This is a genomic window from Hymenobacter busanensis (assembly GCF_008727865.1).
Taxonomy (GTDB): domain Bacteria; phylum Bacteroidota; class Bacteroidia; order Cytophagales; family Hymenobacteraceae; genus Solirubrum; species Solirubrum busanense.
Map to the genome: position 1 here is coordinate 803276 of NZ_VTWU01000001.1, position 228412 is coordinate 1031687.

The 228412-nt window shown below is 61.3% G+C and carries 209 protein-coding genes, 1 tRNA gene and 2 pseudogenes (2 of these 212 cut by a window edge); 124 read left to right on the forward strand and 88 right to left on the reverse strand.

Translation table 11 applies throughout. The features are described 5' to 3' along the window. Positions 1-249 carry the beginning of an aldehyde dehydrogenase family protein gene (locus F0P96_RS03355; protein ID WP_151077313.1) on the reverse strand. The gene continues 768 nt to the left of window position 1, outside the view, so 249 of the gene's 1017 nt are visible here — the first part of the coding sequence; the start codon lies at positions 247-249; the stop codon falls past the left edge of the window. A gap of 175 nt (positions 250-424) precedes the next feature. On the opposite strand from F0P96_RS03355, the gene F0P96_RS03360 reads away from it, so the two are divergent. Beyond that, positions 425-775 carry a 4Fe-4S dicluster domain-containing protein gene (locus tag F0P96_RS03360; protein WP_151077314.1) on the forward strand — a complete coding sequence of 117 codons (351 nt, stop codon included), beginning with the start codon at positions 425-427 and terminating at the stop codon, positions 773-775. A 146-nt stretch (positions 776-921) separates the two neighbouring features. Here the strand turns inward: F0P96_RS03360 and F0P96_RS03365 are convergent, their stop codons facing one another. Together F0P96_RS03365 and F0P96_RS03370 are read right to left on the reverse strand one after the other, a co-directional pair. Further along, a complete protein-coding gene (locus tag F0P96_RS03365) occupies positions 922-2160 on the reverse strand; it encodes an N-acetyl sugar amidotransferase (RefSeq protein WP_151077315.1) in 1239 nt (412 codons plus the stop codon). A gap of 39 nt (positions 2161-2199) precedes the next feature. Further along, the gene (locus F0P96_RS03370) at positions 2200-3144 is read right to left on the reverse strand and encodes a carbon-nitrogen hydrolase family protein (protein WP_151077316.1); all 945 of its coding nucleotides are present in this window, start codon (positions 3142-3144) and stop codon (positions 2200-2202) included. A 243-nt stretch (positions 3145-3387) separates the two neighbouring features. On the opposite strand from F0P96_RS03370, the gene F0P96_RS03375 reads away from it, so the two are divergent. Beyond that, on the forward strand, positions 3388-6021 hold the full coding sequence (locus F0P96_RS03375; RefSeq protein WP_151077317.1) for a valine--tRNA ligase: 2634 nt from the start codon (positions 3388-3390) through the stop codon (positions 6019-6021). Positions 6022-6128: 107 nt separating this feature from the next. Here F0P96_RS03375 and F0P96_RS03380 read toward each other — a convergent pair whose 3' ends face one another. From F0P96_RS03380 to F0P96_RS03390, 3 genes are all read right to left on the reverse strand, one after another. Then, positions 6129-6347, reverse strand: a complete 219-nt coding sequence (locus F0P96_RS03380; protein ID WP_151077318.1) for a hypothetical protein — start codon at positions 6345-6347, stop codon at positions 6129-6131. Between the two features lie 66 nt (positions 6348-6413). Next, positions 6414-7799 carry a dihydrolipoamide acetyltransferase family protein gene (locus F0P96_RS03385; RefSeq protein WP_151077319.1) on the reverse strand — a complete coding sequence of 462 codons (1386 nt, stop codon included), beginning with the start codon at positions 7797-7799 and terminating at the stop codon, positions 6414-6416. A 201-nt stretch (positions 7800-8000) separates the two neighbouring features. Next, positions 8001-9257 carry a competence/damage-inducible protein A gene (locus tag F0P96_RS03390; RefSeq protein WP_151077320.1) on the reverse strand — a complete coding sequence of 419 codons (1257 nt, stop codon included), beginning with the start codon at positions 9255-9257 and terminating at the stop codon, positions 8001-8003. Positions 9258-9356: 99 nt separating this feature from the next. Here F0P96_RS03390 and F0P96_RS03395 point away from each other — a divergent pair, with 99 nt between their 5' ends. Continuing rightward, positions 9357-10193, forward strand: a complete 837-nt coding sequence (locus tag F0P96_RS03395) for a DUF4197 domain-containing protein (RefSeq protein WP_151077321.1) — start codon at positions 9357-9359, stop codon at positions 10191-10193. A 208-nt stretch (positions 10194-10401) separates the two neighbouring features. Further along, positions 10402-11160: a DUF4197 domain-containing protein gene (locus F0P96_RS03400; protein ID WP_151077322.1), complete on the forward strand. Its 759-nt coding sequence runs from the start codon at positions 10402-10404 to the stop codon at positions 11158-11160. Between the two features lie 100 nt (positions 11161-11260). Here F0P96_RS03400 and F0P96_RS03405 read toward each other — a convergent pair whose 3' ends face one another. The 6 genes from F0P96_RS03405 to F0P96_RS03430 form a co-directional block, all read right to left on the reverse strand. Then, entirely contained in the window at positions 11261-11632 is a 372-nt protein-coding gene (locus tag F0P96_RS03405) for a hypothetical protein (protein WP_151077323.1), read from the reverse strand. Positions 11633-11894: 262 nt separating this feature from the next. Beyond that, on the reverse strand, positions 11895-12524 hold the full coding sequence (locus tag F0P96_RS03410) for an ABC transporter ATP-binding protein (RefSeq protein WP_151077324.1): 630 nt from the start codon (positions 12522-12524) through the stop codon (positions 11895-11897). Then, positions 12514-13311 (reverse strand): acyl-ACP--UDP-N-acetylglucosamine O-acyltransferase, encoded by a 798-nt coding sequence (lpxA, locus tag F0P96_RS03415; RefSeq protein WP_151077325.1) that lies wholly within the window; start codon positions 13309-13311, stop codon positions 12514-12516. The genes F0P96_RS03410 and lpxA overlap by 11 nt, the downstream gene beginning before the upstream one ends. Positions 13312-13413: 102 nt before the next feature. Continuing rightward, positions 13414-14808 (reverse strand): bifunctional UDP-3-O-[3-hydroxymyristoyl] N-acetylglucosamine deacetylase/3-hydroxyacyl-ACP dehydratase, encoded by a 1395-nt coding sequence (locus tag F0P96_RS03420; protein WP_151077326.1) that lies wholly within the window; start codon positions 14806-14808, stop codon positions 13414-13416. 107 nt (positions 14809-14915) lie between these two features. Continuing rightward, entirely contained in the window at positions 14916-15965 is a 1050-nt protein-coding gene (gene lpxD, locus F0P96_RS03425; protein ID WP_151077327.1) for a UDP-3-O-(3-hydroxymyristoyl)glucosamine N-acyltransferase, read from the reverse strand. Between the two features lie 178 nt (positions 15966-16143). Continuing rightward, entirely contained in the window at positions 16144-17379 is a 1236-nt protein-coding gene (locus tag F0P96_RS03430) for an HD domain-containing protein (RefSeq protein WP_151077328.1), read from the reverse strand. Positions 17380-17694: 315 nt separating this feature from the next. Here F0P96_RS03430 and porX point away from each other — a divergent pair, with 315 nt between their 5' ends. Beyond that, positions 17695-19266 carry a T9SS response regulator signal transducer PorX gene (porX, locus tag F0P96_RS03435; RefSeq protein ID WP_151077329.1) on the forward strand — a complete coding sequence of 524 codons (1572 nt, stop codon included), beginning with the start codon at positions 17695-17697 and terminating at the stop codon, positions 19264-19266. A gap of 55 nt (positions 19267-19321) precedes the next feature. Here porX and F0P96_RS03440 read toward each other — a convergent pair whose 3' ends face one another. Next, positions 19322-19690 carry a TonB-dependent receptor plug domain-containing protein gene (locus tag F0P96_RS03440; RefSeq protein ID WP_151077330.1) on the reverse strand — a complete coding sequence of 123 codons (369 nt, stop codon included), beginning with the start codon at positions 19688-19690 and terminating at the stop codon, positions 19322-19324. Positions 19691-19829: 139 nt separating this feature from the next. On the opposite strand from F0P96_RS03440, the gene F0P96_RS03445 reads away from it, so the two are divergent. Continuing rightward, the gene (locus F0P96_RS03445) at positions 19830-20366 is read left to right on the forward strand and encodes a hypothetical protein (RefSeq protein WP_151077331.1); all 537 of its coding nucleotides are present in this window, start codon (positions 19830-19832) and stop codon (positions 20364-20366) included. Positions 20367-20423: 57 nt separating this feature from the next. On the opposite strand, the gene F0P96_RS03450 is transcribed toward F0P96_RS03445, so the two are convergent. The 4 genes from F0P96_RS03450 to F0P96_RS03465 form a co-directional block, all read right to left on the reverse strand. Then, on the reverse strand, positions 20424-22562 hold the full coding sequence (locus tag F0P96_RS03450) for a carboxy terminal-processing peptidase (RefSeq protein WP_151077332.1): 2139 nt from the start codon (positions 22560-22562) through the stop codon (positions 20424-20426). Positions 22563-22689: 127 nt separating this feature from the next. Next, complete coding sequence (locus tag F0P96_RS03455) at positions 22690-25257, reverse strand: TonB-dependent receptor (RefSeq protein ID WP_160619986.1); 2568 nt, start codon at positions 25255-25257, stop codon at positions 22690-22692. 306 nt (positions 25258-25563) lie between these two features. Continuing rightward, positions 25564-28059 carry an outer membrane beta-barrel protein gene (locus F0P96_RS03460; RefSeq protein WP_151077334.1) on the reverse strand — a complete coding sequence of 832 codons (2496 nt, stop codon included), beginning with the start codon at positions 28057-28059 and terminating at the stop codon, positions 25564-25566. Positions 28060-28222: 163 nt separating this feature from the next. Next, the gene (locus F0P96_RS03465; RefSeq protein WP_151077335.1) at positions 28223-28675 is read right to left on the reverse strand and encodes a MarR family winged helix-turn-helix transcriptional regulator; all 453 of its coding nucleotides are present in this window, start codon (positions 28673-28675) and stop codon (positions 28223-28225) included. 387 nt (positions 28676-29062) lie between these two features. On the opposite strand from F0P96_RS03465, the gene F0P96_RS03470 reads away from it, so the two are divergent. Further along, positions 29063-29389: a VF530 family protein gene (locus tag F0P96_RS03470; protein WP_151077336.1), complete on the forward strand. Its 327-nt coding sequence runs from the start codon at positions 29063-29065 to the stop codon at positions 29387-29389. A gap of 9 nt (positions 29390-29398) precedes the next feature. On the opposite strand, the gene F0P96_RS03475 is transcribed toward F0P96_RS03470, so the two are convergent. After that, positions 29399-30655 carry a pyridoxal phosphate-dependent aminotransferase gene (locus F0P96_RS03475; RefSeq protein WP_151077337.1) on the reverse strand — a complete coding sequence of 419 codons (1257 nt, stop codon included), beginning with the start codon at positions 30653-30655 and terminating at the stop codon, positions 29399-29401. A gap of 213 nt (positions 30656-30868) precedes the next feature. Here F0P96_RS03475 and tsaE point away from each other — a divergent pair, with 213 nt between their 5' ends. From tsaE to F0P96_RS03500, 5 genes are all read left to right on the forward strand, one after another. Further along, positions 30869-31309 (forward strand): tRNA (adenosine(37)-N6)-threonylcarbamoyltransferase complex ATPase subunit type 1 TsaE, encoded by a 441-nt coding sequence (gene tsaE / locus F0P96_RS03480; RefSeq protein ID WP_151077338.1) that lies wholly within the window; start codon positions 30869-30871, stop codon positions 31307-31309. 44 nt (positions 31310-31353) lie between these two features. Then, on the forward strand, positions 31354-32583 hold the full coding sequence (locus F0P96_RS03485; protein ID WP_151077339.1) for an alanine dehydrogenase: 1230 nt from the start codon (positions 31354-31356) through the stop codon (positions 32581-32583). A gap of 113 nt (positions 32584-32696) precedes the next feature. Further along, positions 32697-33548 (forward strand): GNAT family N-acetyltransferase, encoded by an 852-nt coding sequence (locus F0P96_RS03490; protein ID WP_151077340.1) that lies wholly within the window; start codon positions 32697-32699, stop codon positions 33546-33548. Positions 33549-33649: 101 nt separating this feature from the next. Beyond that, a complete protein-coding gene (locus F0P96_RS03495; protein WP_160619984.1) occupies positions 33650-34558 on the forward strand; it encodes a hypothetical protein in 909 nt (302 codons plus the stop codon). A gap of 28 nt (positions 34559-34586) precedes the next feature. Next, complete coding sequence (locus tag F0P96_RS03500) at positions 34587-35516, forward strand: hypothetical protein (RefSeq protein WP_151077342.1); 930 nt, start codon at positions 34587-34589, stop codon at positions 35514-35516. 2 nt (positions 35517-35518) lie between these two features. Here F0P96_RS03500 and F0P96_RS03505 read toward each other — a convergent pair whose 3' ends face one another. Both F0P96_RS03505 and F0P96_RS03510 read right to left on the reverse strand, forming a co-directional pair. Next, complete coding sequence (locus F0P96_RS03505; protein ID WP_151077343.1) at positions 35519-36448, reverse strand: flavin reductase family protein; 930 nt, start codon at positions 36446-36448, stop codon at positions 35519-35521. 42 nt (positions 36449-36490) lie between these two features. Continuing rightward, positions 36491-37024 carry a hypothetical protein gene (locus F0P96_RS03510; RefSeq protein WP_151077344.1) on the reverse strand — a complete coding sequence of 178 codons (534 nt, stop codon included), beginning with the start codon at positions 37022-37024 and terminating at the stop codon, positions 36491-36493. A 60-nt stretch (positions 37025-37084) separates the two neighbouring features. Between F0P96_RS03510 and F0P96_RS03515 the strand changes: the two genes are divergently transcribed. The 3 genes from F0P96_RS03515 (at position 37085) to acs (ending at position 41636) form a co-directional block, all read left to right on the forward strand. Continuing rightward, positions 37085-38008, forward strand: coding sequence for a M28 family peptidase (locus tag F0P96_RS03515; RefSeq protein WP_151077345.1), 924 nt, complete (start codon positions 37085-37087; stop codon positions 38006-38008). Positions 38009-38113: 105 nt separating this feature from the next. Then, the gene (locus tag F0P96_RS03520) at positions 38114-39595 is read left to right on the forward strand and encodes an MFS transporter (RefSeq protein WP_151077346.1); all 1482 of its coding nucleotides are present in this window, start codon (positions 38114-38116) and stop codon (positions 39593-39595) included. Between the two features lie 121 nt (positions 39596-39716). Then, positions 39717-41636 (forward strand): acetate--CoA ligase, encoded by a 1920-nt coding sequence (acs, locus tag F0P96_RS03525; protein WP_151077347.1) that lies wholly within the window; start codon positions 39717-39719, stop codon positions 41634-41636. A gap of 185 nt (positions 41637-41821) precedes the next feature. Here the strand turns inward: acs and F0P96_RS03530 are convergent, their stop codons facing one another. Both F0P96_RS03530 and F0P96_RS03535 read right to left on the reverse strand, forming a co-directional pair. Then, positions 41822-42376 carry a hypothetical protein gene (locus F0P96_RS03530; RefSeq protein WP_151077348.1) on the reverse strand — a complete coding sequence of 185 codons (555 nt, stop codon included), beginning with the start codon at positions 42374-42376 and terminating at the stop codon, positions 41822-41824. Between the two features lie 13 nt (positions 42377-42389). Continuing rightward, positions 42390-43547, reverse strand: a complete 1158-nt coding sequence (locus F0P96_RS03535; protein ID WP_151077349.1) for a zinc-dependent alcohol dehydrogenase — start codon at positions 43545-43547, stop codon at positions 42390-42392. 294 nt (positions 43548-43841) lie between these two features. Between F0P96_RS03535 and F0P96_RS03540 the strand changes: the two genes are divergently transcribed. Continuing rightward, positions 43842-44450, forward strand: a complete 609-nt coding sequence (locus F0P96_RS03540; RefSeq protein ID WP_151077350.1) for an SET domain-containing protein — start codon at positions 43842-43844, stop codon at positions 44448-44450. A 91-nt stretch (positions 44451-44541) separates the two neighbouring features. Here F0P96_RS03540 and fahA read toward each other — a convergent pair whose 3' ends face one another. Beyond that, entirely contained in the window at positions 44542-45825 is a 1284-nt protein-coding gene (fahA, locus tag F0P96_RS03545; RefSeq protein WP_151077351.1) for a fumarylacetoacetase, read from the reverse strand. A 252-nt stretch (positions 45826-46077) separates the two neighbouring features. Here fahA and F0P96_RS03550 point away from each other — a divergent pair, with 252 nt between their 5' ends. Further along, a complete protein-coding gene (locus tag F0P96_RS03550) occupies positions 46078-47022 on the forward strand; it encodes a DUF6794 domain-containing protein (protein ID WP_151077352.1) in 945 nt (314 codons plus the stop codon). Between the two features lie 166 nt (positions 47023-47188). Here F0P96_RS03550 and F0P96_RS03555 read toward each other — a convergent pair whose 3' ends face one another. Both F0P96_RS03555 and F0P96_RS03560 read right to left on the reverse strand, forming a co-directional pair. Beyond that, positions 47189-47485, reverse strand: a complete 297-nt coding sequence (locus tag F0P96_RS03555) for a NifU family protein (RefSeq protein ID WP_151077353.1) — start codon at positions 47483-47485, stop codon at positions 47189-47191. A 66-nt stretch (positions 47486-47551) separates the two neighbouring features. Then, positions 47552-48652 carry an Mrp/NBP35 family ATP-binding protein gene (locus F0P96_RS03560; protein WP_151077354.1) on the reverse strand — a complete coding sequence of 367 codons (1101 nt, stop codon included), beginning with the start codon at positions 48650-48652 and terminating at the stop codon, positions 47552-47554. A 183-nt stretch (positions 48653-48835) separates the two neighbouring features. Between F0P96_RS03560 and dnaG the strand changes: the two genes are divergently transcribed. From dnaG to F0P96_RS03595, 7 genes are all read left to right on the forward strand, one after another. After that, complete coding sequence (dnaG, locus tag F0P96_RS03565; protein ID WP_151077355.1) at positions 48836-50887, forward strand: DNA primase; 2052 nt, start codon at positions 48836-48838, stop codon at positions 50885-50887. 2 nt (positions 50888-50889) lie between these two features. Beyond that, the gene (locus F0P96_RS03570; RefSeq protein ID WP_151077356.1) at positions 50890-51375 is read left to right on the forward strand and encodes a DUF6756 family protein; all 486 of its coding nucleotides are present in this window, start codon (positions 50890-50892) and stop codon (positions 51373-51375) included. Between the two features lie 37 nt (positions 51376-51412). Then, positions 51413-52438 carry a potassium channel family protein gene (locus F0P96_RS03575; RefSeq protein ID WP_235917366.1) on the forward strand — a complete coding sequence of 342 codons (1026 nt, stop codon included), beginning with the start codon at positions 51413-51415 and terminating at the stop codon, positions 52436-52438. A gap of 114 nt (positions 52439-52552) precedes the next feature. Then, a complete protein-coding gene (locus tag F0P96_RS03580) occupies positions 52553-53764 on the forward strand; it encodes a glycosyltransferase family 4 protein (RefSeq protein WP_151077357.1) in 1212 nt (403 codons plus the stop codon). Between the two features lie 13 nt (positions 53765-53777). Further along, positions 53778-54953, forward strand: a complete 1176-nt coding sequence (locus F0P96_RS03585) for a glycosyltransferase (RefSeq protein WP_151077358.1) — start codon at positions 53778-53780, stop codon at positions 54951-54953. 152 nt (positions 54954-55105) lie between these two features. After that, positions 55106-56356 (forward strand): bifunctional 3,4-dihydroxy-2-butanone-4-phosphate synthase/GTP cyclohydrolase II, encoded by a 1251-nt coding sequence (locus F0P96_RS03590; protein ID WP_151077359.1) that lies wholly within the window; start codon positions 55106-55108, stop codon positions 56354-56356. Between the two features lie 45 nt (positions 56357-56401). Next, complete coding sequence (locus tag F0P96_RS03595; RefSeq protein ID WP_151077360.1) at positions 56402-57187, forward strand: hypothetical protein; 786 nt, start codon at positions 56402-56404, stop codon at positions 57185-57187. Between the two features lie 85 nt (positions 57188-57272). On the opposite strand, the gene F0P96_RS03600 is transcribed toward F0P96_RS03595, so the two are convergent. The 6 genes from F0P96_RS03600 to F0P96_RS03625 all read right to left on the reverse strand — a co-directional run bounded on the left by F0P96_RS03600 (position 57273) and on the right by F0P96_RS03625 (position 62775). Next, positions 57273-58043 (reverse strand): ABC transporter permease, encoded by a 771-nt coding sequence (locus F0P96_RS03600; RefSeq protein ID WP_151077361.1) that lies wholly within the window; start codon positions 58041-58043, stop codon positions 57273-57275. A gap of 54 nt (positions 58044-58097) precedes the next feature. Then, positions 58098-58652 carry a hypothetical protein gene (locus F0P96_RS03605; RefSeq protein WP_151077362.1) on the reverse strand — a complete coding sequence of 185 codons (555 nt, stop codon included), beginning with the start codon at positions 58650-58652 and terminating at the stop codon, positions 58098-58100. A 34-nt stretch (positions 58653-58686) separates the two neighbouring features. Beyond that, positions 58687-59586 (reverse strand): ABC transporter ATP-binding protein, encoded by a 900-nt coding sequence (locus tag F0P96_RS03610; RefSeq protein ID WP_235917367.1) that lies wholly within the window; start codon positions 59584-59586, stop codon positions 58687-58689. Positions 59587-59664: 78 nt separating this feature from the next. After that, positions 59665-61419, reverse strand: coding sequence for a M14 family metallopeptidase (locus tag F0P96_RS03615; RefSeq protein WP_151077363.1), 1755 nt, complete (start codon positions 61417-61419; stop codon positions 59665-59667). A 114-nt stretch (positions 61420-61533) separates the two neighbouring features. Further along, positions 61534-61968 (reverse strand): DoxX family protein, encoded by a 435-nt coding sequence (locus tag F0P96_RS03620; RefSeq protein ID WP_151077364.1) that lies wholly within the window; start codon positions 61966-61968, stop codon positions 61534-61536. A gap of 90 nt (positions 61969-62058) precedes the next feature. Next, positions 62059-62775 (reverse strand): hypothetical protein, encoded by a 717-nt coding sequence (locus F0P96_RS03625; RefSeq protein WP_151077365.1) that lies wholly within the window; start codon positions 62773-62775, stop codon positions 62059-62061. Positions 62776-62898: 123 nt separating this feature from the next. Here F0P96_RS03625 and surE point away from each other — a divergent pair, with 123 nt between their 5' ends. The 5 genes from surE to F0P96_RS03650 all read left to right on the forward strand — a co-directional run bounded on the left by surE (position 62899) and on the right by F0P96_RS03650 (position 67628). Next, positions 62899-63777 carry a 5'/3'-nucleotidase SurE gene (gene surE, locus F0P96_RS03630; RefSeq protein ID WP_420840942.1) on the forward strand — a complete coding sequence of 293 codons (879 nt, stop codon included), beginning with the start codon at positions 62899-62901 and terminating at the stop codon, positions 63775-63777. 112 nt (positions 63778-63889) lie between these two features. Then, on the forward strand, positions 63890-64909 hold the full coding sequence (locus tag F0P96_RS03635; protein WP_151077367.1) for a DUF1028 domain-containing protein: 1020 nt from the start codon (positions 63890-63892) through the stop codon (positions 64907-64909). 59 nt (positions 64910-64968) lie between these two features. Then, a complete protein-coding gene (locus F0P96_RS03640; protein WP_151077368.1) occupies positions 64969-65511 on the forward strand; it encodes a SixA phosphatase family protein in 543 nt (180 codons plus the stop codon). A 96-nt stretch (positions 65512-65607) separates the two neighbouring features. Continuing rightward, complete coding sequence (locus F0P96_RS03645) at positions 65608-66999, forward strand: M20/M25/M40 family metallo-hydrolase (RefSeq protein WP_151077369.1); 1392 nt, start codon at positions 65608-65610, stop codon at positions 66997-66999. An 83-nt stretch (positions 67000-67082) separates the two neighbouring features. Further along, positions 67083-67628: a 2'-5' RNA ligase family protein gene (locus F0P96_RS03650; RefSeq protein WP_160619982.1), complete on the forward strand. Its 546-nt coding sequence runs from the start codon at positions 67083-67085 to the stop codon at positions 67626-67628. Between the two features lie 58 nt (positions 67629-67686). Here F0P96_RS03650 and F0P96_RS03655 read toward each other — a convergent pair whose 3' ends face one another. After that, on the reverse strand, positions 67687-68517 hold the full coding sequence (locus F0P96_RS03655; RefSeq protein ID WP_151077371.1) for an OmpA/MotB family protein: 831 nt from the start codon (positions 68515-68517) through the stop codon (positions 67687-67689). A 170-nt stretch (positions 68518-68687) separates the two neighbouring features. Between F0P96_RS03655 and F0P96_RS03660 the strand changes: the two genes are divergently transcribed. The 3 genes from F0P96_RS03660 to F0P96_RS03670 all read left to right on the forward strand — a co-directional run bounded on the left by F0P96_RS03660 (position 68688) and on the right by F0P96_RS03670 (position 71948). Then, positions 68688-70466, forward strand: coding sequence for a S8 family serine peptidase (locus F0P96_RS03660; protein WP_160619980.1), 1779 nt, complete (start codon positions 68688-68690; stop codon positions 70464-70466). Beyond that, positions 70466-71185 (forward strand): hypothetical protein, encoded by a 720-nt coding sequence (locus F0P96_RS03665; RefSeq protein WP_151077373.1) that lies wholly within the window; start codon positions 70466-70468, stop codon positions 71183-71185. The genes F0P96_RS03660 and F0P96_RS03665 overlap by 1 nt, the downstream gene beginning before the upstream one ends. A 157-nt stretch (positions 71186-71342) precedes the next feature. Further along, positions 71343-71948, forward strand: coding sequence for a hypothetical protein (locus F0P96_RS03670; RefSeq protein ID WP_151077374.1), 606 nt, complete (start codon positions 71343-71345; stop codon positions 71946-71948). 108 nt (positions 71949-72056) lie between these two features. On the opposite strand, the gene F0P96_RS03675 is transcribed toward F0P96_RS03670, so the two are convergent. Continuing rightward, positions 72057-73418, reverse strand: a complete 1362-nt coding sequence (locus tag F0P96_RS03675) for a M23 family metallopeptidase (protein WP_151077375.1) — start codon at positions 73416-73418, stop codon at positions 72057-72059. A gap of 149 nt (positions 73419-73567) precedes the next feature. Here F0P96_RS03675 and F0P96_RS03680 point away from each other — a divergent pair, with 149 nt between their 5' ends. The 5 genes from F0P96_RS03680 (at position 73568) to F0P96_RS03700 (ending at position 77528) form a co-directional block, all read left to right on the forward strand. Next, a complete protein-coding gene (locus F0P96_RS03680; protein ID WP_151077376.1) occupies positions 73568-74200 on the forward strand; it encodes a helix-turn-helix domain-containing protein in 633 nt (210 codons plus the stop codon). Between the two features lie 122 nt (positions 74201-74322). Beyond that, complete coding sequence (locus F0P96_RS03685; protein ID WP_151077377.1) at positions 74323-75300, forward strand: hypothetical protein; 978 nt, start codon at positions 74323-74325, stop codon at positions 75298-75300. Between the two features lie 73 nt (positions 75301-75373). Continuing rightward, a complete protein-coding gene (locus F0P96_RS03690) occupies positions 75374-76225 on the forward strand; it encodes a hydroxymethylglutaryl-CoA lyase (protein ID WP_151077378.1) in 852 nt (283 codons plus the stop codon). Between the two features lie 27 nt (positions 76226-76252). Then, positions 76253-76771 (forward strand): hypothetical protein, encoded by a 519-nt coding sequence (locus F0P96_RS03695; protein WP_151077379.1) that lies wholly within the window; start codon positions 76253-76255, stop codon positions 76769-76771. A gap of 19 nt (positions 76772-76790) precedes the next feature. Then, complete coding sequence (locus F0P96_RS03700) at positions 76791-77528, forward strand: (Fe-S)-binding protein (protein WP_151077380.1); 738 nt, start codon at positions 76791-76793, stop codon at positions 77526-77528. Between the two features lie 136 nt (positions 77529-77664). On the opposite strand, the gene dapA is transcribed toward F0P96_RS03700, so the two are convergent. Beyond that, complete coding sequence (dapA, locus tag F0P96_RS03705) at positions 77665-78546, reverse strand: 4-hydroxy-tetrahydrodipicolinate synthase (RefSeq protein ID WP_235917368.1); 882 nt, start codon at positions 78544-78546, stop codon at positions 77665-77667. A gap of 163 nt (positions 78547-78709) precedes the next feature. On the opposite strand from dapA, the gene F0P96_RS03710 reads away from it, so the two are divergent. Beyond that, the gene (locus F0P96_RS03710; RefSeq protein WP_151077382.1) at positions 78710-79654 is read left to right on the forward strand and encodes a polysaccharide deacetylase family protein; all 945 of its coding nucleotides are present in this window, start codon (positions 78710-78712) and stop codon (positions 79652-79654) included. A gap of 89 nt (positions 79655-79743) precedes the next feature. Here F0P96_RS03710 and F0P96_RS03715 read toward each other — a convergent pair whose 3' ends face one another. The 4 genes from F0P96_RS03715 to F0P96_RS03730 form a co-directional block, all read right to left on the reverse strand. Then, positions 79744-80124, reverse strand: coding sequence for a rhodanese-like domain-containing protein (locus tag F0P96_RS03715; RefSeq protein ID WP_151077384.1), 381 nt, complete (start codon positions 80122-80124; stop codon positions 79744-79746). 74 nt (positions 80125-80198) lie between these two features. After that, positions 80199-82235, reverse strand: coding sequence for an NAD-dependent DNA ligase LigA (ligA, locus tag F0P96_RS03720; RefSeq protein ID WP_151077385.1), 2037 nt, complete (start codon positions 82233-82235; stop codon positions 80199-80201). 131 nt (positions 82236-82366) lie between these two features. Beyond that, a complete protein-coding gene (locus tag F0P96_RS03725) occupies positions 82367-82873 on the reverse strand; it encodes a DUF4920 domain-containing protein (protein WP_151077387.1) in 507 nt (168 codons plus the stop codon). 46 nt (positions 82874-82919) lie between these two features. Further along, a complete protein-coding gene (locus tag F0P96_RS03730) occupies positions 82920-83741 on the reverse strand; it encodes a TapB family protein (protein ID WP_151077389.1) in 822 nt (273 codons plus the stop codon). Positions 83742-83916: 175 nt separating this feature from the next. Between F0P96_RS03730 and F0P96_RS03735 the strand changes: the two genes are divergently transcribed. The 3 genes from F0P96_RS03735 to F0P96_RS03745 all read left to right on the forward strand — a co-directional run bounded on the left by F0P96_RS03735 (position 83917) and on the right by F0P96_RS03745 (position 85282). After that, positions 83917-84159: a hypothetical protein gene (locus tag F0P96_RS03735; RefSeq protein ID WP_151077390.1), complete on the forward strand. Its 243-nt coding sequence runs from the start codon at positions 83917-83919 to the stop codon at positions 84157-84159. Continuing rightward, positions 84152-84493, forward strand: a complete 342-nt coding sequence (locus tag F0P96_RS03740) for a hypothetical protein (RefSeq protein WP_151077392.1) — start codon at positions 84152-84154, stop codon at positions 84491-84493. The genes F0P96_RS03735 and F0P96_RS03740 overlap by 8 nt, the downstream gene beginning before the upstream one ends. Positions 84494-84637: 144 nt before the next feature. Beyond that, positions 84638-85282: a cytochrome c oxidase subunit 3 gene (locus tag F0P96_RS03745; RefSeq protein WP_151077394.1), complete on the forward strand. Its 645-nt coding sequence runs from the start codon at positions 84638-84640 to the stop codon at positions 85280-85282. Positions 85283-85379: 97 nt separating this feature from the next. Here F0P96_RS03745 and F0P96_RS03750 read toward each other — a convergent pair whose 3' ends face one another. After that, the gene (locus F0P96_RS03750) at positions 85380-87635 is read right to left on the reverse strand and encodes a T9SS type B sorting domain-containing protein (RefSeq protein ID WP_151077396.1); all 2256 of its coding nucleotides are present in this window, start codon (positions 87633-87635) and stop codon (positions 85380-85382) included. A gap of 227 nt (positions 87636-87862) precedes the next feature. Between F0P96_RS03750 and F0P96_RS03755 the strand changes: the two genes are divergently transcribed. Further along, positions 87863-89875 (forward strand): M1 family metallopeptidase, encoded by a 2013-nt coding sequence (locus F0P96_RS03755; protein ID WP_151077398.1) that lies wholly within the window; start codon positions 87863-87865, stop codon positions 89873-89875. A 52-nt stretch (positions 89876-89927) separates the two neighbouring features. Here the strand turns inward: F0P96_RS03755 and F0P96_RS03760 are convergent, their stop codons facing one another. The 4 genes from F0P96_RS03760 to F0P96_RS03775 all read right to left on the reverse strand — a co-directional run bounded on the left by F0P96_RS03760 (position 89928) and on the right by F0P96_RS03775 (position 92824). Further along, positions 89928-90533, reverse strand: coding sequence for a hypothetical protein (locus F0P96_RS03760; protein WP_151077400.1), 606 nt, complete (start codon positions 90531-90533; stop codon positions 89928-89930). A gap of 107 nt (positions 90534-90640) precedes the next feature. Continuing rightward, entirely contained in the window at positions 90641-91162 is a 522-nt protein-coding gene (locus F0P96_RS03765; RefSeq protein WP_235917369.1) for a DUF2147 domain-containing protein, read from the reverse strand. Positions 91163-91186: 24 nt separating this feature from the next. Next, a complete protein-coding gene (locus tag F0P96_RS03770; RefSeq protein ID WP_151077401.1) occupies positions 91187-91624 on the reverse strand; it encodes a DUF2147 domain-containing protein in 438 nt (145 codons plus the stop codon). Between the two features lie 645 nt (positions 91625-92269). Beyond that, positions 92270-92824, reverse strand: a complete 555-nt coding sequence (locus tag F0P96_RS03775; protein ID WP_151077403.1) for a C40 family peptidase — start codon at positions 92822-92824, stop codon at positions 92270-92272. A 180-nt stretch (positions 92825-93004) separates the two neighbouring features. Between F0P96_RS03775 and F0P96_RS03780 the strand changes: the two genes are divergently transcribed. Continuing rightward, positions 93005-94810 carry a M61 family metallopeptidase gene (locus tag F0P96_RS03780; protein ID WP_151077405.1) on the forward strand — a complete coding sequence of 602 codons (1806 nt, stop codon included), beginning with the start codon at positions 93005-93007 and terminating at the stop codon, positions 94808-94810. 149 nt (positions 94811-94959) lie between these two features. Here the strand turns inward: F0P96_RS03780 and F0P96_RS03785 are convergent, their stop codons facing one another. From F0P96_RS03785 to F0P96_RS03810, 7 genes are all read right to left on the reverse strand, one after another. After that, positions 94960-96930 carry a KUP/HAK/KT family potassium transporter gene (locus F0P96_RS03785; RefSeq protein WP_151077407.1) on the reverse strand — a complete coding sequence of 657 codons (1971 nt, stop codon included), beginning with the start codon at positions 96928-96930 and terminating at the stop codon, positions 94960-94962. Between the two features lie 127 nt (positions 96931-97057). Then, entirely contained in the window at positions 97058-97585 is a 528-nt protein-coding gene (locus F0P96_RS03790) for a hypothetical protein (RefSeq protein WP_151077409.1), read from the reverse strand. A 129-nt stretch (positions 97586-97714) separates the two neighbouring features. After that, positions 97715-98347 (reverse strand): BamJ family beta-barrel-assembly machinery protein, encoded by a 633-nt coding sequence (locus tag F0P96_RS03795; protein ID WP_151077411.1) that lies wholly within the window; start codon positions 98345-98347, stop codon positions 97715-97717. A gap of 177 nt (positions 98348-98524) precedes the next feature. Then, on the reverse strand, positions 98525-99547 hold the full coding sequence (locus F0P96_RS03800; protein ID WP_235917370.1) for an alpha/beta hydrolase: 1023 nt from the start codon (positions 99545-99547) through the stop codon (positions 98525-98527). A gap of 145 nt (positions 99548-99692) precedes the next feature. Next, positions 99693-99830, reverse strand: a complete 138-nt coding sequence (locus F0P96_RS20855; protein ID WP_160619978.1) for a hypothetical protein — start codon at positions 99828-99830, stop codon at positions 99693-99695. A 107-nt stretch (positions 99831-99937) separates the two neighbouring features. Beyond that, the gene (locus F0P96_RS03805; protein WP_151077412.1) at positions 99938-100813 is read right to left on the reverse strand and encodes an aldo/keto reductase; all 876 of its coding nucleotides are present in this window, start codon (positions 100811-100813) and stop codon (positions 99938-99940) included. 177 nt (positions 100814-100990) lie between these two features. Continuing rightward, positions 100991-102820: a peptidoglycan D,D-transpeptidase FtsI family protein gene (locus F0P96_RS03810; protein WP_151077414.1), complete on the reverse strand. Its 1830-nt coding sequence runs from the start codon at positions 102818-102820 to the stop codon at positions 100991-100993. Between the two features lie 331 nt (positions 102821-103151). Here F0P96_RS03810 and F0P96_RS03815 point away from each other — a divergent pair, with 331 nt between their 5' ends. Both F0P96_RS03815 and F0P96_RS03820 read left to right on the forward strand, forming a co-directional pair. Beyond that, on the forward strand, positions 103152-103925 hold the full coding sequence (locus F0P96_RS03815) for a universal stress protein (protein ID WP_151077416.1): 774 nt from the start codon (positions 103152-103154) through the stop codon (positions 103923-103925). Between the two features lie 63 nt (positions 103926-103988). Beyond that, complete coding sequence (locus F0P96_RS03820; protein WP_151077418.1) at positions 103989-104480, forward strand: hypothetical protein; 492 nt, start codon at positions 103989-103991, stop codon at positions 104478-104480. A gap of 160 nt (positions 104481-104640) precedes the next feature. On the opposite strand, the gene F0P96_RS03825 is transcribed toward F0P96_RS03820, so the two are convergent. The 6 genes from F0P96_RS03825 to F0P96_RS03850 all read right to left on the reverse strand — a co-directional run bounded on the left by F0P96_RS03825 (position 104641) and on the right by F0P96_RS03850 (position 111647). After that, positions 104641-105174, reverse strand: a complete 534-nt coding sequence (locus F0P96_RS03825; RefSeq protein ID WP_151077420.1) for a GNAT family N-acetyltransferase — start codon at positions 105172-105174, stop codon at positions 104641-104643. A gap of 278 nt (positions 105175-105452) precedes the next feature. Further along, positions 105453-105902 (reverse strand): DUF3828 domain-containing protein, encoded by a 450-nt coding sequence (locus tag F0P96_RS03830; RefSeq protein WP_151077421.1) that lies wholly within the window; start codon positions 105900-105902, stop codon positions 105453-105455. Positions 105903-106077: 175 nt separating this feature from the next. Next, a complete protein-coding gene (locus tag F0P96_RS03835) occupies positions 106078-109533 on the reverse strand; it encodes a methylmalonyl-CoA mutase family protein (RefSeq protein ID WP_151077423.1) in 3456 nt (1151 codons plus the stop codon). A gap of 84 nt (positions 109534-109617) precedes the next feature. Continuing rightward, entirely contained in the window at positions 109618-109992 is a 375-nt protein-coding gene (locus tag F0P96_RS03840) for an SMI1/KNR4 family protein (RefSeq protein WP_151077425.1), read from the reverse strand. Between the two features lie 11 nt (positions 109993-110003). Beyond that, complete coding sequence (locus tag F0P96_RS03845) at positions 110004-110747, reverse strand: DUF434 domain-containing protein (RefSeq protein WP_151077427.1); 744 nt, start codon at positions 110745-110747, stop codon at positions 110004-110006. 69 nt (positions 110748-110816) lie between these two features. After that, positions 110817-111647: a carboxypeptidase-like regulatory domain-containing protein gene (locus tag F0P96_RS03850; protein WP_167291151.1), complete on the reverse strand. Its 831-nt coding sequence runs from the start codon at positions 111645-111647 to the stop codon at positions 110817-110819. Between the two features lie 261 nt (positions 111648-111908). Here F0P96_RS03850 and F0P96_RS03855 point away from each other — a divergent pair, with 261 nt between their 5' ends. After that, the gene (locus F0P96_RS03855; RefSeq protein ID WP_151077431.1) at positions 111909-112442 is read left to right on the forward strand and encodes a phage tail protein; all 534 of its coding nucleotides are present in this window, start codon (positions 111909-111911) and stop codon (positions 112440-112442) included. 13 nt (positions 112443-112455) lie between these two features. Further along, positions 112456-113526: a phage tail protein gene (locus tag F0P96_RS03860; RefSeq protein ID WP_151077433.1), complete on the forward strand. Its 1071-nt coding sequence runs from the start codon at positions 112456-112458 to the stop codon at positions 113524-113526. A 76-nt stretch (positions 113527-113602) separates the two neighbouring features. On the opposite strand, the gene F0P96_RS03865 is transcribed toward F0P96_RS03860, so the two are convergent. Further along, the gene (locus tag F0P96_RS03865; protein ID WP_151077435.1) at positions 113603-113953 is read right to left on the reverse strand and encodes a hypothetical protein; all 351 of its coding nucleotides are present in this window, start codon (positions 113951-113953) and stop codon (positions 113603-113605) included. Between the two features lie 81 nt (positions 113954-114034). Next, positions 114035-114886 carry a hypothetical protein gene (locus tag F0P96_RS03870; RefSeq protein ID WP_151077437.1) on the reverse strand — a complete coding sequence of 284 codons (852 nt, stop codon included), beginning with the start codon at positions 114884-114886 and terminating at the stop codon, positions 114035-114037. Positions 114887-115004: 118 nt separating this feature from the next. Between F0P96_RS03870 and lepA the strand changes: the two genes are divergently transcribed. From lepA to F0P96_RS03910, 8 genes are all read left to right on the forward strand, one after another. Then, positions 115005-116792 carry a translation elongation factor 4 gene (lepA, locus tag F0P96_RS03875; RefSeq protein ID WP_151077439.1) on the forward strand — a complete coding sequence of 596 codons (1788 nt, stop codon included), beginning with the start codon at positions 115005-115007 and terminating at the stop codon, positions 116790-116792. 96 nt (positions 116793-116888) lie between these two features. Then, positions 116889-117083, forward strand: a complete 195-nt coding sequence (locus tag F0P96_RS03880) for a hypothetical protein (protein ID WP_151077441.1) — start codon at positions 116889-116891, stop codon at positions 117081-117083. Between the two features lie 20 nt (positions 117084-117103). Beyond that, positions 117104-117568 (forward strand): hypothetical protein, encoded by a 465-nt coding sequence (locus F0P96_RS03885; RefSeq protein WP_151077443.1) that lies wholly within the window; start codon positions 117104-117106, stop codon positions 117566-117568. 39 nt (positions 117569-117607) lie between these two features. Next, positions 117608-118522 carry a bifunctional 5,10-methylenetetrahydrofolate dehydrogenase/5,10-methenyltetrahydrofolate cyclohydrolase gene (locus F0P96_RS03890; RefSeq protein WP_151077444.1) on the forward strand — a complete coding sequence of 305 codons (915 nt, stop codon included), beginning with the start codon at positions 117608-117610 and terminating at the stop codon, positions 118520-118522. Between the two features lie 214 nt (positions 118523-118736). Next, positions 118737-119318: a 7-carboxy-7-deazaguanine synthase QueE gene (locus tag F0P96_RS03895; RefSeq protein WP_151077645.1), complete on the forward strand. Its 582-nt coding sequence runs from the start codon at positions 118737-118739 to the stop codon at positions 119316-119318. Between the two features lie 10 nt (positions 119319-119328). Beyond that, entirely contained in the window at positions 119329-121269 is a 1941-nt protein-coding gene (locus F0P96_RS03900) for an OmpA family protein (protein ID WP_151077446.1), read from the forward strand. Between the two features lie 319 nt (positions 121270-121588). Next, positions 121589-121960: a hypothetical protein gene (locus F0P96_RS03905; protein ID WP_151077448.1), complete on the forward strand. Its 372-nt coding sequence runs from the start codon at positions 121589-121591 to the stop codon at positions 121958-121960. Positions 121961-122201: 241 nt separating this feature from the next. After that, the gene (locus F0P96_RS03910; RefSeq protein ID WP_151077450.1) at positions 122202-122561 is read left to right on the forward strand and encodes a hypothetical protein; all 360 of its coding nucleotides are present in this window, start codon (positions 122202-122204) and stop codon (positions 122559-122561) included. A 77-nt stretch (positions 122562-122638) separates the two neighbouring features. Here the strand turns inward: F0P96_RS03910 and F0P96_RS03915 are convergent, their stop codons facing one another. From F0P96_RS03915 to F0P96_RS03935, 5 genes are all read right to left on the reverse strand, one after another. Continuing rightward, positions 122639-123928 carry a citrate synthase gene (locus F0P96_RS03915; RefSeq protein WP_151077451.1) on the reverse strand — a complete coding sequence of 430 codons (1290 nt, stop codon included), beginning with the start codon at positions 123926-123928 and terminating at the stop codon, positions 122639-122641. Between the two features lie 142 nt (positions 123929-124070). Next, complete coding sequence (mnmE, locus tag F0P96_RS03920; RefSeq protein WP_151077453.1) at positions 124071-125450, reverse strand: tRNA uridine-5-carboxymethylaminomethyl(34) synthesis GTPase MnmE; 1380 nt, start codon at positions 125448-125450, stop codon at positions 124071-124073. Between the two features lie 103 nt (positions 125451-125553). Further along, positions 125554-126219 carry a metal-dependent transcriptional regulator gene (locus F0P96_RS03925; protein ID WP_151077455.1) on the reverse strand — a complete coding sequence of 222 codons (666 nt, stop codon included), beginning with the start codon at positions 126217-126219 and terminating at the stop codon, positions 125554-125556. 115 nt (positions 126220-126334) lie between these two features. Further along, on the reverse strand, positions 126335-127345 hold the full coding sequence (locus F0P96_RS03930; RefSeq protein WP_151077457.1) for a 3-oxoacyl-ACP synthase III family protein: 1011 nt from the start codon (positions 127343-127345) through the stop codon (positions 126335-126337). 105 nt (positions 127346-127450) lie between these two features. Next, on the reverse strand, positions 127451-128608 hold the full coding sequence (locus F0P96_RS03935) for a glycosyltransferase (protein WP_151077459.1): 1158 nt from the start codon (positions 128606-128608) through the stop codon (positions 127451-127453). Positions 128609-128734: 126 nt separating this feature from the next. On the opposite strand from F0P96_RS03935, the gene F0P96_RS03940 reads away from it, so the two are divergent. Beyond that, complete coding sequence (locus F0P96_RS03940) at positions 128735-129562, forward strand: 2,3,4,5-tetrahydropyridine-2,6-dicarboxylate N-succinyltransferase (RefSeq protein WP_151077461.1); 828 nt, start codon at positions 128735-128737, stop codon at positions 129560-129562. Positions 129563-129573: 11 nt separating this feature from the next. Then, positions 129574-129882 (forward strand): YrhB domain-containing protein, encoded by a 309-nt coding sequence (locus F0P96_RS03945; protein WP_151077462.1) that lies wholly within the window; start codon positions 129574-129576, stop codon positions 129880-129882. Positions 129883-129952: 70 nt separating this feature from the next. On the opposite strand, the gene F0P96_RS03950 is transcribed toward F0P96_RS03945, so the two are convergent. The 3 genes from F0P96_RS03950 to F0P96_RS03960 all read right to left on the reverse strand — a co-directional run bounded on the left by F0P96_RS03950 (position 129953) and on the right by F0P96_RS03960 (position 132887). Beyond that, entirely contained in the window at positions 129953-130888 is a 936-nt protein-coding gene (locus F0P96_RS03950) for an isoaspartyl peptidase/L-asparaginase family protein (protein WP_151077464.1), read from the reverse strand. Positions 130889-131062: 174 nt separating this feature from the next. Then, positions 131063-131608 carry a peptide-methionine (S)-S-oxide reductase MsrA gene (msrA, locus tag F0P96_RS03955; RefSeq protein WP_151077466.1) on the reverse strand — a complete coding sequence of 182 codons (546 nt, stop codon included), beginning with the start codon at positions 131606-131608 and terminating at the stop codon, positions 131063-131065. 388 nt (positions 131609-131996) lie between these two features. Then, positions 131997-132887, reverse strand: coding sequence for a 3-hydroxyacyl-CoA dehydrogenase family protein (locus tag F0P96_RS03960; RefSeq protein ID WP_151077468.1), 891 nt, complete (start codon positions 132885-132887; stop codon positions 131997-131999). A 334-nt stretch (positions 132888-133221) separates the two neighbouring features. Here F0P96_RS03960 and F0P96_RS03965 point away from each other — a divergent pair, with 334 nt between their 5' ends. After that, positions 133222-133383 carry a lmo0937 family membrane protein gene (locus tag F0P96_RS03965; RefSeq protein WP_151077470.1) on the forward strand — a complete coding sequence of 54 codons (162 nt, stop codon included), beginning with the start codon at positions 133222-133224 and terminating at the stop codon, positions 133381-133383. Positions 133384-133477: 94 nt separating this feature from the next. Here the strand turns inward: F0P96_RS03965 and F0P96_RS03970 are convergent, their stop codons facing one another. Together F0P96_RS03970 and F0P96_RS03975 are read right to left on the reverse strand one after the other, a co-directional pair. Further along, entirely contained in the window at positions 133478-134401 is a 924-nt protein-coding gene (locus F0P96_RS03970; RefSeq protein WP_151077472.1) for a hypothetical protein, read from the reverse strand. 113 nt (positions 134402-134514) lie between these two features. Then, positions 134515-136140 carry an ABC-F family ATP-binding cassette domain-containing protein gene (locus F0P96_RS03975; RefSeq protein ID WP_151077474.1) on the reverse strand — a complete coding sequence of 542 codons (1626 nt, stop codon included), beginning with the start codon at positions 136138-136140 and terminating at the stop codon, positions 134515-134517. 320 nt (positions 136141-136460) lie between these two features. Between F0P96_RS03975 and F0P96_RS03980 the strand changes: the two genes are divergently transcribed. Continuing rightward, complete coding sequence (locus F0P96_RS03980) at positions 136461-136919, forward strand: DUF4199 domain-containing protein (RefSeq protein ID WP_262714335.1); 459 nt, start codon at positions 136461-136463, stop codon at positions 136917-136919. Between the two features lie 200 nt (positions 136920-137119). After that, positions 137120-137515, forward strand: a complete 396-nt coding sequence (locus tag F0P96_RS03985) for a hypothetical protein (RefSeq protein ID WP_151077478.1) — start codon at positions 137120-137122, stop codon at positions 137513-137515. A 61-nt stretch (positions 137516-137576) separates the two neighbouring features. On the opposite strand, the gene F0P96_RS03990 is transcribed toward F0P96_RS03985, so the two are convergent. Next, complete coding sequence (locus tag F0P96_RS03990) at positions 137577-137981, reverse strand: hypothetical protein (protein WP_151077480.1); 405 nt, start codon at positions 137979-137981, stop codon at positions 137577-137579. A gap of 115 nt (positions 137982-138096) precedes the next feature. Here F0P96_RS03990 and F0P96_RS03995 point away from each other — a divergent pair, with 115 nt between their 5' ends. Next, on the forward strand, positions 138097-138891 hold the full coding sequence (locus F0P96_RS03995) for a murein L,D-transpeptidase catalytic domain family protein (RefSeq protein WP_151077482.1): 795 nt from the start codon (positions 138097-138099) through the stop codon (positions 138889-138891). An 89-nt stretch (positions 138892-138980) separates the two neighbouring features. Here F0P96_RS03995 and F0P96_RS04000 read toward each other — a convergent pair whose 3' ends face one another. Then, entirely contained in the window at positions 138981-139169 is a 189-nt protein-coding gene (locus tag F0P96_RS04000; protein WP_151077484.1) for a hypothetical protein, read from the reverse strand. A 206-nt stretch (positions 139170-139375) separates the two neighbouring features. Between F0P96_RS04000 and F0P96_RS04005 the strand changes: the two genes are divergently transcribed. Further along, a complete protein-coding gene (locus F0P96_RS04005) occupies positions 139376-140185 on the forward strand; it encodes a M48 family metallopeptidase (RefSeq protein ID WP_151077485.1) in 810 nt (269 codons plus the stop codon). 97 nt (positions 140186-140282) lie between these two features. Beyond that, positions 140283-141182 carry a diacylglycerol/lipid kinase family protein gene (locus F0P96_RS04010; protein WP_167291153.1) on the forward strand — a complete coding sequence of 300 codons (900 nt, stop codon included), beginning with the start codon at positions 140283-140285 and terminating at the stop codon, positions 141180-141182. Here F0P96_RS04010 and F0P96_RS04015 read toward each other — a convergent pair. Both F0P96_RS04015 and F0P96_RS04020 read right to left on the reverse strand, forming a co-directional pair. Continuing rightward, a complete protein-coding gene (locus F0P96_RS04015) occupies positions 141148-142341 on the reverse strand; it encodes a metallophosphoesterase (protein WP_235917371.1) in 1194 nt (397 codons plus the stop codon). The genes F0P96_RS04010 and F0P96_RS04015 overlap by 35 nt on opposite strands. A 79-nt stretch (positions 142342-142420) precedes the next feature. Beyond that, positions 142421-143056 (reverse strand): LON peptidase substrate-binding domain-containing protein, encoded by a 636-nt coding sequence (locus F0P96_RS04020; RefSeq protein WP_151077489.1) that lies wholly within the window; start codon positions 143054-143056, stop codon positions 142421-142423. 119 nt (positions 143057-143175) lie between these two features. Between F0P96_RS04020 and mtgA the strand changes: the two genes are divergently transcribed. Both mtgA and F0P96_RS04030 read left to right on the forward strand, forming a co-directional pair. Next, entirely contained in the window at positions 143176-143922 is a 747-nt protein-coding gene (gene mtgA / locus F0P96_RS04025) for a monofunctional biosynthetic peptidoglycan transglycosylase (RefSeq protein WP_151077491.1), read from the forward strand. A gap of 10 nt (positions 143923-143932) precedes the next feature. Beyond that, positions 143933-144412, forward strand: a complete 480-nt coding sequence (locus tag F0P96_RS04030; protein WP_151077493.1) for a YybH family protein — start codon at positions 143933-143935, stop codon at positions 144410-144412. A 505-nt stretch (positions 144413-144917) separates the two neighbouring features. Here the strand turns inward: F0P96_RS04030 and F0P96_RS04035 are convergent. Next, on the reverse strand, positions 144918-146084 hold the full coding sequence (locus tag F0P96_RS04035; RefSeq protein WP_151077495.1) for an App1 family protein: 1167 nt from the start codon (positions 146082-146084) through the stop codon (positions 144918-144920). Between the two features lie 92 nt (positions 146085-146176). On the opposite strand from F0P96_RS04035, the gene F0P96_RS04040 reads away from it, so the two are divergent. After that, positions 146177-146728, forward strand: a complete 552-nt coding sequence (locus F0P96_RS04040) for a hypothetical protein (RefSeq protein ID WP_151077497.1) — start codon at positions 146177-146179, stop codon at positions 146726-146728. 51 nt (positions 146729-146779) lie between these two features. Here the strand turns inward: F0P96_RS04040 and F0P96_RS04045 are convergent, their stop codons facing one another. Continuing rightward, complete coding sequence (locus F0P96_RS04045; protein ID WP_151077499.1) at positions 146780-147598, reverse strand: M48 family metalloprotease; 819 nt, start codon at positions 147596-147598, stop codon at positions 146780-146782. A gap of 215 nt (positions 147599-147813) precedes the next feature. Between F0P96_RS04045 and F0P96_RS04050 the strand changes: the two genes are divergently transcribed. Continuing rightward, complete coding sequence (locus F0P96_RS04050) at positions 147814-148935, forward strand: DNA topoisomerase IB (RefSeq protein WP_151077500.1); 1122 nt, start codon at positions 147814-147816, stop codon at positions 148933-148935. Between the two features lie 90 nt (positions 148936-149025). On the opposite strand, the gene F0P96_RS04055 is transcribed toward F0P96_RS04050, so the two are convergent. After that, a complete protein-coding gene (locus F0P96_RS04055; protein WP_151077501.1) occupies positions 149026-150627 on the reverse strand; it encodes a hypothetical protein in 1602 nt (533 codons plus the stop codon). Positions 150628-150772: 145 nt separating this feature from the next. Between F0P96_RS04055 and F0P96_RS04060 the strand changes: the two genes are divergently transcribed. Further along, positions 150773-152380 carry a hypothetical protein gene (locus F0P96_RS04060; RefSeq protein WP_151077502.1) on the forward strand — a complete coding sequence of 536 codons (1608 nt, stop codon included), beginning with the start codon at positions 150773-150775 and terminating at the stop codon, positions 152378-152380. Between the two features lie 82 nt (positions 152381-152462). On the opposite strand, the gene F0P96_RS04065 is transcribed toward F0P96_RS04060, so the two are convergent. The 4 genes from F0P96_RS04065 to F0P96_RS04080 form a co-directional block, all read right to left on the reverse strand. After that, a complete protein-coding gene (locus F0P96_RS04065) occupies positions 152463-153233 on the reverse strand; it encodes an MbnP family protein (RefSeq protein WP_151077503.1) in 771 nt (256 codons plus the stop codon). Positions 153234-153314: 81 nt separating this feature from the next. Beyond that, positions 153315-154802 (reverse strand): exonuclease domain-containing protein, encoded by a 1488-nt coding sequence (locus F0P96_RS04070; RefSeq protein ID WP_151077504.1) that lies wholly within the window; start codon positions 154800-154802, stop codon positions 153315-153317. A 168-nt stretch (positions 154803-154970) separates the two neighbouring features. Further along, on the reverse strand, positions 154971-155447 hold the full coding sequence (locus F0P96_RS04075) for a ferritin-like domain-containing protein (RefSeq protein WP_151077505.1): 477 nt from the start codon (positions 155445-155447) through the stop codon (positions 154971-154973). Positions 155448-155561: 114 nt separating this feature from the next. Continuing rightward, the gene (locus F0P96_RS04080) at positions 155562-156737 is read right to left on the reverse strand and encodes an AI-2E family transporter (protein WP_151077506.1); all 1176 of its coding nucleotides are present in this window, start codon (positions 156735-156737) and stop codon (positions 155562-155564) included. A gap of 210 nt (positions 156738-156947) precedes the next feature. Between F0P96_RS04080 and F0P96_RS04085 the strand changes: the two genes are divergently transcribed. The 11 genes and pseudogenes from F0P96_RS04085 (at position 156948) to rplT (ending at position 171359) form a co-directional block, all read left to right on the forward strand. After that, the gene (locus F0P96_RS04085; protein ID WP_151077507.1) at positions 156948-158906 is read left to right on the forward strand and encodes a DNA topoisomerase IV subunit B; all 1959 of its coding nucleotides are present in this window, start codon (positions 156948-156950) and stop codon (positions 158904-158906) included. Positions 158907-159374: 468 nt separating this feature from the next. After that, on the forward strand, positions 159375-160061 hold the full coding sequence (locus F0P96_RS04090) for a TMEM175 family protein (RefSeq protein WP_151077508.1): 687 nt from the start codon (positions 159375-159377) through the stop codon (positions 160059-160061). Positions 160062-160208: 147 nt separating this feature from the next. Further along, entirely contained in the window at positions 160209-160589 is a 381-nt protein-coding gene (locus F0P96_RS04095; protein WP_151077509.1) for a hypothetical protein, read from the forward strand. A 552-nt stretch (positions 160590-161141) separates the two neighbouring features. After that, complete coding sequence (locus F0P96_RS04100; protein WP_235917382.1) at positions 161142-163913, forward strand: DNA gyrase/topoisomerase IV subunit A; 2772 nt, start codon at positions 161142-161144, stop codon at positions 163911-163913. Between the two features lie 145 nt (positions 163914-164058). Further along, positions 164059-164919, forward strand: a complete 861-nt coding sequence (locus tag F0P96_RS04105; protein ID WP_151077511.1) for a tetratricopeptide repeat protein — start codon at positions 164059-164061, stop codon at positions 164917-164919. Between the two features lie 156 nt (positions 164920-165075). Then, positions 165076-166461 (forward strand): L,D-transpeptidase family protein, encoded by a 1386-nt coding sequence (locus F0P96_RS04110; RefSeq protein ID WP_235917372.1) that lies wholly within the window; start codon positions 165076-165078, stop codon positions 166459-166461. 50 nt (positions 166462-166511) lie between these two features. Next, the gene (locus tag F0P96_RS04115; protein ID WP_151077513.1) at positions 166512-167687 is read left to right on the forward strand and encodes a tetratricopeptide repeat protein; all 1176 of its coding nucleotides are present in this window, start codon (positions 166512-166514) and stop codon (positions 167685-167687) included. A gap of 96 nt (positions 167688-167783) precedes the next feature. Next, a complete protein-coding gene (thrS, locus tag F0P96_RS04120) occupies positions 167784-169742 on the forward strand; it encodes a threonine--tRNA ligase (protein WP_151077514.1) in 1959 nt (652 codons plus the stop codon). Positions 169743-169919: 177 nt separating this feature from the next. After that, a pseudogene (gene infC, locus F0P96_RS04125) lies at positions 169920-170462 on the forward strand (translation initiation factor IF-3); the annotation flags it as partial. Positions 170463-170660: 198 nt separating this feature from the next. Next, a complete protein-coding gene (gene rpmI / locus F0P96_RS04130; protein WP_151077516.1) occupies positions 170661-170855 on the forward strand; it encodes a 50S ribosomal protein L35 in 195 nt (64 codons plus the stop codon). Between the two features lie 156 nt (positions 170856-171011). Then, positions 171012-171359, forward strand: a complete 348-nt coding sequence (gene rplT, locus F0P96_RS04135; RefSeq protein WP_151077517.1) for a 50S ribosomal protein L20 — start codon at positions 171012-171014, stop codon at positions 171357-171359. A gap of 81 nt (positions 171360-171440) precedes the next feature. On the opposite strand, the gene F0P96_RS04140 is transcribed toward rplT, so the two are convergent. Together F0P96_RS04140 and F0P96_RS04145 are read right to left on the reverse strand one after the other, a co-directional pair. After that, entirely contained in the window at positions 171441-171887 is a 447-nt protein-coding gene (locus F0P96_RS04140) for a hypothetical protein (RefSeq protein ID WP_151077518.1), read from the reverse strand. Positions 171888-172073: 186 nt separating this feature from the next. Continuing rightward, positions 172074-172147, reverse strand: a tRNA-Met gene (locus F0P96_RS04145). 137 nt (positions 172148-172284) lie between these two features. On the opposite strand from F0P96_RS04145, the gene F0P96_RS04150 reads away from it, so the two are divergent. From F0P96_RS04150 to F0P96_RS04190, 9 genes are all read left to right on the forward strand, one after another. Then, the gene (locus F0P96_RS04150) at positions 172285-172698 is read left to right on the forward strand and encodes an START-like domain-containing protein (RefSeq protein WP_151077519.1); all 414 of its coding nucleotides are present in this window, start codon (positions 172285-172287) and stop codon (positions 172696-172698) included. Between the two features lie 145 nt (positions 172699-172843). Then, positions 172844-174283 (forward strand): LptF/LptG family permease, encoded by a 1440-nt coding sequence (locus tag F0P96_RS04155; RefSeq protein ID WP_151077520.1) that lies wholly within the window; start codon positions 172844-172846, stop codon positions 174281-174283. A 175-nt stretch (positions 174284-174458) separates the two neighbouring features. Beyond that, positions 174459-174734 (forward strand): 30S ribosomal protein S15, encoded by a 276-nt coding sequence (gene rpsO / locus F0P96_RS04160; RefSeq protein WP_151077521.1) that lies wholly within the window; start codon positions 174459-174461, stop codon positions 174732-174734. A gap of 186 nt (positions 174735-174920) precedes the next feature. Then, complete coding sequence (gene pnp / locus F0P96_RS04165) at positions 174921-177209, forward strand: polyribonucleotide nucleotidyltransferase (protein ID WP_151077522.1); 2289 nt, start codon at positions 174921-174923, stop codon at positions 177207-177209. A gap of 118 nt (positions 177210-177327) precedes the next feature. Next, on the forward strand, positions 177328-178191 hold the full coding sequence (locus F0P96_RS04170; protein WP_059071387.1) for a sigma-70 family RNA polymerase sigma factor: 864 nt from the start codon (positions 177328-177330) through the stop codon (positions 178189-178191). Positions 178192-178366: 175 nt separating this feature from the next. Then, the gene (gene trxB / locus F0P96_RS04175) at positions 178367-179311 is read left to right on the forward strand and encodes a thioredoxin-disulfide reductase (RefSeq protein ID WP_151077523.1); all 945 of its coding nucleotides are present in this window, start codon (positions 178367-178369) and stop codon (positions 179309-179311) included. A gap of 188 nt (positions 179312-179499) precedes the next feature. Next, positions 179500-180612 (forward strand): M23 family metallopeptidase, encoded by a 1113-nt coding sequence (locus F0P96_RS21350; protein ID WP_276529388.1) that lies wholly within the window; start codon positions 179500-179502, stop codon positions 180610-180612. A 96-nt stretch (positions 180613-180708) separates the two neighbouring features. After that, positions 180709-181431: a bacillithiol biosynthesis deacetylase BshB1 gene (bshB1, locus tag F0P96_RS04185; RefSeq protein ID WP_338074383.1), complete on the forward strand. Its 723-nt coding sequence runs from the start codon at positions 180709-180711 to the stop codon at positions 181429-181431. A 42-nt stretch (positions 181432-181473) separates the two neighbouring features. Beyond that, positions 181474-181926, forward strand: coding sequence for a hypothetical protein (locus F0P96_RS04190; RefSeq protein ID WP_151077524.1), 453 nt, complete (start codon positions 181474-181476; stop codon positions 181924-181926). A 72-nt stretch (positions 181927-181998) separates the two neighbouring features. Here F0P96_RS04190 and accC read toward each other — a convergent pair whose 3' ends face one another. Further along, a complete protein-coding gene (accC, locus tag F0P96_RS04195; RefSeq protein ID WP_151077525.1) occupies positions 181999-183513 on the reverse strand; it encodes an acetyl-CoA carboxylase biotin carboxylase subunit in 1515 nt (504 codons plus the stop codon). Between the two features lie 236 nt (positions 183514-183749). Here accC and F0P96_RS04200 point away from each other — a divergent pair, with 236 nt between their 5' ends. Together F0P96_RS04200 and F0P96_RS21380 are read left to right on the forward strand one after the other, a co-directional pair. Continuing rightward, positions 183750-184988, forward strand: a complete 1239-nt coding sequence (locus tag F0P96_RS04200) for an aminotransferase class I/II-fold pyridoxal phosphate-dependent enzyme (protein WP_151077526.1) — start codon at positions 183750-183752, stop codon at positions 184986-184988. Between the two features lie 248 nt (positions 184989-185236). Next, a pseudogene (locus F0P96_RS21380) lies at positions 185237-185410 on the forward strand (histone H1); the annotation flags it as partial. 207 nt (positions 185411-185617) lie between these two features. Here the strand turns inward: F0P96_RS21380 and tyrS are convergent. Continuing rightward, positions 185618-186958, reverse strand: coding sequence for a tyrosine--tRNA ligase (gene tyrS, locus F0P96_RS04210; protein ID WP_151077528.1), 1341 nt, complete (start codon positions 186956-186958; stop codon positions 185618-185620). A gap of 169 nt (positions 186959-187127) precedes the next feature. On the opposite strand from tyrS, the gene holA reads away from it, so the two are divergent. The 13 genes from holA (at position 187128) to F0P96_RS04275 (ending at position 202047) form a co-directional block, all read left to right on the forward strand. Beyond that, complete coding sequence (holA, locus tag F0P96_RS04215; protein WP_151077529.1) at positions 187128-188183, forward strand: DNA polymerase III subunit delta; 1056 nt, start codon at positions 187128-187130, stop codon at positions 188181-188183. A gap of 100 nt (positions 188184-188283) precedes the next feature. Continuing rightward, positions 188284-188748: a type II RES/Xre toxin-antitoxin system antitoxin gene (gene parS / locus F0P96_RS04220; RefSeq protein ID WP_151077530.1), complete on the forward strand. Its 465-nt coding sequence runs from the start codon at positions 188284-188286 to the stop codon at positions 188746-188748. 9 nt (positions 188749-188757) lie between these two features. Next, entirely contained in the window at positions 188758-189225 is a 468-nt protein-coding gene (locus F0P96_RS04225) for an RES family NAD+ phosphorylase (RefSeq protein ID WP_151077531.1), read from the forward strand. Between the two features lie 68 nt (positions 189226-189293). Continuing rightward, the gene (locus F0P96_RS04230; RefSeq protein WP_151077532.1) at positions 189294-190049 is read left to right on the forward strand and encodes a hypothetical protein; all 756 of its coding nucleotides are present in this window, start codon (positions 189294-189296) and stop codon (positions 190047-190049) included. 381 nt (positions 190050-190430) lie between these two features. After that, entirely contained in the window at positions 190431-193640 is a 3210-nt protein-coding gene (locus F0P96_RS04235) for a tetratricopeptide repeat protein (RefSeq protein WP_151077533.1), read from the forward strand. 113 nt (positions 193641-193753) lie between these two features. After that, a complete protein-coding gene (locus F0P96_RS04240) occupies positions 193754-195469 on the forward strand; it encodes a porin family protein (protein ID WP_151077534.1) in 1716 nt (571 codons plus the stop codon). Positions 195470-195589: 120 nt separating this feature from the next. Continuing rightward, on the forward strand, positions 195590-196753 hold the full coding sequence (locus tag F0P96_RS04245) for an HU domain-containing protein (RefSeq protein ID WP_151077535.1): 1164 nt from the start codon (positions 195590-195592) through the stop codon (positions 196751-196753). Position 196754: 1 nt separating this feature from the next. Next, a complete protein-coding gene (locus F0P96_RS04250; RefSeq protein ID WP_151077536.1) occupies positions 196755-197465 on the forward strand; it encodes a MotA/TolQ/ExbB proton channel family protein in 711 nt (236 codons plus the stop codon). A gap of 82 nt (positions 197466-197547) precedes the next feature. Continuing rightward, positions 197548-197955, forward strand: coding sequence for an ExbD/TolR family protein (locus tag F0P96_RS04255; protein ID WP_151077537.1), 408 nt, complete (start codon positions 197548-197550; stop codon positions 197953-197955). Between the two features lie 152 nt (positions 197956-198107). Continuing rightward, complete coding sequence (locus F0P96_RS04260; protein ID WP_151077538.1) at positions 198108-199010, forward strand: hypothetical protein; 903 nt, start codon at positions 198108-198110, stop codon at positions 199008-199010. An 85-nt stretch (positions 199011-199095) separates the two neighbouring features. Next, complete coding sequence (locus F0P96_RS04265; protein ID WP_151077539.1) at positions 199096-200421, forward strand: bifunctional folylpolyglutamate synthase/dihydrofolate synthase; 1326 nt, start codon at positions 199096-199098, stop codon at positions 200419-200421. Positions 200422-200521: 100 nt separating this feature from the next. Beyond that, positions 200522-201181 carry a tRNA (guanosine(46)-N7)-methyltransferase TrmB gene (gene trmB, locus F0P96_RS04270; protein ID WP_151077540.1) on the forward strand — a complete coding sequence of 220 codons (660 nt, stop codon included), beginning with the start codon at positions 200522-200524 and terminating at the stop codon, positions 201179-201181. 23 nt (positions 201182-201204) lie between these two features. Continuing rightward, positions 201205-202047, forward strand: coding sequence for a maleylpyruvate isomerase N-terminal domain-containing protein (locus tag F0P96_RS04275; protein WP_151077541.1), 843 nt, complete (start codon positions 201205-201207; stop codon positions 202045-202047). A 10-nt stretch (positions 202048-202057) separates the two neighbouring features. On the opposite strand, the gene F0P96_RS04280 is transcribed toward F0P96_RS04275, so the two are convergent. Then, entirely contained in the window at positions 202058-202684 is a 627-nt protein-coding gene (locus F0P96_RS04280) for a beta/alpha barrel domain-containing protein (protein ID WP_151077542.1), read from the reverse strand. Positions 202685-202854: 170 nt separating this feature from the next. Here F0P96_RS04280 and mnmA point away from each other — a divergent pair, with 170 nt between their 5' ends. From mnmA to F0P96_RS04310, 6 genes are all read left to right on the forward strand, one after another. Then, positions 202855-204033, forward strand: coding sequence for a tRNA 2-thiouridine(34) synthase MnmA (mnmA, locus tag F0P96_RS04285; RefSeq protein ID WP_151077543.1), 1179 nt, complete (start codon positions 202855-202857; stop codon positions 204031-204033). An 8-nt stretch (positions 204034-204041) separates the two neighbouring features. Beyond that, positions 204042-204779, forward strand: a complete 738-nt coding sequence (locus tag F0P96_RS04290) for a hypothetical protein (protein WP_151077544.1) — start codon at positions 204042-204044, stop codon at positions 204777-204779. 204 nt (positions 204780-204983) lie between these two features. Further along, entirely contained in the window at positions 204984-206660 is a 1677-nt protein-coding gene (locus F0P96_RS04295; protein WP_160619968.1) for a S8 family serine peptidase, read from the forward strand. Positions 206661-206764: 104 nt separating this feature from the next. Then, entirely contained in the window at positions 206765-207085 is a 321-nt protein-coding gene (locus F0P96_RS04300; RefSeq protein ID WP_151077546.1) for a hypothetical protein, read from the forward strand. A 112-nt stretch (positions 207086-207197) separates the two neighbouring features. Then, positions 207198-207887, forward strand: a complete 690-nt coding sequence (gene rpe, locus F0P96_RS04305; protein WP_235917373.1) for a ribulose-phosphate 3-epimerase — start codon at positions 207198-207200, stop codon at positions 207885-207887. 5 nt (positions 207888-207892) lie between these two features. Then, positions 207893-210412 (forward strand): TonB-dependent receptor, encoded by a 2520-nt coding sequence (locus tag F0P96_RS04310; protein WP_151077547.1) that lies wholly within the window; start codon positions 207893-207895, stop codon positions 210410-210412. Between the two features lie 87 nt (positions 210413-210499). Here F0P96_RS04310 and F0P96_RS04315 read toward each other — a convergent pair whose 3' ends face one another. Then, on the reverse strand, positions 210500-211360 hold the full coding sequence (locus F0P96_RS04315; protein WP_151077548.1) for a DUF2911 domain-containing protein: 861 nt from the start codon (positions 211358-211360) through the stop codon (positions 210500-210502). Positions 211361-211814: 454 nt separating this feature from the next. Between F0P96_RS04315 and hisG the strand changes: the two genes are divergently transcribed. The 8 genes from hisG to hisIE all read left to right on the forward strand — a co-directional run bounded on the left by hisG (position 211815) and on the right by hisIE (position 219303). Continuing rightward, positions 211815-212666: an ATP phosphoribosyltransferase gene (gene hisG, locus F0P96_RS04320; RefSeq protein ID WP_151077549.1), complete on the forward strand. Its 852-nt coding sequence runs from the start codon at positions 211815-211817 to the stop codon at positions 212664-212666. Positions 212667-212776: 110 nt separating this feature from the next. Next, positions 212777-214066, forward strand: coding sequence for a histidinol dehydrogenase (hisD, locus tag F0P96_RS04325; protein ID WP_151077550.1), 1290 nt, complete (start codon positions 212777-212779; stop codon positions 214064-214066). 11 nt (positions 214067-214077) lie between these two features. Further along, on the forward strand, positions 214078-215127 hold the full coding sequence (hisC, locus tag F0P96_RS04330; RefSeq protein ID WP_235917374.1) for a histidinol-phosphate transaminase: 1050 nt from the start codon (positions 214078-214080) through the stop codon (positions 215125-215127). A 21-nt stretch (positions 215128-215148) separates the two neighbouring features. Then, complete coding sequence (gene hisB / locus F0P96_RS04335; RefSeq protein ID WP_151077552.1) at positions 215149-216252, forward strand: bifunctional histidinol-phosphatase/imidazoleglycerol-phosphate dehydratase HisB; 1104 nt, start codon at positions 215149-215151, stop codon at positions 216250-216252. A 92-nt stretch (positions 216253-216344) separates the two neighbouring features. After that, the gene (gene hisH, locus F0P96_RS04340; protein ID WP_338074384.1) at positions 216345-216944 is read left to right on the forward strand and encodes an imidazole glycerol phosphate synthase subunit HisH; all 600 of its coding nucleotides are present in this window, start codon (positions 216345-216347) and stop codon (positions 216942-216944) included. 71 nt (positions 216945-217015) lie between these two features. Further along, positions 217016-217735 (forward strand): 1-(5-phosphoribosyl)-5-[(5-phosphoribosylamino)methylideneamino]imidazole-4-carboxamide isomerase, encoded by a 720-nt coding sequence (gene hisA, locus F0P96_RS04345; RefSeq protein WP_151077554.1) that lies wholly within the window; start codon positions 217016-217018, stop codon positions 217733-217735. Positions 217736-217787: 52 nt separating this feature from the next. Beyond that, positions 217788-218579, forward strand: coding sequence for an imidazole glycerol phosphate synthase subunit HisF (hisF, locus tag F0P96_RS04350; protein WP_151077555.1), 792 nt, complete (start codon positions 217788-217790; stop codon positions 218577-218579). Positions 218580-218646: 67 nt separating this feature from the next. Then, a complete protein-coding gene (hisIE, locus tag F0P96_RS04355; protein ID WP_151077556.1) occupies positions 218647-219303 on the forward strand; it encodes a bifunctional phosphoribosyl-AMP cyclohydrolase/phosphoribosyl-ATP diphosphatase HisIE in 657 nt (218 codons plus the stop codon). 9 nt (positions 219304-219312) lie between these two features. Here hisIE and F0P96_RS04360 read toward each other — a convergent pair whose 3' ends face one another. Continuing rightward, positions 219313-219954: a hypothetical protein gene (locus tag F0P96_RS04360; protein WP_151077557.1), complete on the reverse strand. Its 642-nt coding sequence runs from the start codon at positions 219952-219954 to the stop codon at positions 219313-219315. Positions 219955-220144: 190 nt separating this feature from the next. Here F0P96_RS04360 and F0P96_RS04365 point away from each other — a divergent pair, with 190 nt between their 5' ends. Beyond that, entirely contained in the window at positions 220145-220906 is a 762-nt protein-coding gene (locus tag F0P96_RS04365; RefSeq protein ID WP_151077558.1) for a glycosyltransferase, read from the forward strand. A gap of 5 nt (positions 220907-220911) precedes the next feature. Continuing rightward, positions 220912-221625, forward strand: coding sequence for a lipid-A-disaccharide synthase N-terminal domain-containing protein (locus F0P96_RS04370; protein WP_151077559.1), 714 nt, complete (start codon positions 220912-220914; stop codon positions 221623-221625). Between the two features lie 27 nt (positions 221626-221652). Here F0P96_RS04370 and F0P96_RS04375 read toward each other — a convergent pair whose 3' ends face one another. After that, on the reverse strand, positions 221653-222630 hold the full coding sequence (locus tag F0P96_RS04375) for a GDP-mannose 4,6-dehydratase (protein ID WP_151077560.1): 978 nt from the start codon (positions 222628-222630) through the stop codon (positions 221653-221655). 162 nt (positions 222631-222792) lie between these two features. On the opposite strand from F0P96_RS04375, the gene F0P96_RS04380 reads away from it, so the two are divergent. Further along, a complete protein-coding gene (locus tag F0P96_RS04380) occupies positions 222793-224475 on the forward strand; it encodes an ArnT family glycosyltransferase (protein WP_151077561.1) in 1683 nt (560 codons plus the stop codon). A 50-nt stretch (positions 224476-224525) separates the two neighbouring features. Here the strand turns inward: F0P96_RS04380 and F0P96_RS04385 are convergent, their stop codons facing one another. After that, positions 224526-225449, reverse strand: coding sequence for a hypothetical protein (locus F0P96_RS04385; RefSeq protein ID WP_151077562.1), 924 nt, complete (start codon positions 225447-225449; stop codon positions 224526-224528). 666 nt (positions 225450-226115) lie between these two features. Between F0P96_RS04385 and F0P96_RS04390 the strand changes: the two genes are divergently transcribed. From F0P96_RS04390 to F0P96_RS20860, 4 genes are all read left to right on the forward strand, one after another. Next, on the forward strand, positions 226116-226967 hold the full coding sequence (locus tag F0P96_RS04390; protein ID WP_151077563.1) for a hypothetical protein: 852 nt from the start codon (positions 226116-226118) through the stop codon (positions 226965-226967). A 28-nt stretch (positions 226968-226995) separates the two neighbouring features. Then, complete coding sequence (locus F0P96_RS04395) at positions 226996-227427, forward strand: hypothetical protein (protein ID WP_151077564.1); 432 nt, start codon at positions 226996-226998, stop codon at positions 227425-227427. 117 nt (positions 227428-227544) lie between these two features. Next, positions 227545-227838 carry a hypothetical protein gene (locus tag F0P96_RS04400; RefSeq protein WP_151077565.1) on the forward strand — a complete coding sequence of 98 codons (294 nt, stop codon included), beginning with the start codon at positions 227545-227547 and terminating at the stop codon, positions 227836-227838. A gap of 422 nt (positions 227839-228260) precedes the next feature. Next, positions 228261-228412: the beginning of an immunoglobulin domain-containing protein gene (locus F0P96_RS20860; RefSeq protein ID WP_167291155.1), read on the forward strand. The gene runs 325 nt beyond the window's last position; only the first 152 of its 477 coding nucleotides appear in the window; it begins with the start codon at positions 228261-228263; its stop codon lies beyond the right edge, outside the window.

A 228412-nucleotide genomic window follows, 5' to 3' on the forward strand; every position in this document is an offset into this window, starting at 1 on the left:
GGCCATGACGACGCCCACGCGGCGCGGCGCCGCGGCGGGCTCGGCAGGGTAGTGGGCGGCCCAGCGGGTGAGCGTGTCTTCTTCGAGCAGATGCGCTACGCCGGCCACAGCGCTACGCACGTTGGGCAGGTCGAACCAGGCGTTGTGGTTGCGGGCGCGGGCCGCCAGAGCGTGCAGTTCGTCGTCGGAAAGGGTGCGCAGGCGCTGGCCCAGGCGCACAAAGGCGGCGAGGCGTTCGGGATGGGTCATGGGGAAAATAAGCCGTAAGCGGGGCCGAAAGTTCGTAAGAAACCGGCGGCGGTGCTACTTTTGCCCGATTGCGCGCCAACTTGCCGGGCGCTAGCGCTGTTGATGGTACAAATCCTGCGCCCGCCCGGCTGCGTATCAGCAGCATCTCCCTCCACTTACCAACGACCCCACGGCTATGGCCATCATGATAACCGACGAGTGCATCAACTGCGGTGCCTGCGAACCGGAATGCCCCAACAACGCCATTTACGAAGGCGGCGCCAACTGGCGCTGGGCCGACGGCACGACGCTCAAAGGCACGATTGAGGTCGATGGCGGCAAGCAGGTGGACGCTACCAGCCCACAAGTGCCGGTGTCGGACGAGTATTACTACATCGTGTCGGACAAGTGCACCGAGTGCGTGGGTTTCCACGAAGAGCCCCAGTGCGCCGCCGTGTGCCCCGTCGACTGCTGCGTAGACGACCCCGACTACCGCGAAACCCAGGAGCGCCTGCTCCAGAAGAAAGACTGGCTGCACATCGCCTAGGACCACGGATTCTTGCGGATTCCGCGGACGATGATTCAAGCAAAAAGCCACTCCGCAGGGAGTGGCTTTTTGCTTTCGGGAAAGAAGACTTCCTGAGCTGCGGATCGGACACTGAACCGTCCACAAAATCCGCGAGAATCCGTGGTTCAGGTGCCGCAGTTGAAGTATTTGTCGTAGGCCGATTCGGGCAGCAGGCGCATTTTGCTGGCAATTTTGATGGGCCAGCGCAGCAGCCGAATCAGCGTGTAGTTATTGGGGTAGTCGCGGAAGGTTTTCACCGGCGCAGCCACAATCTGCTCGAACTCCTCGCGCGTGAGGCCCAGGCGCTTGATGCACAGGTTGATGACTTTCTCGTCTTCGATGGCGTTAACGTGGCGGCACTTTTCCAGCGCTTCGTCGCGCGTCATCTGGCCCGAGCGCACCAAGGCCGAGTAGTTGAACAGGCGCCGGTCGATGTTGAACTTGGTGCGGTTCAGGTAGTAGATAACGCTCTGGTAGAGGTCGTCGAAGTAGTGCGCGCCGGGGTTCACCCAATCCAGCTCGCGCTCCAGCAACTCGTCCACCGTCACGCGCACGTAGGGCAGGTGGTAGAGCAGCGTAACGGTGCGAATGCCGCGCACGATGGTGTAGTAGAACATTTCCTTCAGGTCGAGGTGGAAGCCCGGGTCGGTGGGGCTCCACCGGCGCAGCGGCACTGTGCCAAACTGCCGGTGCACGGCCTTCAGGTACTTGCCGTCGAGGAAATTCCAGGAAAGCGGCGCAATGCCCTCGGTGCGGAACGACTGCCCGATAACGATGCGCTGCACGCCTTCCTTGGCCGCCACCCCGTACAGGGCCGTGGCAATGCCCACGTCCGTGCCTTCTTCGATGTCGGGCGTCGACGCTTTCAGGAAGGCAATCTTGAGGTCTTTCGATTCGCGCCAGTCGGAAGTGATGGTGCGCAGCTCCACGCCCAGCTTGCGGCAGGTTTTCACCATGTTTTCGCCGGCCACAGGGTTGCCGAAACCGTCGTTGAAATGCACGGCCAGGGGGCGCAAACCCAGCTTCACCACGCAGTACCAGAGCGTGTAGCTGCTGTCGCGGCCGCCGCTCACGCCCAGCACGCAGTCGTATTTTTTGCCGCGGCCGAGGCGTTTCATGTCGGCCACGGCGCTCTGCACGTATTTCTCACCGGCTTCGCCCAGCGGGTTGTCGCGGTCGAGCTTGTCGTGCAGGGCGCAGAAGTTGCATTCGCCCCGCGCATCGAAGTGGATGCCCGGCACGGTGGTATCCATGATGCAGCGCGTGCACTGTTGTCCAGCAGGCTGCTGGGGAGCAACCAAAACGGTCGGCGTAGGAGTGGGCGCGGTCAAGGAGGTAGGTGTTTGAACTAAAGTTTGGGGCATAGGCGGCTGCGCGGAACTGGGCAAGCGGGGCGGATAAGGTTAAGCGGGCAGGTGGTCGAACTGGTAGCCCTTGCGCACGAGCATTTCCCCGATTTGGGTGCCTTGCTCGGGGCGGCGCGGGCGGGGCAAATCGGCCACAATCAATTCGCCGGCAAATTCATTGAAGGTGCCCTGGGCTTTGATGCCGTCGGCGGCCACGGCCAGGGAGCAGCCCACGCTTTTTTTGCCCTCGTAGGGCCCGCCCACAATGTAGCCGACGGAAGTGGTGCTGACGACGACGACGTTGTAGAGCTTGGCCAGAATGCTGAACGGCTTCACCCACTTTTCGCGGTAGGGGTCGTCTTCTTCGGTGAGCGAGTAATCAACCGTCCACGAGGCCGGCGCCAGAATAAACTCGGCGCCCATGCGGGCCAGCGTATGGCCAATGCTCAGGCCGTCGATGTAGTTGTCGGCGCACACGTTCACGCCGATTTTGCCAAGCGGGGTGTCTACCACGTTCAGCGTCTGGCCCACGCTGTAGAACGGCTGCTCCACGGTGAGCAGGTTGATCTTGTGGTATTTGACCAGAATTTCGCCCTGCGGGTTGATGAGCAGCGCGGCGTTGTAGATGCGGCCGTCGGCGGCTTTTTCGGTGAGGCCGGCGCATACGTAGATGTTGTTGCGGCGGGCTTCCTGGCAGAGGCGGTCGGAGTAAAGGCCGGGAATGGGCTGGGCTTCGGTGAGGGCGCTGGGGTGCGTCCAGGCAAAGTCGAGGGTTTCGGGCAGCAACACCAGGTCGCACTGCTGCTCGGCGGCTTCGGCAATCATGCGGGCCGCGCGGTCGAGGTTGCGCGCCGGCTCGCCACCTTCCACCAGCAGCTGGCCCATGCCCACCCGCAGCGTGCCGTGGGTGAGCGGGGCGGGCGAATCGGACTGGGGAGAGGCAGACGGGTGCGGTGGCGCAACCGCGGCATCGGTCTTTTTCCGACGGGTAAACAGATTCATGGGGAAACTACGGCGTCTGCAGACGGAAGCGGAAAAGGGGCAACGCGAATTTTAAAATTAATCAGGAACCTGATTAAACCCTTGCGCCTTGCCTTTGTCGGGTCTCAAAATTAACGGTATTCTACGCCAAAAGCGGAATTTTCTATTCCAACAACGCCTCATCCGATGGGAATGAGCGAAACTTCCGCTGCCGCCCCGAAATGCCTACTTTTGCGGCTTCCCAATCAGAATTAGCGCCGCCCTATGGAGCCTATTGCCAAAACCTACCAGCCCGCCGAGGTCGAAGAAAAGTGGTACCAACGCTGGCAGGAGCAAGGCTTTTTTCAGTCGAAGCCCAACCCGCGCAAGCCCGCCTACTCGGTGGTGATTCCGCCGCCCAACGTGACGGGCGTGCTGCACATGGGCCACATGCTCAACAACACCATTCAGGACGTGCTGGTGCGCCGGGCCCGTATGCTGGGCAAGGAAGCCTGCTGGGTGCCCGGCACCGACCACGCTTCCATTGCCACCGAGGCCAAGGTGGTGCAGATGCTCAAGGAGCGCGGCATTGCCAAAACCGACCTCACCCGCGAGGAATTCCTGAAGTACGCCTGGGAGTGGAAGGAGAAGTACGGCGGCATCATCCTGGAGCAGCTCAAGAAGCTTGGCGCCTCGTGTGACTGGTCGCGCACGCGCTTCACCATGGAGCCCGACCTGACCGAAGCCGTGCTGCGCGTGTTCGTCGACCTCTACCAGAAGGGGCTGATTTACCGCGGCGTGCGCATGGTCAACTGGGACCCGCAGGGCCTCACCGCCATCAGCGACGAGGAAGTGGTGTCGAAGGAAAGCCAGCTGAAGATGTTCTACCTGCGCTACCCCGTGGTGGGTGCGGAGGGCGAATTCCTGACCGTGGCTACCTCCCGCCCCGAAACCATCATGGCCGACGTGGCCGTGTGCGTGAACCCCCACGACGAGCGGTACCAGCACCTGATCGGCCAGCAAGTGCAGATTCCGCTGCTCGGCCGCGCCATCCCGGTTATTGCCGACGAATACGTGACCATGGACTTCGGCACCGGCGCTCTGAAGGTGACGCCCGCGCACGATTTGAACGACTACGAGCTGGGCCAGAAGCACAACCTGCCCGTCATCGATATTCTGAACGACAACGGCACGCTCAACGAAAAAGCGGTGCTCTACGTGGGGCAGGACCGCTTTGCCGTGCGCAAGCAGATTGCCAAGGACCTCGACGCCGCCGGCCTGCTGGTGAAAGTCGACGAGTACCAGAGCATCCTGCAGACCTCCGAGCGCACCGGCGCCGTGATTGAGCCGCGCCTGAGCATGCAGTGGTTTCTGAAGATGGCCGAAATGGCCGGCCCCGCCCTGCAAGTGGTGGAGGACGACCGCGTGAAGCTCTACCCCGCCAAGTTCAAGAACACCTACCGCGTGTGGATGGAAAACATCCGCGACTGGTGCATCTCGCGCCAGCTCTGGTGGGGCCAGCGCATACCCGCGTTCTACCTGCCCGACGGCTCCTTCGTGGTGGCCCTCACGGCCGAAGAGGCGCTTGAACAAGCACGTGAGCAGAGCGGCAACAGTGCGCTGCAAATAAGCGACTTGCGCCAGGACGAAGACGTGCTCGATACCTGGTTCTCGTCGTGGCTGTGGCCCATCTCGGTGTTCGACGGTTTCAAGGACCCCGACAACGCCGATATTAACTATTACTACCCAACCGACGACTTGGTAACCGCCCCCGAAATCCTGTTCTTCTGGGTGGCGCGCATGATCATGGCCGGGTTGGAATACCGCCACGACGTACCCTTCCGCAACGTGTACCTCACGGGCATCGTGCGCGACGACCAGGGCCGCAAAATGAGCAAGCAGCTCGGCAACTCGCCCGACCCCTTAGACCTCATTGCCCAGTACGGGGCCGACGGCGTGCGCACCGGCATGCTGTTCTCGTCGCCGGCCGGCAACGATTTGCTCTTCGACATCAAGCTCGTGGAGCAGGGCCGCAACTTCACCAACAAGATCTGGAACGCCTTCCGCCTCACGCAGGGCTGGGAAGTAAATGCCGAGCTGCTCTTCCCCAACGAGAAGGCCACCGAGTGGTTCCAAGCCAAGCTGCAGGACGCGCTTGCGCAGCTGGAAGACCACTTCGACAAGTTCCGCATGTCGGATTCCTTGATGACGGTCTACAAGCTGGTGTGGGACGACTTCTGCTCGGTGTACCTGGAAATGGTGAAGCCCGCCTACCAGCAGCCCATCGACCCGGAAACGCTGCGCCGCACCACCGGGTTCTTCGAGCAGCTGCTTAAGCTCCTGCACCCGTTCATGCCCTTCATCACCGAGGAAATCTGGCATTTGCTGGCCGAGCGCGGCCCCAAGGACTACGTGTGCGTGGCACCCTGGCCCAAGCAGCAGGCCGTAGCCGGCAGCGCCGATATTCTCTCGAACATGGACCGCGCGCTGGACATTGTGGCCGGCGTGCGCAACATCCGCAACCAGAAAGGCCTCGGCCCCAACAAGCCGCTGACGCTGGCCGCCAAAACCGACGACACGGCCCTGTTGCGCGAGTACGACGCCATCATCCGCAAGCTCTCGGCCCTCACCGAAATCAACGCTGTGGACGCGGCGCCGGCTGCTTCCGTGGGCTTCGTGTCGGGTGGCGTGGAGTTCTTTGTGCCGCTGGAAGGCCAGATCGACCTCGGCGCCGAAAAGGAACGCCTCGGCAAAGAGCTGGAATACACCCAGGGCTTCCGCGCCTCGGTGCTGCAGAAGCTCGGCAACGAGAAGTTTGTGCAAAACGCCAAGCCCGAGCTGGTGGAGAAGGAACGGCAGAAGCTGGCCGACGCCGAAGCCAAAATTGCGGCCTTGGAGCAGAGCCTCGCGGCGCTGTAGTATTCGTCCCGTTGCAAGCAAAAGCGGCTGCCTCCTATTAGGGAAGCAGCCGCTTTTGCTTGCAACGGACTCACCTGCTTGCTTCCGCAACAAGTTCTATGACGGAGCTACTCTTGCTCGCCGGGCAAGGGTTGCCCGGCTTTGGCGGCCTTCTCCCGGCTCTGTTGCGTCAGTTGATTCTGGAGCTGAAAAGTCACTTGCTCGCAGTCGGTGATGTGCCGCTGAGCCAGGGCTAGCTCCTGTTGCGAGGTCGAGAGTTGCAGGTACAGGTAGATGATGGTGCCCAGCGACAATACCAGTGCCAGCAGGGTAAGAATGTTTTTCATAACGTGAAGTAAGTCAAAAAGAAAAGCCCGTCGAAGTGACGGGCTTGTTCAAGTAAAGGCAGTGGCTTAGATAGCCGTGTTCGGATCGAATTGCTCCAGGTAGTCGGCCACTTTGCGCACGAACTGGCCACCCAACGAGCCGTCGACCACGCGGTGGTCGTAGCTGTGCGAGAGGAACATGAAGTGACGAATGCCGATAAGGTCGCCCTGCGGGGTTTCGATGACGGCTGGCTTCTTCTTGATGGCGCCCACGGCCATGATGGCCACCTGCGGCTGCATGATGATGGGCGTGCCCATCACGTTGCCGAACGAACCCACGTTCGAAAGTGTGTAGGTACCGCCTTCGAGGTCTTCGGGCTTTAGCTTGTTGGCGCGGGCGCGGGTGGCCAGGTCATTCACGCGCTTCGAGAGGCCGTTCAGGTTCAGCTGGTCGGCGTTGTGAATGACGGGCACGATGAGGTTGCCCGAGGGCAGGGCCACGGCCACCCCAATGTTGATGTCGCGCTTCTTGATGATGTAGTCCCCGTCAACCGATACGTTGATGTTCGGGAAGTCCTGAATGGCGCGGGCCACGGCCTGAATGAAGATGGGCGTAAAGGTCAGGTTTTCGCCTTCGCGCTTCTTGTAGGCGTCCTTGTGCTTGTTGCGCCAGTTCACGATTTCCGTTACGTCGGCTTCCACGAAGGACGTCACGTGCGGCGAAATGCGTTTCGAGTCGACCATGCGCTGGGCAATCATCTTGCGCATGCGGTCCATTTCTATCAACTCCTGGTTGCCGGAAACCGACGGCGTCGGCTTGCTGGCAGCTGGCTGGTTGTTAACCGCGGCTGGCTGCGCCTGCGGAGCTGCGGCGGGTGCCGGAGAAACCGGGGCCGCGGCCGCAGCAGGGGCAGCTTGCGCAGAAGCCGCCGGTTGCTGGCCGCGGTTGGCCACAAAGTCGAGGATGTCTTTCTTGGTTACGCGGCCTTGCTGGCCGGTGCCGGGCAGGCGCTCCAAGTCCGCCATCGAAATGCCTTCTTCGCGGGCAATGTTGAGCACCAGCGGCGAATAGAAGCGGCCGGGCTGGGCCTCGCCTAGCTGCGCGCTACCGGCCGAAGCAGCAGGCACAAACGGCACGTTGTCGGCGGTTTCTTCGGCTTCGTTGGCAGCGGGCGTGGCCGCCGGCGCTGTTTCAGCAGCAGAAGCTTGCCCGTTGGAGGAAGCCGCCGCGGCGTCGGTTTCGATAACGGCAATGGGAGCACCGACAGCTACTACCTGGCCTTCCTGCACCAAAATCTGCTGCAGCACGCCGGCGTGAATGGCGGGTACCTCCGTGTCCACTTTGTCGGTGGCCACCTCCAGCACCGATTCGTCCTGGTCGATGGTGTCGCCCACCTGCTTGAGCCATTTCAGAACGGTGCCTTCCATGATACTTTCGCCCATCTTGGGCATCACCATTTCGACTCGTGCCATGCGTGTTTTCTTGGGTATTGGGAATTGGGGAAACGAAGGGAGCGGGTGGCCGATGCCCGGCGGCAAGGGCTGAAATCGGGGCCAAAGGTAGCTGATTTGCCCATTGCCGCCAGCATCGGCCGAACACTTGTTAGCCAGACCTTACTTCGCCGGGCCGACGTCAGCAATGCGCCGGCTCAGGCGGGAGGCCAAACCCGCTGCTTAGCCCAGCGCCGGCAAGTTCTGGCGCACCAGGTTCAGGGCCTGCGTGGTCACGTATTCGATGTTGAGCTGGCGGCCGCGGTCGAAGCTGATTATGCGGGCTACGGTCTGGTGGGCATCGGCGTAGGCAATCCAGAACGTGCCGACGGGTTTTGCCTCAGACCCGCCGCCGGGGCCGGCAATGCCGCTGGTGGCCACCGCCACATCCACGCCGAGCTGCGTCCGCAGGCCCTCGGCCATCTGGCGCACGGTCTCCTCGCTCACGGCCCCGTGCTGAGTGAGCGTGTCGGGCTGCACGCCCAGTTGGCGCACTTTTACGTCGTTGTGGTAGGCCACCACGCTGCCCAGGAAATAGGCCGAGCTGCCGGCTACTTCGGTGATTTTGTGCGCAATGTAGCCGCCGGTGCAGCTTTCGGCCGTGCCAATAGTGAGGTTGCGTTCCTGCAGGAGCCGGCCAATGGCGGCGGCCAGGCTTACTTCGCCCTCGGCGTAGAGGTAGGGACCGATAATGGCGCGCAGCGGTGGCAGTTGGGCGGCGAGGCGCTGGCGCAGGTTGGGCTGGCCGTCGTCGGTGGCGGTGAGGCGCAGGCGCACGCCGCCGAGGTAAGGCAGGTAGGCCAGTTTCATGTTTGGGGGTAGCTGATCCTCCCAGTCGGCAATTTGCGCGGCCAAGAACGATTCGCCCTGGCCCACCGTCTGCAGCACGGCGTGCTCGATGGGGGGCACGTGGAAATGCTGCTGCAGCCGGGGCAGCACCGAGTCGGTCATGATGCGCTTCATCTCGAAGGGTACGCCGGGCATGGACACGAACACCGTACCCTGGTCCTCGAACCACATGCCGGGCGCGGTGCCCACGGGGTTGCGCAGGGCGGTGCAGGTTTTGGGCAGGAAGGCCTGCTGACGGTTCACCTCCAGCATGGGGCGGTTGAAGCGAGCAAAAATCTGCTCCACGTCGCGCAGGCTGGGCTCGTGCAGGGCCAGCTCGGTGCCGAAATAGCGGGCCAGTACGTGCTTGGTGAGGTCGTCTTTGGTGGGGCCGAGGCCGCCGGTGATGAGCACGACTTGCGCGCGGGTGCGGGCCAGATCGAGGGCCGCCACGATTTCGTCGGCGCGGTCGGAGACGCTGGAAATCTGGCGCACGCGCAGGCCAATGCGGCCCAACTCCTGGCCCATCCAGGCCGAGTTGGTGTCGACGACCTGCCCGTAGAGTAGTTCGTCGCCAATGGTCATGATTTCAACGTCGGGAGGAGGGAGCATGGCGCGTGGAGTTGGGAAAAGCGAATATTGGGCGCAATTTGGGCCCACGTTTGCAAAGACAAGCGCTGCCGGCATTCGGTTTTCCTTCTTTCCTCCTCTATGAACTCCTTTCGCGTAACACTTCTGGCGCTGGCCCTCGGGCTGACCACTGCTTCGGCTGCCTCGGCCCAAACCAAAACCACGGCCAAGAAAACCACCACGACCACCAAGAAAACGACGACCACGGCCAAGAAGCCGGCGGCGAAAACCACCGCCAAAACCACGACCACCAAAACCACCGTCAAGCCCGCTACCCCGGTTACGCCACCCGCGCCCGTGGTGCAGCCCCTCACCGCCGACGAGGCCACGGCTGCCGTGCGCGAGGCTCTGAACCTGAGCGTGACCCGGGCCGTGGAAGCCGGCGGCCAGCCCGATGCCTTCAACACCAACCCCGACATCCGCCTCGGCTTTCCGCCCGAAGCCGAGCTGGTATCGACGACTCTACGCGGCCTGAAAATGGGTGCCGTGGTCGATAAGTTTGAGGTGCAGATGAACCGCGCCGCCGAGGCCGTGGCGCCGCAGGCCGCCACCATTTTGGCCGGGGCCGTGCAGCGCCTCACCATTGCCGATGCGCTGGCTTTGGTGAATACCCGCGAAAGCCGCGTGGCCGCGCAGCTACTCAAACAACAAGCGCAGGCCCAGGTGCAACAGGAGCTGCGCCCTCTGATGGATGCGGCCTTGGAGCAAACCGGCGCCAAGCAAGCCTACGGCGAGCTGATGCTGCGCTACAAGAAAATTCCGCTCGTGACGCCCATTACCACCAATCTGACCGACTACGCCACCCAGAAAACCGCTGAGGGCCTCTTCACGCTCATTGCCGACGAAGAAAGCCGCATTCGCCTGAATTCCTCGGCCCGAACCACGGCCACGCTCAAGCGGGCGTTCGGCAGCAATTAAGCCGGGTGCTTCGCTAGCTTTCCTGCTGGAACTACTGCAAAGGGCAACGCCGGTCAAGCGGCGTTGCCCTTTCGTTTACCTTCTCGAACTGTCTTTCAGGGCTGATTATAGCTCGCAAAACACCCCGGCCGGAACGCAGCGCGGTTTGGTCCGGTTTCTGCAAACGCTGATCTGAACCGCCCACCACCGGGCACCCTTGCCTTGCTCCATGAGAACCACCCGCACCGCCCTTCTGCTTTCCGGCCTTTTCGCACTGCTGACCTTCTCCACAGCGCAAGCCCAGATTATTCGCTTGCCTAAAATCGGGGGCATTAAACTGCCGACGCCGCCTACCACCAAAACCAGCACCGGCAGCGTAACCCAGGACGAAGCCGCGCGCGGCCTGAAAGAAGCCCTGACGCAGGGCATTACCAAAGGTGCCGACCAGGCCTCGAAACAGGACGGATTCTACCTCAACAAGCTCATCCGCATTCCTTTCCCGCCCGACGCCCAACGCGTGGCCACCACGCTGCGCAGCATCGGCCTGGGCTCGGAGGTTGATAAGTTTGAGCTGGCGCTGAACCGCGGGGCCGAGCAGGCCGCCATCAAAGCCAAGCCCATCTTTCTGTCGGCCATCAAGAGCCTCACGTTTTCCGACGTGTGGAACATCCTGACGGGGCAGAAAGACGCCGCTACGCAGTTTCTGAAGCGTACCACATCCACGCAACTCGTGTCGGCGTTTTCGCCCATCATGCAGCAAGCCCTCGACCAAACCAGTGCCACCAAGTACTACACGGGCTTGGTGACGCGCTACAACATGATTCCGCTGGTGAAGCCTGTTAACCCGAACCTGAACGAGTACGCCACCGGCAAGGCCGTCGATGGGCTGTTTACGCTCATTGCGCAGGAGGAAGCCAACATCCGCGAAAACCCGGTGGCCCGTACCACTGAGCTGCTCCGCCGCGTGTTCGGCAGCAAGAAAAGTTAGCGTATGGTGCTTGGTTTGAACATTAAAAAAGGCCCGCTGGACGATTCCAGCGGGCCTTTTTTGTCATGAATTACTTACAGACGATGCACTAGGTAAAAGGCTAGTAGTCGTCGTCATCGTCGCGGCCACCGCGGCGGCTGCGGCGCTGCGACTCGTAGCTGTCGTCATCGTCAAGGCCAAGGTCGTCGTCATCGTCGTCGAGGCCGCCGGCGTAGCGGTTGCTGCCTTCGGGGTCTTCTTGGGCTTCGGCCGCGGCAAATTCGTCTTCGGTCAGGTTGGCCAGGTCCAGGGCTTCGTCGTGCGACGAGCCGGTGTCCCGCCACATCAGGTAGTCGGCGTACTTGGCGCCAAGGGAGTCTTCGGAAGAGGCGCCTTTGCGGCCGCCGCGGGCGGCACCACGGCTAGGCGTCACCTCGTCCAGTTCGTCGTCGTCGTCCAGCAGATCGTCGTCGAGGTCGTCGTAGCTTCTCATGGGAGCGGTGAATTGATGGGTTAAGCGGAGGCAAAAATAACGGACAGGCGCCGAATCAAGGCCGAAAACGTAGGCGCCCGCAGCGGGGTTACAGAAAATACTGTGCGGCGCTGCGCCGCAAAAAACGGGCTAATTTCGGCGCTTAGCCTTCAGAATCAGCTGTTCCGGCTTCGCGTTCTGCCGGCGCAGAAATCCAGCTGCAACCGTGCCAACCAGATTTGGCAGCACGCATCGAGTGGCCGAAACGCTCGGAAAAGTGTGCTTAGCTCCGCCGCACGGCAAAGTCCGTAACCAACAGTCGGGCCCCGCAAAACGCGTATTCCTCCTCCACGTTGGAGCTGACGAGTACCGTGCGGCCTGCCGTGGTAGCCGCCACATGCTCGTGGTACCACGCCACACCGGCACGGTCGAGGTTGGTGGTGGGCTCGTCGAGCAAGAGCAGGGGCGCGTCGGTATACAGCGCCAGTCCCAGTTTCACGCGCTGCTTCATACCCGAGGAAAAGTCGCGGATGAGCTTGTGGCGGGCGTTTCCCAACTGCAACAGCTCGATGAGCTGGGCCGGCGACAAACCGGCCCGCAGCGGCCGGAAACGGGTGTGAAACTGCAGCTGCTCCTGCAGCGTCAGCTCCTCAATCAGCTCCAGGTAGGGCGCGCACAGCGCCAGCTGCATGGCTACCTCTTCGGGCCGAACAGCACGGCTGTTCACCGTGTAGCGCAGTTCGCCGGCCGAGGGCAGGGTATAGGCGGCCAGCACCTGCAGCAGTGTGCTTTTGCCGGCACCGTTCGGGCCCAGCAGGGCCGTAGCCGAACCGGGCTCGAAAGCGTAAGTCAGGTCCCGGAAAATCCAGTCGCGGCCGAAGCGTTTGCCCAGGCCGTGGGCCTCAATCCGCACCGTTGCCGTTGCGCGAGTAGCCCTTGATGACGCCGCGGCCGGAGTTGCGCACGAAGTTCACCACTTCGTCGCGCTCGGGCGAAGGCGGCAGCTCCAGTTCAATCTGGTCGAGGGCGGCGTTGTTGTTCAGCCCGTTCAGGAAGAGCAGGCGGTAGCACTGCTGCACCTGCATAATCTTGTCGTCGGAGAAGCCGCGGCGGCGCAGACCGATGGAATTGATACCGGCGTAGGCCAGCGGCTCGCGCCCGGCCTTCACAAACGGCGGCACATCTTTGCGCACCAACGAGCCGCCCGAAATCATGGCGTGCTGCCCGATGCGCACGAACTGGTGCACAGCCGAGGCCCCGCCCAGAATGGCCCAGTCGCCGATTTCTACGTGCCCGGCCAGCTGCACGGTGTTGGCCAGAATGCAGTTGTCGCCGATGTGGCAGTCGTGGGCCACGTGCACGTAGGCCATCAGCAGGCAGTTTTTGCCGATGGTGGTCTTGAGCCGGTCGACCGTGCCGCGGTTGATGGTCACGCACTCCCGAATGACGGTGTTGTCGCCGATGTGCACCGTGGTTTTCTCCCCCGCGAACTTGAGGTCCTGCGGCACGGCGGCAATAACGGCGCCGGGGAAAATCTTGACGTTTTTACCGATGCGGGCACCCGACATGATGGTCACGTTGGGACCAATCCACGTGCCTTCGCCGATTTCGACGTCCTGCGCGATGGTGGTGAAGGGCTCGACCACGACGTTCTGCGCAATCTTGGCTTCGGGGTGGATATAGGCGAGGGGCTGGGTCATTCAGGCAATGAACAATTATCAATGATCAAGGAGCAATGACCGGGCCGGATGCGGCGGAAACAGGTGCATTGTTCATTGACCATTGCTCATTGATAATTGAGGTTAGACGTCTTTGCGTACGATGCTGGCCGACATTTCCGCCTCCATCACCACTTTGCCGTTCACGAAGGCCTGGCCTTTCATCTTGGCAATGCCGCGCTTAACGGGCGAGAGGAGCGTGCACTTGAAAATGAGGGTGTCGCCGGGAATAACCTTGCGGCGGAACCGGCAGTTTTCGATGCCCAGGAAATACGTCCAGTAATTCTCGGGGTCGGGCACCGTGTTGAGCACCAGAATGCCACCCGTTTGGGCCATGGCCTCGATTTGCAGCACGCCGGGCATCACCGGGTTGCCGGGGAAGTGGCCGTTGAAAAACTCCTCGTTCATCGTCACGTTCTTCACGCCCGTTACCGTGGTCTGGTCGAGGTGAATGATTTTGTCGATGAGCAGGAAGGGGTAGCGGTGCGGCAGAATCTGGGCAATCTGGTTGACGTCCATCACCGGCGGCTGCGCGGGGTCGTAGCGCGGCACGGGCGAGGAGTCCATCTCCAGCATCTTCTTCTTGATCTTCTTGGCGAAGGCGACGTTGGCGGCGTGGCCCGGCCGAGCGGCCAGAATCTGGCCCTTCAGCGGGCGGCCCACCAAGGCCAAGTCGCCCACCAAATCGAGCAGCTTGTGGCGCGCGGGCTCGTTTTTGTGGCGCAGGTCCACGTTGTTCAGAATGCCTTCTTTCTTAACGGCCACTTTGGGCTTGCCCAGCATGGTGGCCAGCTCGCCCAGCTCTTCCTCGCTCACCGCGCGGTCGACCACCACAATGGCGTTCGACAGGTCACCGCCGCGGATGAGGTTCGACTTGTAGAGCATTTCCAGCTCGTGCAAAAAGCAGAAGGTGCGCGAAGCGGCAATTTCGTCGGTGAACTGCGTGATGTTGTTCAGCGAGGCGTGCTGCGAGCCAAGCACCGGCGAATTGTAATCCACCATCACCGTCACGCGGTAGTCGTTGAGCGGCAGGGCGGCTATTTCCACGCCGCGGGCGTGGTCGACGAAATGCACCGAATCGGGAATTTCGAAGTAGTTGCGCAGCGCGTTCTGCTCTTCGAGGCCCACTTGCTGCAGCGCCTCAATGAACGGCAGCGACGAGCCGTCCATAATGGGCGGCTCGGGACCGTCGAGCTGAATGAGTACGTTGTCGATTTGCAAGCCGACCAGGGCTGCCAGCGTGTGCTCCACGGTGTTCACGCGGGCGCCGTTCTGCTCGATGGTGGTGCCGCGGGAGAGGTCTACCACGTTGTCCACGTCGGCATCCACGATGGGCTGGCCCTCGAGGTCGATGCGCTGGAATTTGTAGCCGTGGTTTACGGGAGCGGGGCAGAAGGTCATGGTGGCCTGCACGCCCGTGTGCAACCCCACGCCGCTCACGGTCACCGGGGCAATAATCGTATGCTGTTTGTCGAACATGATGTCGGTTACCGGTTGCCGGTCGTCAGTTGCCAGACTGAGATGAACCAGACGTGTGAACGGACTGGCAACTGGCAACGCGCAACGGGCAACTTAGGAGCGCAAAGCTATGACTTTTCCGGCTCGTCTGCCTTGTTCCGGGCGCGTTCCAGCTCGGTGAGCCGGCGCTCCAGCTCGGGCAGGTGGCGGAATACGGCGTTGGCGCGCAGCGAGTCGCGCAGGTTGAAGGCCGGGGAGCCTTGCAGCAATACGCCTTCTTCCTTGATGGATTTGCCCACGCCCGACTGTGCCGTGACGGTGGTGCGGTTGGCCAGCGTGAGGTGCCCGGCCAGGCCGGTCTGGCCCGCCAGCACGCAAAAGTCCCCGATTTTGGTGGAGCCCGAAATGCCCGATTGGGCCGCTACCACCGTGTGCCGACCGATTTCCACGTTGTGGGCAATCTGCACGAGGTTGTCAATTTTGGCACCCTCACGAATCACCGTCGAGCCCATGGTGGCGCAGTCGATGGTGGCGTTGGCGCCGATGCTCACGTTGTCTTCGAGCACCACGTTGCCGATTTGCGGAATCGTGCGGTAGGAGCCGTCGGGCTGCGGCGCGAAGCCAAAGCCGTCGGAGCCGATGACGGCGCCGGCGTGCACCACGCAGCGCGCCCCGATAACGGTGTCGGCGTAGATTCTGGCGCCAGCGTAGATGATGGTGCCGTCGCCGATGCGGCACCGGTCGCCGATGGTGGCGTGCGGGAAGATGAGCACGCCGCGGCCGATCTGGCAGTTTTCGCCGATGTAGGAAAACGCGCCGCGGTAACCGTCGTCGCCTATTTCAGAACCCGAACCCAGGAAGCTAGGCTGCTCGACGCCACGTTTACCGGTGCGGGCAAACTGCTGGTAGAACTCCAGAAGCGCGGTAAAACCGGTGTAGGGGTCATCGACGCGGATGAGAGCGGCTTGCACGGGCTGCTTGAGCACCAGCGCCTTGCTCACGATGACGGCCGACGCCTCGGTGGTGTAGAGGTGGGGCTCGTACTTGGGGTTCGACAAAAACGCCACGGCGCCCGCGCGGGCTTCTTCGATTTTTGCCAACCGGTCGACGCGCAGCGAGGCGTCGCCTTCTACCGAGCCGTTCAATACGCCCGCAATCTGGCCTACTGTGAATTCCATAGGCGGCAAAAGTAATCAGTAGCCGGTTGTCAGTTGCCTGCTGCCTGTGTAAGAGCTGTCATCCTGAGCAGCGCGAAGGACCTGCTCACCGCTGAACGAGTCATTGCAACGACATTCGTTCTGGCGGGAGAAGGTCTTTCGCGCTGCTCAGGATGACCGATAAAACAAGTGCTACAGCCTACGAGGTAATTTCCTTGGGGTAGCAGACGTAGTATTTCTCCACGCGCTTGCTCAGGGCGCGGATGTTGGGCAGGTCCGACGCCTCGGCGGCGTCGATGACGTGGCCACGCTTGGTAAGCACGTTGATGGTGTCGCCGCCGGTGTCGTAGGCGTTGTTGCTGATGCGGCCGGCAATCATGAGCAGGGCCGCTTCATCCAGCGGCAGGTTGAAGTGCTCGGCAATCAGCTCGGTGACGCCCAGCTTGAAGTCGTCGTCGAAGGGCTCGGGAGCGAGGGTGATTTTGAACAGGTGGCGCTCCAGCAGGCTGTGGGCCAGGAATGATAAGACGAAATCGGGGTGGGCGGCCCAGAGCTTCACGGCGGCCCAGATGTCGACGTCGTCGAGGCGCACAAAGCGCTGCATGATGGCCGGGTCCTGCTCGAAATCGAGCATGGTGCTGGGGTGCAGCAGGAAGTAGCCCAACTCGGGCGAAGCCGGCACGGGCACGCCGGCGCGCGTCAGGTCGCGGGCGCGCTCCATGATGCGGATGATCATCTGCTCGGCCGACGTGACGGCCTTGTGCATGTACACCTGCCAGTACATCACGCGGCGGCTCACCAGGAAATTCTCGACCGAGTAGATGGCCTTTTCTTCGAGCACCAGCCGCTCGTCGTCGGGGCTGATAGTGAGCATTTTGATGAGGCGGTCGGCGCCGGGTTGGCCTTCCTTCACGCCGCTGTAAAACGAGTCGCGGTTGAGATAGTCGAGCCGGTCCATGTCGAGCTGGCTCGACACGAGCTGGTGGAAAAACGGCCGCGGGTAAGTGCCCTGGAAGATGTCGATGGCCAGCTGCAAGTGGCCACCAAACTCCGCGTTCAGCAGCCGCATCAGGTGCAACGACACGTCTTCGTGGTGCACGTTTTCGAAAATGGCGTGCTCCAGCGCGTGGGAAAGGGGGCCGTGGCCGATGTCGTGCAGCAGAATGGCAATCTGGGCCGCCTCGCCTTCCTGGGCCGAAATGCGCACGCCTTTGTCTTTGAGCGTGCGCAGCGCCAGCGACATGAGGTGCATGGCGCCCAGCGCGTGGTGAAAGCGCGTGTGCAGGGCGCCGGGGTACACAAAATCCGTGAGGCCGAGCTGCTTGATGCGCCGCAGCCGCTGGAAGTAGCGGTGCTCGATGAGGTCAAAAATCAGTTCGGTGGGTACCGAGACGAAGCCGTAAACCGGGTCGTTCAGGATTTTTTTCTTGTTCAAGGGGCGGCTGGGAAGAATTGGCGGCCGAAAAGTAGCTCGATTCGGTGGTACGGAAAGGAATGGGGGCGTGGCTGAATGAAAAGGAGCGGAGTTCTGGCCCTGCCCGCCGCGCATAGCGCAAGGGCTATGCAACCCTAAGCCCGCTTTTGGGGTTAGCTTTTCTCACAGTTGCCGCAACCCGCGCCGCCCGGCGTGTATCACAATACCGACGCTATGCGTTAGGTTGCGCACCGCAAGCCGCCTCGGCGCTTTGCACTCCTTGCCGCACGTGGAGCCCCGCCGGGGCTGCTCATCTCTCAACCCGAAACAAACTGCATGCAACGTTACAGCATCCTCTGGGCCGACGACGAAATTGACCTTCTCAAGCCGCACATCCTGTTTTTGCAGGAGCGCGGCTACGACGTGACCGGCGTCAACTCCGGGGCCGATGCCGTGGAGGAAATCCAGGGGCAGAACTACGACCTCGTGTTTCTCGACGAGAACATGCCCGGCCTCACAGGCCTCGAAACGCTCAGCGAAATCAAGGCCGCGCGCCCCACGGTGCCGGTTATCATGATTACCAAGAGCGAGGAAGAGCACATCATGGAAGAGGCCATCGGCTCCAAAATTGCCGATTACCTCATCAAGCCGGTGAATCCGAACCAGATTCTGCTGTCGGTAAAGAAGGTGCTCGACTACAACCGCCTGGTGTCGGAAAAAACCAACTCGGGCTACCAGCGCGACTTCCGCCAGCTGGGTATGCAGCTTTCCGACCGTCTGAGCCCGAGCGAGTGGGCCGACGTGTACAAGAAATTGGTGTACTGGGAGCTGGAAATCAACGAGACGGAGGGCAAGAGCATGGCCGAGGTCTTCAACATGCAGAAAGACGAGGCCAACACCTACTTCGGGCGCTTCATTCAGGAAAACTACGAGGACTGGGTGAACGGCGACGACAAGGACGCCCCGCTCATGTCGCACGAGCTGTTTAAGGAGCGTGTGTTTCCGCTGATGAAAGCCACCGGCGACACGCCCGTGTACTTCCTGCTCATCGATAACCTGCGCTACGACCAGTGGAAGATTCTCGAGCCCATCATCGCCGAGCTCTTCACGGTCGACTCGGAGGAAATGTACTATTCCATTCTGCCCACCACCACGGCCTACGCCCGCAACGCCATCTTCTCGGGCATGATGCCGGGCGACATCCAGAAGAAATACCCCAACCTGTGGGTGTGGGACGACGACGACGAGGGCAAAAACCTGCACGAGGCCGAGTTCATGGAAATCATGTTCCAGAAGGCCTCGCAGAAGCAGAAGTTCAGCTACAACAAGGTGACCAACCTGCAGGCTGGCAAGGATTTGCTGGGCAAAATGAGCAACCTGCATTCCAACTACAAGCTCAACGCCATCGTCTACAACTTCGTGGACATGCTCTCGCACGCCCGCACCGACATGGCCATGATCCGCGAGTTGGCCGCCGACGAATCGGCCTACCGCAGCATCACCCGCTCGTGGTTCCTGCACTCGCCCTTGTATGAGATGCTGCAGGTTATTGCCGAGAAAAAAGGCAAGCTCATCATCACCACCGACCACGGCACGATTCGGGTGAAACGCCCCTACAAGATTGTGGGCGACCGGAACACGAACACCAACCTGCGCTACAAGCACGGCAAAAACCTGGGCTTCGACGACTCCAAGGACGTGTACACCGTGCGCAAGCCGGAGCGCGTGTTCTTGCCCCGCGAAAACGTGTCGACGGCCTACGTCTTCACCGTCGGCGACTATTTCTTCGCCTACCCCAACAACTACAATTACTACGTGAACTACTACAAGGACACGTTCCAGCACGGTGGCATTTCCCTGGAGGAATGCATCATTCCGTACATCACGCTCAGCCCGAAAGGAGCGTAGTGAGCGACACAGAAACCAGACGGCCCGGTTGCGAAAGCAGCCGGGCCGTCTGGTTTTACGGGACTTTCTTTTCCTCCAGGTAGCGGGGCAACTGCTTCTTTCGGGTGGTAGTAATCAGGAATGCGCCATACGCTGCGCGGCTGCCGTAAATGGACATGGCCTGGGCACTCTTTAGAACCTCGATGTGGCTTATCTCATTAGGGTTGATGCTCTTGAGGTCCTGAGCCGAAATAGGACGACCGTTTAAAACACAAAAAGGCTCGTTGCCAGGCTGCAGGGTGGGGGCGCACCGAATACGGATGGATGTTGACCGGGCGGGATTGACTTGTTGGGTTGCTTGGTTGGGCTGTTGTGCCAAGGTGCTATGGCAGCGCAGTAGCAGCGCCAAAATCAACCCTGGGAAAGTGTAATGGAGAAGAAGCATGCGGGCGACGAGGTAAGTTGAGGAATGACGTACCTGGTAGATGCAGCTACCCGGCGTATTCCACACGCGTTGTGTCAATGCCCTGCATTTTCAACGGCGGGTTTATTCAGAAGCCTGCTGTTTTTCCGTTCTTGAGGCAATGAAACGTTGCTTTTTTGCTACGCTGCTATTGATGTGGAGCTGCCAGCAGGCCGAGCCCAGCAAAGAAGTGTTACCGGAGAAGCCCAAGAAGCTTCAGAAAGTAGCCGTAGAAATGCCGGACACGACACGCTTTGCTATCATGCCGCCACAGGCAGCCTCCGCTCATCGACTGCCTCAGTCTTTTAAGCCCGCAATGCTTTCGGCCGTCGAGTTAGCTGCAATCGACCATATGCTGCAAGCCTGCGTTGCTGACTTCAATACCATGCAGCGCCAAGAGCTGAGCAAGCGGGAACTAGCGCCTTATATCGATAAAAAGCAGTTTTTTATCGACTTGCCGAGATACAAGCGGCAGTACGTAGCAGTACTTAACAGCCGCGGTGAAAAGGAGGTGTGGGTGAATTGCTTTTGTAGCGACGAAACAAACTGGCGCACCCAAATAGTGGATGTGGACGATGGGGGCAATTGCTTCTTCAATGTAACCATTAACCTCAGCAAGGGTATCTGGCACGATATGGCTGCCAATGGCACCGCATGAAAAAAGGTCCGGCATGTATTACCGGACCTTTTGATTTCCTTTTTCGAACAGCTGTACCTACCCGCCCAGCGCATCCTCCAGCACCGCCACGGCCTCGTGCAAGGTCAAATCTTTCTTTAGCGGTTTCACGAAGCGCGCCGTGCGGCCGGTTTGCAGCGAATCGGTACTGGCTTTCTGCACGTCGGCTGACACGGCCACGACGTCGAGTGCCGGCGCGGCTTTTTGGGCGGCGTCGAACTTGTTAGCGTCGGTTTGGCGCCGCTGCTGCTCGGTGCGGTAAGCGGTCAGGTTCAGCGGCACCTGGGTATTGGCCTTGCGCTGCTGCACGGTTTGCAGGGCTTCGTTGAGCAGGCGGAAGCCGGGGCTGGCGGCCACGCGCTGCTGGCTGGCGGTGCGCAATTTGGCCAGCTTGGGGGCGTTGGCCCAGGGCTGGTAGGTGGCCGGCGCAATTTCGTCCCAGCCCAGGGCGTAGTCCATTTGCTGCTCGGTCTGGCCGAAGCTGTAGGCATCGGGCAGAGCAATGTCGGGCACAATGCCCTTGAACTGCGTCGAGCCGCCATTCACGCGGTAGTACTTCTGAATGGTGACCTTGAGCGAGCCAAACGGCCGCAGGCTTTCCCATTCCTGGGGCATCATGGCGTCGAGGTCGAGCACGCGCTGCACCGTACCCTTGCCAAAGGTGTTGCCGCCCACGATGATGGCGCGCTTGTGGTCTTGCAGGGCGGCGGCCAGCACTTCGGAGGCCGAGGCGCTGTAGCGGTTCACCAGCAGTACCAGCGGGCCGCCGTATTGCACGGTGGGGTCGGCGTCGCGCAGTACCTGGGCGGGGCCGCGGCTGCCTTTCACCTGTACCATGGGGCCTTGTGGCAGAAACAAGCCGGCCATGTCCACGGCGTCTTGCAACGAGCCGCCGCCGTTGGAGCGCAGGTCGATCACCACGCCCTCCACGTTTTCCTTCTTGAGTTTTTCCAGCTCCTGCTTCACGTCGTCGGCCGAGTTGCGGCCGCCGGTGCGGTTGAAATCGGCGTAGAACGCGGGCAGGTAGATGTAGCCCAGCTTGTGGCCGTGCTCGTTCACCACCGCCGACTGCGCGTAGGTATCTTCCAGCACCACCACGTCGCGGATGATGGAAACGACCTTCACGCTCGCGTCGGGCTTGCGCACGGTCAGGCGCACTTCGGTGCCCTTCTTGCCGCGCACCATGGCCACCACTTTGTCGAAGCGCATGCCTTCCACGGGCACGGGGTCGGCGTCGCCTTGGGCTACTTTCAGAATCACGTCGCCCACTTTCGGCTCGCCCAGCCGGAACGAGGCGCTGCCGGGCACAATGTAGGTGACGGTAATCTTGCCTTCCTGCTCGCCCAACTGGGCGCCGGTGCCTTCGAGGCGGCCGGTGAGGGCAATGTCGAAGTTGTCTTTGGCCTGCGGGGCAAAGTATTCGGTGTGCGGGTCGTAGGCCTGCACCACGGCGTTGGCGTACTGGTTCAGGCGGTCCTGCGCGTCGAGTTGCAGCAGGTCGTGGAAGTACTCGTCGTAGCGCTTCAGCACGCGCTTGCGGGCATCGGCCTCCAGTGCGGCGGGCGTGGGCTGCGCAAAAGTGGCTGGCGAGGGTTTCACCGAGGTAGCCGCGAGGGTTTTCTCCGGCCGCTTGGCCTGCTCGTCCATCAGGTCGGAGAGCTGCGTGAGGGTCTGGTACTTGAGCAGCTTGCGCCACCGGTCCCGCAGGGCGGCCGCGTCGGCGGGGTAATCCAGGCGGTCGGGCTCGGTTTCCAACGACTCCGTCACGGTGAAATCGAACGGCTTGGCCAGCACCTCGCGGTAGATGCTTTGCACCTCACCTAGGCGTTGGGTCAGCAGCTGGGTGCTTAGGTCGAGAAAAGCGTGGGTGCCGTGCTGGGTTTCGTCGTCCAGCTCGGTCTGGTAGCGGGCCAGGCGGGCCACATCGGCTTGCAGCAAAAAGCGTTTCTGGCCGTCGATGCGCTTCAGGTACAGGTCGTAAATGCGTTTGGAGAGCTTGTCGTCGACTTTCACCGGCTCGTAGTGCGCAAACCGCAGCCCTTCCAGCAGGGCTTGCAGCAGAATGGCATCTTTGGGCGGCGGGGTGCCCAACTGGTCCCGGAAAGTGTAGGACGCCAGCGCCAGGCCGGCCACCGAAAGCGCGGCGTACCGCTTGAAGGTCGTAGGGAAAAACGCCATGTAGAATCAGGCTAGGTAAGTTCAGAAGGGGGAGCAGGGCAAGTTTCGGCCCGGTGGAGCAATATACCGCCGCCCAGCCGCCGCCTCGCATTCTACAGACCCCGCTCCGGCCGCCGGGTTGCGCGGCTTAGCCGTTGTTGCCGCTGCCTTGTTTTTGGTCGTCGTTCTGGATGCTCTTCTTCGGCCGAGCGGGGCCGTTATCGAGCTTGCCAAACCGGTAGCTGAAACTCACCCGCAGCTGCCGGTTGTAGAAGTAGGAGTTGTTCACGTAGTCAAAGCTCGGCGCCGACAGCTCGTTGCGGAACGCCAGCTGGCCGTTAAAGGGGTTGATAACCAGCACCGTCACGTTGGCTTTCTTCTCCCAAAACTCTTTTTTGGCCCCCAGGCTGTAGATGCGGTAGCCCGAGGTGCGGCCCTGCAAGGCCACCTGCCGCGAGTTGAAAAAGCCGAAGAACTGCGCGCTCCAGCCTTTTTCAAATTGCCACGACGAGTTCAAGTTCATGTTGAACATGCCCCCGCCGTTCGACAGATTTAGCGCCGGGCTGCTCACCTGCCGGTAGTAGAAGTTGGCGTTGCCGCTCAGGCTCCACTTCGGCGTGAGCTTGGTCGAGCCGAACGCCGACAAGCCGTAGTTGCTGTTGCGGGCCAGGTTGCGGTAGGTCGTGTACAGAATGCGCGTGGTGTCGATGGTGGGCAGCAGCTCGTTGCCGGACACCAGCCGCGCCACGCTCTCGATGGCGTTGTTGGTCTGGCGCCAGTAGCCCGAAAACGTGACCGAGCTTTTCTTCACGAACGTGGTATACGTCAGCTCGTAGGCGTCCGTCAGCTCGGCGTTCAGGTTCGGGTTGCCCGACGACACGTTGCGGCGGTCGGCGGTGTTCACGTACGGGTTCAGAAACCAGATGCCCGGCCGCTGAATGCGCCGCGAGTAGCTCAGCTTCACGGTGTGGTCGGGCGTCACGGACCAGGCCGCCTGCAGGTTGGGCGCCAGGTTGGTGTAGCTGGTGCGCAGGTCGGTGCCGCTGCTCCTAAACTCGCCGCCGATGCGGGTGTGCTCCAGCCGGGCGCCGCCCTTAAACGTCCACTGCTTGCCCAGTGCAAACCCGTAGGATGCGTAGCCCGCGTACACGTTTTGCTCGTAGCGAAACTCGTTGGAGCGCGCCGGCACCGGCAGGTAGCCGCGCCCGTCCAGGCTATCGGCCTCAATGCGGTAGTCGCTGTCGACGTGGCGCAGAATGGTTTTCAGGCCGGTTTCCAGCGTTTGGGTGCTGTCGACGGGGTGCACGTAATCGGCCTGCAGCGTGATTTCGCGGTTGCGGTTGTCGTTGTGGCTTTTCTCGCGGTAGTCATTCACCTCGCCGCGCTGCTGGTCGAGCTGGTAGCGCTGCCGGCCCACGTTCACGCTGTACAAACCCAGCACGCTCAGCTCCTGCCGGGGCTTGGCCAGTGTTTTGGTGTAGCCGAAGTTCACGTCCACGTTGCCGTTGCCGTCGTGGGTATCGATGTCGCGGTTGTAGGCGTCCAGAAACAACCGCCGCTGCGTGCCCTCTTCGGTGCGAAACAGCTGGTAGCTGGTGTACTGCGACCGGTCGTTCAGAAATCCGCGGTAGTTGCCCTGCACGCCCAGGGTCAGCAGGTCCTTCGGCGTCAGGTCGTAATCGAGGCCGAGCTGGCCCCACATGCCCCAGCCCGAATTGCGAAACCTACCATTCTGGGCTAGTTGGCTCTGGGTAGTGTCGGTCAGGAAATCGGTGCGCCGGGCCTCGCTGCGCGCCAGGTTGAAGAACGGATTCACGCCCACCCCACTGTTGAGTCCGAGCTTCCCGCGCCGCCGGTTGAAATTGCCGTTGACGAAGGCGTTGCGGTTGCTGATGCCGGCATTCGTATTGCCGTTCATGCCCTCCACGGTGTTCTTCTTCAGAATAATGTTCACCACACCCGCCGTGCCCTCTGCGTCGTACTTCGCCGACGGCGCCGTAATGACTTCCACCGATTTGATCTGGTCGGCCGGAATCTGCTTCAGGGCCTCGGCCAGGTTGGTAGCCAGCAGGGTAGAGGGTTTGCCGTTCACCAGCACCCGAATGTTGGAGGAGCCGCGCAGCTGCAGGTTGCCTTCCAGGTCCACCGTCAGCAACGGCGCCTTTTGCAGCACGTCGGCGGCCGTGCCGCCGCTGTTGGTCAGGTCTTTTTCGGCGTTGTATACGAGGCGGTCCACCTTGCTTTCTACCAAGTCCCGCTCGCCTACCACTTTCACCTCGCCCAGCTGCTGCACGGTGGCTGCTAGTAGCACCGGCGGCAGCTGCCGCACGGGCTCGGCAGCCGTTACGGCCACGGCTACCCGCTGCGGCTGGTAACCCACAAAACTGACCACCAGGATGTAGTCGCCCACAGGTACGCCCGCCAGCACAAATTCACCCTGCGCGTCGCAGGTGCCAGCCAGCACGGCCTTCTCGCTGCCCGCGGCCAGCAGGGCCACCGTGGCAAACTCCACCGGCTGCCTGGTAGCCGCATCCTGCACCCGGCCCATGAGGCGGCCGGCTGCTTTGGCCGAGGTCGTGCCGGCGGGCGTCGGCGTCTGGGCCATCAGCGGCGCGCTGGCTCCCAGTAGCAGGCTCAGGGCCACGCCGGCGGCGCAAGCGGCGGTAGGGCAGGGCAGCCACGCAATCGGCTGGGCAAGGGTAAAGTCTGCTTTCATGGCAAGGTCGGTACGAATTTTTTCGTATACTCTGAGCGACGATTCACGCATGGTCACTGACCGAATGGCAAAAGGTTACAGGAAGCGTGGGTAAATGCGGGCGGCGCGGGTCACTGGCGCACATGCTCGAAGCGGAATCAAGGCCAAAGACCAGCGAAAATCAGCCGCGCTGCACTAAGACAACGAAAAATTTCGTATTACTGGAATATGGCCTGATTGTCAATGGAATAAATAATTGCAGTGCGCTATCGAGGCCGCCCTACGAACCAACAGTCCGTACGGCGGCCTCAATGATAAGGACTGGGCTTAGTTGCCGCCGGCGCGTCGTTTCTCGTCCTCGGCACCACCGCCACGGCGTTTGGTCGGCGCCACTTTGTCGTTGCCGAAGCGGTAGCTCAGGGCCAGCGTCACCACCCGCGACTCGTAGCGCTGGTAGAAGCGCTCCACGTAGTTGTTGAAGGTCACCGTCGACCGGTTTTTGTTGGTGAAGAATACGTCCGTTGCATTCAGTTTCAGGGTGGCCTTGTTATGCCACAGACCTTTCTGCACCCCTACTGATACCTGCCCCTGCGGCCGGCTCACGAAGTACGCGTAGCGGTTCTTCGAGTCGTAGCTCGCGTTCAGGTCCGCCTTCCAGTCGTGGCCCAGCACGAAGGTGCTGTTGCTGCTTAGGTTGAAGGCCGGCCGACCGGCATTGAGCGACGTGCCGGCCAAATCACCCACAAACCGGGTGTAGTAGAACACGGCATTGTTGTACACGTTCCACCACTTGGCCAGCTCCACCGGCGCCGTAAGCGTCAGGGCGTAGTTGTATTGGCTGTCCAGGTTTTGGGAAGTCGAAACCACCACGCGGCCGCCCTCCGGCGCGGGCTGCACCGTGCCCACAATGGGGTTGGCCGTTACGGCGTAGCTCACCCCGATGCTGTATTTCTGCGCCAGCGTATGCGTCAGCTCGACGTTGTAGCTGGTCTGCGGGCGCAGCTCCGGGCGGCCTTCGCCATACGTCGTCACGTCAATGTAGCTTCGGAACGGGTTCAACTGCCCGTAGGAAGGCCGGTCGATGCGCCGGCTCAGCGACAACGAGGTTTCCTGCTGCTCCGAGAAGGTGTGCTTGACGGCCGCGCTCGGAAACAGCTGGAAATAGTGGCGGTCGAAGTTGGGGTCTTTGCCCGGCTGCACCACGTCCTGCTTGCCCACGGCATTGGTTTGCTCGCCGCGCAAGCCGGCCTGCAGCGTCCATTTGGGCAGGGTCTGGTTGAAGTTGACGTAACCGGCCACAATGTTTTCGTCGTAGCGGAAGCGGTTGGAGCGCAACGGGTCGGGCTTCAGCACGTCCACATTGCCGGGCGTAACCGGAATGCGGAAGTCCAAATCATTGTCGGCCGCCACCCAGCTAATCTTGCCGCCGGCCTCCAGACGGGCCGTCTTGCTGAGCGGCCGCGTGTAATCGGTTTTGAAAGACTGAATGGTCAGCAGGTTGTGCTGATCGACGGTAAGGCGGTCCGCCGATGCGGTGGGGAACGTGAAGCGCGTATCTAGCAGCTGCCCGCGGCGCGAGTCGTAGCGGGCATAGTCAGCGTCGGCCGACAGCTCGTGCAGGCCCAGTGAATCCTTAAATGTGTGGCGGAAGTTGGCATTGGCCGAGACGTTCGGCAGGTTGCCGTCGCGAATGTTGTCGGATTGGTATCGGCTTGTGGTGGCACCCTCCGCGGTATATAGCTCCGAGTCGTTGCTGCCCTTGCTGTCGGTTTGGAGCGCCAGCCCGTTGGCCACTACGCCCACCGTGGTGCGCTCCGTCAGGTTGTAGTCGAGGCCCAGTTTCCAGTTGTGCGAACGGCCGTGCCCAACGCCGTTGTTGTCCTGGAAGGAACGGCCGACGAGGGTTTTTACGCCGTCGGGGTATTCGTAGAATTCACGGTTGATGGTCAGCGCGTTCCAGTTGCGCCGCTCGGCGAAATTATACGTCCCAAACAGATTCAGCTTCTGGCGGCGGTGGTTGAGCGAGAGGCCCGCGGTGAACTTGCCGTAGCGCCCGTAGCCGTAGCTGGTATTCACCGAGCCGTTGGTGCCCAGCTTCTGGTCTTTCTTGAGGTTGATGGCGATAATGCCCGCACCGCCCTGCGCGTCGTACTTGGCGGGCGGGTTGGTGATGAGCTCGATGCTCTTGAGCTGGTCGGCGGGCAGGGCGCGCAGGTAGTCGGCCAGCTCGGTGCCGCTCATGGGCTGGCGCTTGCCGTCGATGAGCACCAGCAGGCCCTGCCGCCCGCGCAGGGCCAGGTTGTCGTTGCCGTCCACCGTCACGCCCGGCGAGCGGCGCAACACATCCAGCGAGGTGTTGCCCGCCGCCAGGGTCGAGCCTTCCACGTTCACCACCGTGCGGTCGGCCAGGCGCTCAAATTGCGGCTTCTGGCCCACCACCTGCACTTCCTTTAGCTGCGTGGCCGCACTGGCCGCCAGCCGTAGCACCGGCACTTGTACCTCGCCGCCTGCCACATCGAATCCGGCCGACCAAGCCCGCGCAAACCCCACCTGCGCCGCCGACACCAAATAGCGCCCGGCCGGGGCCTGCTCAAACCGAAACACGCCTTTTTCGTCGCTGAACTCCGTCTTCACCACCGTCGAGTCGGCGGCGCGGTGGAGCGTCACGGTGGCAAAGTCCACGGCTGCGCCCGCCGCGGCCACGCTGCCGCTGACGGTGCCCCGCGTTTGGGCTTCGCTGCTGAAGCTGGTAGTGGCCAGCAGGGCTGGGGTCAGGAACAAGGCCGCCGAAAGCGGCCGGAAAGGGGTAAACAGCGTTTTCATAGTCAGAAAGGGAGCGAGAGGGAGTGCAGAAGCGGTGGGAGGAGGAAAAATCATACGAATGATTTCGTAGTAAACGTACGAACAGTTTCGTATTTTCAAAAGCTTAGTTGAATTTTGAATTCAGTAGGGCGCCAAGACTCTACACAGGTGGTCGATTCAGCGTTTAGGGCTGCGCAAGAAGGTTGGCGGCAGGTTGGGCACAGTTCAGCGAAATACGGTCGAGAAGCTCCCGCAGCAGGGCTTGGTCGGTATCACTCAGGCCGCTGAGCGCCTGGTGGCGGTTGCTGAGCACGATGGGTTGCACGGCTTCCAGAATCTGGTGGCCGGCTTCGCTCACCCGCAGCTTGGTGCGGCGCCCGTCGTGGGGCAGCGGCACGGCGGAGAGCAGCCCCCGTTGGGTAAGCAGCGCCAGGATGCGGGCCACCGAGGCTTGGTCCTTGAACACGCGCTCGGCAATTTCGAGCTGGGTGAGGTCGTCGTGCTCCAGAATTACGCGCAGCACCAGCCACTGGTCGATGGTGATGGGAATGCCGGCCCGGTCGATGTTGGCCTGGGCAAAGCGCCGGTAGCTACGAATGGCCTTGTCGAGCGAGTAAAACAGGATGGAGGAAAGCATGGTGTCGGGATGTTGGGTCAAAGACTATGATATATCATACAAGTTGCGTGGCCAGGCGAAAAATCTGCTTGCTGGAAGCGCAGGGGCGGGAAATCAGGCGGGTGGGGTTGGCGTCAGTGTCCGGTTTTGTGCCAGGCGAAGCCTCCCTGTTAGATGAATGGCCAAGGACGATGCCAATCTTGTAAAATATTAATCATTAGTTGATTATGGATTATCAGGTAAAATAAGCAGCCGTTTGTGTCGTCCGAAAACGGACACAGTGTTCGGAAATGGAAAGCATAGCAAGAAGTGCCAATTACCCCGCCGAATGCATTGCCGAAGTGCTACTCGCACATCGACGTGTCGACGGCAATGCATTACTTTTGGGCTTTACCAGCACCCCGCACTATGCCATCAGCAGCCGACGAAGTACGCGACGAATCGGGTCACCTCATCCGGGAACTGCACGGCGTTAAACTCGCGCAGATTCTGGATTACCTGGTGCAGCACTACGGCTGGGCCGAACTCGACCGGCTGATTCGCATCAACTGCTTCGCCAACAACCCTACCATCAAATCGAGCCTGAACTTTCTGCGCCGGATGCCGTGGGCCCGGGAGAAAGTGGAGCAGCTCTACGTGCAAACGCGCATCGACGAGGTGCTGCGGCAGCGACGCGCCAATGCAAAGGCCGCCGACGCCAATAGCGCCGACGGCCCGGAAAACGCTCAGCAGTAGGGCGGCCGCTTACCGAAGCGCGTCGAGGGCGGCTTTCAGGCGGGGCAAGGCGGCTTCGATGGAGGCCAGCGAAGCGCCACCAACCGACATGCGGAACCACGGCGCGGTATCGGAAGTACCAAAGGCGCTGAACGGCACCAGGGCCAACCGGGCGTCGCTGATGAGGTAGGAGGTGAGGTCTTTGGTGGTGGCCAGCACCTGGCCGGCCGGGGTGGTTTTACCCAACACATCGAGCTTGGCGGTGAGGTAGATGGCGCCCATCGGCACAATGGCGTCGACGGGGTAGCCCTGCTGCTGGAGGTCCTTCAGCCCGGTGTAGAGGGCCACGAGGCTCTGTTGAATGCGCTGACGAAACTGGTCCATAAACGCATCCACGGTCTGCTGCTGCGGCAGGTAGTTGCCCACGGCCACCTGCTCGGCTTTGGGCGCCCAGGCACCTACGTGGCCCAAAATGGCCTTCATCTTGTCGATAACCGGGGCCGGGCCGAAGGCATAGCCCACGCGGATGCCGGTGGCGGCGAGGCTTTTGGAAATGCCGTCGATGTAGATGACGTAGTCGCGCAGGGCGGGGCGCAGGTTCACCGGGTCGTGGTGCTCGGTGTCGCCGAAGGTCAGGAGCCAGTAAATCTGGTCGTAGAGAATGTAGAGCGGCTTGTCGTCGGGGCCGCGGCGCTGGTTTTCGGCCAGCACCAGGTCGCAGATTTCCTCCAGGTCGTGCTTGCTGAACACGGTGCCGGTGGGGTTCAGCGGGGAGCAGAGGGCCAGCAGCGTGGCGCCGGCCAGGTGCGGGGCCACGTCGGCGGCGGTGGGCATGAAGTTGTTTTCGGGGCGCGTTTCCACCATCACGGGGGCGGCGCCGGAGAGGTGGCAGTAGTGATTGTTGTTCCACGACGGCACCGGAAACACCACCCGGTCGCCGGGGTCGACGAGGGCTAGGTAGGTGGCGTAGATGAGCGGGCGCGAGCCGCCGGCCACCAGCAAGTCGTTGGGCGAATACTGCAGGCCCAGGCGCTGCTCCAGAAACCGCGCGGCACTTTGGCGCAGCTCCAGCATGCCGTTGGCGGGCGGGTAGTTGGTGTTGCCGGCTTGGTAGGCTTGGGTTATTTCGGCTTCCAGCTCGGCGGGAATCGGGAAAATGCCGGGGTCGAAGTCGCCGATGGTGAGGTTGCAGATTTGCTCCCCCTTGCGGATCATGTCGTTGACTTCGTTGCCGATTTTGATGATTTCGGAGCCGATGAGGCCGGCCGCCATGGTTGAGACTTGCATGGAATAAGGGCTGGTACGCGTGCAAAAGCGGCAGCCCCGGCCGGGCCACGGCGCCGCAAGTTAGAAGGGTAGGCGGAGCGGATACGAAAAAAAGTGGCGCCCGATGGGATGCGGCCCGAATTGAAAGTTCGCAACGATGCGCTTTCGGGCACCCAGGCAAGGGTACTTTCGGCTGCAGCCGCTAAACTTGCGGACCCAACCACTGCCGTTGCTATGCTGCCTGTCGATATAGAGGTGCCTACGCTTACCGCTTTGCCCGCCGCCGCCGCGCAACTGGGCGCCGTTATCGAAGCCGCCAACTGCCCCGTGGTGTTGCTGGAAGGAGAGATGGGCGCGGGCAAAACGACCCTCATCCGGGCGCTGTGCGCCGTGCTGGGCGTGCGCGACGAAGTGAGCAGCCCCACGTTTTCGCTCGTCAACGAGTACCGCAACGCGCAGAACCGGCCGGTGTATCACTTCGATTTTTACCGCATCGACTCGGTGGATGAGGCGCTGCGGATTGGCGCGGCGGAGTACTTCGATTCTGGCTATCTTTGCCTGATAGAGTGGCCCAGCCGCGTGGCGCCGCTGCTGCCGCCGGATCGACTGCTCGTGACCGTGGAGGTGACGGGGCCGGAGTCGCGCCGGATGCTGGTGGAGCGCGTTACCGAGTAGCAACGGCCGTTTTTGCCACCTTCTTTTTTAGCCCGCCCGCCCGAATGCCCGATCAGCTACCCCCTGGTTTTTCCTCGCTCACGGCGCCGGCCCGCGCCTATGTGCCGCAGGAATCGATGCTGGCCGTGGAAACGCGCCGCCGCAAGCTGTTCATTGGGCTGCCCCGCGAAACTTCGTTGCAGGAAAACCGCCTCGGCCTGACGCCCGAAGCCGTGAAGCACCTCGTGAACGAGGGCCACGAAGTGGTGATGGAAAGCGGGGCCGGGGAGCCCAGCAAGTACTCCGACCACGATTATTCCGAGGCCGGGGCCAGCATCGTGTACACGGCCAAGGAAGTGTACGAGGCCGATTTGCTGCTGAAGATTGCGCCGCCCACGCTGGAGGAAATGGAGTACCTGCGCGCCGGGCAAACGCTGCTCTCGGCGCTGCAGTTTGGCTCGCTCACGGTGGAATACCTGCTGGCGCTGCAGCGCAAGAAAATTAACGCCATCAGCTTCGAGCTGATCAAGGATCCTTCGGGTGCCAAGCCGGTGGTGCGGGCCATGAGCGAAATTGCCGGCTCGACGGTGATGCTGGTGGCAGCCGAGTACCTGGCGCGCTCCAACGAAGGCAAGGGCATTATTCTAGGCGGTATCACGGGTGTGCCACCGTCGCAGGTGGTTATTCTGGGGGCCGGCACGGTGGCCGAATACGCTGCCCGCGCCGCCATCGGGCTGGGTGCCGACGTGAAGGTGTTCGACAACCACCTCTACAAGTTGCGCCGCCTCAAGCAAAACCTTGGTTCGCAGCTCTACACCAGCACCCTCGATACCTACACGCTCAACCAGCAGATTCGCCGTGCCGATGTGGTTATTGGCTGCCTGAACGCCGAGGACGGTCGCATTCCGTTTATGGTGCCCGAGGAAGCGGTGGCCAGCATGGCGCCGGGCTCGGTCATAATCGACGTGAGCATCGACCAGGGCGGCTGCTTCGAAACCAGCGAAATTACCACGCACTCGAAGCCGGTGTTCCGCAAGTACGACGTGATTCACTACTGCGTGCCCAACATTGCCTCGCGGGTGCCGCGCACGGCCACCACGGCGCTCAGCAACATCTTTACGCCCATTTTGCAGCAAATCAGCCAGCACGGCGGCATCAACGAAGCCCTGTTTGCCGACGAGCATTTCCGTTCGGGCGTGTACCTCTACAAAGGCTCCCTCACCAACGCGACCATTGCCCGGCGCTTCAACCTCCGCTACAAGGAACTGGGGCTGATGATTGCCGTGCGCAACTAGTTTGCGCATTTTCCGGATTTTTCGACCACATTGAAAAGCCTGGCCCGTGTGGCCGGGCTTTTTTACGCCACCGCCGTCGCGCCCCTTCGTCAGTTGCGCCCAACTGGATTTCTATGCCTTTCTCCGCCGAAACCCTGACCTCCCGCACGGTGCTCGAATGCTCAGCCGCCGAGCAGGCCGAGGCCATGAACCGCTCCTTTGAGCAGTACCTGGTGCCCATGCAATTCGACGTGACCTCGTTTCAGCGGCGCTTCCGCGGCGAAAACCTCGACGCTGCCGCCAGCCGGCTTTGGTACTGCGGCGAGGAGTTGGTGGGGGTGGTATACATTGCCCGGCGCGGCTGGACGAGCCGCGTGGCGGCCATGGGCTTGGTTTTGGAAGCGCGCGGACGCGGTTTGGGTCGGCCGATGCTGCAAACTGCCATCGACGAAGCAGCGGCCCGCGGCGACCGGCTGTTGATGCTGGAGGTGTTTACCGACAACGTGCCGGCCATCCGGCTCTACGAGCGGCTGGGCTTCCGCACCACCCGCCGTTTGGTGGGATTCCAACGCAACGCCTCGCCGCAACCCGGGCCGCTGGTAGAAACCCTGACGCACTGCGACCCACTGGAAGTAGCCCGCCAAGTAGCGCGGGAGGGCGACGCGGCGCTGCCGTGGATGCTGGCCGCCGAAACGCTGGCGGCTACGGTGCCGCCGTTTGTGGAAGCGTGGCAGCTAGCTGAAAACGCCTATGCCCTGGTGCGCCCTGAGCCCGACCGGGTGATGGTGCTGGGCCTGGTGGTGCCGCGGGCGGTGCGCCGGCAGGGGTGGGGGCGGCGCCTGGTGCGCGCTTTGGAAAGCCAGTATGCCGGTCGGCGGCTCACGGCACATTCGCTGCTGCCGAAAAGTGCTGTGTCGGAGTTGCTGCAGCATTGCGGGTGGGAGCCGCAGGCGCTGGAGCTGTATGAAATGGAGCGGCCGCTGTAACCCGTTAAACACTGGGCTGACCGCTCGCTTAAAACCAACACTTTGCATTTCTTCTGATGGGAAATATGCTGGCAATACACGGTAGCGTTTGTTTTTGGCTGATGGGGGCAGTGGCTTGCCAAACCGGCGAGTCGGAGGCAGACCGGCAGCAACTGCAGGCCCTGGATGCCACGCTGCAAACGCTGAACCGGCAACAAAATCGGGAAGCCGACAGGCTGATGGGCAGAATGCAGGAGGCGGTTGCGTTGACCCGGTTTTACCCGGCCGATGTAACCGTGCTGGAGAAAGCCGAAACCGTACGTAGCCGCGCCAATACCGTGCGCGGCCGCATAAAAGCGCTACGGAATAAGCTACTGCAAGCAGCAAACCAGGCCGGAGGCGCGGGGCTTGGCGGTACCCAACCCGTAGCTGCCACATTGCTAGGTCCCGACGAAGCCGCCAACCTGCTGCAACAAAGCCTGCGGCAGTATGCCCGCCACATTCGGCAGGTTGTGCCCGACATGAGCGACCTGCTGGCCGCCGATGCCAAAGACGACCCCAGCATTCGGGCAGCGGTGGGGGATGCCTTCGACGGGCAGAGTTTTGGGGAGTTTTACTTTGGGAGTGCGTCTGTGGCAGCGGCACTGACCACGCTTTCGCAAAAAGAAGGAGAAGTGCTACGCATGGAGTTGCTGGCCCTTGAAGAGCTGAGCAAGAAAATTCAGCATGCGGATGCGTTTTTCAAGATCGGTGCCTACGCCATACCCAACAGCAACACCGTGCGGGAAGGGCAGCATTACGAGGCAGATCTGTTTCTGACGACTTCCCGGCAGGAGGTTTTTCGCGTGGCCATGCAGGCCAATGGCCGGTCCGTGAAAATCGGGCCGTACGGTGCCGGGCAAATAGCATTTCCGGTGCCGGCAACTGCGCCCAGCGGCCCGGCATTTTGGGAAGCGAGCATCAGTGGCAGCTACCGCGGACGGGACACGACCTTCCGGTTCCGCGTGCCTTACACCATCCAGCGCCAGTAGTCCGCATCAGCTCATTTGCTCCAAACCCATGCGTTTTCCTTTCCCCTTTGTTCGTCGTGTTGCGCAACTAAGCTTCGGAGCGGTTGCCCTCTTGGGCACGGCCTGCCAGAGCCGCCACGCCCGCGAAGCAGCCGAACTCAAACTGCTGCAGATCGACGGACTCTTGCTGAACAGCAACAACGCGCTGATTCACAGCAACGAGGTGCTGCTGCGAGGCCTGCAGGCCAAAGCCGAGAAGAACCGCAATACGCCTGCCGACTTGGCTTTACTGAAGCAAGGCAAGGCCGTGCACGATACTTCGCACGCTTTGGTGGAACGTCTGCGCGAGGTGCGGGAAATGCTCTTGCGCCAGACGGACAACCAAGCTGGTATCAAGCACCTGGGGGGCGAGAAAGAAGTGGCCGCCCTGATGCAGAGCGAAGCGCCGCGCCTGCAGAAAGTGTTGGCCCGACATGCCGGTTTCCTGCAAAGGGCAGCCTCCGCGAAGAACACCACCTCCGTTGCCCCGACTACCAAGACAACGAAGGGCGCAATCGACTTTACCGATGTTTCTTTGGCCGCAGCCCTGACGGCACTTTCGCAGCAGGAAGCGGAGGCCCTGCTGCTCGAAACCCGAACGCTGACGGAATTGCAAACCAGAATAGGAGCTGCCGAGCTAACAACCACGCTGCGCCCCCTGGTAACGGCCGAAGCCAACACCGTAGCACCGGGCGAGACGTACCGGGCGCAACTGGTACTGGCGCACGCCCTGAATAGCCCCGGCGCCCTCACCATGACGGCCAATGGCCAGCCGCTGACGGTGGGTGCCGATGGTATTGCGCACGTCAGGTTCGTTGTGCCGTCGTTGGGCGGCGCGGCCCGCAAGCAGGCTTCTTGGCTAGGTGTTATTCGAGGCCGTTGGAACGGTTTGGATACCACATTCCAGATACGGGTGCCTTACACCATCGTTCGGAAATAGGGCTACTGGGCCAGCAAGAGCACTTTCCAGGCGTCGAGCAGCCGGCCTTCCTCCAGTACTTTTTTCCCCAGCAGCACCAGCTGCCGGCGCAGCTCGGGGGCATCGTTGCGGTACTTGTTGAGCGTGTAGGCTACCAGCGCCTCCTGCCGGAATGCCTGCACGTCGTCGGCTGATGGCAGGGCTTGCGGCTCGATGTTGGCGAGGCGGCCGAGGTTGTTGCCGGTCAGCACGTCGCTCCGGCGGATGTGCTCGGGCAGCTGGTCGATGCCGATGCCCTTGTTGCGGTTGGGCTTGGGCACTTCAAACAGGCTTTCGGGCACCACGCGCGCGTACCAGTCGCCGCCGAGGCGGGCTACCGCGTCGAACTTGTGCGGGTCGACGCCGTGGCCGTTGTCGAGCAGGATATCCTCGCGGAAATGCGCCTGCACGACCCGGCAAATAACCAGGTTGCCGCCGCCGTTGGAGTCGCCGATGGCAATGACCTGCTCCACTACGCACTCAAACGACACCGGGCACTCGGCCACGCGCGGCGGGCGCACCTTGTCGGAGGCCAGTTCGGTAAGGCCGGCTTTGCGGAATTCGTTGACGTCCCGCTCGTACTCAGTGCTGGCCAGCGACATTTGCTCAACCAGGGCGTAGTCGCAGATGTTCACGACACACTCGGGCACTTCGTCGCGCACGTTGTAGAGGGTGTGCTTCTGGGTGTTGTCGCGCACGCGGTTGGCGGGCGAGAAGATGAGCGTAGCAGGGTTGGAACTGAACACGTTGAAAAACGAGAACGGACTCAGGTTCACGTTGCCCGCGCGGTCGATGGTGCTGACGAAGGCAATGGGGCGCGGGGCCACGGCGCCGAGCATGAACTGGTGCCACTCGGGACCGGGCAACGTGCCGGGCGTGATGGTGCGAAACGAAGCAGGGGAGACGGTGGGCATAGCAGGCGGGATTGGCGGCCGAAGTTCTGGCTTTGGCGGCAATTAATCCTCGTAGCTCCACTGGTTGCTGCGGCTGCTGTAGCTGGCCTCGACCATAGCGCCCGCGTAGTACTGGAGCCAAAAGGCTTGGGGCGCCCGCGCTGTGTCGGTGGAGTACTGAAACGCGGGCGGATTGATCAGCCCTTGGGAAGTGACGGGCAGCCGCGGTAGGAAGCGGGGCACCAGTTGTGGCAAGGAGTCAGGATAGTGGCCCTGCTGCCTTTTGTAGTTTTCCAACCCCTGGATGATGGCATGGGCATGCTGCTGGGTGCGAGTGTCCTGCCAATCCCAGACTAGCATCATCAGCGGAATGCTAAGGAGGCTTGCAGCTACTGTGGGGACCAGCAGGCGGCGCACCTTCGTTTGGGGTTTGCGTAAGGAAAGCTCTAAACCAATGTATACGACAGGCATTGCCGCCGTAGCAAGCAGTTGCAACATCAGCAGCAGCGGTTCACTCCCTGCGGTTTGTACTACCAGCAACCCAGCCAGCAGCAGGACGAAAAAGCGCACTGATGAACGTCGAACGGATAATTTCACGGTTCAAAGTAATACCAGTTTGCGGCACACGTCAGTTGGCGTAGAATTACTGATAGCCTTATGCTCCTTCGCTTTGCCCTGGTCAGCGCGGCTCTGTTGCTGCGGTGTGCCACCGCCACCGCAGTTTCTTCGGCCGATACCCTGCGCCTGCGGCAGCATCTCGTTTACCTCACCACCACGCCGCAGCCGCGCAACCACCAGCACGTGGCCGTGCTCGACACCGTGGCTGCTTACCTAGGCCGGCAACTACGCCAGGCAGGCGCCCGCGTCACGGAGCAGCCCTACGAAGTCAACGGGAAAATCTACCGCAACGTCATCGGCTCGTTCGGTCCCGAAACCGGCCCGCGACTCATCGTCGGGGCGCACTACGACGTGTGCGACAACCAGCCCGGCGCCGACGACAACGGCACCGGCACGGCCGCGCTGCTGGAGCTGGCGCGGCTATTGGGCCAGCAGACACAGTTGCCGCAGCGCATCGATTTGGTGGCCTACACCCTGGAGGAGCCGCCGTATTTCCGCACCCCCCACATGGGCAGCTACGTGCACGCCAAGTCGCTGCACGACCAGAACGTGGCCGTAACCGGCATGGTGGTGCTCGAAATGCTGGGCTACTACGACGACCGGCGCGGCTCGCAGAAATATCCCTTCGCCCCGCTGAAGCTGGTGTACGGCGGCCGCGGCAACTACGTGACGGCCGTGCGCAAGCTGGCCGGCGGCCGGTTCGCCCGCCGCTTCAGCCGCCACTACGACCAAGCCGCTGCCTTGCCCGTCAAGCGGTTCATCGGCCCCGCTTGGCTGCCCGGCATCGACTTTTCCGACCACCTCAGCTACTGGCACTTCGGCTACTCGGCCCTGATGCTGACCGACACGGCCTTTTACCGCAACCGCAACTACCACCACGCCACCGACACGCTGGAAAAGCTGGACCTGCGCCGCCTCGCGCTGGCCGTGGATGCCGTGCTGGCCGCCCTGCTGGCTGTGTAGCCGATCGGGTAGGAGCCGACGCCGCGGGAGCAGGCAGGTACAGGCGGGTTTGGGACCTACGAAGCGCTTACATTGGCTACCGAGCCACCAACCAAACGCCTCCCAATGCCTGCATCATTACCCCAGCGCGCCCCCCAAACGGCGTCTTCCGAAGCCGCCGCCCTGGCCACCGCCCACGACAACAACGCCGTGGCGCCCGGCAAAATCTGGCAGGTCATCACGGCCTCATCGGTGGGCACCGTCATCGAGTGGTACGACTTCTACATTTTCGGCTCGCTCACGCCCATCATTTCCACGCTGTTTTTTCCCGAAGGCAACCCCGTGGCGGCGCTGCTGAGCACCCTGGCGCTGTTTGCCACCGGCTTCGTGGTGCGGCCGTTCGGCGCCATCGTGTTCGGTCGCCTCGGTGATTTGGTGGGCCGGAAATACACCTTTCTGCTCACGCTGCTGCTGATGGGCGGCTCCACGTTTTGCATTGGGGTCGTGCCGACGTACGCGCAAATCGGGCTGTCCGCGCCCCTGATTCTGCTGGTGCTGCGCCTCGTGCAGGGCCTGGCCCTGGGCGGCGAATACGGCGGGGCCGCTACCTACGTGGCCGAGCACGCGCCGGATAACCGCCGCGGCTACTACACCAGCTTCATCCAGACGACGGCCACCGTGGGCTTGTTCGTGAGCATCGCCGTGATTGTGGGTACCCGCATGGCCGTCGGCGACGCCGCGTTCAAGGACTGGGGCTGGCGCATTCCGTTTCTGGTGTCGTTTTTCCTCATTATTGCCTCCTACTACATTCGCCGCCGGCTGCACGAGTCGCCGCTGTTTGCGCAGATGAAAGCCCAGGGCAAAACCAGCACTTCGCCCGTGCGCGACTCGTTTGTGAAGCCCGAAAACCGCCGCCTGGTGCTGCTGGCCTTGTTTGGAGCCACCATGGGCCAGGGCGTGGTGTGGTACACGGGGCAGTTCTATGCCTACTTCTTCCTGCAAACGGTGCTGAAAATCGACCTGGTGCCGGCCAGCACCATTTTGTGCCTGGCGTTGCTGCTGGGCACGCCGTTTTTCGTCTACTTCGGCGGCCTCTCCGACCGCATCGGCCGCAAGCGCATCATCATGACGGGGCTGCTGTGCGCCGTGCTGTTCACTTTTCCGCTATTCTACGGCCTGCACGCCTTCGCCGGACCCATTACGGAAGTGACGCCCGCCAGCGTAGATGCTGCCGGCAAAGCCGTGCCCGCCGTGCTCAAAGCCCTGTCGCCGAACATTCCCATGCTCACCGTGCTGGTGTTTTGCCTGGTGCTGTTCGTGACGATGGTATACGGGCCGATTGCGGCCTACCTCGTGGAGCTGTTTCCCACTAAGGTGCGCTACACGTCGCTGTCGTTGCCCTACCACGTGGGCAACGGCATTTTCGGCGGCCTCGTCCCGCTGATTGCCACCGCGCTGGTGGCCTGGGCCGCCGCGCAGCCCAGCGGCTTTTTGCGGGAGTACAGCATCTATTTCGGCCTCTTGTACCCCGTGGTGGTGGCGCTGATATGCCTGCTGATTGGTTCGGCCAAGATGAAGGACATCCGCAACGTGCGGATTATGGATTGAGTTGTACAGCGCCGCGCTACGGCCTATTCTGCGACTCCAGCGCCCCCTTTTGCGACGATACGGCAGCTTTGCCCAGCGACTTTTTCGTAAACTGCCGCCCTCAATCCGACCTCCGCGCACCATGCCCGCCACCCACCCTCGCATCCGAACCACCGAAGAATACCACGAGGCCTACCGCCGCAGCGTAGAAACGCCCGACGCGTTCTGGGCCGAAGTGGCGGAGCCCTTCACCTGGCGCCGCAAGTGGGACTCTGTGCGCGGCGGCGAGTTTTCGCCCGCCGGCACCAGCACTTGGTTCGACGGCGCCAAGCTCAACATCACCGAAAACTGCCTCGACCGGCACTTGGCTGCGCGCGGCAACAAACTGGCCCTCATCTGGGAGCCCAACGACCCCAAGCAGCGCCACTTGCGCCTGACCTACCGCGAACTGTACCAGGAGGTCTGCCGCTTTGCCAACGTGCTGCACAACCTGGGCGTGGAAAAGGGCGACCGGGTGTGCCTCTATATGCCCATGATTCCGCCGCTGGCCATTGCCGTGCTGGCCTGCGCCCGCATCGGCGCCATTCACTCGGTGGTTTTCGCCGGTTTCAGCAGCACCGCCATTGCCGACCGCGTCAACGACGCCCAAGCTGCCTTCGTCATCACGGCGGACGGGCTGAACCGCGGCCCCAAGCAGATTCCGGTCAAGCGTGTGGTCGACGAGGCATTGGAAAGCTGCCCCTCGGTGCGCAAAGTGCTGGTGGTGGAACACCTGGGCTGGCCCGTGCACATGCAGGAAGGCCGCGACGTATGGTACCACGACGAAGCCAAGGACGTGAGTCGCAGCTTCAAGGCCGAAGAAATGGCGGCCGAGGATCCGCTGTTCATCCTCTACACCTCGGGCAGCACCGGCAAGCCCAAAGGCGTGGTGCACACCACCGCCGGCTACATGGTATGGGCCGACTACACCTTCCGCAACGTGTTTCAGGTGGAGGAAAACGACGTGTACTGGTGCACCGCCGACGTGGGCTGGGTAACGGGCCATAGCTACCTGCTGTACGGACCGCTGCTGGCCGGCGCTACCACGCTCATGTTTGAGGGTGTGCCCACGTACCCCGATGCCGGCCGCTTCTGGGAGGTCATCGACAAGCACTCGGTGAGCATTTTCTACACCGCGCCCACTGCCATCCGCTCACTCATGGCCGCGCCGCTCGATAATGTGCTCAGCTATTCGCTCGATTCGCTGCGGGTGCTGGGGTCGGTTGGGGAGCCCATCAACGAAGAAGCCTGGCACTGGTACCACCAGCACGTGGGCAAAGGCCGCTGCCCGATTGTAGATACCTGGTGGCAAACCGAAACCGCCGGCATCATGATTTCGGCCATGGCGGGCATCACGCCCAGCAAACCCACCCACGCGGGTTTGCCGATGCCGGGCGTCGAGCCGGTACTGCTCACGCAGGAAGGCCAGGAAATCGAAGGCAACGACCAGGAAGGCTACCTCGCCATCCGGGCTTCGTGGCCCGGCGTCATTCGCACCACCTGGGGCGACCATGAGCGCGCCGCGCAAACCTATTTCCGCCCGTACCCCGGCTACTACTTCACCGGCGACGGTGCCCGCCGCGACGAAAACGGCCTCTACCGCATCATCGGCCGCGTCGACGACGTCATCAACGTATCGGGACACCGCTTCGGTACGGCCGAAATCGAAAACGCCATCAACCAAGATCCGCACGTGGTGGAGTCGGCCGTGGTGGGCTACCCGCACGACGTAAAGGGCCAGGGAATTTACGCCTACGTGATTTTGCAGGACGGCGTGCCCGACAAGGAGACCGAACGGCAACGCATCGAAGCCAGCGTAATTGAAACCGTGGTTGCTGAAATCGGCAAAATTGCCCGGCCCGACAAAATTCAGATTGTGTCGGGCCTACCGAAAACGCGCTCGGGCAAAATCATGCGCCGCATTCTGCGCAAAGTAGCCGAGGGCGAAACGAGCAATATAGGCGACACCACCACGCTGCTAGACCCGGCTGTGGTGGATGAAATTGTCAATGGAAGGAAGTAGTAAATTTATTTACCACAGGTAGATCCACATGATAACCATGTTTACTAAATGTTTAAATAGCGTGTAATCGTCACGTAGTGATACAGAATCAGCAAGTGTAGACCGATTGGTTGAACCTGCATCAAAAAGCCCGACCGGTAATTTACCGGTCGGGCTTTTTGATAAAGCTTGTGTTCAGGCCTTTCTTAGGCTTGGTCGTCGTAGTAAGCGCTGCGGTAGCCTTTGCGCTTTTTCGACTTCTTGCCGTTGGAACTGAGCAACACCAAGGCCCCGGTGGCCACGGCTGCCACCGTGGTCAGCTTCAGGATGAGGCTGGTGCGGTTGTGCTTCCACTCCACGGGGTAGCCTTTTTCGGCGTAGATGTTAGGTAGTTTGCCGTGCACCAAATCGTCGAGCACGCCTTCCACCACGTCCACGCGGTCGGCCAAAAGCAGGGGCAGCCAGTGGGCGTATTCGTTTTCGCTGAAATGGAAGGCCGCCCGCCGAATCAGGCCGCTCAGACCCTTGGGCGGCTCCGGCGTGCCGAACACGGCCGATACGTTGGGCCGCTCTACCGAGCGCAGCACCTCGGTGTCCACCGGCTGCAGCGACTCGGGCCGGTGCTTGTAGTCGGGGTCCTGGGTGATGTTCATGCGGGGCTGCCGCATGGGGTAGGTGGGGTCGTTTTTGGGGTCGGCATCAATGCCCCAGCCCTTGATCTGCTTGGGGTCGATGGGCGTGTTGATCTTATTGCTTTCCATAGTCGGGGCGGCGTTATTGGTGGTTGGCAGTAGGAGGAATCATCACGGTTTTGATGCAGTTGTCCAGCTTAGCGGAGAACATGCGGTAACCGTCGGCCACTTCCTCCAGCGGAATGCGGTGCGTAATCAGGGCTTTGGGGTTGAGCACGCCGTTTTGGATGTGCTCAATCAGGCGCGGCAGCAAGCGTTTCACCGAAGCTTGGTTGGCCCGAATGGTGAGGCCTTTGTTGAGCACGTTGCCGATGGGCACGAGGTTGTCGGTGGGGCCGTACACGCCCACTACCGACACCACGCCGCCTTTCTTCACCGAGTTGATGGCCCAGTGCAGCGCCGTGGCCGAGCCGGCCTGCAGCAGCAGTTTGCGGCCCGTAATGGTTTGCATGGTGTTGCCGGCGGCTTCGGCACCTACGGCATCGATAACCACGTCGGCACCGAGCCAGTCGGTGGCCTTTTTGAAGAACAGCACCGGGTCGCCAATTTCCTTGAAGTTGTAGGCCTCGCAATAGGAATAGTTGCGGGCAAACTCCAGGCGGTAGTCTTCCTGGTCGACAATCATGACGCGGCCGGCGCCGAACAGCCAGGCGCAACGCGCCGCCATGATGCCGATAGGGCCGGCGCCGAACACCAGGACGGTGTCGCCGGGCTGAATGCCGGCCATTTCGGCGGCCTGATAGCCGGTGGGCACCACGTCGGTCAGCAGCACGGCATCGTCGAGGTCCATGCCGGCGGGTATGATGGTCGGACCCACGTTGGCGTAGGGTACGCGGGCGTATTCGGCCTGCCCGCCGTTGAAGCCGCCGGCGGTGTGCGAGTAGCCGAAAATAGCCCCTACAGCGGTGGCCTCGGTGTTCGACTCGTGGCAGTTACCAAACATGCCCTGGCGGCAGAAGTGACACTCGCCGCAGGCAATGTTGAAGGGCACAATCACCCGGTCGCCCACTTTCACTTTGGTCACTTCCGAGCCGATTTCCACGACCTCGCCGATGAATTCGTGGCCGAAAGTGGAGCCCACGCGGGTGTCGGGCACGTTGCCGTTGTAGAGGTGCAGGTCGGAGCCGCAAATGCAGGTGCGCAGCACTTTCACGATGGCATCCTGCGGATGCTTGATTTCCGGCATGGGTTTCTGCACGGCACGGACCCTTTTGGGGCCCCGGTATTCCATGGCTAGCATAGGTGTTTGGTTTTAGGAGAAGGAATGCTGGACACCACAGCCGCCAGTGCGCGAACAACGCAAGCTTGCAACCGGTGGCAGCGGTATGCAAGTAGTACTGCTGGCGTAAGTCAAGGTTACAACTGTCGAGTATGCCAAAGGCAAACGCGAGGTCATCCTGCCGCTTGTGGGCATCCTCTCGGCGCGTGCGCGCTGGCCCTAAAGGCCCGTGAGGCGCTCCATGTCGGTCATTTTGCCCGCGGCCGCGTATCAAGCAAAGTTGCGCGCTCTTCATCCGCCTTTTCCACCCGGCCCATGATTCACCCGCACACGGAACTTCGCTTCATTTCCTCCGAAATCGGCTACGGCGTCGTTGCCACACAGTTCATTCCGAAAGGCACCATTTGCTGGGCCTTCGATGCGTTCGACCAAGTATTCAGCCCGGCGCAGGTCGGGGCACTGGACCAACTGCACAAGGACATTCTCAACAAGTACAGCTACCGCGACGCGGCGGGCAACCTGGTGCTGTGCTGGGACAACGCCCGCTTCGTCAACCATTCCTTCAACTCCAGCCTGGTGTCGACGGCCTACAACTTCGAGCTGGCCGTGCGCGATATTCAGCCCGGGGAGGAACTCACCGACGATTACGGGTACCTGAACGTGTGGGAGCCGTTCGACGCGCTGACCGAGCCCGGCAGCCCCCGCACCCGTGTACTTCCCAATGACCTGCTGCACTTTCACGCTGCCTGGGACGCCCAACTCATCGAGGCTTTTCGCCACTTCCACCACGTAGCGCAGCCCCTGGTGGGCTTAATTGAGCCGGCGTATGCCGCCAAAGTGCAAGCCGTGGCCGCGGGTCAGGCGCCCATGGACTCCATCGTAAACTGTTACTACCACGGCCAGGATGTGCCCGCGCTGCGCTAGCACGCCACCAACGACCTCCCCAAACGTTGTACAACCAAAAAGAGCCGACCCTTGGGCCGGCTCTTGTAGGCAAATAACCAGAGTGCTGACTTTATAGCTCCGAGGCCGGCAGCACTGTGCCGCGCACCTCGCCAAAGCCAATGCGCAGGCCGTTTCGCTCGCAGTAGCCGCGCATGATTACCGCGTCGCCGTCTTGGATAAACTTGCGCTGCGAGCCGTCGGGCAGCGTTAGGGGCTTGGTGCCGCGCCAAGTCAGCTCCAGCATTGAACCGAAGGAATCGGGGCTTTGGCCGCTGATGGTGCCCGAGGCGTACAGGTCGCCCACTTCCAGGTTGCAGCCGTTGGAGGCGTGGTGGGTGAGCTGCTGGGCCATGCTCCAGTACATGTACTTGAAGTTGGAGCGGCAGATAGTGGTTTCGGGGCCGCCGGCCGGGGCCAGGCACACTTCCAGGTTGATGTCGAGGTTGTGCTGGCCGGTTTGGTGCAGGTAGGGCAGGGGCGCGGGGTCTTGTGCGGGGCCGGCTACGCGGAAGGGTTCCAGCGCGTCGAGCGTAACGACCCAGGGCGAGATGCTGCTGCCGAAGTTTTTGCCCAGAAACGGCCCCAGCGGCACGTATTCCCAGCTTTGCAGGTCGCGGGCGCTCCAGTCGTTGAACAGGGCCAGCCCGAAAATGTGGTCTTCGGCTTGCCCGATGGGCACGGTGTCGCCGAGCTTGGTGCCCTGGCCCACCACGAAGGCCACTTCCAGCTCAAAATCGAGCTGCTGCGAGGGGCCGAAAGTGGGCACAGCGGCATCGGGGGCCTTGCGCTGGCCGTTGGGCCGCCGGATATCGGTGCCGCTGACCACGATGCTGCTGATGCGGCCGTGGTAGCCGATGGGAATCCACTTCCAGTTGGGCAGCAGGGCGTTGGCCGGGTCGCGGAACATGATGCCCACGTTGGTGGCGTGCTCGATGCTGGAGTAGAAATCGGTGTAGTTCTGGGGCTTCACCGGGCGCAGCATCTGCACGTCGCGCTGCCGGATGAGGCAGGTGCGCATGGCTTCCTCGTGGTCCCGCAATTCCGGGTTGTCGTGGCGCAGCAGCTCACTCACGCGCTGGCGCACGGCCCGCCACACCGGCCGCCCCAGCCGAATGAAGCTGTTGAGCGAGCGGCGTCGGAATACCTTCGGCTCGGTGGGCAGATCGAGCCCTCGGAAAAAGCCGAACTGGCTTACGGCGTACAAATCGAGCACGTACTCGCCAATGGCCACGCCCACGCGGGTGCCGCGCTCCTCGGTGGTAAACACGCCGAAGGGTAGGTTCTGGATGGGAAAGTCGCTGTGAGGCGGAATGTCAATCCAGGAACGGAGTGCGGGGTTGTTGGGGTTAGCCATGACGAGCAGAGTGGAATGCGGAGACGGGCAAAGATAGGCGGCCGGCGCCTGCGGCGGCGCGCAAACGGTCAGGAGCAAGTCCCCGAGGCGGTACGGGCAGCCGGCACTGCCCGCGGGAAGTCCCCGAAGGCTCCCGGCTCCCCGGCAGACTTCGGGGACTTCCCCCGAGGCATCCCGGCGCCCCGTACCCTCTCGGGGACTTCCCCCGGGCCCTGCCGGGGTGCCGGGAGTCTTGGGGGACTTCGGCTCAATTTGACCGGCTCTGACTGGCGGGGCGTCTTTCTTCCTCGGGCAAAACCTGTCCCAGCCGCTATCTTGGCGGGCTTGCCTGTTGCTGGTTACTGCTGCGGCTATGGGGAAGCGTGGGGTCGCAAGCTGGTGTTGGTATTATACGTGCCATTCAATATTTTCGGAGTACTGGCCATACGGATGTTTACTGCCATATTTAAATCGAATATGAAAGCTTTAATTACCACGATACTAGTAATTTACCACCTAGTCACTTTTGGACAAACTAAGGAGAAACCAAATGTGTATGAACTTCCAATACCAAAGGCTCTTAATGAGTGTTACTCTCTGCTTGATAGAACGATGCCCGATGATGAAATTCTATTAATTAAGACCTTGCCTGAAGACAGTATTTATTGCAATCAGTCTTTCAGAAATGGAATTGATTTTTTTCATGCATGGAAATTGTATGATGGCTCAAGGCTGACACAGTACTTTAATAAAATAGGATTGCATGAGTCTTATTCAATTTATAATACAATACTCGTTTCTTATCATCGTTATCTGAATAAAAAGGATGTCAGACTTGAAGAACAGATTAAGCAGTACCACGCAATCCAAAGAAAAGAAGAGCAGGAGTTTTTGGCTAAGGTTAAAAAAGATACACTGAATGGTATTTACGTGCCTAAGGATTTAAAGGACTGTTTTATTCAATTGGATAAAATGCTTTCTGAAAATAGTAAGGTAGAAATAAAAAGTCTGGAGAGTAAAGAAGAAACTATTAAATACCATCACGACTTAGGTATGACTCTTAGAAATGCTTGGGGCCTTTGGGGTGGTTCAAGGCTTTCGAAATATTTCCTCGATAAAAAAGTTAATCATCCAGATACTATGTCTGCATTGATACTGGCGTTTTACTACGATTGGCTTCATAATAATAATGAAGGTTGGCGAAAGTGGGTACAATGATAAAAAGACCAGTATTGCATGAGTTTAAGTAGCTCTGGCAATAGTTGAATCAAAAATGTTAATTGGAATCATTGAATAAATCCATGTCGTATTCCAATAAAAACCACCGCGCCCCGCCTCCGCCGAAACGGCAGAAGCGGGGCGCGGCTCTACTGCAAAAACGTACTTAGCGGCCTTCCTGACCAGCGGGCTGCAGCGTAGTAGCCACGTTCACGGCTTCCACGGCCCGAATTTCGGGTACGGCCCGTTTCACCGATTCTTCCACGCCGGCTTTCAGCGTCATCGGCGACATGGGGCAGGTGCCGCAGGCGCCCAGCAACTCCAAGCGCAGCACCATATCATCCGAAATATCAAGCACGCGCACGTTGCCGCCGTCGGCTTCCAGGTAGGGCCGGATGCCGTCGAGGGCCTGCTCGATGCGCGGCAACAGCGGATGATCAAGAAGAGAAGCGGAAACGGACATGCTGCTAAAACAAGGAAATCAACCGTGAAGTTCGGGCTTTTTGCCGAAGCGGGGAAGCTCGACGGGCTACGACTTCATTTCGACCACGTTGGTGCGCGGGGCCACGGCATTGCGGATGGACACCTGCCGGGCTACTTCCTCGGCCAGCAGCGTAAACAGCTCGGCCGTGGGCGTGCCGGGGTGCATGATGGCGGGAATACCCTCGTCGCCGTTTTCGCGGATGCTCTGCACCAGCGGAATCTGGCCCAGCAGCGGTACCTGGTGCTTCTCGGCCAGCGCGCGGCCTCCGCCTTCACCGAAGATGTAGTACTTGTTCTCGGGCAGCTCGGCGGGCGTGAACCACGCCATGTTTTCGACCACGCCCAGCACCGGCACGTTGATCTGCGGCTGGCGGAACATCTGCAAACCCTTCTGGGCATCGGCCAGGGCCACTTTCTGCGGCGTGGTTACGATGACGGCGCCCGTGACAGGCACGGTCTGCACCAAGGTCAGGTGAATGTCGGAGGTGCCGGGGGGCAAGTCGAGCAACAGGTAATCCAGCTCGCCCCAGTCGACTTCGGTAATGAACTGCTTGAGCGCCGACGAGGCCATGGGGCCGCGCCACACAATTGCCGATTCGGCCGGGGCCAGGAACCCAATGCTCATGATTTTGATGCCGTACTGCTCGATGGGCTCGATCAGGTTGCGGCCATCGGGCCCTTGGTACACGTGGGGGCGCGAGTCTTCCACGTTGAACATGGTGGGCATCGAAGGGCCGCTGATATCGGCATCGACGAGGCCGACTTTGGCGCCGGTGCGGGCCAGGGCCACGGCCAGGTTGGCCGTAACGGTGCTTTTGCCCACGCCGCCCTTGCCCGAGGCAATGGCAATGATGTTCTTCACGCCGGGCAGGATGTCGCGGTTCTGGCGCATGCTGGTCACGCGCGAGGTCATGTTCACCGTCACCTGCGCGTCTTTGTTCACCATCGTGGTGATGGCGCGCACGCAGGCGTTGCGGATGAGGTCTTTCAGCGGGCAGGCGGGCGTGGTCAGAATCACGGTGAACGTCACGTTCAGGCCATCAATCTGCACGTCCTCAATCATGTTGAGCGTGACGAGGTCTTTGCCCAAATCGGGCTCCTCGACGTAGCTCAGGGCTTTCAGAACGTCTTCTTGGGTAATGCTCATAGGTCGGAATTCGAGCGGCCTGTAAGCCGGCCGAAGCACAAAGATAAACCCGAAACCGTGGCGACGGTTCGGCGAAGCCACCAGAACAAACTCCCTTGCTTAGCTTCGCCGACTTGCACTACAAAAAGGAGGTGAGCTGGTTCCTGCCGTACCTTTGCACTCCATTCCGCTTACTCTTCGCCCGTGGCCCTCATTCCCAAAGAAACCATCGACCAAGTTCTCCACTACGCCGACATTGTGGAGGTGGTGGGCGACTTCGTGACGCTCAAGAAAAAGGGACAGAATCTGTGGGCCTGCTGCCCGTTTCACCACGAAAAGTCGCCCTCGTTTTCGGTGGCGCCGGCCAAGGGCATCTACAAGTGCTTCGGCTGCGGCAAGGCCGGCGATGTGGTGCGCTTTGTGATGGACGTGGAGGGCGCCAGCTACCCCGAGGCCATCAAGTGGCTGGCCAAGAAGTACGGCGTCGAGATTAAGGAAGAAGAGAAAACGCCCGAGCAGCAACTGGCGCAGAACGAGCGGGACTCGCAGTTCATCGTGTCGGACTGGGCCAAAAACCGCTACAAAAAGCTACTGCAGGAGTCGGAGGAAGGGGAGAGCATCGGCTGGGCGTATCTGAAGGAGCGCGGGCTGAACCAGGCTACCATCGAAACCTTTGAGCTGGGCTACTCGCTCGATAAGTGGGACGACGTACTCACCGAAGCCCAGCAGGCCGGCTTCGATGTGAAGTACCTCGAAAAAACCGGCCTCGTCATCAAGCGTGAGGAAGACGGCCGCCGCTACGACCGGTTCCGGGGCCGCGTGATGTTCCCGATCCACAACGTTTCGGGCCGTGTGGTAGGCTTTGGCGCGCGCACTCTGCGCCGCGACGAAAAGGCCGGGGCCAAGTATTTGAACTCGCCCGAGTCGGAGATTTACCACAAGTCCGACGTGCTCTACGGCCTCTACCAGGCCAAGCAGTCCATTCGGCAGGAAGAGCTGTGCTACCTCGTGGAGGGCTACCTCGACGTCATCAGCCTCTACCAGGGCGGCGTCAAAAACGTGGTGGCCTCGTCGGGCACCTCGCTCACCGAGGGCCAGATCCGGCTCATTGCCCGCTACACCGACAACGTGACCGTGCTCTACGACGGCGACGCGGCCGGCGTAAAAGCAGCCCTGCGCGGCCTCGACATCATCCTGGAAAACGGCCTGAACGTGCGCGTGGTGCTGTTTCCCGACGGCGACGACCCCGACTCGTACATCCGCAAGGTGGGCGACGCGCGCTTCCGCAAATTTGTGGAAGAGCAAAGTCAGGACTTCATCACCTTCAAAACCCAGCTCGTGGCCCGTGAAGCCGCGCAGGACCCGGTGAAGAAGGCCGAGGCCATTCGGGAAGTGCTCCAGAGCATTGCTAAAGTGCCCGATCCGCTCAAGCGGCAGGTGTTTCTGCAGCAAACCTCGATGGCCTTCCACATCGACGAGCAGGTGCTTATCAGCGAATACAACAAGCTGGTGAAGCAAACCGCGCCCGGCCCGCGCGCCGCCAGCAGCAACGCGCCCAGCGCCCGGCCACACAGCGGCGGTGGCAGCCGTTCGCCGAGCACGGGCCAGCACGCGCCCTCGCAAACCGTGGTTACGCCCACCGGCCTGAGCCAGCGCCCCGCCGACGACGCGATGCCCGACGAGGCCTACGGCATCATGGAGGACGAGTCGGGCTACGAAACCGAGACCATCCCCGACGTGCAGATGTCGGTGGAGCGCGAAATCGTGCGCCTGGTGCTCAACTACCCCGCTCAGCCGCTGCACGAGGGCGTGAGCGTGGCCGCCTACCTGCTCGGCCAAACCGACGAAACGCCCTTCCGCACGCCCATCTTCGCCGATTTGCTGCACCTGTGCCGCGAAACCCTGGCCGAAGGCAAGTTCCCCGACGCCCGCGAGCTGGTGCGCCACCACCGCGCCGACATCCGCGCCGCCATCAGCGACCTGGTGACGGACCCCTGGGAGCTGAGCCCGAACTGGATTACGCACAGCATATACGTGCCCCGCGAAATTGACCTGCTCCAGCAAGCCTGCGACAACGCCATTCTGCGCCTCAACAAGTGCAACGTGGAGCGCGAGCTGGGCGACTGCCTCGCCGCCATGAACGAGCTGGACCCGAGCAACATCGAGGAATACCTGGCCCAAATGGCCATTTATAAGTCCTTGAAGCAGCTGGATATGCAGCTGGCGGGGTTGCTCGGAACGATTATTTCGCGCTGAATATGCCTGGGTTCAAGGGCGATATTCTGAATCTGGCGCGGGCGCTTGGAATTACAGCCGATCAATTCGACGCGGTGGGCATACATGCGTGGCCTTCCATCATGAAGCGGATTGAAGCAGCTTTCATCATCAAAACCGATTCCAACACCAAGTTTAACTGGTGGTGGGAATCTTTTAAGGGGCAGCAAGTCAGTATTTTTTTTGAAGATGGAATGGCTTTCGAGCAATTAAGCCAATTAGTTGATGCTGAAGAACCGGTTTGGTTTATCGGATGCGATACTGATAGAGACCCAAGTAAATTCTGGCTTTTTGAAGGCACTATAAACCCCATTCAACAGGTCATCAGTGAGTTTTATCATTTTGAATATTATATCGTTTCAAAAAAATATGAGTGGCTTTTGTGCGAAACTGACCACAGTGTATTAACAGGATTGGGCAGCGTCATTCCAAAGATGAAAAGGTTAAAATCAGCCTTCGACTTGCATTAATTACCGGGAGACAATAGCTACAAGCTACCTTCGCCCCATGTGGAAACGCGCCAACCTGAGCCGCCTGCTCGTCGCCATTGTGCTGTCGGTGCTGAGCATGGGCATTGGCATGGTGGGCTTCATGCTCATCGAAGGCTACACCGCGATGGAGGCCTTCTACATGACCATCATCACCATCAGCACCACGGGTTTCGGCGAGGTGCGGAAGTTGTCCTCGAACGGGCAGCTGTTCGTGGCGCTCTACATCATCTACAACCTCGTGGTGGTGGCCTACTTGGTGTCGGTGCTCACCACCTATATTTTCGACGGCGAGCTGCGCAACCTCTTCAAGATGTTTATGACCGATCAGGAAATCCGGAGCATTTCGGGCCACGTTATCGTGTGCGGCTTCGGGCGCAACGGCAGCAAGGCCTACCACGAGCTGCGCGCCAACGGCGCCCGCGTGGTGGTAGTCGAGCAAAGCCAGGAGCTCATGCGCGCCGTGGCCGATACGCTCGGCCACGAGCAGGTGCCCGTGGTGTTTGGCGACGCCACCACCGACGAAGCCCTGCGCCAGGCCGGCATCGAGCGGGCCACGGCCCTGATTACAGCCCTGCCCAAGGATTCCGACAACGTTTTCGTCACGCTTACGGCCCGCGAGCTGAACCCGCGCCTCAAAATCATTGCCCGGGCCTCGCTCAAAACCTCGGAGAGCAAGCTGCTGCGCGCCGGCGCCGATTCGGTGGTGATGCCCGACGAAATCGGCGGCTCGCACATGGCCAACCTCATCACGCGGCCCGAGGTGATTCGCTTCCTGGAAATGATCAGCGGGTTGGGCCCTAACAAGCTGCGCCTCGAAGAGCTGGGCTACCAGGACATGCGCCCCGAGGTGCGCAACCTGTCGATTCGCGAGCTGGACATCCGGTCCCGCACCGGCGCCACCGTCATCGGCCTGAAGCCCGCCGAGGGCCAGTTCGTCGTCAGCCCGTCGGCCGACACCCGCCCTGCGCCCGGCGACGTGCTGCTGCTGCTCGGCACCGACGCGCAGATTGCCACCGTCGTCGACGAGTTTCGGTTGCGGTAAGCAGTGCGGGCTGTGCGGTTCGCGTGTTCTGCACCATATGGCCGTTCTGGCAAGCGAACTACCCGGTTCGCGCTCCTGCCGGCTATATTTGTAGTTCGTTAGCTACGCCCTGCCGTGAATATCCTGCAAATATGCCCGCGCGTGCCTTTTCCGCCCCACGACGGCGGGGCCATTGCCATGTACGACGTTGCGGCCGGGCTGGTGCGCGCCGGCCACCGCGTAACGGTGCTGGCCGCCAACACCCCCAAGCACCGGCAAGACGCTACCGTGCTCGACCACCTCGGCCCGAATGCGCGGCTGGTGACGGTGGACGTGGACACGAGCCTTTCGCCCGTGGCCGCGTTGCGCAACCTGCTGTTTCGCCGCACGCCCTACAACGTGGAGCGGTTCATGTCGGCCGATTTCGCGGCCCGGCTGGAGCAGCTCTTGCGCACCGAAACCTTCGACGTGGTGCAGATCGAAGGTACCTTTGTGGCGTGGTACGTGGACGTGGTGCGCCGCGTGGCCCCGCACACGCCGGTGGTGCTGCGCGCCCACAACGTGGAGCACGAAATATGGGACCAGTTGGCCCGCAACGAGCGGCACCCGCTGAAAGCCACCTACCTGCGCCATCTGGCCCGTCGCTTGCGCCGTTTCGAGCAGCAGTATCTGCCGCGCTTTTCGGCCATTGCCGCCATTACCGAGCCCGACAAGCGCCGGCTGCTGCAACTGGGCTGCCAGGAGCCGGTGGTGTTCATTCCGGCCGGTGTCGACTTGTCCCGTTTTCAGCCCGACCCCAGCATCAAGCCCAAGCCGAAGTCGTTGTTTTTCCTCGGCTCCCTCAACTGGCGGCCCAACGTGGAAGGGCTGGAGTGGTTTTTGGCCGAAGTATGGCCCCGCGCCAAGCGCCGCTGGCCCGCGCTGGAACTGCACGTAGCTGGCAAAGACATGCCCGCCCACATTGAGCGCTTGCACGAGCCCGGCGTGCACATGCACGGCTTCGTCGATTCGGCCCCGCGCTTCATGCAGGAAAACGAGGTGATGATTGTGCCCTTGCTGTCGGGCGGCGGCATGCGCGTCAAAATCATCGAGGGCATGGCCATGGGCAAGTGCATCATCAGCACCGGCCTGGGCTCCGAAGGCATTGCCGTGCGCCACCTCGAAGATATCATCGTGTGCGACGACCCCGGCGACTGGATTGAGTGCATCGGCAAGTACGTGGAGGGCGAATTCTGCCACGAGGGCGTGGGCCAGAAGGCCCGCCTCACCGCCCAAAACCTCTACGACAACGCCCGCGTGGTGGCGCGTTTTGTGGCCTTGTATGAGCAGATAGGCGCGAAGGCGTAAGTTTGCGCCCCCAATGAAGCTCCTCGTTCTGCTTTCCCGCTTTCCGTACCCGCTCGACAAAGGCGACAAGCTGCGTGCGTTTCACCAACTGCGCCACCTGGCCCGCCGCTTCGAGGTGTGCCTCTTCGCCCTCACCGACGAAGACGTGACGCCCGAAGCCCACGCGGCCGTAGCGCCGCTGTGCGCCGGCGGGGTGCACGTGCACCGGCTGCGCAAGCCCGGCATTGGGCTGAACATGGGCCTAGGGGTGCTGAAGGGCTGGCCATTCCAGGTCGGTTATTTCTATGATGCCGCCGCCGCCCGCCAGCTGGCCGCCGTGGTGCAGCAGTTTGCGCCCGAGCGGCTCTACTGCCAGCTCATTCGCATGGCCGAGTACGCCCGGCCCTACGCCGCGCAACTGCCCATGACGCTCGATTACATGGATGTGTTTTCGACCGGCATGACGCGCCGCGCCGCCAAAGCCCCGGTCTGGCAGCGCCCCGTTTTCGCCCTCGAAGCCCACCGCCTGCAGCAGTACGAAGCCGAGTGCTTCGCCTGGTTTCGCCACCACACCATCATCAGCGACCAGGACCGGCAGCTCATCGACCACGAAGACCGGCAGCGCATTCAGGTGGTGCCCAACGGCATCGACACCGAGCATTTTCGGCCCGGCGCCACCCCCGCCGACGAACCCTACGAGCTGGTGTTCTGCGGCAACATGGCCTACCACCCCAACGTGGAAGCCGCCGAGTGGCTGGCCCAGGAAATATTGCCCGCCGTGCACCAGCAGCACCCGCAGGCCCGCCTGCTGCTGGCCGGTACCACGCCTGCCGCGCGGGTACTGGCGCTGCGCTCCGCGCACGTGCAGGTCAGCGGCTGGCTGCCCGATATCCGCACGGCCTACGCCTCGGCGCGGGTGTTTGTGGCCCCCATGCGCACCGGCACCGGTCTGCAGAACAAGCTCCTCGAAGCCATGGCCATGGGCCGCCCCAGCGTGACGACCCCGCTGGCCAACAACGCCCTGCACGCCACCGCCGGCCAGCACGTGCTCGTGGGCCGCACCACCGAAGAGCTGGCCGCGCACGTGCGGCACCTGTTGGAAAAGCCCACCGAAGCCGCCGGCCTGGGCGCCAACGGCCGCGAATTCGTGCGCGAGCAGTACAACTGGGAAGCGTCTACCGAGCGGTTGGCCGATTTGCTGAGGCTTTAATACGGCTTGCTGGAGCACCTCCCCGGGCGTTTGCCGCCTTTTGCCGGCCGGTCCTGTAACTTCGCCCCGCCGCTGGCGGTTGTCAACGGAAAGCTTCCCCACCCCGCGGCTGGCCCGCCCGGCCGCACATTCCCGCAAGCCTGCTCCCCGCTATGCTTGATTCCATTGAAGACGCCATTGCCGACATCCGGGCCGGCAAAGTAGTAGTGGTGGTCGACGACGAAGACCGCGAAAACGAAGGCGACTTTATCTGCGCCGCCCGCTGCGCCACGCCCGAAGTCATCAACTTTATGGCCACCCACGGCCGCGGCCTGGTGTGCGCGCCGCTGCTCGAAGACCGGTGCGAAGAGCTGGGCCTGGAGCTGATGGTGGGCCGCAACACGGCCCTGCACGCCACGCCCTTCACCGTATCGGTGGACCTCCTGAAGAACGGCGTGACGACCGGCATTTCGGCCTCCGACCGCTCCAAGACCATCCTGGCCCTCATCGACCCCGAAACCAAGCCTGACGAGCTGGGCAAGCCGGGGCATATTTTCCCGCTGAAAGCCCGCAAGGAAGGCGTGCTGCGCCGCGCCGGCCACACCGAAGCCGCTGTGGATCTGGCCCGGTTGGCCGGTTTCGAGCCGGCCGGCGTGCTGGTGGAGATTCTGAAGGAAGACGGCGAAATGGCCCGCCTGCCCGAGCTGCGCCAAATTGCCAACCACTGGGGCCTGAAGCTGATTTCGGTGCAGGACCTCATCAAGTACCGCCTCGACAAAGAAAGCCTGATTCACCGCGAAATTTCGGTGAAGATGCCCACCGAGTACGGCGACTTCGACCTCTACGCCTACACCCAACGCTCCAACGGTGCCCAGCACCTGGCTTTGGTGAAAGGTGAGCTGACGCCCGGCGAACCGATTCTGGTGCGCGTGCATTCCTCCTGCGTGACGGGCGACATTTTCGGCTCGTGCCGCTGCGACTGCGGCCCGCAGCTGCACCACGCCATGCAGCAGATTGAGCGCGAAGGCCGCGGCGTGGTGGTGTACATGAACCAGGAAGGCCGCGGCATTGGTCTGCTCAACAAGCTGAAAGCCTACAAGCTGCAGGAGCAGGGCCGCGACACCGTGGAAGCCAACCTGGAGCTGGGCTTCGGCATGGACGAGCGCGACTACGGCGTGGGCGCCCAGATTTTGCGCGACCTGGGCATCACCAAAATGCGGCTGCTCACCAACAACCCGCGCAAGCGCACCGGCCTCATCGGCTACGGGCTCGAAATTGTGGACACCGTGCCCATTGAAGTAGTGCCCAACCAGCACAACGAGCAATACCTGACCACCAAGCGCGACAAACTGGGCCATACTATTCTGGCCAAGGACCGCGGACCGCATCCGGCCAAAGCGCCCGAAAATCAGCCGGCGGCTTAGCACTTATTGCGGCGGCGGGGCGTTTTCATCGTATCTTTTATCACGATGAAAACGCCCCGCCGCCGCTTTTTGGTAGTCTTCCTGTTGGTGGCCGTCGGCGGCCGGTGGCCGGCCATGGCCCAGCGGGCGTTGGTGCAGGAGTTTTCCGGCAGCACCGTGCTGCTGGCCTCCGGCGACACCCTCAACGGCCCGCTTACCTTTCATGCCGACCGCGACGTGGTGCTGGTGACGCTGCCCGACCAAACGGTGCGCACGGTGTCGGCGGTGGCGGTAAAGCTGTTTGCCGTGAAAGGCGAGAAAACCCAGCGCGACAACGATTATTACGACTACTACAACTTCTACGACTCCCGGCGTGGCTACTACAACGGCAACCCGTACTGGAACGGGCCGCGCCCTACGCAGCGGCGCGACACGGCCTTGGTGCGGGTGTTTCGTACCTACCGCTGGGACAAAGGCAACGACTATTCCGACTTCAAAACGCCTGCGTTTTTCGAGCAGCTCAGCACCGGGCCGGTCATCCTGCTGCGGCGCGAAGCCTTGGTAGAGCGCATGGTCAACAGCAGCCCCTACTACGCGGGCTACGGCTACGGGCTGCCGCGCGGGCCCGTGGGGTACTACACCGACATCCGGGACTACTTTTTCCTCGGTACGCCGCAGGGCAACGTGGTGGAGCTGCGCAACCCCAAGAAGGATCTGCTGGCTTATTTCAGCAAGGAAGCCCGGCAGCTTGAACAATACGCCAAGACCAACAAGCTCAGCTTCACCGACGCCCACGAACTGGCTTACCTGGTGAACTACGCCAACTCCCTGCGCAAGCAGCCCGAGCAATAGCGCCCGCATACGGCTCTGCTACTAAATGCAACGGGCCCCGCCAGCCGCGGGGCCCGTTGCGTGTTTTATGGGGTTTTGTGGACCGCTACAAATCCCGGTTCCGAAGCAGCAGGTAACTCAGGCCCCAGAAAACAGCTGTGTAGGCCAGGGCAATTGGGAGGGCCTGGCTGGGCAGCAGGTCGCCGCTGGCACCCACCATGGAGGTGAGCATTTCCTGGCCGGGCGTGGGCGTGAGGGCACCCAGCACTTTGGTAGGCATGTATTGGTCGATGACGTCGGGCAGGAGCAGGTAGCGCAGCAGCGGCTCGGCCACCCACACGTAGAGCAGAAACAGCAGAATGGCCGCCCCGCTGCGCCGTACCAGCACCGCCAGCAAAGCCGCCAGCCCCAGGTAGCCGAGGGTTTGCACCGCATACAGCGCCACGGCCGGCAGCTGGGCCGTTACGGCGCCCGAAGCCGGGGCCTGCGCCCCGCGAATCAGCCCGAAGTAGACGCCGGCTGCTAGCACCACCAGCACTCCGAAGAGTACCAAGCCCACCGATACAGCAAACTTGGCCACCAGCAGGTCGCCCACCGAGCGGCCGTCGATGACCTGCTGGCGGAAGGTGCGGAACTGAAATTCGTCGGTGATGAGAATGATGAGCAGAATGCCCAGCAGCAAAGTGAAATAGTGCGCCACGTAGGCCAGGCGCGGCCACAGCTCGGGAAAAGCGTAGAGCGTGTCGCCCATGCGCTGCCCGTTGACGGTGAAGGAACTGCCGGCCGACACAAAGCCGACGAACAGCACGGCAAACAGCACCAGAATAACCCACACCGTGCGGTAGGGCAAGAGTTTGCGAAGTTCGGTTCGGAGCATGCTTGGAAGGGGGTGAACGTACGCTTTGAAAGCAGAACCAAAGGATGCTGTGGGTTACAGCAGTTGTTTGTGGTGGCTCTTTATGGAAGAGGAATCCGCCCGTGAATTCGCGAAGAAGAATTCGCCATCAAACTCAAAATCGTATAGGTTTGATATAATCTTCCATCGGTTTTTGGATAGTTTTTTTATTTGAATGCTTTCATTCGGTATTAAATTATTCAGGCCCCGCCTGGGTGTCATACCTAGGATTTCGCGGTATATTTTTGAATGACCTAAGTAAGTTGGGGTTATTAGGCTATCCTTGGCGCTCAATTCGATTAGTAAATTTCTCCCGGAAGCCAGATCCATTATCTCTCTTCCTTCAGGCTTGAATAGTGGCAGCGTCTCCTTTTCAATTATGAGGACGCTGTTGTTGCCCTCGGCGACCTTGGCGTGTTTGCCGAAAACGATAATAGTGCTTGCGGGCAAGGTTCTGATGAGAGTTGAGTTATCCCAGACGTAGAGGTCTTCTTTTAATTCTGATTCTTTTGAACGACACCCAATCAAGGATGCTGAAAACGCAAATGCTGTTGCGAGAATCAGCATGCTCTTATTTACTTTTCTGGACATATATTTTCTTTTAAATATTTATGCGGGCTGATGCTTAATTCTTTATCAGTTCCAAAAACTGGTCTTCCAGGCGGCGGTGGCGCATTTCAAGGTGGGCCAGCGCCAAACCTTGCGCAAACAGCGCCTGGTTGAGCGAGGCCGGCGAATGGCCGATAGCCAGCGCGCAGCTCACGCGGCCGTCGGTTTCGGGGCGCACGTCCTGCACGAAAGGCAGGCTACTGAGGGCCGCCCGCAACACGTCGGCGGCGGTGCCGGGGGCTAGGCCCAGCACCACGCGGTCGGCGGTGGCAAGGCTGGCGGCTACGGGGCCGGCCGAGCGCAACTGCCCCTGATGCAGCACCGCTACGTGGGTGCAAACTTTTTCAATCTCGTCGAGCAGGTGACTGGCCATGATGACGGTGCGGCCCTCGGCGGCGAGGCGCTGCACGAGGGCGCGCACGTCGGCAATACCCTGTGGGTCGAGGCCGTTGGTGGGTTCGTCGAGCACCAGCACTTCGGGCCGGCCTAGCAGCGCCGCCCCAATGGCCAGGCGCTGCTTCATGCCCAGCGAAAAGCCGCTGACGGGTTCGCGCTGCCGCTGCGCCAGGCCCACGGTTTCCAGCGCCGCTTCGAGGCTGCGGGCGTCGGTCTGCTTCACGTCGGCGGCAATCTGCAGGTTTTGGCGGGCCGAGAGGTAAGGGTAGAAGTTGGGCGTTTCGAGCAAGGCGCCCACCCGGCGGCGGGTAGCGGCCGTGGCCGGGGCCCCAAACCAGCGTACGGTGCCGCCCGAGGGCTGCAGCACGCCCAAAGCCAGGCCCAGCGTGGTGGTTTTGCCCGAGCCGTTGGGCCCGAGCAAGCCGTACACGCTGCCTTCGGGAATGCTCAGCGTCAGCTCGCGAAGGGCGGTGGTGCGGCCGTAGCGCTTGGTTAGGTTGTCGAAATCGAGGACGGACATGATGTCAATGGGCTGATGTGAGGGAATGCAGTAAGACGGAATCCACAACTCTTGTCGTCGTATTCCATTCGGCATGGCTCATTCAACCGCCAGCTTCTCGCCGCCCGTCAGCCGCACGACGGGGTAGCGGCGGTACCCGGGCTCGGCGTACTCGGAGCGGCGGTACACCCAGTCCAGCTGCGCGGCGGCATCATTGGCGAAGGCCGAATCGGTTCGTTTTTTGTCTTCGAGCTGCTGGCGGAGCGGCGGGTTGCGGCGGAGCACCTCAGCGGCCAGGTCTTCGAACACGTAGTCGGAGAAGTGCTCTTTCGATTGCAGCACGCTGTCGAAGAAACCCCAGGCGAAAAACGAGTCGGTGGCCTGCGGCTCCAGCGTTTCCACGATGTAGCGCACGTTGGGCTGGTCGAGGGGCACCACGTAGTCGCCGCGGCGGAAGTGCTGCTGCTGCCGCTCGGGGCGCAGCTTCACCTGGCTGTGCACATAGTGGCCCTCGAAGGGGCGGGGGCTGGTCTGGAAGTCCTCGATGTACTGCGCCTCCACGGCCAGCGTGGCGTCGGCGGTGAGGCGCTGCAGGCGCACGCCGTTGTGGCGCAGCCGCTCAATCACCGTTTCCCAGGCCTGCGGAATCAGGTAGGCCGCGGGTTTCGCCACCGATACCACCGGTCGGTAGGTGTTGTAATACTTCACGGGCCGCGTGAAGGGGGCCTTTCGGTCGTAGTACAGGCGCGGCAGGCCGCTGACCTCGCTCGGGCGGGTGCGGCCCTCGTAGCCGCGGAACTGCACCTCGTCGGCCGCCAACTTATCGAGCTGCCAGGTGAGCGGGAAGGTGGTTTGGGCAAGCAGCTGCCGGTCGGCTTCGGCGCGGGCAGCGGCCAGCGCGGCGGCGTCGCGGTGCACAAAACGGATGACCTCGTCGAGCAGTGCGTAAGTCGATTCCACGCGGGGCTTAAAGGCCTTCAGCATGTGCGTTTCGGGCATGAAACCGATGGTGTTGAACAGCGCCGCGTAGCCGGTGGAGTAGCGCGGCGACTCCAGAAACCCGATCAGCCCGCTTTCCGGCGTCTGGCCCTCGAAATCGACGTAGGGCGTCATGGGCCACTGGCGCTTCTCCATGCCTTGGTACAGCGCAGGCAGCAGGCGCTGCTGCAGGTACTGGCTCAGGGCGGGGTGCAGCTTGTCTTTCTGCGTGGCAATGAGCGTCATGGTGTACTGGTAGTCGGCTCCGTTAGAAGTGTGGGTTTCCACAAACACCTCGGGCCGCCAGCGCTGAAACAGCTCGGCAAACGAGCGGGCATTGCGCGACTCCTGCTTGATGTAGTCGCGGTTGAGGTCGTAGTGCCGGCCGTTGCCGCGGAAGCCGTACTGCTCGGGCCCGTTCTGGTTCACGCGGGTGGTGCTGTTGCGGTTCAGCATGCCGTCGACGTTGTACACCGGCACGACCACTAGCGTCACGTTCTGCAGCTGCTCGCGGAGTTTTTGCTGCTGCAGATAGTCGCGCACCAGCATCATGGAGGCGTCGATGCCTTCCGGTTCGCCGGGGTGAATGCCGTTTTGAATGAACACAATGCGCCGGTTTTTACGCCGCACCGAGGCCGGGTCGGCGTCGCCATCAAGCGACACCACCACCTCGTGCAGCGGCTCACCGCTGTCTGTTAGGCCGACTTCGCGCATGGTTACTTCGGAATAAGCCGCGTCGAGGCGTTTGTAGTAGTCGATGCACTCGGCGTAGGTGGCGGTGGTGTTGCCGTTGCCGCGTTCAAAGGGCGTGCGCCAGTCGGCGGCAGGAGTGGAAGAAGTCAGCAAGGCCGTAACGAGCAAAAGCGGGAAAAGCATGATTCAGGTGTTCGGACCGGCAAGATGCTACGCCGCGCCGAAAATGCGTGGTGCCCCGGCTACGCAGCCGGGGCACCACGAGGTTCAGGGAATAAACAAAGGCCGGAAAACGCCCTAAAACAGGCGCCGACGGGGCGGAAACAGCGTTTGGTCGATGCTGAACTTGCCGGGACCGATGAAGGTCAGCCCCAGGAACACAATGCCCGATTCGACGGCGTGGGAGTAGTCGCCGAATCCTTCGCCCTGCGCCAGGTGCGACACGGCGGCCACCACCATGGTGAAGAGCAACGCCACGCAGGCCCAGCGGAAAAACAGGCCCAGCACCAGCAGCTGCCCGCCAATGGTTTCGGTAACGGCCGCCATAAACCCCCACACTTTGGGGGCGAAGGCAATGCCGAGGTGCTGCATTTCCTGGCCCAGCGTCAGCCACTTCTCAGGGCCGCCCATCAGCTTGGGGTAGCCGTGCAGCACAAACATGACGCCCAATCCCAAGCGCAGCAGCAGCAGGCCCGTGTCGGCGGTGCGGTAGCGGTTCTCGAGCAGCGGCATGGAAAGCAAGCGTAAAAGAGGTGCAAAACAGGATCGGCAACCGCCAAAGTACATAACTACGCGCGGATTTACACGCGCTGCGCGGGAGGGTTAGCGGAAAAGCAATATCCCGGTGATGCGCGTTGCCGGCGGCACATCTTCTTTGAGCAGGGGCCGGCCGGCGGGAAACCGGATGCCCGAGGCATCGAGTTTCCATGACATGTTTACGCTTTCCGAAACGGCAACCAGCCCGGCGTCGGCCAATTCCACCGTTTGCACGCCGTAGGCCCGGCGGGCGTCGCCGTAGGTGCTGCCAATGCCGATGCCGCCGCGCGCGGTGCGGTAGCGCGGGTCTTGAATTTCGATGCGCCAGATGCGCAGGCCGGGCCGCCCGGCCATGTCCTCGGCCAGCTCCAGAATCGTGGGCGGCGCCTCGGGATGTTGCGGGTTGCGCAGCTCGTAGGCCGGGTACTCGATGCCTTCCATTTCGCGGGTTATCCGTTTGAGCTGCGCTTTCGGCACCTTCTCCAGTAGCTCCTGCTCGCGCATGTTCAGCCGGATAAAATCCTGGCCGATGGCGCCGCGGCTAAGGGTATAGTAGGCGCGTTCCTTGGCATCGACGGCCGCAGCGGCGGGGGCAGTCGGGGCGGCATCGGCTGGGGCGGGAGTGGCTATAGTGGCGGAATCGGGTGGGCGCGGGGCAGCGGGCTCCTGGGCGGGACGGCGGTTTGGCTCGCAGGCCGTTAGCAACAGCGCACCGGCCAGCGCTGCGCCCGCCATTGTGCGCAACGCAGCCGGCAGCAGGGGAGAAGAGCGGGAAGAAAGCATGGCGTAAACCTACGCAGCCCATCCGAACTGGTTTGGGCGCTGAGCGGTGGCATCGGCCTGCCCGGCCCAGCCGTATGGAGGGGAGCGGCTACCTTTGTCCGCTCGATTTGCCACCCAGCCCTACTGCCCGTGACCCGCAAAACCGCCTCCCAGCCGCTGATTCTGATTTCCAACGACGACAGCATTCAATCGGCCGGCATTGCCACGCTCGTGCGCGTGATGCAGCGCCTGGGCGAAGTGGTGGTGGTGGCGCCCAACTCGCCGCAATCGGGCATGGGCCACGCCATTACGCTGGGCGAGCCGCTGCGGCTGGAGCGCAACTACCGCTTCGAGGGCGTGGAGGCCTACGAGTGCTCGGGCACGCCCGCCGACTGCGTGAAAGTGGCCAAGCACCACGTGCTGAAAGACCGCACCGCCGATTTGGTGGTGTCGGGCGTCAACCACGGCTCCAACTCGTCGGTGAACGTGCTGTATTCGGGCACCATGTCGGCGGCCATCGAAGCGGCCATCGAAGGGCTGCCCGCCATCGGCTTTTCGCTCTGCGACTTCGCCCACGATGCCGATTTTACGCACGCCGAGCCTTGGATCGAGCACATTGCCCGCGAAGCCCTGGCCAACGGCATTCCGGCCGGCACGGCCCTGAACGTGAACATTCCCAAAAAGTCGGACGACCCGATTGTGGGCGCCAAGCTCTGCCGCCAGGCCCGCGCCAAGTGGCAGGAAGAGTTTTTGGTGCGCAACGACCCGTATAACCGGCCCTACTATTGGCTGCTGGGCAATTTCGTCAACGAAGACCACGGCACCGACACCGACGAATGGGCGCTGGCGCACAACTACATCAGCATCGTGCCCTGCCAGTTCGACCTCACCGCCCTGCACGGCCTGACTCAGATGAACGAAAATTGGACCCTGGAACTGCCCGGCCAACCGGCCGCGCCGGTGCCGGCGCACCCGCACCCCGTGCGCCCCGAAGACTACGGCCCAGCCAATCCCAACGGCTAGGAAGTACATGAAAAAGCCCCGGCATACAGTGTCGGGGCTTTTTTGTGGCGCCAAGAGGGGCGGCGCAATGTTGGCTGGCGCGTATCTTGGCGGACTCATCTTCTGTGCTGTCATGCCTCCTTTTTCCTCCTTTTTCTCGTTGCGCCGCCTGCTGGTAGCCGGTGCGTTGCTGCTGACCGCTGCCGCCGCGCACGCCCAGCAAGTGTACGCCTACCACGACCCCTTCGCCCACACATTCTCCATCGTTGCGCGCGACGCCAAGACCGGCGACATGGCTGTGGCCGTGCAAAGCCACTGGTTTTCGGTGGGCACGGCCGTGAGCTGGGGCGAAGCCGGCGTGGGCGTAGTGGCCACGCAGTCGTTCGTCAACAAATCCTTTGGTCCTCGCGGGCTGGCCCTGCTGAAGAGCGGCAAAACCGCCCAGCAAGCCCTCGACGAGCTGCTGGCCACCGACGACGGCCGCGACGTGCGCCAAGTGGCCATTGTGGATAGCAAAGGCAACGTGGCCACGCACACCGGTAAAAAGTGCGTCGACATGGCCGGGCACCAGCAAGGCCCGCAGTTTTCGGTGCAGGCCAACATGATGCTGAACGCCACCGTGTGGCCGGCCATGGCCACCGCCTACGAGCAAAACGCCGCTCAGCCGCTGCCCGAGCGGGTGCTGGCTGCTCTCGACGCGGCCCAGGTAGCCGGCGGCGACATCCGCGGCCGCCAATCGGCGGCCCTGCTGGTGGTGCGCGGGCAGGCCAGCAACGCGCCCTGGGACGACCGGGTAGTGGATTTGCGGGTGGAAGACAACCCCGCGCCGCTCAAAGAGCTGCGTCGCTTGTTGCAGTTGCAGCGCGCCTACGACCACATGAACGCCGGCGACCTGGCCGTGGAGAAAAACGACATGCCCACCGCCGTGCGCGAGTACCAGGCCGCCGAAAAAGCCTTTCCGCAGAACCTGGAAATGCGCTACTGGCACGCCATCACGCTGGCCAACAAAGGGCAGGTGGCCGAAGCCAAAAAGCTGCTGCTGCCCATTTTTAAGCAGGAGCCCAACTGGCGCACCCTCACCGAGCGCCTGCCCAAAGTAGGGCTGCTCACGGTGAGCGAAGCCGAGCTAAAGCAGATTTTAGCCCTGAAATGATGCAGCTTTAGCAGCCCGCAACCGTCTTCATTCCTCGTTTTTCGCTGATTCTCCTGCCTATGTTCCTGCTGTTTCGTGGTTTGCTGTTGCTGCTGACGTTGTGGCTGAGCGGCTGCTCGTCTACCAAACCGGCCGGCTCGGCCGCTTCCACTATTGTATACCTGGTGCGCCACGGCGAAAAAGACACGGCCCTCGACCCCAAAGACCCGCCGCTGACGGCTGCCGGCGCGCAGCGTGCCCTAGCCCTGCGCGACTCGCTGCAGCGCCGCCCTGTCACGGCCATTTTCTCCACCGATACCAAGCGCACCCGCGCCACGGTGCAGCCACTGGCCGAAGCCAAAAAGCTGGACGTGCAGACCTACGACGCCAAACCCGTGGGACTGGCGGCGCTGGCCAAGCAAATTCGGACGCTGCCCCGCGGCAAAGCCGTGGTGGTAGTAGGCCACTCCAACACGGTGCTCGAAACCATCGAAGCCCTGGGGGCGCCGCGCCCGGTGCCCAGCATTGCCGATTCCGAATTCAACTACCTGTTTGAGGTAACCATTCCGTCGAACGACCGGCCGGCCACGGCCCGGGCACTGCGCTACGGGGCTGCGCAATAATTTCGGCGCGCCCGTAGCGGTGTAGCTTTGCGGCCATTCGTTTTCTGCTCATTCCTTGATAGTCGCCAACTACCAAGCTGCTATTTCTCCTTTCCCATGCTCCACCGCTTCCTCGTGGCCGGCTCCTTCGCGCTTGGCCTAACGTCTTTTTCGGCGCAGGCCCAAACCACTGCCGACGCCAAAACCGACTCCGTCAACATCCGCAAAATCTACGACGAGGCGCTGCTGCACGGCCAGAGCTACGACAACCTGCGCACCCTTTGCACCACCATCGGCGCGCGCCTGAGCGGTTCGCCGCAGGCCGAGCAGGCCGTGCAATGGGGCAAGCAGACGATGGAAAAGCTCGGCTTCGACCGCGTGTACCTGCAGGAGGTGATAGTGCCGCATTGGGTGCGCGGGGCCAAGGAAAAGGCCGAAGTGAAATCGAAAAAGCTGGGCAAGACGCCCAAAATCAACCTGTGCGCTCTGGGCGGCTCGGTGGGCGGCAATGCCAAGGCCGGCGTGGTGGAAGTGCGCAGCTGGGACGAACTGGCCAAGCTGCCCGATGCGCAGGTAAAAGGCAAATTCGTGTTCTTCAACCGCCCTTTCGACGACAAGCTCATTGAGCCCGGCGCGGCCTACGGCGGGGCCGTGGACCAGCGCGGCCGCGGGGCCATTGAAGCGGCCAAACGCGGGGCCGTGGGCGCCCTGGTGCGCTCCATGACCAGCGCCCACGACGACTTTCCGCACACCGGCGCCATGCGCTACGACGAAAAGGTGCCCAAAGTGCCCGCCGCCGCGCTCAGCACCAATTCCGCAGACTGGCTGAGCCAGGCCCTGAAAGCCGACCCCAACCTGGAGTTTGAGCTGGAAATGAGCTGCCAGACCCTGCCCGAGGTGAAATCCTACAACGTGGTGGGCGAAATCAAAGGCACAAAGCGCCCCGATGAAATCATTGTGGTGGGCGGCCACCTCGACTCCTGGGACTTGGCCCAGGGCGCGCACGACGACGGCACGGGCTGCGTACAAAGTATTGAGGCGCTGCGGCTGCTGCTGGCCTCGGGCTTGCGGCCCGAGCGCACCGTGCGGGCCGTGCTGTTCATGAACGAAGAAAACGGCAACCGCGGCGGCACCAAGTACGCCGAGCTGGCCAAAGCCGCCGGCGAAAAGCACCTGGCCGCCATCGAGTCGGACGGCGGTGGGTTTACGCCGCGGGGCTTTGGGGTAGAAGCGGCCCAGCCCGCCACCGTGGCGCGGGTGCAGCAGTGGGCGCCGCTGCTGGCGCCCTACCACGCCCAGGAAATTGGCCCCGGCCACGGCGGCACCGACATCGGTCCGCTGAAAGACCAGGTGAAAGCCCTCATCGGCTACGACTGCGACTCCCAGCGCTACTTCGACCTTCACCACACCGCCGCCGATACCTTCGACAAAGTGCACCGGCGCGAGCTGGAACTGGGCGGCGCGGGCATGGCGTCGCTCATTTACTTGCTGAGCAAGTACGGGCTGTAGGCGCTGCCGTAACCCCAGAGCCGGCGGAATGCGTTGGAATGGCTGTGAATTCCGCAGTCGAACCCCCACGTATTCCGCCGGCTTTGTATTTGGTAGCGGTGCTGCCGCCCGAGCCCGTGTTTTCGCAGGTCTGGGCGCTCAAGCAGGAGGTCCAGCAGCGCACCGGCTCCCGCAACGCCGTGCGCCTGCCGCCGCATATCACCCTCATTCCGCCGTTTCGGGAAGTGCCCGCCGCGTTCGAGCCGCGCGCCGTGCCGGCCTTGGCAGCGTTTGCAGCTGCGCAAGGGCCATTCGAAGTGGCACTGGACGATTTTGCCTGGTTCGGCAACCGCACGTTGTTCGTGCACGTCAGCCAGCCCGAGGCTATCCAGGCTTTTCAGGCGGGTCTCTCTGCGTTTTGCGCGAGCCAGCTGCCCGAAATTCCCCGCGAAAAGCGGCCTTTCACGCCCCACATGACCCTGGCCACGCGCGACCTACCGCCAGCCCTAGTGCCCGCCCTGCGCGACGACTTTGCGCAGCGTCACTTCTCGGCCGCCTTTGCCGTGCACAGCTTCGTGCTCTTTCGTCACAACGGCCACCAGTGGGCGCCGGTGCAGGAATTTCAATTAGGCCATCAACCCATTATCTAACAACGAAAAAGCCCCGCTACAACGCATAGCGGGGCTTTTTCGCTGGGTCGCTGCCGTGTTAGTTCTGCTCCAGAATCTGGAACAACTCGTCGAGCTTGGGCGTCAGGATAATTTCGGTGCGGCGGTTCATCTGCTTGTTGGCGGGCGTCGTGTTGGCCGCTACCGGCAGGGTTTCGCCGCGGCCCGACGGCGTTACTTGACTGGCCCCCAGGCCCGATTCGGTGAGGATGCGCGTGATTTCCGTGGCCCGCAGCACGCTCAGGTCCCAGTTGTCTTTCATGCCGGCCGTGCCTTTGGCAATGGGTACGTTGTCGGTGTGGCCTTCCACCAGCACACTCACATCCTGGTTGCCTTTCAGGGCCGTGGCCAGTTTTTTGAGGGCTTCCTGGCCTTTGGGGTCCACTTTGGTCGAGCCCGATTTGAAGAGGAGCTGTTCCGAGAGCGAAACGTAGACCTTTCCGTTTTTCAGGTTCACCTGCAGATCCTGGGCGTTAAAGCCCAGCAGGGCGTCGGCCACGCGCTGGCGCAGGGCTTTCACGGCGCGGTCCTTCTCGTCGAGCTTGTTCTGCAGGTCAGCCAAGCGCTGCTCCCGGTCCTTGAGGTTGGCCGAGAGCTGGGAGTTCTGCTGCTCAGCTCCGCTCAGGCTTTGGTTGAGCTGGTTTACCTGCTGGCTGCGCGACACCAAGCGCTGCCGCAGCTCTTCTTCAGAGCGGGCTTTGTCCTGCTCCAGGGCGGTTTTTTCTACCTGCAGCTGGTCGCGCGACTTGGCCGCGTCGTTGTACTGGTTTTGGAGGGCGGTGTATTTTTTCTGCGACACGCAGCCCGGCAACGTCGCCATGCCCAGCAGCAGCGCGGCGGCTGGCAAGGCACCAGAGAAGGGAAATTTCATGACTGATAAGGTGTGGTGAGACTTGCAACGCATTGCCGGGGGTACGACGAGGCGGGAAGCGGAGTTGTCGGGCTTGCGTTTTGCGCCCCCGAAATCGGCCCGGGCGTTGCATCCTCTGGCAAGCCGGCGTACCTTGTACGGCTTCTTCCTCCGCCGCATTTCCTTACCGTGTGATTCGACTTTTACTCCACTGGAGCTGTGTGGGCTTGCTGGGCTTGGGTAGTCTACCGGCCCCGGCCCGGCCGTTGCCCGGCCGCGCGCCGGCGCCCGAGCCGTGCTGGGTAGTGCTGCGCAACAAAGCCGGCGTGCGGTTCGACCCGGCTACCTACTTCAGCCCCCAGGCCCAGGCCCGCCGGCAGCGGCAGTACCTGCCGCCCGCCGACAGCTCCGACTTCCCGCTGCGCGCCGATTTGCTGGCCGAAGTGCAGGCCCACACCGACACTGTGCTTTTCGCCAGCCGTTGGTTCAATGCCGTGGCCTGCCGTGCTACGCCCGCCCAGCAAGCCGCCCTGCGCAGTTTGCCCGGCGTGCGGCGCGTTGAGGCGCTGGCTACCGCGCCGCTGCTGCCCGCTCGCTACTCCAAAGCCCCCAGCCGGGAGTCTCTGGGTCTGACGGCTGAGGAACGGCAACTGGCCCGGCGGCAGGTAAGCAGCCTGGGCGCCGATGCGCTGCGCCAGGCGGGCCTTGGCGGCCGCGGGCTGCGCATTGCCGTGCTCGACGTGGGCTTCGACGGCACCGATCAGCACCCCGCGTTTGCGCAGCTGCGCGCCCGGCACGGTATTGTCGCCACCCGTGACTTCGTGCGCCAGCGCGACGACGTATACCAGGGCGGCGCCCACGGCACGGAGGTGTTGTCGTGCCTGGCCGGCGTGCTGCCGGGCGGGCAGGCTTTGGGACTGGCTTCCGAGGCCGAGTACCTGCTGGCCCGAACCGAACGCCTGCACCGGGAGCTGTTTGCCGAAGAAATAGCCTGGCTGGCCGCTGCCGAGTGGGCCGACCGCCTTGGCGCCGATATCATCAACTCCTCGCTCGGCTACACCGACCGCCGTTACTTCCGCGAGCAGATGAACGGCCGCACCAGCCTGGTGGCCCGCGCCGCCAACTTGGCGGCCCGCAAAGGCATGCTGGTGGTGTGCGCCGCCGGCAACGACGGCGACGACCCGCGCTGGCGCCTCATCGGCACGCCCGCCGATGCCGACTCGGCCCTGGCGGTGGGCGGCCTCGACCCCGACACCTTCCTGGCCACCGATTTCAGTTCGTGCGGGCCGGCCGCCGGCGGCCGGCGCAAACCCAACCTGTCGGCTTTTGGGGTGGTGGTAGCGGCCAAGCCCGGCGGGGAATACGAGCGCACCGAAGGCACTTCCTTTGCCAGTCCGCTGCTGGCGGGGCTGGCCGCCTGCGTATGGCAGCAGCAGCGCGGGCTGACGGCCATGCAGCTGTTTCGGAAGCTGGAAGGGGCGGGGGGGCTGTACCCGTATTTCGACTACGCCCACGGCTACGGCTTGCCATCCGCCGAGCGGCTGTTGCATACGCCCGTAGCGGCAGCCCCAAGTTTCGATTTCCAACCAACTGCCGAGGCCGTGCAGGTAGTGGTGCGCCCCGAGGCTACAGCTCGTTTTGCCAGCCCGCTGCCGCTGTTCGCCGATTCTGTCGTAGTCGTGGACATGGCGCAAACCTCGGGCACGGCCGACCGCGCCCCCGACCCGCTCGGCCGTGAGGAGGGCGCCGCCCGCCGCTCCGGCGCCGATAATTCACCCGAGCCACTGCCCAACCCGGCCGAACTCTACTGCTACTGGCAGATAGCCGACAGCTACGGCCGGCTGCGCCGCTACCAGGTGCTGCAAGTCAACCAGCGCAATGTGCTGCGGGTGCCGCTCAGCAGCCTGGGCCCTGGTGACGTGCTGCGGGTTCACCTGGCCGGCTACACCGCTGAATTCATGAAGCCCTGATGCCGACTTATTCCGCTGGATTACTCCTGGGCCTCGGCCTGCAGCTGGCCGTGCCCGCGGCCGCCCAAACCGTGTTGCTCGACGGCGACGTGGCCGCCGATACCGCCCAGCAAACCTTCGGGCCCAACCGCCGCTTGTACCGCCACCTGTTTGGGGGCTACGCCGTGGTAGCCGGGCCCGATGCGCCGGGGGCCGAACTGCGGGGGCTGGCCTCCAACGAGCTGACCCTAGGCCTGCGCCACAAACTGCGGCTGAGCCAAACCCTGGCAGTGGGCGCCGACCTGCGCTACCTCCGCCAAACCTACGCCCTCAGCCAAAACCCGCAGAAAGCGGTGCCCTCTTCGGCGCTGCACCACCGGGAGTCGTTGGTGGTGCAGCGGGCCGATGCCGAGCTGTGGCTGCGCCTGAATGCCGGCCGCCGCGGCAACGCCATCGGCCACTACTTCGACGTAGCGGGTTGGAGCGGCTGGGTGGCGGGCACTGCGCACCATACCGAAGACAAGCCTGCCGGGGCAGCACCGGCCCGGCGCGTGCTTACTGCGGCCCACGGCCTGAATTACATGCGGCGCTGGGCCTACGGCGCCGGCGCCCGGGTGGGCTCGGGCCGCTACGCCCTGCAAGCTCGTTACCGCTTTTCCGACCTCTTTCTGCCCACCGAAACTACCAAGTTTCCCGAACTGCCCCGCTGGACGGCGGGAATAGAAATCGGGCTTTTTTAGCTGCTGCCGGCCCGGCATTGTGCAACCGCCCCGCCGCCGCTACGTACGGCCAAACAGAAGTCCTTTGGTATGAAATTAGCGGCCCTTTGCCGCCCGGGCGTTCTGCCCGGCGTTTCGTAGCTCCGCCGCTCCTGGACTGTCGAACCTTCCCCTCCTTATGAAAAAGCTGATTTTGCCTTTTGCCTTCGTTTCCTTGCTCATCCAGTCTTCGTGCGTCACCACCGACCGGGAAGTGGGAAATTCCTCTAACGCCGACAAGCTCTTCACGCCCAAACCCGAAGCCAGCCGCAGCCGCATGACCAGCAACACCGTGCTGCGCACCGTTCAGGCCCAGCACGCGTTTTCCGATACCCGCTCGAAAGACAATTTTGTACTGCTGCTGCAGGGCACCAAGGTTTCCGAGGCCAACGCCCGCTTCCTGATTATTTCGGCCAAAGGCGACACGCTCCGCAACGAGGTAATGCCCGCTTCGGCCCTCATCGATGAGCGCGACTTGCAGAACGACCCGCAGGCCAGCAGCGTGCGGGCCCGCGAAATTGCCATTCTGCAGGGCATGAACAAGTTTTTTGCCCCCGATAAGTTCACCTCGCCCGCCATTGAAAAAAAGGCTACTAATGCCCCCGAGGGCAGCGACCCGGAAGGCTGGAACGCCGTGCGCGCCGACAACCGCGCCGTAGGTTTCGACTACACCGACGCCTCGGGCCGCGAGAAACGCATTGCCTTTGCCAAAAAGCTCAACAAAGCCGTAGTGGTAGCTGAGTAAGCTTAGCCCGCTAACGCCGAACGGCCCGTTCCACCCAAGTTGTGGAACGGGCCGTTGTTGTTTACGGCCACTCGAACGCCGTTTCAAGAGCAGATATAGCGTCTTCGCTTACGTCGTAGGCCGAACCCAACCAACTTGCCCGCTGGTGCTGCGCACCAGTCGGTAGCCACTCCACTCGCCCAGCACAGCCACGCGGGAGCGGGCCGGCAAGGTGTCGAGCGGGGCGGCGGTGGGAGCAGGGTGACTCAGCAAATCGGCGGGAGTGGCCACGGCTTCGCGGCGCAACGCCTCGGGCGAAGTGGCGCGGGCCGGCACGTAGCCCAGCTGGCCCGAGGGCGCCTGCACCCGCAGCCAGTCGGCGGTGGCGCCCACTACCAGCAGCGGTGTGTGCTTGGGCAGTGTGTTGCTCGTTTTCTGGTTTTTTGGCGCGCTGGGAGCAGGCCAAAGCGCGGTTTGACTCCCCGTCAGGCGCACCCACTGCCCGAGTCGTTCGGGCGCGGTGTGAGGTGCTGGCGGAACCGCATCGGCGCGGCGTACGAAGGGAAACGGGTCGACGGCACCCTGCCCGCCACGATACACGCCGAAGTGCAGGTGCGGCGGGGTCGTGCGGGCGTTGCCGGTGTTGCCCACCAGCCCCAGCGTATCGCCGATGCGCACCACCTGCCCCGCCTGCACCAGCTGTTGATCCAAGTGAGCGTAGTAGAGGTGCTGGCCGTGGGCGGCATCGGCCAGCCACACCACACGGCCCCCGCGTGGGGTTTCGTTGACGCGGGTAATCATGCCGGGCGCTGCGGCTACCACGGGCGTGCCGCGCTTGGCAAAAATATCGATGCCCTCGTGGCGGCGGGTGCCGTTGTCGCGGTCGGCTCCCCAAAACGAACCAGCAGCGGCGTCGCTTTTGCCCTGCACCGGAAAGGCCAACGACGGCCCGCGCAGAATGCGCACCGTGAAGCGGCCGGCGCGCAGCAGCTCGGGCTGCACGCGCAGCAAGTGCTGCCGGTCGTCCGGGGCTTCGTAGCTGAAGGTGCGGCTGGCGGTATCGGCCGAAGCCACGGGGCGGAGCCGGTTGTCGGTCGGGCTTAGTTCAAACGCATCGAGAAATACGCGCACGTCGGCGGTGGCCGGCTCCACGGTGAGGCTGATGGTAATTTGTTCCCCCGTGCGGACGGCGTAGCGGTAGGATGCCGCAAAAGCCTGATCGGCGCGAAAAATGCCGGTTTCGCGGAACGGCAGCGTTACCACCAGCGAGTCTTGCAGGGCGCGGTCGGCGGCGGTGAGCCAGTCGCGGCCCAGCGCGGTTTGGTCGAGGCCGGCCTGGCGGAGCTGGCGGGCGTAGGCGTCGTGGGGCGTGCGGGGCTGGCTGAAAATGCCCTGGAGCGTCTGTTGCTTGCCGCAGGAAATCAGCAGCGGAAGGACTAGCAGGATATAGAAAAGCCGGCCCAGGGGTCGGCGCGTAGTCGGTTGGTACATACTGCCTCAACACCGCCGCCCGGCGGCAGGTTCGCGCCGCACGACTTGGTTGCGGCCTTGTTTCTGCAAAGCGGTGGCTGTTTCTAAAGAAGGGTGCCAGTCGCAGAAGGACTATTATTGAGTGTTTATTGGGCCATTGTCGCCTTGCTATGTTTTCCGCCGCACGCATTCTCGCCATTCGAAAAAGCAAAGGATATTCGCAGGAGCTGCTGGCCGAGCAGTCGGGTGTGAGCCTGCGCACCGTTCAGCGGGTTGAGCAGGGCGAAACGGTGCCGCGCGGCCACACCCTGCAAGCACTGGCCACGGCTCTAGGCGTCACCCTCGATGACTTTCGCCCGGAGCCCACTACGCCGGCTGTGCCAGCCTTGGCGCCGCTGACTGCTCCGGAGCTTCTGCCGACTTCAACTCCTGTGGGCCTGCGCGCCGATCCGCAGTTTCTGCAACTGCTCAACCTGAGTGCCCTCAGCTTTCTGGCGCTGCCCCTGCTCAATATTGTGGTGCCCCTGTTGCTGTGGCGCGCCCGGCGGCACGAGGTGGCGCACGTGGCCGACATTGGCCGCCGGGTGGTGGGGTTTCAGGTGCTGTGGCAGGTGGGGTGCTTCTTTGCCTACCTGCTCTTGGTGCTGGTTCACTGGGTGGCGGCGCGGTATTACCACCTGCGAATACCGGGCACGTTTTTGGTCTTGCTGGTGGTCAGCTACCTGCTGAATGTGCTGGTCATTGGCCGCAATGCCTTGCGGCTTCGCCGCGGAAACCTGAGTGTTTACCGGGTTTGGCTCTAAAAGCAAGAGCCTGACAGCAAGGAGAATACCGCAAATGGCGGCCAAATGACGGCCTAATGACGCAGGGCGCAGGTGCCGAACGGGGTAGGTTTGACGGCATAAACCAGTCGGGCTGATTCCCAATGAAAACCCTGCGTACCATTTTCCTATCGGTGCTGGCCCTGCTAGTGCTCAGCAGCCTCGGCGGCTACTTGTATTTCCAGCGTACGTTTCAGCCCCCGGCCAATCAGCTCACGGTTTCACGCCTGCCAGCCAGTTGCTCCTTCGCCTGGCAGGCCGACTCGTCGGCGCAGCCCGTGGTGCCGCATGCCCAAATGCTGGTGCCGGTGCGCGTGCCCGGCTGCGCCCGCACGTGCTACTTGCAGTTTGATACCGGCGCACCCTACACGCTGCTCTACGCGCATCCGCTGGCGGCGCTGCGGGCCCGGCACCCCGCAACCCAAGCGGCGCTGCTGCCCAGTGCCGATACGGTGCGCAACTTCCAATTCGCACTGGGCCGGTCGCCGGTGCAGGTTCGGCGGTTGCCGGTGCTGCGCTACGGTGCTCACCAATTGCCCGCCGATACCGCCCAGCCCTTCGTCATCGGCACCCTGGGCACCGACGCGCTTGACGGCCGCGTTTTGGTAATCGACTACGCGCGCCGCCGCTTCACGCTCGACCGGCGGGTATCCGACACCCTGGCTCGCCGGACCGACTTTGTGCCTCTGGCCTTCGACAGCCGCCGCGTGCTGCTCAAGCCCGCATTTCAAGGCCAGGCACAGCAGCTCATGTTCGATTCCGGCAGCAGCGCTTTTGCCTTGCTCACCAGCCAATCCCGCTGGCTGGAGCTGGCCCAGCCGACGGCAGGTGCGCGTACACGGCCCGTCAATTCCTGGGGCAAAACCCTCACGGCCCACACCGCACCCACTACCACCAGCCTGGGTTTCGGACCAAGCACGGTACCACTCGGAACGGTTACCTACATCGAGGGCACCAGCTGGTCGCAGAACATGATGATGCGCGTGAGTGGCATGGGCGGCATGTTGGGCAACGAGCCGTTTGCGGCCCGCATCGTGGTGCTCGATGTGTCGGGCGGGCGTTTCGGGGTGGTGCGGCCGTAGGCTCGGGCAATGGGCGGTTGTCGGGAGGGCGGTTACCTTTGCGCACCGTGCTTCATTTCCCCGAAAGCTGCCCATGAAACTCATCGAATGTCCCCGCGACGCTATGCAAGGCTGGGCCGATTTCATTCCCACCGAAACCAAAACCGCCTACCTCAACCAGCTCCTGCGCGTGGGCTTCGACACGCTCGACTTCGGGTCGTTCGTCTCGCCGAAAGCCATTCCGCAGCTGCGCGACACGGCCGAAGTGCTGGCTGGGCTCGATTTGAGCCAATCGGCAACCAAGCTGCTGGCCATTGTGGCCAACTTGCGCGGGGCCGAAACCGCCGTTGGCTACCCCGAAATTCAGTACCTGGGCTTTCCGCTGTCGGTTTCCGAAACGTTTCAGCAACGCAACACCAACAAAAGCATTGCCGAAGCACTGACCGAAGTGGCCCAGATGCAGAATCTGTGCGCGCAGCGCGGCAAAGAGCTGGTGGTATACCTCTCGATGGGCTTCGGCAATCCCTACGGCGACCCGTGGAATCCGGCGGTGCTCGGCGAGTTCACCCAGAAGCTCGACGCACTGGGCGTGCGCATCGTGGCCCTGTCCGATACCATCGGGGCCTCCACGCCGGAAACCATCATCCCACCCTTCCGGGAGCTGACGGCCGCTTTCCCCCACATCGAGTTCGGCGCCCACTTGCACACCACGCCGCAGAGCTGGCGCGAGAAAGTAGAAGCCGCCTACAGCGCCGGCTGCCGCCGCTTCGACGGTGCTCTGGGCGGCATCGGTGGCTGCCCGATGGCGGCCGATGAGCTGACCGGCAACATGGCTACGGAGAACCTGGTGCAGTACTTTTCCGAGCAAGGCGTACCGACGGGGCTGAACATGGCGGCGCTGCGTGCGGCTCAGATGCTGAGCCAGCAGGTGTTTGTTGGGCATTAGGACTGATAAATGCTAAGCAACCTTCCCATGTGGCGGAAGAATATTACACTGATTGATATTGGGCTTGGTTTGTTGCCGTTGCTAGCCATCGTTGCGTTTAGCTTGGTGTTTTATTACAGAGCTAATCGGCAGCTTGCGGATCTTGATCAACTTAACGGAGTGGTTAAGTCAGCGCAAGTGATACAAGGTGGTGGCAAAACAGAGCCCTATTATGCAGTGCTAACTACTGTTGAGCAGCCGCAGATTCCAGTAGGTATTTATATGGGGCAGGATGATGTTGCGGCCAACAATCTTGTAGCGCGCATTCATCCTGGCGACCAAGCTTTAGTATATTATGATGCTAGCGGGGCAATTGCCGAACAAGGCATCAACCTCCATGTCTACCAATTGGAAGTGAACGGCGCTGTGCTATATGGAATAGACTCGGAGAAGGATGGCAACCTGCGAATGGCTAGCGCTTTTGCTTTCATCGGGGCTCTGTGCTTTATGTTTTTACTTTTAGCAAACGCCCGGCGCCGCAAACAACTTGTGACTTCGGCCCGATAACCTTGCCAACCTTCTCTTCATGCCCGCCGCCCTCGTCAACCTCTTCATACCCTGCTTCGTTGACCAACTCTTTCCCGATACCGCCATGAACATGGTGAAGGTGCTCGAAGCCGTTGGCTGCCAGGTGAACTACAACCCTAACCAAACCTGCTGCGGGCAGCCCGCCTACAATGCCGGCTACCGGCAAGAAAGCCAGCAGGTGGCCGAGAAATTCGTGGCCGACTTTGCCGGTCCGGCCGAGCGGTACGTCGTGTCGCCCTCGGCCTCGTGCGTGGGCATGGTGCGCAACCACTACGGCGAACTGCTGAGCGACTCCAGCTGCCAAAGCCAGTTTCCGGCCCTGCAGCGCCGCGTGTTCGAGTTTACCGAGTTTCTGGTGGATGTACTGGGCGTGGAGCAGATTCCCGGCGCCGCACTGCCCGGCAAGTATACCTTCCACGACTCCTGCTCGGCCCTGCGCGAGTGCCACATCCGCGAAGAGCCGCGCCGCCTGCTCGATGCCGTGGCCGGGCTGGAGCGCCTCGAAATGGCCGAAACCGAAACCTGCTGCGGCTTCGGCGGCACCTTCGCCGTGAAGTTCGAGCCGATTTCGGTTGCCATGGCCCAGCAGAAGGTAGAGCACGCGCTGGCCACCGGCGCGCAGTACATCGTGAGCACCGACACCAGCTGCCTGATGCACCTCGATGCCTACATCCGCCGCGAAAAAAAGCCGCTGAAAACCCTGCACGTGGCCGATGTGCTGGCCAGCGGCTGGTAGACTTGTTTGTTGCCTGTTATCGTCTGTCATCCCGAGCAACGCGAAGGACCTTCTCCCGCCAGAACGACCATCGTACCAACGACTCGTTCAGCGGTGAGAAGGTCCTTCGCGTTGCTCAGGATGACGGAAAGCAAGATTACATCAGCTTGCGGATGCGCTGCTGCAGGCTTTCGGAGGCTTCGACCAGCGGCAGGCGTACGGCACCCGAGCAGATGCCCTGCACTTCCAGCGCGGCTTTCACGCCCACGGGGTTGCTTTCCTCATACATGAGCGGGTTGAGCGGCAGCAGGTCGAACAGCTTTTCGGTGGCCGCCTGGTAGTCGCCGGCCAGCGCGAAGCGCGTCATGTCGGAGAAGGGGCGCGGGAAAGCGTTGGCCAGCACCGAGATAATGCCCACCCCGCCGAAGGAAATCATCGGCGTGGTGAGCATGTCGTCGCCCGAAATCAGCAGGAAATCGGCCGGTTTCAGCGCGGCAATCTGCATGCACTGCTCCAGGTTGCCGCTGGCTTCCTTGATGCCGATGATGTTGGGGTGTTCGGCCAGGCGCAGCGTGGTATCGGCGGTGAGGTTGGAGGCCGTGCGACCGGGCACGTTGTAGAGAATGACCGGCACCGGCGCGGCATCGGCCAAACGCTGGTAGTGGGCAATGATGCCGCGCTGCGAGGGTTTGTTGTAGTAGGGCGAGGCCGACAGGATGGCGGCTACGCCGGTCAGGTCGGTGCTGCGGATGGTGCGCTCCACGGCCGCCGTGTCGTTGCCGCCGATGCCGAACACGAGCGGCACACGACCGGCCACGTGCTCTTTGGCTGCGCGCAGGATTTCAGTTTTCTCCTCCGCCGAAGTCGTCGGCGACTCGGCAGTGGTGCCGTTTACCACGATATATTCGACGCCGCCCTCGATGACGAAATCGAGCAGCCGGCGCAGCGCGTCGTAATCGACGGCGTGGTCATTGGCGGTGAAGGGCGTAACCAGCGCGACGCCGGTGCCGTGAAACAGGGGAAGGGGAGAATCGGCCACTGAGAAGTTGCGGGAAGGGGAAACGAACATTTGGGCAACCGGCGCAGAAAGCGTTGCTTTGTAGGTAGAACCGGCCGCGCGAAGGTAACACCGCGCCCGGCTTCGGTTGGTTTTTGGGTCTGATTTCTCGTTTCCGCTGCCCGTGGCGGCGTTTTTCCACCTCATGTCGCATCGTTTCTCCGCTTTTCTGCTAGGCACTGCTGCCGTGGCTGCCAGCCTCGCTTTGCCCGGCTGCAATTCCGAAAAAGCTTCGGCCACCGAAAAATCTACGCCGACCGCCGAAGCCATGTCGGGCACGGCAGCCACCGCCGCCGATGAGCAGGCCGCTGCCGGCACCGCCGCCTCGGCCGCTACCACCGCCGCACCCGACCCCAGCACGATTCCGGCCAGCAAAGCCAACGATGCCGCCGCCATTCTGGCCCGTCCGCAGGTGCCCATTCTGTGCTACCACCAGATTCGCGACTGGCGCGCCAAGGACTCGAAAAACGCCAAGGACTACATCGTGCCGGTCGATGCGTTCAAGAAGCACATCCAGATGCTGGCCGACTCGGGCTACCACACGGTACTGCCCGACCAGCTCTACGCCTACCTGACCACCGGCGCGCCGCTGCCCAGCAAGCCCGTCATGCTCACCTTCGACGACACCGACCTCGACCAGTTCACCATTGCGAAGCCCGAAATGGACAAGCACGGCTTCAAGGGCGTGTTTTTTGTGATGACCGTGAGCCTGGGCCGCCCCAACTACATGAGCAAGGCGCAGGTGAAGCAACTCTCCGACGAAGGCCACGTCATCGGCTCGCACACCTGGGACCATCACAACGTGAAGAAATACCAGGGCAAGGACTGGGAAACCCAGATCGAGAAACCCACCAAAACCCTGGAGGAAATCACCGGCAAAGACATCAAGTACTTCGCCTACCCCTTCGGCCTGTGGAACCCCGAGGCCATTCCGCAGCTCAAGCAGCGCGGCATGGTGGCTGCCTTCGTGCTGGCCGAAAAGCGCGACCAGCAGGACCCGCTCTTCACCATCCGCCGCATTATCGCGTCGGGCTATTGGAGCGCCAAAACGCTGCACAACAGCATCGTCAACAGCTTCGACGGCAAGTAAGCTGCCGATACGAAAAGCAAAAAGCCCCGACTGCGGTACCGCAGTCGGGGCTTTTTGCGTTGCAGGTATGCGTTGGCCTTATGCTGGTTTTACTCAGCCGGCATACCCGCTTCTTTCAGCGAGGCATAGCCGCCGGCGTTTACCACGTGCTTGAATCCATTCTGCTGCATTAGGGCCAGGGCCTTGCCGGAGCGGTTGCCGGAAGCGCAGTAGAGCACGTACGTGGCGTTCGGGTCGAGCTTGGCTACCTGGTCGGGGAAGTCGGTAGAGAGGAAATTGACGTTTCGGGCGCCGCGTAAATGACCCTTCGAGAATTCGTCGGGCGTGCGCACGTCGAGCAGTACTGTGTTGGGCTTGGCCAGCATTTCCTGCGCCTGCTTGGCGTCCACGGTCTGGGCGCGGGCAGGGCTGAAATCGGCGGCGGCAACCACCAACAGCACCGGGAGCAAATAGGGTAGCAGCTTTTTCATGGAAGTGGGGGTGAGGCTTCGCCAAGGTAACAATGCAAGCGCCCGAATATGTGCCGCCCGGCATTATTATTTTGCTACAAGCCGCCGTCCGACACCATAGCCAGCAAATCGGTTTCGCCAATGATGGGCACCTTCATCGTCAGGGCTTTTTCGCGTTTGGCTGGGCCCATCTTGTCGCCGGCCACCAGGTAGCTGAGCTTCTTGCTGATGGAGCCCGTGACTTTGCCGCCGTTCAACGCAATCAGCTGTTCTAGTTCTTCCCGGCTGTGCTGCTCAAACACGCCCGACAGCACAAAGGTCAGGCCGTTGAGCCGGTCGCTTTGCGGCTGCGGGGCTTCGCCGGTCAGCTCCATCTGCACGCCGGCCGCTTTCAGGCGCTCCACCAGTTCGCGGTTGGCCGGGTCTTGGGCCCAGGCCGCCACGCTTTCGGCAATGACACCGCCTACTTCGGGCACAGCGGCCAACTCTTCGGCCGAGGCGTTGAGTATCGGGTCGATGCTGCGGTAGTGCGCGGCCAGCTTTTCGGCCACGGTTTCGCCCACGTAGCGGATGCCAAGGCCGAACAACACCTGGTCGAAGGGCACCTGCTTGCTGGCTTCGAGGCCGGCCGTCATGCGCTGCACCGATTTCTCCCCGAGGCGGTCGAGCTGAATCAGCTCGGCGTGGCGTTGGGGCAGGTCGTAGAGGTCGGCGGGGGTGCGCACCAGGCCCAGGTCGAAGAAACGGCCCACGGTTTCGGCGCCCAGCCCATCGATGTCGAGGGCTTTGCGCGAGACGTAGTGCTCAAGCTTGCTTTTGAGCTGCGGCGCGCAGCCCCGCTCGTTGGGGCAGCGGTAGTGGGCCTCGCCCTCGGGCCGCACCAGCGGCGTGCCGCAGGCCGGGCAGGTAGTTGGGTACACAATCGGCTGGGCATCGGCGGGGCGGGCCAGCAAATCGACGCCGGTGATTTTGGGAATGATTTCGCCGCCTTTCTCCACGAACACCATGTCGCCGAGGCGCAGATCCAGCGCGGCAATCTGGTTGGCGTTGTGCACCGAGGCGCGCTTAACGACGGTGCCGGCCAGCGGCACCGGGTCGAGCAGGGCCACGGGCGTGACGGCTCCCGTACGGCCCACCTGGTAGATGATTTCGTTGAGGCGGGTGCGGCCGGCTTCGGCGGGGTACTTGTAGGCAATGGCCCAGCGCGGACTTTTGGCCGTGTAGCCCAGCTGCTCCTGCTGGCGCAAGTCGTCCACCTTAATCACAATGCCGTCGGTGGCCACGGGCAAGTCGAAGCGCTTCTTGTCCCACTCGTGAATGTAGCTGAGCACTTCGTCGATGGAGCCGGCCTTGCGCCAGGTATCCGACACGGGCAGGCCCCAGCGTTTCAGCGCCTCCAGGGCGGCGCTGTGCGAGGGGAAGTCGCGCTGGCGGGGGCTCAGGTAGCTGTAGGCGTAGAAACGCAGCCGGCGCGCGGCTACCACCGCCGAATCCTGGAGCTTGAGCGTGCCCGAGGCAGCGTTGCGCGGGTTGGCCAGCAGCGGCTCGCCGTTCTGCTCCCGCTCGGCGTTCAGGTCGTTGAACACGTTCAGCGGCATGAAAATCTCGCCGCGTACCTCGAAGTCGGCGGGCATGTTGCGGTCTTCGCGCAAATGCAGCGGGAGCGTTTTGATGGTGCGCACGTTGCTGGTCACCACGTCGCCGCGGGTGCCGTCGCCGCGGGTTACGCCCTGCGTGAGCTGGCCCTGCTCGTAGCGCAGGCTCATGGCCACGCCGTCGAACTTCAACTCGCACACATATTGGTATTCGGCGCCTTCCAGGCCGCGCTGCACCCGCTCGTCGAACTCGCGCAAGTCGGCCTCCGAGTAGGTGTTGGCCAACGAGAGCATGGGGTAGCGGTGCTCGGCCGTGGGAAACTGCTTGGTGATGGTGCCGCCCACCCGCTGGGTGGGCGAGTTGGGCTGGGCGTACTCGGGGTACTGTTTTTCGAGGTCCTGCAGCTCGCGGAGCAGGTGGTCGAACTCCTGGTCCGACACCTCCGACACGTCGTTTTGGTAATACTGGTGGTTGAGGTAGTGCAGGCGCTCGGTAAGGGCCCGGATTTTTTCTTGAACGGAGAACAGGTCGGTCATGGAAGACAAGGCGAAAAGAGCAGTACCGGAGGGGTAAAAATAGTGGTGCCACAGCTTAAGGCCGTGGCACCACGTTGTTCAATCGGCTACAAGATCGGCGGAATCCGAAAAAAACGCCGGAGTTCGTGGTCTTAGTTCTTAATCAGCACGCCGTTGGCTTCGAAGTTGACTTGCTGCTCGGGCTTGGTAATGGCCGCAATTTCCTTGTCCGACTTGCCGGCGTCGGTGGCGTAGTGCTGCAGATCTTCCACGGGCACTTCCTCGCGGTGCACCCAGCCGTCAATCACAGCCGTTTTGCCTTTGATGTCCTTGGGCACGAAGAAGGCGTAGTCCTTGAAGCGCACGCGCATTTCCTTGCCGTCGGCGGTTTGCATCTTCATCCAGCAGCCGCGGGCCTGGCACACATCGGTAATTGTGCCCACCAGCTTCACCTGAGCCGAGTCTTTGTCGCCGAGTACCGTAGGCAAGGCCGAGAGAGGCTGCGCATCGGCTTCGGTAATGGCTTCACCGTAGGATTTTGCCTCCCCCGCAGCCTTGCTGTCGGGCGCGGCGGCCGCAGCGGTTTCGGGGGAAGATTGCTGCTGGCAGCCGGCCAGCGACGCCAGCGCGAGGGCCAGCACAAAGAAAGAGCGTTTCATGGGGTCAGTTAAGGCAAAAGACTGACCCGAAGGTAGAAAAAGGTGCTCAGAGTTGCCCGTCGGTGCGCTTGGTAAGCACCAGGGCGCGGTCGAGCTTGCCGTTGTTGGCGCGAAACTCGGTGCGCACAATGCCCACGGTGGGTACGTAGAAATCGACAACGCGCATGATGGAGCGGCGGATCATGTCGGGCCGAAGCTGGGTGGCGTACTCGTAGTCGGACTCGACTTTATAAGCCTGGAAGCTGCCGGCGGGCGTGGTCACCGCTTCCGGGCCAATCAGGCGGCGGCGGCTCACGCGTGTGATGACCTTGGCAATATCCACGCTCGGGCTGCTGACCTCGACAGTGAGTTGGCCGTTGGGCAGGTTGCCGGCGGCGGGCTGGTTGGGCCACGACAGCGGAATGGGCTCGTAGCCAAAGCGCCGGTCGCGGAATGAGCGGAGCATAGCGGGGTCGAGCAGCAGGCGGCCGTCGGTCAGCACGCTGTCGTTGCGGCAGCTGAACACGTACTCATCGTTGCGCAGCAGTTTGTTGTCGGCGTCGTAGAGGCTGCTTTTCAGCAGCACCTCGGTGTAGGCCGGGGCTTTCTTCTCGGCGGCGTGTTCCGTAATGGTGGCTACCTTCATGATCTGCAGCCCCTGCGGTTTGTTGTTGTTGTCGGTAATCTGGTAGGTCAGCTCGGTGTTGCGGTAGAGGCCAAAAGGATGGCGGCAATCGGGAGTGGCCGCCGCTACCGCCGGCGTGGGTGCTGGCGCAGCAGTTGCCTGAGGCGATTCTGTGGGAGCTTTTTGGGTTTCGGGACGGGTGCAGGCGGCGCACCACAGCAGGGTGAGCAGCGGCCCGGACAGGCGGAAGAAAGCGGCAGTCATGGAGAACAGGGAGTGAAAACAGCGGTCCGCTGGCAGGCGGTTGGGGTGCATACGTAATCCGCCACGGTTCAGCTAGCCGATGACCCTGCCCGGCGCGGTTGCGTATGCACGGCTTGTCCATCTGCCCCCGGCTGCCGTACTTGTGGCCGGTTCCGCTTTCTCTACTTTCCTTTCTATGGCTGACTCCGCACAATCCTCCGGCAACTGGGCCGACATGGCCGCTTCGCTGCTCTCCAAGCTTTCGGGGGGCGTAGAAGTAGGCTTCACTTTCGACCAAATGGAAGTGCAAATGCCCGCGCCCAACGCCGCCGCGGCTCCCGCTACCTGGCGCCTCAACGGCTCGGTGCGCATTCGTACCCGCGGCGAAAATTCCGCCGCGCCACAGTCGGGCCCCGCCAATCCTGCCATCGGTGGCTAGGGGCCTCGATGTAGAAGCGCGGCTGGTAATTACCTGGAACGGGCACGACCTGCAACTGGCCGGCTCGGGCACCTACCTCATCCTCAATATTCCCAGCGCCCAGGTGCTCGATGCCCTCACCGGCGCCGACCAGAAGTCGAGCCGCCCCAAGGCACCCAAACCGGCCAACGCCCCCGATCCGCTCCAGCAGATCAACGACCTGATGCTGCGCCTCGGGCTGGTGCTCGACCTGCGCGTGGCCGGCAAAACCTGGGTGACGTTTGGCAATAGCCGCAGCCCCAAAATCACGCTAAACGCCGTGCTGGGCAAGATCGGCTCGTTCTTTCGGAGCTAGGTAAAAGCCGCCAAAAAACCGGCCTTCCGAACTGGCCGTCCGCCTCGTTTTTGCGTATCTTGCTCGGAGGCCACACCCGCGTAACCAACGGAACCTTTTGCGGTTCGAATGGTCTTAGACAAGCGGCCTTAGCCGCCCAGACCAATGAATTCGGACAAGGAACGCAAAGACAAAGTGGGAGCGGGGCGGCCGGCACCGGCCTTCGCCCGCATCGAAAAAGTGCCGCCGCTGGCCATGCTGCTCTACGTGGGAATGGTGGGCATCACGGTGCTGTTTGCGGTGCTAGTGGGCCTCTACATTTACACCCGCGCCCGCGACGGATGGGCCGACAGCGTGCACCCGCTGCCGCGCTGGTTTTCGCTGAGCACGGTGGTGCTGCTGGTGAGCAGCTACACCCTGGCCCAGGCCCCGCGCCTCTACCGCGACGATGACGTGCGCGGCATGGCCCGGTGCCTAGGCGTTACGCTGATACTGGGAAGCATTTTTACCGGCTTGCAGCTGCTGGGCTGGCGCGAGCTGGTGAATCAAGGAGTGTTTTTCACCGGCGAACCGTCGGGCACCTACATCTACATGATTTCGGCGCTGCACATCGTGCACCTGCTTGGCGGCATGCTCTTTCTGCTCACGCTGCTGCTGCGCGCCCTGCACGCCGCCCGCGACGGAGTACGTACGCTGGTGTTCATTCGCAACCCCTACCGCCGCCTCCAACTGCGCCTGCTCAGTACCTACTGGCATTTCATCGACGGCCTGTGGGTGGCCTTGTTCATGCTCTTCCTGTTTCTCTTTTAACAGACGTCCCAAAACTGCTTCGGGCAAGCCCTCCTGAATCGACAACGGCCCGGTCTGCACAGGCATACCGGGCCGTTGTCGATTCAGGAGGGTACGGTTAAGGAGCCACGGTCACATTGCCTTTGAAGGTGCGCCCGTCGGTGTACTTCACCAAGTAGTAGTATACGCCCGGCGCTACGTGGGCGCCGTCCCACCGGAAGTCCCGGTCTTGCGAACGGTATACTTCGTTGCCCCAGCGGCTGAAGATGGTGATGGAAGAAAAGCGTTGGCCGCAGAAATCGGGCGGGAGCGAAGGCAGAGCGAAGAACTCGTTCTTGTTGTCGGTGTCCTTGTTCGGCGTGAAGATATTATAGGGCACAAACTCGGGCGCCGCGGGCCGAATGACTTCGAAGCGCACCATGCGGCGTTGCGGGGCGGCCACGCAGGTTTCGTCGCGCAGGGTAAAGGTTACGGTGCGGGCGTACGCATACGGCCGCAGGTCGAGCGAATCGGGGTTGATGGATCCGCAGGAAGCCACCCACCGGAAAACGCCGGATGCTTTGCCCACGCCGTTGGTGGCCTGAAAGCTCATGCCGGCTGCCGCCAGGTCCGCCTCGTTGTCTTCTACCGCCAAGCGCAGGTTGTCATTGTCGGCATCGGTACCACTTAGGTTGGCCGAGTACACGCCGCCCAATGGTAGGCGCACCACGGCAATTGGGATGGAATCGGGCGGAAACGTAGTGGTTAGCACGGGCGCGGCGTTCTGGTAATTGACCTGCACGGGAATGAGCAGTTTGGTGCTTTCCTGCCGCTCCTGGCACGGATTGGCCACGCACGTTACCTCAAACTCGTAGAGCGTGCGTCCCACCGCCCGGCAGTCGACGGGCCACGAAAGGCGGGCGGTGGAGCGGCCGTTGGCGTTGGTCAGCACAATAAGTTGGGCCCCTACCGCCGCGGGCGAAAAGCCGCGGCCCGTCAGCTCCAGCGTCACCGCGTCGTTGTCGGGGTCGAGGCCCAGTACGTCCTGCCGCACCACGTCGCCCACGCGCGCCGCCAGCGGGAAAGTGGTCGGTGGGGCAATCAGGGACACTTGCGGCGGGTCGTTTGGCGGGGCTTGCGCCGTGAAGGCCACGCGCACCGTGTCGCGCCGGGGCAGGCTGCAGCCGTTGTCGGCCACTATCACGTCGAGCAACAGCACCCTGCCTTTCGAGCTGAAACACTCCGGAAAGCAAAGCGTCGACACGAGCGTATCGGGCTGGCCGGGCACGTGCACGGTGCCGCTGCGTACCGAGGGTGCGGGCAGGGTAGCGGTGAAATTGACCGGCCGCAACTCCAGCGTAAGCTGAGAGGAAGGATCGGGGTCGGTGAAGCGCATGCGCAGGCAGCGGTCGGTACCCGGCAAAATGTGCATGGTGTCGCGGCCGGGCACGTAGGCGGGCTGCCCGGAGCCGGGGGCTTGCACCGTCATGCGGGGCGTTTGGTTGCTCGAGCACCGAATGACCAGCAGCTGAAAGTCGCGCCGTACTTCCCCGATTTTCACGCCGCGGCGGTATTCCGCGCAGCGCACGCCAAACACAAACAAGCCGGCGTTGCTGGGCCGTACCGTGAGGCGGCCGGTGCGCGAGTTGATCCGCAGCGGGTCGAAGGCGGGCATTTGGTTTTGGGTGCTCAGGCCCGCTTCCCAACTGACGAGCGAGTAGGGCACGGCCCCAGGTTGGGCCGGTCGCGGGTCGGCGGCGCTGGCGTGGCCGTTGAGCGGCGTCACCATGTCGTACACCAGCGAGTCGCCGTCGGAATCGGTGCCCCCAAAATCGAAATAAAACAGCTCACCCAAGCAGGCGTAGTCGCTCAGGGGCGGAAAAATGCGCGGCGAGGAGTCGCGAAACACCTGCCCGTTGCGCGTGACGGGCGGAAATTCCAGGTAATAGGCCTGGCCCGCGTTGCCGGGGTTGGTGATGTTGTTGATGTTGTTGTTGCGGCAGCAACGCTCCACGGCCACGTAGTACCCCTGCGGGTTGTTGTAGAGGTTGGCCGGCAGGTCGATACCGGCGGCGTATACCAGCTGGCGCGTACTCAGGTCGCCAATGGCGCAGGCCACGTTGGTGTAGGGCACAAACGTGTTTTGGGTGAGCGGGAGCGTGAGGTTGCGCAGACGGCGGTTGGTGCCTTTCTCGAAAATGCCCGCGGTAGCGTCGGGGTCGAGGGCGCCCGGGTTGCCGTTGCGGGCGTCGAAATAGAGCGTGAGCGTGAGGCGGTAGGAGTCGCCCGAGAGGTATTGCAGACCCAACTCGCCGCCCACGATGTGCGTGGCCCGGGCCGGCAGCGCCGCCAGCAGGAGCAAGGCCCACAAAACCGAGTAGAAAATGGAACGCATAGGAAGCAGAAAATGGCCGGGACCCTCTAATGCGCGTACAAACAGCGCCTCGTGGCCCGAGCCTAAGGTACAACGAAATCGGGCTGTTTCGGCCCGCGGGAACGGCCATTCGGCCGGCCGGGTTTATGCGAGGCGGCCCGTATCTTGGCGCTTCGTTCTTCACCCTCGACGCCGCCCGACCGGGGCGGTATTAGCTACTCGTTTCACCCTCTACATTGGTTTCTTGCATGCGTTTTTTACCCTTCGCAGCGGTCGGGCTGCTGGCTAGCCTGGTAAGCCAGGCCCAGGACGCACCGCGGCACGCAAAAGTCTCCCAGTCGGCGGCGGCCGAATGCGCTGCCGCACGGCAGCACAGCGCGTTGCGCCAGCCAGTGCACACTGTGCGCCACCGCCAGAAAATGGAGCGCTACGACCTCAATTACTACAAGCTCGACGTGAGCCTGACCAACACGACGCTGGACATTGGCGGCTCGGTGCGGCTGCGGGCCCGCAACGTGTCGGGCCAGGCCCTCGATTCGCTGGCCTTCGAGCTCTATTCCACCTTTACCATCGACTCGGTGGTGGTGGACGGGCGTCGCAGCTCCGGCTGGCGACGTTCGGCCGGCGACGTAACGGCCCGCATTCCGCAGCCGATTACGCCCAACGCGCTGTTTTACGCCACCGTGTATTACCGCGGCACGGCGCCCAGCGGCGGCTCGGCCGCCATCGGCAACGGCCTCGACAACGGCTCCAGCCCTACCTACGGCACCCAGGTAACGTGGAGCCTGAGTGAGCCTTTTTCAGCCTACGAGTGGTTTCCGTGCAAGCAGGTCCTCACCGACAAAATCGACTCGGTGGAGGTGTGGGCCACTACCGACCGCCCGAACAAGGTGGGCTCCAACGGGCTGCTGCGCAACACTGTGCTGCTACCCAACAACAAGGTGCGCTACGAGTGGAAGACCAAATACCCCATCGACTACTACCTGATTTCGGTGGCCTGCGCGCCCTACATTCAGTACGACACGCCCACTACCTTGCCCGACGGGCGCGTGGTGCCGGTGGTGCACTACATCTACAACAACCAGGTGCTGACGGATCAGAAAAGCCTGATCGACCTAACGCCGGCCATGATCAACAACTTCTCGTCGCTGGTTGTGGCCTACCCGTTTGCCAACGAGAAGTACGGCCACTCGATGGGCCCCATTGGCGGCGGTATGGAGCACCAGACCATGACCACCCAGCAGAATTTCAGCTTCACGCTCACCGCGCACGAACTGTTTCACCAGTGGTTTGGCGACAACGTAACCTGCGCCCAATGGCAGGATATCTGGCTGAATGAAAGCTTTGCCACCTACGGCGAGTACCTCACGCTCGGGCCCCTGAGCAGCGCTTCCGACGCCCGCGACTGGATGAACGGGGAGCATAGCTACGTGATGTCGCAGCCCGGCGGCAGTATTCGCGTGCCCGACGCCGACTCGACCAACGTGGGCCGCATCTTCGATAGCCGCCTGACCTACGCCAAAGGGGCCACCGTCATTCACATGCTGCGCTACCTGCTGAACGACGACACCAAGTTCTTCCGGGCTCTGCGCACGTACCAGACCACCTACGCTGGCCGAACTGCCTACACCCGCGACCTGGTGCGCATCTTCGAGGCCGAAGCCGGCCGCTCGCTCACGTATTTCTTCCAGCAGTGGTTCTACGGCCAGGGCTTTCCTAGCTTTTCGGTACGCTGGAACCAAGTGGGCAGCAATTTCTACCTGCGCTCCACCGAAACGGCCTCCATGCCCACGGTTACGCCTTTCTTCGACACGGACGTTGATTATCTGTTGCGTTTCGCCTCGGGCCAGACGTTGAAAGTGCGCCGCCGTCAGGCCCAGGCCGTTACCGATTTTGGGGTGCAGTTGCCCGCCGGCCAAACCGTTAGCTCGGTTGAAGTCGACCCCGACCAGTGGATATTGAACGGCACCGGTACTATCCAGCGCGACAATGCTTTGGTGCTGGCTACGGCCGCTGCACAGCGTACCGAGCGCATTCAGGTATACCCAAATCCCGCCCACGCTGTGCTAACGCTAAGCAGCCTGCCGGCCCCGTCTGTACAAGCCGAAGTAACCGATGCCATCGGCCGCGTAGTGCTGCGTCAGACGCTTACCGGCACAACGCCGCAGCTCAACGTCGCTTCCTTGCGCGCCGGCCTGTATCAGCTGCGCCTGCTCACCAACGGCCAAGCCGTGCAGTTCGCGCGTTTCGTAAAGGAATAGCGGGTTCATTGCAGCACTAAAAAAGCCCTGTCGTAAATCGACAGGGCTTTTTTTATGCCTGGGAAGTGCGCGGCTCTTCCTGGACGTTGAATACGGCTTCCATTAACTCATCGAAGGAAAACGCGGGGCAGAACATGCCGTCGTCGATGACGTTGGCCATGACGCGGATGAACCCCGGAAGGCCGTTCAGGGTCACCAAATCGACGGCTATAGTGCCAAAGCGCTGCTGACACCGGCCGGTTTCGGGGCAATCGGTGGGCAGGGGCTTGAGGAAGTGCTTGGCAATGGCTTCGGTATAGCGCGGATGCTGGCGGATGCGCAGATCCGAGGACGCCAAGTGGTAACCCAAAGCCTGCACCCGGTCCCGAATGAGGTCGAACAGGTGTCGGAAGTTTTCGGGGCCAATTTGCGGATCGTAGAGCAACACCGCCCCGCGGTGGCTGCATTCCTGCAGCAGCTGGGCGCGCAGGTTGCCGTGGGCTGTGGGCAGCCCCGCCTTGGCGTAGTGATACGCCTTAAAATACGGGCCCAGCCAGTTCAGGTACGTGCGGGCGTGCACCCAACGGGCGTAGGCGCGCAGCTCGGAGGCCGAACGCTGCAGAGGTTTCCACGCGACGGGCGCGCCCGAACCCCAAAGCCGTTTAAAGAAGTGCAACACCACAGAATAACTCACGGAACGGCTCAACAACACCCAACGCCCGGAATAGTTTGCATGTTCTGAGCAGGCCGCCGCTACCAGAGCGCCTTATACAAGCCGGAGTGTGCTCAACGCACCCTCGTCCATACCTGGGCACGGCCCACCAGCGCAAAGCCGATGTAGCCTTTTACTTCCAGCCGGTCGGCGGCCAGCTGGCGCACGTAGCAGGAATAGGTGCGGCCGTTCTCGGGGTCGTAAATTTCGCCCTCGTCCCAGCGGCCCTCGGCCGGGTTGTAGCGCAGGTGCTGCAGCACCACCAGGCCCAAGCACGGCTGGGCGCGGCGTTGCGGGTCGGGGTTGTGCACGTCCTGCCGGGGGCGGCCGTTTTCGTCTTTGGGTTCCTTTAGGCCTACAATACGCCCGCAAAGCTGCTCGCCGCAATAGTAGAATTCCACTTGCGTTTCGCCCTGGGCATCGGCCCATACGCCCAGGGGAGCGGGCACGCCGGTGGGCGTCGGGCTCTGGGCGCGGGACGTGAGGGGCAGAAACAACGCAAGAAGCCAGATAAAGCGCACCGGGAACGAGAAGGGAATGGCGGGAGCAAAAGGTACAAAAAAAGCCGGTGCCCGCTCCTCCTTAGAAGCGGGCACCGGCAATTCGTTTGGCGGGGTAGCCTACTTAACGCGCGTCCAGGTTTGCGAACGGCCAATCAGCGAGAAGCCAATGTAGCCCTTCACTTCCATGGTGTTGGCATTGAGCATTTTCATGTAGCAGGAGTACGTTTTGCCGCTTTCGGGGTCGTAGATTTTGCCGTCGTCCCACTTATTGTCGCTGTCGTACACGAAGCCCTCCATGAACACCAAGCCCAAGCGGGGGCGGTTGCGGAGTTTCGGGTCGGGGTTCTGGCTATCGGTTTTGGGTTTGCCGGTGGCCGGGTCGTTGGGTACCGTCAGGCTTACAATTTTGCCACACAGCTTGTTGCCGCACTTGTAAATTTCGAACGTGGCTTTCTTTTCGCTGTTGGTCCACACGCCCAGCGGGGAAAGGGATTGGGCCGCGGCCACGCCAGCAATACCTAGGATCAGAACCAGGCTGAGGAGCAATTTTTTCATCGGAAGTCGAATGAGTGGGAGAAGTTGGGGGGAAAATAGACAAAAGCCGCGTGATATAGCAATATCATGCAGGAGCGGGTATGGCAAGTAGCGTACCACATTCCAGGCTAAGCCAAACGAATAGCTTTATGCTAAAAATAAAGGTCTTGAAAGTCAGCTTTATGGCCGAAAAAGAGGGCTTAACCTAAAAATAATGGGCTTTTTGTTTTGAACCATTCGTACAGAATATAACTTTAGTGACCGTAGCGAGGGCTACAGCTCCGGCCAGCGGACCTAAGTTGCTGGTAGCGCCCCCGGAGTTATGTTTCACCAAATAGAAAGGAGGTACAAAATGTCTGATAGTCCCAAATCCATCCTGCCAAGCCTGAGTAATGTCGTTCGCTTCACCGCCGAACGCGCGTAACATCTCAAGTGTCGTGGGGGAGCGTATGTTTCCCTGCATTACGGCAGGTCTGAACTGAGATGGCCGCACCGGTGACCCCGGTGGCCGGTCGCTTGGTAAGATGGCCCCAGGATTAGAAACCCGGCTACCTGTGAAGGCAGCCGGGTTTCGCTTTTTTATACGAGTGGCTAGATGGTTAAATGGCTGGTTGTTTAGAGCTACAAGCATCAGAACAACCAGCCATTTAACCATCTGGCCACTCGTCACAGTACCCGCCGAATGCCCAGGAACCGCCGCTCGTAGTCGGTGCCGTCGACTTGGCTGATTTTCACGCCTGGGTCGCGCTTGGAGGAGGACGAATGCACGAAGCGCAGCGGCTGGCCCGGCTCCGAAATGACAATGCCGGCATGACCGGGCGTGGTGCTGGTCTGGGCGGTGCCGGTGAAGATGATCAGGTCGCCTTTGCGGGCTTGCTCGCGAGGCACGGCGGTACCGGTTTTGTACTGCAAGGCCGAGGAGTGCGGCACATCTACATCAAACTGGCTGTAGACGTAGGTCAGAAAGCCCGAGCAGTCGAAACCGCCCTCTGGCGTGGTGCCGGCGTAGCAGTAGGCCTTGCCAAGCTGGCGCAGGGCCAAGCGCACCACGCTATCGGCACGGGTGACGCTGGGGCCGGCCGTGGCGCGGTAAACAACTGCGCGGACGGGCGGCAGGTCGCCGCTGGCGGGTACGGGGGCGGCGGGACGAAGCTGCTGCCAGGCCAGCAGGCCCAGCAGTGCAGTAGTAAAGAGGCCAAACATCAGCCAGACGTAACGCATAATCGTGCCAGGCAGGGCGGTGTGGAATCCCGACAAGCCGTTTTCCTAACGCAGCGGGGCTGCATCACGTTTCGGAAAGGGACAAATCGGGCATTTTTGCCGTTTACTTTGCAGCCCAACCGGCTCGGCAGTGTCCCTGGGCATCTTGCCGAGTGCTTTTTTCCACCGTTTTCCGTTCCAATGCTTGTTTCTCCCATGCAGCGACTAGGCGCCACCGCGGCGCTGCTGTTGCTGAGCGGCGCACCGTTGGTGGCCGCGCCCACCTTGCGCTACGTACTGGCCATGCCGGCGCCGCAAACCCATTACTTCGAAGTTGAAATGCAGCTCAGCGGCGTGTCGGGCCGCAGCACCGAGGTAAAAATGCCGGTGTGGGCGCCGGGCTCGTATCTCGTGCGCGAGTTTGCCAAGAACGTGGAAGGCTTTGTGGCCCAGGGCGGCGGCAAAGACCTGCAAGTCGACAAAATCAACAAGAATACCTGGCGCATAGCCCACGCCGGCCAGAAAAACCTGACGGTGCGCTACCGCGTGTACGCAAACGAGCTGAGCGTGCGCACCAGCTTTGTGGATGCCTCGCACGGCTACCTGAACGGCACCAGCGTGTTTATGTACCCCGAAGGCCAGAAGCAGCTGCCGAGCATCGTGGAAGTACGCCCGGCAACGGGCTGGACGGAAGTGTCGACGAGCTTAAAACCGTTGAGTAACGGCCCAACGTTTACGTTTCAGGCTAGCAACTACGACGAGCTGGCTGACTCGCCGTTTGAAATCGGCAACCATAAAGTACTCACGTTTGAGGCCAACGGCACGCCCCACCGCATTGCCATGTATGGCAACGCCAACTACAATCCTGAGCGCATTACGGCCGACTTCAAACGCATCTGCGAAACCTCGCAGCAGGTGGTGGGCCAGAATCCGCTCGACCGCTACCTGTTCATCATTCACAACCTGGAGCGCGGCGGCGGCGGCCTCGAGCACCTCAACTCCACCACGCTGGAAGTCTCGCGCAACGCCTACAACACCGAAGCCGGCTACCTGGGTGTGCTGGGGCTGGCCGCGCACGAGTATTTCCACCTCTGGAACGTGAAGCGCATCCGGCCCATTGCGCTGGGGCCCTTCGACTACGACCGCGAAAACTACACCCACATGCTGTGGCTGAGCGAAGGCGGCACCGAATATTTCTCAAACCAGATTGTGCAGCGGGCCGGCTTCATCAAGCCCGAAAACTACCTCAACGACCTCGCCACCGGCATTACGCGCGTCGAAAACACGCCCGGCAACCGGGTGCAGTCGGCTGCTGAGGCCAGCTACGATGCCTGGATTAAGTACTACCGCCCGAACGAAAACTCGCCGAACGCGGGTATCAGCTACTACGACAAGGGCGAAGTCATTGGGGCGGTGCTCGACCTGATGATTGTGCAGGCCACCAACGCCCAGAAAAGCTACGACGACGTGCTGCGGCTGCTTTACGATCAGTATTACAAGAAGCTGGGCCGCGGTTTCACCGACGCCGAATTCCAGGATGCCGTGGCCAAAGTGGCCGGCCGCCGGTTCGACGATTTCTTTGCCCGTTCGGTGTACGGCACCACCCGCCTCGATTACGAAGGCGCGCTGGGCTACGCCGGCCTGAAGCTGACCAACACCATCACCCAGCCCGACGCCAGTCTGGGCGCCACCATTTCGCTGACCTCCGGCAAGCCCACCGTAACCAACGTGGTGCGCGACGGCAGCGCCTGGCAGGGCGGCCTGAACGTGGGCGACGAAATTCTGGCCCTCGACGGCCTTCGCGCCACCGACGACCTGAGCAAAGCCCTGGCTGGCCGCGCCGTGCGCAGCACGGTACGCCTGCTCGTCACCCGCGACGGGCAGATCCGGGAGCTGTCGTTTCCGTTGCTGGCCGGCACCGCGGTGCGCTACCGCATCGAGCCGGTGGAAAATGCCACCCCGGCCCAACTGGCCGTGCGCCGCAAGTGGCTACAGCTGAAAAGCTAGCTGCTGCTTGCCTGGAAACGAGAAAAGCCGCTGAATCTGCGTTCAGCGGCTTTTCTGTGAGTTGAAAAAGCGGACGGTAGCCCGGCCGCGTACGAAATCCGCCCCGCCAATCTGGCGGGGCGGGTCTCGGAATTATGCCTTTGAGGCCGTTAGTACACTCGTTTCAGGGCCACGCTACGGGTAGGCGTAATGACCAGTGGCACTTTTTCAATTTTCACCGACGAGGTATCGAGCCCGAAGTACTTGTCTTCCGACGCGATGAACTGCTTGATGTAGAAGTAGGCCTGCATCACAAGCTTTTCCACGAAGGGGAATTCGTTTTCGACGGAGAGGAACTTCTCCAGCACCACAAAGCGGAAGTCGCCGGTTACGTGCTGCTTGCTCAGCGACTCGTAGCGCGAGGTGATGTCCACTTCCTTGTTGCGCACAAGGTCTTCCACCACTTTGCGGAAGTAGAGGTTGATTTTCTGCTCGACCCGGAAACCCAGGCGGAACGTGACGCGGAAGGCGTCATTGGGCGCCAGCTCGGTCACTTTGTACTCCATTGTGTAGGGCTCGTCGGTGGTGTCCACGTGCACAAACCAGTAGATGTCGGCGCGCTTAGGGCGCTTCTGGAAGATGGAGTAGATGATTTTCGACTCAATTTCCGACTGCCGCTCGGCCGACGACATGAACACGAGGTGCGTGGCGTATTTCGGTACCGTTTCGTCGTTGCTCAGCTCTTTGAGCGCCTCCATGTACGGGTCGATTTTCACGAATTCCGTCAGGCGCTTCTTGATGAAATAAGCCCGCAGCCACACATACATCACCGAAATCAGGCAGAGGCTAATGGCCACCGACACCCAGCCGCCATGCGGGAACTTGATGAGGTTGGCCACCAAAAACGAGCCCTCGATACCCCCGTACACCAGCAAAAACAGCACAATCAGCGGCATGGGTATCCGTTTGGCCCGCAGCCACATGCTCAGCAGTAGCGTGGTCATGAGCATGGTAATGGTAATGGCCAGCCCGTAGGCCGCTTCCATGTGCTCGGAGCGGCGGAAGTACAGCACCACTGCAATGCAGCCCAGCAGCAGCAGGCGGTTCATGCTCGGCACGTACAGCTGCCCTTTTACGTCGGTAGGGTAGTTCAGCTTCACCTTGGGCCACATGTTCAGCCGAATGGCCTCGGCCACCAACGTAAACGAGCCCGTGATGAGCGCCTGCGAGGCAATGATGGCGGCAATGGTGGCAATACCGATACCGATGAGCAGAAACCACTCGGGCATGAGCGCGAAGAAGGGGTTACGGCCGTTGAGCGGCTCCCCGGCGTGGGCCACCAGCCAGCCGCCTTGCCCGAAGTAGTTCAGCAGCAAACTGGTCTTTACGAACACCCAGCTGATGCGAATATTGCCTTTGCCGCAGTGGCCGAGGTCGGAGTACAGCGCCTCGGCTCCGGTGGTGCACAGAAACACGGCGCCCAGCAGCCAGAATCCACCGGGCTGGTTTACCAGCATGTTGTAGGCGTAGTACGGATTGGCCGCCTTCAGAATTTCAGGGTGCTGCAGAATGCCGTAGACGCCCAGCGCGGCCAGCATCGAGAACCAGAGGAACATGATGGGGCCGAATGCTTTGCCCACAATCTGGGTTCCGAAACTCTGTAGCAAAAACAGCCCGCACAGAATGGCAATGACGATGGGCACCGTCTGAATTTCCGGGTACACGGCCTCTAGGCCCTCAATGGCCGAGGATACCGAAACGGGCGGGGTAATCACCCCGTCGGCCAGCAGGGCCGCGCCGCCCACTATGGCTACCGCCGACAGCCACATGCCGCGGCGGCGCACCAGGGCATAGAGCGAGAAAATGCCGCCTTCCCCGTTGTTGTCCGCGTTCAGGGTGAGCAGCACATACTTGACGGTAGTCTGAAGCGTGAGCGTCCAGAGCACTGCCGAGATGCCGCCGTACACGAGGTCTTGGGTAATGACGCCGGGTACGATGGCCTTCATCACGTACAACGGCGAGGTGCCGATGTCGCCGTAGATGATGCCGAGGGCAATAAGCAGACCCGCAGTGGAAATGGCGGTGTGCGGGTGGTGTGCCGAGGCCGTACGGGCATCGGGTAATGTTTTCGTGTCACTCATAGGTCGCGACAACAGCGAATAAGAAAGGCCCTCAAAAAGTAGCGCGCAAAGGTAGCACGGCCGGCGGCTTTGCGCATGAAGGCTTTGGCCGCTTACGCACGGCATGACCAACGGCCCGGTAAGGTCTTTAGGACGAGACGGTAGCAGAGCCCGGCTCCAGATCGGCGGCGCGGGCGGCGGCCTCCGCTTCTTGTTGGGCCAGCAGCGCCATGGCATCGGCGGCGGCGCGCTGGTGGCGCAGGTAAATGCGCTGGTTAGCTTCAGAAGCCAATTTCTGCCACTGAGCCAAGTCGCCGGGCAGGGCGTAGTGCGCCGCCTCGCGGCCGAGCCGGTTCAGGCGCAGGCGGTTGGCGCCGCGGTTGCCCCAGGCCAGCAGCAAGGCCCCGGCTGCCATGCCAATCATGGCGGTGGGCGTGCGAATCCAATTCTGAAGGAAAGCCAGCGTGAAGCCGCCCAGCGTGAGGGCGCCCATCATGATCCAGAGCAGCCAGCGCACGGCCTGCACCTGCACGCTTTCCAATTCCAGCAGTGAAAAAGCGTTGCCTTCCACCGTCAGGGCGTCGTCGGTCAGCTCCACGCGGCCGTCGGCGCTACGCATGGGGGCGCGCGGCGGCACAGGGGCGGGAATAAACGTGGCAGGGGCAAGGGGCTCCATAGGGGGAGCAACAGGTAGAGTAGCCGCAGGTTTGGGCACCGGCGGCAAGGGGCCCGGCCGAGGCGCGCCGGACGTAGAGGTGCTCGCCCAGCGGGGAGCGGCCACGGCCGGCGCGGTCGGAGAGGCGGTTCAGTTATTTACTTTCAGCAGCTCCACGTCGAACACCAGCGCCGAGTCGGGGCCGATGTCGCGGCCGGCGCCGCGCTTGCCGTAGGCGAGGTCGGAGGGAATGTAGAGCCGCCACTTCGAGCCCTCGGGCATCAGCTGCAGGGCTTCTGTCCAGCCGGCAATAACCTGGTTGACACCGAACGTGGCCGGTTCGCCGCGCTGGTAGCTGCTGTCGAACACCTTGCCGTCGATGAGCGTGCCGTGGTAGTGGGTAGTAACCGAGCTGCGCGGGGTGGGCTTGGGGCCGTTGCCCTCTTTCAGCACTTCGTACTGCAGGCCGCTGGGCAGCGTGGTGATGCCCGGCTTGCTCTTGTTGTCGGCCAGGAAAGCCTCGCCGGCCGCTTTGTTGTCGTTGCTGCCAGCCGCCTGGTCGGCGCCACCCTGCGGGTCGGCGGCTTCCATCTGCTGCTGAAATTGCTGCATGGCCTGCTGCATCTGCTCGGGCGAAAGTTGGCTGGGCTGGCCACTGAGGGCGCCCTTGAGGCTGGCGGCCAGCACGTCCACGTCGAGGTCGAGGCCCTGCTGGGCGAAGTTGCGGGCCAAGTCGCGGCCAATGATGTAGCTGATTTGCTGCTTGAGCGAGGTCAGTTCCATGGGGTAGGGTTTGGGTAAATAAAAACGGCCTCAGCCGCCAAACGGTCGGTTATACGACGCCGCTTGCGAAGGTGCGGAAAAAACGCGGCCCACTGTGGCGGGCAGCTGGTGGCAGTTACCGCGCCAGCCTGTTGGGTGCGCCACAATGGCATGTTGCGGGCCAGCCGCTGTGTCTAGCTATCGGCCAAACACCCGGTTCAGAAAGTTCACCGTGTAGGCCACCGTCGGCTCAAACCACGGGTTGAACAGCACAAACGGGTGCGGGGCCTCGGGAAACTGCTGCACTTCGCTGTAAATGCCGAAGGCGTCGAGTTGGCGGCGCATGTCGTCGCGGCCGGCGTGCATACGGGCCACACCGCTGTTAATGAACAGAATGGGCGGCGTATGGGCCGAAACGTGGTTGAGCGGGGCCGCTTGCTGCCACAAGTCGGGCCGGTCGGTTTTGCTGGCCCCAAACCACAAGGTCGCCGCCGAAGGGCCTTTCCGGTCGTCGCCCTCGCCCGACTCGGGGTGAATGAAAGCGAGGGTGCCATCGGCATCGACAATGGCCTGCACGCGGCTGTTGTGGCTGCGGTAACACGTGCCCGCTTCGAACAGCGGGTCGTCGTTGGTGGTGCCCACAAGCGTGGCCAACTGCCCACCCGCCGAAAAGCCCCACACGGCGACTTTGGTGGTGTCGATGGCGTAGGGGCAGGCGTGGGCGCGTAGCCAGCGCAGTGCGGTTTTCAAGTCTTGCACTGCCGCCGGGTAGGGCGCTTCAGTCGACAACCGGTACTCGGCCGTTACGGCTACGTAGCCCCGCGCGGCCAGCTGTTGGGCCAACGGCACGTGCTGCGCTCGGTCGCCGGAGCGCCAGCCACCGCCGTGCACGATGAGCACAGCGGGAAACGTCTGCCGCCGCTTGGCGCGCGGGTAAAACACGTCGAGCTTCAACTCCCGGCCACCGGCCAGGGCGCAGTACGTAAGATTGGATGCGGTGCGAACATGCCTGGGCACCGGGGGCCGCGCTACCGTGATGGTCGGGTGCTGCTTTTTGGCCTTTACGTAGGCGCTGTGCACCGTGAAGGACGTGTCGCGCGGAACGGGAGCGGCCTGCTGGGCTTGCGCCGGGCAGCCGCCTACTAGCAGTGCGGCCAGCAGCAGAGGTGGTGCCCCAAAGCGCACAGGCACCACAAACAAGGGAAAGGCAGGAAATGGCACGCTAAAACGGGAAGGTGCTGAAACGAGAATTACATTTGCAAGCTAGGCCTTCGGCTGGTGTAGTGGCCACGCGGCGGCACAAAAAAGCCGGTTCCGCACTGGCAGAACCGGCTCAAAAGCAATGGCCACACGGCACAATGAGATGCTAGCAGCAGTAGTCGTTCCAATCTTCGTCGAGGGCGTCGATGCGCAGCTGGAAGTGCAGCGTGCGGGCTGCCCACAGCCCCAGGGAACCGAGGCCACCCAGCAGCAACAGCGTCGAAACGGCGGTGGTCTTTTTCATATTCTTTGTTTTATGTGAGTGATGATCAGAATCTTGGCACAAAGATACTACGCATAGATTAATAAATTGTTAGGCATGCATCATTGTTTGGTTGGCTTATTCGGTTTCTAGCCGAGAAAGGCCATATCCTCGTCACTCAGGTGGATTGCGGCGGCCGCCAGGTTTTCGCGCAGGTGCGCCAACGACGACGTGCCGGGGATGGGCAGCATCAAGGGGGAGCGGTGCAGCAGCCAGGCAATGTTAATCTGGGCGGGCGTGGCGTTGTACTTGCGCGCTATTTCGGCAATTTTGTCGTCGGCTTTGGGCAGCGCGTGCAGCAGGGAGAAGAACGGAATGAGCGGAATCTGGTGCTGCTCGCAGAGGTCCAGGACTTCCTCGCCGCCGGTATTCACGCCGTGGGGCAGGTTCAGGGTGGTGCGCTGGGCGTAGCTGTACATGTTCTCGACGGTGGCAATGGGGCCCATTTGCAGGCCTTCTTCCAGCTCGGCGCGGGTTACGTTGCTCAGGCCCACGTGCAGAATCTTGCCTTCCTGCTGCATCTCAAACATGGCACCGAGCTGCTCATCGAGCGGCACCGGGCCGTGGCCCATCAGGCGCAGGTGCACCAGCTGAATTTGCTCCTGGCCGAGGGTGCGCAGGTTGTTGTCAATGCTGGCGCGGAGCTGTTCAGGGCGGTTGTAGGGCACCCAGCTTTTGTCGGGGCGGCGGGTGGCGCCCACTTTGGTGCCGATGACCAGGCCGGCCGGGTAGGGGTACAGGGCCTCGCGAATGAGGCGGTTGGTGATGTCCTCGCCGTAGTAGTCGGCGGTGTCGAGGTAACTAACGCCGCTTTCCACGGCGGTGCGCAGAATTTGCAGGGCTTCGGGGCGGTTGGCCGGCTCTCCCCAGATGTCGGGGCCGGTGAGGCGCATGGTGCCGTAGCCGAGGCGGTTGGCGGTGAGGGGCTGGGCGGAAGTGGGGGCGATGGTGATGGTAGAGGGCATGATTGGAAAAGAAGGGGTGTAATTGGGAAGAGGCTTCTGCTCGGCGGCGGACCAAGCACGAAGGCCGTTGAGCGTGCAGCCGAGGTGCGGTAACGGCACGGCCGCTTTCTTTCCCGGTAGTCGAGCTAGTTCTGCCTTTACCTTAACCTGCCCACCATGTTGGGGAAAGCGCCCCGGCTACTCGCCGCGGGCGCGGTACTGAATGCGCTTTTCCCACCGTTTGCGTTTGGGCGCGATGTAGCCGCGCAGGTACTTTTCCATCACCATCACGCCGCAGGGCGCGGCGGCGGTGGCACCGAAGCCGGCGTTTTCGAGGTACACGGCCACGGCTATTTTGGGGTTGTCGGCCGGGGCGAAACCGACGAAGGCGGCGTGGTCGTCGCCCTCGTCGTTTTCGACGGTACCGGTTTTGCCGGCCACGGTGATGCCCACGTCGGCGAGGCTGGAGGCATCGGCGGTGCCGCCACGCTGCATAACGGCCACCATGCCGGGCACAAGGGCAGCGAAGTGGGCACTGTCGATGAGGGTGTGGCGCTTTTTGAGGAAGCGCGGCAGCGGCCCACCGCTGCCGATGCCGCGCACCAGGTGGGGCGGGTAGTACCAGCCGCGGTTGGCCACGATGGCGACCATGTTGGCCATTTGCAGGCCGGTGAGGTTGATTTCGCCCTGGCCGATGCTGAGCGAGTAGATAGAACGGTAGGTCCAGCCGCGGGTGCGCCGGGCGCGGTCGTAGTAGGCGGGGGTGGGCAGGAAGCCGGGGGCTTCGCGGGGCACGTCGACGCCCAGGACGGAGTCGAGGCCGAAGGAGCGGGCGTAGCGGCGCCACTGGGCCAGGTTGGCGTGGCGGGCGGCAACGGTGTCGCCGGCCAGGGTGTCGGGTACGCAGTCGATGACACTGCGCATGACCTGGTAGAAGTAGGGGTTGCAGCTGTACTTGAGGCCCGCGGTGAGGGTTTTGGCGGGCCGGTGATGGTGCACACAACTCACCAGAGACTGGTCACAGGGGTAGGCGGTGGCGGGCGTGATGGCGCGCATTTGCAGCGCAATGGCGGCGTTGATGAGCTTGAAGACCGAGCCGGGTGGGTTGGCGAGCATGGCCGGGCGGTTGAGCAGCGGCATGTTTTCGTGCTCCAGCAGCTCGGCGCGCACGCCGGCCTGGTCGGGGGCGGTGGGGGTGGCGGCGGGGTAGATGGGGGCCGAGACGTAGGCCAGGATTTCGCCGGTGCGCGGGTCGAGGGCCACGAGGTAGCCGCGGCGGCCCCCGAGCAGCTTCTCGGCGTAGGCCTGCAGCTTCACGTCGAGGGTGAGGTGCAGGTCCTGGCCTTGCTGGAAGAGGGTGTCCTTGGCCCAGGAGCCGTGCTGCCGGCCTTGGGCATCGAGCAAGGGGTGGAGGTAGCCGCGGTGGCCGGTGAGCAAGCCGTTGTAGTAGGTTTCGACGCCGCCGTTGCGCAGGCGGTAGAAGCGCCCGCGGCCGGTGCGTCGGGCCTGGCGCAGGAAGGGCTGGGCTTCGGCGTAGGTGTAGCCGAGCACCGGGGCGCCGGCCGGCGTGGTGTAGGTGCGGCGGGGGCGCTGCGACCAAGTGAGGGTGGGCCAGGCGGCGCTGTCCTGGCGCACGCGCTGCAGCTCCTCGGCGGTGAGCCTGAGCTGCACCGGGTAGCTGCCGCGGGCCTCCGGGTAAGGCAGGGCTTCCCGAATGCGGCGGCGCACGGTGGTCGAGTCCCAACCCAGCAGCTCACCGAGCTTGAGGGTATCGAGGGGGGCGCGGCGGGGGAGCTGCAGCAGGTATTGCAGGCGGGTGGCCACAAGCACCGAGTCGTGGCGGTCGAGGAGGCGGCCGCGCTGGGGCACCTGGGGCAGCACCACGCGGCGGGCCTGGTAGCGGATGCTCACGTTTTGGTCGGCGGAGGGGGCGCCGGCGGTGGGCTGGTCGTTGGGGGACGAGCAGGCGGAAAGGGCAGCGAGCAGTGCCAGCAGCCAGTTTCGCCAAACAATAGAAGCCGTGCGCATGGGGTAAAGCTAGGCAATTGCCGGGCTTGGCGGCAGGGGCTTTAGCTGAACGGGGCCGCTTGGCCGGCCGGCGCGGCAATGGGCGGGACCAGCAGCTCCGGCGACCCGCGCAAGCGTTGCGGCGGGCTGGCAGCGCGAGAAACGACCGGTGCCTGGCAGAGCGTGGCCGAAACGGCTTGCGGGTGAGGAAAATCAGGCCGGCGGGCTGATGGAAATCATCGGGCCGGGGAGCCGGACCGGGCACCTTTGCGGCATACCTCAACGGCCTTTCTCATGGAAACCCTCCTTGTACTAACCAACCTTTCGCCCGCCGCCGAGCGGGCCCGCCTGTATGCTGCCCAGCTGGCCGGCCCGCGTGGTGCTGCTGCACGTGTACCAGGCCCCCGATACCTACTCCGAAACCGGCATCATGCCCGGCAGCGTGCCGTATTACGACCGGGAGCAGATAACTTATGCCCTCCACCGCCAGGCCGAAAGCATGGCCATGCCCACCGCCGTGGAGGTGGTGACTGGTCCGTTTGGCGAAGCCCTGGAAGCGGCCGTGCAACGCTTCAAACCGCTGCTGGTGGTGGTGGGCCTGACATCGGTCGAGGGGTATGTGGAAACCCTGCTGGCCAACCGCGCCCTGCCGTGGCTGCGTACCAGCCCGGTGCCGGCGGTACTGGTGCCCGAAGGAGCCGCGCTGGTAGCGCCGCGCCGCGTGCTGGTGGGCATCGACGGAGAGGGGTTTGCGGTGCCGGCCACGGCGGCGGCCAGCTTCCAGGAACTGCTCACGACGTGGAAAGCGCACCCGGTGCTGACCTATGCCACCACGCCCGGCAGCAGTCTGAGCCGGACGGAAGTGCTGCAGAGCGTGCGCCACAGCGGCCTGCTGCCCACCGACATGGAAATCAGCTTTCAGCAACCCCTGGCCGATACGCCGGAGAAAGGGTTGCTGGGGGCGGTGGACGAGCAGCGCGCCAACCTGCTGGTGCTGTTGGCGCGGCGGCGGAGTCTGTTTGGGGCGTTGGTGCACCGCAGTGTAACGGCCCGGGTGCTGCGCAAGGCCACGGTGCCGGTGCTGCTGCCCGTGGGCGAACGGGTGGACGCGGCGGTGCCGGCGTAATGGCTTTGTATAAGACACGCAGGTACTTGGGGCGGCACGGCCAAGCGCACTAAGGCGCTGACCGTGGACGCCAAAGCGGCGAAAAAGACCCTGCTGGAGCTGTTGCCGGCGCTGCTTGGGCCGCTGAGCCGCATTGCCACGCGTTTGCAGGACAACGACCTGCTGGCCTCGGTCACGCTCACCAGCAAGCAGCTGCGGCCGCTGGCGTTTAGCGGGGTGGTGGACTCGGTGCTGAAAAGCGCCGCCCGCGCCGACGTGGTGCCGGAGCTGGCCAAGCAGGGCCTCACGGCCACGGCCCTCAAACCGCTGCACGCGGCGCTGGAGGCCTTTAAAACGGCCCAGCCGGCCACGCGCAAAACCATCAACGAGCGGATGCTGGCCGGCGCGGCGCTGGAAGACCTGGTGGACGCGCTGATGGGTGAAGTGCGGCAGCTTGACGCGGACATGAAGGCGTTTAAGCTGCTGAACCGGGCTCTGTTTGATGGCTACCAGCAGGCGCGCAAGCTGGTGACGACGGGCGGGAAGGGCGCGAAAGTGGAGGTGAAGCCGGGGTAGACGGGTAGGGGGAAAATGCGAACCGGCCCGCGCCTCGGGGAGAGGGGCGGGCCGGTTTTGTGTTTGGAGCGTGATACGATTCGATACGAAACGCCCTGCGCCACCCGGACGACTCCCAAGCGGCGCGGGGCAAAATTGTGCTAACCCTTCCCGTTGAATGTCATGCTGAGCGCGGGTTAGCTGTTAATTTGAATAGTATAAGATTTTCGCCAGCAATACTTTCTCTACTGAACCCCAATCTTTCTAGAAGCCTTGTCGATTCTTGATTATCGGAGTGCGTATAAGCTTCTATAGAGCTTAGTCTAATGTAATTAAACGCAAAGTCAACTACTTTGGTGGCTGCTTCGTGCATTATTCCTTTTCCCTGGAAGTCTGGTAGTAATTCATAGCCAATTTCCGCCGCGGTGTTATCTTCCGAAAAGCCAAATAAGCAAATTGTTCCAATTAGTTTCTCATTGTCGCCCAATGTAATGGCCCAGTAAATGGCATCGTTCCGTTGAGCGTTTTCATTGATAGTCCGGATGAAGTCCTGGGCATCCTTTATTGATTCGCTGGGCTTTCTACCAAGGTATTTGTTTACCTGCTTGTTTGAACGCAAGCTAAATATTGCTTCGTCATCACTGCTTCTGAGTTGTCTCAAGGTTAGACTCGCTGTTTTTATAACCGGGAACGGAGTAAAGCTTTTGCCCATCATTGTTTACTGAGTACTGGTGAGAAAATCAGGTTTGAGGAAGAAAAAGAGCCAGGAGGTTGCGAGAGGTATTGCTGTGCTCTTGGGCGCCTTATCGGGAGGCCGGGCATCTGCCAACAGCACGATTAGCATGCCCGGACGACTCCGAGCGGCGCGGTACCGGCTGGCCGCTGGCGCGGCTGCGGGAGGCTATAGGGCTTCCGGTTATGACTGGTCACTAGCTACACTGCTCTACACTCACGCCAAGTGGGGGAGATACACCGTCGACCAACCTGCTGTAACTAATCAACTCTTCTTACGCTTGAAATTTTGTAGTTCCCTTGCTCTTTTTTTACCGTAACAATAATATTGTGTTCTTCTCCTTCTCCTACCGGGAAGCACACATTGTACTCGTTATTTCTCATATTGTTTGTAGGCTCTATTGTGAGATTCTTAGTCCACTCTACGAAATAGTCTTGTGCTTGTAACACCATATCAAATTCACGCTCATATTTTCGTTTTTTTAAAAAGGAAGAGGTGCAATATTTATGCAAAGTGTCTTCGTTGAATCTTATTCGTGGGAAAGTTTTATCCATTTCAGATATATAGTAACGATAAAACTTCTTTATGTTCGCGGCGTTGCTCTTATTTTGGTTTTGTATTTCAATATTCGCAGCGATGCTCTCGTTTTTGCTTTGCGTACAAGAAACTAAAAATATACTAAGCAAAGAAATCAGAATTGAGCCTTTCATTGCTATTGCGAGTTGTGAAGCGGGTGTGTTGTAGTGAATGCCATTTTAAAAATAACTCTTTCTATTGATGGGTTTGATTCTTCCTGCCTTGGCATGAGGCAAAACAAAGATAAAACGGGTGCTACCTCTCACAAGGTAGCACCCGTTTCCATTCAGCCAAAGCCGCCGCAGCAGCTTACATATTCCGCCGGTACTGGCCGCCTACTTCGAACAGGGCGTTGGTCACTTGGCCGAGCGAGCAGCCTTTCACGGCTTCCATCAGGGCCTCGAACATGTTGCCGTTTTGCACGGCCACTTGCTGCAGGCGCTTCAGAGCTTCGGCGGTTTGCTCGGCGTTGCGGGCGTGCAGGCGCTGGAGCATGGCAATCTGGTACTGCTTCTCGTCTTCGGTGGCGCGGATGACCTCGGCGGGCTGCACCGTGGGCGAGCCTTTGGAGGAGAGGAAGGTGTTGACGCCGATGATGGGCAGCTCGCCGGTGTGCTTCTGCATCTCGTAGTAGAGGCTTTCCTCCTGGATTTTGCCGCGCTGGTACATGGTTTCCATCGCGCCCAGCACGCCGCCGCGCTCGGTAATGCGGTCGAACTCCAGCAGCACCGCTTCTTCTACCAGGTCGGTCAGCTCCTCGATGATGAAGGAGCCTTGGAGCGGGTTTTCGTTTTTAGCCTCGCCCAGCTCCCGGTTGATGATGAGCTGGATGGCCATGGCGCGGCGCACCGATTCCTCGGTGGGTGTGGTAATGGCCTCGTCGTAGGCGTTGGTGTGCAGCGAGTTGCAGTTGTCGTAGATGGCGTACAGGGCCTGCAGCGTGGTGCGGATGTCGTTGAAGTCGATTTCCTGCGCGTGCAGCGAGCGGCCCGAGGTCTGGATGTGGTACTTCAACATCTGCGAGCGGGCGTTGGCGCCGTACTTCAGCTTCATGGCCTTGGCCCAGATGCGGCGCGCCACGCGGCCGAGCACGGCGTACTCGGGGTCCATGCCGTTGGAGAAGAAGAAGGAGAGGTTGGGCGCGAAGTCGTTCACGTCCATGCCGCGGCTCACGTAGTATTCTACGAAGGTGAAGCCGTTGGAGAGCGTGAGGGCCAGCTGGGTGATGGGGTTGGCGCCGGCCTCGGCAATGTGGTAGCCCGAAATCGACACGGAGTAGAAGTTCCGCACCTTGTTCGTGATGAAGTACTGCTGCACGTCGCCCATGAGGCGCAGGCTGAACTCCGTGCTGAAGATGCAGGTGTTCTGGGCCTGGTCTTCCTTCAGGATGTCGGCCTGCACGGTGCCGCGCACCTGCGAGAGCGTGCGGGTTTTGATTTGCTGGTACACTTCCTGGGGCAGCACCTGGTCGCCGGTGACGCCGAGCAGAATGAGGCCGAGGCCGTCGTTGCCTTCGGGCAGCTCGCCCTGGTAGCGGGGGCGCTCCTGGCCCAGCGCTTGGTAGATGGCGTCGATTTTCTGGTTTACCTCGTCCTCTAGGCCGTTTTCGCGGATGTACAGCTCACACTGCTGGTCGATGGCGGCGTTCATGAAGAACGCGGCGATGGTAGCGGCCGGGCCGTTGATGGTCATCGACACGGAGGTGACCGGGTCGGCGAGGTTGAAGCCGGAGTAGAGCTTCTTGGCATCGTCGAGGCAGCAGATGCTCACGCCCGAGTTGCCGATTTTGCCGTAGATGTCGGGCCGGAAATCGGGGTCTTCGCCGTAGAGCGTCACCGAGTCGAAGGCCGTGGAGAGGCGCTTGGCGGGCAAGCCGGCCGACACGTAGTGGAAGCGGCGGTTGGTGCGCTCGGGGCCGCCTTCGCCGGCGAACATGCGGGTGGGGTCTTCGCCCTCGCGCTTGAAAGGAAACACGCCAGCGGTGTAGGGAAACTCGCCGGGCACGTTTTCCTGAAGCATCCACGTCAGCAAATCACCCCAGGCGGTGTAGCGCGGGGTGGCCACTTTGGGCACCTGCAGGTGGGAGAGGGTTTCGGAGTACGTCTGGATGCGGATTTCCTTGTCGCGCACCTTGAAGATGAACTCCGGGGCTTTGTAGGCGGCTACCTTTTGCGGCCAGGTTTCCAGGAGTTTCCAGTTTTGCCCGTCCAGCCGGAGCTTGATTTCCTCGAATGCGCCCTCCAGGCCGGCCACGAGTGCTCCTGGGTCGGTGGCGTTTGCGCTGCTCCCGCCACCGGCGTTAGCTGCTCCGAGGCTGCGAACGGCGACAAGACTTTGCTGGAGGCCGAAGAGCTGCTGAGCCACTTCAGCTTGTTTTTCCACCCACTGATCATACTGACGAATTGTTTCGGTGATTTCGGAAAGGTACCGCGTGCGGTGCGGCGGAATGATGTAAACCTTCTCGCTCACCTCGGCCGAGGTTTCGAGGTGGGAGGCGAAGGTGGTGCCGGTCTTGCGTTCTACGGTTTCGAGCACGGCGCGGTAGAGGCGGTTCATGCCTGGGTCGTTGAACTGCGAGGCGATGGTGCCGAACACGGGCAGCTGGTCGAGGGGCTTGTCCCAGAGCTGGTGGTTGCGCTGGTACTGCTTGCGCACGTCGCGCAGGGCGTCGAGGGCGCCGCGCTTGTCGAACTTGTTGAGGGCAATGACGTCGGCGAAGTCGAGCATGTCGATTTTCTCCAGCTGGGTGGCCGCGCCGTACTCGGGCGTCATCACGTAGAGGCTGGCGTCGGAGTGCTCGATGATTTCGGTGTCACTCTGCCCGATGCCGGAGGTTTCGAGGATAATCAGGTCAAACTCGGCGGCCCGCACCACGTCCACGGCGTCCTGCACGTACTTGCTCAGGGCGAGGTTGCTCTGGCGCGTGGCCAGGCTGCGCATGTACACGCGCGGGTTGTTGATGGCGTTCATCCGGATTCGGTCGCCCAGGAGGGCGCCACCGGTTTTGCGCTTGCTCGGGTCGACCGAGATGATGGCAATGGTCTTGTCGGGGAAGTCAAGCAGGAAGCGGCGCACCAGCTCGTCGACCAACGAAGACTTGCCCGCGCCGCCGGTGCCGGTGATGCCGAGAATGGGGGCGCGCTTGGTACCGGTCTGGCCGTTGCCGTTGTTCTGATCCTGTTTTTGAAAATCAGCAACGAGCTGCGACTTTACGCGCTCGAACTCTTCGGGGAAGTTTTCGGCGGCGGAAATCAGGCGGCCGAGGCTGCGGGCGTCTTTCTCTTTTACGTGGGAGACTTCGCCGTTGAGGTGCTGGCCGGTGGGGAAGTCGGCCTGCTCGAGCAGGTCGTTGATCATGCCCTGCAGGCCCATGGCGCGGCCGTTGTCGGGCGAGTAGATGCGCGTGATGCCGTACTGGTGCAGGTCTTCGATTTCGGAGGGCAGAATGACGCCGCCGCCGCCACCGAAGATTTTGATGTGGCCCGCGCCCCGCTCCTTTAGCAGGTCGAACATGTACTTGAAGAACTCGTTGTGGCCGCCCTGGTAGGAGGTAATGGCAATGGCCTGGGCGTCTTCTTGGATGGCGCAGTCCACAATTTCCTGCACCGAGCGGTTGTGGCCGAGGTGAATGACTTCGGCCCCCGAGGCCTGGATGATGCGGCGCATGATGTTGATGGCCGCGTCGTGGCCGTCGAACAAGGCCGCGGCGGTAACGATGCGGACGTGGTTGCGGGGTTTGTAAGGAGCTACGGGAGCTGGATGCATGGCAGCGTTGGGCAGGTGGGAAATGGGGTGGCTAAGGTACGAAAAAGGGGTGGTGGGGCTTACAAGTGTTAGGCTGGTTCAGTTCTAATAGGGAGTATCCAAAAAGGTCAGCAAGTCAGCGAAGGTTTCACCTATCTGCACAGCATCTTCCCCAGAGTCACCAATAAAAGGTGTCATATATAAATGACCGGTTGTTTTTTCAACGGCACAAGCCTCGCCCACGCCGTAGGTGCCTATGAGGAATAGACCTGGGTAAAACTCATCAACGCCATAGTCGGCATTGATTTCAACAAGTTCATCAAGTGGCCAAAGCTCCAAGTCCTTTTCAATTCCAGTAAGCCGAGCACCATTGCTGCCGGACATGAAGTTGAGGTAGCCTGGCGGAAGGGGAAACCCGGTTGCCTGCGCAAACGCCTCTAGACCCTGTGTACTTGGAGGTGGATTAGTTTCAATAGTCATTGGGGCAATGGTTAAGAAGTAAATGCGTCTGTTTCGTCCTGACTTAAATCCAGCAGCCAGCGCGGCGGCGCGGCCTCCAGCGCTAGGGCCGCCAGATTGAGCCAGCAATTAGCGCGGTCGAGCACAACCGAGTCGGAAGTCACGACGATGTCTGCGGTGTCTACCAGCACGCTGTCGGGGTTCATCACCACTTCGGCCGTCCAGGGCAGGCCGAGCTCGGGGCCCAGGTCGCGCAGGCGCGCCGCGAGCCGGCCGCTGTTGGACACGGGCTGGTCGAGCAGCCAGCGGATGGGGCCGGGGTTGAGCGGTAGCAGGGCCGCAGCGGTGAGGCGAATGGCGCGGTCGGTTTCCTGCACGGCGCGGTAGGTGCCGTGGATGCTGGACAGGTCGCGCAGGGCGCCGTCGCGGCCGCGCAGCACCACGCCACCGCTCAGGGCCGTTTCGAGGGTGATGAGCAGGTTGAAGCCGTCGATGGCGACCGGGCGGCCGCCGAGGTTGGTGGCGGACAGCTGCTTGGCAGTGCGAAGGGTAAGCTGCTCGTCGGTGCAGGCGGCGCGGCCCACGGCCCAGCGCTGCCGCTCCGTCAGGGCATGCCGGTCGCCCACCAGCTTCAGGGTGGCGCCAGGTGGGTAGCCGCGCGCCAGAAGCCAGCACAGCTCCGCAACGGCGCGGCCGAGCACCGGCACCCATTTGGGGGCAAACAACTCATTATCGGCGGGGTGAGGGCCCCGGTGGCGGGTCTCGGCAGGGCGCATAAGCAAGCGTAAAGTGGGACCAGCAGGCAAGTTGGGCGATATTCCGCAACCGTATGCAAGCCGCCATTCTTACTCCGTCAGCAGCGAGAAGTACAAGCTCGGCTGCATGGGGTGGATCGTCCAGAGGGCCTGGCTGTTTTCGCGCTCCACCATCACCTGCTTGGGCTGGCGCTTGACGGGGATGCTGAAGTACTTGTTTGCGGGCTTGGTTTTCTCGCTCTGCAGCCACTGGATGGTGGCCACCACCGGCTGGGCCTCAAGGGTAAGATTGTAGGGACGCAAATCGACCGTGAGCCAGCCTTTTTGCTTGGCGGCGGTGGTCAACTGGATATCCTGGGAGAGCAGCGGCTTGCCGGGGCGGCCTTGCTCCAAGGTGTAGAGGTTGAGGCGGAAACGCAGGTGCTCGTACTGGTTGTCGAGAAGGAAGACGTGGAATTCTTCGAGCAGGGCGTGGCTTTTGGGCATGAGCACCGCGCCCAGCTCCCAGCCCCATTCATCGTCGACGGTTTCCTTCCCCGAGGAGCCGGCCATCCACCGCACGTCGCCTTTCTCCTGGGTGCGGCCCAGCACGGCGGGGTGTACGGGCCGGTGCGCAATGGTTACGTTGCTGATCAGCTGCTCCTGGGGCATCAGCTGAAACTCCCGCTGGCCGGCAGCCAAGGCTGCCGGCAGCACCACCTCGCGCGAAAACCCAACGCTGGTGATGATTAAGGTATCGGCCGGGCCGGCGGGCAGGCGCAGCAGGTAGCGGCCTTGTTCATCAGCCACGGTGCCGAGGCCGCGGCGGGGTACACCCAGCGTTGCGAAGGGCACGGGCTGGCCGGTGCGGGCATTCAGCACCCGGCCTTCGAGGGGAAGGATTTGCGCCTGGGCCGCCAGAGCAAAGAAGCCGAAAAGCATGACCGCCAGTAGCCGATTGAGCATGCAGATACAGAAACGTAGATAAACCCTGAAGAATGGGTAAAGGTACAGCTTCATTCTACCTACCGTCTAAAGTATAGAAGTGGTGGTTTTAGAAAAGCCAACCCGGGGCCGTACCCGCAATTGCGGTACAACGACCGTTTGCAGAGCAGCGCCGAAATACCCATGTTTGGTTCGGTAGAAATGGTTTTCTGCCGCGGCCCGGCGCACGGGTCGGTTTTGTTTCTTCTTCGCTTGTTTATGGATTCACCGTATCTCGGGCAAATATGCCTGGTTGGCTTCACGTTTGCGCCCCGCGGATGGGCGCTTTGCAACGGTCAACTTTTATCGATTTCCCAACACAGCGCCTTGTTTCGGCTGTTGGGCACTACCTACGGCGGCGACGGGAGGTCGACGTTTGCTTTGCCCGATCTGCGCAACCGCACCGCTCTGGGCGCCGGGCAAGGCACTGGCCTGAGCGAGTACGCGCTCGGGACCCAGGCCGGCGAGGCAACGGTTACCCTGAAAATCGACGAAGTACCGGCGCACGCCCATGTGGTAACCGGCACCGTGCGTGCCTCCGGCAACGCGGCCGACACGACCAACCCAGCGGGCGGCTACTGGGCCACGCAGCCCGACAGCCAGTACGGCGAAGACGCCGGTTTCGACCGCATGGCCGCCAATCTGGTGGTGGGCAAAACCGACGTGCAAGGGCAGGACCAGGCTCACGACAACCTGATGCCCTACCTCACACTGAACTACATCATTGCCATCCAAGGCGAATACCCGCGTTAAGAGAATCGATACCATGAGACAATACATTGGCGAAGTGCGCACGTTTGCCGGTCGCACCGCTCCCGAAGGCTGGGCATTGTGCGACGGCCGCAGCCTAAATCCGGAAGAGTACCCCGTTCTGTTTCGCCTGATTGGTACAACCTACGGCGGCAACTTCACCGCTTTCAAAATTCCCGACCTGCGCAGCCGGGTGGCTACCGGCGTAGGCACCGGTCCCCAAGGCACGAGCTACACGTTGGGCGAAACCGGCGGTTCCGAAACCGTCACCCTTACCCGCTCGAACCTGCCCCAGCACACCCACGCCGTAGAAGCGCTGGTGAGCGTGGTAACTCAGGGCAGCGGCCGTACCGCCGACCCCGCCAACGGCCGGCCCAGCGTCGCGCAGGCCGATGCGTTTGGCTCGGTCGCCACGGAAGGTACTGCGCTTGCTTACAACGCTTTGGGCGGCTACAGCTCCCCCGTGGGCGGGCAGCAGTCCCACAGCAACATCCAGCCCGTGCTGGCCATCAACTACATGATTGCCCTGACTGGCGCTGACCCGGAAACCACCACGCCTAGCGAACTGGTGCCCGAAGCCTATATCGGCGACATAATGCTGGTCGCCTTTCCCGATTATCCCCGGGGGTGGATACCGTGCCGGGGCGCGTCGTTGCCCATCAAAGGAAACGAGGCGCTGCATTCGTTGTTGGGCACTCTCTACGGCAGCTCACCCGAGCATTTCAACCTGCCCAACCTGCAAGGCCGCGTGCCGGTGGGCGCCACCACGCCCGAGCAAGTGGGTATCACCGGCGGCCGCGACACGGTAGCGTTGACCCTAGCCCAGCTGCCCGCCCACAACCACACGGTAGCCCTGACCATGAACACTGCCTTGGAGGTGGCCAACACTTCCCCGGCCGGCAATTACCCCGGCAACGGCTCGAGTGCCCAGTACAGCACCAGCCCCGGCACCGATTTTATGGCGGCCGATGCCGTTCAGGTTTCGGCGGCGGCAGTCGGCGGCAGCCTGCCCCACGAAAACCGCCAGCCCTACCTGGGCCTAAGCTACCTGATTGCTCTACAGGGGTTGTTCCCGTCGCGCCCCTGAGCAGGCAACTGCAACCAAGCCTAAACACGACAGCGCCAGCCGTATCTACTACGTGGCGCTGTCGTGTTTTGAGGGCTTACTTTTTGGTTTTATCTACCAACTGCAGCAGCTCATCAGCGGCTGTTTCGATGTCGCGGTATCCTTGCTGGGCGGCGCGTTCCTTGGCCGCAATCAGCCCGTCGCGGTGCAGCTTCTGGAAGTCGCCGACGGGAAATTTGTACCGGTCCTTAGTGTCTTCGCCGGCGCTGGCATCCACGCCCAGGTGCCACTTGCCGTATTCGGCATACTCGTGCTTTTCGAGGTAGGCGTTTTCCTTTTTCGTATCGGGGTTATGCTCGCCCCAATGGCCTTCGTCGTGCAGTACTTTGCCGGCACGGATCAGCTGTTGAGCGTAGGAAACAGCTTCGGGATTGAGTTTGACAGCCATGGCGGGACAGGAGTTTGGGTGAACTGTTCCCGTCTATACGCAAACGTTGCCGACCCGTTTGGTTGCCCGGTGCGGCAACGGTTAGCCGAGGGAAATGCCGTGGCCCAGCACCACTCGAAATAGGAGCAGCACCGCGGCCAGCAAGCCCACAAGCTCCCAGGCAATGCGCGTTTTCTGGGGCACCGGCAGCGTAAACTCAAACAGCTGGTTGGCGGCGGCCAGGGCCAGCGGGCCAATGAGCAGTACCATGGTTGCGAAGTGCAGCTCCTCGTTCAGCGTCAGGGCCGGCCACTTGAGCAGGGCCACGATGACCGAGCCCAGCACCCACGGCGCCAGGAGCGTGCTAACTAGGAGCACGGCGCGGTTGCGGTACTTCATCAGCGAAATGGAGTCGTGGCTTTGCAGAAACAGCACCGCCGCGAAATAACCCAGCGCTACTTGGATCAAGCCAAACACCACGGCCACGATGACGTTTGGCACGTTGCCGGCCAGAAACAGCCAGCTGGGAATGTACCAGAAACCCGACTGCGTGAACGTATCGGCCACCATCGCGCCAAAGAACATGTTGCAGCAGTGCAACGCCAGCCACAGCAGAAACTGCTTGAGCAGACCCCGCTGCTGCCGCGCCCGGTACCAGAAGACCAGCAGGGCTGCCGTGCCCAGCAGAAAGCACACCAGCGGCCCCACGCTGTACACGGCCAGCACCGCCACGCGCCACCATTCGGGGTTGGTAATGCGAAACTCAACCCGCTCCAGGTGCCAGGTAAGCGGAATGCTCAGGCGCCGCGCCATCCGGATGGTAGCCAGCTGGTAAGCCGTTGTGGTGAGCAAATACGCCAGCACGTAGAGCACGGTGGCATTCAGGCCAGCTATGAGCGCCTTCTGGCGAATACCGGCGGAAGCGGAGGGGAGCGTAGTATCGGTGGTGGTCATGCTGCAAGGAACTCCGCCCAAAGTACGGCGGTTGCCTGCATGGGAGCAAGCGGCCACGGCTTAGCTTTTGCCGCCCGAAAGGCCTACCTTTGCCGCTACAAAACCGTATTTCCGCCGAGTGAAGAACATCCGCAACTTCTGCATCATTGCCCACATCGACCACGGCAAAAGCACGCTGGCCGACCGTCTGCTGGAATTTACCAGCACCGTGGCCAAGCGCGATATGCAGGCCCAATTGCTCGACAACATGGATTTGGAGCGGGAGCGGGGCATCACCATCAAGAGCCACGCCATCCAGATGCAGTTTCCCTACAAAGGGGAAGTGTACACGCTCAACCTGATTGATACTCCCGGTCACGTCGACTTCAGCTACGAAGTATCCCGCTCCATTGCTGCCTGCGAAGGCGCCCTGCTGATTGTGGACGCCTCGCAAGGCATCGAGGCCCAGACGATTTCCAACCTCTACCTCGCCATCGGGGCCGACCTGGAAATCATTCCGGTGCTCAACAAGATTGACCTGCCGCACGCCATGCCCGAGGAAGTGTCCGACGAAATCGTGGACCTGATCGGTTGCAAGCACGAGGACATCATCCATGCTTCCGGCAAAATCGGGCTTGGCATCGAAGACATCCTGAACGCCATTGTGGAGCGCGTGCCGGCCCCGTCGGGCGACCCGGAAGCCCCGCTGCAGGCGCTCATCTTCGACTCGGTATTCAACTCCTACCGCGGCATCGAAGTGCTGTTCCGCATCAAGAACGGCACCATGCGCAAGGGCGACAAGCTGCGCTTCTTGGCCACCGGTAAGGAATACGGCGCCGACGAAATCGGTATTCTGGGCCTGAACCAGGAGCCCCGCCCCGAAATGTCGGCTGGCAACGTGGGCTACCTGATTTCGGGCATTAAAGAAGCCCGTGAAGTAAAAGTTGGCGACACCATCACCCACGTGGCGCGCCCCACGCAGGAGGCCATCGTAGGCTTCGAGGACGTGAAGCCGATGGTGTTTGCCGGCATCTACCCCGTCGATACCACCGAGTACGAAGAGCTGCGCTCCTGCATGGAAAAGCTGCAGCTCAACGACGCCTCGCTGGTATGGGAGCCGGAAACCTCGGCCGCGCTTGGCTTTGGCTTCCGTTGCGGCTTCCTGGGCATGCTGCACATGGAAATTGTGCAGGAGCGCTTGGAGCGCGAGTTCAACATGACCGTGATTACCACGGTGCCGTCGGTGCAGTTCAAGGTCACCACCAACCGCGACGAGCTGAAGATGGTATCGGCCCCGAGCGAAATGCCCGAGCCGAACCTGATCAAGTTCATCGAGGAGCCCTACATCAAGGCCCAGATTATCACGGCCGCCGAGTTTGTGGGCCCGATCATCACGCTGTGCATGGAAAAGCGTGGCATCATCAAAGGCCAGTCGTATCTTACGTCCGAGCGGGTAGAACTGTCGTTTGAGCTGCCGCTGTCGGAAATCGTGTTCGACTTCTTCGACAAGCTCAAGACCATTTCGCGCGGCTACGCCTCACTCGACTACGAGCTGATCGGCTTTCGCGAGTCGGACATGGTGAAGCTCGACGTGATGCTCAACGGCGAAAAGGTCGATGCCCTGTCGGCCATCGTGCACCGCTCCAAGAGCTACGACTGGGGCAAGCGCCTCTGCGAGAAGCTCAAGGAACTGCTGCCGCGCCAGATGTTCGAAATTGCCATTCAGGCTGCCATCGGGCAGAAAATCGTGGCCCGCGAAACGGTGAAGGCCCTGCGCAAAAACGTAATTGCCAAGTGCTACGGCGGCGACATTTCGCGGAAGCGCAAGCTGCTCGAAAAGCAGAAAGAAGGCAAGAAACGGATGCGCCAAGTGGGCTCCGTGGAAATACCGCAAGAAGCCTTCCTGGCCGTCTTGAAAATCGACTAATACCAAAAACGCGGCCCCGAGCCGCGTTTTTTTTGCGCGTTACTTTTTCACCCTCATTCAGTTCTTGTAAAAGCTCTGTCTGATCAAGCCCAAGCCATGATTAACAACTTAACCAAGAACTGCACGAACGAAAGCCAACTGGAGAAGGTCCGCCGCGGCCAGGAACTGAAATTCCGGTGGCGCGACGATTGGCCGGTAATGGAACAGGAAATCCTGAAAGCCGGCCGCGAAGCCATTGCGCGCTACGAGGAAAGCCACCAAAACAAGCAGGCTCAATCTTCCGCTAGCTAAGCACCAAGAGCGTCATTGCTATGGCACAAGCCGCGACCATATCTACCGAAACGCTGCATGAGTTGGTCGTATCGATGGTTGGGGCCGAAGCCTGGCGAAGCAGAGCAGGGAGTGGGACCGGTTCCATTTTTACAATGGAATTCGGACCGCCACTTCCTGACAATGCTCGGCAAGGAGAATTCTCCTTGATGGTATACTGTGCGTGGCGCATCGGGGCGGCTGGCAATATCTTGACAAGCTGGCATGACGATTCCGAAAGCTGCTTGGCGCCTGGGTTAGCGGCCCTTGAAGGGGCGAAGGTGCGCCACGTGGAGCTTTCAGGCTGGAAGGACCTGACGATTCAGTTTGACAACGGGCAGGAATTACACCTTTTCGTTGACTTCTCGCCTCAGCATGATTTCGATACTAGTTGGTTTATTATCCAGCACGGCAAGTTTTGCTACTCAGTGAATACCGATAATACCGTCTCGCGAGAATCCACCTAACACGTTCTGACTTCTCACTCAAGCCAACCAGTAAACCGCATGACGACTGCCCCCGAAGCGCCCGCCACCTACCGCCTCATCGACGGCAAGCAAACCGCCGAGGACATCAAGCACGAAATTGCTATTGAAGTGGAAAAGCTGCGCGCCGACGGCCGCAAGATTCCGCACTTGGCTGCCATTCTCGTGGGTCACGATGGCGGCTCCGAAACCTACGTGCGCAACAAGGTTCTAGCGTGCCAGGCCGTGGGCTTCGGCTCTACGCTGCTGCGCTACGAAGACGACATCACCGAAGCCGACCTCTTGGCCAAGGTGGCCGAACTGAACCACGACCCGGAAATCGACGGCTTTATTGTGCAGCTGCCGCTGCCGGCGCACATCTCCTCGCAGAAGGTCATCGAAGCCATTCGGCCGGAGAAGGACGTGGACGGTTTTCACCCGATGAACATCGGTCGAATGGTGGCCGGGCTGCCTTCGTTGTTGCCCGCCACGCCCTCGGGTATTGTCGAATTGTTGCGTCGCTACCACATCAGCACCGATGGCAAACATTGCGTGGTTATCGGCCGAAGCAACATTGTGGGCACGCCGGTTAGTATTCTGTTGGCTAAGAACTTAGAGCCGGGCAACTGCACGGTTACTTTATGCCATTCGCGCACCCAAGATCTGGCCAGCATCACCCGCACCGGCGACATCTTGGTAGCGGCCTTGGGCCGACCGGGTTTTGTGACGGCCGATATGGTAAAGCCCGGGGCTGTGGTTATCGACGTGGGTACCACCCGCGTGGCCGACGACACGAAGAAGGCCGGCTGGGCCCTGCGCGGCGACGTGAAGTTCGACGAGGTGGCGCCGCTGGCCTCGTGCATTACGCCCGTGCCCGGTGGCGTAGGCCCCATGACTATTGCTATGTTGCTACAGAATACCCTGCGGGCAGCTACGGGCGAGGTGTATCCCCGCTAAAAAATCCAACCTTCTCCTGGGCGGGAATTGCGAAAGCGCCCGGGTTGTTCTATTTTTAAAGTCGGGCCGCCGGCAAACGGGTGCATGGCCACAGGCAGCACCTCCGTACAACCGGCCGCCCGGCTTTTTTCTGCGCAGTTTCCCCGTTTTGACTTACCCGCTTCCTCTTCTTTCTGACAGTCCGTTGGTTGCTGCCCCGCAGGCTTTGCCCGTGATGGAGCAGTTCTACACCATTCAGGGCGAAGGTGCCAACGCTGGCCGCGCCGCCTACTTCATCCGCCTCGGGGGCTGCGACGTTGGCTGCCATTGGTGCGACGTGAAAGAGTCGTGGGATGCCGATGCGCACCCTAGGCAAACCGTGGCCGAATTGGTGGCGCAAGCCTCGGCGCATCCGGGCCGGGCGGTGGTTATTACGGGCGGCGAGCCGCTGATGCACGACCTCGGGCCGCTCACCCGTGCCTTGCACGAGGCGGGCCTGCAAACCTGGCTGGAAACCTCGGGCGCCCACCCGCTTTCGGGCGAATGGGACTGGATCTGCCTGTCGCCCAAGAAATTTAAAGCACCGCGGCCCGATGTGCTGGCTCAGGCTCACGAGTTGAAAGTCGTGGTTTTTCACAAAAACGACTTTGCCTGGGCCGAAGAACATGCGGCGCTGGTAGGGCCCAATTGCCGCCTGTTTTTGCAGCCCGAGTGGGGCAAAGCGGCCACCATCACCCCGTTGCTTATCGAGTACGTCAAGCAGCACCCGCGCTGGCAGGTGTCGTTGCAGACGCACAAGTACCTCGACATTCCGTAGCCCCGCCTCTATGCGTTGCCTGTCGCTGCCGTTGCTGGCCATTGTGCTTGCTTGCCTGTTGCCCACGGCACCGGCAACTGCCCAGGTCAAAGCACCCATTGCCAACACCAAAGCCCGCAACCTCTGGGAAAAGGCCCAGCAGCAAGTCAAGGACCGGCAGTTCGATAAGGCGGTGGAAACCCTCTCCGGCCTGAACCAGAAGTTTCCGTCGATGGGAGAGCCGTACTTACTGAAAGGCTCCCTGCTGCGCATCATGGGCGACAAGCCCGCCGCACTGGAAGCCTACCGCGCCGGCCTAGAAAAGCTGCCCTACGAAGCCGGCCGGATGAACGACTACTTCGTGCTGGGCGAACTGGCCTTGGGCGCTGGCGACTACAAAACGGCCCAAAGTGCGTATCAGAACTTTCTGAAAGCCGCTCCGAAAGGGCAGCGCTACATTCCGAAAGCGCAGCAGCAACTCCAAAACTGCGAGTTTGCCCTGAACGCCATCCAGCACCCCGTAGGCACCGCGCCCCAACGCCTGGGGGCACCGCTCAACACGTTTCGTTTCCAGTACTTTCCGGCCATTACCGCCGATAACCGGTTTTTGGTGTACACTGCCCGCAAAACCGGCGAATCCGACGAGGATATTGTAGTAAGCCGGCTCAGCAAGGAAGGCACCTACGGCGAACCGTCGTTGATTTCGGCCAACATCAATACTCAGTTTAACGAGGGAGCCGGCACGATTTCCGGCGACGGCAAAACCCTGGTATTTGCCTCCTGCGACCGGCCCGGCGCCGTGGGCAACTGCGACCTGTACATTTCGCGGCGCACCGGCAATACCTGGAGCAAACCGCGCAACCTCGGGCGTAACGTTAACTCGGTTAACTGGGACTCCCAGCCCACGCTTTCGGCCGATGGCCGGACCTTGTACTTCACCTCCGACCGCCGTGGCGGGCAGGGTCAGGAAGACATCTACGTCAGCACGCTGCAGACCGACGGAAACTGGAGCCTGGCGCGCAACCTGGGGCAGCCCGTGAACACGCCCGGCAAAGACATGGCCCCGTTCATTCACGCCAGCGGCACCACACTCTACTACGTCTCTGATGGCTTGGTGGGCATGGGCGGCCTCGACGTGTACCGCAGCTCCGTCGCGGGCGGGAAATGGTCGGCACCGGAGAATTTGGGCTACCCGCTTAATACCTTCGAGAACGAGGCTTCCATGTTCGTCTCCTCCGATAACCGCCGCGGCTTTTGTTCTCGCACCCGTCCGGCCGAAGCAGCCGTGAGCGAGCGGGAACGGCCGGTAGAGCTGTTCAGTTTCGAAGTGCCCAAAGAAGTTCAGTCGCGGGAAACCAGCACGTATACCCAGGGCCGCGTGTTCGATGCCGTCACCAAGAAGCCCATCCAGGCCGATGTACAGCTCTACGACCTGAAAACCGATGAGCTGACGCAGTTTGTAACCTCCGACCCCGAAGACGGCGAATACACCTTGGTGCTGAACGAAGGCCGGCAGTACGGCATGTACGCCGCCGCCGACAAGTACCTGATGAAGAGCCTGAATTTCGATTACTCCAGCAAGCGAAATTTCGATCCGCTTACCCTCGACATTTATCTGGAGCCCGTGCGCGCCGGACGTAGCATTGTGCTCAACAACCTCTTTTTCGACACCAAGGAGTATGCCCTGAAACCGAATTCGCGCACGGAGCTCAACCGGCTGATTCAGTTCATGAGCCAGTACCCCGATATCCAGGTCGAAATTTCGGGCCATACCGATGACGTAGGCAGCGACGACGATAACCTCACGCTTTCGAAAAACCGGGCTCGGTCGGTGTACACTTACTTGGTGGAACACGGCGTGAAAGCCGAGCGGCTACGCTTTCGCGGCTATGGTGAACAAAAGCCCGTAGCTGCCAACGATTCGGAAGAGCATCGGCAGCAAAACCGCCGTATCGAACTGCGGATTCTATAAGAATCCATTCTCTAAAAAGCCCGCTGGCTTACCTCAGACAAGGTAGCCAGCGGGCTTTTTTTGTTCTTAAAGTAAAACTTGAAGTAGTTGAAGTAGTGCTATTTTGGACTGCAAATAAGCGTCTGAAATACAGTGCTTTGGTGTTCAATTAAAAAAGAAAAGAATTAGAATAGTTATAAATTTTATTTTTTTATTTAAAATTTACTCGTATGTTTGATTCGTTCCTGCAGCGAGCCGCCGCTGTGGTTGGAGCACCCCACTTTTCCTTCATCAAAAACATGCTTCTCTCTTCACTTTCCACCATTCATTCCCATTCACCATGAAAAAGCTGTTCCTCGTAGCGGGTTTGGCCGCAGGACTCCAAACGGCCTCCATTGCCGGTACCGAGCCCGACGAGCCCAGTGCCTTGCAGGCACGTGCTACCGCCCTCACGCGCACCATGGCTGAAAAGGCCTTGCTCGACGAAGGCCAGTACCTCAAGATCAAGCAGCTCAACCTGCGCATGCTCACCGAAATCGAAGACGTCAACATTCGCTTCGCCGCCGACCCGGAAATTCGGGATGCTCGTATGGCCGATGCGCAAATGAGCTACTACCGTGAGCTGGCCACCGTGTTGCGTCCCAACCAACTGGTCGCTTACACCCGAACGCAAAGCAGCATGACGGCTCTGGGCCTGCCCAGCACCCGCTAATACCAGCTGCTTTCCGATGCTGCAACGCCAGTCCGAATTGGGCTGGCGTTGTTGCGTTAAGGGAACAGGGTCTTGCCAGCTTCACCTCAGAGGAAGGCTGTTGAAAAAAAGTGAAACTTAATATTGGTTAAACAAAAATTATTGTTAGTATTGTTCTGTCAGCTAAGCAGTAGCGTTATTCCACCTAATGCACCTCTTGGGCTCGGCAACGTTTTCTTCTCCACCTAACCACTACACCCTTATGAAAGTCGTGTACACGCTCCTGTGCTGCTTGGCGTTGACCGCCGGCAGCCATGCCTTTGCCAGCAACGGCGAAGAACAGCCCCTCAAAGCCCGTGCTACCAACATGACTCGTCAGATGCAGCGCACGGCTCAGCTCAACGAAGGCCAGTACCTCAAGGTGAAACAATTGACGATGGATATGCTGGCTGCTGAAGAAAACGCCAAGAAACTGTACGCTGGCGAGCCGGATGCCCTCAACAAACGCATTGCCGAGGTGCAGGAAGCTTATGAGCGGGATTTGGCCGCCATTCTAAAGCCCGCTCAACTCGTGGCCTACAAACAAGCGCAAACCAATACCATTGCAGTAAATGGTCGGTAACCGCTCCGCCGCAAAGGCCAAATCAAAAAGGCCAGCCTGAACGAACAGGCTGGCCTTTTTGCTGCGGTACAGAAAAACTACGCGCGCTCCGAAATCGGGGTGTAGTTGCGCTCGGTTTCGCCCACGTAAATCTGGCGCGGACGGCCGATGGGCTCTTTGTTCTCGCGCAGCTCTTTCCACTGGGCAATCCAGCCGGGGAGGCGGCCCATGGCAAACATTACCGTGAACATATCCGTCGGAATACCAATGGCGCGGTAGATGATGCCCGAGTAGAAGTCAACGTTCGGATACAGCTTACGCTCAACGAAGTATGGATCGGTGAGGGCAGCTTCTTCGAGCTTCTTGGCAATTTCCAGAATCGGGTCGTCGATGCCCAGGGCCGACAGCACGTCGTCGGCGGCCTTCTTGATGATTTTGGCGCGCGGATCGAAGTTTTTGTACACGCGGTGGCCGAAGCCCATCAGGCGGAACGGGTCGTTCTTGTCCTTGGCTTTGGCCAGCCACTTGTCGGTGTTGCCGCCGTCGGCCTTGATTTCCTCCAGCATCTCAATAACCTCTTGGTTGGCGCCGCCGTGCAGCGGGCCCCACAGCGCGCAGATACCGGCCGAAACCGACGAGTACAAGGAAGCGTTGGCTGAGCCTACCATGCGCACCGTTGAGGTGGAGCAGTTCTGCTCGTGGTCGGCGTGCAGGATCAGGAGCTTGTTGAGCGCGTTTACCACCACCGGGTTGATGTCGTAGTCTTCCGTGGGGAAGGCGAACATCATGTGCAGGAAGTTGGACACGTAGTCCAGCTTGTTCTTGGGGTAGTTGACGGGGTGCCCAACCGAGTTTTTGTACGACCAAGCGGCAATCGTCGAAATCTTGGCGATGAGGCGCTTGATGTTCAGGTTCATTTCCTCCTCGCTCTGGTTCGGGTCGAGCGACTCGGGGTAGAACGCGGTGAGGGCCGACACCAGCGACGAGAGGATGCCCATGGGGTGGGCGCTGGAGGGGAAGCCGTCGAAGATCTTGCGCATGTCCTCGTGCACGAGGGTGTGGCGCGAAATTTGGCTGTTGAAATCGGTGATTTCCTGCTGGGTGGGCAGCTTACCGTAGATCAGCAGGTAGGCTACTTCCATGAAGTTGGAGTGCTCGGCCAGCTGCTCGATGGGGTAGCCGCGGTAGCGCAGGATGCCCTCCTCGCCGTCGAGGAAGGTGATGGCGCTTTTGGTGGCGCCGGTGTTTTTGTAACCCGAATCGAGGGTGACGTAACCCGACTGGTCACGCAACTTGCCGATATCGAATGCTTTTTCTTGTTCAGTGCCTTCAACGACGGGCAGGGAATAGGATTTGCCGTCGAGGATGATTTCAGCGTTTTCTGCCATTACAAACAGATTAGTGGACAGGGTGGGGTACGTTGGGGCGAAGTACGCAATTAGCGGCTTGCCCTGCAACCCAAAGGCAAGTTTGCCACACCCAAGGTGTAGTACAAATGAAGCTGCGGGCTTGTTTCGCCTTATCCGTAAGTTATTTGCCGATGCAGAAACGCGTGAAAATCGAACCAAGCAAATCGTCGGAGGAAATGTCGCCGGTGATTTCGCCCAACGCACGTAAGGCCGCGCGCAGGTCGGCTGCTACCAGCTCTGTGCCGGCACCCGATGTGAGGCCGTGCTGCACGGCTACCAAAGCCTCGCCAGCTACTTCGAGGCTGCGGGCGTGGCGCAGGTTCGTCACGATGGTGGCCGAGCTGGCATCAAGGCCTTCGCGGCGCACGGTGGCCAGCAGGTGCTGCCGCAACTCCTCGAGGCCGGTGCGGGGCGCAGCAGCCAGTAGTACGAGGTCGGGGAACTGCTGCTGAAAGGCGGCTACGGTTTCGGGCTTTGCTTCGTCGAGCTTGTTGCCCAAGAGCAGTAGGGTAGCGCCGCTGGGGACGGGCAAGGCGGCTGTATCGGCGGCTACTTCGGCGGGTGTGGCCGTCACGAGGTCGAACAGGTAGAGCACCACCGCGGCTTGCTCCACGCGCTGGCGGGTACGCTGCACGCCAATGGCCTCCACTTCGTCGGTGGTGTCGCGCAGGCCGGCCGTATCCACAAACCGAAACTTGATGCCTTCGAGGCTGACTTCGTCTTCGATAAAGTCGCGGGTGGTGCCGGGAATGGCCGATACGATGGCGCGTTCTTCGTTGAGCAGGGCGTTGAGCAAAGTGCTTTTGCCCGCGTTGGGCCGACCAGCAATGACGGTGGTAACGCCGTTTTTGATGACGTTGCCCAGTTCGAAGGAGCGCAACAGGCGCTGCACCACCGTTTGCACGTGCGTGAGCAGCCGGAGCAAACCCGAACGGTCGGCAAACTCCACGTCTTCTTCGCCAAAATCCAGCTCCAGTTCCAGCAGGGCTGCAAAGTCAATGAGCTGCTGGCGCAGGTCTTTCAACTCACGACTGAAGCCACCGCGCATCTGATTGAGCGCCACGCGGTGCTGCAGGGCCGAATCGGCGGCAATGAGGTCGGCTACGGCTTCGGCCTGGGCCAGGTCGAAGGCGCCGTGCAGAAATGCGCGCTTGGTAAATTCACCAGGCTCGGCGAGGCGGGCGCCGCGGCGTACCAACAGGGCCAGGACTTCGCGAATGATATAGTCGGAGCCGTGGGTGCTGATTTCGACCACGTCTTCGCGGGTGTAGGAATGGGGCGCGCGGAACAGGCCGACCACCACTTCGTCGAGAATAGCTTCGCCGTTGCGCAAGGTGCCGTAGTGCAGGGTATTGCTAGGCTGCTCGCTCAGGCGGCGGCCGAAGAATATCCCATCGGTCAGCTCAATGGCAGCGGGGCCCGACAAGCGCAGCACGGCAATGGCGCCCGCACCGGGTGGGGTGGAGAGGGCAACGATGGTATCGGAGAAGATATTTGTCATTGAACAGTCGGCGTTTAGCAAACGGACTTTAACCAAGTAAGCACCGCTTGGTACTAGGCAATATCAGTCAGGAAACCAGCCCTGGCGGTGAGGAATAAGGCTGCTACTGACTCACGCACAGGTTGCGGCTGACTTCGGCCGACACCATGCGCTCGGTGCCGGGCGCGTTGCCCACGCGGATGTGCAGGGACTGGTCGTAGGCGTTGCAATCGAGTACGGTTACCTGAATTCCCAGCTCCAGCCCCAGCTTGCTCAGGTGCTGCAGAAACACGGGCGCGGTGTTCTTGACGGCCACAATCGAGGCCGTTTCGCCGGTGCCCAGCTCCGAGAGCAGCTGCAAGTGCGGGCGACTCATGCCGCCGTCTTCGGCCGGAATTGGGTCGCCGTGCGGGTCGAGGCGCGGGAAACCCAAAAAGGCATCGAGGCGGCGTACCAGCAGCGGCGACTGAATGTGCTCCATCTCCTCGGCCACGTCGTGCACCTCGTCCCACGAAAAGCCCAGTTTCTGCACCAGAAATACCTCCCAGAGCCGGTGCTTGCGGATGGTGAGCAAGGCCAGCCGGGCACCTTCGGGCGTGAGCGACACCCCTTTGTAGCGCTGGTAATTGAGCAGGCCTTTGTCGCCGAGGCGGCGCAGCATATCCGTTACCGAGGACGGCTTGGTTTGCAGCAGCTCAGCAATGCGGTTGGTGCTGACTTCGGCCTCCGGAGCGGCTTCGGCCAGCTTGAAGATGGTCTTCAGGTAGTTTTCTTCGGTTTGACTGGGCAACGTCTGAATGGCTGACGGGTGGAGGCGAGGGCCCGGCGGGCCGTTGAGCAAAGGTCCGAAAAAAAGCGAGGCAGCCGGTTTCGACTGCCTCGCTGAAAATCCTACCAAGGATGGGTTACCACTTAATCAGGGCCGATGCCCAGGTGAAGCCCGAGCCGAAGGCGGCCAGGCACACCAAGTCGCCGCGCTTGATGCGGCCTTCCTGCACGGCTTCGCTCAGCGCAATGGGCACCGAAGCGGCCGTGGTGTTGCCGTAACGCTGGATGTTGCTATACACTTTTTCCTCCGAGAGGCCCATTTTCTGCCCCACGTACTGCGTGATGCGCAAATTGGCCTGGTGCGGAATCAGCATATCGATGTCGGCGGGCTGGTAGCCGTTCTGGTCGAGGGCTTCTTTGATGACCTCCGGGAAGCGCGTGACGGCGTGCTTAAATACCTGCTGGCCGTTCATGTAGGGGTACATGTCCTCGGGCTTGTCGAGCACGATTTGCACGCGGTTTTCGCGGTTTGAGCCTGGTTCGCGGGTAATCAGTTCCTCGGCATGTTCGCCCTGGGCGTGCAGGTGAGTGCTCAGAATGCCGCGGCCTTCTTCCTGGCTGCGCTGGAGTACCACGGCCCCGGCACCGTCGCCAAAAATAACCGACACGGCCCGGCCGCGCGTGCTTTTGTCGAGACCCGAGGAGTGGATTTCGGAGCCGACGACCAGCGCCGTTTCGTACATGCCGGTCTTGATGAACTGGTCGGCCAAGGACAAGGCGTAGATAAAGCCCGAGCACTGGTTGCGCACGTCGAAAGCCGGAATGGGGGCCTTAATGCCCAGTTCGCGCTGCAGCAGCACGCCCGAACCGGGGAAGAGGTAGTCGGGCGAAAGGGTAGCAAACACGATGAGTTGCACGTCGTCGGGCTGCAGGCCGGCTTGCTCCAGGGCCATGCGGGCAGCGTTGGCGCCCATGTTGGCGGTGGTGTCTTTGCCTTCCTCAAACCACCGCCGCTCCCGAATGCCGGTGCGCTCCTGAATCCAGGCGTCGGTGGTTTCCATGACTTCTTCGAGTTCGACGTTGGGCACCACGCGCGAAGGCACGTAATGGCCCACGCCGGCAATGGCAGATGTGTGTAGTTGGGACATGGGAATGATGGGGGTGTGGTGCAGAACGAGCCGGGGAAAAGGCGCCAAAGATAACAACGCGCGGGCTGCGCTAACAACGCAAGTCGCGGGCCTCTCGTTGCTGCGCTAGCGGCCCGTGCAGGCCGCTGCAACGGCCGCCAGCAGCCGCGGCGCCTCGCTGCTCCAGTGGGCTTCGGCCACCGGCCCGGTTGCGTAAAACCGGCGGCCGCCGAGCTGCTGGGCCAGGTGATTGGGGGCGGGGAGAGGTTGCCGAAAAGATACAACTATGCCTGCTTGATGACGTCGGACTTCAGCTTCCCATAGCGGGTTTGGCGGTACCAGCACGGGCAGTCCGGCGGCAAGGTATTCGTAGAGCTTGGTGGGCATGCAGCGCCACGAGCTGGGATGTTCCTGGTAAGGCAGCAGGCCTACGTGGTGCCGCTCAATCTCCCGCAGAATTTCCTGATGCGGCACCGGCTGCGCGCCGCCAATCAAGCGCAGCCACGAGCTATGTTCCGCTACCAACTGCTGCAGGCGGCGCAGCTCCTCCGGTTGCTGGCAAAACCCGATAATGGACAGCTGGGCAGCGGGCCAGGCTTGGCGCAGGTGCTGTACCCAGGCCACTGCATCGAACACGCCGTTGAGGGACGAAATGGTGCCCGAATAAAGCAGCCGCAGCGGCTCGGTGGGCATAGGGAGGATGGCCGGGTGCGCTGCGGTGGGCGCGGAGCCGGCGTACTTGTTTTCGAGAATATACGTGCGGCCGGCGGGCAAGCCGCGCAGCTCGTCGGCGTAACTGCGCTCGGCCAACAGCACACCGGCGGCTCGGCGAAATGCCAGCAGCTCAATCCGGCGGATGGCGCCGGCTAGCACACGCTTGCTAAAGCCGCCGTACACCTGCTGGGTGCTGATGTTGAGCGCGTAGTTCTCGCGCACGTCATATAGAAACGCCCGCCGTGGCTCCAGCCATTGCCACAGCAGTGTGAGCGGCAGCAGTTCCGGCGCGTGCACAATAACCACAGCCGGGCGCAGGCGGTGCAACAACAGCCAATAGCGCCACTGGGCCGCAAGGCGGTCGAAGCTGAGGCGCTGGGCCTGGAAAATGGGGTGTTGCCGAATGCCGCCAACGAAAGCGGGAGGAGCACTGCTGCGCCCGGCAATGTGTACCTCGTAGCCGGCCTCAGCCAGGGTGCGGCCAACCTTTTCGGCCATGCGCGTATCGTCCACGGGCTTGAGGACCGAGGCCAGTAACACGCGCACCGAACGAGCCGCCGGGTTTTCCATACCACGCCAAACCTACTACTTTCGTCCCGCTGCCGCGTGCCGCCGCTCCTTTTTGCGTCTTGCTGCGCAACCAAGCGGCCGCTTTTTCACTTTTCTTCTGACGCGCCACCCGGCGCTTCCTTCCCTATGACCAACGACATTCACGCCCTCATCGAAGCCGCCTGGACCGACCGCTCGCGCCTGCAAGACGCCGCTACCCAGGAAGCCATCCGCTCCGTTATCGAGCACCTCGACCGCGGCCAGCTGCGCGTGGCCGAACCCAGCACGTCGGAGGACGGGCGCTGGCAGGTAAACGACTGGATCAAGAAGGCCGTCATTTTGTACTTCCCGCTGCAGCAGATGCAAACGTTGGAAGTCGGCCCCTTTGAGTTTCACGACAAGATGAAGCTCAAAACCAACTACGCGCAGCAACAGGTGCGCGTGGTGCCGCCCGCCGTGGCCCGCTACGGCAGCTACCTCGCCCCCGGCGTGATTATGATGCCTTCTTATGTAAACATCGGCGCCTACGTGGGCGAGGGCACGATGGTGGACACCTGGGCCACCGTGGGCTCGTGCGCGCAAGTGGGCAAGCACGTGCACCTCTCGGGCGGGGTAGGCCTGGGCGGCGTACTCGAGCCGGTGCAGGCCGCGCCGGTTATCATCGAAGACGGGGCCTTCATCGGCTCGCGCTGCATTTTGGTAGAAGGCTGCCACGTGGGCAAAGAAGCCGTGCTCGGTGCAGGCGTTACCATCACCGGCAGCACCCGCATCATCGACGTGTCGGGCGCCGAGCCGAAGGAGTACCGCGGCTACGTGCCGCCCCGCTCGGTGGTCATTCCCGGTACTTTGCCCAAGCAGTTTCCGGCCGGCGAATACCACGTGCCCTGCGCCCTCATTATCGGGCAGCGCAAACCCAGCACGGACCTAAAAACCTCACTCAACGACGCCCTGCGGGAACACGACGTGGCGGTGTAAGCCAAACAGAAATGCCGCTTTTTGAAGAGGCCAGGGATATTGCTCAAGGGTATATGGATGCGCTAAATGCCAATCCGTATGGCGACCCAGATGCAGTTACGGATTGCGTCCTCATTTACGAGGAAACCATCAGCAGGCCTTACGGTTGGGTTTTCTTTTATGCTTCCAAAAGCTTTCTGGAAACTGACGACTTCGTGTTTGCTTTAATAGGCAACGCGCCTTTTATCGTGAATAAATTCGATGGCTCCATTACTGTCACGGGTACGGCACATGGAGTTGATTGTTATTTGGCAGAATACGAAAAGCAGAAAGGCTATTGACACCGAAGCGCCATAAAAGCAAAGCGCCTGACCAAAACTGGTCAGGCGCTTTGCTTTTGAACCAGCAGGTTTAGCGTAGCTGCTCGTCTACATCCTCTTTCCAAATGGCCACGAACGGCTCGTCGTCGCCCACACGGTAAGCGCAGCGCATCACGTTGGTGTTCGACTCAATGGCGAAGTTGCCCTCGGGGTCAATGGCAATAATGCCCCGGTCACCCTGTAGCTTGTCGGCGTGCACTGCCACGGCACCTTGCGCGGCCTTGGCAATCGAGAGCTTTTTGTACTTGCGCAGCGCATACACTTCGTGGGCGCAGGCGGCGAGCATAATGATTTCGCCGTCGCCGGTGCAGGAGGCGGCACACACCTCGTTGTTGGCGTAGGAGCCGCCGCCGTAGATGCAGCTGTCGCCTACGCGGCCGCGCAGCTTGCCTTCGATGCCGCCGGTGCTAGTGGCTACGGCTAAATTGCCGTGTTGGTCGAGAGCCACGGCGCCCACGGTGTCGTGCTTGTTGGGGTGCTCCACTTCGGCTTCCTGAATGATGTCGAGCCACTCCTGCCGTTGCTCGTCGGTTTTGAAGTAGCTAGGGTCCTGCAGCATCAGGCCCTGGGCTAGCGCAAACTCGTGCGCTCCTTCGGCCGTGAGGAAAGTATGCTTGCACTTCTCCATCACCAAGCGGGCCAGGTGCACGGGGTTTTTCACCAACTTCAACCCGCTCACGGCCCCGCCGCGCAGGGTGAGGCCGTCCATTACCGAGGCTTCGGTTTCTACCTCGCCGTTGAGGGTGAACATACCCCCGCGCCCGGCGTTGAACAGCTCGTTGTCTTCCATGCTCATCACGGCCGCTTCCACCGCATCGAGGGCAGTACCGCCGCGGTTCAAAATTTCCCAGCCAGCATGTAAAGCCGCTTCGAGGCCCTTTTTCAGAGCTGCTTCTTTTTCTGGTGGAATCGACGACGGGTCGGTGGTGACCGCGCCGCCGTGGATGACAATGACATACTTGCCCATACTCGGTAGTGGGGAGATGGTGTGGTAGGTAAGAATGCGGCGCCTCGTTGGTACGGCGAAGAAGGCGCTTCGTTGGTGCTGCAAGCCTATGGTATGGGGTAGTCAGCAAACAAAAAAGCCCGGCGCAGGCCGGGCTTTTGAAAGACAGTGGTTTATGCGAAAACGTAAACCGGACTAATCGGCCGAAACGCGGGGCTTCAGCTTGTCGGCAAACACCTGCCGCACTTTGTCGACTTTGGGCTTCACCACAAACTGGCAGTAAGGTTGCCCGCCGTTGAGGTTGAAGTAGTTCTGGTGGTAGTCCTCGGCGGGGTAGAACACCGACAGCGGCAGAATCTCGGTGACAATGGGCTGGGGGAAAGCATGGGCGTCGTTGAGTTTCTGCTTGTATTCCTCGGCCAGGCGCTTCTGTTCAGCATTGTGGTAGTAGATGCCCGAGCGGTACTGCGTGCCCACGTCGTTGCCTTGGCGGTTGAGCGTGGTGGGGTCGTGGGTTTTCCAGAACACCTCCAGCAGCTCCTCGAAGCTAATTTTCGCAGGGTCGAAGGTGATTTGCGCTACCTCGTTGTGCCCGGTCAGGCCCGAGCAGACTTCTTTGTAGGTAGGGTTGGCAATGCGTCCGCCGGTGTAGCCCGAAACGACTTTCTCTACGCCGTTCAGGTTCTGAAACACGGCCTCGACGCACCAAAAACAGCCGGCCCCAAAGGTTGCTAATTCCATAGTAAGTGGGAAATGAAAGGAGTGGTAGGATAATAAGCGGAAAACCAGCCGTAAGGTTTCCCCAAGACAGCCCGGCGCTGCTAAACCCCTTGGCTCACGACGCAGCGCAACCATCCACAGAACCGAAACCCCCGTGTCGACTACTCGGCAAGCACGTACTGAGATGCAAAAGCGCCGGTCGACTACTCGACAAACACTTCCACACAATCCGAAACCCCGTGTCGACTACACGACACGGATTTTCGGGAATACACATGCCCGTGTCGACTGGACGACAGCCGCTTTCTGTTCTGCAAATGGCCCTGTCTACTAGTCGACAGTATCCCCACGAATGCCAACAGCCCGTGTCGATCGGTCGGCACGGGCTGTTGCAGCATAGGAAGCCGAATTAGCGGCGGAAGCGGCTGGCTACCACCAGCTCCTTCGAGCCGGCCGTGTGCTGGTAGAAACCTTCGCCCGACTTCACGCCCAGGCGGCCGGCCATTACCATGTTCACCAGCAGCGGGCAGGGGGCATACTTGGGGTTGCCAAGGCCTTCGTGCAGCACGCGCAGAATGGCCAGGCACACGTCCAAGCCGATGAAATCGGCCAGCTGCAGCGGGCCCATCGGGTGAGCCATGCCCAGTTTCATGACCGTGTCGATTTCTTCTACGCCGGCCACACCCTCAAACAGGGTGTAAATGGCCTCGTTGATCATCGGCATCAGGATGCGGTTGGCCACGAAACCGGGGTAGTCGTTGACCTCCGTCGGAATCTTGCCCAGCTGTTTCGACAGCTCCATAACCTGCTCGGTCACGGCGTCGGAAGTAGCGTAGCCGCGAATGACTTCCACGAGCTTCATCACCGGCACCGGGTTCATGAAGTGCATGCCAATCACGCTTTCGGGGCGCTTGGTAACGGCCGCAATCTTGGTGATGCTGATGCTGCTGGTATTGGAGGCCAGAATGCAGCCGGCGGGCGTAAACTCATCGAGCTGGCGGAAAATCTGCAGCTTCAGGTCCACGCTTTCGGTGGCGGCTTCCACCACCAGGCCCGCGTCGCGCACGCCTTCCTGAAGCGAGGTAGAGGGCCGCAGCCGGCCCAGAATCGCCGTTTTGTCGTCTTCCGACAACGCCCCTTTGGCTACTTGCCGGTCGAGGTTTTTGCCAATGGTAGCGAGGCCTTTGTTGAGGTTTTCGAGATTGAGGTCAATCAGCGTGACCGGGAATCCATACTGGGCAAACACGTGGGCAATACCATTGCCCATGGTGCCCGAGCCAATGACGGCAACGTTCAGCATGCGGGGAAATAGAAGGGGAGGAGGAAAAGAGCGGGCGGCAAGGCACTGGCCGCCCGGCAAAGCTACACGAAAGCCCTGCGCCACCCAAGTTGCGCGGTGGCTACCCCAGCGGAATGGATGTAGTAAAACCGGCGGCCGGCAGAAAAGTTTAGGTGCATGATGTATAAGGGTATAGCTATGTTTTTGAAAAAATATCTTGCCCCGTTATATCCTTTTGTACAACCCCGCGTACAAACCCGCAGAACGCCGCGACACGCCACCCGCAAACAGGATGGAACCGGGTCGCGAGGGTTTTGCAAACGTCCACACCCTCACCTAACTCTTTTCGACAACCATGGGCAATCTGCTGTACCTCATTGCTGTTGTGCTCATCATCATCTGGGCACTCGGCTTCCTCGGCTTCAACAGCTTTGGAATGGGCAATCTGATTCACATCCTGCTGGTCATTGCCATTATTGCCATCATCCTGCGTTTGATACGCGGCGGCACGGTCTAATCTGAGGCCACCCCGGCGCAACGTTGCGTCTGAAAAACACGAAAAGGGCTGCCTCCTTGCGGAGGCAGCCCTTTTCGTGTTACGCCCGCAATGGTTACTTGCCGATGTCGAAGAGGAAGCTGAAGCGGATAACCGGCTGGCCGTAGATGTTGGCCTGCAAGCCGTCGTTGAAATTATAGAGCACCGCAATGTCGGCGGCGGCTCGGTCGCCCAGTTCCTGCCGGTAGCCAATGCCCAGCAGGGGAGTGCGGACCGTGGCCTCGTCGCGGCGCACCGCCAGCGTGGTGGGGCTGGTAAGCACTTCGTAGATGATTTGCGCGCGCGTTACTTCGTACTCGGCGTGCACGAAGAAGTTCTTGATGACCATTACCTGCGCAAAGGCTTTCAGGCCATAGTTGTTACCCGAAATGCTCTGGCGGATACCCGTACCCGAGTTGGCGGCCGGAATGCTATAGCCCGAGTGCGAATACACGATGCCCGGACCGGCAGCAATGCGGTCGGTAATGCGGTAGCCCAGCGCCGGCGAAGCGCCCACGTTGTAAGACGTACCGCCGGCGTTGTTGCCGTTTAGGCCCAGGCTGAAATTTCCGTAGACGAAATATTTGCTTTTCGGCCGATCTACGGCCTGCGACCCGGGAATTTGCCCAGTCGACGGAATCCGTTCGGCGGGCCGGCCGTCGTCGTCGATTGTGGGCGTGGTGCGGGGGCGGGCCGGCTGGGCCTGCGGAGCCGCCGAGCCCGGCAAGGGCTGTGCCGAGCGGCCGTCGTCGTCCAAGGTGGTGCTGGGTTTGGGCGGCGTGGTGGGCTGAATGGGCGCCTGTGTGGGGGCCGTGGCAGGAGCGGGGTTGGTGGGCGTGGCAGGGGCCGGCGTGGTGCGCGGGCGCGGCAGCACCGGGCCGGGAGGCGCCGTGTTCAGCTGCGGCTTCACGGTGGTCGAGTCGGTGCGCTGGGCCAGCGCAACCGGGGCACTCAGCAATGCGGTCGATCCAAGGAGGGCCGCCAGCAAAAAACGCTTCATAGTAGCAGGAGGAAAGAGCACAGAAAACGAGGGAAGGAACGCGGGCGTTCCGCACGCAAGAAACAAAAAGGCCGCGGAGCGTTGCATCCGCGGCCTTCGTCGCCGGTAAAACGCTAGGCGCCCACCGTTTGGTACATGCGCTGGCGTTGGGCCTTAATGGTTTCGTCGGCCAGGTACTCTTCGTAGGTCATGCGCTTGTCGATGATGCCTTCCGGCGTCAGCTCGATGATGCGGTTGGCTACGGTGTCGATGAACTGCAAGTCGTGCGAGGCGAAGAGCATGGTGCCGGGGAAGTCGCGCAGCGAGTTGTTCAGGGCCGTAATGCTTTCCAGGTCGAGGTGGTTGGTCGGGTCGTCGAGCACCAGCACGTTGCCCGATTCCATCATCATCTTGGAGAGCATGCAGCGCACTTTCTCGCCCCCGCTCAGCACGTTCGATTTCTTCAGGGACTCTTCGCCCGAAAACAGCATGCGGCCCAGGAAGCCGCGGATGAACGACTCGTCCTTCTCGGCGGAATACTGGCGCAGCCAATCCACCAGGTTCAAGTCGGTGTTGAAGAACTCGGTGTTTTCCTTCGGGAAGTACGAAGGCGTGATGGTCGTGCCCCAGGCGAATGTGCCTTTGTCAGCCTGCTTTTCGCCAAACAGAATGTCAAACAGGAGGGAAGCGGCGCGGTCGTCGCGGCCCACAATGGCCACTTTGTCTTTCTTGTCGAGCGAGAAGGACACGTTGCGAAACACCAGTTCACCGTCGACCGAGGCGCTCAGGTTGTCTACCGTCAGCAGCTGGTTGCCGGCTTCGCGCTCGGCTTTGAAAGCAATGTAAGGGTACTTGCGCGAGGAGGGCTTGATTTCCTCCAGCGTGAGTTTTTGCAGCAGCTTCTGGCGCGAGGTAGCCTGCTTCGACTTCGAGGCGTTGGCCGAGAAGCGGCGCACAAACTCCTCCAGTTCCTTGCGCTTGTCCTCGGTCTTCTTGTTCACCTCCTGGCGCTGGCGCAAAGCCAGCTGGCTCGACTCGTACCAGAACGAGTAATTGCCGGGGTACATGGTGATTTTCGAGAAGTCGAGGTCGGCCATGTAGTTACACACCGCGTCGAGGAAGTGACGGTCGTGGCTCACCACAATAACCGTGTTCTGGAAGCCGTCGAGGAAGTTTTCCAGCCACAGCACCGTTTCGGCGTCGAGGCCGTTGGTCGGTTCGTCGAGCAGCAGCACGTCGGGGTTGCCGAACAGGGCCTGGGCCAGCAGCACGCGCACTTTGTCGGAGGTGCCCAGGTCGCCCATCAGGGTGTAGTGCTTGTCTTCGCCAATGCCGAGGCCCGAGAGCAGCTCGGCGGCTTCGTAGTCGGCGTTCCAGCCTTCAAGGTCGGCAAACTCGCCTTCGAGCACAGCGGCCCGCTCGCCGTCGGCGTCCGAGAAATCGGGCTTGGCGTAAAGGGCGTCTTTCTCCTCCATCACCTTCCAGAGGCGCTGGTGGCCCATAATCACGGTTTGCAGCACCGGGTACTGGTCGTAGGCAAACTGGTCCTGCTTCAGTACCGAGAGGCGCGCGCCCTTGGGCATGTCCACCGAGCCGGTGTTGGCTTCGATTTCGCCCGAGAGAATCTTCAGGAAAGTGGATTTGCCTGCTCCGTTGGCCCCGATAAGGCCGTACACGTTGCCGGGCATAAACTTGATGGTAACGTCTTCAAACAAGATGCGCTTGCCGTAGCGCAGGCTGACGTTGGTAGTGCTGATCATGCAGTAGCTGCCGAAAAAATCAAATCAGAAAAGAGCCAGAATAGGCCAAAAACCGCGCAAAGGTAGTCAAAAACCACCGGGGCGCATGCGCCCGAGGAGATATAACACCAACGGCTTGCCAAAAAATCCCGCAAAGCGGAAGCCACAGAATCAGGCGGTTAAAAAACAAAAGTTGGCTTGGGCGTTGCGCAAAGCACAACCGGCACCGCCCGATTGCAGTATAGATAAAGGCGCTTGCGGCAGCGGCAATTATATGCCTGCCTAGCCAGCGCGCCTCTCTTCATTTTAACTCTTCAACCTCCTGCCTTATGGCTGACGCAATGCTTTCTCCGGAACGGAACGGGATACGGTACGGACTTTTCACGTCCGTGGGCATGATTGCCTATTTTCTGCTGGCCAGTCTCATCGGCTGGGCCGACCGCATCGAATACAGCTTTTTGAACGGCGTTGTGCTGGCTATTGGCGTATGCATGGCCATTGCGCACTACAAGCGCGTGCGCCACGACCGGATGCCGTACCTGCACGGCTTTGGTACCGGCATCATCACGGCCGCTGTTGCCTCGCTGGTGTTTGGGTTGTTTCTGATTGCGTACATGGTCATTAACCCGAACTTTGTGGAGCAATTGCGCGCCCAGGATTTGTTTGGGTTTGACCTCTCGGTAACCATTGCCTTCCTGGCGGTATTGCTGCAAGGTGTAATGTCGGGCGTCATTATTTCGCTCATTGCCATGCAATACTTCAAGAGCCCCGACCACAAACCATTGGAGCAGTTGGATTAGTGAACGAGCCTTGCTGCTTCTAAATAAAACCCGCCTTGGCGTACTGCCAGGGCGGGTTTCTTATTGAGACAATCTTCCCGAAATGGGAACCGAAGCCACAAAGAAAAATGTTATAAGAGAGTTGTTTATTAAACTTTTGCAACATATAATTGGATTGAGTAAAGACAGCTCAACCAACTCCACCTACTTTGCCCCTTTCCATGAAAGCCTTTCTCATAGCCGCATTTTGCTGCTGCCTCAGCATCGTGGCCAACGCCCAGATGCGCGACCGGCAACCCGACATGCCCAACCAGAGCCAGACCGTGCAAGCCGATGACCTAACCCGGCAAATGGCCAACCGGCTGCACCTGAACGAAGCGCAGTACATCAAGCTGCGGGCTGCCAACCAGATTAAGCTCGCCAAAATGGACGAGATTCAATGGCAGTTTCAGCAGGACCCTGATACCCGCAACGCCAAGCTGATCGAACTGGAAGCCCAGTACGAACAGGAATGCCAGCGTATTTTTACGCCTTCGCAACTGAGTGTGTGGCGGGAAGAAACGCCAGCCAACGACGCTCCTGCCGCTACCGACCCCAACCAGAACCGATTGGGTTAGAAATTTTGCTCCATAAAAAAAGCCGCCCGCTTCGCGCACTAAGCGAAGCGGGCGGCTTTTTTTATGGAGCTTTCTTACCGATGGGCGGCGTGGTGCTGTACAGAACTTCCGTTACGGTGTTAAGCGCGCCGAACCGGAGCACGAGCCGTCGGGCCTTACTACGTGGATGACCCGGTTGGCATTGCTCCCCGGGGTCGAGGTAGTAATAATAGATGCGCTGGGTCTGTTCTTCGAGTTCCTCTTCGTCGGGGTGGCCCAGCAAGCCGTTTACAGCGCCGTTGCTGAGACCATACAGTTTTTGCCGGTGCTGATCGAGCGGGGGCAGCAACTTGGCGCGGGTGTTTTGACAGGCTCGGGTGTCACGCTGCCAGGCCGCCGCATCGAACCCCGGAATAGTGATGCTCGACTGGCTGCAAGATGCTAATAGAGAAGTGGCTGCCCCAAATAATAATACGCGTAGGTGCATCGTTGGAACCCGGGTTGGACCTCCGTCGTTAGAGGGCACGGCTGCGCAAAACTAGTACATTTGCGGGGCCGTGTTACTCTGTCGGATTGCGACTTCACGCCATTTCCACCTTGCAATGAAGCCTGCACGTTTTCTCGCGGTTGTTGGACTGCTGACCTTGGGCCTGCGCAGCGTATCGGCAGCGGCGCTGCCCAGCGGGGTTTCGCCCGCGGCCAAGCCACCGGGCACTGCGCAACAGGCGCTGTACATGGCAGCCTTTGAGCAAAACCTGGTGCGGACGTACGCTACGGCGCACCTGGCCAGCACCGGCCTGAGTGCGACGGTACTGCGCAATGCGCTTATCGGGTATTACAACCTGCGCCGCCGCGGGCTGGCCAGCAAGCCGGTGCTTACCATCATTGATTTCGGCCGTTCCAGCCGCCTCAACCGCTTGTGGGTAATTGATCTGGCCAAGCAACGCTTGTTGTTTCACACGCTGGTTGCGCACGGCAAAAACACGGGCGAAGAATTTGCCAAGGCCTTTTCGAACACCGCGGGCTCCGAACAAAGCAGCGTGGGCTTTTACCTCACCCAGCAAACCTACCAAGGCAAGCACGGCCTGTCGCTGAAATTGCGCGGCATGGACCCGCAATTCAACTCCAACGCCGCCTCGCGGGCGGTAGTGGTGCACGGAGCCGAGTACGTATGCCAGGATTTTATTCGGCAGCACGGCCGCCTGGGCCGCAGCCAGGGGTGCCCGGCGCTGCCACCCGAGCAATCGGCGGCCATCATCAAAACCATTCAGGGCGGGTCGGTTATCTATGCACAGCCCCCAGCTAGTGTTAGCTACCGTTCGTCGTGGCTGAACCTGGACGATGCTTTACCGGCTTTTGCCCGCAGCCAGGGCATGAGCCCCATGGTGGCGCAGTAAGGTCGCTTCTATCTAAAACCAATACATACAGCAAGGCCGGACGTCCTTACTGGATGCCCGGCCTTTGTTATTACCGCGTAGTGAGCTGTTTACGCCCGGTCGCCGGTGGCGCGCACGAGGCTGATGCCGGCGAAGAAAAACACCAGGCCCAGGCCCAGCGGAACAAGGGAGTTCATTTTGCTTAGTTGGACCATGCCCAGCAAGCCGAGGGCGCCATAAATGAGGGCCGCAATGCCAAGCAGCGTCAGCAAAGACCCAAAGGTGCGTTTCTGGTTCATCGTGAAAGTAGGAAGGAAGAAAGGCCGCACGTGGCAAGCCGCAGTCCGAGGTGGAATGCAAGGCATGGTACGTAAGTAACCCTGTTTTGGCTGCGTTAGGCCGGGTACAACCCTTCCGAATGTGGCGCGTTAGATGCAGCTGAACGGTTTCCGGTAGCCGCCGGGTCGTTTCTTCTCTCATCAACCCCCTTTTACTGACTCCCACCATGCGAGGAAACCTCCGATACATCATCGGGCTGCTGCTGGCCGCTTTTTCCCTGGTTACCTATTACTGCAACCGTAGCACCAACCCCGTAACCGGCGAGGTGCAACACGTGAGCATGTCGGCCGACCAGGAAATTGCCCTGGGCCTGCAAGCCGCCCCCGAAATGGCCCAACAGTACGGCGGCCTTCACCCCGACCAGCAAGCCGCCGCCGCCGTCAAGCGCATTGGGCAAGAAATCGTGTCGCGCTCCGAAGCGGCCAAGTCGCCCTACAAGTTTGATTTCCACCTGTTGGCCGATGAGAATACCATTAACGCCTTTGCGCTGCCCGGCGGGCAGATTTTCGTGACGGCGGGCTTGCTGAAAAACATGAAATCGGAAGGGCAGGTGGCCGGCGTGCTGGCCCACGAAATTGGCCACGTGGTAGGCCGCCATTCGGCCGAGCAGATGGCCAAATCGAAGCTGACGCAAGGCCTGACGGGCGCTGCCGCCATTGCTGCCTACGACCCCGACCGGCCCAGCACCATGGCTACGGCCGCCGCCGCCGCCATGGTCTCGAAGCTCATCACGATGCGTTTCGGGCGCCAGGATGAGCTGGAAGCCGACCGCTTGGCCGTGAAGTATGCCAGCGAGGCGCAGTACGACCCCCGCTCCATGATTGAAGTGATGCGCATTCTGGAAGAGCAGGGCGGCCGCAGTAGCACCCCCGAGTTCATGAGCACCCACCCCAACCCCGGCAACCGCATTGACGAGCTGGACCGCGAAATAGCGGCTGAGTTTCCCAGCGGGGTGCCTACGGGCCTAAAAAAATAATCCTCTTCGCTGCGTTGCAGTAGTTGAAAAGCCGGCGCGAAAGTGCCGGCTTTTTTTGTGGCGCTTGCGTTAAAGCCCCAAGCCGTTTTCCTGCCGTATGCCCAATACTCCTCTTTTTCTGCGCCGAATTCTGTTCGTCATCAACCCCATTTCCGGCGACATCGACAAGAGCGACGTGCACCAGATGCTGGTGCAGGTGTGCAAGGAGCACGGACGCGAAGCCGGGCTTTTTGAAACTACCGGGAACAACGACCTGGACCGCTTGCAGCAGTACCTGCAGCAGCACGCGTACGAAGCCGTGTTTGCCGCCGGCGGCGATGGAACGGTGAGCTTGGTGGCGCAAGCCGTGCAGGCACTGGGCCTGCCGATGGGAATAGTGCCTCTGGGCTCCGGCAATGGTCTTTCCAAGGATCTGGGTATTCCACAAGACCCCGCTGCGGCCGTAGAGTTGGTATGGGCCCACCGCGAGCAGACCATTGATACACTGAGCGTGAGCGGGCATTTTACAGCGCACCTCGCCGATTTAGGCTTCAACGCCCTGGTCGTAACCCGATTCAGTGAAGGCACAACCCGGGGGCCGGGGGCCTACGTGCGCATTGCGCTTCAGGAGTATATAGGCTACGAACCGGCCCGCTACCGTATTGAAACCGAAACGGAAACCTGGGAAGGCGAGGCCTTTATGCTCACCATTGCCAACGCCCGCACGTTCGGGAGCAACGTGGTCATCAACCCCGACGGGCTGCTCGATGACGGGTGGTTTGAGCTGTGCCTTATCGAACCATTTCCGGCGGCGGCGGCCCCGCGCATGCTCTACCACCTCTACAGCGAAGGGTTCGAGGAATCGGAGTACACGCGGCGGTTGCGGTGCCGCCGGGCCCGTATAGCGGTGCTGGGCCAAGATACCGTGCAGGTGCAAGTCGACGGCGAACCGCTGGAATTGTCCACGCCGCTGCAAGTCAGCATCAGCCCACGGAGCCTGCGGGTGCTGGTGCCGTAACGGGCAAAGCCGAGCTAAAGACCGGCGCGGCGCGCGTACCCTCGGTATCGGCCGGCTCCCAGGTGTGCAGCCACAGCTGGCCGTCGGCGTAATAATCGAGGGTGAAAAAGCCCTTGTGCTCGTGCACAAACGCCGCCTTGCCGCCGGCCTGTACAAAGGAGGTTTTGCTACCAGCCCCGCTGACGATGTAGTGCACGCCGCGCCGCAGAAAGTACTGCAGGTTGTGGTCGTGGCCGGCGGCGTACACGATTCCCGGAACTTGCCGGAGCACATCTAGCAAGCGGCGGCGCATTCGGCGGTAGGGCGGGTGGGCCATGTCTTCAGCGGCTCCCACCAGGCGGCGGTAGAACGGAAACAATGACCCAATCAGCGGCAAAGGCACATAAGCGCGCTTATGGGCCGCGGTCAGCGGAAACACGTGCTGCTTTACTGTGAATTTGCCGCCGTGCATGGCATTGGAATACAGCGGATGGTGCCCGGCTACCACAATGCGCTGGCCGTGGTACTGGGCCAGCATATCGGCCAGCTGCGTGAAGGGCTGCTTGGTGTCGGTGGCTGCACAGCCGTGGGCCGGACCGAAGGGGCGGGGGCCCCGCTGCACCCACCACTGGGTGTTGAGCACCAGCAGCACCAAGCCATTGGCCAGAGGTAGGGCAACGGGACCGGGGCAACCGTTTTCGGGCAAATACAAGGCTTGGGGCAAGTGCTGGCGCACGTAGGCTTCCTGCGCCCGCAGGTATTCGTAGCCGTCGGGGCGGCCTTTGTTCCAGTCGTGGTTGCCGCTGAGAAATACTACCGGACCCGCAAAGCCGCGCAGCACTTCCAGTTGAATGTTGAGACGATGCTCGGCGTCTTCGCGGCGCGGGTGGCCCATGGGAGGCAAGCCTACCGGGTACACATTGTCGCCGAGCAACACCACGGTACCGGAGGCACCAACTTCCTGCAGCCAGCGGCGCAGCAGGTTGAGCACCGGGTCGCGGCCGTCGGTGGCCACCGCGCCCAGGTCGCCAACCAGGCAAATGCGGTGTGCGGGGGCCGTGTCGGGCGGTGAGGCGGATTGCTGCTGGCGCCACGCCGGGGCTATGTAGGGTCGGCGCCGCAGGCGGCGCTCCTGCACAAAGCGGTAGGCCAGCCACGCCGCCAGTAAGGCACACAACACAAGCGCGAATAAAGCCACGGCCAGCAGGAAAGTTTGCCGGGTGTACGCGCCGCCGGGGGCGAAGTTGGCCGCGCTGCCGTTAGAACGACGGCGGCGTCAGATTCTTGAAGTGGCCGTTCTGGCGCACGCGCTCTTTCAGGCGCTCGGTTTCGCTGAGCATGGGCAACAGCCGCTCCAGATGCTCGCACACCATTTCCTGCCGTTCGGTTTCGGAGGTCAGCTCCAGCAGGTGGTATTCTTGCTCGTTGGAGAGGCCGAGGTGATGGGCCACATCGAAAATACGGAAGTGCGGCGGCAAAGTGAGCAGCAAAGGGTGCAAGCCAAGCGCATCGTATAGCTGCTCAAGCTGAGCCGTAATGCGCTGGCGCAGCGGGGCCGATTCGGCGGGGTCGTCGGGCAGGGTTTCCACGTAGCCGGCGGCATACAGCTTGCCCGGCGCCTGGCGCAGCATTTCGTCGAGGCGAAACACGCTCACGCCCTCGGTACGAATGTCGGACTCACCGGATTCGTAAAGCTTTTCGATTTTGATCAGCCGCATTTCGGTGCCGATGGGTTGCACGGCGCCGTTCAGAAACGCCGGAATACCGAACGTGAGGCCTTCGGTGGCGCAGTCGTGCACCAGCTGCCGGTAGCGCGGCTCGAAGATGTGCAGGTTGAGTTTTTCGCCGGGAAAAACCACGAGGTTGAGGGGGAAAAGGGGAAGCAGGCGTGGCATAGCAAGTATTTCGGGAGCAGACGGGAAAATACGGGAAAGCCCGTTGCCAACACGCCTTCGGTGCTAATTTCGCCGCCGGGGCTGCGCAGGCGCACGCCTCCGAAGCAAACCTATTGGCAATGAACGAGTGGATGGATTGGGCGCGGCTGGCGCGGCGCGTGGCGCTGCAGGTGCTGGCGTCGTTGTTTCTGGTTACGGTAGCCTGGGTTCTGGTATACCGGTGGGTGTCGCCGCCGGCCACGTGGCTGATGCTGGAGCGCCGCAGCCACCGGCCCGAAGCCAATTACGGCGGCTTGCTGCCCGAAAATGCCTCGCGGCGCATCAACTACCGCTTCCGCGGGCTCGACGAAGTGTCGCCGCAACTGCCCCTGGCGCTGGTGGCGGCCGAGGACCAACGGTTTCAGCAGCACCACGGCTTCGACCTCGACGCCATTCAGAAAGCGGCCAAAAGCAATATTGCGGGCGGTAAACAGCTGCGCGGCGGCAGTACCATCTCGCAGCAGGTGGCCAAAAACGTGTTTTTGTGGCAGGGCCGCAGCTACGTGCGCAAAGCCGCCGAAGCCTACTTCACGGTGCTCATCGAGCTGCTCTGGAGCAAGCAGCGCATTCTGGAAGTGTACCTGAATGTGGCCGAAATGGGCGACTGTATTTTCGGGGCCGAAGCCGCCGCGCAGCGGTATTTCGGCAAGCCTGCCAAGAGCCTGAGTCCGGCCGAAGCCGCCTTGCTGGCTGCTGTGCTGCCCAATCCGCTGAAGTTTCAGGCCGGGCGGCCGGGGCCGGCTGCCCGGGCCAAGCAGCGCCGCGTGCTGCGCAACATGCGCCGCCTGGGCGGCACCACCTTTGTGCGTAGCCTGCTGCAAGACTAAGCCATAACCCATGACCAAAACGTTCCAGCAGCTATTCGTAGCTGCCGCCCTGGCCGCGCTGAGCGCCTGCGGGAGCCCGCAGCCCCAAACGCCCACGGCTACTCCGGCCGCGCCGCGCCCGGCCAGTACGCAAACGGCTATTCGGGCCGTGCTGGCCGACCAAGCCACCGCCTGGAACCGGGGCGATGTGGCCGGCTACATGCAAGGCTACTGGCAGAGCGACTCGCTGCTGTTCATCGGCAAAAACGGCCCCCAGCGCGGTTGGCAGCGCACCCTCGACAACTACCGCCAGAGCTACCCCGATGCCGCCGCCATGGGCCAGCTCGACTTCAACCAGCTACGCATTACCCCGATTGGGCCCAACGCGGCGCACGTGGTGGGGCACTGGCATTTGGCCCGCCCGCAAAAAGGCGACCTGCAAGGCTGGTTCACGCTGCTTTTCCGCGAAATCGACGGCCGGTGGGTGATTGTGGCGGATCATTCGAGCTGACGATATCCGCTAGTTGACATGCAAGAACCGGAATGAAAAAGGTCGCTGATTTTATCTACTATGCGGTTTACTGCGCAATAGCCCGAGGACCGGCGAGGGAAGCCCGAACGCACACTGTCCTGAACGTGTATTTTATCGTGCTGGTGAGCAGCGTTATGCTCAATGCTGCCCGGTTCTTGGGAGCTTACAAGCCGTCTTTAGTGCTTCTATTGGGTATGATTATGCTCCCGTGTATATCAGGGAAAGGTATTGAAGCCTACTTCGAGCGCAGACATTCTATGGTAATGCGTAAGTATGGTTACCCCCGACAGCTTAATATTTTATTCACCGGAGTCGTCTGCTTCGTGACTCTGCTGGGGTTGTTGGTGCTTTGTGCTTCCGGAATCAGCTGGGGCAGGGCTTCCGTCCAAGCCGCATTACTTCACCGGTAACAGCACAAGAGCTGCCATTCCAAGGACGACAGCTCTTATGCTGTTACCGGTGGGCAAGGAGCGGAACCCGAATGTTATTTCTTCCCTTCCTGCGCGGCTACGTCGCCGGGGTCTTCGGGGGTGGCTTCGTCCTTCTGCTTTTCGGCCTGCACGGCGGGTATGGCTTCGCTGAAAACCAAGCCTTGCGCCGCGGCGTGTTTGGCGGCTTCCACGGTATCTTTCACGAGCAGCATTTCAACGTTGTCTCCGCGCAGCTCCTCCGATACTTTGCTTACCAGGGCCGAGCGTTCGGGCAGGTTCACGTCGCGGATGTAGATGGCCAACACACGGCCGGGGTGCCGGCGCACCACCTCGCGGTAAATGTTGGCGTCTTCCTGGCCCGAGTCGCCGATGAGCACGAAGGGCAGTTTGGGATAGGTGAGCAGCAGGTTGTCGATTTCCTTGAGCTTGTGGCCGTGGTGCTCGGAGGCGTCGCCGGATTTTTTGCGCTTCAGGGCCATGTCGCGCAGCAGGAGCGGGCCCGGCGGAATTTCGTTCAGGGCCAGGAAATCCTCCAGTAAATCGTACAGGTTCCAGGGCGACGAGGAGACGTAGAAAAACGGGTTGTTGCGTTTGCCGTTGCGCCCCAGCTGCAGCTGCCGGTAAAACTCGGCTACGCCTTTGAAGGGCATACGCGAGCGGGCGTTGCGCAGCAGCACCGTGCGGGCCATGCGCAGCAAATCGGTAGCCGCAGTCTGAATAACGGTGTCGTCGAGGTCGGAAATGATGCCGTATTCGGCGTCGTGGGCGGGCACCAGCACGGGGGCGTGGGCTACCCGTTGGGCAGGCAGCGGAGCGGGGGCGTGCAGCAGCTCTACTTCCACCGGATGCCACATAAAATCCACGGCCGGGCTCAGCTGCTGCGGCTCCAGGTTTAGGGTGAAATAACCTTCCTCATCCGTCACCACCGCATGTTCCGAGCCGTCGCCGGGGCGAATGAGCAGCTGCGCGCCGGGAATTTCCTGCGAATCGAACCGGCGGTACATGTTCAGCAGGTTGTGCCAGCGCGAGTCGGCCGGATCGGGCTCGGTAATGCCTTTGTCGGTGAGCACCCGGCCTTTCACGTAGAGGCGCTCGGGCGTGCCGTAGCTGCGGTAGGGCAGCACCTGCACCTCGTGCAGCAGGCCCAGGCGGGTGCGGGCGCGGCGGAGCAAGTCGTCGGCGTTTTCGGCGAGGTCGGAGAGGCGGTCGAGTAGAGGCATGGTAATAAACGGATGCGGGGCGAAACTACGGTACGGCGCGTTTCAATACGTTGTTGGCCGCCGTGCGTATGTTGTGAAGGTCTTTTTCGGAATTGCAGTTGATGTTTATGCGAATTGTGATTGGAGCCAGCGCGCTGCTGGCATTGCTCGGCAGTTGCGCGGGCGCCAGCCGCCTGCCGGCCGCTCCTGATGGCGTAGAACTAACCGTGCAGCCCCAAGCCGACAGCGCCTTCAATATTGTGTGGCTGCGGGCCCGTGTGCACAACCGGAGCCCCCGGCGGGTTTGGATACTGCAGCAGCGCGACTCGGTGGACTTGGCTTGCACCATGAATTGGGGCATCGCGCTAAGCGGATTTACGCCTAAAGGCGATACGCTAGCTTTTTGCGACCAATGTATAATCGACGCCAGGCCCCAATATGTAGCCCTTGAGCCCGGCGCCCAACGCATCACCTACCTCAAAGTGAACTTCAATTACGTGTTTCCACGCAACGAATTATCAAGACTGCCGGCCCCGTGCGATAAATACATCAATAGAACCCACGGGGAGTATCGATTTCAGGTGGTCTACAAAGACCATTGGCGAAGGAAGCGGGACAGCTTACCGCACTTTATCGGTAACACAGCCATCATCAAGCGTAAATAAAAAAGCCCCGCTGCGAAGTGCAGCGGGGCTTTTTTTATTGGGAAACCCAAATTACAGATTCGCCTTCAGCGTTTGCAGATTGCTGTTGCTGGGCGTGCGGTTGCGGCAGTTCAGTTCGGTCGCCTTCGTCTGAATGGCCTGAATGCGCGAACCGGGGTTGGGGTGCGTGCTCAGGAACTCGGGCGTGCCCGACCCGCCATTCTCCGCTTCAGCCTTGATGAAAAAGCCCGCCGCGCCGTCGCAGGCGTAGGTGCCGGTGTTGTTGAGGTAGATGACCGAGTACTGGTCAGCCTCGTTCTCGAAGTCGCGGCTGAACTTGAGCGTGCCCAGGCCGGCCGCAATCTGCGCCAGCTGGTTGGGGTTTTCGCCCAGCACCACGCTCAGCAGCAGGTTGATGCCGTATTCGTTCTGCAGCTGGCGCGAGGTGTGCCGGCGGTCGGCGTGGGCCATTTCGTGGCCCAGCACGCCGGCCAGCTCGCTCTCGTTGTCGAGGTATTTGATGAGGCCGCTGAACACGTAAATGTGCCCGCCAGGCGAGGCAAACGCGTTCTGGATGGCGTCGTCTTTGATGATTTTCACGTCCCAGGCAAAATCGGTGCGGTGCTCAAGCTGGCCGGAGTTCAGGATTTTTTGCACCACGGCGTCCAGCGCCTGGTAGGCGGCGGGGTTGCTGGCGCGTTCCACCAGTTGGCCCTTGGCGCGGTAGGTCGAGTCGGTTTGGCGTGCTACCTGGTCGCCCAGGGCAATATCGTCTTCGATGCTGAACAGGACGGGGTTGCCTTTGTCATCGGTACAGGAAGCAGCGGTGCCGGCCAGCCCGAGGGCGAGGGCACCGAGCAGGTAAAATCGGGAGAAGGCGTTGCGAAGCATGTGCAAAAAGGTGGGTGGTGCAAAAGAGAAAACGCGGAGTGGCTGGGCAGGGTCTAGAAAAAACAGTGCCAGTCCGCTTCTGTGGGCCGATACGGGCAGAAGGCGCGCGGCGTTGCCGGGAGGCAGCAAAACCGAATGAGCATGGCTGTGCCGCGGCGTTGTGCGTACAAACGCGAGCCGCCAGCTTGTGGGCGGTCGACTTTCGTATTCCCGCTATGCCCACCCTCTCAGCCCCTGCCCGCCCCAAAGTCAAGAAAAAGAAGCTCGCGCCCGTGGAGGCCGAAGCCCACGAGTTGTACAAAGATCCAGCCCGGCAGGCCGAGTTGGCAGGCCTGCGCTACGTGGGCGACTTGCAAAAAGGGGGCATTGCGCGCCAGCCAGCCCATAACGGCCACTTCAAATTTGTGAATGCGAAGGGCGAGAAAATCACCGATGAAAAGACGCTGGCCCGCATCCAAAGCTTCGTTATTCCACCCGGCTGGTCCGATGTCTGGATTGCGGGGGCGCCCACGGCCCACCTGCAAGTGACCGGCCGCGACCTGAAGGGCCGCAAGCAATACATCTACCATCCGCTGTGGGACCAGGCCCGCAGCCTCACCAAGTTCAGCCGCCTGCGGGCTTTCGGCGAAAAGCTCCCGGCTTTGCGCCAGCGCATTCAGCAGGACCTGAAGCGCCCGCAGCTCGACAAGCAAAAGGTGGTGGCCCTGGTGCTGATGCTAATGGACCAGTCGTTCATTCGCGTTGGCAACAAGGAATACGCCAAGAAAAACAAGAGCTACGGCCTCACCACCCTGCGCGACCGGCACGTGCAGGTAGAAGGAGCCGAGGTGCGCTTCAGTTTTGTGGGCAAAAAAGGCGTGCCGCACGATGTGACCCTGCGCGACCGGCGCCTGGCCCGCCTGGTGCAGAAATGCAAGGAGATACCCGGCCAGCACCTGTTTCAGTATTACGATGCCGACGGCCACCGGCAGGAGCTGGAATCGGGCGACGTGAACGACTACCTGCGCGAGGTGACCGGCATTGCGCTGTCGGCCAAGGATTTTCGCACCTGGGGCGGCACCGTGAAAATGGTGGAATGCTTGGAGCACATTCTGCAGGAAGAACCGGATTTGCCCAAGGAAAAGGTGCTGAAAAAAGCCGTGAAAGACGTGGCGGCTGGCCTCGGCAACACGCCCACCGTCTGCTCCAAATACTACATTCACCCGCAAGTAGTGGAGCTGTTCCAGTCCGACAAACTGGTGGATTACCTGCGCCGCCACGACGCCGACCCGGCCGAAAACGACCAGCTCACACCGGTCGAGCACTTGGTGCTTGATATGCTCAGCGAAGTGAAGTAAATGTGCGAATGTGCTAAATGGGGGTCATGTGCTAATGCTCAAATGAACACGAGCACATGACTCCTATTTAGCACATTCGCACAGTATAACCTACCGGCCCGAGCCGTCCCGGTCGAACGCGTGCGAGGCGACGCCGTGGCTGCGTTTGTCTTTGGTTTCGGGGCCGGGTTCGTAGACGTTGTTGCGCCTTGTGTCGTAGAAGCGCGTTTTCTTGCCCAAGCCGGCCACGCGTGAGCTGTCTTGCACAGTGTCTTCCTGCGGCCCGCCGTAAATGTCGATGCGTGGCGAGCGGCGAACCGAGCCGGTGAGCCTGAACACGTCTTTGCCGCCCAGGCCGTGCAGCATTACCTGCCGGGTTTCGGCGGGCCGAAACGTGCGTCGGTAGCGCAACGGCCCTTTTTTATCATCGAGCAACGAATACACCGATACCACGGTAGTTGTGTCGGTGAGCCGCTGCACCTCAAACAGTTCGTCTTCGTCGGTGCCGGGCACCGTCACACGCTCGGCCAGCAGTTGGTAGTACGTGCGCGCTGCTGTGGGCAAAGCGGCGCGGCGGGCCTGCAGGCTGGCCACCAGCTGCGGCCCTTCAATGGCATACACCTCGCGCGGCAGACGGCGGGCGGCGCGGGTAATTACCGAATCGGTGAGGCGCTGCTGAAGGCGTTGCGTTTCGGCGCGATACGCGGGCCAGTCCAGCTCGTGCAGCACCCGGCTGTCGATGAAGCGGGCGTTGCGGGTGTAGCCTTCAATGCTTTCGTAGCGCGGCCGGAACGTGCGGAATTTGGCCACAAACCGGCTGCCTAGCCACGCCAGCGGGCCGTCGTCGAAACGGTAGAAAACCTGGTCCCGGTCTTTGGGAACGGGCGAGAAGCGCGGACCGTCAGCCCGTTTTTCCCAGGTCCATTGGCCCTCGTGCCGGTCCCAGTCGCCCAGCCAGATATCGAGCAGGCGGGCCCGCACAAAGGTGGTTTGGTCTATTTGGGTGCCCGGCTGGGTATACAACGCCGCAAGCATGTCTTCGCTTTCCTCGATATCGACGCGCCCGCCGCCGCTGCCCGGCAACTGCTCGCCCTCCAGCTTTTCCTCCAGCATCACCACTTTGCCCCGAAACCGTTCCGACGCCGGCCCCAGCCCGTTTTCGTCGGGGCGCACGTAGAACAGGCGCGGCGAGGTATGCCGAATGCCCGCGGCCTGTGCCAGCGGCGGCACTACAAAAGCGCCATACGGGTTGCCGGCCGAGGTTGCGTCGCGCACGATGTTGAGCAGGAACGTTTCCCGCATGGCTTTCGGGAGGGTTTTGAACGGGTCTTTGTCGAGGGAGCGAAGGGCAAATTCTCGGTTGCGCGTGCCAAGCAAGGTCATGCTGGTGGTTTGAAAGCCGCCGCCAATTTTGCCCGGGCGCAAGCCGCCGGCCACGGCCGTGCCCAAATCAAGCACCGGCATGCGCACGGGCGTGGCCCACACGCGGCGGTAATGTTGGCCAAACAGCAGCCGTTTTACCAGGCCCTGCTGGTAGTGGCGCCCGGCCGTGGCCGTAACGCTGTCGGTGCCGGCGGGCAGCGGCTCCGCGCTCAGGCGGGCATCGGGCTGAAAAAACCGGAGGCGGGCGCAGCTGCTGCCCAGCAGCAAGGCTGGTAGGAGGCAGAAGCAAACAAAGCGGCGCGGCAGGCGCATAGGAGAGGAGTCGGACACTGGCAGGCTGGTAGGGTCCTTCAACGCAAGCTCGACGCAAAAGGCTATGTGAGCATCGGCAAAACCGTGGAGCCGCTGCCGGGGTATAACACGCCAACCGGGCCTTGTGGGCTCGGTTTTCTGCCGCATTTTTTCGCTTCTGGTGTTGCCGCTCCTTTCCTACTATTGCAGCCTGCTGGTCCTATCCGGCCTGATAGGCACCTCGACGCCCGCCCCGGCGGCTCCGCTTCCTGCTACGCAGGGCCTCACCCTTGGGCCCGACTCGGTGGTGCGCGTAGCGGCGGGGCCGCAATACAAGCGCGGGTGGCTGCACAGCTTGTTTTGGGGGTTTCACTACCGCGACGAATGGGCCGTGCCCGTTGCTGCGCCCGTGTTCAACATGCAAACCGCGGTGCCCGGCGGCCTCAAGCCAGTGCAGGAAGGTGGCTCATTCCAAACGAAAAACCTGCGGCTGGTAGCCCCCAACGGCCAGCAGTTCGTGCTGCGCTCCGTCGATAAGGACGCCACGGTGGCCTTGCCCGAGAACATGCGCGACGGTATGATCGGGCGGTTGATGAAGGACCAAACCAGCGTCATTCATCCCTACGGGGCCTACATCGTGCCGCAGCTGGCCGAAGCGGCGGGCGTATACCACACCAACCCGCGCCTGGTGTACGTGGCCGACGACCCCGCCCTGGGCGAGTTCCGCAAGGCGTTTGCCAATGCGCTGTATTTGTTTGAGGAGCGGCCCGAGGGCGACCAAAGCAGCGTGCGCAGCTTTGGCAGCTCCGCTCACGTCGTCAGCTCCCGCTCGGTGTTCGGGCATTTGCTCCTGAACGCCCAGCACCGCGTCGACGCCCGCCAGTACCTGCGCAGCCGCTTGTTCGATATGTGGCTCGGCGACTGGAGCCGCCGCGAAGACCAGTGGCGCTGGGCGGCATTTCCGGCCCCGGATAGCGCGGTGCTGTACCGGGCCATTCCCCGCGACCGGGACCACGCCTTTTTCAAGTTCGACGACGGGGTGTGGACGCGGCTGATCAGCTTCTTGAAAACCAACTACCAGACCTTCACCCGCGAAATTCGCCTGCACGACGTGGAGGGCCTGAATCGCGCCGCCCGGCCCATGGATAAGTCGCTGCTGGTGTACCTGACCGAGGAGGATTTTCGGCAAGTGGCCGATTCCTTGCGCCAGCGCCTCACCGACCCCGTAATTGCGCGGGCCGTGGGCGTGTGGCCGAAAGAAGTGTATGCGCTGTCGGGCCAGGAGTTTGAGGACAAACTGCGCAGCCGGCGCGAACAGCTCCCGCGCGTGGCCGAGGAGTTTTACCGCCAGCTGGCTCGCGACGTGGAAATTCCCGGCACCGACCAGCCCGACCATTTCATTGTGGAAGCCGCCGGGCCTTGGAAAGTGCGCGTGCGGGTGTTGTCGGCCGGATTAGGCGGGCATGAGCGGATGGTGGGCGAGCGGGTATTTGATGCCCGCCAAACCGGCACGATTAACCTGTACGGGCTCGGCAGCAACGACACCTTCGATATCATTGGCGCGCCCGACCGCCGCATCCGCATCGGCATTTACGACGGGCAGGGCCAGGACCTGATTCAGCAGCTGCAAAGCCCCGACCGCCGCGGCCCCGACATGAAAGTGACCGTGTACGACTCCGGCGACGGCAACACTCTTAAGCTCGATAAAGATCTGGTCGAGGTGAAAGCCTATATTCCCAAAGCCACCGAATACGACGGCGCCGGGTGGCTGCTGCGGCACCGGCTGTATTAGCCTTTGGCCTTGCGCGCAACAACAAACCGCCCGCCTTCTGCAGCAGAAGGCGGGCGGTTTGTTGTTGCGGGAACTAGTCTGGCTAATTGCCGTGCACGTGGTCAATGGAAAACATATTGGCGTAGTTATCAGCCAGCCGCTTCCCGTCGGCGCCACCCGACACGAAGCTGGTTTGGGTCAGCCAGATGGCCGAGGCGCCGCTGAATACTTTCAGAATATCGGCCTTGACGTGTGCTTCGGGCGTTTTGCCTTCCCCGATGTGAATGGCCGAGGTGCTGGCGGGCAACCGCAGCGTTACGGTGCGCAGGTTGTTGTAGGGGCGCCGGTAGCCCATCACGTCAAAGAAAAACTCGCCCCCGGCGGCCTTGGCCGATTTGCCGTTGAGGCGCAGGTAGGTGTAGCCTTCCCATTCCCAGTACATGTCGTTGTTGGCCACATCGAGGGCACCGGTGCGCACCCCGCCCACGCTGGTGGCACTATCCACCCCAATCGTGAAGGTGAGGCTAGTATAGTCGCCGGCCGGAATGTCTTTCAACTCAATGTGCTGCGACGCCGCCACGCGTTGATCGAGCAGGTGGTAGCTGTCGGGCTCGGCCCAGGAGGTACCGTCGGCGCGGTTCAGCTTGAAGCCCGAGAGGTAGTACTTAAGCGTGGTTACGCTGAACGTTTCGCCCTGCGCGGTGGTGTAGCTGCCCGCGTTCAGGGCCAGCGAAGCCGTACCGGCCACGTTTTCTACGTGCAGTTCAAGCTCACCCGTTTTGGGTTTGGGGTCGTCTTTGTTGTCGTCGCAGCCCACCAACGTGGTAAGGCTGGCGGCGGCAATCAGAAAGGCTGTACGACGAAGTAAGTTCATAGGAGTAGGGCAGAAGCGGGCGGTACACTGTGGGGTGGAACGCTTGCCTACTCGCTTAGTCGCGCCAAATGGTTGCCGGGCTCAGGCAAACACTTTCACCTTGTCCTTATGCTTGGTGCGCATGTACTGCCGGATGATCTGCTGCACGTCTTTGTTGTCGACTTGCGGCTTGATAACGTCCTTGAACGCCTCCAGCCGCCGCGCCGTGAACGTGCCGTCGATGTAGCCAAAACCCAGGTAGCGGCCGTGCTCCACCACCACCACCGACCGCTCATCGGCCCGGCGCCCCGCCCCGATGATGACAAACGACTGGTGCTCATAGGTAATGCTTTCCACGGCCTCGTCCACGCGCTTGTTGTACTCCTCGGGCGGCTCTTGGCCCACGCAGGCCCCGTTGCAGCGGTGCACCTGGTAGTCGAAGCACGAGCCGTTGGTTTTGTACAGGTCGCACATCTTCTGGCACAGGTTGAAGCGCGCCACCTTGTGGTACAAAAAGCCTTTGGCCTTGAATTGGTTGGCCAGCGCAATGATGGGGATTTCCTGGTTGTTGGCGTCGGCGCGGCCGTAATACAGGCGTTTGTAGCCGTTTTCGTCTACCCGCAGGTAAATGCCCGCCGGAAAGACGGAACGGCGCTGGGCCCGGTTGTAGGCCGGCTTCATGCGCTTGATTTCCGACGACTCGTGGAGCAAAGCCACCAGCTCCGAGCCCGTCAGCTCCCAAGTGATGTCCGAAATCGAGTTCTTGAATTCCAACGACTTGCGCGACTTGTAGTCGATGGCAAAATGCTGCTGGATGCGCTTGTAGATGTTGATGCTCTTGCCCACGTAAATCACCTCGCCCTGGGCGTCGTGGAAATAGTACACGCCCGCTTCCTGCGGCAGCGAGGCCACCAGCTCGGGCGAAATATTGGGCGGCAGCAGCGCGGTTTTGATGGCCTGCTGCACCGCCGCCACTTTGCGGGCCGAGGGCTGCTTGGCAGCACGGCCGTTGCCGTTGTGGCTGGGTGCGTTGGCATCCACGGCGGCCAGCTTATCGGCCGGCGCGGCCTGCTCGTAGCCCGGCGCTTCGGCCTGCTGGCTGATTTTGAGCAGGCGGTCGAACAAGATGGCCGTGGCTTCGGCGTCGCCGGCGGCGCGGTGGCGGTTTTCCAGTGGAATGCCGATGTTGGCGCACAGCTTGCCCAGGCTGTAGCTCGGCTGGCCCGGAATGAGCGAACGGCTCAGGCGCACTGTGCACAGGGTTTTGCGCGAGTAGGTATAGCCCAGGTCGGCAAACTCCTTCTTCAGAAACGAGTAGTCGAAGCGCACGTTGTGGGCCACAAACACGCAGCCCTCGGTCATCTGCACCACCTTCTTGGCTACCTCGTGAAAGTGCGGCGCCTCGCGCACCATGTCGTCGGTAATGCCGGTGAGCTGCTGAATGTAGAAGGGGATAGGCCGGCCGGGATTCAGCAGCGTGGCAAAGGAATCAACCACCTTGTCGCCATCGTGAATGAAGATGGCAATTTCGGTGATGCGGTCCTGCGTGGGCTGGCCCCCGGTAGTCTCAAGGTCGATGATAGCGTACAAATGCGCGGCTGCTAAAACGTCCGATACCGGACCTTAACAAAGTTAGCGGGCTTTTGGCTCCCGAAATCTGGCTTACGCGGCCGAGAGCCTAGTGGGCTGGAGGGAGCCACAAAAAAAGACGGCCTGCCTCGCGGCAGACCGTCCCTTCTCTCAACAGCCAGGTTAACCCTAGCGGTTGGAGGCTTTCCACTGCGTCACCTGGTTTTTAGCGGCCAGGATTTCGCCGTGTTGCTTCTGAATCACCGACGAAAGCTGCGCCGGGATGCTCTGGCTCTTCAAAGCCGTTTCGTAGGCTTCCAGGGCTACTTTGTCGCCGGTTTCGCACTCGCCCAAAATGGCCGAGTCGTTCTGGCCCGTAACGGCCGATTTGATGTTGATCCAACCGCGGTGAACCGCTGCCGCTGCATCGGTAATGGCGCCTTCGATGGTGCCTTCTTGGCTGGGCGCTTCCACGCCAATGGAGCGGGCTTGCTGTTCCAGTTCGGAGGCAAATTGGGCGCGTTGCTGGCTGAGCTTGCTCAGCTCCGATTTCAGCTGGGGGTTGCTTACGCCTTCGGCGGCTTCCTGGTAGCCTTTGGCACCGGTACGGTTGATTTCGACGAGGTCGTTGAAGGCGCGGGCGGTTTCGGGAGTTATAGCAGGCATGGTGTGGTACGATTTAGGGTGAGAAGGGCCGCGCGCATTGGGGCATGTATCCGGGCGCGGCTTCCGAGGCTTATACTCGCCCGTGTGCCACCGGGTTACACCCAGCGGGCGTCTTTAGGCCGTCATGCGGCGCCACACCCGCTGCCAAAAGCTGGGCCGGTCGTCGCTCTTGTCGTTCTTGGTGTCCTCGCCGTCCGACACGTCGCCGAGCAGGAACCCAAACGGCTCCAGCGGCTGGTAGGCATCAAACACCACCTTGAGAATGGCCGTGAGCGGAATGCTCAAAATCATGCCCGGTGTGCCCCACAGCGCCCCACCCAGAATCAGGGCCAGAATGGCTGCCAGCGGGTTGATGCTCACCTGCGAACCGGTAATCATCGGCGTGATGAAATTGCCCTCCAGAAACTGCACAAACACGAATACCCCGATAACGGCCAGCGCCTGCAGCGGCGAACCGGTTTCCACCAGCGTGATGATGGCCGGAATGGTGGCCCCGATCATGATGCCGATGTAGGGAATGATGGCCAGTACCGAGGCGAAAATGGCGAAGAAGATGGCGAATTTGACGCCCAGCAACAACAAGCCGATGCCGTTGAGCACGGCCACGATGATGATGACCTTCACGAGCCCCGAAATGTAGGCTTGCACGACCGTCTGAATGCTGTCGACAGTATGGAGCACGGTCGTACGCTTGTCGGGCGCCACGAAGCGGAACATGAACTGCCGCAGATGGTCGCGGTAGTACAGAAAGCAGAAGATGTAGATGAGCACCTGCGCCAGGTTGCTGAGTACCGCCGTGGTGGTGTTCAGGGTCGTGCCGATGTACGAGGTGCCCGATTTCTTCAGCGACTTCATGGTCGAATCCTTCACCTCGTTGACGCTCATCGGGTCGTACCCGAATTTGTCGTGGGCCCAGGCCTGCGCTTGGTTAAACACCTCCATCAGCTTGGTTTGCAGCTTGGGCAGCTCGTTCTGAAACTGTGTGAGCTGCGAGCCAAACGCCACGATGATGCCCGCAAAAATGACCAGCACCAGCAGCAGGCACAGGATAATGGCCAGCACCCGCGGCACCTTGTGGGACTCCAGCCACCGGCAAATGGGCAGCAGCAGCAGCGTAAACACCGCCGAAAAAGCCAGCGGCAGCAAAATTTCGTCGAGCTTGTGGAGCACGAACACCAGCAACGACAGCCCGATTAGCAAAAACGTGTAGTGAATTACAGGGGCCTGGCGTACTTCCTGCGGCTTAACCGGGTGCCGAGGGGTGTTGAGGTTGTGGGGGGGCGGCAACATTTGCTAAAATTATTGGGAGGAGTGGGGAAGGGGAAACCTTGGAATACTGCCGGCTTTTTCGGATTTTTGACGGAACCTCGACTTCGCTAGCGAAGTTAGGCAGGGTAGGGCTTTGCCAATTTGACTAGCGAAACCCGCCCGCGCGGCCACGGCGAGAAACCTCCCGTTCTGCGTTATTTTACCGCTTAAACGTACTGAAGGATATTACGCATGGCTGACCAGCACTTTCCGCTCGCCGAAGAAGCTGACCTCGACTCACCCGCTAAGACCGCCGACCACGGCTACAACGAAGATTCCATCCGGTCGTTGGACTGGCGCGAACATATTCGCTTGCGGCCGGGCATGTACATCGGCAAGCTCGGCGACGGTTCCTCTGCCGACGACGGCATTTACATCCTCGTCAAGGAAGTCATCGACAACTCCATCGACGAGCACATGATGGGCTACGGCCGCACCATTGAGGTGAAGGTGACCGACCAGCGCGTGACCGTGCGCGACTACGGCCGCGGCATTCCGCTCGGCAAAGTTGTGGATGTGGTGAGCAAGATCAACACCGGTGGCAAATACGACTCCAAGGTTTTCCAGAAGTCGGTGGGCTTGAACGGCGTGGGCACCAAGGCTGTGAATGCGCTCAGCACCAATTTCGTGGTGCAAAGCGTGCGCGACGGCCTGATGAAGTCGGCCGAATTTCAGGGCGGCAAGCTCATCAGCGACCCAAAGCCGGCGAAAACTTCGCAGCGCAACGGCACGCTGATGGCCTTCGAGCCCGACCCCACTATTTTCCGCAACTACCGCTTCATTCCGGACTTCCTGGAAAGCCAGATGTGGAACTACGCGTACCTGAACGCGGGGCTTACCATCAATTTCAACGGGCAGAAATACCACTCCGAAAACGGTCTGAAGGACCTGCTGGAGCGGAAAACCGACCCCGACGCCATTCGTTACCCGGTGATTCACCTCAAAGGCACCGACATCGAAATGGCGCTGACCCACGGCAACGACTACGGCGAGGAATACTACTCGTTTGTGAACGGGCAGTACACCACCCAGGGCGGCACCCACCTGGCGGCCTACCGCGAAGGCATCGTGAAAACCCTGCGCGAGTTCTACAAGAAGGACTACGACGCTTCCGACATCCGCGCCAGCATCGTGGGCGCCATTGCCATTCGGGTACAGGAGCCGGTGTTTGAGTCGCAGACCAAGACCAAGCTTGGCTCCATTGTGATGGAGCCCCACGACAACGCCACCACGGTGCGCAACTTCGTGGTCGACTTCGTGAAGGAGCACCTCGACAACTACCTGCACAAAAACCCGGCTACCGCCGAAGCCCTCAAGAAACGCATCGAGCAGAGCGAGCGGGAGCGAAAAGACATGGCAGGCGTGAAAAAGCTGGCCAACCAACGCGCCAAGAAAGCCAACCTGCACAACCGCAAGCTGCGCGACTGCCGATTCCACTTTGGCGAAGACAAAGCCGAAAAAGCCGCGCTGACGACCTTGTTCATTACCGAGGGCGACTCCGCGTCGGGCTCCATCACGAAGAGCCGCAACGTGGAGACCGAAGCCGTATTCTCCCTGCGCGGTAAGCCGCTGAACTGCTTCGGGCTGAAGAAGAAAATTGTGTACGAGAACGAGGAGCTGAACCTGCTCCAGCACGCGCTTAACATCGAGGAAGGCCTGGAAGGGCTGCGCTACAACCGCGTGGTTATTGCCACCGACGCCGACGTCGACGGCATGCACATTCGCCTGCTCCTGCTCACGTTTTTCCTGCAGTTCTTCCCCGATCTGGTGCGCAACGGCCACGTCTACATCCTGGAAACGCCGCTTTTCCGGGTGCGTAACAAGAAAACCACCATCTATTGCTACGACGAGCGGGAAAAGCAGCAGGCCATTCAGAAACTGGGCCGCAACCCGGAAATCACCCGCTTCAAGGGCCTCGGCGAAATCTCGCCCGACGAGTTCGGCAAGTTCATCGGCGACAACATTCGTCTGGAGCCCGTCATTCTGCAGTCGGACCGTAGTATTCAGAAGCTGCTGACGTACTACATGGGCAAAAACACCCCCGACCGCCAGAACTTCATCATCGACCATCTGCGCATCGAGAAAGATTTGGTAACATCTGACACGCTGCCTCTAGAAACCGTGGCCGAAGAAGACCTGGCTTTCGGCTAATCGAGTTCCTTGCATTACCCCTTGCAAACCGCCCCTGTACCAAACGGTGCAGGGGCGGTTTGCGCTTATTGTGGCATGGGCTGGGTGGGCTGCTCGCCCTGTCAGTGAAATCGGCTGGCTTGTGGTGGTACCGCCGCCTGAGGCGTGCGGCCGGTGCAATATTTTGCGCTGGCCGCACTACGCGAAACGTGATGCAACGCTGAGAGAAGCTGCCTAAAGGATGCCAGTTGGCGGACTACCGCAGTTGGCGTGGTTAGCAACGGTTCTGGTTGATGACCACGTATTTATTCCCGATATTTACTAGCTGTCGGGCGCGGCTGGTACCGGCGGCTTGCACTTGCTGACTGGCGTTGCGGCTTAGGTGCCGCGGCCCGGTGCATCCGCGTCGAGCGGGTCAGTGGCTGGTTAGGGGAAATAAGGAAAAAGCAGTGGCCCAGTGCCCGCGGCCACACAGTCCGCATTCGGCCCATGCTCACCGATATTCTGCGCCGCGGTCCGCTCACCCGCGCCCGCCTCGAAGCCTTTTCCGACGGCGTCTTTGCCATCGTTGTCACCTTGCTGGTGCTGGAACTGCGCGTGCCGCACCTGCACCTCGGCAGCAGCCCCCAAGAACTGGCCCACGAACTGCGTGCCATCGTGCCCAAGCTGCTGAGTTGGGCCGTGTCGTTTTTCGTGGTGGTCAAGTTCTGGGTCAACCATAGTTACATCCTCAGCCTGGCCCGCTGCGCCTCCTACGCCTGTTTCTGGATCAACGCCCTGTTCTTGATGGGGCAGGCTTTCATCCCGTTTCCCACCGCCTTGCTGGGCGAATACCCCGGCAACCCACTGGCCGTGTCGTTTTTCGGGGCTACGCTGCTGGTGTGCTGCCTGCTGTTTGTGTGGCTGCACCACTACGTGAATGCTCACCTGCTGCGCGACGCCGACCAGTACGTGCCCAGCCGCCCGCTGCTGCTTCGGTCTCTGGTGGGGCCGGTGTGCTACGCTCTTGGGGCCGCACTGGCTTGGGTGAGCATTCCATTGAGTTTGGCCGTGTACCTGTTTACCCCGCTCTTTTTCGTGGTGCCCCTGCAGCCGCACCGCGGGCACGCCGTGGCCGAGGGCATCATCGAGCAAGAGGAAATGCGCTACCACGCCGGCCTGCACCACGCCCACTGAGCAGCGCCGGCAACGGTACAGCGGCGCACCTTGCGGAAGACTTGCATCGCACGAAGCAATGAAGCTAGCTTTGGCGTCTTCACCCTCCTCAGCATACCCACTTTGAAGCACTTCTACTCCGTACTCCAGCTTGCCCTTCTAGCCCTTGTGTTGTCCATTTCCGCCGCGCACGCCCAAGTGGGCATCGGTACCACCACGCCCCGCGCTAGCCTCGAGGTGAATGGCTACACCAAGCTGGGTGCCGACGCCCCGGCCATTAAAGTCAAGAAACTGACCGCCACCACACCCAACGCGCAAGGGCAGGTAACGGCGGTGGCCCACGGGCTGAACCTAGCCAAAATCATCAGCATCACGGGTTTGGTTGAAACTCCTTTCGCCTCCTGGGTAACGCTGAATTTTACCACCCAAAGCGGTTTCCAGGTGGGTGTATATGCCGACGCCACCAACGTGAACATCAATACCGCCCCGAGCAACTCCAGCAGCGTACTCAATCGGCCCGTGCGCCTGCTCATTACTTACGAAGAATAGCCTCGGCACCCGAGGATTTCGCGAAAGCTGCGCTGGCCTAAGCGAAAATGCCTTGCGCTTTGCTGTTGGCCGTTCGAATGTGTTGCAGGCATCTTGAAGCCGGGCACCAGCAGGTAGCACCGGAGCCATTCCACGGCGGCGTTCTTCGCGAGAGGGAGGCTGCCGTTGCTTCTGTTACCAGATGATTGCCAGTCGAAGATGCCGAAGTTTGAAGCAGGATGATAGTACGGGTTAGTTTGCTAATTATTTGAGTGAAAAGGCGCTGGTAAAAACTAAAAAAATTAGGAACTTTATGCGTGCGCCGCGCCTTAAAAAATGTTGCGCTCTGCGCCACTTACGGTACTTTTGATGGTAATACGCATTCCCACCCCTGACCAACCCGCACCTCCTGTGGTCAACACCGATTATCCCGCCCCCGACGACACCCCGCGCGACGAACAGCCGGAGCTGTTCAACGTGGGCGACACTGTAGACTTTGGCGCCTCCGCTGCCGCGGCAGAAACCCCCGACGCCTCGGCTTCGGATGAAAACGCCGACGAGGCCGACGGCGAGATGTTGCCCCTCGAAGACGAGGACGACGAGTTGGCCGAAGCCGTGGAAGCCCAGCCCGAAGAAGGCGACTTCACGCCCGGCGAAACCATTCACGACATCTCCAGCATTGGGGGCATGTACCAGAACTGGTTTCTGGACTACGCTTCCTACGTGATTCTGGAGCGCGCCGTGCCGGCCATCGAAGACGGCCTCAAGCCCGTGCAGCGCCGCATCATGCACGCCATGAAGGAGATGGACGACGGCCGCTTCAACAAAGTGGCCAACGTCATCGGCCAAACGATGCAGTATCACCCGCACGGCGACGCCTCTATCGGCGACGCCATCGTGAACCTGGGCCAGAAAGACCTGCTCATCGAAACCCAGGGCAACTGGGGCGACGTGCGCACCGGCGACGGCGCGGCCGCGCCGCGCTATATCGAAGCGCGCCTCTCCAAGTTTGCCCTCGACGTGGTATTCAACCCCGATACCACCGAATGGCAGGCCAGCTACGACGGCCGCAAGCGCGAGCCGGTGACGCTACCGGTGAAATTTCCGCTGCTGCTCGCGCAGGGTATCGAAGGCATTGCCGTGGGCTTGAGCACGAAGATCATGCCCCACAACTTCCGCGAGTTGTGCAAGGCCTCGATTGACGTACTCAAGGGCCGCGACATCGTGCTGTACCCGGACTTTCCGGCCGGCGGCCTCTGCGACGTGACCAACTACAACGGCGGGTTGCGCGGCTCCAAGCTACGGCTGCGCGCCACCATCGAGAAGGTCGACAAAACCCTGCTGGTGATTCGCGACGTGCCCTATGGCACCACCACCACCGGTGTGATGGAGAGCATCGTGAAGGCCTCGGAGGCCAACAAGATCAAGATCAAGAAGGTGGTCGACAACACCGCCGCCGTGGTCGAAATCCAGGTGCACCTGCCCGCCGGTGTGTCGCCCGACCTGACGATGGACGCGCTCTACGCCTTCACCGACTGCGAAATCAGCCTCTCGCCCAACACCTGCGTCATCATCGACGAGAAGCCGCGCTTTGTGGCCGTGGAGGACATGCTGCGCCTGAGCACCCAGAAAACCCTGCGGCTGCTGGAGCGCGAGCTGGAGATTCGCCAGGACGAGCTGCAGGAAAAGTGGCACTCCGCGTCGCTGGAGAAGATTTTCATCGAGAACCGCATCTACCGCAAAATCGAGGAGTGCGAGACGTGGGCTGAGATTCTGGAAACCATCGACGCCGGCCTGAAGAAGTTCGTGCGCATCGACGGCGAAAAGGAGCGGGCTAACGACACGCGCATCGTGCTGCGCCGCGCCATTACCGAAGACGACCTCACGCGCCTGACGGAAATCCGCATCAAGCGCATTTCCAAGTTCGACGGCTTCAAAGCCGACGAGTACATTCAGAAGCTGGAAACCGAGCTGGCCGAAGTGGCCGACAACTTGGCCAACCTCACACGCTACGCCATCAACTACTTCGAGGGCCTGCTGAAGAAGTACGGCGCGGGCAAGGAGCGCAAAACCGAGCTGCGCACCTTCGACGTGGTGACGGCCCAGAAAGTAGCCGTGGCCAACCAGAAGCTCTACGTGAACCGCCAAGACGGTTTCGTGGGCCACGGCCTGAAGAAGGACGAGTTCGTGTGCGACTGCTCCGACCTCGACGACATCATTGCCATCAAGCGCGACGGCACCTTCGTGGTGACCAAAATTGCCGAGAAAACCTTCGTGGGCAAGGATATCCTGCACGTGGGCATCTACAACAAAAACGACGACCGGCTGGTGTACAACATGGTGTACCAGGATGGCCCCTCGGGCATCAGCTACGGCAAGCGGTTCCTCGTCACGGGCATCACCCGCGACAAGTCGTACGACCTGACCAAGGGCGGCAAAAACTCGAAGGTGCTCTACCTGACGGCCAACCCCAACTCCGAGTCGGAGGTGCTGTCGGTGCAACTGTCCGACAAGGCCCCGGCCCGCGTGAAGCAGTTCGACTTCGACTTTGCCGAGCTGGCCATCAAGGGCAAGGGCTCGATGGGCAACATCGTGACCAAGCAGCCGGTCAAGAAAATCACGCAGAAGTCGCTCGGCGACTCCACCCTCGGCGGCCGCGAAATTTTCTTCGACGACGTGGTGGGCCGCCTCAACACCGGCGGGCACGGCCGCTTCCTGGGCACCTTCGACACCGACAACACGGTGCTGGTGGTCTACAAAGACGGCTCTTACGAGTTGACCGCGCCCGATCCGGCCATTCACTTCGAGGTGCGCAACATTGCCCTGCTGCGCAAGTTCGACCCCGACACGGTCATCAACGCGGTATACCTGGAGGGCGAAACGAAAACCTATTTCGTGAAGCGCTTCCGCATCGAAACGAGCACCGTGGCCAAGCGCTTCTCCTTCCTGCCCGAAACCAAAGGCACCAGCCTGGCCGTGGTAACCTGCGGCGTGGTGCCCGAAATCGAGGTGAAGGTGCAGAAGGAGAAAAAAGGGGAGAAGCTCACCGAGCGCATTCACCTGCACGAATTCATCGACGTGAAAGGCTGGAAGGCCATGGGCAACAAGCTCAACTACTTCAAGGTGCTGAGCGTGGAACTGCTCACCGACGAGGGCCCCGAGCCGGAGCGCAAGGCCCAGGTGAAGAAAAAAGGCCCGGCCACCATTCCCAAAACCGCCAATGGCGCGGCGCCTGCCGAGCCGCTACCCGAGCACGAGGGCGACGTGGTGATTTCACCCGAAGAAGTGGCCCAGGCGCAGGCCTTGCTTCAGCGCAAGCCCAAGTCGCAGATGACGCTGTTTTAAGGCGCGGCTTCACCAAAGCCCCCGCACGTCCGATTCGGCCCGGTTTCGTTGCCTGCTGCCCGCGCAGTGCAACGAAGCCGGGCCGCTTGGCGTTTGTATCAGCACGCAGGTTTTGCGTATCTTTTTGCGTCTTTGGGCTCTGCTTATGTTCCGCTCGCTCCGTTCCTGTGCTGCCACCGTTAGCCGCTTGCTGGTCGGCCTGGCTTTGCTGTTGGCCCTGGATTGCCGGGCCGACGACGGCGACGAGCCCAAGACCAGAGTGGCCGAAGTCTCGCGCCTGATGGCCGAGGCTCGTGCCCTGCAGAAGCAATACCGCGAATCGGCCGCCTTGGCGCGCTACGAGTTGGTGCTGGCCCAGCAACCCCGCTACTACGAAGCCCTGTGGCGGGCCGCCGTGCTCAGCACCAGCATCGGCATGCGCTACACCGATGAAAGCCGGCGCACGGCCTATTTCACCTCGGCCCGCCAGTACGCCGACCGCGCCTACGCCGTGAATCCCAAAGGCGGTGAGGCCAACTACGCCGTGGCTTTCACCCTGGCCCAGCGGGCTACGTTGCTCAACGCTCCGCAACGCATTCGGCTCTACAAGGAAATGAAGCCCTATGCATGGAGGGCCGTGGAGTACAGCCCCAACTTGCCCGACGCCTGGCAGATGCTGGGCCGCTGGCACTACCGCGTGGCGCACTTCAACGTGGTCGAGCGGGCTTATTGCCGCCTGTTTTTGGGCGGCCGGCCCGCCGGTGCCTCCAATACCCGCGCCATGGAAGCGCTGCGCAAAGCCCACGAACTGGACCCGCGGCGCATCCAGTTTTGCTACGACCTGGCCCGGGTCTATGCAAATCAGCACCTGACCGATGAAGCCATGCAGGTGCTCGAACAGGCCGCCGCCTTACCCACCGTTACCAGCGAAGACCTCGAAACCAACCGCAAGTGCCTGAAGCTGCTGGGCCAAGTGCGTCGCAGTTGCGGGATGAAGGGGGAGGTTTGCGCGGCGGTGCGGCCCTGAACCTGTTATGGGATAGGGGCGAGATGAGCTGTCCCCGAAGCTGGTTTATCCGTTGAAAAACGGTAACTTATCCAACGGCAGCACGGTTCACTCAACCGCTGGATGCCGGGCTTCATGCGGTGCGGTCTAAAGTTATTGGTGGGCTTTGCCGGATGGATGAGCAGCGTGTTGTTTGGGTTTTCGCCCGCTTTTGGGCAATCCAACGCGGAAGTAGCCGCCGTTCTGCAGCGCGTATTGGTCGCTGATTCCAGCCAAGCCGAACTTCGCCCCGTGCGGCGCTTTTACGCGGCTCTCAACTTTGCCCCCGCCTGGACAAGCCCTGCGGGCTGGCTACCGCTCTCGGCTGACGCGTTACGGTTGCTCACTCGGGCTCCTGAGTTTGGTCTCTTACCCGCCGAGTACGAGCTGCCGGCCCTGCTGCACCTCACAGATTCACTGCAGTGCCCCGGGGCTTCGGCCGCTACCCGACTAGTGCAGCGCGTACGATGCGAATTGCTGTTCACCAAAGCCTTGCTGAACTTGGGGCAGCACCTGCAGAAAGGCCGACTGGCGGAGCAACCCTTCACCACAGGGACTACTGTTCCACCTGACCCTGATGCTGCCAACATGCTGCTTCGGGCTCGTCGTAGTGGATCCGTAGCTGCGTCCCTGCTTGCCTTGCAGCCCACCGGCCGCAGTTACGTTCGGCTGCTTTGGGCGTGGCAGCACCTGTTGCGTACCGATACCGCCGCGGCGCGGCGCCTCCGGCCGACAGTCGCCATCAACCTGGAACGGCTGCGGTGGGAGCCGGCCGCCGATTCGCTGTACGTGGTGGTCAACATTCCTTCCTACACACTGCAAGTCGTCCGTGGCCCGCAGGTAGTACGCTCCTTTCGGGTGATTGTGGGCGAAACGCCCACGCCGACACCGGAGCTCTACAGTCACATTCGGTTTTTTGAAACGTCGCCGGAGTGGCGCGTGCCGCATAGCATTGCGGTGGGCGAGATGCTGCCGCGCCTGCGCCGCAACCCCGGCTACTTGGGCGCCAATAACTTTCTGCTCTACGACCGGCAGGGCAAGGTGGTAAACCCGCGCAGCATCAAGTGGCAGACCGTAACGCCCGAAACGTTCGTGTATTCCATCCGGCAGATTGCATGCTGCGACAATGCCTTGGGCAACGTAGTATTCCGCTTCCCTAACCCGCACGATATTTTCGTGCACGACACCCCCACCCGGGAACTGTTCAACAAACGCAGCCGGGCCCTCAGCCACGGCTGTATTCGGCTCGAAAAACCGCTGCAGCTGGCCTCGTTTTTATTGCGGCGCGATTACGGCTCCAAAGCACAAAGCCGCATCGACCTGATGTGGGACAGTGTGTACAGCGGCTATGGCAAGTTCTTTCCGCTGCGCAACCCCGTGCCCATTGTGGTGCGCTACGTCACCTGCGAAGCCGACGGGCCCCAACTGCGCTTGCTGCCCGATGTATACGGTCGCGATGAGGCGCTGCAAAAGCGGTTTTTCGATGTTCCTACGGCGTCGCCGCTCGTTAGCGTGGGCAATTAGTGTTCTGCACCACTGGTTGTACCTTTGCGTCGGTGTATTTTTCTGCTTCCGTGGTTCGTTTTGGCTTGTTGAGTGTGGTGCTTGGCGGTATGGCGCTGCTGGTGTCCGGTTGCGGCGACGCCCAATCGGCGCACGCCTCGGAAACCATGGTGAACCTGCGAACCGTGCAGAGCGGCCCCGCCATTCAAGCCGCCGAGCTCAACGGGGCCATTGCCCGGCAGCCGCGCAATGCCGGCTTGTACGCCCGCCGCGCGGCTTACGAAGTCGAGGCCAACAACTTAACCGAGGCGCTGCGGGACATCAACCGCGCCCTGGAGCTCGACGACGAGGCGCCCGGCGACTACTACCTGATCAAAGCCCGGGCCCTGCGCGCCCAGGGCCGCTTGCTGGCCGCCATCGATGCCGCCGCGCAGGCCCAGCAACGGGGCTACAACCCGCCCGAACTACACTTGCTGCTGGGCGAAACCAACCTCGCTGCCCGCCGCTACCGCACCGCGCTCGACTACCTCGACCGCGTGCTGCGCGACGATGCTGACAACGCCTCCGCATTGTTCTACAAAGGCCTCGTGTATTCGGCCCTGCGCGACACCGCGCAAGCCCTGGATTTCCTGCGTGCCAGCGTTGTGCGGGCGCCGCGCCAGCCCGAGGCCTTGCATCAGTTGGCCTATCTGCTGAATGCGAACAACCAACCCCTGGCAGCCGCTCCCTACATCGAGCGTGGGCTGAAAGTAGACCCAACTTACGCGACCCTGTGGTACGACCGCGGCCGGGTATTCGACCTCAGTGCCCAGCCCGATAGCGCCGCCCGCCAGTACGCCCGCGCCGCTTTCCTCGATTCCACTCTCTACCGCGCCGACTACCGCCTGGGCATGTTTCGCTACAAAAACAAGCGCTACGCCCAGGCCATCCGTCCGCTCAGCCGCGCCCAGCGCCGCAGTCAGTACTTGCCCGACGTAGGCCTCATGCTGGCCGATTGTTACGAGCAAACCGGCCAGAACCAGTTGGCTTGGGTGGCCTACCGGCAGTTGGTCAAGCAGTTTCCCGGCAACCGCCACTACACCTACAAAGTCTGGAAGGTAGGCCAGCGGCTGCCCGCGCCCCAACTCGATTCGCTCAAGCTGGTGTACGGTGCGCCCCCCTTGCCGCGCCGCGCGCCGGCCGCCGTTCGGCCCAGCTTCGAGCCGCTCGAAGCCAAGGCACCTACGCTTCAAACCCTGCCTAAGTAGCCCTGCTGAGGGCAGGTGCCCATTTTACAGTTCGGCGCGGTTTCCCCGCCCGAAGCTGCTAACTTGCGGGCTACTGCAGTTTTTGCCCTATTTGGTATGATTGACATCACGCTCCCCGATGGCTCCAAGCGCCAGTTCGAAGCCGGCGTAAGCGGCTACGATGTGGCCGCGAGCATCAGCGAAGGCCTGGCCCGCAACGCCTTGGCCGTGCGCGTCGACGGCGAAGTCCGCGACCTGCATCGCCCCATTGACCACTCCGCCGCGCTCGAAATTCTGACGTGGAACGACGACGCGGGCAAGAATACATTCTGGCACTCCTCGGCCCACTTGCTGGCCGAAGCCCTGGAGGCGCTCTACCCCGGCGTGAAATTCGGCATCGGGCCGCCCATCGAAAACGGCTTCTACTACGACGTCGACTTGGGTGAGGGTCGCAGCATCAGCCCCGACGGCTTTGCCGCCATCGAGCAGAAAATGCTGGAGCTGGCCAAAAACAAAAGCCGCTACGAGCGTCGCGAGGTGTCGAAAGCCGATGCCATTGCTTACTTCACCGAGAAGGGCGACCCGTACAAGCTCGACCTGCTCGAAGGCCTGCAGGACGGCAGCATCACGTTCTACCAGCAGGGCAACTTCACCGACCTCTGCCGCGGCCCGCACATCCCGGACACCTCCACCATCAAGGCGGCCAAGGTGCTGAACGTGGCCGGTGCCTACTGGCGCGGCGACGAGAAGAACAAGCAGCTCACCCGCATCTACGCCATTACCTTCCCCAAGGACAAGGAACTGAAGGAGTACCTGCACAAGCTGGAGGAAGCGCGCAAGCGCGACCACCGCAAACTTGGCAAGGAGCTGGAGTTGTTCGCGTTTTCGGAAAAAGTAGGAGCGGGGCTGCCCCTGTGGCTGCCCAAAGGCACGGCCCTGCGCGAGCGGCTGGAGCAGTTTCTGCGCCGCGCCCAGGTGAAAGCCGGCTACCTGCCGGTAGTCACGCCCCACATCGGTGCCAAGGACTTGTACGTGACGTCAGGTCACTACGAGAAGTACGGCGCCGACTCGTTCCAGCCCATCAAGACGCCGAACCCGGGCGAGGAGTTCTTCCTCAAGCCTATGAACTGCCCCCACCACTGCGAGATTTTCAAGACCAAGCCGCGTTCCTACCGCGACCTGCCTTTGCGCCTCGCAGAGTTTGGCACCGTGTACCGCTACGAGCAGTCGGGCGAACTGCACGGCCTGACGCGCGTGCGCGGCTTTACCCAGGACGACGCCCACATCTTCTGTCGCCCCGATCAGGTGAAAGAGGAGTTCCTGAAGGTGATTGACATCGTGCTTTATGTACTTCGTGCGCTGGATTTCCCCGATTTCACCGCCCAGATTTCCCTGCGCGACCCGGAAAACAAAACCAAGTACATCGGCTCCGACGAAAACTGGGAGCGGGCTGAAGCCGCCATTCAGGAAGCCGCCCAGGAGAAAGGCCTGAAGACCGTTACCGAACTCGGCGAAGCCGCGTTCTACGGTCCCAAGCTCGACTTCATGGTGCGCGACGCCATCGGCCGCAAGTGGCAGCTCGGCACCATTCAGGTCGACTACAACCTGCCCGAGCGGTTTGAGCTGGAGTACGTGGCCTCCGACAACTCGCGCCAGCGCCCCGTCATGATTCACCGCGCGCCGTTTGGTTCGTTGGAACGCTTCGTGGCCGTGCTCATCGAGCACTGCGCCGGCAACTTCCCGCTGTGGCTGGCCCCCGAACAGTTCGTGGTGCTGCCCATTTCGGAGAAGTACCACGACTACGCCCGCCAGGTGCAGGAGCAACTGCAGCAAGCCGACCTGCGCGGCACCGTCGATGAGCGGGATGAGCGGATCGGCCGCAAAATCCGCGACGCCGAGATGCAAAAAGTGCCCTACCTGCTGGTGGTGGGCGAGAAGGAAGCCGACAACGGCATCGTCTCGGTGCGCCGCCACGGCGAGGGCGACCTGGGCTCGATGCCCATTGATGCCTTCATCCGCAACTTCCAGGAGCAAGTGGAGGAAATTATGCGCGGCGGAACCGTAGCGGCCCATTAGCCGTTTAGCAACGTACAAAACAAGCTCAGCCCGCCGGAAACCGTGTTTTCGGCGGGCTGAATTTTGTGGTTCGGGAAAATTGCCGGATATTCGCCCGCTGAAATAGTTGGCTAGACCTGATTGTCAGGAGCTTTCGGCTGTTCGCCCAACCAAGTTTCACCTTAAACACCTCGTCTTATCAGAACCCCCAATCGCCGCCTCCCTCCGCGTCAGGTAGAGGAGCCGTTCAAAATCAACCATAAAATCACGGCCCGTGAAGTCCGCCTAGTAGGCGACAACGTGGAGCAGGGCATTTATCCGACGGACCAAGCCCGTCGCATGGCCGAGCAGCAAGGCCTTGATCTGGTGGAGATTTCGCCGACGGCAGTGCCGCCGGTGTGCCGCGTTATCGACTACTCGAAATTTAAGTACGAGCAGAAGAAGCGCACGCGCGAGATGAAGGCCAAGCAGACGAAGGTCATCGTGAAGGAAATCCGCTTCGGTCCCAACACCGACGACCACGACTACGCTTTCAAGCTTAAGCACGCGCAGGAATTCCTGAAGGAAGGCGCCAAAATCAAGGCCTACGTGCATTTCGTGGGTCGTTCCATCGTCTTCAAGGAGCGCGGTGAAATTCTGCTGCTCAAATTTGCTCAAGCCCTCGAAGATCTGGCCAAAGTAGAGCAGTTGCCCAAGCTCGAAGGCAAGCGCATGTTTCTGTACCTCGCGCCCAAAGTCGCTCCTTCGGCGGCTGCCAAGCCCAAGCCCGCCGCTCCCAAAGAGGGCGAGGCCAAGCCCAAAGCCGAGAAACAGCCCGCCAAAAACGAGGCTGCTGAGTAGACCCCTCCGCTGTTTCGGCAGCGCTAGCACAACTTTTCAGGCGAGCCGGCCCTAGGCAGCCGGCCGCCGTTGTTGTTTCATTTCTTACACCCTTTCAAAATGCCGAAAGTAAAAACCAAGTCCGGCGCCAAGAAGCGTTTCAAGCTGACCGGCACGGGCAAAGTAAAGCGCAAGCACGCGTTCAAGTCGCACATTCTGACCAAGAAGAGCACCAAGCGCAAGCGCCACCTCACGCACGCAACCCTCGTTAGCTCGGCCGACATGCCGCGCGTGAAGGACATGCTGCACATCTAGTCGGAGGGCTAAATGGTTAAAATGGCTGTCGTTCTGCGGCCACTATTCACCAGTTAGCCATTTGATCATTCACCCCATTTTTTAACCCGGCGTCCGGTCTGACGACAAGCCGCTCTTGAAAGGAGCCGGCACCGGCCGCCAAAAACACAGTAGGTTATGCCAAGAAGCGTCAATAACGTGGCCTCGCGCCACCGTCGCAAAAAGGTAATGCGTTTGGCCAAAGGGTACTTTGGTCGTCGCAAAAATGTCTGGACCGTTGCCAAAAACGCGGTTGAGAAAGGGTTGCTCTATGCTTACCGCGACCGTAAGGTTAAGAAGCGTGAGTTCCGTGCCCTCTGGATTCAGCGTATCAACGCCGGTGCCCGTCAGTACGGCCTGTCGTACTCGCAGTTTATGGGCGGTTTGAAGCGTGCCGGCATCGACCTGAACCGCAAGGTGCTGGCCGACCTGGCCCTGAACCACCCTGAGGCATTCAAAGGCATCATCGAGAAAGTGAAAGCGTAAGCTTCTGACGACTTGAAGACGAAACCGCCCGGTTGCTGCAAAGCGACCGGGCGGTTTTGCGTTTGTAACGGCTTGGCGCAGCTACACGGTCGTGGCCGAACCAGGCACCAACGTATGCTGGTGTTGCGCCTCGCGCAGCCAGCGCTGCGCTGCCGTTACATCATCGAACAAGTGCATTTCAAACCGGTCGCCCACACGGCGCAGCATTTCCTCGCCCGAAACCCGGCCGAACACCCCGGGCGAGAGCACGTGCGCGAAGCGGCGCAGTCCCAGCCGAAGCGCCTGCGGCATCCACTGCTGCTCAATCCAGTCGTTGGCTTGGTCCCAGGAGCCGACCACGCTGCGGTTGTCGTTGAGAATGTAATGGCAGCCGGTTTCGCGCATCACTTCCAGCACCTGCGTTGCGCCTAGTACCACGGTGTCGGAGGGAATTACCCCCAGCCAGTTGTTGTAGATCCACCCGTGGGCGGCGTCAAACTCGATGGTGAGGTACGTCTTACCGAATGTCGTTTTAAGTTCGTGCTTCATCACCGGTCACCGCGGCGAAACCCTGTGCCGCTGGTTCATCAGTGAAAGTAGAAAATTATGACGGTTATATATTCCGTTGATTAAATAACGTCCGCGAATTGGGTTGTAAAGCAGGGAGGTGGTTGCCGCTGGACCTGGGCGGTAAAAACAAAAAACGCCTTCCCGGAAAGGGAAGGCGTTTCACCGTAGCGGGGACGAGAGTTGAACTCGTGGCCTCAGGGTTATGAATCCTGTGCTCTAACCAACTGAGCTACCCCGCCGGATTTTGGTGCCGCAAAGGTAAGGCGAAGATTTAACGTCATGCAACCCTTGCTGGAAAAAAATCCCGTGTATCTTGCCGCTACCACCATTGCCGTTTTCCCCTTTTGCGGCAGTCGACTGCTTTTTTCGCTTGCTTATGCCTCTTTCTGCTACCCGCTCCAAACACCGGTTCGTGCACGAGTTTCCGGTCAACGCGTCCCCCAAGATTCTGTATCCCTACTTGGCTTCGGCCTCGGGCTTGCGCCAGTGGTTTTGCCAAGATGTGCTGACGATGGACCACCACACGTTCAACTTCGTGTGGGACAACCAGCCGCATTACGCCGAGCTAACGTCGCAACGCACCAACCGTTCGGTCCGCTTCGTATTTCTCGACCACAACCGCCGCCACATGCCCGATGCCAACTACCTCGACTTTACCATCGAGTCGTCGGAATTGACCCAGGAGTACTTTTTGCGCGTGGTCGACTATTCGGAAGAAACCGACGACCTGGAACTGCTGGATATGTGGGATAACCTGATGCAAAAGCTGCGCGAACTAGTGGGCGGCTAAGGCACGAAACGAGTACCCGAACCGTTACGGAAAAGGAGTGGACGCGGCCCTACAGCCGCCGCCACTCCTTTTTTGCTGCGCTGCCGCCGCTGTGGCCGTTACCTTTGCGGCCGCTTTGGGCGGCTGCCCATTTGCTCCCTGGTGCATGAAGAAATTAGATAAGCTGATCATGCGGGCGTTTGCGGGCCCGTTTCTGCTCACGTTTGCTGTTACGGAATTCGTATTCCTGACGCAAACGATGATGAAGTACATGGACGACCTCGTGGGGAAAGACCTCGGGGCCGGTGTGCTGGCCCAGTTGCTGGTGTTTTTCAGCGTGCTCATCGTGCCCATTTCATTGCCACTGGCCGTGTTGCTGTCGTCGCTGATGACGTATGGCAACTTGGGGGAACACCACGAACTGACGGCCATTAAAACCTCGGGCATTTCGCTCACGCGTATTCTGCGGCCGGTGATGCTGTTTAGTGTGCTGCTGGCTGGCTTTGCGTTTTGGTTCAACAACACCATCGTGCCCAAAGCCAACCTGAAGGCTTTTAGCTTGCTCTGGGACGTACGCCAACAAAAGCTGGCCCTTGACATTCGGGAAGGCGTGTTCTACAACGGCATTCCCGGCTACACCATCAAGGTCGACAAGAAGTTGGGCGAAAACGGCGACCGGCTGCACGGCGTGATGATTTACGACCACAGCGGCACCAGCGGCAACGCGGCCATGGTGGTTGCCGACTCGGGCCGCATGTACACGCGATTTGGCGGGCAGTACCTCGGTCTGGAATTGTTTCACGGCCGCAAATACGTGGAGCAGCCCAACGCCCGCGACCGGGCCGGGGCCGGCTTCGTGCAGCAGCGCTTCAACAAAACCAACATCACGTTTTCGCTGGCTTCGTTCAATCTGAGCGACACACCGGATGAGCTGTTCTCCGAAAACAAGATGATGAAGACCCTGCCCCAGCTGCACACCTTCGTCGATTCGGTGCACCGGCAGCTGGCCAAAGACCGGCAAGGCATGTTGCCTCAGCTCAACCCGTATTTTACCTACCTGCATTTCGACACCACCGGCCAGGCCCGCAGCGCGCGGGTGGCCCACCTGAAAGTGCCCGCCAAGCGCATGGGGGCGTTGTCGGCGCCGGTGGTGCAGGCCACCACCAGCCGGGTGCGCAACCTGCAGGCGTTTGCCAGCAGCTACGCCGAACGGCTGCGCAACCAAGCCCGCGAAGCCGCCAATTACCGTATTGAGGTGTACCGCAAATACACCCAGACGGCTGCCATCCTGGTGATGTTCTTGATTGGGGCGCCGCTGGGTTCCATTATCAAAAAAGGCGGTTTGGGTGTGCCGGTGCTGGTGTCCATCTTCTTTTTCATCGTGTTCTACGTCGTGTCCATCATCGGCGAGAAGTACGGGCGCGAGTTCGTAATGCCCGTGGGTTTCGGCATGTGGATGTCCAACGTCGTGTTGCTGCCGGCCGGCCTGTTTTTCCTCTACCAGGCCCGCCACGACTCCAGCCTCTTCGAGGTGGACTTCTGGCAGCGGCTCACCCGGCGCCTGCCCAAGTGGATGAGCCGCCGTGCCGAACCGGCGGCCGGTTAACCCCGCTCGACAACCCGCTTTCTACCGCCCTGCAATGATGCCCTCGTTGCGGGGCGGGCTTTTTTAGTGCAGGCTCCGCAAAATTCTCTTACCTTTGCGGCCACGGCGAGCTATGCGGTTCGTTGATTCCTTTCCACATTTTAATCCAAGACGGGGCTTTTCTCCCTATCTGCCGATGAAACTCTCTACCGAAGCCAAACAGGCTATCTTCGCTCAGCACGGCGTGGCCAAAACCGCCACCGATACCGGTTCGGCCGAATCGCAAATCGCGCTGTTCTCGCACCGCATCAATCACCTCACCGAGCACTTGAAGATCAACAAGAAAGACTTCTCGACTCGCCTGGGCCTGTTGAAGCTCGTTGGTAAGCGCCGTCGTCTGCTGAACTACCTGCAGCAGCGCGACATCACCCGCTACCGCGCCATTATCAAAGAGTTGGGCATCCGTAAGTAAGCCCAACGCACCGAAGTAGGGAGTCCGCCGGCCGGATTCCCTACTTTTTTTGCGCTGCCCGGTACCGAAACGGCCGGGCGCGTTGTTTTAACCCCGCCGACCGGCCGCCGCGCCCCTGATGCGCCCCAACTGCGGCCAACCCGCTGCCCCACGCTGTCCATCATCATCAAAGCTACCCCTGAAGGAATGCCTCCTTACAACGCTGTCACCAAATCCCTCGCCCTGCCCGACGGCCGGCAGATTTCCATCGAAACCGGCAAACTGGCCAAGTTTGCCGACGGCGCCGTCGTCGTTCGCCTCGGCGACGCGATGCTGCTCGCCACGGTGGTGTCGCAGCCCAGTCAGCGCGAGGGCGTTGATTTCCTGCCGCTGTCGGTTGATTACCAAGAAAAATTCGGTTCGGCCGGCAAGATTCCCGGCTCGTTCCAGCGCCGCGAAAGCCGCCTGTCGGACTACGAAATCCTGATTTGCCGCCTCGTCGACCGCATCCTGCGCCCGATGTTCCCCAAGGACTATCACTACGAGGTGCAGGTGATGATTTCGCTGATTTCGGCTGACAAAGAAGTGCAGCCCGACGCGCTGGCCGCCTTGGCGGCTTCGGCGGCGCTGTCGATTTCGGACATCCCGTTTGCCGGCCCGATTTCGGAAGTGCGCGTAGCCCGCATCGACGGCCAGTTTCAGATCAACCCCAAGACGGCCGACATTGCCCGCGCCGACATGGACATCATTGTGGGCGCCACGGCCGACTCGGTGGCCATGGTGGAAGGCGAGATGAACGAAGTGAGCGAGCAGGAAATGGTGGAAGCCATTCAGTTCGGCCACGAAGCCATCAAGCAGCAGGTGCAATTGCAGCTCGACCTCGCCGCTGAGGTAGAGAAAAGCAAAGTGAAGCGCGAATACCCCAAGTACGACGAGAACGAGGAGCTGAAAAAGCGCATCCACGAGGCCATCTACCAGGGTGCCTACGACGTGGCCAAGAGCGGCAACACCAGCAAAGCCGGCCGCAAGGAAGGCTTCTCGGCAGTGAAAAAGCAGTTCTTGGACCAGTTGCTGCTCGAGCAGCCGGAACTGGACATGAAAATGTTCTCGCGCTACTACTCGTCGGCCGAGAAAAAGGCCATCCGCGACATGATGATCAAGGAGCGCACGCGCTTGGACGGTCGTCAGCTGACGGAAATCCGCCCGATCTGGAGCGAAGTGAACTACCTGCCCGGTGCCCACGGCTCGGCCCTGTTCACCCGCGGCGAAACCCAGTCGTTGACCACCGTTACGCTTGGCACCAAGCTCGACGAGCAGATTGTGGACCAGGCGATGGTGAAAGGCTACAATAAGTTTTTACTGCACTACAACTTCCCGGCCTTCTCGACCGGCGAAGTGAAGCCCAACCGCGGCCCCGGCCGCCGCGAAATCGGCCACGGCAACCTGGCCATGCGCTCCTTGAAAAAGGTGCTGCCCGCCGAGGACGAAAACCCCTACACCATCCGCATCGTGTCGGACATTCTCGAGTCGAACGGCTCGTCGTCGATGGCCACCGTGTGTGCTGGTTCGATGGCTTTGATGGACTCGGGCATTCCGGTGCGCGCCGCCGTGTCGGGCATTGCCATGGGCTTGGTGCAGGACAAGGAAACCGGTGAGTACGCCGTTCTGAGCGACATTCTCGGCGACGAGGACCACCTCGGCGACATGGACTTCAAGGTAACCGGCACCGAGAAAGGCATCGTGGCTTGCCAGATGGACATCAAAATCCAGGGCCTGAGCAACGAAATCCTGACCAACGCCCTGTTGCAGGCCCGCGAAGGCCGCCTGCACATCCTGCGCGAAATGGCCAAGACCATCAGCGCTCCGGCGGCTGAACTGAAGCCCCACACCCCGCGTTCGACCAAAGTGCTGGTCGACAAGGAGTACATCGGCGCCATCATCGGCCCCGGCGGCAAAGTGGTGCAGCAGATCCAAAAGGATACCAACGCCACCATCACCATCGAGGAGAAGGACGAGAAGGGCCACGTGTACATCTACGCCTCCAACGCCGACGACATGGCCGCTGCGGTATCGCGCATCCGCGGTATTGCCGCCACGCCGGAGCCGGGCGAAACCTACACCGGTACCGTCCGCTCGATTCAGGCTTACGGCGCGTTTGTGGAGTTCATGCCGGGCAAAGACGGCCTGCTGCACATCTCCGAAGTGAGCTACGACCGTCTGCCCACGCTGGAAGGCGTGCTCACGGTGGGCCAGGAAGTGCAGGTGCAACTGGTGGAAGTCGACAAGAAAACGGGCAAGTTCCGGTTGTCGATGAAGAGCCTGCTGCCGAAGCCCGAGGGCTACGTAGAGCCGTCGGAGCGCCCCGACCGTGGCCCGCGCCCCGAGCGTGGCGACCGTCCGGATCGGGGCCCGCGTCCCGACCGCGGTCCGCGCCCCGATCGGGGTCCGCGGCCGGAGCGTACCGAGTCCGCCAACAACGACTCCCAGAACCAGTAAGCTGCTGAAGCCGAACTTTCGGTCAGGAGTGGGCGTTAGCCCCTTCTGACCGAGCTTCGGCCGGTTTTCGCTCCGAAATTCAACCTGCACCTTTCTACCCGCTTCCGCGCCCGTCACAATGAGACAGTTAAAAATCAGCAAGCAGATTACCAACCGCGAAAGTCAGTCGCTGGACAAGTACCTCCAGGAGATTGGCAAGGTGGATCTGCTCACCCCCGACGAGGAGGTAACGCTGGCCCAGCGCATCAAGGAAGGCGACCAGCAGGCGCTGGAAAAGCTCACCAAGGCCAACCTTCGCTTTGTGGTGTCGGTGGCCAAGCAATACCAGAACCAAGGCTTGTCGCTGGGCGACCTGATCAACGAGGGCAACCTCGGCCTGATTAAAGCCGCCAAGCGCTTTGACGAAACCCGGGGTTTCAAATTTATTTCCTACGCCGTATGGTGGATTCGCCAGTCCATCCTGCAGGCCCTGGCCGAGCAGTCGCGCATCGTGCGTCTGCCCCTGAACCGCGTTGGCTCGCTGAACAAGATCAGCAAGTCGTTTTCGGAGCTGGAGCAGAAATTTGAGCGGGAGCCCTCGCCCGAAGAAATTGCCGAAGTGCTCGAACTGACCACCTCAGAAGTGGTGGACACGCTCAAGATTTCGGGCCGCCACGTATCGGTGGACGCGCCGTTTGTGCAGGGCGAAGAAAACCGCCTGCTCGACGTGCTCGAAAACGAAGACGAGGAAACGCCCGACAGCGGCCTGATGACCGACTCGCTCCGCAAGGAAGTGCAGCGTGCCCTGAGCACGCTCACCAAGCGCGAAGCCGACGTCATTACGCTCTACTTCGGTCTGAACGGCGAACATTCCCTGACCCTCGAAGAAATCGGGGAGAAGTTCAACCTCACCCGCGAGCGGGTGCGTCAGATCAAGGAAAAAGCCATCCGCCGCCTGCGCCATACCTCGCGCAGCAAGGCGCTGAAGCCTTACCTGGGCTAAGCTCCACGGCTACTTTATCGTCACTGAAAACCCTGGCCCTACGGTCGGGGTTTTTTGTACCGCGGAGTGCTACTTCGCATTCCGCTTTACGCGTCGAACGTAGTTGTTCGGCGATGCGCGAACTGCAAGCTCGCGCTGCTACTTTTGCCGCACTCTTTCCGAATCTTTCCCTTCAATGGAAAACGCTACTGAGCACGTCAAGTGCCTGATTATTGGCTCGGGGCCGGCCGGTTACACGGCTGCCATCTACGCCGCCCGCGCCAACATGCAACCCGTGATGTACCAGGGCCTGCAGCCCGGCGGGCAGCTCACCATCACCAACGACGTGGAGAACTTCCCCGGCTACCCGAAAGGCGTGATGGGCCCCGAAATGATGGAGGACCTGAAAGCCCAGGCCGAACGCTTCGGCACCGATATTCGCTACGGTCTGGCTACGAGCGTCGATTTTTCGGGTCATCCGCACCGGGTGACCATCGATGAGAAAACTACCCTAAAAGCCGACGCCGTAATTATTGCCACCGGCGCTTCAGCCAAGTGGCTGGGTATCGAGTCCGAGGCCCGGCTGAACGGTTCGGGCGTGTCGGCCTGCGCCGTGTGCGACGGATTCTTCTACCGCGGCAAGGACGTGGCCATTGTGGGCGCCGGCGACACAGCGGCCGAAGAAGCTACCTACCTCTCGAACCTCTGCAACAAGGTGTACATGCTGGTGCGAAAAGGGGAGATGCGCGCCTCTAAGATCATGCAGAAGCGCGTGCTCGATAACCCCAAGATTGAGGTGCTCTTCAACACCCAGACCGATGAAATACTGGGCCAGCACGCCGTGGAAGGGGTGCGCGTGAAAAACATTTTGACCCACGAAACGCGCGAAATTGCCATCGAGGGTTTCTTCGTTGCCATCGGCCACGAGCCCAATTCGGCCATTTTCCGCGACTACCTGCACCACGACGAGCAGGGCTACTTGAAAACCCTGCCCGGCACGAGCAAAACCAACGTTGACGGCGTGTTTGCCTGCGGCGACGTGCAAGACTTTGTGTACCGCCAGGCCGTGACGGCCGCCGGCACCGGCTGTATGGCCGCGCTCGACGCCGAGCGCTACCTGGCCGCGCTGGGCGTCCACTAGCCCGGCTTTGCCGCAGCGTGCGTTGCGGCTTTCCACGCATACTAAACGGCCACCCCCGGCCGTTGTCCGGGCCGACCTGCCACGCGCAGGTCGGCCCGTTTGCTGAATGCTTCCGTACTTTGCACCCCCAAGTGCCGGGCCGCCACGCCCAGCACCTGGGCCAAGTCCGTTTCCACCCCCACGTGCCCTTGTCCCATACGTTCAAATTCTGGCTCCTGACGCTGCTGGCGTTGCTGCTCTGGCTGGCCCCCGACCAGGGGCTGGCGCAGCGGCGCAAGTCTACGCCCAAGGCGAAAGCCGGTACGCCCAAAGACTTTTTCCGCATCAAAGCGCCCAAGATTCGCTACGTGCGGCCCGATACCACGGTGCTCATCGAAACCGAAGAGCTGCCCGACGACAACTCAGAAGCAGCCAAATCGGTGTTCCAGCCGGCCAAGCCGCTCAGCATTGTGAGCGAAGACACCAGCACCCTGAACCTGGGCGAGCAAAGCATCGTCGAGATGTCGGAAGAGGTGCTCATTGATTCGTCGTGGATCAAAGTGGCCGGTTACTACTCCATCTGGGATACCCGCTCGGTGAACCCCTACCGCATGGACGGCCGCCGCTTGCGCGACACCCTCACGCTGCACCTGACCGACCCGCCCCGGGAGCGGTACGCCCGCATGCCCATGGCCGAAACCCCGCTGACCTCGGACTTCGGTTTCCGCGGCTACCGCTGGCACTACGGCGTGGATATTGACCTAGAAACCGGCGACTCGGTGAAAGCGGCTTTCGATGGCGTGGTGCGCGTGGCCAACTGGGACGGCGGCGGCTACGGTTACTACCTCGTCATTCGGCACTACAACGGCCTGGAGACGCTCTACGGCCACTTGAGCAAGCAGCTGGTGAAGCCCGGTACCTTCGTGAAGGCCGGACAGCTGATTGCCAAAGGTGGCAGCACCGGCCGCAGCACCGGCTCGCACCTGCACTACGAGGTGCGCTACGAGGGCAACCCCATCGACCCCGAGCAGGTGTACGACTTTCCCGAGCACCAGCTGCGCGGCGAAAACCTCCAGATTACGGCCGCGCTGTTTAATTACGCCGGCCAGGCCGCCCGCTTAAAAGCGGCAGCCCGCGCCCGCGCTGCGGCGCAGCACAAGCCCACGGCCGCCCGCCGCGTGGTGTCGCACCGCATCCGGTCGGGCGACACGCTCTCGGAAATTGCCGACAAATACGGCGTGTCGCAGGCTCAGATTCGGCGCCTCAACGGTATAACGGGCAAGACCACCCTGCGCCCCGGTCGTACGCTCCGCATCAAATAATACTGGCTGGATTGCTAAATGGTCAAATGGCTGGTCGTTCAACGATTCGTTAGGACAATCAGCCATTTGGCCATTTGACCATTTAACAATTCAAGAATGATGAAACTCGACATCCTGGCCCTGGCTTCGCATCCCGACGACGCCGAAATGTCCTGCGTGGGCGCCATGCTGGCGGCTGCCGCCTTGGGCAAGAAAATCGGTATCGTAGATCTCACGCGGGGCGAGTTGGGCACGCGCGGCACCCCCGCTACCCGCGCCGAGGAAGCCGCTGCCGCCTCGCAGATTCTGGGGCTGCACGCCCGCGAAAACATGGGTTTGCCCGACGGCTTTTTCCAGAACGTGCGCGAGCATCAGCTACCCATCATTGCCGCCATCCGCCGCTACCAGCCCGAAGTGGTGCTGTGCAACGCCATTCACGACCGGCACCCCGACCACGGCCGCGGCGCCCAGCTGCAATCCGACGCCTGCTTTCTGGCTGGCCTGAAGATGATTGAGACGCTGGGCGACGACGGCCAGCCGCAGGCCGCGTGGCGCCCCAAGCACGTGTACCACTACATCCAGGACCGCCAGATCAAACCTGACTTTGTGGTGGATATTTCGGCGCACTGGGAGACCAAGCGCGCCTCCATTGCCGCCTACAAGTCGCAGTTCAACGTGGTGGAAGAAGGCGAGGAGCAGACCTACATTTCGGGGGCCGTGTTCTGGCAGTTCCTCGAAGCCCGCGCCCGCGAAATGGGCCACATCATCGGCGCTGAGTTCGGCGAAGGATTTACCGTGGAGCGGCCGATAGGAGTGCGTGACGTGACGACGTTGCTATAATTAACTATTACAAGAATACTTCAACTAAGTAAATAATCTGCTATGAAAATTATATTTAATAGGTGTTTTGTGAGAGTAGATATATCAATAAATATATGGGTGAATGACTTTCTTAATTCGCTTGAGGACTGTATAAACGCGAATAATTTAGAAAAGGTGTCTTGTGAAGTTCGTGCCGGTTTAATATTTATCTCTGCGGAAGAATCAAAAAAAGAGATGTTTGAACCGCGACGGAATAGGTATTTACTACATAAGACTAGTGAAAGCGAAGATGGAGGTGTTGAACTGAAGGAAGTATTGGAATATGAATTCCAAATCAATACGGATCAGTTGAGTGGATTGAAAACTGGTGGAGAAAGAGAATCCTTTTTAGCAAATATAATTGCCTCTTCATTCAAAATAGTTCAGCCATTTGCCAAGAAGAAAGGTTCGCTAATCAATTTTGATTCATTAGCAGCGTTAGTAAGGCTGTTTGTTAAAAGCAACAAAGAATAATTTCCACTACCCATAAAACGAAGCACCCCGAACATTCTAATCGGGGTGCTTCGTTTTATGGGTAGTGGAAATTTAGGCTAACCGATTCTTCTTCCAATTAGAAGCCTGCACTGTCGTTCCGCTGTGAGTCGCGCCATTCTCTAAAACCGCAGCACCTTTCTGCTCCGTCAGGAGCTTGGCGGCGAAAACGGCGGCCAACTGCTCCAGCTCCGCGTTCGGGGCGTTGTTGGCCAGCACGCTGGGCTGGAAGTGGTCCTTGATGAAGTTCGTGTCGAAGTCGCCGGAGACGAAAGCGGGGTGCCGGAGCACGAAGCGGCCAAAGGGCAGCGTGGTTTCGATGCCGGTAATCTGGTACTCGTCGATGGCGCGCAGCATCCGCTCGATGGCCTCGGTACGGTCTTTCCCGTAGGTGACCAGCTTAGCAATCATCGGGTCGTAGTAAATCGGAATGTCCATGCCCTGCTCAAACCCGTCGTCGACGCGCACGCCGGGGCCCTGGGGGCGCACGTACACCGCCAGGTTGCCAATGTCGGGTAGGAAGTTGTTCTGCGGGTCTTCGGCGTACACACGCAGCTCCACGGCGTGGCCGGTAATCGTTAGGTCTTCCTGCCGGAAGCTCAGCGGCAGACCCTGTGCCACCTTAATCTGCTCCTTCACCAGATCGAGCCCGGTGATGCACTCCGTCACGGGGTGCTCCACCTGCAGGCGGGTGTTCATTTCGAGGAAGTAGAAGTTGCGCTGGTCGTCGAGCAGGAATTCCACGGTGCCGGCGCCGGTGTAGTTGCAGGCGCGGGCCACGTCCACGGCGCAGCGGCCCATTTCGGCGCGCAGTTCGGGCGTGAGCACCGACGAGGGTGCCTCTTCAATCACCTTCTGGTGGCGGCGCTGAATGGAGCATTCCCGCTCAAACAAGTGCACGATGTTGCCGTGCTCGTCGCCCAATACCTGAATTTCGATGTGGCGTGGGCCGGTCACGAACTTCTCGATGAACACCGCGCCGTCGCCAAACGCCGACACGGCCTCGTTGATGGCCAGCTGCATCTGCTCCTCAAACTCCGCCGCCGCGTGCACCAGGCGCATGCCCTTGCCGCCGCCGCCGGCCGAAGCCTTAATCAGGATAGGAAAACCCACCGTTTCGGCAATACGCTTGGCTTCTTCCACGTCGGAAATGGCCTCGGCAGTGCCCGGCACCAGCGGAATGTTGTACGCCTGCACGGCCTGCTTGGCCGAGAGCTTGTCGCCCATGATGTTCATGGCCTCGGGCGAGGGGCCGACGAAGATGATGCCCGCTTCCTTCACCATGCGGGCGAATTCGGCGTTTTCGGAGAGGAAGCCGTAGCCGGGGTGAATGGCGTCGACGCCCAGCTGTTTACACACTTCGATGATTTTGTCGCCGCGCAGGTAGCTGTCTTTGGACGCGGGCGGGCCCACGCACACGGCTTCGTCGGCGTAGCGCACGTGCAGGGCGTTGCGGTCGGCTTCGGAGTAGATGGCCACGGTCTGGAGGCCCATTTCGCGGGCCGAGCGCAACACGCGCAGGGCAATTTCGCCGCGGTTGGCGACGAGCAGCTTGGTGATTTTCTTCATGCCGAAGGGGCGGAGGGGAAGGGCAAAGGTTTGGAAGGCCGAAGGTAGGACGTAGCGCGAACTTTGGCTACGCCGGCCCTCGGTGGTAGTTCGCGCTGCTATTCGGCGTGCCGACTACGGTCGAACTTAACTGCGCCGGGCTGAGCGTCGTTTCGTAACTTGCGCCGCGTTCGGCCGTGCCCCAACGGGCGCCAGGGCCGCGTTTTTTCAGTAACCCCACCCAAAAGCATTCCCGCGTGGATATTTTTGAGAGAATTGCCGCCAACCGCGGCCCGCTCGGCAGCCACTCGCACTACGCCCACGGCTACTTCACGTTTCCCAAGCTCGAAGGCGAAGTCAATCCCCGGATGATTTTCCGCGGCAAGGAAGTCCTGACCTGGAGCCTCAACAACTACCTCGGCCTGGCCAACCACCCCGAGGTACGCAAAGTCGACGCCGAAGCGGCCGCCGAGTTCGGCATGGCCGTGCCCATGGGGGCCCGCATCATGAGCGGCAACTCCAACTACCACGAGAAGCTGGAAGCCGACCTGGCCGACTTCATCAAGAAGCCCGACGTGCTGCTGCTCAACTTCGGCTACCAGGGCGTGGTGTCCATCATCGACGCGCTGGTGTCGCGCCACGACGTGATTGTGTACGACGCCGAGTCGCATGCCTGCATCATCGACGGCGTGCGCCTGCACCAGGGCAAGCGCTTCGTGTACCCGCACAACGACATGGCCAGCCTTGAGAAGCAACTCGAGCGCGCCAAGCGCATGACCGACGAGACGGGCGGCGGCATTCTGGTCATCACCGAGGGCGTATTTGGCATGTCGGGCAACCTCGGCAAGCTGCGCGAGGTGGTGGCCTTGAAGGAGAAATTCGAGTTCCGCCTGTTCGTCGACGACGCGCACGGCTTCGGCACGATGGGTGAAACCGGGGCCGGTACGGGCGAATTTCTGGGCGTGCAGGACGGCATCGACATTTATTTTTCGACGTTCGCCAAGTCGATGGCCAGCATCGGTGCCTTCGTGGGCGGGCCCGAATCGGTAATTGAATATTTGCGCTACAACATGCGCAGCCAGATTTTCGCCAAATCCCTGCCTATGCCCCTTACGGTGGGCGCAATCAAGCGTTTGGAGCTGCTGCGCACCCAGCCGGAATTGAAAGAAAACCTCTGGACGGTGGTGCGCGCCCTGCAAAGCGGCCTGCGCGAAAAAGGCTTCAACATCGGTACCACCGAGTCGCCGGTTACGCCGGTGCTGCTCAACGGCCAAATTCCCGATGCAACGCAGCTAACCTTCGATTTGAGAGAGAATTACGGCATTTTCTGCTCCATCGTGGTATATCCGGTGGTGCCGAAAGACGTGATTATGCTACGCCTGATTCCCACGGCCTCGCACACGCTGGAGGACGTAAAGCAGACCATTGCGGCCTTCGAGGCCGTAGCGGCCAAACTCGACAAAGGCCTGTACTCGAAACAGCCTGCAACGGCCTAGAACGGCTTTTTGCTAATAAGCTAAACCGCCCGCTGCCTCGTGTAGCGGGCGGTTTGTTTTTGCACTAAGCCAAGAGAAATGGCGAAGGCCAAAAATCTGAAAACGCAGATTTTAGGTAGTGAAATGGCCCCATACGCGCTGTATAGGCCGATTAAAAAAAAAGAGAAAAATTAGCTTGTATTTGAAATGCCCGTATATTAGACCCGGTCAAATACTTGTTCCACACCACAAACCCTCCTCCTTTTCTCATGGCTAATAACTTTGGCTCCCTGCGTGACCTCGTGATGTCCCTGGAAGGTGACTTCGAGAAATTCTACGACAAGAGCAACTCGGCTGCCGGCACGCGTGTGCGCAAAGGCATGCAGGAACTGAAGAACATGGCCCAGGCCATCCGTTCGGAAGTTCAGAACACCAAGAACAGCGCTGCTGGCGCTGGTGCTGCCGGTGGTGCTAAGGCTGGCGCTGCCAAGCCTGCCGCTGCTAAGAAAGCCGCTCCGGCTGCTGCCAAGAAAGCCGCTCCGGCTGCTAAGAAGAAGTAATGCGGCGCGGCCGACAGGTCGCACTACACTACCCAACAAAAAGGGCGCCCGACATGTCGGGCGCCCTTTTTGTTTGTGGCGGTTTGGAACTTAGGTCAGTTTGATGAGGAAGTAGTTTTTCTTGCCTTTCTGAGCCACCACGTAGCGTTCCTGCACCAAGGGCAGTTCGGCTACCGGTTGGGCGGGCGCGTCGGCGCGCTGGCGGTTGAGGCTCACGCCGCCGGCCTGCATCATCTTGCGGGCTTCGCCTTTGGAAGGGAAAATCTGGAAGCCGGTAGCCTCGCTCAGCAGATCGAGCACGGAGAGGCCGGTGGCTTGCTCGCGCGGTACCTCCAGGCGCGGCACGCCGGCGAATACGTCGAGCAGGGTGGCCTCGTCGAGGCTGGCCAGGTCGCCGCCGCCGAAGAGCACTTCGGAGGCAGATAAGGCCGCTTCGTAGGCTTCGGCGGAGTGCACGCGGGTGGTTACGTCCTGGGCCAGGGCTTTCTGCAGGATGCGCTTGTGCGGGGCCTGGGCGTGCTCGGCTTCGAGGGCCGTTATTTCGGCTTCCGTCAGCAGCGTAAACACGCGAATCAGGCGCGGGGCGTCGGCATCGGCGGCGTTCAGGAAGAACTGGTAGAACTGGTAGGGCGAGGTCATCGTGGCATCGAGCCACACGGTGCCGGTTTCGCTCTTGCCGTACTTGGTGCCGTCGGATTTGGTGATGAGCTGGCCGGTGAGGGCGTAGGCTTTGCCCTGGCCGCTGCCTGCCTCGCCTTCGCCACCGTGCGCGCTCATGCGCCGGATCAGCTCGGTGCCGGTGGTGATGTTGCCCCACTGGTCGGAGGCGCCCATTTGCAGGGTGCAGCCCAAGGTGCGGTGCAGGTGCACGTAGTCGTAGCCCTGCAGCAGCTGGTAACTGAACTCGGTGTAGCTGATGCCCTCGGCGCCCCCGGAATCAGCACTGGCGTCGTTGCCGCCGATGCGGCGCTTCACCGAATCCTTGGCCATCATGTAGTTTACGGTGAGGTGCTTGCCCACCTCGCGCAGAAACTGCAGAAAGCCGAATTCCTTGAACCAGTCGTAGTTGTTGACCACCATTGCGCCGGTGGGGCCTTCCGAAAAGTCCAGGAACTTCTCCAGCTGCGCCTTGATGCCGTTCTGGTTGCGGCGCAGGGTTTCCTCGTCCAGCAAATTGCGCTCGGCCGACTTGCCCGACGGGTCGCCAATCATGCCGGTGGCGCCGCCTACGAGGGCTACCGGGCGGTGGCCGGCGCGCTGCAGGTGCACCAGCAGCATGATGGTGGCCAGGTTGCCGATGTGCAGCGAGGCGGCCGTGGGGTCGAAGCCGATGTAGCCGGTGATGGGGGCATTATGGCGCAGGTGCTCGTCGGTGCCGGGCATCATGTCGTGAAACATGCCGCGCCAGCGCAGTTCTTCAATCAGGTCCATTCAGTTGCGGGTTGTCGGTTGCCGGCTGCCGGTTTGCGGAAGATGCAAAACCGGCAAACCGGGGGCGCAAAGGTAAGGGCAGGGCGGTACCTTTGCACGGAAGTTGCACGGGGCGCTACCTGCGGTTAGACGTCCTGGCAACTGACAACCCGCAACTCGCAACTGACTCATGCCCGCACTTTCGGCCGACCAACTCATGCAGCAGCTGCAGAAGCGGCAGTTTGCGCCGGTATATTTTCTGCAAGGGGAGGAGCCCTACTATATTGACCTGGCCTCCGACTTCATCGAGAAAAACGTGCTCAGCGAAGCCGACAAGGGCTTCAACCAGGTGGTGCTCTACGGCAAGGACACCGACGTGGCCACGGTGCTGGGCCAGGCCCGCCGCTTTCCCATGATGGCCGAGCGCACCGTCGTCATCGTGAAGGAAGCCCAGAACTTGCCGGGCCTCGACACCGACAACGCGGCCACCCTGCTGGAGGCGTACCTGAAAAACCCGCTCCCGAGCACGGTGCTGGTGTTCGGCTACAAGCACAAAACCCTCGACGGCCGCAAGAAGCTGGGCAAGCTGATGACCGAGCACGCCGTGCTGCTGACTTCCGACAAGCTGCGCGACTACCAGGTGCCGCAGTGGCTGCAGGCCACCATGAAGCAGCGCCAGCGCCCCATTCACGACGAGGCCGTGCAGCTGCTGAGCGAGTACATCGGCGCCGACTTGGGGCGGCTGCTGGGCGAAATCCAGAAGATCGAGCTAAACCTGAAGCCGGGCGAGCCGATTGACGCGGCCACGGTGCAGCGGCTGGTGGGCATCAGCAAAGACTACAACATCTTCGAGCTGCAGAAAGCCCTCGTCACGCGCGACATTCTCAAGGCCAACCGCATCGTGCAGCACTTCGCGGCCAACCCCAAGGACAACCCGCTCATCCCGAACCTGACGCTGCTCTTCAACTTTTTCCTGCGGCTGCTGCAGCTACACACGCTGCCCAACCCCACGGCCGCCGACTGGAAGCGGCTTGGTATTGCCCACGCCTTCGCCCAGAAAGAGTACCAGCAGGCCCAGCGCGTGTTCAATTACCAGCGCACCCGCGACATCATCCGCCTCATCCGCCGCGCCGACTTGCAGAGCAAGGGCGTCGACAGCGGCTCGATGGAAGATGGCGAGATCCTGCAGGAACTGGTGTTCATGATTCTGCACCCGCAGGTGCCGGTGGCGGCGGTGCTGGGGTAGCCCGTCTTAGCGCTAAAGCCTTTGCCGCGAAGAACCAAAAGAAATTTTTCTGCGTTACAAGGAAAAATTTCCTAAGTTTCGGCAGCTTTCCTCAGTAACCATGGCCACCACCAGCATCAAACCCAAAACCGACCCGACGGCGCTGCCCATTGCGCTGCGTAAGAAGTGGGCGGCCTGGGGCCGCACCGGCAAAGATTCCTTTGCCCTGGTGCTGGAAGCCCGCAAAGGGGTGCCCGCCGCCACGGCCTTCGAAGTAGCCCAAGCCTATCAGCTACAGCCCAACGAGCTGGAGGCCATCTACGAGCTGTCGACCAAGACGCTGCGCAGCTACTCGCAGGAAAACAAGCCGCTGAGCGCCGCCAGCAGCGAAAAGACGCTCAAGATCATTGCCCTCTACAACCTGGGCGTGGAGGTGTTCGGCGAGGCGGCGGCGTTTCTGCGCTGGCTCGACAAGCCCGCCCACGGCCTCGACCAGGAGGTGCCCCTGCGCCTGCTCGAAACCTCCGGCGGCATCGACTTGGTGGCCGAGGAGTTGCAGCGCATTGCCTACGGCGACTTGTCTTAGCCTCGGCCGATGCTGGTGTACCGCATTTGCCTGGCTAAGTACGCCGACGGCCTGTTTGCCTCGGGCTACCGGGCGCGCTGGAATTTCAAGGACCAGTTCGTCATCTACTGCGCCAGTAGCCGCGCCCTGGCCTGCCTCGAAAACGTGGTGCACCGCAGCGGGGAGGGGCTCAACGACCAGTTCCGGGTGCTCGTCATCGACGTGCCCGACGACTTGCTGGTGGAAGAAATACCGCTGGCGCAATTGCCGCCCGACTGGACCAAAGCCAGCCGCTATGGCCTGTGCCAGCCCTTGGGCAGCGCGTGGTACGAGGCCCGCCGCTCGGCCGTGCTGCGCGTGCCCTCGTCCATTGTGCCCCAGGAAAGCAACTTCCTGCTGCACAGTCGCCACCCCGATTTCGGCCGCATCCGCATTGTGACGCAGGAACCGTTCAGCTTCGACGCCCGCATCAAAGCCTCCGACGCCGGGGCCGCGTAGCGCGTTTTGCCTCAGCCCCACGAAAAAGCCCTTCAGGCCGCTGGGCGACGTGAAGTAAAACAGTACAAATGAAAATTGAATTCACAGAACTGAATTATAACATGAAGCATGTTGCAGCATTTAAATGGATGGCATTGTTTTTTGTGATAGTTACTTTTTCCTCATGTAGCAATAAGTCAGAACGTGATGCTGTTGTCAAGGTTGCGAATGAATTTGGTGGGAGTGTTACTGGAACCATTGGCTATGTAAAGACTACAGAAAAGTTCAAAAAAAGTGGTAAGTATTTTCAGTTATTGGTAGAGGATTTGGATGCAAGCTTTTTTAATTATTATTCGGATCTTCGTGTTCCAGCGTCAAAATCAGCATTCATCTTTTTTGACAATATCAAAAAAGATGAATTCAACTATGATTTCATCCGAGTGATTTATAGGTATTCATTGAGGGAAGAAATATATGAATACTCAGTTAACGATCTGTTGTTTTTTAAGAACAATGAATCTGTTGTTGGTAAAATGGTTAAAGCAATGTGTAATGGTAATTGTATGATAGTGAGTAAATACTTTGATAAAAATGTTTTTAATCAATATGCTGTAAATAGAATATGCGACAGTTTGAGGGTATTTGATAATGCTGTAAAAGGGAATAGATTGATTGTTGATATAAAGGGATTTGATGTTGTTAGCGCGAAGCCTCACGCCATTAAAGTATTTACAGTAGTAAAGGCAGCTAAGCTTTCAAAGGCAATTTCAGTTATAATCGAGCCTGATAATGGAAGTCGCTTTATAGCAGGGCTCTATATATCGAATACGTTTGTAAAAAAGTGATTGTACTGCTTGGAAGGGGGTTTTCCGTTGCAAGTATGTTGCTTTAGTTGGACTGAAACCAGTGATACATATACTAGAGCGGGTTACAGATCTGGCCGCGCCACCTGTCCGGTGGGAAGTACTCAATTAATACGGAACACTTGTGGCACAGCCGCTCGGGCGTATGAGTCAATTGGCGCAGTCCAGTGCCAGCGCGGGCACTGCCGCCTGCTGCCAAGTATGGACAACTACCCAATTCAGGCCAACCAGCGCGTTCCCGTTATACCTCAATTGCTCCATTCCGCGTTGAAAGCAGGCAAAACCCCGCAACCCGCGGGCATTTTTCCCTACTTTTGACCAACACCGGGCCGCCGGGGCCCTTCCTCCCGCAACGCTCCGCCCATGAAGCTTCTCTCTCGCTTGGCGCTGGCTGCCTCGCTCAGCGCCGCGACGCCGCTGGCCCTGCAGGCCCAGCACACCCAGAAATTCACCAACGACGAACGCCCGTTCCTCGAAGGCCTCGAACTCTTCGACCGTGGCCAATATGGCGCCGCCCAAACCGCGTTTCAGCAGTACCTGGAAACCACGCAGCGCCGCACCGGCGAGCTGCGCGACCGGACCGTGGACGCCGAGTACTACTACGCCGTCAGCGGCCTGTACCTGTTCCATCCCGACGCGGAAAGCCGCATCTTGGCCTTCGCCGAAAACAACCCGGCCCACCCCAAAGCCGCCTCGGCCTTCTTCGAGCTGGGCAAAACCTACTTCGACAAAAAGGACTACAAGCGCGCCGCCGAGTACCTGCAGCGCGTGGCCCCCGACAACCTCGGCAACGAGCAGCGGGCCGAGTCGGAATTTAAGCTCGCCTACAGCTACTTCGCCCAGAAGGAGTTCGACAAGGCCAAGCTGATATTCGACCGCAACAAGCAGGGCAGCCACCAGTACCGCTACGCCAGCAGCTACTACGCGGGCTACCTCGCCTTCAAGGCCGGCAACTACGCCGCCGCCCGCCAGGACCTGGCCACGGCCGAGCAGAACGACGCCTACCGCCCGGTGGTGCCGGCCATCATGAGCCAGATCTACTACAAAGAGGGCAACCTCGACGGGCTCATCGACTACGGCACCAAGGCGCTGGCCCAGAACCCGCCGCCCCAGGGCGCCGACGAGATTCAGCTGCTGGTGGGCGACGCCTTTTACCAGAAGCAGGACTACGCCCGCGCCGCCGAGTACTTCGACAAATACGCCGCCGGCCGCAAGAAAATCGAGCCGATGGTGCAGTACAAAATTGGCTACGCCAACTTCAAGCAGGGCGACTTCAAGGGCGCCATCGGCAGCCTGAAGGGCGTGGCGGCGCAGCGCGACTCGCTGGGGCAGAACGCGGCCTACCACCTCGGGCTGAGCTACATTCAGAACAACTCCAAGCAGCTGGCCCTAACGGCCTTCGACGCCGCCCGCCGGGCCTCGTTCGACAAGCAGGTGGCCGAAAACGCGCAGCTAAAGTACGCGCAGGTGAGCTACGAGCTGGGCAACACCCCGGACGCTATTGATGCGCTGGAGGAGTTCGGCAAGAAGTACCCGCGCTCAAAGAACCGCGCCATTGCCGACGACCTGCTCTCCGACGCCTACCTGGGCAGCAACGACTACGCCCGCGCCCTGCGCTACCTCGAAGGCCTCGACGAGCGCACGCCCAAGCTGAACGCCACCTACCAGCGCGTGGCCTACTACCAGGCCGCCACGCTCTACAACAACGGCAAGTACGGCGAGGCCCTGCCGCTGGTGGAGAAATCCTTGCGGGTGCAGCAGGACGACGCCCTGCGCGCCGCCGCCCAGGTGCTGCAAGGCGAAATCTACTCGGTGGGGTTGCAGTACGAGCCGGCCATCAAGGCCTACAACGCGGCCCTGAGCACGGCCCGCGACGGCGCCGCCGCCCAAACCGACTTCGACCAAAAGGCCCGCTACGGCCTCGGCTACGCCTACTACAACAACAAGCAGTACGCCCAGGCGCGGCCGTATTTCCAGGCTTTCCTCAACGACAAGGAAGCCAAGCCGGCCTCCGACCCGAACTACTACGACGTGACGCTGCGCCTGGCCGATACCTACTACGTGGCCAAAAGCTACGCCCAGGCCATCGAGCTGTACGACAAAGTCATTCAGGCCAACGCGCCCGACAAGGACTTTGCCTACTACCAGAAAAGCCTTGCCCTGAGCTTGATGGGCCGCAAAGACGACGCAGCCAAGACGCTGCAGACGCTGCTGCGCACCTCGCCCAACTCGCGCTACGCCGACGACGCGGTGTACCAGCAGGCCCAGCTCGACTACGAAGGCGGCAACTACCAGCCCGCCATCGAAGGCTTCACGCGCCTGATTCAGAACCGGCCGAACTCGCCGCTGTTGCCGCAGGCCCTGCTCAAGCGCGGCGTGGCCTACCAGAACCTGCAGCAGCACGAGAAAGCCGTGACGGACTTCAAACAGGTGCTGGCGCAGTTTCCGCGCACCAAATCGGCTTCCAGCGCCATTTTGAGCTTGCAGGAAAGCCTCACGGCCCTCGGCCGCACGGAGGATTTCGACCAGGAGCTGGCCACCTACAAGCAGGTAAACCCCAACGACAAGGCGGTGGAATCGGTGGAGTTTGAAGCGGCCAAGTCGCTCTACACCGCCGAGAAGTACGCCCTGGCCATTCCGCGCCTCGAAGCCTACCTGAAGCAGTACAACGCCAACGCCCTGGCCGCCGACGCCCGCTTTTTCCTGGCCGACTCGTACCTGAAAACCGGCAAGAAAGCCGAGGCCCTGCCGCGCCTGAAAGCCGTGGTGGAAGAAGGCAAGAGCGAGTACGTGCTACGGGCCGTGGGCCGCGTGGCCGAGCTGGAGTTTGAGAACAAGAACTACCCCGAGGCCGCCAAATACTACACCCGCCTGCGCGAAACCACCAGCAACCGCCGCGACCGGGCCAACGCCGGCCTGGGCCTGGTGCGCAGCTACTACGAAGCCGCCGACTACGCCGGCGCCAAGCGCGTGGCCGCCGAAGTGCTGGCCGAGGGCAGCGCTACGCCCGCCACGGCCAGCGCCGCGCAGGTGTATATCGGCAAAGCCAGCTACAAAGCCGGCGACCTGGACGCGGCCGTGACCGAGCTGACTACCGCCGCCAAAACCGCCGACGTGAACGGCGCCGAAGCCCAGTACACCCTGGCCGAGGTGCTGTTTCAGCAGAAAAAGTACGAGCCCGCGCTGGACGCCGCCTTCAAGCTCAATTCCGACTTCAACCAGTACGACCTGTGGCTGGGGCGGGCTTTTCTGCTGATTTCCGACGTGTACCAGGCTCAGGGCGAGATGTTCCAGGCCCGCGCCACGCTCAATTCCATCATCGACAACAAATTCCCGGTAGCCGAGGTGCTGGAAGCCGCCAAGCAGAAGCTGGCCGCGCTGGATGCCGCGGGCACGGGCGCTCCGGCCGGCGGCACCAAGCCGGCCACGAGCAAGCCCGCCGGCACGACCAAAGCGGGCACGACCAAACCCGGCACAACGCCTAAAACGCCCACCACCGGCAAGCGCAACTCCCTGCAACCGCAATCCGACTCGACCCGCACCGACTCGGCCGCTCCGGCGCAAGAGGAGTAAGCCCAGCGTTGTCGCCCGAAATCAATCCTTGAATCGTTGGATGCCAGGGGAGCGGCTGGCGGGACCCAAAGCCCGGCGCCGCAGCCCCTGAATCCTTAGACCTGAGTTTCTGAATGAGCATTTCTTCCCATCGGCGCTTAACCCTGGCCGCCCTGCTGACGGCCGCGGCCGTGCCGGCGCTGGCCCAGCCCACGCGCCCGACGACGCGCCCCAAGAGCGGCAAGATTGAAGAAGCCGAAATTGAAATTGTGAAGGAACGCGAAAACCAGCTGCCCGAGGCGGCGCGCAACTTCGACAAGATTCAGCTGGCCCCGCCCGCCAAAACCGACCGGCAGGTGCGCTACACCTTCCCCGACTTCCGGCTGCCGAGCCAGAACCTGAACCCCTCGGTGCGGGTGCTCACCATCAAGCAAGAAGAGTTGGCGCCGCTACAAGGCAACTACGCCCGCCTCGGCGTGGGCAACTACGCCTCCCTGCTGGGTCAGGCGCACCTGCACACCACCCGCAACCCCGATTACGCCTACGGCCTCGACCTCGACCATTTGTCCTCCGCTCGTGGCCCAGTCGATGGCAAGAACTCGTCGGTGAGCCAAAGCAAGGTGCAGCTGATGGGTGAGCGGTACAACGGCCCTACCACGCTGGGCGCCCGCGTAAACCTGGGCCGCGACCGGGCCAATTTCTACGGCTACAACCCCAAGATCGAGCCCACGCCCGACCCGGACTCGATCAAGCAGGTGTTCTACCGCGTCGATGCGCAGGCCTACCTACGCAACCGCGACCGGGACGCGGCATTCCAATACGACGTGGCCGCCGGCTACCGCTACTGGAAAGACCGGTTTGCCGCCACGGAAGGCAACGTGTACGCGCAGCTGCGCACGGCTTACTACGTGACCGAGAAAGGCCGCGTGCGCCTCGACGGCGACCTGTCGTTCATCTCGCAAAAAGACTCGGCGTTTTCGCTGAGCCGGCCGTTTGCGCAGGCCACGGCCGTGTACGAGCAGAAAATCGGCACCCGCCTCGACATCGGCGTGGGCGGCACCGTGGGCTACACCGGCGACACCATCAACAACGCCCGGCAAGCCAATTTCTTCCCGGCCGTGCGCCTGGGCTACACCGTAGTGGAGGACAAGTTCGTACTCTTCGGCGGCCTGGGTGGCGGCCTGCAGCGCGTCACGCTCTACGATGTGACGCAGGAAAACGCCTGGCTCGGCCCGCGCCAGCAGGTGGCCGACACCCGCCGCGGGCCCACGGTGTTCTTTGGCTTCAACGCCGCGCCGGTGCGCAACCTGCAGGCTTCGGTGAAGGTCACGCTCAGCAACGACCGGAACCTGTACTTCTACAACCTCTCGCGCCGCGACACCACCCGCTACGACCTCGTGTACGACCCGAAGTCAACGCAGCTGATGAACGTGCACGGCGAGCTGATTTACAACGCCGCCGAGAAAGTGCGCGTGGGCACCAAGCTCGATTACAACGGCTACAAGGTGAAAACCCTGGCCGAGCCGTTCCACCGCCCGGCCTTCCAGGGCGTGTTCTTTGCCACCTACAACATGTACGATAAGCTGCTGTTGGGCGGCGAGTTGTACGCGCTCAGCTCCAGCTACGGTTCGGTGCGCTACCCGGTGGGCGTGCCCACCACGCAGTTCCGCGAAGCCATCCGCACCACCGATGCCGTCGTCGACCTGAACCTGCGGGCTGATTACCGCTTTTCGGAAAACTTGTCGTTCTTTGTTTTGGGCAACAACCTGCTAGGTCGTAAGTACGAGCGTTTCCTGAACTATCCAGTGAAGGGCGTCAATGTACTGGCCGGCGTGGGCTATCAGTTCTAACCGGCTGACTTCCCAAGCATTGCCCGAGCCGCCGGGGCGCTTCTGCGTGAAGCGTTTCGGCGGCTCGGCCCGCAACTGGCCGTTGTCCAATTTTTACCGCTCACCTCACTTCGCACCGCCTTGCAGCTATCCGACCACATCCAGCGCCTGCTTCGCGACCATGACTGCGTCATCATTCCCGATTTCGGCGGCCTGATTGCCGATTACGAGCCGGCGCGGCTGCACCCGGTACGCCACACGCTGACGCCGCCGACCAAGCGCGTGGCCTTTAACCAGGCCCTGACGCGCAACGACGGCCTGCTGGTGGATGCCCTGAGCCGCGCTACGGGCCTCACGGCCGGCATGGCCCGGCAGCAGGTGCGCGAAGCCGTGGCCGCCATGCAGCAGGAGCTGGAAGCCCAGCAGCGCACCGAGTTGCCCGGCATCGGCGTTTTTCGCCGCGCCACCGGCCGCGGGCTCGATTTTGAATACACCGGGGCCACCAACCTGCTGCCCGCCAGCTACGGTCTGCCCGAGCTGACCTCGCGCCCCGTGCGCGCCACCGATGCCTTGCTGGCCCGCGAACGTACCCGTGAAATGCCTCAGCCCATATTGGCCGCGAGCCGGAACGGCCGGCTGCGCCGCGTCTTCAACGTCGTAGCGGGCATGGTGCTCGTCGGGCTGGTGCTGTCGGCCAACTACCAGTTTGCCCTGCGCGCCGGCTACCTGCCCGACGACTGGAAACTGACGGCCCTCGAACAGCAAGCCGAGGTGCGTGCCAACACGCAAGCCGCCAACCTGGCCAGCAGCTCTTTTGCCGAAACCATCGTGCCCGACGGCACACCCGAAACCCAGCCCGAAATTGCCAAGCCGGCGGCCGAGCTGTCGGTAGCATCGGTGGCCGAAGCCACCAAGAAAGCCGTAGCAACTCCGGCGGTAGCGGCCAAGCCGGCCGCTGTAAAGCCCACGGCTGCAACCCCGCGCAAGTCCGCGCCGTCAGTAGCGGCAACGCCGGTGGCGGCGGCATCGACGGGCGGTACCACAATTTCGGGCGTTACCAACCGTTTCTATGTGGTAACGGGCGCGTTCAACACGTGGCGTTCGGCCGAACAAGCGCGTAAGAACCTTGCGGCCAAGGGCCACCCGGCCCGCATCATCATGCCGCGCCGCGGTACGCTGAAGGTGAAAGGTACCCGCTATTTCCGCCTCGCCGTTGCCGATTTTGCCACTCCGGCCACTGCCAAGCAAGGGTTACCAGCCCTGCGCAAGCAATATGGTCACGACATTCAGGTCTTCAACTATTAGCATGATTGCACCCTTTCTGCTGCAGATAACCACCGCTGCCGCCGACTCCGCCGCCGACCCCACCGCCACTGCCGCCGCGGCCCCCGCCGCCCAGCCCGACTCGTTATCCGTCATTGATCTGGTCCTGCAAGGGGGCTGGATTATGATTCCGATTGCGCTGCTCTCGCTGCTCTCCATCTACATCATCATCGAGCGATACATCACCATCCGCCGGGCCGCCGCGCTGCCCGACTCGTTTATGGGGCAGATCCGGAACCTGATGGTGAAGGGCGACCTGCAGGGTGCCAAAATGCTCTGCGCCCAAACCGCTTCGCCGCTGGCCCGCATGATTGAGAAGGGCATCCGCCGCATCGGCATTCCGCTCAAGGACATTGAAACCTCGGTGGAAAACGTGGGCAAAGTGGAAATTGCCCGCCTCGAGAAGAACATCAGCGTGCTGGGCATTGTGGCCGGCATTGCGCCCATGCTCGGGTTCGTGGGTACCATCATCGGCGTAATCAAGATTTTCTATGCCATTAGCACCACTGGCGACTTCGGCATTGCCCAGATTTCGGGCGGTCTGTACACCAAGATGGTCACGTCGGCCGCCGGCCTCATCGTCGGCATCATTGCTCACGTGGGCTACCACGGCCTCACGCTGATGGTGGAGCGGCTGGTGTTCCGCATGGAAAACTCGGCCATCGAGTTCATGGACATTCTGCAGGATAATTAATCAGTTGCCGGTTGCGCGCTGTCAGGTGCCCGTTCGTTTCAGAACAGCCTGACAACCGGCAACTGACAACTCGCAACTGACAATGGATTTAAGCCGCCGCCGTAAGCTCTCCTCGCACGTCGAGACCAGCTCGATGAACGACATCATGTTCTTCCTGATGCTGTTCTTCCTAATTGTGTCGACGATGGTGAACCCGAACGTGATTAAGCTGTTGCTGCCCAATGCCCGCTCGGGCAAGGCAGTGATGAAGCAAACCATCAACGTATCAGTTACCGCCGATGGATCGTATTTCCTGGACCGCCAGCCGCTGGCGCCCGGTTCGCTCGAAGAAGCCCTGCGCCAGCGCATTCAGGGCAGCGAGGAAACCACTGTGGTGCTGCGCGTCGACAAAAGCCTGAACGTGCAAAAGCTGGTCGACATCCTCGAAATCGGCAACCGCCTCAAGATTAAAATGGTCATGGCCACGGCCGCCGAGCAGGCCAAGGGCTAGCCCGCTGCCGGCCCTGGCCCGTAACTTGCCCCGATGCGCTGAACCTCAGTCGCACCGGGGCGCGTTGTTAGTAGGCTGGCCCACCCGGCCATGCGAATGGCCCCCGCCGGCCGCTTCTGAAACCTGAGTTTTTACCTTCTGCATCTTTTCCCATGGCCGTTGAATTTCGCGAAGAACACCGCCGCGAGGCGCTCATCGGCACGCTCGTGTTTCACGGGCTGTTGGCCTTGCTGTTTTTCCTGATCGTCTTCAAAAACCCGCCCGACGACATCGTGCTCAACGGCGGCGGGGGCGTAGAGCTGAACTACGGCCTCGACGAAGCCGGCTCGGGCGACGTGCAAACCACGGCCCCGGCCAACGACTCGCCCAACCGCGAAGACTCGCGCCCACCCGCCCAGCAGCCCGACCCCGAGCCGCAGCCCGCCGAGCGCACGCCGCCCGTAGCGCAGGCGCCCACGGAAGAGAAAATCATTACCAGCGAGGCAGAAGAAAACGACGTGAAGATTCCGCCGGTGGAAAAACCGGCCGAGAAACCCCGCGAAGAGCCCGTGAAACCCGCCGAGCCGGAGAAACCGAAGGTGGACCGCCGGGCGGTGTTTACACCCCGCGGCGCGGCCAACGGCGGCGGCAACGGCACCAGCGGCACCAGCAACTCACCCTCGGGCAACAACAACGGCGACAAGCCCGGCTCGGTGGGCGACCAAGGCAGCCCCGACGGCACCCTCGACGGCCGCGCGCTCTACGGCTCGCCCGGCAGCGGTGGCGGCTCGGGCGGCGGCGACGGCATGGGCGACGGGTTCGGCAACAGCGGCTGGGCCTTCGAAAACACCCCGCGCGTGGAGCCACTCGACAACGAAGGCGGCTACGTGCGCCTGAAAATCAAGATTGACGAAGACGGCGAGATTGTAGCCGTGACCAAAGTAGCCAGCAACATGTCGGCCCAGCAGGTGCAGGCCTGCATCAACGCGGTGACCAACAAGGCGACCTTCCGCCGCGTGAAAGGCGGCACGGGCGGCGCCACCGGCTTCTATACCTACAAATTCCGGGTAGAATAGCCCGCCGTATTTCGCAGAACCGGCGCCGCCGGTCGGATTTGTCCGGCCGGCGGCGTTTTTTTGCAGCCTGATTTCCCCGCCCGCCATGACTTACGCCGAAACCCTCGCTTTTCTATACGGCCAGCTGCCGATGTTTCAGCGCGTGGGCGCGGCCGGTTTCAAGGACGGCTTGGTGGGCGTGCAGAAGCTGGTAGAGGCCATGGGGCACCCGGAGCGCCGGTTTCAGGCGGTGCACGTGGCCGGCACCAACGGCAAGGGCAGCAGCTCGCACCTGCTGGCCGCCGTGCTGCAGGCCGCCGGCTACAAAACCGGCCTTTACACGTCGCCGCATTTGCGCGAGTTCACCGAGCGAATCCGGCTGAACGGGCAGGAGCTAACGCCGGAATACCTGGTGGCCTGGGTAGCAAAATGGCGCGGTTTGTTCGAGCAGGTGCAGCCGTCGTTTTTCGAAATGTGCGTGGCCCTGGCCTACGACTACTTCGCCGCCGAGCAGGTGGACGTGGCCGTGGTGGAAGTGGGCCTAGGCGGCCGGCTCGATTCCACGAACATCATCACGCCGCTCGTTTCGCTCATCACCAACATCAGCTACGACCACCAAGCCATTCTGGGCGACACGCTGCCGCTCATTGCCCGCGAAAAAGCCGGCATTATCAAGCCCGGCGTGCCGGCCGTCGTCAGCCAGCGGCAGGGCGAAGTCGAAGCCGTATTCACCGACACCGCCGCGCAGCAGGGCGCGCCGCTGCAGTTTGCCGAAGACAGGTACCGCGCCGAGCTGCTGCGCGACAACCCGGCCGCCGCCAGCCAGCACCTGCGCCTGTGGCGCGACGGGGCGGTGTGGCTCGACGACGTGGAGCTGGGCCTGGTGGGCGACTACCAGCGCCTGAACCTGCCCGGCGTGCTGGCCGTGGTGGAAGAATTACGGCAGCAAGGTTTTTCCATCAGCGACGAGCACCTGCGCACCGGCTTGCGCGACGTGCGCCGCCTCACCGGCCTGCGCGGCCGCTGGCAGATTGTGGGCCGCCGGCCGCTGGTCGTCTGCGACACGGGCCACAACGAAGCGGGCATCCGCATGGTGCTGGGGCAGCTGGCGCGGCTTGAGTACCAGCGGCTGCACTTGGTGCTGGGCGTCGTCAACGACAAAGACCCCGAAACGGTACTGCGCCTGCTGCCCGCGGCGGCCACCTACTATTTCTGCCAGGCGAATATTCCGCGGGCGTTGCCGGCGGGCGAGTTGCAACAGCGTGCCGCGGCCGAGGGCTTGGTAGGAGAGGCCTACGGGCCGGTTGCGGCAGCCTTGGCTGCCGCCCGCCAGCACGCCGGGCCTGACGACGTTATTTTTGTGGGCGGTAGCACCTTCGTGGTAGCCGAAGTGCCCGACCTGTACGACGCCGAGCAGGATAGCGCCGGCTAGCGCCACACAAGCAGTAGCGCCGGCACCGCATGGCGCATACCTGCTGATTTAAGCACATCGGCACATTTTTTACCTTCGCACATTATCCACATTTCCCTTCATGGGCCGAGTAAAACTGAAGCGCTTCGCTGAAAACGCCGAGCGCGCCGACATCGTCGAGCCGGGCAAAGACACCTTTGGCGCCCTGCGCGGCCGCTGGCACGCCGATTTTTTCCGCAACGAGCACCCCATCACCATCGAAATCGGCTGCGGCAAGGGCGAATACACCGTGGGCCTGGCCGCCCGTTACCCCGAGCGGAATTTCCTCGGCCTCGACATTAAAGGCGAGCGGATGCACCGCGGCAGCGTGCTGGCCGAGGAACAGGGCCTGACGAACGTGGGCTTTCTGCGGGTGCAGGCCGAGAAGCTGCTGGAGCATTTCGCGCCCGGCGAGCTGGACGAAATCTGGATAACCTTCCCCGACCCACGCCCGCGCCTCGGCGACACCAAGCGCCGCCTAACCGCCCCGCGCTTCCTGGAGCTGTACCGGCAAGTGCTGCGCCCCGGCGGGCTGGTGCACCTGAAAACCGATTCCGATTCGTTGTTTGAATACAGCGTGGAGCTGCTGCAGGAAATGAAAGTGGCTGACTTTGTCGTGACCTACGACCTCTACCAGACGCCCGAGCTGCTGCCGCACGCCCACGACATTCAAACCACCTACGAACGCAAATACCGCGAGCGGGGCGTGCCCATCAAATACCTGCATTTTACCTTGAGCTAACCCGCACCGCCAACCCGTCCGCCATGTCTCGCCCGGTACCCATCGAAACGCTCGACTTGTTTCCCGAAGTCGATGCCCTGCTGATTGAGTTTCTGCGGGGCCTGACGCCCGACGAATGGCAGCGGCCGACGCTGGCCCCGCGCTGGACGGTGCTGGACGTGGCCTTGCATTTGCTCGACGGCAACCTGCGCACGCTCTCCATGCTGCGCGACGGGTATTTTGGGGTGCAGCCGCCTGCCACGGCCAATACCTACGCCGGCTTGGTGGACTTTCTCAACACGCTGAATGCCGACTGGCTCACGGCCACGCGCCGGCTGAGCCCGGGTATAGCCACGTGGCTATTGGAGCTGACGGGCCGCGAGTACAGCGCCTTTTTGCGCAAGCTCGACCCGTGGGCGCCGGCGGCGTTTCCGGTGGGTTGGGCCGGCGAGAGTGAGTCGCTGAACTGGTTTCACGTGGCCCGTGAATACACCGAAAAGTGGCACCACCAGCAGCAGGTTCGGCAGGCCGTAGGGCGTGGGGAAACGGTGCTGCTGCAGCCGCGGCTGTACCGCCCGTACGTAGAAACCTCCATGCGGGCCCTGCCGCACCAGTACCGCCACGTGCTGGCGCCCCAGGGAACGGTGTTGCGCGTAGTCATTGGAAGCCCCGAGCTTTACGCAGGGTACCTGCACCGCAAGGCCGAAACCTGGGAGTTGGGCGACGTCGTTGACCAGCCTACCGCTAGCGTTGAAATCGACGCGGCGGTGGCGTGGCGCTTGTTTTCCAAGCAATTGAGCCGTGCCGAGGCCGAAAAGCACGTGCGCGTAACCGGGCCGGTTGGTTTGGCCGAAGCCATTTTTGACATGGTGGCCGTTATGGTCTAAGCGGCCGGGCTTATTCGTCGGCTTCCAGCGCCTCGAACACCGTTTCGAGCTCGGTAAAATCGCGCACCCCAGTACGGATTTCGTCGCCGCCGGCCAGCACGAGCCCGGCCGGCTCTACCGCCGCCAAAAACCCGCGCAGCGACCCGGCAGCAAACTCGGGCGCCAGCCAAATGGCGTAGGTGCGGGCCTGTTCGCTCAGGTGCGCCCGCTGAAAGTCGGTGAGCGGCTGGGGCGGGGGTTCGGGAAACACAAAGCCCGCCACATGCGGCGCCATGCTCCGAAAGCGGTTGTCCACGTCTTCGGGCAGCATATCGGGCACCCAATCGGTCAGCAGCAGGGCTGGCAATGCCAGCTCGGCCATTTCCTCGGGGCGGCGCAGCCGGTGCAGCAGGAGCGAATGCAGCCCGCAGGCGCTGGCCAAGGCGTTGATTTGCTCGGCCGGCAGGTTGTCGAACTCGCCGATGAGGTGTACCCCGGCGACCCAGCTGCTGAGTTCCTTTACCAGCTCGGGCGTGACGGCACCGAGCAAAGCGGGGTCGAGGCGGAAGGTGAGGTATTCGGCGCCCATGCCGGCGCAGTAGCGCGCGTCGGAGAGGTTGTTGATGCCGCGAACGATAACGGGAGTAAGCAGAGCCACGGTGGTGAGGAGCGGTGAGGTCGGGTAAATGGGGGAGCCAAGAACGGCAACAAACGCCGGCAAAACGGGAATGCACCACCCAGTCCGGCAAAAGTAATGAAACCTGGGCCGGCCGGCATGTGTTACCTTTGCCATTCGGCCGCGAACCTTGACTTCCCGGGCGACGCCATATGACCCCAGATACCACCCCCGGCACGCCGTCCAAAGGACGCGTCCTCGTCGCCATGAGCGGCGGCATTGATTCTTCGGTAGCAGCCGTGATGCTGCACGAAGCCGGCTACGAAGTAGTGGGCATGACCATGAAAACCTGGGACTACGCCTCGGCTGGCGGCTCGAAAAAGGAAACCGGCTGCTGCTCGCTCGATTCCATCAACGACGCCCGCTACGTGGCCGTGGAACTGGGCTTCCCGCACTACATCATCGACATCCGCAACGAGTTCGGCGGCCACGTCATCGACGATTTTGTGGACGAATACCTGGCCGGTCGCACGCCCAACCCGTGCGTGCTCTGCAACACCCACATCAAGTGGGACGCCCTGCTACGCCGCGCCGACCAGCTCGGCTGCCAGTATATTGCCACCGGCCACTACGCCCAGGTGCGCGAGGAAAACGGCCGCTACGTCATCAGCAAAGGCCTCGACGACAGCAAAGACCAGTCGTACGCCCTCTGGGGTGTGTCGCAGGAGAGTTTGGCGCGCACCATGTTTCCGCTGGGCAAGCTGCGCAAAACCGAAATCCGGGAGTTTGCGCGGCAGCGTGGTTTTACCGAGTTGATCAACAAGCCCGAGAGCTACGAAATCTGCTTTATCCCCGACAACGACTACCGCGGCTTTTTGAAGCGCCGGGTGGAAGGCCTGGAGGAGCGGGTGGCCGGCGGTCGCTTCGTGCTGACCGACGGCACCGCCGTGGGCACCCACGAAGGCTACCCGTTCTACACCATCGGGCAGCGCAAAGGACTGGGCATTCAGCTGGGCTACCCGGCCTACGTGGTCGAAATTCGGCCCGAAACCAATGAAGTAGTGCTGGGCAATTTCGACGAGTTGGCGCGCACGGCCACGGTGGTGGGCCGCGTCAATCACGGCAAGTTTGCCTCGCTGGAAGGCCGTGGGCTGGTGCCGGCTTTCACCAAAGTGCGCTACAACCACGCGGGCGCGGCGTCGTTTCTGGAGGAAAAGGACGGAAAAGTGTACGTTTATTTTCCCGAGCCCGTACACGCCATTGCCCCAGGCCAGGCGGCTGTATTCTACGACGGCCGCGACGTGCTGGGCGGTGGCTGGATTGAGCGCAGCCCGGCTGCGCTGAAGTCGCCCGTTCCGCTGCCGGTGATGGCTAGCCGCAGTGCCGTATAATTCCTGCTATGGTGTTTTCACTCGTTCCAACTTCCTGGCGCCGCTTGGCGCTGCTGATTGCCGGAGCCGGCTTGCTGGGCGCCAGCAGCTGCGGGCGGGAAACCGTGCAGCCCGACCCGGTTGACACGGACTACTACCCGTTGGCGGTGGGCAGCTACCGCATCTACCAGGTAGAAGACCGCAATTACCTCGACAACCGGCAAGTTGGCGCGACTGTGATTTCGCAGCGGCGCGAGCGGGTGACCGACAGCTACACCGATGCCGCGGGGATGCTCACGTACCGCATCATTCGCTCGGTGCGGGCCAACGCCGGCGCGGCCTGGCAGGACGACAGCGTGCTGAGCGTGACCGTGAAGCCAACCGCCGTGGAGCTAACCAGCAACAACCGCCGCACGCTGGAGCTAGTATTCCCGGCCAAAAACGGCGTGAGCTGGAACCGCAACGTGTACAACGACCGCGACACCGTGGTGGCCAAAAACCGCCAGTACGAAGCCGTGGGCGCTACCTACAAAATCGGCAACCTCACCTTCGACAACACCATCACCACCGTCGACCCCAGTGCGGACACGATTTTCTACCGGCGCAGCCAGCGGCAGATTTTTGCCCGCGGCGTGGGCCGGGTGTACCGCCAAACCCGCGTGTTCAACTACTGCCAGGGCGTGCAGGGCCAGAACTGCCAGGTGGGCACGGGCTACATCGTTATCGGCGAAGAGCACGTGGAAAAGCTTATCGAGAAAGGCCCGTAGCGGTAGCTTTCTATGCTTGGGCAAAGCCCCGGCCAACCCCGCGTTGGCCGGGGCTTTGTGTTGCAACGAGCCGCGGCAAGAGCGTGTCTTATGGTGCCGGAAACCAACCCCGGCCGGGGCGTGTCTGGCTAATACACGGGCTTTTTAGCCGCGTGCCGAATGCGTATCTTGTCGTCGTTAATCTGCTTCCTCGCCTCGCTGCTTATGCGCTTTTTTTCGCTTGTTGCTTTGCTCGCCGGCCTTAGTCTGGCCACCGCCGAGGCGGCTCCCCGGCCGCCGGCTCGCCCCGCCGGCACGGTACGCCGCCACCTGATTTATTTCCGCGACAAGGCCGGAACGCCCTTCACTGTGGGCCAGCCGCAGGCGTTTCTCTCGGCGCGGGCCATTCAGCGGCGGCAGCGGCAGGGCATAGCCGTGCAGCCGCGCGACTTACCGGTGTCGCCGAGCTACGTGGCGCAGGTGAAAGCCGTACCCGGCGTGCAGCTGTGGTATACTTCGCGCTGGTTCAACGCCGCCGTGGTGGCCTGCGACTCGGCTGCGCTGGGGCAGCTGCGGGCCAAGCCGTTCGTGGTGTCGGCCCAAACGCTGAACCGCAACGCCAAAACCCCGCCCCGAGTGGAAGTGGTGAAAGAAGCCGCCGAAACCCAAACCACGGCCCAGCGCACCGCCCACGACAAAACATACGGCCAGGCGTTCTGGCAGGCCAACATGATTGGGGCCGTGGCGCTGCACAACGCCGGCTTTCGGGGCGAAGGCATGCACATTGCCGTGCTTGATGCAGGGTTCCCGGGCGTCAACCAAACCGCACCGTTTGCCTCGCTGCGCAACGAAAACCGCCTGCTTAGCACCTTCGATTTTGTCGACCACGACCGGGGCGTGTACGAGAAGAACAGCCACGGCACCAACACGCTGTCGTGCATGGGCGCTAACCAGGCCAACGTGTACATCGGCACCGCGCCCAAGGCCAGCTACCACTTGCTGCTGACGGAGGATGTGTTTTCGGAGCACCCCATTGAAGAAGCCAACTGGCTTATTGCCGCTGAATACGCCGACTCGGCCGGCGTCGACATCATCAGCTCTTCTTTGGGCTACACCACCTTCGATGCCCCCTCGCGCGACCATACCTACGCCGATATGAACGGGCGCACGGCGCTGGCGTCGCGGGCGGCTACCGTGGCGGCCCGCACCGGCATTCTGGTCGTCAACTCGGCCGGCAACGACGGCAACAACTCCTGGCGTTACATCGGCGCCCCGGCCGACGCCGACTCGGTGCTGACCGTCGGCGCGGTGGATTCCATGGGCTTGCGCGCCGCCTTCAGCTCCGTCGGTCCTACTTCCGACGGCCGCATCAAGCCCAATTTATCGGCGCAGGGCGTTATTGCCGCCATCGTGTCGCCGAGTGGCCTGGTAGGGCGCGGCAACGGCACCTCCTTCGCGTGCCCGGTGCTGGCGGGCATGGCGGCTTCGTTCTGGCAGGCCAACCCCACGCTCACGGCCCAGCAGGTGTTGCAGTTTCTGCAGCAGAGTGCCAGCCAGGCCACGGCACCCAACAACCTGATTGGGTACGGGATTCCCAACGCCGAGCGGGCCAACATCCTGGCCAAGACCGGCACGCCGACGGCCGGCGGCCAGCTGAGCATCTTCCCAAACCCGACCAGCCGCGAACTGTACCTGAGCCTGCCCGCCGATTTGCGCAACCAGCCCTTGCACGTGGTTATTCACGATGTGCGGGGCGCTCTTATCGGCGAGCAACTGCTGGCTCCCAGCGGCGCGGCCCAGGTGCCGTTGCGCGTGCCGGCGCTGCGCTCGGGCATGTACCTGTGCACCGTAGAGCCGCAGGGCGGCGGCAAAACGCATACCCTCCGCTTCCTACAGTACTAGCCTGTTGGGCTTCGAGCCGGCTAGGCCGGCCGTGCCGCACTAACGGCCCGGCGGTGTCGTTGTAGACCTGCCGGGCCGCGTTATTCCTCCCGTTTCGCTTTTCTATGCTGCAGTTGATGATTTCCAAGCGCCTGGGTCGGCGCCAGTTTCACTTTACCGTGCAGGGCAGTTCCTTCCACGAAGTAGTAGCCGAATACGACCGCCTGAGCTTTCCCGATGTGCCCGCCTGTGGCTTGTGCGGCTCCGATAACCTCGACCTGACCTCGCGCGTGGCGCAGGACAAGTTCAAGTACACGTCCGTGAAATGCCTCGATTGCCGCGGCGACGTCACGTTCGGAAAGTTGCAGCGCGACGACCAGACGGTGTTTCTGCGCCGCCGCGAAAACGGGGAACTGGACTGGCAACCCTGGCGGAAAGGAGAATGAGGCGGAAAGCCGGTGATGGAAGTGCCAGGCGAGTGCCGCGTGCTACCCCTTGTCCGTCGCCTTCGCACTTTCCGCCCCATTACCTCATCACCCAATTGCCTAATTTCGCGGCATGACCGTTTCCCGCCGAATTACCCCGTTGCTGGCGCCGTCGATGCTGGCGTCCGATTTTGCCAACCTGCAGGCCGAAACCGAGCGCCTCGCCGGCAGCGCCGCCGATTGGCTGCACTGCGACATCATGGACGGCCGCTTCGTGCCCAACATTTCCTTCGGCTTGCCGGTGCTCGAAGCCATTCGGCGGCATGCCCAGCAGCCGCTCGATGTACACCTGATGATCGAGCAGCCGCAGCTCTACCTCGACGCTTTCCGCGACGCGGGCGCGGCCAACATCACGGTGCACTACGAAGCCTGCACCCACCTGCACCGGGTCATTCAGCAGATCAAGAAGCTGGGGTGCCGCGCCGGAGTGGCGCTCAACCCGCATACGCCCGTGTGGGTGCTGCAGGACATTGCGCCCGACCTCGATTTGGTGTGCATCATGTCCGTCAACCCCGGTTTTGGCGGGCAGGCTTTCATTCCGAACACCCTTAAGAAAGTGGCCGAGTTGAAGGAACTGCTCGTCGATGCCGGCTCGGAGGCCCTGATTGAAGTGGACGGCGGCGTGAACCTCGACAACGCGCTGCCGCTGGTGGAGGCCGGCGCCGACGTGCTCATTGCGGGCAGCTTCGTGTTCAACTCGCCCGACCCGGTGGCCACGCTGGCCGACCTGCGCGCCCAGCTTTCCGCCGCCACCGCCGAGTAGTACCCATGTCGCCCTTTCGATTTCCGCTGCTGCCGGCGTTGGCAGTCCGCAGCCTCTTGCTGCTGCCCCCCGCCAGTCTACTGCTTGTCACCGCTGCCTACGCTCAGCAGCCCGCCGCCAGCCGCACCGAGCTGCGCGGCACCGTGCGCGACGCCGCCGGTCAGCCGCTGGAGCAGGTAGCGGTGGCGTGGGAAGGCCTGCCCGGCGGCACCAACACCGACGCCAACGGCCGTTTTCGGCTACCGGTGCCGCGGCTGGCGGCGGGGCAAGCGGCGGTGCTGGTGGTGCGCCGACTGGGCTACGCCACCCAGCGCCGCACGTTCAGCAGCGCCCAGCTGGCGGAAGGAACCGACGTTAGCTTCAGCCTGAAAACCGACGCCCGCAGCCTCAACGACGTGACCGTGCGCGGGCGCCGCGAAGAAGACACGCGCGAGCAAATCAGCATCACCCAGCTCGACCCACGTACGGCCAAGGAATTGCCCTCGGCGTTCGGCGACTTCAACAAGGTGCTGACAACGCTGCCCGGCGTGGTGGCCAACAACGAGCTGACCAGCACCTACTCGGTGCGCGGTGGCAACTACGACGAAAACCTGGTGTACGTCAACGGCATCGAGGTGTACCGGCCGTTTCTGGTGACGGCTGCCCAGCAGGAAGGCCTAAGCTTCGTGAACCCCGATCTGGTGGACCGCGTGCAGTTTGCCTCCGGCGGCTGGCAGCCGCGCTACGGCGACAAGCTCTCTTCGGTACTCACCATCGACTACAAGCAGCCGCAGCGGCGGGCGGCCTCGGCCACGGCCAGCCTGGTGGGCGGCGCGCTGCACCTGGAAGAAGTATCGAAATCGGGCCGGGTGAGCTACCTGGCGGGAGTGCGCTACAAAAACGCCGAATACGTGCTGCGCGGCCTGCGCCAGAACCAGGGCGCCTACGACCCCACGTTTGTCGACGGGCAGGCGTACGTCACCATCGGACTGGGGCCGGCCACCGATTTGCAGCGGACGTCGCTGGGCGTGCTGGCAACGGTGGCTCACAACAACTACAAGTTCGCGCCCCAAACCGGGCAGGTCAACTTCAGCTCCGGGCTCAACCAGGTTCAGCGCCTGACCATCTTCTACGATGGCTACGAGCGGATGCAGTACGATACGTACCAGGGCGGGCTGAACCTGACGCACCATTTTACCCCGAGTCTGACCGGAGAAGTTATTTTGAGCGGCATGGTGTCGCGGGAGCAGGAGCTGCGCGACATCGAGGCGGCCTACACCTTCGCCGACATCAACCGCGACCCAAGCTCCAAGGACTACAACCTGCCGGTGCGGCAGCGCGACGTTGGTTCACGCTTCGACCACTCGCGCAATTCGCTGCTGGCGCGCATCGGCAACCTCGAAGCACGCGGCACCTACACGCCGTCGGAGCGGCACACCGTGCGCTGGGGCGTGAAGGCAGGCGTGGAAAATATCCACGACAAGCTCAACGAATATTCCTTCGTCGATTCGGCCGATTACGTGCCCGCCAACCGGTTCACCCGCCTGGTATCGGATCTGACGCTGGCCTCGGAACGCTACCAGGCGTACGTGCAGCACACCCTGCGCTTCGATTCGCTGCGCACGCTCACCTACGGCGTGCGGGCGCACTATTGGTCGGTGAACGGGCAGCTGGTGGCCAGCCCACGGGTGCAGTACGCGGCCACCTCGCGCCGCAACCGCAACCTGTCGTACAAAGCGGCGGCGGGCCTGTATTACCAGCCGCCGTTTTACCGCGAGCTGCGCAACCAGCAGGGCCAACTCAACCGCGAACTGCGTGCCCAACGCTCCGTTCACTTCATCACCGGCACCGAATACCGCTTTCGGCAGTGGGGCCGGCCGTTTCAGTTTACCGGGGAGGTGTACTTCAAGTACCTGACCGACGTAGTGCCCTACGATGTGGAGAGCGTACGGCTGCGCTACTTCGCCCAGAACCTGGCCACGGCCTACGCCGCCGGCCTCGATGCCCGCGTGAGCGGCGAGTTTGTGCCCGGCGCCGAATCGTGGTTTAGCCTGGGGCTGCTCACGACCCGCGAAAACCTCAAAGGCGACTCCGTTACCGTGCGCGACTCCGAAGGCACCGCCATTGGCAAAAAGGAGCAAGGCTACATCCGTCGTCCCACCGACCAGCGCCTGAACCTGGGAGTCTATTTCCAGGACCACTTGCCCGATAACCCCTCGGTGCGGGGGTACGTGAACCTGGTCTTTGGTACCGGTTTGCCGTTCAGCCCGCCCGGCTTGCCCGAAGACCGCGGCACCACCAAGCTCACCCGCAGCTACAAGCGCGTGGACTTGGGCGCCTCGAAAGTGCTGAGTGTGCGAAGCGACCGGCAACGCAAGTTTTACCAGCCCGAAACGCTATGGCTGGGCGTGGAAGTACTGAACGTGCTGTACGCCAACAACGTGGCCGGCTACAGCTACGTGCAGGACCTCAACGGCCGCACCTACGCCGTGCCCAACTACCTGTCGCGCCGCATTCTGAACCTGCGCCTGATTGCGCGTTTTTGATGCGCCGTCAACCCAATTGCAAATTGCCGAAGCGCAAAAAAGCCCGCTCGCAGCGGGCTTTTTTGCGTTCAAATAGGTACTAAAACCTTAGTAAGCCTTGGCTTGCCACTGCGTGAGGACGGCGCGCATGGTCGGCAGCTGGGTTTTGAAGGACTCGTCGTCTTTGTCGCCCATTTTGATGGCGCGGCGGGCAAACGCAACGGCGGTCATGTAATCCTCTTTCTGGGCCAGCAGTTTCGCCTTCAGCCAGTTGTTGGTGTAGGTGTCGTTGAGGGCAATGGCGCGGTTGATGTATTGCAGGGCCAGCTCCGCTTCCAGTTGGTTCTGGATCAGGTAATCGGCGGCCTGGGCCAGCAGCTGCGGATTGTCGGGCTTGGCTTCTACCGCTTTTTTCATGGCCCGCACCACTTGGGTATTCACGTCGGTGCGGATGCTGACGCTGAGGGTGCGCTCTTCCCACGAGAGGTTCAGGCGGGCCGCGCCGGGCCGCACGTCGGAAAACCAGTAGCCGAGCGTCTCGCGCATGGGCGCGGTTTCGGGCAGCACCGGCAGGCGCAGCAGGTCATCGGCTTCCTTGTAGCCTTCGGCGCCCCAGTGCGTGGTGACTTTGTTGAGGATCAGCTGCCACTCGTGGTCGGCCGAGGGCAGCACGTACACGGAGTACTTGCCGGCCGGCACGGGTTTGCCGCCCACGCGCACCGAGTCGGAGAAGGTAATGGTTGTATTCTCGTTGGCTCCGGCCCGCCAGACCTGGTCGTAGGGCACGAGCTGGCCCCAGATTTTGCGGCCTTTCACGTTGGGCGCGTGGTAATCAACGGTTACTTCGGTCAGGCCCACGGTTTGGGTAACCACGGCGCGCGGGCTGGCCTGCGGTTGGGGGAAATCCTGGGCAAGCGCTACCGAGGCGGTGAGCAGGCAGCTGGCAACGAGGGCAACGAAACGAGACATAGAGGCAGGGCAGAGGGTGGTAAGCTAACGACGCGGCCCGAAGGAAAAGTGCCAAGATACGACAGCCAGGGGCCTCGGTGGTTTAATCTCACATCATCATGTGAGGGTTTTCGGGGCGTAACCTTTGCAAAACCAGATTCCGCAGTACATTTGCGGCAGCTTATCCCGCCGCATGCACCCCTTCGCTGCTATTGTGCGCCCCCTCACGTTGCCGGTTGCCCCCGTTGGGGTTGCCGCACTCGGGCATGCCGGCCATCATCACCATTCCTCCCAGGAGGAATAGCTACACTACATGCATCCGGCTAGTGCGCCGGATGCCCCGGTTTACCCCTTCGCCCGTTTCGGCCCGCCGCCGAAACCCGTGCGCCCCTTTTTCTTCGTGATTTGCCCGTGCCCGGCCGCCATCCGCTGCGCCCCGCCGTAGGCAGTTACTTTCCCGCTTGTTTTCCTGATTATGATTCGTCTGGCCATTCAAAAGTCCGGTCGCCTGAGCGAAGATTCCCTGTCGCTGATTCGCGAATGCGGCATTGGGTTTCTGAGCAGCACTTTCAAGCTCAAAACCGAAGCCACCAATTTTCCCCTCGAAATCCTGTTTCTGCGCGACGACGACATTCCTGGCTACGTGCAGGACGGCGTGGCCGACCTCGGCATCGTGGGCCAGAATGTGCTTGTGGAAGCGGGCCTGACCAGCCTGCAGGTCGAGGCATTGGGCTTCAGCAAATGCCGGCTGTCGTTGGCCGTGCCCCGTGGAGAGGCCTACAATTCGGTGGCCGACCTGCAAGGCAAAAACATTGCAACGTCGTACCCGCAGCTGCTGGGCAGCTACCTGGCCGGCCAAGGGGTGCAGGCGCAACTGCACACCATCAGCGGGTCGGTGGAAATTGCGCCCAGCATTGGCCTGGCCGATGCCATCTGCGACATCGTCTCGTCGGGCTCGACGCTGCTCGGCAACGGGCTGCGGGAAGTGGAAACCGTGTTTCGTTCCGAAGCGGTGCTGATTGCCAACCAACAGCTGGCGCCCGAAAAGCGGGAATTGCTGGAGCAGCTGCAGTTCCGCATGCAAGCCGTGCGCCGTGCCCGCCGCAACAAGTACATCCTGCTCAACGCGCCCGTTTCCGCACTCGATGCGGTAAAGGCCTTGCTGCCGGGCATTAAGTCGCCCACCGTTACGCCGCTGGCCGAAGCCGGCTGGGTGTCGGTGCAGTCGGTGGTCAACGAAGACGACTTCTGGCACATCACCGACCGGCTGAAAGCCGTAGGCGCCGAAGGCATTCTGGTGCTGCCAATCGAGAAGATGATTTCCTAGTCTACTGTGCTGGCCGGGCTGCTGGGTGAAATGTGCGGATGCCGTTGAATCGGGCCCGTCTGCACACACGATTACCTCAGCGCAATGCCGCAGCTTTTTCGAACAACGACATGCAAATCATTCGCTACCCGAGCGCGGCCGAGTGGCCCGCGCTCCAGCAACGCCCCGCCCAGGCCGAAAGCCAGGAAGTGGCCGAGCGCGTGCGCCACATTTTCGACGATGTACGCCAGCGCGGCGACGCGGCCCTGCGCCAGTATGCTGCCGAGCTGGACGGCGCCACGCTGCACGAGTTGCGCGTAAGCCCCGCGGAGCTGGCGGCCGCCGCGGCCCTGGTGCCGGCCGAACTGCAAGCCGCCATTGGGCAGGCCCGCCAGAATATCGAGCGTTTCCATGCTGCCCAGCGCGGAAACGAGCTGCGCCTCGAAACCGCGCCCGGCGTGGAATGCTGGCGCCGCGCCGTGCCCGTGCAGCGCGTGGGCCTCTATATTCCCGGCGGCTCGGCGCCCTTGTTTAGCACCTTGCTCATGCTGGGCGTGCCGGCCCAACTGGCCGGGTGCCCCACTATTGTGCTCTGTACCCCGCCCGCCAAAGACGGCTCCGTGAATCCGGTTATCCTATACACGGCCGCGCTGCTGGGCATCGACACCATTATAAAAGCTGGCGGCGCCCAAGCCATTGCAGCCCTTACCGGCGGCACCGCGAGTGTGCCCGCCGTCGACAAGATCTTTGGGCCCGGCAACCGCTACGTAACGGCCGCCAAGCAATTGGCCGCCCAGCGCGGGGTGGCCATCGACATGCCGGCCGGCCCGTCGGAAGTGCTGGTTATGGCCGACGAATCGGCGCAACCGGCGTTTGTGGCGGCCGACTTGCTGAGCCAGGCCGAACACGGCCCCGATTCGCAAGTGGTGCTGCTCACAACGTCGGCAAGAATGCTAGAGCAGGTAACCGCCGAAGTGGAGCAGCAACTGCAGGAGTTGCCGCGGCGTGACGTAGCCGCCCAAGCCTTGCGCGAAAGCCGGGCGGTGCTGTTGCGCACGCCCGAGGAAATGCTGCGCTTCTCCAACCAATACGCACCCGAGCACCTGATTCTGGCCGTCGACAATGCCGAGGAGCTGGCCGCGGGCGTGACCAATGCCGGTTCGGTATTCCTGGGCCACCTCACCCCCGAAGCCGCCGGCGACTACGCCTCGGGCACGAACCATACCTTGCCCACGAACGGCTACGCCCGCAGCTACAGCGGCGTCTCGCTCGATTCGTTTGTGAAGAAAATCACCTTCCAGCGCATCAGCGCCGCGGGGTTGCAACAGCTGGGGCCGGTGGTCGAAACCTTGGCCGAAGCCGAAGGCCTGCGGGCCCATGCCCGCGCCGTAACCATCCGTTTGGAAACCTTATCTGTCTGATGCCTGCCGCTATGAACCTGGACAAGCTGATCCGGCCCAACGTGCGGGCCATGCAACCCTACGCCTCGGCCCGCGACGAATTTCAGGGCGAAGCGCGGGTGATGCTCGACGCCAACGAAAACAGTCAAGGCTCCGTCGGCCCGGTGGCGTTCAACCGCTATCCTGATCCGCTGCAGCGGAGCCTGAAAGCCGAAGTGGCCCGGCTCAAGCAGGTGGCCACCGAGCAGATTTTCCTCGGCAACGGCTCCGACGAAGCCATCGACTTGCTGCTGCGTCTGACCTGCGTGCCCGGCCAGGACAGCATCGTGATTTTGCCGCCCACCTACGGCATGTACGAAGTGGCCGCCCACCTCAATGACGTGCGCGTGGAGCGCATTCCGCTCACGCCCGACTTTCACGTGTCGGCCGACGCCATTGACCAGGTCCTGGCATCGTCGGCCAAAGTCGTGTTTCTCTGCTCACCCAATAACCCGACCGGAAATCTGCTGCACGCCGCGGCGGTAGAGCAGATTCTGCGCGGGTTCGGGGGGGTGGTGGTGGTAGACGAGGCCTACATTGATTTTGCCGGTGCCCCAAGCTGGACCACGCGCCTGAATGAGTTTGAAAATCTGGTGGTGCTCCAGACGTTTTCGAAAGCCTGGGGCCTGGCCGGGCTGCGCCTGGGCATGGCCTTTGCCGCGCCGGCCCTCATCGGCTACCTCAACAAAATCAAGCCGCCTTATAATATATCGGAGGCCACGCAGCAGCACGCGCTGGCGGGCTTGGCCGATGCCGAGCGGTTTGCGGCCATGCGCCAGGAGTTGCTGGCTGGCCGCGCATGGCTGGCCGAGCGCCTGCCCGCCGTGCCCATCGTCGAACACGTATTCCCGTCCGACGCCAACTTTCTACTCGTGCGTTTCCGGCCCGATGCCACGGCGGTTTACCAGTACCTGCTTGACCAAGGCATCGTGGTGCGCAACCGCACCACCCAACCCGGCTGTGCCGGCTGCCTGCGCCTGACCGTGGGCACCGCATCCGAAAACGAAACCTTGCTTGCGGCGCTGCAGCAATTTTCTCAGTAGCCGCTCACGCTTTCTTGCCCCATGAAAAAAGTTCTCTTCATCGACCGCGACGGTACCATCCTCGTGGAGCCGCAACCCAGCCAGCAAGTCGATAGCCTCGATAAGTTTGCCTTTGTGCCCGGTGCCATCAGCGCCCTGGCGCGCATCGCCCGCGAGCTGGACTACGAGTTGGTGCTGGTGACCAACCAAGACGGGCTCGGCACCGAGTCGTTTCCGGAAGACACCTTCTGGCCCGCGCAGCAGCTCATGCTGGATATCCTGCAGGGCGAAGGCGTCGCGTTTGCCAGCAGCCACATCGACCGCAGCTTTCCCCACCAGAACCTGCCCACGCGCAAGCCGGGAATCGGCATGCTCACGGCCTACCTGGATGCCGCCAACAATTACGACCTGCCGAACTCGTTCGTCATCGGCGACCGGCTTACCGATGTGGAGCTGGCCGCGAACCTCGGCAGCCAAGCTATCCTAATAGGAGAGGAGCCGGACCCGCGCGCCGCTCTCACCACCACAAGTTGGGAAGCCATCTACCAATTCCTGCGGCAACGTCCGGCCCGCACCGCCGTGGTACAACGCGACACGAACGAAACCAAAATCCGCGTCGAGTTGAACTTGGACGGTGACGGGCGGCATAGTATAAAAACCGGGCTTGGTTTTTTCGACCACATGCTTGATCAACTCAGCAAGCACAGCGGCGTGGACATGCTGATTGAAGTACAAGGCGACTTGCACATCGACGAGCACCACACCATCGAAGACACCGCTCTGGCGTTGGGCGAAGCGTTTGCCCAAGCCCTCGGTGACAAGCGCGGATTGGCCCGCTACGGTTTCCTGCTGCCCATGGACGATTCTTTGGCGCAGGCCGCCATCGACTTTTCGGGCCGGCCATGGCTGGTGTGGAATGCCGAGTTTCGCCGGGAGAAAATCGGTGATATGCCAACGGAAATGTTTTACCATTTCTTTAAAAGCTTCGCCGATGCTGCTAAGTGCAACCTCAATATCCATTGCAGCGGCGAGAACGAACACCACAAGATCGAAGCCATATTTAAGGCAGTAGCCAAATCTGCTCGTATGGCAATAGCGCGGGATTTCAGCCAGATGGAAATACCCAGCACCAAAGGAGTGCTGTAGGTTTTCTCAAATGGTAATGCAAATGAGTAAACTTCATCCGGCGTCAAATTTGGAGTTGTTACTCAAATGTATAATGACTGTGAGTAGATCAAATGCATACACAAATGAACATAGCGGTGGTTGACTACAAAGGCGGCAACGTGCAGTCGGTCCTGTTCGCATTGGAGCGCTTGGGCGTCAGTGCTACGTTAACGGCCGACGCCGAAACCATTCGGCGGGCCGACAAGGTCTTGTTCCCGGGCGAGGGCGAAGCGGCCTCGGCCATGCGGGAGCTGCGGACGCAAGGGCTCGACAAACTATTACCCACGCTCACGCAGCCGTTCCTAGGCATTTGTTTGGGGATGCAACTGCTCGGCACGCACAGCGAGGAGAACGATACCGACTTGCTGGGGATTCTACCTTTTGCGGTGCAGCGCTTTCCGGCATCCGCCGACTACAAAGTGCCGCACATGGGCTGGAACACCTTGCACGCACTGCAGTCACCGTTGTTTGCGGGCCTGCGCGAAGGGGACTACGTGTACTTCGTGCACAGCTACTTCGCCCCGGTGGGCGACTACACCATTGCCCAGGGCCGGTATCCGGCCCCGTTCAGTGCGGCGGTGCAGCATCGGAATTTTTACGCCGTGCAGTTTCACACCGAGAAAAGTGGAGCCGTAGGCACGCGCATTCTGCAAAACTTCCTCACCCTGTAATGTAGTGCGTGGTTGCTCATGCCTGACAAGACACTCACCACGCATGAGCAACCGCGTACCTAGCTCCCACAATGGAAATCATTCCGGCTATTGACCTTATCGGCGGCCAGTGCGTGCGCCTGACCGAAGGTGACTTTGCCCAACAAACCACCTACGATTCGGACCCGCTGGCGGTGGCCCAGCGCTTCGAGCAGCACGGCCTGCGCCGGTTACACTTGGTGGATCTGGACGGCGCCCGCGCCAAGCGGCCCGTGAACCTGGCTGTTCTCGAGCGTATTGCCCGCCACACCAGCCTCGTGATTGATTTTGGCGGCGGCTTGCAGCAGGAGGATGCCGTGCGGCAGGCCTTCGATGCGGGCGCCGCGCAAATCACGGCCGGCAGCATTGCCGTGCGCGAGCCGGAAACCGTGCAGCACTGGTTGCAGGCGTTCGGGGCCGAGCGTATCATCATCGGGGCCGATTTCCGCGACCAGCGCATTGCCATTAATGCCTGGGCCGAGCAGTCGGAGCGGACCCTGCGCGAGTTTGTGGCGGCCTACCTGGCCGTGGGCGCCACCACTTTCGTGTGTACCGACGTGAGCAAGGACGGCAAGCTGCAAGGCCCGGCGCTGTCAGCCTACCAGGAACTCATCGACCAATTGCCCGCAGCGCAGGTGGTGGCCAGTGGCGGCGTTACCACGCTGGCCGACGTGGAGGCCCTGCAGGCGGCCGGGCTGCACGGGGCTATCATCGGCAAGGCCATCTACGAAGGCACCATTCAGCTGACCGATTTGCGGCGGTTTGTGGCGTAAGCCGTCCTGGCCTATTTCTCTTTACCCTTCATCAAGCAAATCCTTTTTTCCCGTGCTGACCAAACGCATTATTCCCTGCCTCGACGTGAAAGACGGCCGCACCGTGAAAGGGGTCCGGTTTGAGGGCCTGCGCGACGCCGGCGACCCGGTGGCCCTGGCCGCCCAGTACGCCCGGCAGGGCGCCGATGAGCTGGTGTTCCTCGACATTACAGCGACGAATCAGAAGCGGCAAACGCTGGTGACGCTGGTGCGCGACGTAGCCCGGGAGCTGGACATTCCCTTCACCGTGGGCGGCGGCATCGGCTCGGTGGCCGATGTGGAAGCCCTGCTGCTGAACGGGGCCGACAAAGCCAGCATCAACTCGGCCGCGCTCCAACGCCCCGAGTTGATTGACGAACTGGCCGGGCGGTTCGGCTCGCAGTGCATTGTGGTGGCCGTCGACGCCCGGTTCAGCCCCGAGGCGGGCTGGCAGGTATACACCCGCGCCGGCACGCAAGCCACCGGCCGCGACGCCGTGGCTTGGTGCCGCGAGGTGGCCGAGCGCGGTGCCGGCGAAATCCTGCTGACCTCTATGAGCCACGACGGCACCAAGGACGGTTTCGCGCTCGACCTGACCGGGGCCGTGTGTGCCGCTGTGCCGGTGCCCGTGGTGGCCTCGGGCGGGGCCGGGCGCATGGAGCATTTTACCGAGGTATTCCAACAAGCCAAAGCCGATGCCGGCCTTGCCGCCAGCATCTTCCACTTCGGCGAAATCGGCATCCCGGATTTGAAGCAACACCTGCAAGACGCCGGCGTGCCTGTACGTATCGGAAGCGCACTGGCTGAGAGGAAAGTAAAGGCCTGAGCAAACACCCCGTTTTTGAACCACCGTGAATCCGCCAACGGCCTGCAATCAGCTGCCAATAACTACCATGACCCTCGACTTCGATAAAATGGGCGGGCTTATTCCCGCCGTGGTGCAGGACGCCGATACCGGGCAGGTGCTCATGCTGGGCTACGTCAACGAGGAAGCCTTGCGCAAAACCGAGCAGGAAGGCCGCGTTACCTTTTTCTCGCGTTCCAAGAACCGCCTCTGGACCAAGGGCGAAACCAGCGGCCATTTTCTGGCGGTGGAAAGCTTGCATCCCGATTGCGACGGCGACGCGCTGCTCATCCGGGCCCGGCCCGATGGGCCAACTTGCCACCGCGGCACTACCAGTTGCTTCGAGCAGGCCAACGAAACTGTGTATCCGGCCGCGCCGGTAGGGTTTCTGGCCGAACTGGAGCGCCTGGTGCAGCGCCGCCGGGCCAACCCCACCGAAGAGCCAAACTCCTACACCGCCAAGCTCTTCGCTAAAGGATTGCCCAAAATTGCCCAGAAAGTAGGCGAGGAGGCCGTTGAAACGGTTATCGACGCCGTGGCCGGCAATCGGGCCGGGCTACCGGGCGAAGCCGCCGATTTGCTGTACCACCTGCTGGTGTTGCTGGCGGCATCGGATCTGGCGCTGCCGGACGTAATCGAGGTACTCCGGCAGCGCCATTCCACTATTTCAACCGGCCAGCGGCGCTCCGACACCGAAGGCATCTAGAACCAGTACCTAGAACCGGTAGCCGAGCTGCAGGCCCAAGCCCGGCGTGAAGCGCAAAGCCGATGTTGGGTCGCCTGCCAAACGTTTTGGGCGGCTGACGTCTAGGCTTAGGAACGTATCCAGGCTCAGACGTCGTCCCAGGGCCCATTGCCGGCCCACCCGGAACTGCGGGTTGACTTTAAAGCTGTTGTAGGTGGTGGTGACGTGCTGGTCTTCGATGCCGTCGCCGGATTGCGAGTGGTTTGTGCGCGCGTGCTCGTAGCGGGCCTGCAGTCCTGCGCCCACGTACCAACCGATAAGGGCCGGTTTGCTGGCTTGCAGGAAATACCGCGCCTGGCCGAAAGCCGCCACCCGGCGCACCTTTGAACTGGCCTGGTACCTGATGACGCCGGCATCGGTAAAATAGTCGGCCCCGCCCCGGTGGGTGTACCCGTCGTAGCCGATGGTGGCTTCGGTGCTGAGCCGCGGGGCTATCAGCCATTCGTAGCTGAGCGTTGGCAGGTCGCTGTTCAACTCAGAGCTCTGAAGCCCCAGTTTGAGGGCGTGAGTACGCGGCGCTGGCGCTTCAGTGGGGGTTTGGGCGCTGGCACGCTGGCTCCAGCAGGTGCTGGCCGCAACCAGCAGGGCAAGCGTAACGGTGGAAGGCTTCATTGGATGCGTCTAACTACAGTGGGTTTGCCCAGTGAGTCCAACAATGGGCGCAAGCGTTGCACGCTGTGCCGAACATACCTGATGAGCGGCTGTGTGGCTTGGCGGCAACACCGAGCCAATGGGCCGCGTACCCCGGCAACGAGTCCCGCTGATTCGTTTGCTACCTTCGCGCCGCGTTTTACCCTTGCCTATGCCCCCCGCCGATCCGAAGTACCTGGCCACGCAGTCCCTCACGGTGCTGGTGCCCGTGTACAACGAAGAAGAAAGCCTGCCGCAGTTTGTCATCGAGATGAACAAGTACCTGGAGCAAACCCCGGTCGCTACCACCGTTCTGTTTATCAACGACGGCTCCACCGATGGTTCGCTGGCGTTATTGCGGGAGGTGTGCCGGCGCGATGCCCGCTACGCCTTCGTGTCGCTGGCGCAAAACCGGGGGCTATCCACGGCCATCAAGGCCGGCATCGACCACTGCCGCACCACGCTGGTGGGCTACATCGACTCCGATATTCAAACCACGCCGCTGGATTTCCTGCGTTTCTTCGAGTTTTTCCCGGCGTACGACATGGTCAATGGCATCCGGGCCAAGCGCCAGGATTCGGTGGTGAAAAAGCTGTCCTCGAAGGTGGCCAACGGTTTCCGCCGGGCCCTCATCAACGACGGCATCCAGGACACCGGCTGCCCGCTCAAGATCATGAAGATTGAGCACGCCCGCCGGCTGCCGTTGTTTCACGGGATGCACCGTTTCCTGGGCGCGTTGGTGCAGTTGCAGGGTGGGCGCGTGAAGCAGATTCCGGTGCAGCATTTCCCGCGCTTTGCCGGCACGGCCAAGTATAACCTCTGGAACCGCGCCTGGAAGCCCCTAGTCGATACGTTTGGTTTCCGCTGGATTCGCTCGCGCTGGAAGAATTACGAAATCGGGGAGAAGCACCACCCGGGTTTGGCGCAGGAATAGGAGGGATGGGTACTTGGGGAACCGGCCCGTGGGTGAACACGCTGGCATTGCTGATTGGGCTGACGTCGCAGTTGCTCTTTTCGAGTCGCATTGTGCTGCAATGGATTCAGAGCGAGCGAGCCAAGCGGGTACTCGTGCCCACGCTGTTCTGGCAGATCAGCCTGGTATCCTCGTTTCTGATGATTATCTACGGCATGCTGCGGCACGACCCCGTTATTCTGGCCGCGCAGCTCATCAGCTACGTCATTTACATCCGCAACCTGCAGCTGCTGGGCGAGTGGCGCAAGCTGCACGTCGTGTTTCGAGCGGCCGCGTTTGCCTTCCCCTTGGCCACGCTGCTGTGGTTCGTTACCGGGTCGGCCCATATGAGTTTGCGGGCCATGCTCAGCACCCGCATACCCGGTGGCTGGCTGCTGCTCGGGGCCGTGGGCCAAACCATCTTCCTGTTGCGCTTCGTCTACCAGTGGATTTATTCCGAACGCAAAGGGGAATCGGTGCTGCCGTTGGGCTTCTGGGGAGTAAGTTTCGTGGGGTCTGTGCTCATTCTCATTTACGCCCTGCTGCGCCACGATGTGGTACTGATTATGGGCAACGTGTTCGGCACCGTAGTGTACGCCCGCAACATTGTGTTGCTGCGCCGCGAAACAGCGGAAACTCCTGCCGCCCATGGAGCCCAGCCCGCCGTCGACGATAAGAAGCCCGAAGGATTCGTAGCTTGATTCAATGTTTCTATTGGCAGAGCGACGTCACGCTTCGGTCGGGGTTGCTCGTAACCACGCCACGAATTGCGCCAGCCCTTCGGCCAGGGGGGTATGGGGGGCATAGCCCAACAGCGTCTGGGCTTTGGTTAAATCCGCGAAGGTCACGTCCACGTCGCCTGCTTGCATAGGCTGATACTCCAGTTGGGGCTGAATCTGCAAGGCCTGGCCAATGGCCTCAATCAACTCCAGCAGCGCCACGGGGCGGTTGTTGCCCAGGTTCACGGTTTCGTAGCAGCCAGGGTGCGTCAGCAGGTACTGAATGCCACGCACAATTCCCTCCACCGTGTCGCCAACGAACGTATAGTCCCGCGCCGTTGAGCCGTCGCCGTACACCGGTATGGGCTTCCCTGCCAGCAGCAGCCGGGCGAACTTGTGGATGGCCAGGTCGGGTCGTTGCCGCGGGCCGTACACGGTGAAAAACCGCGTGTTCAGAACGCTCAGGCCGTGCAGGTGGTGGTAGGTGTAGGTCAGCTCTTCGCCCGCCAGCTTCGACGTGGCATAAGGCGAAATGCAGGCTTGCTGCAACTGCTCGTCTTCGCGGAAAGGCCGCCGTTCAGTATTGCCGTATACCGACGACGACGAGGCGAAGAGCAAACGCGTCACCTGTTGGGTACGCATCCATTCCAACAGGTGGGCGGTGCCCAGCAGGTTGTTGTCGAGGTAGGCTACCGGGGAGTTTACGGACGGTCCCACCCCGGCTTTGGCCGCCAAATGCACCACCACATCGATAGCAGTCGATCCAATAGCCTCCTGTAGCGCTGTGGGTCCCTGGCGCAAGTCCAGTTCGTGAAACGCAAACCGGGCATGATTGCGCAGGGTAGCCAGGTTGCGTTCCTTGCTTGGTCGGGGGTAAAACGGGTCGAAATTATCCAGGCCGACCACATTGAATCCATCGGCGAGTAGCCGCTCGCACAAATGCGAACCTATGAAGCCCGCGCAACCTGTTACCAAAACCGTATGCATGCACCCGAAGAGCAAGTAGAAAGTGCCACGTGTACGCATGAATGCCGATTCCGGTCACGTCACGGGCGGGCAAAGGTAGAAGAAATGCGTGCAGTGGCGAGGCATCGGCAAGGGGGCTTTTCGCGTACTTTGGGCTTGCTGAGCTGTAATTTTTAATTGTGCATGATTGATTCTGATGCTGGTCGGCCACGCTGGTCGTCGCCGTGGGTGCAAGCGTTGCTGCTGGCTGTATTGTGCTACTTCTGTTTCTTTATTAATCTGGAGGCCCAGGAAATAGGCCTTATGGAAGCTCGGAATTTCGTCGCTGCCCGAGAAATTCATGCCGGCGGTTCTTGGCTGTTGCCCACCATGAACGGTGAGTTGCGGCTTGCCAAACCCCCGTTGCCCACGTGGCTGGTCGCGGTTGTCATGAACCTCACCAGTAACACTACCGATTTGGGCGTGTTGCGGCTGCCCTCTGCATTTGGTGCTTCGCTGCTGGTGTTCGGTTTTTGGTGGCTGGCGCGGCTTTTGGCTTCCGATCGGTTCACGGCGTGGCTGGGGGCTGTGGTCTTAGCTACCTCGCTGCTCATGCTGACTGTGGGGCGCGATGGGAACGGGTGGGATGTGTATTGCTACTGTTTTATGGTATGGGCTTTGGCAGCTTTGGTGAAAGGCTGGCAAAGTCCAGTGCGTGCTTTCGGGTGGTTTGGTTTGGCCGGAGTCCTAATTGGGCTTTCTGTACTCAGCAAAGGACCCGTAGCGCCCTATGGCATGCTGTTGCCGTTCTGCGCCAGCTGGCTGTGGCGGGGAGGGTGGGCGGCCGCCAAACGTCACCTGCCTGAGGCTGCATGGGCAGTGGTGGTGGCTCTTATCGTGGGGGGGGCTTGGCCGCTGTTTCTCTACTCGAAGCATGCATCGGAAGTAGCAGCGGTTGCACACAATGAAAGCACGGCGTGGGTAGAGCGGCACGTGCAGCCGGTATGGTATTACTGGTCGTTCCCCGTCTTTACAGGCGTATGGGTGGTTGCGGCCGTAGCGGCACTCGCGTGGCGGTTTGCACGGCCGCGTTTGCAACGGTTTTTGCCGTACACTCAGTTATTTGCCTGGGTAAGTATAACCCTTGTCTTACTGACGTTGATTCCGGAAAAGAAGGAGCGTTACTTGCTACCGGTATTACCCCCTTTGGCGCTTTTGGCAGGTGGGATGCTTCGCTTCTGGCTGCTTGGGCCGAATCACCAGACTCGTTTGGACCGTCGATTACTTCGTCTCTGGGGTGGTTTATTTGCTGTAGTAGGAGTAGGAGTACCCGTTGCCTTGCAGGTAATTCATTTGCCCGGTTACCATGCACAATTTCTGATGTATTGGGGTTGCACTGCGGTATTTGGGGGCATTGCCATCTGGGCGGTCTGGAATTTAGTAAGGCAACCGCAAGCCAGCGTAATTCTGGCCTGCGGCATCCTTGTTACCGTCGGGTTCACTTCATTGTTAATGGGCACCTATCCTCAGTGGCAGCGCCGGCGCGATGACCCAGGTCTGCGTCCGTTAAGGACCGTGGTGAGCCAGCATCCCGAATGTCAGAAGTTGCCGGTCTTTAGTCTGAACGAGGAAATGCATATCAAGTGGATTTGGGCAGCCCAGCGTCCGGTGCCGGTATGGCATGTTTCACCTACCGAGGGGAATTTACTATCCGTGCCACTCCCCGTTATTGTGTATTCTTCCCATCGGTTGCAACGAGAAAGCTTTCCGGCGAGCTGGCGTAAGAATGTCAAAATTGCGCCCCTTGACAGCTTTACCATTGGGCATAAGGTTTCCGATGGAACGTGGCACGTAGCGAAATTGGAAAGTTTAGATTCTCCTGATTAACATAATTGTTTTCCAGTTATAGAACATTTATGTGCCTCAATAGGGAAGGGTCAGCCTAACCGCTTTTTTATCTTGTCGATCAGAGCAGTCACTATTAGTAAATCATCTTGGTCTTGCACACTCAGTTGGGAGTCAATACCAGGACCACTGATTCGAATCGTGTAATGAACAGGTTGAGACGTAGGCGGCGCAATTGGAGCACCGGATGGTATTTGGGCTTCAGCAGTTTTAGCAGGTAAGTTGGGTAAGCCCAGGGTTTCTGGCCTCGGCATATCTATAGGTGGAATTGTGGGATTGGATTCGGTGGTGTTTGCAGGAGTACCGGTAGCTACCAGTCCAAAAAGTGTAGAAACAGCATCAACTCCGCTTAGCCTGATATCAGAAGCTTTTGCAGCAACCACAGCTTCATTATTGGTTTCCGAAGCCACTTGATTGGGAAAGAGGTTAACGGGCATTTCGGGACTAGCAAGTACGTCGCGTCGCGGCATTGCTTGAGCCAGCTGGTCAATGTCTGCTATGATATTCCTCTCATCGATAATATCAACCATGCGCGCGCCTTCGACAAACGCCTTCGCAACATTCTGTGCATTGATTTCCTCCACGTCAAACTCACGCACGAGCATAACATCTAGTATGTGCACGGGTAGTTCACGGTTACGAAACTTCCGGCAGATGTGAGAAAACAAGGGGGGATGAAGGAATGCTTCTCGGTGGTAAATCTTCTCCTCGTTCTTGTCATAGGCGTTTTTGATCCGCCGAAACAAGTTGGTGGTGGTTAGCATCTCTCGCTTGCTAGTGAGCAGACCAAACTTGACAGCAGAACCAAGTATAGCTTTAAAGCTGCCACTCACTTTGCGGTTGAGTTTGCGTGCGCATGCTTCAATCGAGCATTTGCCCCCAGTATCATCAACGATTTCGGCAACTTCCCAAGCCGACAAATAGCCAGTACGGGGATAATCAATAGTCTTAGGCATGAGGAAAGGCGAAAAGAGAGTATGCAAATAAAGTCGATAAAAGCACAAAGCAGTCAATAAAGCACAAAAAAGTAATTACTAATATAAACTTTTTGTGCTTTTATAAACTATCTTTAACTTGATTCCGGATGGACTCGCAAATAAATAATGATAAATCTATCTAACACAGGCGGAAAAGGAAGGGCAGGAGGACGACAAACTCTCACGTAAGCAGCTTAAACAAGACCTACACGCCTTTATTATTGGGAAGCAACCAATCTTGACACCAAAAAACAATCAGTAGCCTAAAACAAGCGATACAAGCATAATATCAAAACCGAATCGAGATGATTCCAAAATCAGCTAGCAAACCAATAAAAGAAGGAAAAGCAAGAAACAACTGATTAAGAACAACCGTAGTTTTAGCTAGCCAACTCAATCTATAACAAAGAAGTAATCGGGCCAGATACCGGGCCAGATACATATAGAATAATAGGTAACGATCCAAAATAAATAGCTGCCAAGGGTTCAACTCCGCTCTACTAAATTGTTGTATAATTTATATTATGGCGAGATTGCCCAAAATACAATTTCCCAGGGCATAAAACAAGGGTATAATTGTGCTTTCTCTGCCCAAAAAGGGTAGGGGTATTTCTCATTTCCACCATTTCCATTTGAAACAGATTTATGTTTCACGAAACCTTTACGGCTACGGCCGATTCACGCTCGAAGCGTGTAAACATTGAGCAAAATTTGCGCACGATTGAGGTTGTGCGTACTGGCCCGGCTGTCCTTAACGGTCGCCTGGGTTCGCTCAACGAATCAATTACGGTTAATATCACCGATAAAAGCGGCCGTCTGCGTCGCGTTTATACCGATATTCCGCTTGGCGCTATTGCGTTTCATGCCCAATTTGGTCAAGGCGCAATTCGTGAAATTCGGGACGCTCAGGCAGAAATTACCAAGCTGACGCTGGAAATTGATTTGGCGAAAGATTTTGGCATTCGCCTCGGCACTACAGAGCGCGCCTCGCTCTACCTGAAAGACGCGGTTGTGGGGCATACCTACGAGTTCCGCAGCAACAACAACTCGCCGCTGCTCGGCGGTGGCGTTACCGGCACCAACATTTACAAGTGGGTGCAAGTGGACGTGTTGGAGTCGCACAAAAACATCAATGTCGATTCCATTATTGGCCTCGTCATTCCGACGAAGCGTACCAATCCGTTCACCACTACGGGGGTCGAAGAGGTTACCTTGAAGTTCGCTAACGGTAACGACGACGTGTATACGATGGACGAAATTCTTGGCCTCAACGCCCGGAAAAACGACGTTGAAACGCTGCAAACGGTCTTCAACAAAGACTTGGACGAAAACCTTGCCGGTAATACGGAGGTGATTATGCACGGCTCCGCAACGTCCGACTTCGCGTATCTGGACTGCAAGGATGCCACCAACGTCCGTATCCAAACGGACGGTACGCCGCTGCCTATTTACCAGGTGATGCTGGTGAGTACGCTGGTGGAAGACATGGAAGACTAGTCCCTTGCCGACTCTGATTGGGAGCGGTTTGCGCGCTCTTTTCAATGGCGCGCAAACCGTTACCCACCTTCAGCAAAGTATCGCGCCTGCCGCGCTTACGGCGCTGGGGGTTCCGCCCCAGGTAACGAGTCATACGCTCGGGCTGCTCAATACGGTGGCTTCTGGTCTGGCCTCGAACATGCCCGCTGGCTACAACTATACGGGCTTTCTGGGCGGTGGTTCGCCTTCCGTGGTCGAAGCAATACCGCAACCGTCCTCGTCTGCTCCGGTGCTGTCCTACGGGCCTGACGATGCCGCCTGGGCAACGGGCCGCACGGCTCCGGTTGCTGTCTCGTCGGCCGCTGCTGCGGTTTCCTCGCTGCCTTCCTGGCTGGTTCCGGTAGGGGCCGGGCTTGTGGCGTTGCTGGGTATGCTCTGGTTCTTCCTGCCCGGCCAAAAAAGCCCGAAACGACGAAAATAAATGGGTTTTAAACTCCCCTGGGAAATTGCGACAACGGCATCTGCTATTGTCAATTCCCTTACGACACAGCCCGGCGCTGTGAACTCGTTTCTGACTAACAACGGTGTCTCTGCCGACATGGCAAACGGCCTCTTTACGGGGCTTATTACCCAGGTAAAAGAGCCTCGCCCGTTGCCTGCTTCCTCGTTCACGATTCCGCCCGTTGTTAAAGAATGGGTAAAAACGGGTGTTCAAGGGGCTATCAACGGCACCCAGGACGCGCTACAGGAAAAGTACATGCAAACGGAGTCCGGTAAACGGGCCGTTAATGCCGGTGCCTGGGCGTGGCTGGAAAACAAGTGGTACGTCTTTGCGGGCCTCGGTGCCCTCATTACGGGCCTTATCGTCGCGCTCGTGGTTAAGCGCAAGTAATAGTGATTCGCAATACTGCATCGAACGCCCTGGCCGCTTTTACAAGCGCCGCAGAGCGTACGACTACCGCTGTTAGCGGTTCGGCTGGTTCTGCCAACAAAGGACTATTGGCCCTCGCGGGCGTGGGCGTTGCCGGGTTGGCATTCGCTGTGAGCAAACTCCGCTCGAAAAAATCTTACAACGGCCGTCGCCGTCGCTAAAATGCCCTATGTTTTCGTTCCTGCGTCCGCTCTGGGCGGCGCTCGTCGCGGTTATTCGCGCCGTTCTTCTTACGGTGGTGGCTACGCTCGTGGCGGTAGCTCTTACGGCCGTGGTTACGGCCGCTCTGGTGGTGGTCGTGGCTCTTATGGCCGCTCGTCTTATTCTTCGCGTCGTCGCTACTACTAATGGCTTGGCCTTACAACAACCGCTATAGTCGGCCTATGCCCGGCCTGCGGTTCGGCGGTAGCCGTGGTGGTCGTCCTGGGTATGCTCCGTCTTGGATGGATAGAGAGGGCTCACGCGGTGGCCGTGCTTCTTCCCGTCGCGGTACTTCGCGGCGTGGCTCTTACAATAGCGGTACGGCTGGCAAGCA

Coding starts and splice junctions, on each gene's coding strand:
- F0P96_RS03360 (WP_151077314.1), top strand. CDS start 425: ATGGCCATCATGATAACCGACGAGTGCATCAACTGCGGTGCCTGCGAA.
- F0P96_RS03365 (WP_151077315.1), bottom strand. CDS start 2,160: ATGCCCCAAACTTTAGTTCAAACACCTACCTCCTTGACCGCGCCCACT.
- F0P96_RS03370 (WP_151077316.1), bottom strand. CDS start 3,144: ATGAATCTGTTTACCCGTCGGAAAAAGACCGATGCCGCGGTTGCGCCA.
- F0P96_RS03375 (WP_151077317.1), top strand. CDS start 3,388: ATGGAGCCTATTGCCAAAACCTACCAGCCCGCCGAGGTCGAAGAAAAG.
- F0P96_RS03380 (WP_151077318.1), bottom strand. CDS start 6,347: ATGAAAAACATTCTTACCCTGCTGGCACTGGTATTGTCGCTGGGCACC.
- F0P96_RS03385 (WP_151077319.1), bottom strand. CDS start 7,799: ATGGCACGAGTCGAAATGGTGATGCCCAAGATGGGCGAAAGTATCATG.
- F0P96_RS03390 (WP_151077320.1), bottom strand. CDS start 9,257: ATGCTCCCTCCTCCCGACGTTGAAATCATGACCATTGGCGACGAACTA.
- F0P96_RS03395 (WP_151077321.1), top strand. CDS start 9,357: ATGAACTCCTTTCGCGTAACACTTCTGGCGCTGGCCCTCGGGCTGACC.
- F0P96_RS03400 (WP_151077322.1), top strand. CDS start 10,402: ATGAGAACCACCCGCACCGCCCTTCTGCTTTCCGGCCTTTTCGCACTG.
- F0P96_RS03405 (WP_151077323.1), bottom strand. CDS start 11,632: ATGAGAAGCTACGACGACCTCGACGACGATCTGCTGGACGACGACGAC.
- lpxA (WP_151077325.1), bottom strand. CDS start 13,311: ATGACCCAGCCCCTCGCCTATATCCACCCCGAAGCCAAGATTGCGCAG.
- F0P96_RS03420 (WP_151077326.1), bottom strand. CDS start 14,808: ATGTTCGACAAACAGCATACGATTATTGCCCCGGTGACCGTGAGCGGC.
- lpxD (WP_151077327.1), bottom strand. CDS start 15,965: ATGGAATTCACAGTAGGCCAGATTGCGGGCGTATTGAACGGCTCGGTA.
- porX (WP_151077329.1), top strand. CDS start 17,695: ATGCAACGTTACAGCATCCTCTGGGCCGACGACGAAATTGACCTTCTC.
- F0P96_RS03440 (WP_151077330.1), bottom strand. CDS start 19,690: ATGCTTCTTCTCCATTACACTTTCCCAGGGTTGATTTTGGCGCTGCTA.
- F0P96_RS03445 (WP_151077331.1), top strand. CDS start 19,830: ATGAAACGTTGCTTTTTTGCTACGCTGCTATTGATGTGGAGCTGCCAG.
- F0P96_RS03450 (WP_151077332.1), bottom strand. CDS start 22,562: ATGGCGTTTTTCCCTACGACCTTCAAGCGGTACGCCGCGCTTTCGGTG.
- F0P96_RS03455 (WP_160619986.1), bottom strand. CDS start 25,257: ATGAAAGCAGACTTTACCCTTGCCCAGCCGATTGCGTGGCTGCCCTGC.
- F0P96_RS03460 (WP_151077334.1), bottom strand. CDS start 28,059: ATGAAAACGCTGTTTACCCCTTTCCGGCCGCTTTCGGCGGCCTTGTTC.
- F0P96_RS03465 (WP_151077335.1), bottom strand. CDS start 28,675: ATGCTTTCCTCCATCCTGTTTTACTCGCTCGACAAGGCCATTCGTAGC.
- F0P96_RS03470 (WP_151077336.1), top strand. CDS start 29,063: ATGCCATCAGCAGCCGACGAAGTACGCGACGAATCGGGTCACCTCATC.
- F0P96_RS03475 (WP_151077337.1), bottom strand. CDS start 30,655: ATGCAAGTCTCAACCATGGCGGCCGGCCTCATCGGCTCCGAAATCATC.
- tsaE (WP_151077338.1), top strand. CDS start 30,869: ATGCTGCCTGTCGATATAGAGGTGCCTACGCTTACCGCTTTGCCCGCC.
- F0P96_RS03485 (WP_151077339.1), top strand. CDS start 31,354: ATGCCCGATCAGCTACCCCCTGGTTTTTCCTCGCTCACGGCGCCGGCC.
- F0P96_RS03490 (WP_151077340.1), top strand. CDS start 32,697: ATGCCTTTCTCCGCCGAAACCCTGACCTCCCGCACGGTGCTCGAATGC.
- F0P96_RS03495 (WP_160619984.1), top strand. CDS start 33,650: ATGGGGGCAGTGGCTTGCCAAACCGGCGAGTCGGAGGCAGACCGGCAG.
- F0P96_RS03500 (WP_151077342.1), top strand. CDS start 34,587: ATGCGTTTTCCTTTCCCCTTTGTTCGTCGTGTTGCGCAACTAAGCTTC.
- F0P96_RS03505 (WP_151077343.1), bottom strand. CDS start 36,448: ATGCCCACCGTCTCCCCTGCTTCGTTTCGCACCATCACGCCCGGCACG.
- F0P96_RS03515 (WP_151077345.1), top strand. CDS start 37,085: ATGCTCCTTCGCTTTGCCCTGGTCAGCGCGGCTCTGTTGCTGCGGTGT.
- F0P96_RS03520 (WP_151077346.1), top strand. CDS start 38,114: ATGCCTGCATCATTACCCCAGCGCGCCCCCCAAACGGCGTCTTCCGAA.
- acs (WP_151077347.1), top strand. CDS start 39,717: ATGCCCGCCACCCACCCTCGCATCCGAACCACCGAAGAATACCACGAG.
- F0P96_RS03530 (WP_151077348.1), bottom strand. CDS start 42,376: ATGGAAAGCAATAAGATCAACACGCCCATCGACCCCAAGCAGATCAAG.
- F0P96_RS03535 (WP_151077349.1), bottom strand. CDS start 43,547: ATGCTAGCCATGGAATACCGGGGCCCCAAAAGGGTCCGTGCCGTGCAG.
- F0P96_RS03540 (WP_151077350.1), top strand. CDS start 43,842: ATGATTCACCCGCACACGGAACTTCGCTTCATTTCCTCCGAAATCGGC.
- fahA (WP_151077351.1), bottom strand. CDS start 45,825: ATGGCTAACCCCAACAACCCCGCACTCCGTTCCTGGATTGACATTCCG.
- F0P96_RS03555 (WP_151077353.1), bottom strand. CDS start 47,485: ATGTCCGTTTCCGCTTCTCTTCTTGATCATCCGCTGTTGCCGCGCATC.
- F0P96_RS03560 (WP_151077354.1), bottom strand. CDS start 48,652: ATGAGCATTACCCAAGAAGACGTTCTGAAAGCCCTGAGCTACGTCGAG.
- F0P96_RS03570 (WP_151077356.1), top strand. CDS start 50,890: ATGCCTGGGTTCAAGGGCGATATTCTGAATCTGGCGCGGGCGCTTGGA.
- F0P96_RS03575 (WP_235917366.1), top strand. CDS start 51,413: ATGTGGAAACGCGCCAACCTGAGCCGCCTGCTCGTCGCCATTGTGCTG.
- F0P96_RS03585 (WP_151077358.1), top strand. CDS start 53,778: ATGAAGCTCCTCGTTCTGCTTTCCCGCTTTCCGTACCCGCTCGACAAA.
- F0P96_RS03590 (WP_151077359.1), top strand. CDS start 55,106: ATGCTTGATTCCATTGAAGACGCCATTGCCGACATCCGGGCCGGCAAA.
- F0P96_RS03595 (WP_151077360.1), top strand. CDS start 56,402: ATGAAAACGCCCCGCCGCCGCTTTTTGGTAGTCTTCCTGTTGGTGGCC.
- F0P96_RS03600 (WP_151077361.1), bottom strand. CDS start 58,043: ATGCTCCGAACCGAACTTCGCAAACTCTTGCCCTACCGCACGGTGTGG.
- F0P96_RS03605 (WP_151077362.1), bottom strand. CDS start 58,652: ATGTCCAGAAAAGTAAATAAGAGCATGCTGATTCTCGCAACAGCATTT.
- F0P96_RS03610 (WP_235917367.1), bottom strand. CDS start 59,586: ATGTCCGTCCTCGATTTCGACAACCTAACCAAGCGCTACGGCCGCACC.
- F0P96_RS03615 (WP_151077363.1), bottom strand. CDS start 61,419: ATGCTTTTCCCGCTTTTGCTCGTTACGGCCTTGCTGACTTCTTCCACT.
- F0P96_RS03620 (WP_151077364.1), bottom strand. CDS start 61,968: ATGCCGCTGCTCGAGAACCGCTACCGCACCGCCGACACGGGCCTGCTG.
- F0P96_RS03625 (WP_151077365.1), bottom strand. CDS start 62,775: ATGCTTTCTTCCCGCTCTTCTCCCCTGCTGCCGGCTGCGTTGCGCACA.
- F0P96_RS03635 (WP_151077367.1), top strand. CDS start 63,890: ATGCCTCCTTTTTCCTCCTTTTTCTCGTTGCGCCGCCTGCTGGTAGCC.
- F0P96_RS03640 (WP_151077368.1), top strand. CDS start 64,969: ATGTTCCTGCTGTTTCGTGGTTTGCTGTTGCTGCTGACGTTGTGGCTG.
- F0P96_RS03645 (WP_151077369.1), top strand. CDS start 65,608: ATGCTCCACCGCTTCCTCGTGGCCGGCTCCTTCGCGCTTGGCCTAACG.
- F0P96_RS03655 (WP_151077371.1), bottom strand. CDS start 68,517: ATGAAATTTCCCTTCTCTGGTGCCTTGCCAGCCGCCGCGCTGCTGCTG.
- F0P96_RS03665 (WP_151077373.1), top strand. CDS start 70,466: ATGCCGACTTATTCCGCTGGATTACTCCTGGGCCTCGGCCTGCAGCTG.
- F0P96_RS03670 (WP_151077374.1), top strand. CDS start 71,343: ATGAAAAAGCTGATTTTGCCTTTTGCCTTCGTTTCCTTGCTCATCCAG.
- F0P96_RS03675 (WP_151077375.1), bottom strand. CDS start 73,418: ATGTACCAACCGACTACGCGCCGACCCCTGGGCCGGCTTTTCTATATC.
- F0P96_RS03680 (WP_151077376.1), top strand. CDS start 73,568: ATGTTTTCCGCCGCACGCATTCTCGCCATTCGAAAAAGCAAAGGATAT.
- F0P96_RS03685 (WP_151077377.1), top strand. CDS start 74,323: ATGAAAACCCTGCGTACCATTTTCCTATCGGTGCTGGCCCTGCTAGTG.
- F0P96_RS03690 (WP_151077378.1), top strand. CDS start 75,374: ATGAAACTCATCGAATGTCCCCGCGACGCTATGCAAGGCTGGGCCGAT.
- F0P96_RS03695 (WP_151077379.1), top strand. CDS start 76,253: ATGTGGCGGAAGAATATTACACTGATTGATATTGGGCTTGGTTTGTTG.
- F0P96_RS03700 (WP_151077380.1), top strand. CDS start 76,791: ATGCCCGCCGCCCTCGTCAACCTCTTCATACCCTGCTTCGTTGACCAA.
- F0P96_RS03710 (WP_151077382.1), top strand. CDS start 78,710: ATGTCGCATCGTTTCTCCGCTTTTCTGCTAGGCACTGCTGCCGTGGCT.
- F0P96_RS03715 (WP_151077384.1), bottom strand. CDS start 80,124: ATGAAAAAGCTGCTACCCTATTTGCTCCCGGTGCTGTTGGTGGTTGCC.
- ligA (WP_151077385.1), bottom strand. CDS start 82,235: ATGACCGACCTGTTCTCCGTTCAAGAAAAAATCCGGGCCCTTACCGAG.
- F0P96_RS03725 (WP_151077387.1), bottom strand. CDS start 82,873: ATGAAACGCTCTTTCTTTGTGCTGGCCCTCGCGCTGGCGTCGCTGGCC.
- F0P96_RS03730 (WP_151077389.1), bottom strand. CDS start 83,741: ATGACTGCCGCTTTCTTCCGCCTGTCCGGGCCGCTGCTCACCCTGCTG.
- F0P96_RS03735 (WP_151077390.1), top strand. CDS start 83,917: ATGGCTGACTCCGCACAATCCTCCGGCAACTGGGCCGACATGGCCGCT.
- F0P96_RS03745 (WP_151077394.1), top strand. CDS start 84,638: ATGAATTCGGACAAGGAACGCAAAGACAAAGTGGGAGCGGGGCGGCCG.
- F0P96_RS03750 (WP_151077396.1), bottom strand. CDS start 87,635: ATGCGTTCCATTTTCTACTCGGTTTTGTGGGCCTTGCTCCTGCTGGCG.
- F0P96_RS03755 (WP_151077398.1), top strand. CDS start 87,863: ATGCGTTTTTTACCCTTCGCAGCGGTCGGGCTGCTGGCTAGCCTGGTA.
- F0P96_RS03770 (WP_151077401.1), bottom strand. CDS start 91,624: ATGAAAAAATTGCTCCTCAGCCTGGTTCTGATCCTAGGTATTGCTGGC.
- F0P96_RS03775 (WP_151077403.1), bottom strand. CDS start 92,824: ATGCGTTACGTCTGGCTGATGTTTGGCCTCTTTACTACTGCACTGCTG.
- F0P96_RS03780 (WP_151077405.1), top strand. CDS start 93,005: ATGCTTGTTTCTCCCATGCAGCGACTAGGCGCCACCGCGGCGCTGCTG.
- F0P96_RS03785 (WP_151077407.1), bottom strand. CDS start 96,930: ATGAGTGACACGAAAACATTACCCGATGCCCGTACGGCCTCGGCACAC.
- F0P96_RS03790 (WP_151077409.1), bottom strand. CDS start 97,585: ATGGAGCCCCTTGCCCCTGCCACGTTTATTCCCGCCCCTGTGCCGCCG.
- F0P96_RS03795 (WP_151077411.1), bottom strand. CDS start 98,347: ATGGAACTGACCTCGCTCAAGCAGCAAATCAGCTACATCATTGGCCGC.
- F0P96_RS20855 (WP_160619978.1), bottom strand. CDS start 99,830: ATGAAAAAGACCACCGCCGTTTCGACGCTGTTGCTGCTGGGTGGCCTC.
- F0P96_RS03805 (WP_151077412.1), bottom strand. CDS start 100,813: ATGCCCTCTACCATCACCATCGCCCCCACTTCCGCCCAGCCCCTCACC.
- F0P96_RS03810 (WP_151077414.1), bottom strand. CDS start 102,820: ATGCGCACGGCTTCTATTGTTTGGCGAAACTGGCTGCTGGCACTGCTC.
- F0P96_RS03815 (WP_151077416.1), top strand. CDS start 103,152: ATGCTGCCCAGCTGGCCGGCCCGCGTGGTGCTGCTGCACGTGTACCAG.
- F0P96_RS03825 (WP_151077420.1), bottom strand. CDS start 105,174: ATGATGGGCAAAAGCTTTACTCCGTTCCCGGTTATAAAAACAGCGAGT.
- F0P96_RS03830 (WP_151077421.1), bottom strand. CDS start 105,902: ATGAAAGGCTCAATTCTGATTTCTTTGCTTAGTATATTTTTAGTTTCT.
- F0P96_RS03835 (WP_151077423.1), bottom strand. CDS start 109,533: ATGCATCCAGCTCCCGTAGCTCCTTACAAACCCCGCAACCACGTCCGC.
- F0P96_RS03840 (WP_151077425.1), bottom strand. CDS start 109,992: ATGACTATTGAAACTAATCCACCTCCAAGTACACAGGGTCTAGAGGCG.
- F0P96_RS03845 (WP_151077427.1), bottom strand. CDS start 110,747: ATGCGCCCTGCCGAGACCCGCCACCGGGGCCCTCACCCCGCCGATAAT.
- F0P96_RS03850 (WP_167291151.1), bottom strand. CDS start 111,647: ATGCTTTTCGGCTTCTTTGCTCTGGCGGCCCAGGCGCAAATCCTTCCC.
- F0P96_RS03855 (WP_151077431.1), top strand. CDS start 111,909: ATGGATTCACCGTATCTCGGGCAAATATGCCTGGTTGGCTTCACGTTT.
- F0P96_RS03860 (WP_151077433.1), top strand. CDS start 112,456: ATGAGACAATACATTGGCGAAGTGCGCACGTTTGCCGGTCGCACCGCT.
- F0P96_RS03865 (WP_151077435.1), bottom strand. CDS start 113,953: ATGGCTGTCAAACTCAATCCCGAAGCTGTTTCCTACGCTCAACAGCTG.
- F0P96_RS03870 (WP_151077437.1), bottom strand. CDS start 114,886: ATGACCACCACCGATACTACGCTCCCCTCCGCTTCCGCCGGTATTCGC.
- F0P96_RS03880 (WP_151077441.1), top strand. CDS start 116,889: ATGATTAACAACTTAACCAAGAACTGCACGAACGAAAGCCAACTGGAG.
- F0P96_RS03885 (WP_151077443.1), top strand. CDS start 117,104: ATGGCACAAGCCGCGACCATATCTACCGAAACGCTGCATGAGTTGGTC.
- F0P96_RS03890 (WP_151077444.1), top strand. CDS start 117,608: ATGACGACTGCCCCCGAAGCGCCCGCCACCTACCGCCTCATCGACGGC.
- F0P96_RS03895 (WP_151077645.1), top strand. CDS start 118,737: ATGGAGCAGTTCTACACCATTCAGGGCGAAGGTGCCAACGCTGGCCGC.
- F0P96_RS03900 (WP_151077446.1), top strand. CDS start 119,329: ATGCGTTGCCTGTCGCTGCCGTTGCTGGCCATTGTGCTTGCTTGCCTG.
- F0P96_RS03905 (WP_151077448.1), top strand. CDS start 121,589: ATGAAAAAGCTGTTCCTCGTAGCGGGTTTGGCCGCAGGACTCCAAACG.
- F0P96_RS03910 (WP_151077450.1), top strand. CDS start 122,202: ATGAAAGTCGTGTACACGCTCCTGTGCTGCTTGGCGTTGACCGCCGGC.
- F0P96_RS03915 (WP_151077451.1), bottom strand. CDS start 123,928: ATGGCAGAAAACGCTGAAATCATCCTCGACGGCAAATCCTATTCCCTG.
- mnmE (WP_151077453.1), bottom strand. CDS start 125,450: ATGACAAATATCTTCTCCGATACCATCGTTGCCCTCTCCACCCCACCC.
- F0P96_RS03930 (WP_151077457.1), bottom strand. CDS start 127,345: ATGTCCCAACTACACACATCTGCCATTGCCGGCGTGGGCCATTACGTG.
- F0P96_RS03935 (WP_151077459.1), bottom strand. CDS start 128,608: ATGGAAAACCCGGCGGCTCGTTCGGTGCGCGTGTTACTGGCCTCGGTC.
- F0P96_RS03940 (WP_151077461.1), top strand. CDS start 128,735: ATGACCAACGACATTCACGCCCTCATCGAAGCCGCCTGGACCGACCGC.
- F0P96_RS03945 (WP_151077462.1), top strand. CDS start 129,574: ATGCCGCTTTTTGAAGAGGCCAGGGATATTGCTCAAGGGTATATGGAT.
- F0P96_RS03950 (WP_151077464.1), bottom strand. CDS start 130,888: ATGGGCAAGTATGTCATTGTCATCCACGGCGGCGCGGTCACCACCGAC.
- msrA (WP_151077466.1), bottom strand. CDS start 131,608: ATGGAATTAGCAACCTTTGGGGCCGGCTGTTTTTGGTGCGTCGAGGCC.
- F0P96_RS03960 (WP_151077468.1), bottom strand. CDS start 132,887: ATGCTGAACGTTGCCGTCATTGGCTCGGGCACCATGGGCAATGGTATT.
- F0P96_RS03965 (WP_151077470.1), top strand. CDS start 133,222: ATGGGCAATCTGCTGTACCTCATTGCTGTTGTGCTCATCATCATCTGG.
- F0P96_RS03970 (WP_151077472.1), bottom strand. CDS start 134,401: ATGAAGCGTTTTTTGCTGGCGGCCCTCCTTGGATCGACCGCATTGCTG.
- F0P96_RS03975 (WP_151077474.1), bottom strand. CDS start 136,140: ATGATCAGCACTACCAACGTCAGCCTGCGCTACGGCAAGCGCATCTTG.
- F0P96_RS03980 (WP_262714335.1), top strand. CDS start 136,461: ATGCTTTCTCCGGAACGGAACGGGATACGGTACGGACTTTTCACGTCC.
- F0P96_RS03985 (WP_151077478.1), top strand. CDS start 137,120: ATGAAAGCCTTTCTCATAGCCGCATTTTGCTGCTGCCTCAGCATCGTG.
- F0P96_RS03990 (WP_151077480.1), bottom strand. CDS start 137,981: ATGCACCTACGCGTATTATTATTTGGGGCAGCCACTTCTCTATTAGCA.
- F0P96_RS03995 (WP_151077482.1), top strand. CDS start 138,097: ATGAAGCCTGCACGTTTTCTCGCGGTTGTTGGACTGCTGACCTTGGGC.
- F0P96_RS04000 (WP_151077484.1), bottom strand. CDS start 139,169: ATGAACCAGAAACGCACCTTTGGGTCTTTGCTGACGCTGCTTGGCATT.
- F0P96_RS04005 (WP_151077485.1), top strand. CDS start 139,376: ATGCGAGGAAACCTCCGATACATCATCGGGCTGCTGCTGGCCGCTTTT.
- F0P96_RS04010 (WP_167291153.1), top strand. CDS start 140,283: ATGCCCAATACTCCTCTTTTTCTGCGCCGAATTCTGTTCGTCATCAAC.
- F0P96_RS04020 (WP_151077489.1), bottom strand. CDS start 143,056: ATGCCACGCCTGCTTCCCCTTTTCCCCCTCAACCTCGTGGTTTTTCCC.
- mtgA (WP_151077491.1), top strand. CDS start 143,176: ATGAACGAGTGGATGGATTGGGCGCGGCTGGCGCGGCGCGTGGCGCTG.
- F0P96_RS04030 (WP_151077493.1), top strand. CDS start 143,933: ATGACCAAAACGTTCCAGCAGCTATTCGTAGCTGCCGCCCTGGCCGCG.
- F0P96_RS04035 (WP_151077495.1), bottom strand. CDS start 146,084: ATGCCTCTACTCGACCGCCTCTCCGACCTCGCCGAAAACGCCGACGAC.
- F0P96_RS04045 (WP_151077499.1), bottom strand. CDS start 147,598: ATGCTTCGCAACGCCTTCTCCCGATTTTACCTGCTCGGTGCCCTCGCC.
- F0P96_RS04050 (WP_151077500.1), top strand. CDS start 147,814: ATGCCCACCCTCTCAGCCCCTGCCCGCCCCAAAGTCAAGAAAAAGAAG.
- F0P96_RS04065 (WP_151077503.1), bottom strand. CDS start 153,233: ATGAACTTACTTCGTCGTACAGCCTTTCTGATTGCCGCCGCCAGCCTT.
- F0P96_RS04075 (WP_151077505.1), bottom strand. CDS start 155,447: ATGCCTGCTATAACTCCCGAAACCGCCCGCGCCTTCAACGACCTCGTC.
- F0P96_RS04080 (WP_151077506.1), bottom strand. CDS start 156,737: ATGTTGCCGCCCCCCCACAACCTCAACACCCCTCGGCACCCGGTTAAG.
- F0P96_RS04085 (WP_151077507.1), top strand. CDS start 156,948: ATGGCTGACCAGCACTTTCCGCTCGCCGAAGAAGCTGACCTCGACTCA.
- F0P96_RS04090 (WP_151077508.1), top strand. CDS start 159,375: ATGCTCACCGATATTCTGCGCCGCGGTCCGCTCACCCGCGCCCGCCTC.
- F0P96_RS04100 (WP_235917382.1), top strand. CDS start 161,142: ATGTTGCCCCTCGAAGACGAGGACGACGAGTTGGCCGAAGCCGTGGAA.
- F0P96_RS04105 (WP_151077511.1), top strand. CDS start 164,059: ATGTTCCGCTCGCTCCGTTCCTGTGCTGCCACCGTTAGCCGCTTGCTG.
- F0P96_RS04110 (WP_235917372.1), top strand. CDS start 165,076: ATGAGCAGCGTGTTGTTTGGGTTTTCGCCCGCTTTTGGGCAATCCAAC.
- thrS (WP_151077514.1), top strand. CDS start 167,784: ATGATTGACATCACGCTCCCCGATGGCTCCAAGCGCCAGTTCGAAGCC.
- rpmI (WP_151077516.1), top strand. CDS start 170,661: ATGCCGAAAGTAAAAACCAAGTCCGGCGCCAAGAAGCGTTTCAAGCTG.
- rplT (WP_151077517.1), top strand. CDS start 171,012: ATGCCAAGAAGCGTCAATAACGTGGCCTCGCGCCACCGTCGCAAAAAG.
- F0P96_RS04140 (WP_151077518.1), bottom strand. CDS start 171,887: ATGAAGCACGAACTTAAAACGACATTCGGTAAGACGTACCTCACCATC.
- F0P96_RS04150 (WP_151077519.1), top strand. CDS start 172,285: ATGCCTCTTTCTGCTACCCGCTCCAAACACCGGTTCGTGCACGAGTTT.
- F0P96_RS04155 (WP_151077520.1), top strand. CDS start 172,844: ATGAAGAAATTAGATAAGCTGATCATGCGGGCGTTTGCGGGCCCGTTT.
- rpsO (WP_151077521.1), top strand. CDS start 174,459: ATGAAACTCTCTACCGAAGCCAAACAGGCTATCTTCGCTCAGCACGGC.
- pnp (WP_151077522.1), top strand. CDS start 174,921: ATGCCTCCTTACAACGCTGTCACCAAATCCCTCGCCCTGCCCGACGGC.
- F0P96_RS04170 (WP_059071387.1), top strand. CDS start 177,328: ATGAGACAGTTAAAAATCAGCAAGCAGATTACCAACCGCGAAAGTCAG.
- trxB (WP_151077523.1), top strand. CDS start 178,367: ATGGAAAACGCTACTGAGCACGTCAAGTGCCTGATTATTGGCTCGGGG.
- bshB1 (WP_338074383.1), top strand. CDS start 180,709: ATGATGAAACTCGACATCCTGGCCCTGGCTTCGCATCCCGACGACGCC.
- F0P96_RS04190 (WP_151077524.1), top strand. CDS start 181,474: ATGAAAATTATATTTAATAGGTGTTTTGTGAGAGTAGATATATCAATA.
- accC (WP_151077525.1), bottom strand. CDS start 183,513: ATGAAGAAAATCACCAAGCTGCTCGTCGCCAACCGCGGCGAAATTGCC.
- tyrS (WP_151077528.1), bottom strand. CDS start 186,958: ATGGACCTGATTGAAGAACTGCGCTGGCGCGGCATGTTTCACGACATG.
- holA (WP_151077529.1), top strand. CDS start 187,128: ATGCCCGCACTTTCGGCCGACCAACTCATGCAGCAGCTGCAGAAGCGG.
- parS (WP_151077530.1), top strand. CDS start 188,284: ATGGCCACCACCAGCATCAAACCCAAAACCGACCCGACGGCGCTGCCC.
- F0P96_RS04225 (WP_151077531.1), top strand. CDS start 188,758: ATGCTGGTGTACCGCATTTGCCTGGCTAAGTACGCCGACGGCCTGTTT.
- F0P96_RS04230 (WP_151077532.1), top strand. CDS start 189,294: ATGAAAATTGAATTCACAGAACTGAATTATAACATGAAGCATGTTGCA.
- F0P96_RS04235 (WP_151077533.1), top strand. CDS start 190,431: ATGAAGCTTCTCTCTCGCTTGGCGCTGGCTGCCTCGCTCAGCGCCGCG.
- F0P96_RS04240 (WP_151077534.1), top strand. CDS start 193,754: ATGAGCATTTCTTCCCATCGGCGCTTAACCCTGGCCGCCCTGCTGACG.
- F0P96_RS04250 (WP_151077536.1), top strand. CDS start 196,755: ATGATTGCACCCTTTCTGCTGCAGATAACCACCGCTGCCGCCGACTCC.
- F0P96_RS04255 (WP_151077537.1), top strand. CDS start 197,548: ATGGATTTAAGCCGCCGCCGTAAGCTCTCCTCGCACGTCGAGACCAGC.
- F0P96_RS04260 (WP_151077538.1), top strand. CDS start 198,108: ATGGCCGTTGAATTTCGCGAAGAACACCGCCGCGAGGCGCTCATCGGC.
- F0P96_RS04265 (WP_151077539.1), top strand. CDS start 199,096: ATGACTTACGCCGAAACCCTCGCTTTTCTATACGGCCAGCTGCCGATG.
- trmB (WP_151077540.1), top strand. CDS start 200,522: ATGGGCCGAGTAAAACTGAAGCGCTTCGCTGAAAACGCCGAGCGCGCC.
- F0P96_RS04275 (WP_151077541.1), top strand. CDS start 201,205: ATGTCTCGCCCGGTACCCATCGAAACGCTCGACTTGTTTCCCGAAGTC.
- mnmA (WP_151077543.1), top strand. CDS start 202,855: ATGACCCCAGATACCACCCCCGGCACGCCGTCCAAAGGACGCGTCCTC.
- F0P96_RS04290 (WP_151077544.1), top strand. CDS start 204,042: ATGGTGTTTTCACTCGTTCCAACTTCCTGGCGCCGCTTGGCGCTGCTG.
- F0P96_RS04295 (WP_160619968.1), top strand. CDS start 204,984: ATGCGCTTTTTTTCGCTTGTTGCTTTGCTCGCCGGCCTTAGTCTGGCC.
- F0P96_RS04300 (WP_151077546.1), top strand. CDS start 206,765: ATGCTGCAGTTGATGATTTCCAAGCGCCTGGGTCGGCGCCAGTTTCAC.
- rpe (WP_235917373.1), top strand. CDS start 207,198: ATGACCGTTTCCCGCCGAATTACCCCGTTGCTGGCGCCGTCGATGCTG.
- F0P96_RS04310 (WP_151077547.1), top strand. CDS start 207,893: ATGTCGCCCTTTCGATTTCCGCTGCTGCCGGCGTTGGCAGTCCGCAGC.
- F0P96_RS04315 (WP_151077548.1), bottom strand. CDS start 211,360: ATGTCTCGTTTCGTTGCCCTCGTTGCCAGCTGCCTGCTCACCGCCTCG.
- hisG (WP_151077549.1), top strand. CDS start 211,815: ATGATTCGTCTGGCCATTCAAAAGTCCGGTCGCCTGAGCGAAGATTCC.
- hisD (WP_151077550.1), top strand. CDS start 212,777: ATGCAAATCATTCGCTACCCGAGCGCGGCCGAGTGGCCCGCGCTCCAG.
- hisC (WP_235917374.1), top strand. CDS start 214,078: ATGAACCTGGACAAGCTGATCCGGCCCAACGTGCGGGCCATGCAACCC.
- hisB (WP_151077552.1), top strand. CDS start 215,149: ATGAAAAAAGTTCTCTTCATCGACCGCGACGGTACCATCCTCGTGGAG.
- hisH (WP_338074384.1), top strand. CDS start 216,345: ATGCATACACAAATGAACATAGCGGTGGTTGACTACAAAGGCGGCAAC.
- hisA (WP_151077554.1), top strand. CDS start 217,016: ATGGAAATCATTCCGGCTATTGACCTTATCGGCGGCCAGTGCGTGCGC.
- hisIE (WP_151077556.1), top strand. CDS start 218,647: ATGACCCTCGACTTCGATAAAATGGGCGGGCTTATTCCCGCCGTGGTG.
- F0P96_RS04360 (WP_151077557.1), bottom strand. CDS start 219,954: ATGAAGCCTTCCACCGTTACGCTTGCCCTGCTGGTTGCGGCCAGCACC.
- F0P96_RS04365 (WP_151077558.1), top strand. CDS start 220,145: ATGCCCCCCGCCGATCCGAAGTACCTGGCCACGCAGTCCCTCACGGTG.
- F0P96_RS04370 (WP_151077559.1), top strand. CDS start 220,912: ATGGGTACTTGGGGAACCGGCCCGTGGGTGAACACGCTGGCATTGCTG.
- F0P96_RS04375 (WP_151077560.1), bottom strand. CDS start 222,630: ATGCATACGGTTTTGGTAACAGGTTGCGCGGGCTTCATAGGTTCGCAT.
- F0P96_RS04380 (WP_151077561.1), top strand. CDS start 222,793: ATGATTGATTCTGATGCTGGTCGGCCACGCTGGTCGTCGCCGTGGGTG.
- F0P96_RS04385 (WP_151077562.1), bottom strand. CDS start 225,449: ATGCCTAAGACTATTGATTATCCCCGTACTGGCTATTTGTCGGCTTGG.
- F0P96_RS04390 (WP_151077563.1), top strand. CDS start 226,116: ATGTTTCACGAAACCTTTACGGCTACGGCCGATTCACGCTCGAAGCGT.
- F0P96_RS04400 (WP_151077565.1), top strand. CDS start 227,545: ATGGCAAACGGCCTCTTTACGGGGCTTATTACCCAGGTAAAAGAGCCT.